149 protein-coding genes, 2 tRNA genes, 1 rRNA gene and 9 pseudogenes (1 of these 161 running past the window's edge) are annotated in these 193,288 nt (G+C 43.9%); 83 read left to right on the top strand and 78 right to left on the bottom strand.

Annotated features, from left to right (window positions below; all coding sequences use genetic code 11):
• The 4 genes from RCO84_RS13845 to RCO84_RS13830 all read right to left on the bottom strand — a co-directional run bounded on the left by RCO84_RS13845 (position 1) and on the right by RCO84_RS13830 (position 4,495).
• Positions 1 to 77 (bottom strand) — tRNA-Ala (locus tag RCO84_RS13845).
• Positions 78 to 96: 19 nt separating this feature from the next.
• A tRNA-Ile gene (locus RCO84_RS13840) sits at positions 97 to 170 on the bottom strand.
• A gap of 133 nt (positions 171 to 303) precedes the next feature.
• A 16S ribosomal RNA gene (locus tag RCO84_RS13835) occupies positions 304 to 1,835 on the bottom strand.
• Between the two features lie 464 nt (positions 1,836 to 2,299).
• Positions 2,300 to 4,495, bottom strand: a complete 2,196-nt coding sequence (locus RCO84_RS13830; protein ID WP_264956859.1) for an alpha-galactosidase — start codon at positions 4,493 to 4,495, stop codon at positions 2,300 to 2,302.
• 327 nt (positions 4,496 to 4,822) lie between these two features.
• Between RCO84_RS13830 and trhA the strand changes: the two genes are divergently transcribed.
• The 8 genes from trhA to RCO84_RS13790 all read left to right on the top strand — a co-directional run bounded on the left by trhA (position 4,823) and on the right by RCO84_RS13790 (position 12,637).
• Positions 4,823 to 5,479 (top strand): PAQR family membrane homeostasis protein TrhA, encoded by a 657-nt coding sequence (gene trhA / locus RCO84_RS13825; RefSeq protein ID WP_118081821.1) that lies wholly within the window; start codon positions 4,823 to 4,825, stop codon positions 5,477 to 5,479.
• A gap of 233 nt (positions 5,480 to 5,712) precedes the next feature.
• On the top strand, positions 5,713 to 6,537 hold the full coding sequence (locus RCO84_RS13820; RefSeq protein ID WP_234564726.1) for an ABC transporter ATP-binding protein: 825 nt from the start codon (positions 5,713 to 5,715) through the stop codon (positions 6,535 to 6,537).
• A gap of 13 nt (positions 6,538 to 6,550) precedes the next feature.
• Complete coding sequence (locus RCO84_RS13815; RefSeq protein WP_144155178.1) at positions 6,551 to 7,393, top strand: hypothetical protein; 843 nt, start codon at positions 6,551 to 6,553, stop codon at positions 7,391 to 7,393.
• Positions 7,394 to 7,412: 19 nt separating this feature from the next.
• Complete coding sequence (locus RCO84_RS13810; protein WP_006848205.1) at positions 7,413 to 7,784, top strand: GntR family transcriptional regulator; 372 nt, start codon at positions 7,413 to 7,415, stop codon at positions 7,782 to 7,784.
• 161 nt (positions 7,785 to 7,945) lie between these two features.
• Positions 7,946 to 8,662 (top strand): ABC transporter ATP-binding protein, encoded by a 717-nt coding sequence (locus RCO84_RS13805; protein WP_144155174.1) that lies wholly within the window; start codon positions 7,946 to 7,948, stop codon positions 8,660 to 8,662.
• A gap of 86 nt (positions 8,663 to 8,748) precedes the next feature.
• Positions 8,749 to 10,038, top strand: coding sequence for an ABC transporter permease (locus RCO84_RS13800; RefSeq protein ID WP_317585412.1), 1,290 nt, complete (start codon positions 8,749 to 8,751; stop codon positions 10,036 to 10,038).
• A 76-nt stretch (positions 10,039 to 10,114) separates the two neighbouring features.
• On the top strand, positions 10,115 to 11,362 hold the full coding sequence (locus RCO84_RS13795; protein ID WP_144155170.1) for an ABC transporter permease: 1,248 nt from the start codon (positions 10,115 to 10,117) through the stop codon (positions 11,360 to 11,362).
• 156 nt (positions 11,363 to 11,518) lie between these two features.
• Positions 11,519 to 12,637, top strand: coding sequence for an efflux RND transporter periplasmic adaptor subunit (locus RCO84_RS13790; RefSeq protein WP_144155168.1), 1,119 nt, complete (start codon positions 11,519 to 11,521; stop codon positions 12,635 to 12,637).
• 146 nt (positions 12,638 to 12,783) lie between these two features.
• Here RCO84_RS13790 and RCO84_RS13785 read toward each other — a convergent pair whose 3' ends face one another.
• The gene (locus RCO84_RS13785; RefSeq protein WP_287870909.1) at positions 12,784 to 13,989 is read right to left on the bottom strand and encodes an IS256 family transposase; all 1,206 of its coding nucleotides are present in this window, start codon (positions 13,987 to 13,989) and stop codon (positions 12,784 to 12,786) included.
• A gap of 121 nt (positions 13,990 to 14,110) precedes the next feature.
• On the opposite strand from RCO84_RS13785, the gene RCO84_RS13780 reads away from it, so the two are divergent.
• Positions 14,111 to 15,028 carry an IS982 family transposase gene (locus tag RCO84_RS13780; protein ID WP_118142112.1) on the top strand — a complete coding sequence of 306 codons (918 nt, stop codon included), beginning with the start codon at positions 14,111 to 14,113 and terminating at the stop codon, positions 15,026 to 15,028.
• Between the two features lie 220 nt (positions 15,029 to 15,248).
• Here RCO84_RS13780 and RCO84_RS13775 read toward each other — a convergent pair whose 3' ends face one another.
• From RCO84_RS13775 to RCO84_RS13755, 5 genes and pseudogenes are all read right to left on the bottom strand, one after another.
• The gene (locus tag RCO84_RS13775) at positions 15,249 to 16,022 is read right to left on the bottom strand and encodes a TlpA family protein disulfide reductase (protein ID WP_317585411.1); all 774 of its coding nucleotides are present in this window, start codon (positions 16,020 to 16,022) and stop codon (positions 15,249 to 15,251) included.
• Positions 16,023 to 16,320: 298 nt separating this feature from the next.
• Positions 16,321 to 16,836, bottom strand: coding sequence for a hypothetical protein (locus tag RCO84_RS13770; RefSeq protein WP_317585410.1), 516 nt, complete (start codon positions 16,834 to 16,836; stop codon positions 16,321 to 16,323).
• A gap of 851 nt (positions 16,837 to 17,687) precedes the next feature.
• Positions 17,688 to 18,073 (bottom strand): annotated as a pseudogene (locus RCO84_RS16965) (transposase).
• Positions 18,074 to 18,608: 535 nt separating this feature from the next.
• Positions 18,609 to 19,514 (bottom strand): hypothetical protein, encoded by a 906-nt coding sequence (locus tag RCO84_RS13760; protein WP_144155364.1) that lies wholly within the window; start codon positions 19,512 to 19,514, stop codon positions 18,609 to 18,611.
• 684 nt (positions 19,515 to 20,198) lie between these two features.
• The gene (locus RCO84_RS13755) at positions 20,199 to 21,953 is read right to left on the bottom strand and encodes a hypothetical protein (RefSeq protein ID WP_317585409.1); all 1,755 of its coding nucleotides are present in this window, start codon (positions 21,951 to 21,953) and stop codon (positions 20,199 to 20,201) included.
• Between the two features lie 262 nt (positions 21,954 to 22,215).
• On the opposite strand from RCO84_RS13755, the gene RCO84_RS13750 reads away from it, so the two are divergent.
• Entirely contained in the window at positions 22,216 to 22,674 is a 459-nt protein-coding gene (locus RCO84_RS13750; protein WP_287875831.1) for an ATP-binding protein, read from the top strand.
• Between the two features lie 48 nt (positions 22,675 to 22,722).
• On the opposite strand, the gene nagB is transcribed toward RCO84_RS13750, so the two are convergent.
• The 4 genes and pseudogenes from nagB to RCO84_RS13730 form a co-directional block, all read right to left on the bottom strand.
• Positions 22,723 to 23,514, bottom strand: a complete 792-nt coding sequence (gene nagB / locus RCO84_RS13745) for a glucosamine-6-phosphate deaminase (RefSeq protein WP_287853816.1) — start codon at positions 23,512 to 23,514, stop codon at positions 22,723 to 22,725.
• A gap of 85 nt (positions 23,515 to 23,599) precedes the next feature.
• A complete protein-coding gene (locus RCO84_RS13740; RefSeq protein WP_006848211.1) occupies positions 23,600 to 24,052 on the bottom strand; it encodes a DUF6078 family protein in 453 nt (150 codons plus the stop codon).
• A 310-nt stretch (positions 24,053 to 24,362) separates the two neighbouring features.
• A complete protein-coding gene (locus tag RCO84_RS13735; protein ID WP_317585408.1) occupies positions 24,363 to 25,628 on the bottom strand; it encodes a VapE domain-containing protein in 1,266 nt (421 codons plus the stop codon).
• Between the two features lie 653 nt (positions 25,629 to 26,281).
• Positions 26,282 to 26,445, bottom strand: a pseudogene (locus RCO84_RS13730) (IS1380 family transposase); the annotation flags it as partial.
• 138 nt (positions 26,446 to 26,583) lie between these two features.
• On the opposite strand from RCO84_RS13730, the gene RCO84_RS13725 reads away from it, so the two are divergent.
• Both RCO84_RS13725 and RCO84_RS13720 read left to right on the top strand, forming a co-directional pair.
• On the top strand, positions 26,584 to 27,432 hold the full coding sequence (locus tag RCO84_RS13725; RefSeq protein WP_317585407.1) for an AraC family transcriptional regulator: 849 nt from the start codon (positions 26,584 to 26,586) through the stop codon (positions 27,430 to 27,432).
• Between the two features lie 95 nt (positions 27,433 to 27,527).
• Positions 27,528 to 28,886, top strand: a complete 1,359-nt coding sequence (locus RCO84_RS13720) for an MATE family efflux transporter (protein ID WP_089543232.1) — start codon at positions 27,528 to 27,530, stop codon at positions 28,884 to 28,886.
• Between the two features lie 185 nt (positions 28,887 to 29,071).
• Here the strand turns inward: RCO84_RS13720 and RCO84_RS13715 are convergent.
• A pseudogene (locus RCO84_RS13715) lies at positions 29,072 to 29,851 on the bottom strand (hypothetical protein).
• A gap of 155 nt (positions 29,852 to 30,006) precedes the next feature.
• Between RCO84_RS13715 and RCO84_RS13710 the strand changes: the two are divergent.
• From RCO84_RS13710 to RCO84_RS13690, 5 genes are all read left to right on the top strand, one after another.
• Positions 30,007 to 31,389 carry a hypothetical protein gene (locus RCO84_RS13710; protein WP_317572973.1) on the top strand — a complete coding sequence of 461 codons (1,383 nt, stop codon included), beginning with the start codon at positions 30,007 to 30,009 and terminating at the stop codon, positions 31,387 to 31,389.
• A 144-nt stretch (positions 31,390 to 31,533) separates the two neighbouring features.
• Positions 31,534 to 32,658 (top strand): AAA family ATPase, encoded by a 1,125-nt coding sequence (locus RCO84_RS13705; RefSeq protein ID WP_317572971.1) that lies wholly within the window; start codon positions 31,534 to 31,536, stop codon positions 32,656 to 32,658.
• A 34-nt stretch (positions 32,659 to 32,692) separates the two neighbouring features.
• Positions 32,693 to 33,262 (top strand): AAA family ATPase, encoded by a 570-nt coding sequence (locus RCO84_RS13700; protein ID WP_287798830.1) that lies wholly within the window; start codon positions 32,693 to 32,695, stop codon positions 33,260 to 33,262.
• 2 nt (positions 33,263 to 33,264) lie between these two features.
• Positions 33,265 to 34,290 carry a sensor histidine kinase gene (locus RCO84_RS13695; RefSeq protein WP_308591860.1) on the top strand — a complete coding sequence of 342 codons (1,026 nt, stop codon included), beginning with the start codon at positions 33,265 to 33,267 and terminating at the stop codon, positions 34,288 to 34,290.
• 7 nt (positions 34,291 to 34,297) lie between these two features.
• Positions 34,298 to 35,053 (top strand): LytR/AlgR family response regulator transcription factor, encoded by a 756-nt coding sequence (locus tag RCO84_RS13690; protein WP_144155150.1) that lies wholly within the window; start codon positions 34,298 to 34,300, stop codon positions 35,051 to 35,053.
• A 54-nt stretch (positions 35,054 to 35,107) separates the two neighbouring features.
• Here RCO84_RS13690 and RCO84_RS13685 read toward each other — a convergent pair whose 3' ends face one another.
• Positions 35,108 to 35,635: a hypothetical protein gene (locus RCO84_RS13685; protein ID WP_317585406.1), complete on the bottom strand. Its 528-nt coding sequence runs from the start codon at positions 35,633 to 35,635 to the stop codon at positions 35,108 to 35,110.
• 192 nt (positions 35,636 to 35,827) lie between these two features.
• Positions 35,828 to 36,721, bottom strand: a complete 894-nt coding sequence (locus RCO84_RS13680) for a hypothetical protein (RefSeq protein WP_317585405.1) — start codon at positions 36,719 to 36,721, stop codon at positions 35,828 to 35,830.
• A 904-nt stretch (positions 36,722 to 37,625) separates the two neighbouring features.
• On the opposite strand from RCO84_RS13680, the gene RCO84_RS13675 reads away from it, so the two are divergent.
• Together RCO84_RS13675 and RCO84_RS13670 are read left to right on the top strand one after the other, a co-directional pair.
• Positions 37,626 to 39,074: an AAA family ATPase gene (locus RCO84_RS13675; protein WP_317585404.1), complete on the top strand. Its 1,449-nt coding sequence runs from the start codon at positions 37,626 to 37,628 to the stop codon at positions 39,072 to 39,074.
• 125 nt (positions 39,075 to 39,199) lie between these two features.
• The gene (locus RCO84_RS13670) at positions 39,200 to 39,694 is read left to right on the top strand and encodes a hypothetical protein (protein WP_317585403.1); all 495 of its coding nucleotides are present in this window, start codon (positions 39,200 to 39,202) and stop codon (positions 39,692 to 39,694) included.
• 39 nt (positions 39,695 to 39,733) lie between these two features.
• On the opposite strand, the pseudogene RCO84_RS16960 reads toward RCO84_RS13670, so the two are convergent.
• The 3 genes and pseudogenes from RCO84_RS16960 to RCO84_RS13660 form a co-directional block, all read right to left on the bottom strand.
• A pseudogene (locus RCO84_RS16960) lies at positions 39,734 to 40,036 on the bottom strand (leucine-rich repeat domain-containing protein); the annotation flags it as partial.
• A 96-nt stretch (positions 40,037 to 40,132) separates the two neighbouring features.
• On the bottom strand, positions 40,133 to 40,927 hold the full coding sequence (locus RCO84_RS13665; RefSeq protein WP_317585402.1) for a class I SAM-dependent methyltransferase: 795 nt from the start codon (positions 40,925 to 40,927) through the stop codon (positions 40,133 to 40,135).
• 75 nt (positions 40,928 to 41,002) lie between these two features.
• Entirely contained in the window at positions 41,003 to 42,694 is a 1,692-nt protein-coding gene (locus RCO84_RS13660) for a sigma-70 family RNA polymerase sigma factor (protein ID WP_317585401.1), read from the bottom strand.
• 438 nt (positions 42,695 to 43,132) lie between these two features.
• Here RCO84_RS13660 and RCO84_RS13655 point away from each other — a divergent pair.
• Together RCO84_RS13655 and RCO84_RS13650 are read left to right on the top strand one after the other, a co-directional pair.
• A pseudogene (locus RCO84_RS13655) lies at positions 43,133 to 43,492 on the top strand (ORF6N domain-containing protein); the annotation flags it as partial.
• Between the two features lie 65 nt (positions 43,493 to 43,557).
• Positions 43,558 to 44,040, top strand: coding sequence for an energy transducer TonB (locus RCO84_RS13650; protein WP_287838571.1), 483 nt, complete (start codon positions 43,558 to 43,560; stop codon positions 44,038 to 44,040).
• Between the two features lie 270 nt (positions 44,041 to 44,310).
• On the opposite strand, the gene RCO84_RS13645 is transcribed toward RCO84_RS13650, so the two are convergent.
• Positions 44,311 to 45,603 (bottom strand): ATP-binding protein, encoded by a 1,293-nt coding sequence (locus RCO84_RS13645; protein ID WP_287820467.1) that lies wholly within the window; start codon positions 45,601 to 45,603, stop codon positions 44,311 to 44,313.
• Between the two features lie 379 nt (positions 45,604 to 45,982).
• Between RCO84_RS13645 and RCO84_RS13640 the strand changes: the two genes are divergently transcribed.
• Together RCO84_RS13640 and RCO84_RS13635 are read left to right on the top strand one after the other, a co-directional pair.
• Complete coding sequence (locus RCO84_RS13640) at positions 45,983 to 47,431, top strand: AAA family ATPase (protein WP_317585399.1); 1,449 nt, start codon at positions 45,983 to 45,985, stop codon at positions 47,429 to 47,431.
• Between the two features lie 125 nt (positions 47,432 to 47,556).
• On the top strand, positions 47,557 to 48,051 hold the full coding sequence (locus tag RCO84_RS13635) for a hypothetical protein (protein ID WP_317585398.1): 495 nt from the start codon (positions 47,557 to 47,559) through the stop codon (positions 48,049 to 48,051).
• Between the two features lie 57 nt (positions 48,052 to 48,108).
• On the opposite strand, the pseudogene RCO84_RS16955 reads toward RCO84_RS13635, so the two are convergent.
• Positions 48,109 to 48,306: pseudogene (locus RCO84_RS16955) on the bottom strand (leucine-rich repeat protein); the annotation flags it as partial.
• Positions 48,307 to 48,470: 164 nt separating this feature from the next.
• Positions 48,471 to 48,761 (bottom strand): putative quinol monooxygenase, encoded by a 291-nt coding sequence (locus RCO84_RS13630; protein WP_144154714.1) that lies wholly within the window; start codon positions 48,759 to 48,761, stop codon positions 48,471 to 48,473.
• 677 nt (positions 48,762 to 49,438) lie between these two features.
• Between RCO84_RS13630 and RCO84_RS13625 the strand changes: the two genes are divergently transcribed.
• The 7 genes from RCO84_RS13625 (at position 49,439) to RCO84_RS13595 (ending at position 60,396) form a co-directional block, all read left to right on the top strand.
• Positions 49,439 to 50,413, top strand: coding sequence for an aldo/keto reductase (locus RCO84_RS13625; RefSeq protein WP_287861487.1), 975 nt, complete (start codon positions 49,439 to 49,441; stop codon positions 50,411 to 50,413).
• A 110-nt stretch (positions 50,414 to 50,523) separates the two neighbouring features.
• Positions 50,524 to 53,382: a leucine--tRNA ligase gene (gene leuS, locus RCO84_RS13620; RefSeq protein WP_317585397.1), complete on the top strand. Its 2,859-nt coding sequence runs from the start codon at positions 50,524 to 50,526 to the stop codon at positions 53,380 to 53,382.
• Between the two features lie 78 nt (positions 53,383 to 53,460).
• Positions 53,461 to 54,417 (top strand): YitT family protein, encoded by a 957-nt coding sequence (locus RCO84_RS13615; RefSeq protein WP_144154707.1) that lies wholly within the window; start codon positions 53,461 to 53,463, stop codon positions 54,415 to 54,417.
• Positions 54,418 to 54,499: 82 nt separating this feature from the next.
• On the top strand, positions 54,500 to 55,114 hold the full coding sequence (locus RCO84_RS13610; protein ID WP_317585396.1) for a non-canonical purine NTP diphosphatase: 615 nt from the start codon (positions 54,500 to 54,502) through the stop codon (positions 55,112 to 55,114).
• Positions 55,115 to 55,169: 55 nt separating this feature from the next.
• Complete coding sequence (locus RCO84_RS13605; protein WP_317585395.1) at positions 55,170 to 56,234, top strand: acyltransferase family protein; 1,065 nt, start codon at positions 55,170 to 55,172, stop codon at positions 56,232 to 56,234.
• A 72-nt stretch (positions 56,235 to 56,306) separates the two neighbouring features.
• Positions 56,307 to 58,376 carry a type IX secretion system anionic LPS delivery protein PorZ gene (gene porZ / locus RCO84_RS13600; RefSeq protein WP_317585394.1) on the top strand — a complete coding sequence of 690 codons (2,070 nt, stop codon included), beginning with the start codon at positions 56,307 to 56,309 and terminating at the stop codon, positions 58,374 to 58,376.
• Between the two features lie 10 nt (positions 58,377 to 58,386).
• The gene (locus RCO84_RS13595) at positions 58,387 to 60,396 is read left to right on the top strand and encodes an acyltransferase family protein (RefSeq protein WP_317585393.1); all 2,010 of its coding nucleotides are present in this window, start codon (positions 58,387 to 58,389) and stop codon (positions 60,394 to 60,396) included.
• On the opposite strand, the gene RCO84_RS13590 is transcribed toward RCO84_RS13595, so the two are convergent.
• A complete protein-coding gene (locus RCO84_RS13590) occupies positions 60,386 to 61,288 on the bottom strand; it encodes a glycosyltransferase family 2 protein (protein ID WP_317585392.1) in 903 nt (300 codons plus the stop codon). The genes RCO84_RS13595 and RCO84_RS13590 overlap by 11 nt on opposite strands.
• A 144-nt stretch (positions 61,289 to 61,432) precedes the next feature.
• On the opposite strand from RCO84_RS13590, the gene RCO84_RS13585 reads away from it, so the two are divergent.
• Both RCO84_RS13585 and RCO84_RS13580 read left to right on the top strand, forming a co-directional pair.
• The gene (locus RCO84_RS13585; protein ID WP_317585391.1) at positions 61,433 to 62,530 is read left to right on the top strand and encodes a glycosyltransferase family 4 protein; all 1,098 of its coding nucleotides are present in this window, start codon (positions 61,433 to 61,435) and stop codon (positions 62,528 to 62,530) included.
• A gap of 46 nt (positions 62,531 to 62,576) precedes the next feature.
• Positions 62,577 to 63,782: an IS256 family transposase gene (locus RCO84_RS13580; protein WP_287854567.1), complete on the top strand. Its 1,206-nt coding sequence runs from the start codon at positions 62,577 to 62,579 to the stop codon at positions 63,780 to 63,782.
• A 122-nt stretch (positions 63,783 to 63,904) separates the two neighbouring features.
• On the opposite strand, the gene RCO84_RS13575 is transcribed toward RCO84_RS13580, so the two are convergent.
• Positions 63,905 to 65,020, bottom strand: coding sequence for a hypothetical protein (locus tag RCO84_RS13575; RefSeq protein WP_317585390.1), 1,116 nt, complete (start codon positions 65,018 to 65,020; stop codon positions 63,905 to 63,907).
• A 45-nt stretch (positions 65,021 to 65,065) separates the two neighbouring features.
• Entirely contained in the window at positions 65,066 to 66,025 is a 960-nt protein-coding gene (locus RCO84_RS13570; RefSeq protein ID WP_317585389.1) for a glycosyltransferase family 8 protein, read from the bottom strand.
• 78 nt (positions 66,026 to 66,103) lie between these two features.
• Here RCO84_RS13570 and RCO84_RS13565 point away from each other — a divergent pair, with 78 nt between their 5' ends.
• A complete protein-coding gene (locus RCO84_RS13565; protein WP_287797987.1) occupies positions 66,104 to 67,075 on the top strand; it encodes a glycosyltransferase family 2 protein in 972 nt (323 codons plus the stop codon).
• Positions 67,076 to 67,457: 382 nt separating this feature from the next.
• Here RCO84_RS13565 and RCO84_RS13560 read toward each other — a convergent pair whose 3' ends face one another.
• From RCO84_RS13560 to RCO84_RS13540, 5 genes are all read right to left on the bottom strand, one after another.
• Positions 67,458 to 68,663, bottom strand: coding sequence for an IS256 family transposase (locus RCO84_RS13560; protein ID WP_317584872.1), 1,206 nt, complete (start codon positions 68,661 to 68,663; stop codon positions 67,458 to 67,460).
• Between the two features lie 108 nt (positions 68,664 to 68,771).
• Positions 68,772 to 69,764: a quinolinate synthase NadA gene (nadA, locus tag RCO84_RS13555; RefSeq protein WP_317585388.1), complete on the bottom strand. Its 993-nt coding sequence runs from the start codon at positions 69,762 to 69,764 to the stop codon at positions 68,772 to 68,774.
• Between the two features lie 609 nt (positions 69,765 to 70,373).
• Positions 70,374 to 71,930, bottom strand: a complete 1,557-nt coding sequence (locus tag RCO84_RS13550; RefSeq protein WP_317584030.1) for an IS1182 family transposase — start codon at positions 71,928 to 71,930, stop codon at positions 70,374 to 70,376.
• Between the two features lie 525 nt (positions 71,931 to 72,455).
• Positions 72,456 to 73,541 (bottom strand): glycosyltransferase family 9 protein, encoded by a 1,086-nt coding sequence (locus RCO84_RS13545; RefSeq protein ID WP_264901944.1) that lies wholly within the window; start codon positions 73,539 to 73,541, stop codon positions 72,456 to 72,458.
• Between the two features lie 91 nt (positions 73,542 to 73,632).
• Entirely contained in the window at positions 73,633 to 74,235 is a 603-nt protein-coding gene (locus RCO84_RS13540) for a DUF4254 domain-containing protein (protein ID WP_144152490.1), read from the bottom strand.
• A gap of 225 nt (positions 74,236 to 74,460) precedes the next feature.
• Between RCO84_RS13540 and RCO84_RS13535 the strand changes: the two genes are divergently transcribed.
• The 6 genes from RCO84_RS13535 to RCO84_RS13510 all read left to right on the top strand — a co-directional run bounded on the left by RCO84_RS13535 (position 74,461) and on the right by RCO84_RS13510 (position 81,622).
• Entirely contained in the window at positions 74,461 to 74,697 is a 237-nt protein-coding gene (locus tag RCO84_RS13535; RefSeq protein ID WP_006848240.1) for an acyl carrier protein, read from the top strand.
• A gap of 22 nt (positions 74,698 to 74,719) precedes the next feature.
• Positions 74,720 to 75,982, top strand: a complete 1,263-nt coding sequence (fabF, locus tag RCO84_RS13530; RefSeq protein WP_118080646.1) for a beta-ketoacyl-ACP synthase II — start codon at positions 74,720 to 74,722, stop codon at positions 75,980 to 75,982.
• On the top strand, positions 75,972 to 77,054 hold the full coding sequence (rnc, locus tag RCO84_RS13525) for a ribonuclease III (protein WP_317585387.1): 1,083 nt from the start codon (positions 75,972 to 75,974) through the stop codon (positions 77,052 to 77,054). The genes fabF and rnc overlap by 11 nt, the downstream gene beginning before the upstream one ends.
• 207 nt (positions 77,055 to 77,261) lie before the next feature.
• Positions 77,262 to 78,770: a GH3 auxin-responsive promoter family protein gene (locus tag RCO84_RS13520; RefSeq protein WP_117695485.1), complete on the top strand. Its 1,509-nt coding sequence runs from the start codon at positions 77,262 to 77,264 to the stop codon at positions 78,768 to 78,770.
• Positions 78,771 to 78,835: 65 nt separating this feature from the next.
• Entirely contained in the window at positions 78,836 to 80,803 is a 1,968-nt protein-coding gene (locus RCO84_RS13515; RefSeq protein ID WP_317585386.1) for an Ig-like domain-containing domain, read from the top strand.
• Positions 80,804 to 80,809: 6 nt separating this feature from the next.
• Positions 80,810 to 81,622, top strand: a complete 813-nt coding sequence (locus RCO84_RS13510) for a DUF3108 domain-containing protein (RefSeq protein ID WP_117728219.1) — start codon at positions 80,810 to 80,812, stop codon at positions 81,620 to 81,622.
• 67 nt (positions 81,623 to 81,689) lie between these two features.
• Here the strand turns inward: RCO84_RS13510 and RCO84_RS13505 are convergent, their stop codons facing one another.
• From RCO84_RS13505 to RCO84_RS13460, 10 genes are all read right to left on the bottom strand, one after another.
• Positions 81,690 to 82,646, bottom strand: a complete 957-nt coding sequence (locus tag RCO84_RS13505; RefSeq protein ID WP_317585385.1) for a sensor histidine kinase — start codon at positions 82,644 to 82,646, stop codon at positions 81,690 to 81,692.
• Between the two features lie 12 nt (positions 82,647 to 82,658).
• Positions 82,659 to 83,471 (bottom strand): hypothetical protein, encoded by an 813-nt coding sequence (locus RCO84_RS13500; RefSeq protein WP_317585384.1) that lies wholly within the window; start codon positions 83,469 to 83,471, stop codon positions 82,659 to 82,661.
• Positions 83,472 to 83,560: 89 nt separating this feature from the next.
• Positions 83,561 to 84,268, bottom strand: a complete 708-nt coding sequence (locus RCO84_RS13495) for a response regulator transcription factor (protein ID WP_022120513.1) — start codon at positions 84,266 to 84,268, stop codon at positions 83,561 to 83,563.
• A gap of 267 nt (positions 84,269 to 84,535) precedes the next feature.
• Positions 84,536 to 86,404 carry a 4-hydroxy-3-methylbut-2-en-1-yl diphosphate synthase gene (locus tag RCO84_RS13490; RefSeq protein WP_317585383.1) on the bottom strand — a complete coding sequence of 623 codons (1,869 nt, stop codon included), beginning with the start codon at positions 86,402 to 86,404 and terminating at the stop codon, positions 84,536 to 84,538.
• 52 nt (positions 86,405 to 86,456) lie between these two features.
• Positions 86,457 to 86,963 (bottom strand): 5-(carboxyamino)imidazole ribonucleotide mutase, encoded by a 507-nt coding sequence (purE, locus tag RCO84_RS13485; protein ID WP_317572945.1) that lies wholly within the window; start codon positions 86,961 to 86,963, stop codon positions 86,457 to 86,459.
• Between the two features lie 25 nt (positions 86,964 to 86,988).
• Positions 86,989 to 87,597, bottom strand: a complete 609-nt coding sequence (locus tag RCO84_RS13480; protein WP_006848251.1) for a phosphatase PAP2 family protein — start codon at positions 87,595 to 87,597, stop codon at positions 86,989 to 86,991.
• 82 nt (positions 87,598 to 87,679) lie between these two features.
• Complete coding sequence (gene rpoN, locus RCO84_RS13475) at positions 87,680 to 89,203, bottom strand: RNA polymerase factor sigma-54 (protein ID WP_144152476.1); 1,524 nt, start codon at positions 89,201 to 89,203, stop codon at positions 87,680 to 87,682.
• Positions 89,204 to 89,205: 2 nt separating this feature from the next.
• Positions 89,206 to 89,850 (bottom strand): hypothetical protein, encoded by a 645-nt coding sequence (locus RCO84_RS13470; RefSeq protein ID WP_144152474.1) that lies wholly within the window; start codon positions 89,848 to 89,850, stop codon positions 89,206 to 89,208.
• A gap of 851 nt (positions 89,851 to 90,701) precedes the next feature.
• Positions 90,702 to 91,850: a C1 family peptidase gene (locus RCO84_RS13465; RefSeq protein WP_317585382.1), complete on the bottom strand. Its 1,149-nt coding sequence runs from the start codon at positions 91,848 to 91,850 to the stop codon at positions 90,702 to 90,704.
• Positions 91,851 to 91,914: 64 nt separating this feature from the next.
• Positions 91,915 to 92,865 carry a FimB/Mfa2 family fimbrial subunit gene (locus RCO84_RS13460; RefSeq protein WP_317585381.1) on the bottom strand — a complete coding sequence of 317 codons (951 nt, stop codon included), beginning with the start codon at positions 92,863 to 92,865 and terminating at the stop codon, positions 91,915 to 91,917.
• Between the two features lie 220 nt (positions 92,866 to 93,085).
• Here RCO84_RS13460 and RCO84_RS13455 point away from each other — a divergent pair, with 220 nt between their 5' ends.
• The 3 genes from RCO84_RS13455 to RCO84_RS13445 are packed head-to-tail and all read left to right on the top strand — an operon-like array spanning position 93,086 to position 95,356.
• Positions 93,086 to 94,351, top strand: coding sequence for a peptidase U32 family protein (locus tag RCO84_RS13455; RefSeq protein ID WP_144152470.1), 1,266 nt, complete (start codon positions 93,086 to 93,088; stop codon positions 94,349 to 94,351).
• On the top strand, positions 94,351 to 94,782 hold the full coding sequence (locus RCO84_RS13450) for a SufE family protein (protein WP_006848257.1): 432 nt from the start codon (positions 94,351 to 94,353) through the stop codon (positions 94,780 to 94,782). Before RCO84_RS13455 ends, RCO84_RS13450 begins: the two co-directional genes overlap by 1 nt.
• A gap of 34 nt (positions 94,783 to 94,816) precedes the next feature.
• The gene (locus tag RCO84_RS13445) at positions 94,817 to 95,356 is read left to right on the top strand and encodes an RNA methyltransferase (protein WP_317585380.1); all 540 of its coding nucleotides are present in this window, start codon (positions 94,817 to 94,819) and stop codon (positions 95,354 to 95,356) included.
• A gap of 325 nt (positions 95,357 to 95,681) precedes the next feature.
• On the opposite strand, the gene RCO84_RS13440 is transcribed toward RCO84_RS13445, so the two are convergent.
• The 4 genes from RCO84_RS13440 to RCO84_RS13425 form a co-directional block, all read right to left on the bottom strand.
• On the bottom strand, positions 95,682 to 95,777 hold the full coding sequence (locus tag RCO84_RS13440; protein ID WP_153083965.1) for a smalltalk protein: 96 nt from the start codon (positions 95,775 to 95,777) through the stop codon (positions 95,682 to 95,684).
• A 98-nt stretch (positions 95,778 to 95,875) separates the two neighbouring features.
• On the bottom strand, positions 95,876 to 96,439 hold the full coding sequence (locus tag RCO84_RS13435) for an HU family DNA-binding protein (RefSeq protein ID WP_317585379.1): 564 nt from the start codon (positions 96,437 to 96,439) through the stop codon (positions 95,876 to 95,878).
• 572 nt (positions 96,440 to 97,011) lie between these two features.
• Positions 97,012 to 97,764 (bottom strand): LytR/AlgR family response regulator transcription factor, encoded by a 753-nt coding sequence (locus tag RCO84_RS13430; protein WP_153084551.1) that lies wholly within the window; start codon positions 97,762 to 97,764, stop codon positions 97,012 to 97,014.
• Positions 97,765 to 97,767: 3 nt separating this feature from the next.
• Positions 97,768 to 98,670 (bottom strand): sensor histidine kinase, encoded by a 903-nt coding sequence (locus RCO84_RS13425; RefSeq protein ID WP_194256587.1) that lies wholly within the window; start codon positions 98,668 to 98,670, stop codon positions 97,768 to 97,770.
• A gap of 345 nt (positions 98,671 to 99,015) precedes the next feature.
• Between RCO84_RS13425 and RCO84_RS13420 the strand changes: the two genes are divergently transcribed.
• Together RCO84_RS13420 and RCO84_RS13415 are read left to right on the top strand one after the other, a co-directional pair.
• Positions 99,016 to 99,663 (top strand): hypothetical protein, encoded by a 648-nt coding sequence (locus RCO84_RS13420; protein WP_153084553.1) that lies wholly within the window; start codon positions 99,016 to 99,018, stop codon positions 99,661 to 99,663.
• Positions 99,664 to 99,839: 176 nt separating this feature from the next.
• Positions 99,840 to 100,442 (top strand): outer membrane beta-barrel protein, encoded by a 603-nt coding sequence (locus RCO84_RS13415; protein ID WP_317585378.1) that lies wholly within the window; start codon positions 99,840 to 99,842, stop codon positions 100,440 to 100,442.
• Here the strand turns inward: RCO84_RS13415 and RCO84_RS13410 are convergent.
• The 4 genes and pseudogenes from RCO84_RS13410 to RCO84_RS13395 all read right to left on the bottom strand — a co-directional run.
• Positions 100,429 to 100,877: pseudogene (locus tag RCO84_RS13410) on the bottom strand (hypothetical protein); the annotation flags it as partial. The gene RCO84_RS13415 and the pseudogene RCO84_RS13410 overlap by 14 nt on opposite strands.
• A gap of 130 nt (positions 100,878 to 101,007) precedes the next feature.
• Positions 101,008 to 101,493: pseudogene (locus tag RCO84_RS13405) on the bottom strand (relaxase/mobilization nuclease domain-containing protein); the annotation flags it as partial.
• Entirely contained in the window at positions 101,490 to 101,903 is a 414-nt protein-coding gene (locus tag RCO84_RS13400) for a plasmid mobilization protein (RefSeq protein ID WP_144151290.1), read from the bottom strand. The pseudogene RCO84_RS13405 and the gene RCO84_RS13400, both read right to left, overlap by 4 nt.
• A gap of 184 nt (positions 101,904 to 102,087) precedes the next feature.
• Positions 102,088 to 102,570, bottom strand: coding sequence for a DUF3408 domain-containing protein (locus RCO84_RS13395; protein ID WP_317585377.1), 483 nt, complete (start codon positions 102,568 to 102,570; stop codon positions 102,088 to 102,090).
• Positions 102,571 to 102,967: 397 nt separating this feature from the next.
• Between RCO84_RS13395 and RCO84_RS13390 the strand changes: the two genes are divergently transcribed.
• Together RCO84_RS13390 and RCO84_RS13385 are read left to right on the top strand one after the other, a co-directional pair.
• Positions 102,968 to 103,279: a helix-turn-helix domain-containing protein gene (locus RCO84_RS13390; RefSeq protein WP_008656559.1), complete on the top strand. Its 312-nt coding sequence runs from the start codon at positions 102,968 to 102,970 to the stop codon at positions 103,277 to 103,279.
• An 82-nt stretch (positions 103,280 to 103,361) separates the two neighbouring features.
• Positions 103,362 to 103,670, top strand: coding sequence for a helix-turn-helix domain-containing protein (locus tag RCO84_RS13385; protein WP_008628594.1), 309 nt, complete (start codon positions 103,362 to 103,364; stop codon positions 103,668 to 103,670).
• 233 nt (positions 103,671 to 103,903) lie between these two features.
• On the opposite strand, the gene RCO84_RS13380 is transcribed toward RCO84_RS13385, so the two are convergent.
• From RCO84_RS13380 to RCO84_RS13370, 3 genes are all read right to left on the bottom strand, one after another.
• Positions 103,904 to 104,266, bottom strand: a complete 363-nt coding sequence (locus tag RCO84_RS13380) for a hypothetical protein (protein WP_005942354.1) — start codon at positions 104,264 to 104,266, stop codon at positions 103,904 to 103,906.
• The gene (locus RCO84_RS13375) at positions 104,263 to 105,474 is read right to left on the bottom strand and encodes a site-specific integrase (protein WP_317585376.1); all 1,212 of its coding nucleotides are present in this window, start codon (positions 105,472 to 105,474) and stop codon (positions 104,263 to 104,265) included. Before RCO84_RS13375 ends, RCO84_RS13380 begins: the two co-directional genes overlap by 4 nt.
• Before the next feature lie 64 nt (positions 105,475 to 105,538).
• Positions 105,539 to 106,771 carry a site-specific integrase gene (locus tag RCO84_RS13370; RefSeq protein WP_317585375.1) on the bottom strand — a complete coding sequence of 411 codons (1,233 nt, stop codon included), beginning with the start codon at positions 106,769 to 106,771 and terminating at the stop codon, positions 105,539 to 105,541.
• Between the two features lie 1,200 nt (positions 106,772 to 107,971).
• Here RCO84_RS13370 and ltrA point away from each other — a divergent pair.
• Entirely contained in the window at positions 107,972 to 109,378 is a 1,407-nt protein-coding gene (gene ltrA, locus RCO84_RS13365) for a group II intron reverse transcriptase/maturase (RefSeq protein WP_317585374.1), read from the top strand.
• A 185-nt stretch (positions 109,379 to 109,563) separates the two neighbouring features.
• Here ltrA and RCO84_RS13360 read toward each other — a convergent pair whose 3' ends face one another.
• The gene (locus tag RCO84_RS13360) at positions 109,564 to 110,760 is read right to left on the bottom strand and encodes an ROK family transcriptional regulator (protein WP_317585373.1); all 1,197 of its coding nucleotides are present in this window, start codon (positions 110,758 to 110,760) and stop codon (positions 109,564 to 109,566) included.
• 359 nt (positions 110,761 to 111,119) lie between these two features.
• Between RCO84_RS13360 and RCO84_RS13355 the strand changes: the two genes are divergently transcribed.
• The 20 genes from RCO84_RS13355 (at position 111,120) to RCO84_RS13260 (ending at position 138,537) form a co-directional block, all read left to right on the top strand.
• The gene (locus RCO84_RS13355) at positions 111,120 to 112,037 is read left to right on the top strand and encodes a dihydrodipicolinate synthase family protein (RefSeq protein WP_234564626.1); all 918 of its coding nucleotides are present in this window, start codon (positions 111,120 to 111,122) and stop codon (positions 112,035 to 112,037) included.
• A 119-nt stretch (positions 112,038 to 112,156) separates the two neighbouring features.
• Positions 112,157 to 113,335, top strand: a complete 1,179-nt coding sequence (locus tag RCO84_RS13350; RefSeq protein WP_317585372.1) for an AGE family epimerase/isomerase — start codon at positions 112,157 to 112,159, stop codon at positions 113,333 to 113,335.
• A 128-nt stretch (positions 113,336 to 113,463) separates the two neighbouring features.
• Positions 113,464 to 114,696 carry an MFS transporter gene (locus RCO84_RS13345; protein WP_317585371.1) on the top strand — a complete coding sequence of 411 codons (1,233 nt, stop codon included), beginning with the start codon at positions 113,464 to 113,466 and terminating at the stop codon, positions 114,694 to 114,696.
• A 90-nt stretch (positions 114,697 to 114,786) separates the two neighbouring features.
• On the top strand, positions 114,787 to 115,233 hold the full coding sequence (locus RCO84_RS13340) for a YhcH/YjgK/YiaL family protein (protein ID WP_317585370.1): 447 nt from the start codon (positions 114,787 to 114,789) through the stop codon (positions 115,231 to 115,233).
• A 35-nt stretch (positions 115,234 to 115,268) separates the two neighbouring features.
• On the top strand, positions 115,269 to 118,313 hold the full coding sequence (locus RCO84_RS13335) for a SusC/RagA family TonB-linked outer membrane protein (RefSeq protein ID WP_317585369.1): 3,045 nt from the start codon (positions 115,269 to 115,271) through the stop codon (positions 118,311 to 118,313).
• A gap of 12 nt (positions 118,314 to 118,325) precedes the next feature.
• Positions 118,326 to 120,074 carry a RagB/SusD family nutrient uptake outer membrane protein gene (locus tag RCO84_RS13330; RefSeq protein ID WP_317585368.1) on the top strand — a complete coding sequence of 583 codons (1,749 nt, stop codon included), beginning with the start codon at positions 118,326 to 118,328 and terminating at the stop codon, positions 120,072 to 120,074.
• A gap of 11 nt (positions 120,075 to 120,085) precedes the next feature.
• Complete coding sequence (locus RCO84_RS13325; RefSeq protein ID WP_317585367.1) at positions 120,086 to 121,759, top strand: hypothetical protein; 1,674 nt, start codon at positions 120,086 to 120,088, stop codon at positions 121,757 to 121,759.
• Between the two features lie 27 nt (positions 121,760 to 121,786).
• Positions 121,787 to 123,544 carry a hypothetical protein gene (locus RCO84_RS13320; RefSeq protein WP_317585366.1) on the top strand — a complete coding sequence of 586 codons (1,758 nt, stop codon included), beginning with the start codon at positions 121,787 to 121,789 and terminating at the stop codon, positions 123,542 to 123,544.
• A gap of 33 nt (positions 123,545 to 123,577) precedes the next feature.
• On the top strand, positions 123,578 to 125,158 hold the full coding sequence (locus tag RCO84_RS13315) for a PKD domain-containing protein (protein ID WP_317585365.1): 1,581 nt from the start codon (positions 123,578 to 123,580) through the stop codon (positions 125,156 to 125,158).
• Between the two features lie 231 nt (positions 125,159 to 125,389).
• Entirely contained in the window at positions 125,390 to 126,919 is a 1,530-nt protein-coding gene (locus RCO84_RS13310) for a hypothetical protein (RefSeq protein ID WP_317585364.1), read from the top strand.
• 625 nt (positions 126,920 to 127,544) lie between these two features.
• Complete coding sequence (locus RCO84_RS13305; RefSeq protein WP_317585363.1) at positions 127,545 to 127,946, top strand: hypothetical protein; 402 nt, start codon at positions 127,545 to 127,547, stop codon at positions 127,944 to 127,946.
• A gap of 217 nt (positions 127,947 to 128,163) precedes the next feature.
• A complete protein-coding gene (locus RCO84_RS13300; protein ID WP_317585362.1) occupies positions 128,164 to 128,667 on the top strand; it encodes a spore coat protein in 504 nt (167 codons plus the stop codon).
• An 18-nt stretch (positions 128,668 to 128,685) separates the two neighbouring features.
• Positions 128,686 to 131,253 (top strand): hypothetical protein, encoded by a 2,568-nt coding sequence (locus tag RCO84_RS13295; protein WP_317585361.1) that lies wholly within the window; start codon positions 128,686 to 128,688, stop codon positions 131,251 to 131,253.
• A 3-nt stretch (positions 131,254 to 131,256) separates the two neighbouring features.
• Positions 131,257 to 131,817, top strand: coding sequence for a DUF5675 family protein (locus tag RCO84_RS13290; protein WP_317585360.1), 561 nt, complete (start codon positions 131,257 to 131,259; stop codon positions 131,815 to 131,817).
• A 75-nt stretch (positions 131,818 to 131,892) separates the two neighbouring features.
• Entirely contained in the window at positions 131,893 to 132,900 is a 1,008-nt protein-coding gene (locus RCO84_RS13285) for a phage antirepressor (protein ID WP_317585359.1), read from the top strand.
• A 174-nt stretch (positions 132,901 to 133,074) separates the two neighbouring features.
• Positions 133,075 to 134,631 (top strand): IS1182 family transposase, encoded by a 1,557-nt coding sequence (locus RCO84_RS13280; protein WP_317583344.1) that lies wholly within the window; start codon positions 133,075 to 133,077, stop codon positions 134,629 to 134,631.
• A 565-nt stretch (positions 134,632 to 135,196) separates the two neighbouring features.
• Complete coding sequence (locus tag RCO84_RS13275) at positions 135,197 to 135,427, top strand: hypothetical protein (protein ID WP_317585358.1); 231 nt, start codon at positions 135,197 to 135,199, stop codon at positions 135,425 to 135,427.
• Complete coding sequence (locus RCO84_RS13270) at positions 135,384 to 136,937, top strand: GLUG motif-containing protein (RefSeq protein ID WP_317585357.1); 1,554 nt, start codon at positions 135,384 to 135,386, stop codon at positions 136,935 to 136,937. The genes RCO84_RS13275 and RCO84_RS13270 overlap by 44 nt, the downstream gene beginning before the upstream one ends.
• 12 nt (positions 136,938 to 136,949) lie before the next feature.
• Positions 136,950 to 137,075, top strand: coding sequence for a hypothetical protein (locus RCO84_RS13265; RefSeq protein ID WP_294823236.1), 126 nt, complete (start codon positions 136,950 to 136,952; stop codon positions 137,073 to 137,075).
• A 256-nt stretch (positions 137,076 to 137,331) separates the two neighbouring features.
• A complete protein-coding gene (locus RCO84_RS13260; protein ID WP_317584872.1) occupies positions 137,332 to 138,537 on the top strand; it encodes an IS256 family transposase in 1,206 nt (401 codons plus the stop codon).
• 90 nt (positions 138,538 to 138,627) lie between these two features.
• Here the strand turns inward: RCO84_RS13260 and RCO84_RS13255 are convergent, their stop codons facing one another.
• Positions 138,628 to 139,812: an ATP-binding protein gene (locus tag RCO84_RS13255; RefSeq protein ID WP_317585356.1), complete on the bottom strand. Its 1,185-nt coding sequence runs from the start codon at positions 139,810 to 139,812 to the stop codon at positions 138,628 to 138,630.
• Between the two features lie 278 nt (positions 139,813 to 140,090).
• Positions 140,091 to 141,557, bottom strand: coding sequence for a Fic family protein (locus RCO84_RS13250; protein WP_317585355.1), 1,467 nt, complete (start codon positions 141,555 to 141,557; stop codon positions 140,091 to 140,093).
• Positions 141,558 to 142,272: 715 nt separating this feature from the next.
• Between RCO84_RS13250 and RCO84_RS13245 the strand changes: the two genes are divergently transcribed.
• The gene (locus tag RCO84_RS13245; RefSeq protein WP_317585354.1) at positions 142,273 to 143,280 is read left to right on the top strand and encodes an IS110 family transposase; all 1,008 of its coding nucleotides are present in this window, start codon (positions 142,273 to 142,275) and stop codon (positions 143,278 to 143,280) included.
• Between the two features lie 230 nt (positions 143,281 to 143,510).
• On the opposite strand, the gene RCO84_RS13240 is transcribed toward RCO84_RS13245, so the two are convergent.
• Positions 143,511 to 145,016, bottom strand: coding sequence for an acetyl-CoA hydrolase/transferase C-terminal domain-containing protein (locus RCO84_RS13240; protein ID WP_317585353.1), 1,506 nt, complete (start codon positions 145,014 to 145,016; stop codon positions 143,511 to 143,513).
• Between the two features lie 196 nt (positions 145,017 to 145,212).
• Positions 145,213 to 146,784: an ATP-binding protein gene (locus tag RCO84_RS13235; RefSeq protein ID WP_287796611.1), complete on the bottom strand. Its 1,572-nt coding sequence runs from the start codon at positions 146,782 to 146,784 to the stop codon at positions 145,213 to 145,215.
• Between the two features lie 147 nt (positions 146,785 to 146,931).
• Here RCO84_RS13235 and cysS point away from each other — a divergent pair, with 147 nt between their 5' ends.
• The gene (gene cysS, locus RCO84_RS13230; protein ID WP_299333948.1) at positions 146,932 to 148,422 is read left to right on the top strand and encodes a cysteine--tRNA ligase; all 1,491 of its coding nucleotides are present in this window, start codon (positions 146,932 to 146,934) and stop codon (positions 148,420 to 148,422) included.
• 47 nt (positions 148,423 to 148,469) lie between these two features.
• Here cysS and RCO84_RS13225 read toward each other — a convergent pair whose 3' ends face one another.
• Entirely contained in the window at positions 148,470 to 150,332 is a 1,863-nt protein-coding gene (locus RCO84_RS13225; protein ID WP_317585352.1) for a calcineurin-like phosphoesterase C-terminal domain-containing protein, read from the bottom strand.
• 125 nt (positions 150,333 to 150,457) lie between these two features.
• Here RCO84_RS13225 and RCO84_RS13220 point away from each other — a divergent pair, with 125 nt between their 5' ends.
• Entirely contained in the window at positions 150,458 to 151,597 is a 1,140-nt protein-coding gene (locus RCO84_RS13220; RefSeq protein ID WP_317585351.1) for an AAA family ATPase, read from the top strand.
• Between the two features lie 44 nt (positions 151,598 to 151,641).
• Positions 151,642 to 154,305, top strand: coding sequence for a DNA mismatch repair protein MutS (mutS, locus tag RCO84_RS13215; protein ID WP_006848893.1), 2,664 nt, complete (start codon positions 151,642 to 151,644; stop codon positions 154,303 to 154,305).
• 80 nt (positions 154,306 to 154,385) lie between these two features.
• On the opposite strand, the gene lgt is transcribed toward mutS, so the two are convergent.
• The 10 genes from lgt to polA all read right to left on the bottom strand — a co-directional run bounded on the left by lgt (position 154,386) and on the right by polA (position 166,525).
• Positions 154,386 to 155,249, bottom strand: coding sequence for a prolipoprotein diacylglyceryl transferase (lgt, locus tag RCO84_RS13210; protein ID WP_287863187.1), 864 nt, complete (start codon positions 155,247 to 155,249; stop codon positions 154,386 to 154,388).
• A gap of 18 nt (positions 155,250 to 155,267) precedes the next feature.
• Positions 155,268 to 156,371, bottom strand: a complete 1,104-nt coding sequence (gene ychF, locus RCO84_RS13205; protein ID WP_022120130.1) for a redox-regulated ATPase YchF — start codon at positions 156,369 to 156,371, stop codon at positions 155,268 to 155,270.
• Between the two features lie 143 nt (positions 156,372 to 156,514).
• A complete protein-coding gene (gene dinD / locus RCO84_RS13200; RefSeq protein WP_144152451.1) occupies positions 156,515 to 157,351 on the bottom strand; it encodes a DNA damage-inducible protein D in 837 nt (278 codons plus the stop codon).
• Between the two features lie 69 nt (positions 157,352 to 157,420).
• Positions 157,421 to 157,924, bottom strand: a complete 504-nt coding sequence (locus RCO84_RS13195; protein ID WP_144152449.1) for a hypothetical protein — start codon at positions 157,922 to 157,924, stop codon at positions 157,421 to 157,423.
• On the bottom strand, positions 157,887 to 158,213 hold the full coding sequence (locus tag RCO84_RS13190; RefSeq protein ID WP_144152447.1) for a hypothetical protein: 327 nt from the start codon (positions 158,211 to 158,213) through the stop codon (positions 157,887 to 157,889). The genes RCO84_RS13195 and RCO84_RS13190 overlap by 38 nt, the downstream gene beginning before the upstream one ends.
• A 163-nt stretch (positions 158,214 to 158,376) precedes the next feature.
• On the bottom strand, positions 158,377 to 160,908 hold the full coding sequence (locus RCO84_RS13185; RefSeq protein ID WP_317585350.1) for a DEAD/DEAH box helicase: 2,532 nt from the start codon (positions 160,906 to 160,908) through the stop codon (positions 158,377 to 158,379).
• A 496-nt stretch (positions 160,909 to 161,404) separates the two neighbouring features.
• Positions 161,405 to 162,610, bottom strand: a complete 1,206-nt coding sequence (locus RCO84_RS13180; RefSeq protein WP_287870909.1) for an IS256 family transposase — start codon at positions 162,608 to 162,610, stop codon at positions 161,405 to 161,407.
• A gap of 143 nt (positions 162,611 to 162,753) precedes the next feature.
• Complete coding sequence (locus RCO84_RS13175) at positions 162,754 to 163,131, bottom strand: desulfoferrodoxin (protein ID WP_264902000.1); 378 nt, start codon at positions 163,129 to 163,131, stop codon at positions 162,754 to 162,756.
• Between the two features lie 106 nt (positions 163,132 to 163,237).
• Entirely contained in the window at positions 163,238 to 163,402 is a 165-nt protein-coding gene (gene rd, locus RCO84_RS13170; protein ID WP_022120120.1) for a rubredoxin, read from the bottom strand.
• A 360-nt stretch (positions 163,403 to 163,762) separates the two neighbouring features.
• Complete coding sequence (gene polA / locus RCO84_RS13165) at positions 163,763 to 166,525, bottom strand: DNA polymerase I (RefSeq protein WP_317585349.1); 2,763 nt, start codon at positions 166,523 to 166,525, stop codon at positions 163,763 to 163,765.
• Positions 166,526 to 166,632: 107 nt separating this feature from the next.
• Between polA and RCO84_RS13160 the strand changes: the two genes are divergently transcribed.
• On the top strand, positions 166,633 to 167,610 hold the full coding sequence (locus RCO84_RS13160; RefSeq protein ID WP_287819453.1) for a polyprenyl synthetase family protein: 978 nt from the start codon (positions 166,633 to 166,635) through the stop codon (positions 167,608 to 167,610).
• Positions 167,611 to 167,709: 99 nt separating this feature from the next.
• On the opposite strand, the gene deoC is transcribed toward RCO84_RS13160, so the two are convergent.
• From deoC to mnmG, 6 genes are all read right to left on the bottom strand, one after another.
• The gene (gene deoC, locus RCO84_RS13155; RefSeq protein ID WP_117729280.1) at positions 167,710 to 168,645 is read right to left on the bottom strand and encodes a deoxyribose-phosphate aldolase; all 936 of its coding nucleotides are present in this window, start codon (positions 168,643 to 168,645) and stop codon (positions 167,710 to 167,712) included.
• 54 nt (positions 168,646 to 168,699) lie between these two features.
• Complete coding sequence (locus RCO84_RS13150; protein ID WP_118152529.1) at positions 168,700 to 169,059, bottom strand: nucleotide pyrophosphohydrolase; 360 nt, start codon at positions 169,057 to 169,059, stop codon at positions 168,700 to 168,702.
• 49 nt (positions 169,060 to 169,108) lie between these two features.
• Positions 169,109 to 169,561 (bottom strand): D-aminoacyl-tRNA deacylase, encoded by a 453-nt coding sequence (gene dtd, locus RCO84_RS13145; protein WP_287586785.1) that lies wholly within the window; start codon positions 169,559 to 169,561, stop codon positions 169,109 to 169,111.
• A gap of 131 nt (positions 169,562 to 169,692) precedes the next feature.
• Positions 169,693 to 171,540, bottom strand: coding sequence for an excinuclease ABC subunit UvrC (gene uvrC / locus RCO84_RS13140; RefSeq protein WP_317585348.1), 1,848 nt, complete (start codon positions 171,538 to 171,540; stop codon positions 169,693 to 169,695).
• Positions 171,541 to 171,662: 122 nt separating this feature from the next.
• On the bottom strand, positions 171,663 to 172,193 hold the full coding sequence (locus RCO84_RS13135; RefSeq protein WP_022120113.1) for an adenine phosphoribosyltransferase: 531 nt from the start codon (positions 172,191 to 172,193) through the stop codon (positions 171,663 to 171,665).
• 250 nt (positions 172,194 to 172,443) lie between these two features.
• Positions 172,444 to 174,315: a tRNA uridine-5-carboxymethylaminomethyl(34) synthesis enzyme MnmG gene (mnmG, locus tag RCO84_RS13130; RefSeq protein WP_317585347.1), complete on the bottom strand. Its 1,872-nt coding sequence runs from the start codon at positions 174,313 to 174,315 to the stop codon at positions 172,444 to 172,446.
• Between the two features lie 231 nt (positions 174,316 to 174,546).
• Here mnmG and RCO84_RS13125 point away from each other — a divergent pair, with 231 nt between their 5' ends.
• The 5 genes from RCO84_RS13125 (at position 174,547) to RCO84_RS13105 (ending at position 180,270) form a co-directional block, all read left to right on the top strand.
• Positions 174,547 to 175,230: a fumarate reductase transmemBrane cytochrome b subunit gene (locus RCO84_RS13125; RefSeq protein ID WP_022120110.1), complete on the top strand. Its 684-nt coding sequence runs from the start codon at positions 174,547 to 174,549 to the stop codon at positions 175,228 to 175,230.
• 32 nt (positions 175,231 to 175,262) lie between these two features.
• Complete coding sequence (locus tag RCO84_RS13120) at positions 175,263 to 177,245, top strand: fumarate reductase/succinate dehydrogenase flavoprotein subunit (RefSeq protein WP_153073137.1); 1,983 nt, start codon at positions 175,263 to 175,265, stop codon at positions 177,243 to 177,245.
• 15 nt (positions 177,246 to 177,260) lie between these two features.
• The gene (locus tag RCO84_RS13115; RefSeq protein WP_022120108.1) at positions 177,261 to 178,019 is read left to right on the top strand and encodes a succinate dehydrogenase/fumarate reductase iron-sulfur subunit; all 759 of its coding nucleotides are present in this window, start codon (positions 177,261 to 177,263) and stop codon (positions 178,017 to 178,019) included.
• A gap of 225 nt (positions 178,020 to 178,244) precedes the next feature.
• A complete protein-coding gene (locus RCO84_RS13110; RefSeq protein WP_317585346.1) occupies positions 178,245 to 178,388 on the top strand; it encodes a hypothetical protein in 144 nt (47 codons plus the stop codon).
• Between the two features lie 343 nt (positions 178,389 to 178,731).
• A complete protein-coding gene (locus tag RCO84_RS13105; RefSeq protein ID WP_317585345.1) occupies positions 178,732 to 180,270 on the top strand; it encodes a class I SAM-dependent methyltransferase in 1,539 nt (512 codons plus the stop codon).
• A gap of 197 nt (positions 180,271 to 180,467) precedes the next feature.
• Here the strand turns inward: RCO84_RS13105 and RCO84_RS13100 are convergent, their stop codons facing one another.
• From RCO84_RS13100 to RCO84_RS13085, 4 genes are all read right to left on the bottom strand, one after another.
• Positions 180,468 to 181,250 (bottom strand): Cof-type HAD-IIB family hydrolase, encoded by a 783-nt coding sequence (locus RCO84_RS13100; protein ID WP_317585344.1) that lies wholly within the window; start codon positions 181,248 to 181,250, stop codon positions 180,468 to 180,470.
• Between the two features lie 77 nt (positions 181,251 to 181,327).
• Positions 181,328 to 182,167: an MBL fold metallo-hydrolase gene (locus RCO84_RS13095; protein WP_317585343.1), complete on the bottom strand. Its 840-nt coding sequence runs from the start codon at positions 182,165 to 182,167 to the stop codon at positions 181,328 to 181,330.
• Between the two features lie 83 nt (positions 182,168 to 182,250).
• Positions 182,251 to 182,931 carry a helix-turn-helix domain-containing protein gene (locus RCO84_RS13090; RefSeq protein WP_317585342.1) on the bottom strand — a complete coding sequence of 227 codons (681 nt, stop codon included), beginning with the start codon at positions 182,929 to 182,931 and terminating at the stop codon, positions 182,251 to 182,253.
• Positions 182,932 to 183,179: 248 nt separating this feature from the next.
• On the bottom strand, positions 183,180 to 184,721 hold the full coding sequence (locus RCO84_RS13085) for a carboxylesterase/lipase family protein (RefSeq protein ID WP_317585341.1): 1,542 nt from the start codon (positions 184,719 to 184,721) through the stop codon (positions 183,180 to 183,182).
• A gap of 363 nt (positions 184,722 to 185,084) precedes the next feature.
• On the opposite strand from RCO84_RS13085, the gene RCO84_RS13080 reads away from it, so the two are divergent.
• From RCO84_RS13080 to RCO84_RS13055, 6 genes and pseudogenes are all read left to right on the top strand, one after another.
• Positions 185,085 to 186,236, top strand: a complete 1,152-nt coding sequence (locus RCO84_RS13080; RefSeq protein WP_317585340.1) for an IS110 family transposase — start codon at positions 185,085 to 185,087, stop codon at positions 186,234 to 186,236.
• A 218-nt stretch (positions 186,237 to 186,454) separates the two neighbouring features.
• Positions 186,455 to 186,646, top strand: a pseudogene (locus tag RCO84_RS13075) (hypothetical protein); the annotation flags it as partial.
• A 291-nt stretch (positions 186,647 to 186,937) separates the two neighbouring features.
• Positions 186,938 to 188,227 (top strand): acetylxylan esterase, encoded by a 1,290-nt coding sequence (locus RCO84_RS13070; protein WP_317585519.1) that lies wholly within the window; start codon positions 186,938 to 186,940, stop codon positions 188,225 to 188,227.
• 166 nt (positions 188,228 to 188,393) lie between these two features.
• Positions 188,394 to 189,545: an N-acetyltransferase gene (locus tag RCO84_RS13065; RefSeq protein WP_317585339.1), complete on the top strand. Its 1,152-nt coding sequence runs from the start codon at positions 188,394 to 188,396 to the stop codon at positions 189,543 to 189,545.
• Between the two features lie 219 nt (positions 189,546 to 189,764).
• Entirely contained in the window at positions 189,765 to 191,654 is a 1,890-nt protein-coding gene (locus RCO84_RS13060; protein WP_228113362.1) for a DNA topoisomerase IV subunit B, read from the top strand.
• A 140-nt stretch (positions 191,655 to 191,794) separates the two neighbouring features.
• A protein-coding gene (locus RCO84_RS13055; protein WP_153085292.1) for a S41 family peptidase crosses the window boundary here: on the top strand, positions 191,795 to 193,288 show its 5' portion. Its footprint extends 90 nt past the window's final position; the window shows 1,494 of its 1,584 coding nt (coding positions 1-1,494); it begins with the start codon at positions 191,795 to 191,797; the stop codon falls past the right edge of the window.

Genomic DNA, 193,288 nt, shown 5'->3' with positions numbered 1-193,288 from the left:
TGGTGGAGAATAACGGATTCGAACCGTTGACCCCCTGCTTGCAAAGCAGGTGCTCTAGCCAACTGAGCTAATCCCCCAAATCGAGAAGTAAAGAAGTAGTCCCAGGCAGATTTGAACTGCCGACCTCCACATTATCAGTGTGGCGCTCTAACCAACTGAGCTATAGGACTGTGTTGGTAAAGAGTAGCATCTCTGCCGAACATTCTCTATCTCTTATTTAATTAAACAGATGGTGCGTACAAGAAGAGAAGCGAACTTTTAAGTCCTGTCCCTAAATCTTCTACAGGAAATTCGTCTCTCCAGAAAGGAGGTGTTCCAGCCGCACCTTCCGGTACGGCTACCTTGTTACGACTTAGCCCCAATTACCAGTTTCGCCCTAGGCCGCTCCTTACGGTCACGGACTTTAGGCGCCCCCGGCTTTCATGGCTTGACGGGCGGTGTGTACAAGGCCCGGGAACGTATTCACCGCGCCATGGCTGATGCGCGATTACTAGCGAATCCAGCTTCGTGGGGTCGGGTTGCAGACCCCAGTCCGAACTGAGACAGGCTTTAAGGATTTGATCCATTTTGCAAGGGACCGTCTCTCTGTACCTGCCATTGTAACACGTGTGTAGCCCCGGACGTAAGGGCCGTGCTGATTTGACGTCATCCCCACCTTCCTCACACCTTACGGTGGCAGTGTCCCCAGAGTGCCCAGCTTCAACTGATGGCAACTAAGGAGAGGGGTTGCGCTCGTTATGGCACTTAAGCCGACACCTCACGGCACGAGCTGACGACAACCATGCAGCACCTTCACAGAGGCCCCGAAGGGCGTCATTGTCTCCAAATCCTTCCTCTGCAATTCAAGCCCGGGTAAGGTTCCTCGCGTATCATCGAATTAAACCACATGTTCCTCCGCTTGTGCGGGCCCCCGTCAATTCCTTTGAGTTTCACCGTTGCCGGCGTACTCCCCAGGTGGGATGCTTAATGCTTTCGCTTGGCCGCTGACCTATTCAGACCAACAGCGGGCATCCATCGTTTACCGTGCGGACTACCAGGGTATCTAATCCTGTTCGATACCCGCACTTTCGAGCTTCAGCGTCAGTTGCGCTCCAGTGAGCTGCCTTCGCAATCGGAGTTCTTCGTGATATCTAAGCATTTCACCGCTACACCACGAATTCCGCCCACTTTGTGCGTACTCAAGGAAACCAGTTCGCGCTGCAGTGCAGACGTTGAGCGTCTACATTTCACAACACGCTTAATCTCCGGCCTACGCTCCCTTTAAACCCAATAAATCCGGATAACGCCCGGACCTTCCGTATTACCGCGGCTGCTGGCACGGAATTAGCCGGTCCTTATTCATAAGGTACATGCAAAAAGAGTCACGACTCTCACTTTATTCCCTTATAAAAGCAGTTTACAACCCATAGGGCCGTCTTCCTGCACGCTACTTGGCTGGTTCAGGCTCTCGCCCATTGACCAATATTCCTCACTGCTGCCTCCCGTAGGAGTTTGGACCGTGTCTCAGTTCCAATGTGGGGGACCTTCCTCTCAGAACCCCTACTGATCGTCGCCTTGGTGGGCCGTTACCCCGCCAACAAGCTAATCAGACGCATCCCCATCCATCACCGATAAATCTTTAATCTCCTTCAGATGTCTTCCAGAGATATCATTGGGTATTAGTCTTACTTTCGCAAGGTTATCCCCAAGTGATGGGCAGGTTGGATACGCGTTACTCACCCGTGCGCCGGTCGACGCCTATCGGAAGCAAGCTTCCAATATCGTTTCCCCTCGACTTGCATGTGTTAAGCCTGTAGCTAGCGTTCATCCTGAGCCAGGATCAAACTCTCCATTGTAAAATATCATTTTTACTTTGCTATACCCGAAAGTCTAGCGAAGTGTTTGTTGTCTGTACTTAGGACGAATATCCTTTTCGTTTATTGAAGCTTAGTAAACCTGACTTGTCAATTGCTTGACGGTTCGTTTCTTTTACCCAGTTCCTTCATACTCCCTATATATAATAAGGTGTAATCCAAAACCGCTTCTTGTACTACTTGTCTGTTTATGTAAAATCTTTCAAAGAACTCTTTCTTTAATCGCTAAGAGAAAGCGTATTTCTCAAAAGCGAGTGCAAAAGTACAAACATTTTCCGAAACCGCCAAACATTTTCCGGAAAAAGTTTTGAAATTAACAGTATTTTAACACTTTCATCTTATTTTGCACTTATTTTGATACCAAACACTTTATTATATACATACACGCGCTCATATCTGCGTGTGGGCACACAAGCATGCGCATATACATAAATGGTACCAGAAAACTATTCTGCCTCCAAATAGAGAACACGAGACGACCAGTCGTTCTTCTTACCCCAGTCTACCTCATGAACATACGGCATTTCCAAGCCATGTTCCATAAGATACTTACCTGAGTAAGATTTTCCCTCACAATCAAGAGGCTTGTTATCAATTACATCAAGTTCTTTTACCTTATACATCTTATTCTCATCCAAACCAGCCATCTTAACTCTTGGCAAATGAACATTATAGAAGTTCGCCAATTTCCACCAATAGAAGACAGCCTTGTTTTTTGCTTCACTAACATACATAATAGAAGATAAGCCCTGATTATCGTACGGAGAAACCAAACGATAAAGGTCGCCAAACTGAACAACAGGACGAATCTCCTTGTATTCAGAGATAGCCTTTCGACAGAGAGCCTTCTCCTCATCCGTCATATTCTTTGGCTGGATTTCCATTCCAAGACGTCCGCTCATAGCTACATCAATACGATACTTCAAAGAAGTAGTGCGGAATACGGTATGATTTGGCACAGCAGAGATATGACTTGCCATGGCGATGGCTGGGAAGAAATAGCTGGTTCCATACTGCATATAAATACGCTGCATGGCATCCGTATTATCACTTACCCAAAACTCATCAAAACCACGGAGCATGCCCCAATTGGCACGACCACCGCCACTTGCGCAACATTGAATCACCACATCCTTATACTTAGCACGAATACGGTCAATAACCTTCGCAAATCCCTGATGATAAGCGATGTAGAGATGGCTCTGATCGGCTGCAGACAAATATTGGCTGCCATGATTCATAATAGGCATATTGGCATCCCACTTGATGTAGGCTATATCTGGATATTTAGTAAGTAAATTGTCTACTACACCGAAAACAAAGTCCTGTACTTTTGGATTTGAGAGATCGAGCACCAGCTGAGTACCGCCACGGCCCAGAACAGCATCTCGCTTAGGAGCCTTGATAACCCAATCAGGATGCTTCTCATAGAGCATACTGGTAGTATTGGTCATTTCCGGTTCGATCCAGATACCAAACTTTACCTGGTTTTTCCTGGCATCGCTCAGCAAGCCTTCAATGCCATTAGGAAGTTTCTTGGTATCAACCACCCAGTCGCCGAGTGCACAGTTATCAGTAACACGAGGATATTTGGTTCCGAACCATCCATCATCCATTACGAAGAGTTCACCACCCATACTATGGATATCAGCCATCATCTGGTCCATTCCCTTTTGGTTGATGTCGAAATAAACACCTTCCCAAGAGTTGAGCAAGATATCACGCTCCTTATCTCCATGTGCCAAGATATATTTGCGTCCCCATTTATGGAAGTTTCTACTTGCACCGCTCAAGCCCTGCGTTGAATAAGTCAAAGCGAGTGCAGGAGTTTTGAAAGTCTCACCTTTTTTAAGATGATATTCAGAATTCTGTTCATTAATACCGGCAAAGAAATAATGATATTCGGTATCATCGGTAACCGTCTTCAGCTTATAGTTTCCGCTATAAACCAAGGCTGCACCAATAACATTACCCGCATTTTCCTGTCCTTTACCATCGAGCGAGAACATGACTTCTGCATGATCGGTATGCGAATTGCGGGTACCATCATTGTTTCGAATTACAAATTCTCCTGGCTGCAGTTTTTCATGACTCAACTGTCCCTCTGCTGCCCAAGTACCGGAAAGATGACTCATCCAGACATCTCCACGACGGATAGGAAGCATAGCCGATGCAAAGGTAGTCAGGGTAACAGTACCCTTTTCACCATTCAGAATCTCGGTCCATGCCTCAATCATATCAACATCATTGTATGCACGATACTTCAAATCTACCTTTATATTATATACAGGATCTTTCAGATGAACGGTCGTAACAGAAGCATTTCCTTCGTTCTTCACATCACAGCCCGTAGCCACGAGTGCAGTTGAAAGATTGCCATCACTATGACGCATGGCAAGCGCCGCTTCAGCTGGAGTATTCAGTCCGTAAGCCGGATAAGCATCCATACGGCCATCAGTAGCGACCTTCAGATTCTGCAAATCGTTAGGATTCAACTTTGTACCGAAATAGAGATACTGGGCAGGTTTTCCATTCTCAACATCGAGAATGAGCGACATACCCTTTGTATTTACAGATACTTTTTCTGCCATCGCCGGAAGTGCGACAGTCATCAATATAAGTGCAATTGATTTTAACTTCATATTACCTTTCCAAATTATTAGTTGCGTTTATAGTTTCTATTTTGTGAGAGATGATTTCTCATTTTCACATCGCAAAATTATAAAAAAATCCAATACATTCCAATACTTTTTTGATTTATTTTTCGAAGAAAGCAGAAAAGGACAAACAATCAGCAAATAAAGCAAAGAAAACACTTTAGAAATCGAAAGAATTCCTAAAAGATAGTCCACTTTAAGAAATTCTTAGTATCTTTGCAATATTATAGCTGATAACGATTTAGGTATAGTGGTTTGAATGCCCTATTTTTCAAAATCAGCAGAATGTGTAACGAAAAGATATATAGAGATATGAAACTAAAGATACATTTCAGTCATAAAGAAGAACTTTGGAACTCATGGTCGCATGCAGGAGGTATCCTGATGGGCTTTGTCGTGGGAGCAATCTTCTTATATTGGTGCTTTACGATGCATAATGGATGGGCTACGGCGGGAGTTATCCTCTATCTGTTCGGTATGTTGATGTCTTACATCGCCTCAACGGTTTACCATGCCGTTTCTGCCTGGAGCAAATGGAAGGAGCGACTGCGCAAATGGGACCATGCCGCCATCTACTGGCATATTGCCGGTTCTTACTCGCCAATCACGCTCATTGCGATGCGAGACCAGGGATATTGGGGATGGAGCCTCTTTATCTTTATCTGGGCTTGCGCCATTGCCGGAACCATCATGAGTTTTGCCAGACTCAAGGATCACAGCAACCTGGAGACCATCTGTTTTGTAGGCATGGGATTGTCGGTACTGGTTGCCTTCAAACCTTTGATAGACTCCGTATCCGCCGCCACAGTCTGGTGGATTATTGCCGAAGGCGTCTGCTACATTACGGGCGCCGTATTCTACAGTATTAACAAGAAGAAATACATGCATTCCGTGTTCCATTTCTTCGTTTTAGCTGGTAGTATCTGCCACATCATTGCAGTTTGGGATATTCTCATGAAATATATCTAAACGACTTAATAAAAGGCATCGGGAAGTTTTCGCTTTCTGATGCCTTTGTTTTTTTATAAAGTTCTATATTATAAGACATTCATCCATATCATACTCTTCTTATAAATAATAAGGTGGAATTGTTAACAATACGTTAAAGTATGAAAATAATTGCCCAAAAGTTTGGAACTTATCGCAGAAAAGCATACCTTTGCAGTGTTCTATTGAAGTAGTACACTAAAACATTAAAGATTATGATACAGATTAAAGACATTGATTTCAGATACCCAGGTAGCAAGCACCTTGTATTTAGAGATTTCTCTTTGGAACTCAAGGAGAACAACATTTATGGCTTGCTTGGTAAGAACGGTACAGGCAAGAGCACCCTGCTCTACCTCATCAGCGGATTGCTCCGCCAGCAACAAGGTACCGTTCTCGTGGATGGCATTTCGGCACAAGATCGCAAAGCCGAGATGCTGAAGGACATCTTCATGGTGCCCGAAGAGTTTGAACTGCCCAACGTTTCCCTCGCCACCTACGTGAAGATGAACCAGGGATTCTATCCAAACTTCTCGCAGGAAGTATTGGACCGTTGCCTCAAGGATTTTGATTTACCACTCTCTCTCAAGTTGAACGAACTCTCGATGGGACAGAAGAAGAAGGTATTCATGAGTTTCGCACTCGCCACGGGTACCCGCTTTCTTCTGATGGACGAGCCAACCAATGGTCTCGATATCCCATCGAAGAGCCAGTTCCGTAAGGTCATCGCCAACAACATGACGGAAGACCGCACCCTCATCATCTCAACTCATCAGGTGCACGATGTAGAGTCGTTGCTCGACCACATCATCATCATGAACCAGAGCCAGCTTCTGCTCGACGCATCTATTTCAAACATCTGCGAGAAATACACCTTCGAATATCGCAACCCACAGGAAATGGACGACACCGTGCTCTACGCCGAGCCAACCCTGCAGGGCAATGCCGCCATCTGCAAGCGTCAGGAGGGAAAACAGGAAACACAGATGAACCTGGAGTTGCTCTTCAATGCAGTAATTAATGGAAAATTAAACGATTAAAAATTAGACGATTATGAAAAAGAATTTCGATTTACATAGATTAAGCATGGTACTTCGTTGGGATATTCTCACCAACTGGCAGCGTCATCTTGGAGCTACAGCAGGTCTCGCCATCGGCATTTCCATCTATTGTGTATTGCGACTTTTTAGCATGAGATATTGGCTTAACTCAACCGATGTAGAGCTGGCTGGTCATCAATACCAGGTAAGTGTTTGCATGTTCTTTTCTGTAATAGCATTCATCGCGTTCTACGTCTTGGCAAGTTGTATATTCAATAACATGAAGACTAAATTGCAAAGAGAGAGTTTCCTGATGCTTCCTGCTTGTAATCTAGAGAAGTTTGTGGCCCGACTACTCATGATGAGTATCGGTGTTTTGGTTCAACTTTTTGCAGCAGTAATCTTGGCCGATGTTATACAGTTCATCTTTAGTTTCATCATCACTCCAGATTTTCATATCAGCATCACCTGGGCTGTGCTCAGCCATATTATTCCCACAATTCACCCTTTCGACAACGACTGGCTGAAATGGATTACCTTCTATTCATTCATACTATTTTCCCATTCTTTCGCAACACTTGGCGGAACATTCTATCGCAAGCTGCCTGTATTGCTAACAGCTTGCACGGGCATTCTTCTTAGTATGATTTTGGGATACATAATCAACAAATTAGGAGAAGCTGGAGTTTTTGATTTCTTCAGTCATATTAACTTCAGCAATGGTTCCACAGCTGACTATTGTATAACAATTACAGCATTCTTTGTTTTCCTGGCTTTGGCTGCCTTCAACTATTGGGCATCCTACAAGCTCTTCACCCGTATGCAGGTTATCTGCAACAAGTGGATCAACATCTAAGAAATTAAAATTGAAGATTATGAATTTCAGTAATGATAAAGCAATATACGTACAGATAGCCGAACGATTGAGCGATGAAATTCTGGCGGGCAAGTACAAGGAGGACGAGCGAATACCGAGCGTCAGGGAATATGCCGTACTGCTGGAGGTAAATGCCAACACAACCGTGAAGGCATACGACCTGCTTGCCACCGATGAGATTATCTACAACAAGCGAGGCCTAGGCTACTTTGTTTCCGCAGGAGCCAAGAAGCAGATTAAGAAGACCCGCAAGAAGGAGTTTATGAAAGAAAGACTCCCGGAACTCGCCCGACAAATGCAGCTTCTCGACATCTCCATCGATGAAGTGAAGGAAGAGTTGGAGAAGAATCTCAAAAAGATAAAGATATGATGACACTATTCATCCTCAAATATATATTTATAGCTTCTGTTTTTGCCTTATATATAATAAGGTGTATGTAATAACGTTTTAAAAAAAGAGTTACGCTTGCAACTTTCTGAAAGTTGCAAGCGTCTAATGGTTTAAATTGATATCCATAAAACGAAAGTAACATGTCATTAATTCATCTAAAAGGCGTCAACAAGACCTACCAGGGTGCTCAGCCACTCCATGTACTGAAGGGCATCGACCTCGACATCGAACGTGGCGAGTTCGTCAGCATCATGGGTGCTTCCGGCTCGGGAAAATCCACCTTATTAAATATACTGGGTATTCTCGACAACTACGATACGGGAGAATACCGACTCAATGATGTGCTCATCAAAGACCTCTCGGAAACCCGTGCTGCCGAATACCGCAACAAGATGATCGGCTTCATCTTCCAGTCGTTCAACCTCATCTCGTTCAAGACGGCGGTGGAAAACGTGGAGCTTCCACTCTTCTACCAGGGCGTGAGCCGCAAGAAGCGCCACGAACTGGCAATGGAATATCTCGACAAACTGGGCTTGAAGCAATGGGCCAACCATTATCCCAACGAGATGTCGGGAGGACAGAAGCAGCGTGTAGCCATCGCCCGTGCCCTCATCACCAAACCCGAAATCATCCTAGCCGATGAGCCTACCGGAGCCCTCGACTCCAAAACGAGCGTGGAAGTGATGGACCTGCTGAAGGAACTGCACCAGAAGGAGGGAATGACTATCGTGGTGGTAACCCACGAAAGTGGTGTTGCCAACGAGACCGATAAGGTTATCCATATCAAGGACGGACTCATCGGAAGCATCGAAGACAACAGAGACCATCATCTCGTATCGAAAGACTACGTAAAGTAAGTGAAGAACGAAGAGTGAAGAGTGAAGAATCCAATTGTCTTTCTCTGACATCTCTTCGGGGTTATTAATTTTTAAAACAATACACAATGCATATGAATTCTTCACTCTTCACTCTACACTCTTCACTCCTCTCAGAGGTTTGGAGCACGTCGAAGCGCAACAAGCTCCGCACTTCGCTCACGGGATTTGCCGTTGCCTGGGGAATCTTCATGCTGATATTCCTGCTGGGCGCCGGCAACGGACTGATTAATGCCCAGTTGCAGCAAAGCACCCGATTCCTAGCCAACTCCATGCGAGTATTCCCGGGCGAAACCTCCAAGGCTTACAAGGGACTGAAAGAAGGAAGAAGCATCACGCTCAACGACAAGGATATCCTCATCAGCAACAAGACCTATGGTCAATACGTAGATGATGTGGGCGGAAGACTGGAACAGTATAACGTGAACATCAACTATGGCGATAATTATGTGGCAAGCCAGTCATTGGTGGGTGTGGCTCCTACACATCCCAAAATCGACAAGACGGAGCTGATTGCCGGACGATTCATCAACGAAATCGATATGAAGGAGCAGCGCAAGAATGTGGTGCTGAGCCGAAGCCAGGCCAAGGAACTCTGCAAAGACTACCATTCGCTGGTGGGCAAGAACGTAAAGATCAGCAACCTCAACTTCCAGGTGGTGGGAATCTACAAGGATGATGAATCGCGCAATAATACCGAAGCCTTCATCGCCTACTCCACCATAAAGACCATCTACGCCAAGGGCGATGATGCGGGAAGTCTGGAGTTCACCATCAAGAACCTGAAGACCAGGGAGGACAATAAGCAGTTTGAAAAGAACTACCGCGCCAGCATCAACAACAACCATCAGGCTGCACCTGATGACGACCGTACCATCTGGCTATGGAACCGATACATGGACAACATCCAAATGAACCAGGGAATCGCCATCATGCAGACGGCACTCTGGATAGTAGGTCTGTTCACCCTGCTGAGCGGAATCGTGGGCGTAAGCAACATCATGCTCATCACCGTGAAGGAGCGAACCCGAGAGTTTGGCGTAAGAAAAGCCATCGGAGCCAAGCCTTGGTCGATACTGAAGCTCATCATTACCGAGAGCATCATCATCACCTCGTTTTTCGGCTACATCGGAATGGTCTGCGGTGTGGCGGCAAACGAAATCATGGATGCAACCATCGGTCACACCACCGTAGATACCGGACTGTTTAAAGCCGCCATGTTTGTGAACCCTACGGTGGGCATCGGCACCTGTATCGGCGCCACCATCACCATCGTCATCGCAGGCACCATCGCCGGACTCATCCCAGCCATCAAGGCTGCAAGAATCCGACCGATAGAAGCGCTGAGAGCGGAGTAATGCAAAATGTTGAATGTTAAGTGTTAAATGTTGAATTCATTCTTGCTTACACCTTATTATATATATAGAATAGGCTATGCGATTAGATTTAGATACATATAAAGAGATTCTCGACACCATCACGAGGAACAAGAGCCGCAGTCTGCTTACGGGCTTCGGCGTGTTCTGGGGCGTGTTTATGCTCATCGCCCTGATGGGTGGCGGACAAGGACTGAAGGAGATGCTGCAAAACAACTTCACAGGCTTTGCCACCAACACCGCTATCATCTGGGCGCAGAACACCACCAAACCCTACAAGGGATTCAACAAGGGGCGCTCCTGGCAGATGGAAGAGAAAGACCTGGACAGATTGCGCCACCAGGTGCCCGAACTCGATGTCATCACCCCGCTGCTCTTCGGCGGCAACAAGTCGGTGGTGTTTGGAGACAAGAAATTCAGCGGCAGCACCCAGGGCGTAAATCCTGACTACGCCAAAGTTTCTGCACCACAGATGTTTTACGGCAGATACATCAACGAGATGGATGTGCGCCAGCAGCGCAAGGTTTGCGTCATCGGCAAACAGATTTACAAGAATCTCTTTCCTGGCGGCGGTGATCCGTGCGGCAAGAGCGTAAGAGTAGACTCTACCTATTATATGGTGATAGGCGTAGATTACCGCTCGGGCAACGGCGTGAACTTCGGCGGTCGTGCCGATGAAACCATCACCTTGCCCCAATCGGTTTTGCGCAGCGCTTATAACCGGGGTAAGGCAGTAGACATCATAGCCACCACCGGCAAACCGGGCGTAGTAATGAGCAGCATTGCCCAGCGGATGAGAGAAACCGTGGCAAGAGCCCACAGCATCGACCCTACGGACGAAAAGGGCATCATGGTGTTCAATACCGAAGTTCTCTTCCAGATGCTCGACAACCTGTTTAAGGGCGTCAACTTCCTCATCTGGCTGGTGGGTATCGGCACCCTTCTCGCCGGCGCCATCGGAGTTTCCAATATCATGATGGTAACGGTAAAGGAGCGAACCACCGAGATAGGCATCCGCCGAGCCATCGGAGCCACGCCTAAGATGATTCTCTCGCAAATCATCTCCGAGAGTATTCTCCTCACCCTGGTAGCCGGCATGAGCGGCATTCTCTTCGGTGTTGCCATCCTGCAAATGCTGGAAGTAGGAAGTTCCACGGATGGCATTCTTACCGCCCACTTCCAGGTAGATTTCTGGACGGCCATCTCTTCTGCCATCCTCATCTGCATTCTCGGCGGCCTAGCCGGACTCGCCCCTGCATGGCGAGCCATGAGCATCAAACCGGTAGATGCGATGAGAGACGAATAGGAGTGAAGAACGAAGAGTGAAGAGTGAAGAATTCACTTGTCCTCTAAATGATAACTCCTGACAAATAATAATATTAACGAAATAAGAATGAAAGACGAAAGTAAAGCAATTGAATTCTTCACTCTTCGTTCTTCACTCTTCACTTAAACTTACGATATGAAAAAGTATTCAAAGTTGATTGTTGCGGCGATTGTCGCCTTGATTTTCATCGGAACCTTCGTGTTCCTTTATGAGAAATCGCAGCCTAAGCCTGTGGAGTATACTGAGTTTACTCCTAAGATGGCTGATGTTTTGAAAACTACCGTCATCACGGGTAAGATTGAGCCTCGCAACGAGGTGAGCGTAAAGCCTCAGATTAGCGGTATCATCACCGAGATTTGCAAAGAAGCTGGTGATTATGTTCAGGCGGGCGAGGTTATCGCCAAGGTAAAGGTGATTCCGGATATGGGACAGCTCAGTTCGGCGCAAGCACGCGTGCGCCTTGCTGAAATCAACCTGAAACAGGCACAGGTGGATTATGGTCGCGAGGAACAGCTCTTCAAGAAACAGCTGGTCAGCGCCGATGAGTTTGATAAGGTAAAACAGTCGTTGCAGCAGGCGAAGGAGGAGAAAGTTGCCGCCCTGGATGCGCTCGAAGTGGTTCGTGATGGTGTTTCCAAGAGCAACGCCAGCGCCTCTTCCACCCTCATCCGTTCTACCATTTCGGGAATTATCCTTGATATTCCTGTCAAGGTGGGTAACTCCGTGATTCTTGCCAACACCTTTAATGACGGAACCACCATCGCCAGCGTGGCAAACATGAACGACCTCATCTTCCGTGGCAACATCGACGAAACCGAGGTGGGCAACCTGGTAGTAGGAATGCCGATGAAGATTACCATCGGAGCGATGCAGGACCTGAAGTTTGATGCCGACCTGGAGTATATTTCTCCAAAGGCTGTAGAGAACAATGGCGCCAACCAGTTTGAGGTAAAGGCAGCCGTCCGCTCAGTAAAGGGCGGCAAGATCCGTTCCGGCTATAGTGCCAACGCCGAGATAGTATTGGCAAAGGCTAACCACGTGATCACCGTTCCGGAGAGTGCCATCGAATTCAGCGGCGACAGCACCTTTGTCTATATCGTAAAGGGCAGCGGCGAGAAGAAGACCTACGAGCGCAAGCAGGTAACCACCGGCTTGAGCGATGGTGTGAACATAGAAATCAAGAAAGGTCTGAGCCTGAAGGACAAGGTAAGAGGTCCGCAGGTTGTGGCAGACAACAAGGATGATGAAGAATAATCTTAGCAGTATAGAATAAGTAGTAAAAGCCAAAGGGGGCATTTTGGGGGGTGTAATTTAAACTGTGTCAAGGCTTGTTCTTAACTTTCATTCCCACTCCCTGCTGGGGGCATGCCCCCAGCAGGGAAGCCTTTTCGGCTGCAAAGTTACATAATTTTAAATCTATCTCCAAATTTTATTGCCAATTGTTGAGAAATTTGTCCCCAATTTGCCAGTGACATAGTCCATTTCTTACGGATGTTGCGGTAAGCTAAGTACACAAGCTTCTCCAAAGAATTATCCGTAGGAAAGACCCCTTTAGTCTTTGTGACCTTTCTTACCTGTCTGTGATACCCCTCAACCGTATTGGTCGTATAAATGAGTTTACGGATGGCTGGAGTATATTGGAAATACTCTGTCAGACGTTCCCAATTGTCACGCCATGACTTGATGACAATTGGGTACATCTCTCCCCACTTAGACTCTAACAGGTCTAAATTAGCAGCAGCGGAGTCTTTGTTTACTGCACCATATACTGTTCTTAAATCCTTGATAAACTCCTTTTGATGCTTACTGCCAACATACTTGATAGAATTGCGTATCTGATGGACAATACAGAGCTGCACAGAACTCTCAGGAAATACGCTTTGGATGGCATCCGGGAAGCCTTTGAGACCATCAATACAACAAATCAAGATGTCTCGAACACCACGGTTCTGAAGATCCGTAAGAACTTCTAGCCAGAAGTTAGCTCCTTCACTCTTAGACACATACATACCTAACAGTTCTTTTTGGCCTTCCTTGTTGATGCCAAGAATGTTGTAAATGGCTCGTGTGACAGCTCTGCCATTCTCATCCTTTACCTTATAATGGATAGCATCAAGCCAGCAAATGGCATATACAGGATCGAGCATGCGAGACTTCCAGGCGGTGATTTCGGGTAATACACGGTCTGTTATAGAGCTGATAGTATCGGCTGATAGAGTTGTGTTGAACTCACGCTCAAAGTAGCTGCTGATGTCACGTGTGCTGGTGCCCATGGCGTACATCTCAATAATCTGGTCTGCCATGCCATTGGCAAGAATAGTCTCACGCTTCTTTACGGTCTCAGGTTGGAAAGTTCCGTCTCGGTCACGAGGAGTCTCTATAGTGACCTCACCATATTTTGTTTGAACCTTCTTACTCATCTTACCATTACGACGATTGCCGGAAGAGCGTTCCTCTTCACTTAAATGAGCGTCCATCTCACCTTCGAGAGCTGAGTTGAGAATACGCTCTAACAATGGAGCTAATGCTCCGTCCTTGCCAAATAAGGCTTCACCACTACGCAACTGCTGAGCTGCTTTCTTGTAATCAATTTCTAAGTTGTCCATAATATAAAAACTACCTCAGTTCGGGATAAGAAATAGTGCCTAAAAAAGTTGGTAATCTCCGATATTTTTTGTATCTTTGTAGTTGAAATCCAATTAGTTACAAACATAAAAAGATATCATTATGGAGATTACCAAGGACAAAGTTACAGAATTATTTTGTATTATTGATGAATTTTACAAAGTTTTTGATGCTGAAAATGCAGGAAAATTGCTTTTGGGTGAAGATGGAGTAAAGCGCAGACGACGTAAAGCCTCTTTATCTGATAGTGAAATCATGACGATTTTGCTGTATTTCCATTTCGGCTCGTTCCGAAACTTCAAGCATTATTACCTATTTTTTATTAGAGGAACTTTGAAGTCATATTTTCCAAATGCGGTGTCTTATAACCGTTTTGTAGAACTTGAAAGTCGCGTATTCTTCCCTCTTATGTTCTTCCTGAATCTCCGTGCTTTTGGCAGATGTACAGGTATAACCTTTGTTGATTCAACCATGATACCAATATGCCACAATCTCAGGCGTTATGCCAACAAAGTGTTCAAAGGCATTGCCACAAACGGAAAGGGAACAATGGGATGGTGTCATGGGTTCAAGCTACATCTGGCTTGTAATGATAGAGGTGAGATAATTGCTTTTGTTCTCACTGGTGCAAACGTTAGCGACAAAGATCCAACGGTATTCGATGTGTTGGCTAAACGTCTGTATGGTAAGCTGTTTGCAGATAAAGGCTATATCTCGCAAAAACTTTTCGATTCGCTTTTTGAGGAAGGCATCCAGTTGGTAACAGGACTGAGAGTGAACATGAAGAACAAACTAATGCCGTTCTATGACAAGATGATGCTACGCAAAAGATACATCATTGAAACGATTAATGACCTGTTGAAAAATACGGCTCAGATAGTACATTCACGTCACAGGTCTGTTGCGAATTTCATCATAAATATTATTTCTGCATTAGGGGCATACTGTTTCTTTGACAACAAGCCCAAGGCACTTACTGGATACGTTATCGAAGATACGAAACAGCTTAGTCTTTTCTAACATTGCATATTTTACATGAGGATTTTGTCTCAGCAACCATCCAAGATATATAGATGGTTGCCAAGCCTCTGTGTCCCTTATATAAAAACATTATAAAGCCTTTAGATAGAGCTCGTTATCCCGAACTGAGGTAAAAACTGTGTTAAACTACTTTTATTGTAGCTTGACACAGTTTAGTTTACACTCTCGCATTTTGTGTTCATGCCCCCTTTGGCTTTTACTACTTATTGATAACGTTCAAAATATCCTGACGTATCTTCTCATTGGTACCATTTACCATATAACGTATCAAGCCATCCTCACCTAGGACGATGAAGAGAGGGAAACCGCCTGAGCCAACAAATTTCACGAAATAATTATCACCATAAAGATGAGTCCAATTGAAGCCACGTGCCTCCGTTATCTTCCTTACCTTATCAGCTTTCTCGAAGTTTACAGAGAGAAATATCACATTAGGATACTTATTCTTCCACTCCGAAAGGATAGGCATTTCTCGCAAACAAGGTCCACAGCCTGAATACCATGCGTTGATAACTACCTTATGTCCCTTGAGCGACTGTTCTGTCCAAAGTTTTCCGTTCAAATCGTGCAAAGTAAAGGAACCAGGCAACGGCTTGCCACACAATGTGTCAGTATTCTCGTTATGCCTCGTCAAAGAAAACATCTGCTGATTGGTCTCTATTTGGTCTTCTATCTCTGATAGAGATTTCACTCTACTGCGAGGTATCTCATATTTTTCCCATTCCTTAGGTATAGTAAAGTTGGGATACATCGTAAAAATCATCAAGTTGCCATTTTCTCCATACTTGATGGCTGACATAGACTTTACCTTCGATACATCCAAAGGCAAATCCTTGACATAGAAATGTCGATTCACCATTATACTAGGAGACAGCAAACTATCTGCTTGTTCCTGTACGACAGGAGTTTCCTGTGCGCTTGCAGCAAAAGGCATCATCGCCAAAAGCAACGCCATCATCATTTGTTTTATCATTTTCTTTTCCATTGTATATCTCTTATATATGTTTCCTACATACTTATTCTTATTAGAAAATACGCAACTCTTACCATTGGGTAAACTAAAGAAACGCACTTTTAACTTTTATTCGTATTGGTAACTTGCGGCCTTTTATTATTTTGCCTTTCTGTAAAATATATAGATAGCATTCCAAATAAATAAAGAAAAAATACATGGAAAGAATATATCACTCCATTTATTTAAAATAACCCTTTCAATTATTTCTATTAAATAGACAACTTGTAAAGCTACTAAAAAAATCAGTATTGTATATTTAGTTATTTTTGTCATAATTACTCCAATATTCAAAACTAGAAACAGCAACACTTAATGCTTGACGAATTAGTATTCTATCCAATTCTGAAAAGCTAGCATCTAAATCTATCTCTTTTAAGTATCTTGAAACTACCATTCCTACATCATTTTCGTCATTTGGATAATTGGTGAATATTTCAAAAAAAAGATTCATTACCTTAGCAGGAATATCGTTACCACTAATTTGCACTATTTTTCCATCTTGTACAGACATTTGAAGTTGATTTACAGTACTGTCCATTTTAATTTCAAATTCATCAGAATTCAAAATGCATAATTCTTCTGATGTCAAATTTTCCTTAACACTTTTCTTTTCAAAGTGATTGGTTTGCAAATTACTTAACAACAAATTATGTTTTGCACCAATATCTTTTATATCTACAGACACATCATTTAAATAAATATTATCTGTACGATTTTTCTCAATTACCTTTTCCTCGCTCAATACTGGAGCATAAGCTGCAGCTATATCCATTGCCTTCAAATTTAAATTGGGAGTACTTACTCCCCTAGTTACATTTGCATCTGACAACAAACGGTGACACATATAAGAAGCATATCCTCCACAACAAACAGCACCTATCGCTGCTCCAATATGAGGTTGTCCTATAAGTGCCCCAACTTTTAACCCAGCCTGCCCACCATTATATGCGCCACCAGCATCAGCACTCGCTACACTTAGGTAATAAAGTAATCTCCTAGTAGATACACGAGTTTTTTTGATGACAACATTAAACTATCATTATAAGAAGTCAAATTCTCTATTACTTTTGGTTCGCTTTCTTGTAATACATTATTACCAACATATTCTGTACAAGAAAGTAATATTGCACATAAAAGTAATACAATATAAGTTTTTATTTTTTTCATACGTAAATTATTATCGTCCTACATTACTGTAGAACATATGTTTTACACTAAATTTATATTTATGTAAGTATTAGACACAAGAAAGAATAGCACTCATAATACCTATAAGTGCGACTGTAAAGTACGGCATTTTTATGTAACAGCTAAGATTTAAAAGTTTCATACACGTGTCCATAAGTCACAGTCTTTGCCGCTTAACTGTTGAGACCAATTTCATAATCGGACTATGGGTGTTCCAGTAAAAATCGGCCTAAGATAGTGTTGTCTCAAGATTTTGTTGCTTCCTTTTTTTCTCAAGACTAACTTTGTACCCAAGTTTCTTCAATTCTGCTGCCAAGTAAAGCTTTCACTTTTTCTCAATTTTGGCTTGCATATATTGAGCACCCAACTCATGGTATCTAGCACCTGTGCTGAGAATCAGATATGCAGCAGTTAATTGAGAGTGTGCAACCGCAATCAAGGCACGCTTTTTCCACGTCTGGCACTGATACGATGGTAACGTTCACTGAAGAATGAATTCTTGGTACGGGTCGCAGCCCACGCTGCCTCTGTCAGGACAGCCTTTACTTGTTTGTTACCGCGAGTAATTCTTCCGTTTTTTTACCAGCACTCTCATTATTGCCAGGGCAGATACCTGCCCAAGATGCCAAATGCTTCTCGGATGGGAAAGCTGACATGTCAAGGCCAATTTCTGAAACGAGGTCCTCGACTACCTTGGTATTGAAACTAGGTATCTCCTTCAGTAATTCTAGCACATTGTCATACTTGATAAGTATTTCCTTGATACGCTTGGACAATTCATCAACGAGTCCTTGCGTTTGAGCAATACTCTTACGAATCATCTGAAGCATATATACATGGTGCTCCTCGACAAAGCCAGTGCAAGCCTCCAACAATTCTTGCGGACTAGCCGACAATTTCTTGTGATAAACACTTTCGATGTCTTCTATTGTCAACTTACGACCTTCGCAAAGCATATCTATCAAAGCTGTTGCTGTAACACCAGAGGTGTTAGCTACAACACTTGAAAGCTTGATGTTGCAGTCTTCCAAGACACGCATTACTGGTTTCCAATAAACACCGGTACTCTCCATTGCTACATGGGTAATACCATTAGCTAACAGCCATTCTTTCATTTCTGTCAAACAACTCGTGAAGGTGTCAAAAGTGCGAGTCTCCTTACGGATGCCCACACCATCAATTGTTGCCACCACCACCTTCAAGTGGACGTCGATACCACAGCCTCGCTGGATCAACTGAGGAAATGTTACGTTAGTCATAATTGCTCAATGTTGATTTAACGCAACAAAGATAGCATTTTATTTCCAATTTACATTCGCTTTGGCAAGATTTTTTTAGCTCATGGATATTTCATAATTATAAATCTATATTTGACCAAAATTCATAACTTGAAGCAATAACACTCAAACTAGAATATACTAGCTTTTTATCTTCATCTGAAAGTTCTGATGTACTATTTACTTCATCAATATATTTATTGATTAAAAACTGAACATCATCTGAGTCTTCAGAATATTTTTGAAATACATCATAAAAAAGATTCATCAATTTTGTTCCTACATCGTTTCCTTTTAAAACAAGAACTCCATCAATAACAGAAATAGATGCCATAATAGAATCGAACGAAGCTTTATATTCCTTTGATTCAATCACCTTAACTTCTTCATCCGAAAGAATGTCTTTATAATCATTTTCTTTGAAATCATCAAGCATTATACTTTTGAGAAGAACATTATGCTTTGCTCCCATTAATGTAATATTATCATCTAAAATAGGATAATCTACATTTATTGTTTTAGGAACATATTCCTCAAAATTTACATTTTCATCATTCAACAAAGAAGCATATGCTGTAGTTGCCTTTTGAGGTGTAAGAGGATGTAAAGGCAATGCACGACTCCAATACAAAGAAGCATAAGCTGTATATGAACCACAAGTACCTCCGATAAGAGCACCAATTGTAGCACCAACAGCTGCACCTCCTGGCGAAAAAAGGCCACCAGCCCAAAAGCCAGCTTTTCCTAATGACCAAGCTCCACCACAATCAGCCGCTATCACTTGTGCACGTTTCCAAGCTCCAGGCTTAACCCAACCTCGCGTCTCCACTCTACTTTGGATTAAACTATCATTAAACGATGACATTTTTGTCAATAATACAGAATTAGAATCTGCTACCACATTATGTGTATCAAAAGCATGTTCACTACATGACACCCAGATTACACATCCAACAAATAAAAACAAAAACTTCTTTCTAATCATAAACTATTATTTTTTAGATTTATAAAATACTGAGCCAACTTTAAAAAGCAAGGCCTGTCTAAAATTTTTACATTTCACGAAAATAATCTCTAATTTATGCTGTTATCTGGAATATTTTTCGTATCTTTTTGACACCTTTATATCCTTTTTTATTCGATATCAATCTTACCATGATACATACTATTTCCATCAGAAATAGTAATCTCATACTCACCACTCAGATTTTCAGAAATTTGAAATGTTGTATCTATTATGTAATAGGTATAGACATCCCCTTCCTCACTTTCAAGTATGAGCGTATTACCAATCACTTGACTCGGCAAGGTCAATGTGTGATCCACCAAATCAACAACCAATGGTCGCTTGGGTGATTTACTCCCAGTGATAGTTCCACGATTAGTACCAACCAAGCTATACGATAAGGTATAAGGTTCGGCTATTGAATGAGTAGGACATAAAAATAATGCCCCCCCCATAAATAATGAGATTCATTAATGTCTGTTTCATATTACAATATTTTTTGATTATAGTTTATTCAAAACTTTGCTGCAAAAGTACAAATTTACAACGAAACACACAAATAAATCATCAATTTAAAATTTACCTATTTTTTACCTTTCACATAAATAATTCAACTTTAAGCATTTACCAAAGTATTTTACCCAAAATTTACTATGCACAAAATTATTGAATTTGTAGAATATACTCATCAAATTCTTTTGGCTTGCCTTCTTTTCTACATATCTTTTTCAACATTGTTTTCCTGCTTTTTGAGATTGCTGCATCTGATAGTCCTAGCAGTCTTGCTACCAAGGATGTAGAGAAACCTAATCTAACCAATAAACAAATTTGGTAGTCTTTATCATTAAGTTTATTTTTCAATACAGGAATGAAGTTAGGAACCACTTCCTCTATTGTATCAGCTAACTCTTTCCAATCTTCCTCACACATTTTCTCCTTAGGATGCACCTCTATAAATTTAATTTTCTTATAAATAGAAGAATCTTTTAATATTAAATCGGCATCTGACACAGAAGATAGCGAGTATCTTTCTTGTATATGAGTTATTTCAGCTTTTAATTTACTGATGGTATTTTCTTTTTCCATGATGACTTGAGCTAATTTATTGTCGTTTTCTGCAACAAGTTTGGCTCTTTCATCTTGTAACCTTTTAAGGTTAAGTAAACTATCTTCATATAATAGTTTTGAGACGGCTATTTTCTTTTTCTTAATAGCAATTTGTTTCCTATAGATATAAGAAAGCAGTAAAAAGAGCATGAGACAAGATAAAACTATCATATAGTTCATCCGAGTACTGCGTTCAGCTTTCTGCTCTGCATTTTTGGCTATTTCTTGGTTTCTGCTATAATCGTACATGGCTTGAACTTGCTGTAACTGAGTCTTCCTGGCTTCTATCAAATCCGAGTCATTATACTCAGAACTTTGCAAGGCATACTTCATAGCCATTGCCGGTTGATTAACCTTTGCATAATATTGAGCTAAGGCTTTGGTCGTAGCAGCTTTAATACTATATGATTTACATATTTTAAAACTTAGGGATAGATTATCATAGGCAGAGTCCTGTTTATTTACAAACAGATAATAAGTTCCCTTTTGGTATAATACATACGCTTTGGCATCTTCATAATTAGAATTGCCTTCATATCCTGTAGAGTTGTAAGCCTCAAAAGCTTTCTTTGCATTAATAGAATCTTTCTTTTCAATATAATATTTGTAATTACATCCAAAAGCAATGGCTGCTGCATAATCGTTGCCATGTTTTTTAAACAACTTCGCTGCCTGTAAATTTATAGCAATAGCCGAATCTTTTTTTCCTAAAAAATCATAGACTTCTCCTTGATTTTGGTAATTTACGATAGCATTGAAGGTGTCCTTTGCCAAATAGGCATACTTCTCCGCCTTATCAAAAGCATTCAACTCTTGATAAGGTAAATATTGCTTACTAAAGAGAAAACCCATCTGGCTGTATACTCTATAAAGCGTGCCATAGTCACAATCTGCGGCAGTGGTATCGGCTTGCTCCGTCGCTTTATTATAATACTCCAATGCCATCGGTGCCTCATGCATGTCTCTATACACGCAGCCCAACACATAGTTGGCTAGCATCCGCTCATTAGCCGAACCATGATGGTCATAATAATCCACGACCTCCTTCATCACGGTATCAGATGTGAACGTGATGCAAGCCTTGTTCATAGCTTTATGATAGAGCAGTTCATAACGCATACGCTGCCCTTTGGTAAAGTCATCCAACTGGGGCTTCACCTTGTCCAATAACTCGATGGCAACTTTCGCCGAGTCATCGTTACTATCCATAATGCTGTCTGCTCGCTGCATCAAATTGTCATATCTCTTATTACCCGTACAAGAAACAATGGCAACCAAAAGCAGAACGAGATATATCCATCTATGTTTCATGCTCTAAATTAGTTTTGTTTATCAAGCGTAATCCCAAACGGAAATGTATACAGGTTGCAAAGATAATAAAAAAATCCCATTAGCAAAAGCCATTTTAAGAAAATGTGATAAAGAGCAACAAACACCTTGGAATTTTGTAATTTTTTCATCAGATTTCCTTGAAATTTTGTAAAAAAGTAGTACCTTTACAACCAAAACGAACTGATTATGAAGTTATTACGTAGATAAATTTCTCAAAAAATGGAGAGAAAATGAGAACAGAATGCCTCTTATCGTCAAGGGAGCACGACAAATAAGAAAGACTGCCTCCATCATGCAATTTGCTAATAGCAACTATAAAAATGTAGTTGCCATCAACTTTGTGCTACAACAAAAATACAAGGCAATCTTCGAAGAAGGATATGATGTAGACTCCATTACAAGAGCATTAACCTTCATCGACCCTTCCATTAAACTAGAACCAGGCAACACGCTCATTTTCTTCGATGAGATGCAAGACTGTCCGGCTTGCGCCACCTCCCTAAAGGCGTTCAAGATTGATGGAAGATATGATGTGATTTGCTCTGGCTCCCTCATGGGCATCAACTATCGGGAGATAGAATCCAACAGCGTGGGATATAAAGAAGACTATACCATGCACTCCATGGACTTCGAGGAGTTTCTATGGGTCAAGGGATATACTTCATATTTTCATGTTAAAAGCGGCATTTCCCTGAGATAGAGAAATGCCGCTATTTTTATTTTCCACGAAATCGTCCCTAGCTATATGCTAGAGATTATCCTTTTCGATATCCTTGAAGTAACGGTAAGTACCCACCTTCAGTTCATCGCAGGCAATCTCATCACAAACGATGATGCCATGCTGGTGCTGCTGCAGAGCGCTGATGGTCCAAGCCTGGGTAACAGGACCTTCGATGGCAGCCTGCAGGGCGCGGGCCTTGTTATGACCGTTGCAGAGAATCATTACCTCTCGGGCAGCCATCACGGTACCCACACCTACGGTCAGAGCCAGACTAGGTACCTTCTCAGGATCATTATCGAAGAAACGGGAGTTGGCAATCTTGGTGTCTGTAGTGAGCGTCTTTACTCGTGTGCGGGAGGTTAGAGAAGAGAATGGCTCGTTGAAAGCGATATGGCCATCAGGACCGATACCACCGATAAAGAGGTCGATGCCACCCGCTTCTTCTATCATCTGCTCATAATGACGGCACTCCTCTTCCAGGTTCTCGGCATTACCGTTCAGGATATGAATATTCTCCTTAGGACAGTCGATATGATTGAAGAGATTGGTAGCCATGAAAGAGTGATAGCTCTCAGGATGAGATTCCGGCAAACCTACATATTCATCCATATTGAAGGTGATGACATGCTTGAACGAAACCTTGCCTTCTTTTACCGCCTTTACCAGATTGGCATACATGCCCTGAGGTGAAGAACCGGTTGGCAAACCCAGAACAAAAGGACGTTCAGCAGTTGGTTGAAATCTGTTAATTGTTTCAACTACATGATCAGCTGCCCACTTTGACAGCTTCTCATAATCTTTTTCGATAATAACACGCATAATCTATTTCTTATTGTTTAGTTGTAAAATTCAGAAAACAAAAATAATAAAAATCTGTTTCATTACCGCTAAAAGATGGCAAAAATTATATTTTTTTACAGTTTGCGGTATCTACTTCTTCATAGCCCTCCTGCTCTACATATTCATCAAAACCGATGCTGATATCGGCGCCATTCTGCTCGAAGAGACGCAGTAATTTCTGCTGCATATCGGGTGCGATGAGGATGGCGCCGCGCTTCGCCTTGCAATAGGTGCTTTCGCTGATATAGGGCGAAAAGTGCCAGAAATGAGGCGTATTGGCAGAAGGTATCGTACCGAACATGCGGCGGAATCCGCGTGCCATGCGTATGATCTTCTTCTGAAGACGATAGGCGCAGCCCTGCTCGCTGCAGGCTATATGGTCCGGGTTCAGAATACTGAATACCTTCTCCGACTTACGCAACTTCTGATAACGCTCAAAACGAGCACAAAGGTGATGTACCGGGCACGCCTCCTTGAGACATACCGTATCAATGGAATGGATTGAAATATTGTTCATGTTCTTTATTTTTTAAGTTGGATAAATAATTTTTTCTTCGAAAGATTGAGAGGCTGTTATCGGCAAACAGCCAACTGGCGAACCACAGACAGCCAACTAGCCGCTATGAGAACAGTGGGCTGTTCTAGTCAGACAGCTATCGGAAAAGCCTGAGAAAGAAATTTAAGAAAGGAACTGCGAAAAACTCTTCACTCTTCACCTAACCCCCGGAAATGCCGATAAACAGAGGGGATTCGAGGGGTGAAGAGTTGTTTCTCACTCTTCACCCACTCTTCACCACTCTTCACCCATCTGCCGCTTAGCTATATTTTCAGATTCTTACAAGCAGATAGGCCTGACCCTTCTTGGTATGCTTCATCTTGCACCCCAGGAGTTTGAGCGACTGGCCTATGCGAATCTTGGTACTCAGATTACTGATCAGCATCGGAAATCTTTCGTGAAGAACCTCGAAAACATCCGAACAGATGAGCCATTCGCCCGTTTCATTCTCCTCAGGAACACGGAAACAGCTCTTCAGCATCGACTCAAAATCATCTACCTTGAAGAAAGGAAGATTGCACTTCTGGATACGGTCCACCTCGGCATTGGTAAACCAGTAAGGCGTCTTCTTATGGCAAAGCTCATACATAACTTGTGCATAGAGCTGGTCATAAATGATGGGGGAACCGTTGTCGATATATTCACCTGCCGGAATGTGCAGACAGACGAATCGGCGGCTACCCGTAGGGTCGCAGAGCGGATGCTCATCATTGGTAGTTGCCAGGAAGGAAGCGTAACGCGGACGGTCATCCTGACACTTGCCGAAGATAGGGCGCCCGTTCACCTTCACCTTCGAAAGCATCTGCTTCAGCTTGCCCTGCTGCGATGGTCCCATATTCGCAAACTCATCTATGTTGACAAAGAGATTATGAGTGAGCGCCATCTCGGAGTCAAACTTATTGGCAAAGTTGATGTGGTCGAGGAAATACTGGCGCAGATGATCCGGCAGCAGGCGATAGGCAAAGGTACTCTTGCCGCAACCCTGCTTGCCGATAAGCACAGGAGTGGTTTCGTTGCCATGAAACATATCCATCTGCAACCAGTGGGCGACAGCTGAACGGAGCCAGGTGGCGCACCATCCCAACTGTTCACTTGTAAGCCCCGGAATCCTGCCAAAGAGTTCAGCCACATGGTTCTTTCCATCCCATTCAGGCAGGTTTTCGAGATATTCCCTGATAGGGTCAAACTCCGGAACCTCTTCAGAACGTACGAACTCCTCAATATCCTGTCGGGGCGACTTCTTGCCTCCCACACCCAACCGCTTGGCATGACGGACGATAGAATTGAAAGCCTCCGGAGTCAGCACCTTCCAGGTTGAGTCAGAAGATTCCTCCTCTTCCCCACCGGTTTCCGGTTCCTCTTCTACGGGCTCCTCTGTTTCGTCCTCATTCTTTGAGAGAGTGAGATACTCGGTTTTACCACTTAGCACATTTCTACGGAAGAGATAATACTCATCGAGAAAACTCTCAACAAGAGAGAGTGCTGAAATTTCGTTTGTCATCTTATCTGATGACGATAAAGCTGTAACTTTGTTCATATATTAATTTTTTTAGTTAATAATAATCATCTTTTAGCCCTTATATATAATAAGGTGAAGAGTGGTGAAGAGTGGGTGAAGAGTTGTCTCTATCTCTTCACCCCTCGAAACCCCTCTGTTTATGGGCATTTCCGGGCTTCAGGTGAAGAGTGAAGAGTTTCAGCTCATTCATGGTTCAGCATTTCGCCGCTCTTTCGTTTTCGATTGCAAAGTTAATACTTCCCTTCGCCGATTCCAAATTTCCCCGCCACCTTCCCGCTACTTTTCTGAAATTAGGGAAGAAACAAGGGGGCTACGGGGAAAAGTATGGGGAAAAAAGAGGAAAAACAAGCGCATATCCTTGCATAATCCGAAAATAAATCTTACCTTTGTGGCAAAACTTATTTTCCCTCAAATCTGCAACCTATAGGGTTTCGTGGGAATTTACCTGTAAAACGACAAAAATTCTTTTATTGTACATATTCCTTGGGCATAACAGAAACGTCGTAAACACAAAATCCCCTTACCCCATAAAGCGACTTGAGGTAATACGCCGGTTTAACCAGAAAAGCATGGCCTTTAACCAAAGTCTGTCTTGAACAGGTTGGCATAAGCATAGTTGTCTGAGTAAATGTTCAATACATGCCTACGTGATGTCTTAATCCATTTCGCAGGATCAGAGAGCGTAGAATCTCGCTATATTGATAACCAAACATAGTGCATCTCAATCCCAAGGAGGAATCTATGGTTTGAGCTAAAAGAGCATCAAATTGCTCCATAATAGAAAAAATCCCCCAAAAGGAGTGAGTTTCTCGGATTTTATTTGTACTTTTGCCATGTCATTCAGAATTTTGTTTGTTTTTATTTTGCAACACTAAGATAAGTGAAATTTCTGACATGGCAAAATCCTGAACAACTTTTTGTTGCTCAGGGGATTATAAAAGTTAAAATTTATAGTGTTGCGGAATTAAGGTATATGTCTCGGTTACCTATCCATAGAAGTTCACAACTCTCAGATTTCGGAGTCTATCTGAAGACCGTCATCTCTCGGACATCGGCATCTTCAGACAGATACGCCTTTTCTCATACCGACGATTATTATTTCTTTGGCTTCATAGAGGGTGGGCAATGCTGTCTGAATATTGATTTCGAGGAATACACTTTCGGGAAAGGAAGTCTGGCTATCATTCTACCCGGGCAGGTGCATCGTATCATCGACGCTTCCAATCTTTCTGCAAAATTTCTGGTTATCGACTCGATATTGGTGGATAAGGAGGAAAAACGAACGCTTGAGAGATACGGTCGCCCTCAAATACAACTATCCGACATACCGGAACAGAAACTATTATTATCACTTCTTGACAGCAAACTGAGTGGCATGGAAAATCCATCTGCCAAAGCAGTCGTTCAGCGACTGACCACCGTCATTGTAGGGTTAGTCGTGGAGAACATTGTAAATGCAACGATAGCTCAATCCAAATTGCAGGGGACAGTGACCAGACACAAGGAAATAGTATGGGAATTTCGGGATTTGTTGGAAAGCAATATCCGAAGCAAACGTTCGCCATCATTCTATGCCGGGCGGCTGAACATTACCGTTGCCTACCTGAATGAAGCTGTAAATTCTGTTCTGGGGACAAGTGTGAGCCACCATATCCAAAACGAGATTATTTTGTTGGCTAAACGTCAATTGGTCTATACTACAGATTCCATCAAAGAGATTGCACATAGTTTAGGCTTTAACGATTACTCCTACTTCACACGGCTGTTTACCAAGGTTGCAGGCGTTTCTCCCACGCTCTTCAGAAGGACTTACCACGAATAGTGCTATCATTACCGTTGTCCGTCTATTGTGAAAGTTTGTATTTCACCGTACCTTTGCAGCGAAATTTATTCACTTAAAAAGAAAGGATTATAAGAATGAACAACGCTGTTAATATTTTGCGAGAAGGAAGTATGATGAAAGCCCTGACAAAGTTGGGGATACCTATTGTCATCGCAATGCTGATTATGGCAATATACAATGTGGTAGATACTTTTTGGGTTGCACGTCTTGGAACTCTTCCTGTCGCCGCTGTATCGGTTGTTTTCCCTATATCGTTGTTATTTCTTGGGATAGGACTGATGTTCGGTGTCGGAGGCGGAGTGTATATATCCCGTCTGTTGGGAGCGAAACAGGTTGTCAAGGCAAGTCAGGTCGCTTCCGTCTCAGTGATAACCTCTGTGATGTTGGCAGCTCTCATTGCCCTTGTGTGCAATGCGTTCCTGCCGGACATCCTACTTTTCATGGGAGCAAACGAGGAGATGATAAGTTTGGCAGAATCCTACGGTAGGCTTTTTATCATCAGTTGTGTCATAGGGACATTGAATGTGTCCATGTCCAATATCATTGTTTCACAAGGTGCGTCGAAGACATCTGCGTCGGCAATGATCATCGGCTCTATCGTTAATGTTGCATTAGACCCCTTGTTTATATACACTTTCAATTGGGGTGTGGAAGGTGCTGCATGGGCAACTATTCTTTCAAGAATCATCACGACAGCTATTTACATCCGTTTCCTTACGAAAGCAGAGGTAAAAGTATCTCTTGCCTTGTTCGCTCCCACGATAAGAATATACGCAGACATCATTAAGATTGGTATCTCTATGCTCTTTTTGCAACTACTCCAGACCCTTTCCATCTGTTTGTTGCAGAAAGCCGCTGTGAAATATGGGGCAGAGGCTGTTGCGGCTGTGGGTATCGTCCTGAAAATCGTCACATTGGGAACAAACGTGGTCTTCGGATTTGTAAAAGGACTCCAACCTATGGCAGGCTATAACTACGGGGCAGGCAATTTTCAAAGATTAAGGGAAGCGGTGTGCTGTTCTCTGATACTCTCAACCTCGTTTTGTGTGCTCTGGAGTATTCTTATAGTCATTTTTACCTCTCCTATCATCAGTTGTTTCGGTAAAGACGAAACAATGCAGGAAATAGCAAGAATTGCGCTTAGAGCCAATACGATTATGTTCTTCACTTTCGGATTCCAATTTGTGTATTCCACACTATATATGGCAATCGGAAGAGCAAGGCAAAGTCTTCTGCTAAACATCGGACGGCAAGGTTTGTTTTTTATCCCTATAATATTGCTGCTTCCATCGTATTGGGAACTAAATGGAGTGCTTTATGCACAGCCTATTGCCGACGTCTTTGCAACTTTAATGACACTGTTCTTTGCTGTCCGAATTCATAAGGAGATAGGTCATAAATCACATCTCACAACAGAGAATCTGCAATGTTGAACCATAAAAGATATGATCCTCAAATCCGCAACCTATAGGGTTTAGTGGGATTTTGCTTGCAAAGCGACAAAATTCATTTTATTGTACATATTTCTTGCACAACAGAAATGTCGCAGACACAAAATCCCCTTACCCCATAAAGCGACTTGAGGTAATACGCCGGTTTAACCAGAAAAGCATGGCCTTTAACCAAAGTCTGTCTTGAACAGGTTGGCATAAGCATAGTTGTCTGAATAAATGTTCAATACGTACCTACGTGACGTCTAAATCCATTTTGCAGGAACAGAGATGAACTTGAACACAAAGGTCTTGATTCTGCTGGTGGAGTGCAATCCAAATTCATGGGTTTTCAATCTCTGCATAATAGCTTTGTAGAAGTTTCTGATGAGAGCAGTCATAAGTAGGAATACTGTATTCTGTGCCATGAACGATTTTGGCAATCTATTCCAGCCTAAGCCATTGTTCATGTCATAGAAAAACTTCTTGTAGGTTGGTTTTGCATCATACTTCTCTGTTTCTATGAACTGATGATCAAAGTCAAAATCATACTCTTGACCGGATTTCAATTGACCAGTAGCAAGCAGGGCTTTGATCAATAAGCAGTTCATCTTGTCTGCTGTATTGAAATCATAGGATTTGCCAGAAGCAGACTTATAGGTGATGTTCTTATAAGTCAGTTCTCCGATAGCACGCAATATGGTGTCTGCGCTGCAAGTACGAAGAGTTGGATGAAGAGACAAATGTTTCATAAGGTGTGTTGAAAAATCCTCAACACATGAGCCACCACAAAGATATACGCACATCAGAGAACGTAGAATCTCACTATATTGATAACCAGACAATGTGCATCTCAATCCCAAGGTGGAATCTATGGTTTGAGCTAAAAGAGCATCAAATTGCTCCATAATAGAAAAAATTCCTCCAAAAGGAGTGAGTTTCTCAGATTTTATTTGTATTTTTGCCATGTCATTCAGAGTTTTATTTGTTTTAAAAAGCAGCACTAAGATAAGTGAAATTTCTGACATGCCAAAATCCTGAGCAACTTATTGTTGCTCAGGTGCTTATAAAAATATTAAATTATAGTGTTGCGGTAATAAGGTTTTCTTAAAACAGACTGACAATGAATGAAGATAAAGATGAAATAGAATTCAGCTACGAAGTCTTCGACCGACAGCTCGACAACTTCTGCCGAATGCTCAGCATTCTGGTAGATGCATGGGAAGATTACAGTCCGCAGGAACTGACCTTCGATATCCGTTCGCTCTGCACCAAAGCCACCCGGCTCTGCTATATGGCAGAGAAAGATATGGTGCTGCAACACAACGACATAGCCAAGCAGCGAAAGGAGCAGAACGAAACCCATGAAGTAAGCATCAGCATCATCGTAATGCAGAAGTTTACCCCCCTGATGGCGCATATCATGGAAGACATGAAAAAGGGAAAACAGATAGAAGGAAAACGGATGAAAGTGGCGCCGCTGGATATGACCCGCATCCTGCCGAAACTCAACGAATTTTTTGAAACCGATGAACTGGGCAAAGGAAGTACTATCGATGTAAACGAAGTAACCAAACTCCAGAAAGAACTGTTACGCCAGGTAAAACCCACTCATATCCCCGGCGTAAAACCCGTAGAGCGCCTCTGGAATCTCTTCCAGCTATACAGCATGGCATGTTATCTGATGCTCCACTTCCGCCAGCTGAGCCATTTCACCAACCTCGCCATGAGCGAAGAGCAAACCACCCGCCTCTTCGAAATGTCGCTACAGGAATATCAGGAAGAACCAAAGGGCATCAGCGACATAGACCGATACTTTACAACCCTGGAATATGATAACAACGGAAAGCAGCTCTCCGTCAGCCAATTGCTGGAAGTAAGAAAAACGCTAAAAGACGAGGTACCGGAAAATCTGCGCCTCGACTTTATGAAATATATAAGAGATACCCAACTGCTGGGCGCCCAGCTTGCCCACGTCAATTTTACAGCACAAGAATATCTCAAGCTGGTATCAGCCACCGTAAAATGGCACATCATCGAGCAGGAAATCTACGATTTGGAACATCCCGAAGGCATTCCGGAAACCCTTCCCAACGAGGTTTTCTACAAAGTAAAAGACGGCAAATACATCGACATGCAGAATCTGAAGACTCAGATAGCCAATATGTTGAAATTTGTTACCCGCAAGAACCACTGGTTCTGCGTATGGTGTGTATTGAATCACAACTGCATGCTTCAGGACAACCAGAATTTCGAAGCCTTTGCCACCCAGATGATGACACCCGAATGGTTTGGCGACATCGACGATTATCTCCATTTCTCGGGCGACAATCTCCGCGACTACCGCCGTTATTTCTCAGAGATAGATTATCCGCAATGGGAGGAAAAGAAGTTTAAGGAAATCAAGGACCTTTACAATATGACGAAATGGTCAGACAAGCTCCTCAGCAAGTTCCAGCATCTCTGCATCACGATGAATGGTGTGTTTGATAAGAAAAGCCTCTGATTACGGCTTATTTTATGCATAAAAAACAGCTTTTAAATACCTGATTTACAAAATAATATTAAAAGTTCACAAGTTTGTGGTCCACAACCTTGTGAACTTTCATTTTTTTGCTTATCTTTGCATCCGTAATCAAGCAAAAAAACAATGGAAAAGGCATTCGTATATGGTATGTCGGTTGCAGGAAACAACTTCACCGACCGAATAGAAGAAACCAAGCGCATCAAGGCAGACTTTGAGCATGGCATCAACGTCATTCTCATCTCTCCCCGACGCATGGGCAAGACTTCGCTCGTCAAAAAGGTTATATCCGAAATTGATAATCCAGAGATAAAAGTGGTGTATATGGACATCTATGACTGCCGAAGCGAATATGATTTCTACAATCGCTTTGTAGAAACCATTATGAAATCTATGAGTAATAAGCTGGAACAAGTAGTAGAAAACATCAAGCAGTTCCTGGTAAGAGTTTCACCAAAAATCTCCTTTAGTCCAGATCCTACATCCGAATATTCATTATCTATGGGAATTACACCAAAGGACTATTCCCCTGAAGAGATTCTGAATCTTCCGGAAAGAATCGCTCAGGAAAAGGGAATCCGCATGGTGGTCTGCATCGACGAATTCCAGCAAATTGGAGAATTCCCTGATACTCTTACGGTTCAGAAAAAACTGCGTGGCGCCTGGCAGCATCATCAGAATGTATCATACTGTTTCTTTGGAAGCAAGAAGCATCTGATGGAAAACATTTTCCAAAACCGACGCATGCCTTTCTATATGTTTGGCGAGATGCTGCACTTGGATTGCATTCCTACTGAATATTGGGTGCCTTTCATCTGTTCCCGATTCGAGAAATACGGAAAGAAAATGTCTGAGGAATATGCTACAAGAATCTGTAAAATCGTAAAGAACTATTCTTCCTACGTGCAGCAACTAGCTTGGAACGTGATGGCAGAAACCGAGAAAGAAGTAAACGAAGAAACCTTACAAAGTGGCATCAGCGCCTTGCTGCAACAATGTCATGGTCTTTTCGTACAGCAAACCGAGGGCTTAACCACCTATCAGCTCAATTTTCTGCGCCTCCTCTGCAGTGGCGTCCACTCAGGTTTCACCGCCCAGGCTGTAGCTGAAACCTATCCGCTGGGCAGCAAATCCAATATCGACCGCATCAAGAAAGCCCTCATCGACAAGGAATTAATCACCCTAAAGAAGGATGGAGTTTTCATCGCCGACTGTGTGTTCGAGCTTTGGTTTAAGAAGGAAATGATGTAAAATATGATACCAATTTCAAAAATAGTACTCTAATATGATATTTGAACGTAAGAAATACTTGGATGAACTTATTGCAGGACGTGGAAATGGTCTTGTGAAGATTATAACTGGTGTCAGACGATGTGGAAAGTCTTTCCTGCTGTTTGATATCTGGCATAACTGGTTGTTGGAACATGGGGTGACTAATAGTCACATCATCGAAATACAACTTGATGATTTCCGAAACAGACGGTTGAGAAAGCCTGATGCCTTGCTCGATTATATAGATTCAAAGGTTGTGGATGATGGCAATCCTTATTATATAGTCTTGGACGAGGTACAGTTGGTAGAAGAATTTGTGGAGGTTATTCTTAGCTTGACACACATGCGGAATGTAGATGTGTATGTGTCAGGCTCAAACTCTCGTTTCCAGTCAAGTGATGTTGTGACTGAGTTCCGAGGCAGAGGTGACGAGATACGCATCTGGCCTCTCACCTTTGACGAATACTTTAGTGGTATTGGTGGAGATATACGCAAAGCTTGGTTGGATTACTATACTTTTGGAGGACTGCCACGGGTAGGATTGGTTGAACTTGGTGGCAAGGATAATCATTTTATTATATAATTATGCATAGATCCAAGAACTCTTTTCTTGAGTGGCTTGTCTACTCGCTTATATTCTTCTTCCTGTACGATATCATCTGGATATTGGTTGACCTGCCCGACTTCCTACAGTCGGTAAGCGGACTGTATCCTGAGTTGCTTGTTGACTTTGCACTCTGCGGTTTGTTCTCGCTTTCGAGTTTGTATCTCAACCGATGGCTGTTCAAACAGCAGCGCTTTTGGCGCGAATGGCAGGGCCACCGTGTGTTTGTGCAGAACGGACTGGTGGTGTTGGGCTTCAACCTGCTTATTGCTGGTGGCTGCGAACTGCTGCTGAGCCTTGTAGCACCTAAGCTTATGATGCAGGATATATGGGGAACGTCTTTCCTATTTGGACTGATAGCGAGTCTTGTAGCGCTCATCCACCTTTCGATGCACTTCTCCGACATGATTGTTCTGAAAGGCAAGGAGAACCTCGCCTTACAGAAGCGATACCTTATGCTGCAGTTGGACCCACATTTCGTGTTCAACAGTTTTAGTTCACTTGCTGGAATGATAGGGGAAAACCCGAAGATGGCTGAGGACTATGTCGTGAAACTCTCACATATCTACCGCTACATACTTCAGCATATCGACAAGGAGTATATAACCCTTGCCGACGGCACCGACTTCATCAAGTCGTACATCGGCCTGCTCAACATGCGCTACGACAACACCATCGTCCTGCACGCCGACAATTTGCACGGCGACCGCAACGAATGCATCCTCTCGCTGAGTCTACAGCTTATCATCGAGAATGCCGTGAAGCACAACTGTCCGCAGAGCGGCACTGAGCTTCATGTGTCTATTGGGCGCCAGGGCGACATGCTCGTCATAAAGAACAACCGCATATATACCAACCAGACCAACGACCAGAGCATAGAGTCGTACGGAATAGGTATCAGCAACCTGAAGCAACGCTACCGACTGGAGGGCGAGGCAGAGCCAGAGTTCGTAGCCAGACAGGATGCCTTTGAGGTGCGACTGCCAATCATAAAACGAAAACAATAGAAGAACGATGCAAAAGGTATTGATTATAGAAGACGACCATTTCAGCGCAAGACGTCTGAAAAGGCTCATTATGGATATTGACGACACGATAGACGTGCATGGACCGCTGAAAAGTGTGGCGGAGGTGACAGAGGAGCTTGCCGCCAACAACGACTATGACCTTATCTTCTCCGACATCCGACTTGCTGACGGCGACGTGTTTGAAGCGTTCCGCAAGGTGATGCCACAGTCGTTCGTGATATTCACCACGGCTTACGATGAATACGCAATGGAGGCGATTAAGAACAACGGACTCGACTATCTGATGAAGCCGATTGACGCAAACGAGCTATGTGCCGCAATCGGCAAGCTGCAGCTTAACCGCAATGCACAACAGTCTGCCGTAGAGAGACCTCTGCACGGCGTGCTTAACGACACACGCCAATACCGTGAGCGCTTCCTAATCACGAAAGGCGACGAGCTTTGCATGCTCTGCGCCGACGACATAAGCTACATCAATATACACGACAACCGAATCACGGCGTTTGCTGTCGACGGCACATCCTATCCGCTGCCCATGAGCATGAACGACCTGGAGCAGGCTTTAGACCCTGCCCGTTTCTTCCGTCTCAATCGACAGTATATCGCCAACATTAATGGCATCAGGAAAATCAGTTTTTACTTCAGTTCCAAACTCATAGTAAGATTGAAAGGATGTGAGGATGAGAATATTGTGATAAGCAAGGAGAAAGCGACATTGTTTAAGAAATGGTTGGAAAAATAATTAAAGCGAGTGCTCCTGAAGCATAAATATGCATCTGGAGCACTCGAAATCTACTTAGAACGACCAACCTAAACCGATATATGGAAAGAAGGCTGCCTTTTTGAGTCCATACTTGTCTCCGAAATTGAAGGACGGCGATACGCCAACACGAAACATGAATCCGTTGGGGCGCTGATAGCGGTAGCCGATGTTGCCGAAGAGAAAATAGCCGAATTGAGTTTTTGATGAAGTATAAAAATCAATTTTAGGAGAAGTTTCGTCTGTATTCTCCCCACCTGGATACCACCCTGTATCTTTGACGTATCCCATTGTTTCCTTTACTTGATATACACCAAGACTCGCACCGAAACCCAGCTCCAATTTGCTATTCTTCTTTCCGAGCAGATAGTTTAGCTCCAACGGAACGCCAACGCCATTGATTTTCTGGTCGAACAAACCAGAATTGTCTCCATAGCCATAGCCAATGCCTATGCGGTAGCCTAACCCGGAGTTTCCATCGAATCTACTGTCGTAGTTGATGCCCACAATATTTTGGGCACCAAGTAATTCTACAGACAGGTTACGTGTCTTCTGTTGTGCCATTACTGCCGAAAAACAGCATAATGCAAATAATGATAATACAATCTTTCTCATTATATATTTTATCATATGTTTATTGTCGGTGGATATTCTATCACCCACGTTCATCGGTCGTGTAGCTTGCAACACTCCCTCTTCAAGGCTCCAAAACGCCTTAAAAATAAAGGCAAATCTTCAGACGATTTCATACTGTCTTTAGTTTGCTTCAACATAATGCCCTAAACGGTCGGGGCTGTTTCCATCGGTAAAGAGGTAGACTATTCCGTCTGGGGTTTCAACAATAGAGACCTCAGTATAGGTGAAATCAGGGTAGTCAGCGTGTAAGGATTCCAATACATTGCTTGGTACCGTTGTGCCTTTCGGCAAGGGGTAACAGGTTTCTTTCCATGTCGTACCCTTGCGGGAAGTTTTGAAGTATACGGACTTCAGCACGCCGTCGTGCATGATGAGATAGTTGTCATCGCCGCTGTCGTTGACAAAACCAAGCACTTCGGAGCCTTTGTAGTGCGCTGTAATCCATTCCATATCGCCAGGAATCGTACCTATATATTCAGCGTCGTTCAGTTTGTATGTGCATGCCTTGACCACCGTTCCTTTGCTGTCGATGACAAGTGTGTGGACGAGATTCTTGAGCTTGGGAGTGTCCTGCAGATAGCAGAGAATATAGTATGTCCCGTTTATGCTGGCCTGTGTCACTTCCTTTATCTCCCAGAATTCATCGTTTCTGGCCTCCTGGTTTATCGTGAGCAGCCGGTATCGCACCGAGCTGGGCAACTGGTCAATGTCAGAGAGCATCCGCACTGTGCGGTTCCACGCATTGTCAACGTATACAACCACGCACTCATTCCCCGCGTTGTCCTCAGAGGTGACATACGTTTCCATTGCTCCACTGTCGAAGTAAGGCACTGGACCTGTGTAAACGCGTTTGATAGTGTAGTCCTCGCAGCGTTCGTGGAAATCTTTGGCAATGGCCTCCGGCAAAGTTTTGTCATTGATCGGTGTCACATTTTCAGAGTCGCATGAAGTCAGCACAAGGGCTACGACAGCAAGCCATCCGTACATCAAATGTCTAAATCCAAACTTTTTCATTTTATGCTTCAATTTATGGGTTCGTTCAAAGGACAAGTTGCCTGAGAACTTATTATTATGCTGCAAAAGTACAATAGTTTGTTTTTATACACAACGTCTCCTTATTCGAAACGGCAAAAAAGTGTTGCGAAGCAGCAATATTTTCTATTGAAGCAATTATAGTCAAAAGTTTTAATTAATATTTTTTAGTTATGGTAATCGTTGCGGTGGCTAATGCTATTCCGTTTTTAGGTAAAAAGTAAAAGGCATGCAACCATTCCTTCAGTTTGTCACATCTATCGGTTACCGCCAAGCGACCTACACAACAACAAACGACAGAACAGGTCACACCTATGCGTGAACCTCCAGTCTGCTTGTCCTTGTTGTCAGAATATTGGCGGTATTCATAGATGATGGGACAAGAGCCTAAAAACATTCCGCCATTTTGCCAAATCGTAGTATTTTAGCATAGATTTGACAGAATTATATCTCAGTCATCCACCATTATCCAAATATTAGCCTTATCCTTGCACCTAAATAATTATAACTGAAGAAGAAGATATGACTATCAATATAATCCATTCATCGTGACGGGAAGCATCCCTGCTGCCAATTTTTCTTACCATGTAGAAGAATCAAAGACGCAGAATCAGGTTTTACCAACTTGGTAAATCGAAGAAATAGTAGCCCCTGTTTATCCCTTCTTGCCGATGATTCTGTATTAAATAAAAAGACCAAAACACACAGATAATCTGCGCTAACGTACTTTTTTCACATCATTAGCGCAGATTATCCACGAATAATTTGCGCTAATGGGTATTTTTTCATATCTTTGCGCAGAAAATAGGCTGCACTCGCAATTTGAAAGCAAGCTTTCATTGCGCTCGCTTGCATTATTCTTTGCAAAAAGAAAATAACGAAAGATATGGAACAGAGACTGATAGGAAGAGAAGCAGAACTCAAACTGCTCAATGAATATATAAACTCCGATAGATCAGAGTTTATCGCCGTCTATGGAAGACGTCGTGTAGGCAAGACTTTTCTCATCAGAAAAGCCGTAGAGGATCATTTTGCCTTCTTCATGACAGGAATGAACGGAGTTGCCAAAGGAGAACAGCTTGTCAACTTCAGCATTGCCCTGCAAAAATATACCCACTCCACCACTCTGCAGACATTCAAGAGCTGGCTGCTGGCATTCTATGCCCTGTCACAATACATAGAAACACTTCCGGAAGGCAAGAAAGTAATATTCATCGATGAATTGCCATGGATGGATACCGCCAAATCGGGATTCATACCTGCACTGGAAAACTTCTGGAACAGCTGGGCTGTACTGCGCAACGACATCAAACTCATCGTTTGCGGATCCGCCACCTCCTGGATGATCAACAACCTGATTCGCAACCGTGGTGGCTTGCACAACCGACTGACCCATCATCTGATTGTAAAACCATTCACCCTGCACGAATGCGAAGAATACTTCAAGGCTTACCACTTCGGCTACAGCCGAAAACAGATAGCAGAATGCTATATGGTCATGGGAGGAATACCTTATTATCTGTCAATGATGGATAAATCGAAAAGTCTGGCACAGAACATCGACCAGCTGTTTTTCGCAGACAATGCAGAACTGAAAGATGAGTTCAACGACTTATACAGAGCTTTGTTTAAGAAATCAGCCGACCATATCGCCGTGGTTACTGCCCTTGCTACCAAAGGAATGGGTATGACCCGACAGGAACTGGTCAAGGCATCGGGAGGAAAAGATAATGGAGCCTTCTCTACTGTACTGGAAGAATTGGAACAATGCGGATTCATCCGTCTGTATAAACCATTCAGTACAGCCAATAAGATGACTTCCGACATTCGCCAAAAGCGAAACACCTTATTCCAGTTAGTAGATTTCTATACACTCTTCTACTTCCGGTTCATCAAGCACAACAAGTATCAGGATTCCAGTTTCTGGTCATCCTCCCAGAACAGTCAGCTATACCATACTTGGGCTGGCTTGTCTTTCGAGATGCTTTGTCTAAACCATATAGACAAAATCAAGCACGCCTTGGGAATTTCGGGAGTACAGACCTTGGTTTGCTCATGGCGAAGCAGCAACACAGAAAAGGGAACTCAAATAGACTTGCTGATAGACCGGAAAGATGAAACCATCAATATCTGTGAGATGAAATTCTACAAGAGCAAATTCGAAATCAGCAAGGAATATGAGGAGAAGTTGCTGGAGAAACTGCGTATCTTCACAGAAGAGACTAAGACTTCCAAATCGCTTCTCCTCACATTGATTACTTCTTTCGGATTGAAGCAGAACAAACATAGCGACATCGTACAGAAACAGATTACGATAGATGAATTGTTTATTTAATGAGACAAAGAACACACTCAGACTCTTAGCCTGTAAATTCTCCTCACATTTAAATACTTGATTTACAAAATAATATTAAAAGTTCACAAGTTTGTGGTCCACAACCTTGTGAACTTTTTTTGCTTATGTTTGGAGAGATGCTTCACCTGGATTGCATCCCTACAGAATATTGGGTGCCTTTCATCTGCTCCCGGTTCGAGAAATATGGTAAGAGTATATCTGAGGAATATGCTACAAGAATCTGTAAAACCGTAAAGAATTATTCTTCCTACGTGCAGCAACTAGCTTGGAACGTGATGGCAGAAACCGAGAAAGAAGTAAACGAAGAAACTTTGCAAAGCGGCATCAGCGCCTTGCTGCAACAATGTCATGGTCTTTTCGTACAGCAAACCGAGGGCTTAACCACCTATCAACTCAATTTTCTGCGCCTCCTCTGCAGTGGCGTCCACTCAGGTTTCACCGTCCAGGCTGTAGCTGAAACCTATCCGCTGGGCAGCAAATCCAATATCGACCGCATCAAGAAAGCCCTCATCGACAAGGAATTGATCACCTTGGAAAAGGATGGAGTTTTCATCGCCGACTGTGTGTTCGAGCTTTGGTTTAAGAAGGAAATGATGTAAAATAGTACAGAATATAATCCCAAATGGCACCCAAAGGGTAGTAGCCTTGAAATTGGTAAACGTATTCTGGTCGATGTTGATAGGGAGAACGGTATAAATATATACGTTGTTCAAATTGTTGCAATTGTTGAAAGCCATGTCACCGATACGCTCCAATGTGCTAGGAACTCTTACTTCCTGTAGTTTACTACAACCATCGAAAGTGCTCTCTGCAATGGTGGTTAAGCCTGGGAGACTGATACTCTCAAGATTTGAGCAAGACTGGAATGCATGATTACCAATTGTTCTCAATGATGGAGGGAACTGAATAGACTTCAGATTAAAGCAAGACTGAAAACAGATTCCAATACTGTTTTTTGGAGTCTGCTTTTCCGAAATGGTTAAGTATATCTTATTTATTGTTTCATAGATTCAATGGTTGCCTAAAGAACGTAAGTTCTATTTATGGCTTATGGTCAATATATACCAGCATGAAGTGGTGAAGAAATTTCTGATATACTTCATCTTCCAGACCCAATGTGGCAAGAGTCGTGGGGTAAGGTGGAACTTCTGCTTGTAATGAGGATTGATAAACCAAAGTTTTTGGTCTGTTATCGAGAAGCCGCATTGGTGTATGAGTCTTTCAAACAACTCTATACTTGTTCGGCATTCTTTTATGCTCATAAGCTCATTCATAGTTCCTTTTTTTTCATTGCATGTTTTTAGCAACAACCGGTATAAAGGGTTTGGCAGCAAGTGAATGAATGGCAGATGTGAGCAAAGTTTGCTTCTGCAAATCTGTTGATGTCCTCCAAAAGGCATTTGCCATGCGGGGAATCCGACAAACAGCACGCCTTTTGTTTTCATAAACTTTCTTAGGTGTGCAAGAAATGGCTCTTTTGTCGGAACGTGTTCTATCACATCATGTAATAGTATTACGTCATATTTATCCTCTTCATTACATGGAACAGGATATTGCATGAAATCACTGCATACAAATGTGACATGATTGCTGATTTCAGAAAAGTATGCTTTGGCTTCTTTAATTCTGCATTCGGCAATATCTATACCTGTCACTTTGCAGCCCAACTGTGCAAAGGGAACTAAGTTTCCTCCTTCACCACAGCCTACCTCCAAGATTCTACTCTTTGATGTCAGTTCCGTAAAATCTGACAAATAGCTGATGTAAAACTCCTTAGATGTTATCTCCAAGTCACGGAAATACATCTTTCTGTCTGTATGTCTTTTTTGCATGTATCTTATTTTTTGACTTTTCTGTATATATAGATACAGATCATTCATAAAGACTGCATGCAAAATGATACTTTCTTACCAAGAGAGCCTAATACCGAAAGGTACAGTCAATGTAAATGGACGTTCTGTCCAAGTATTCTTGACTTCGCTTCCATTCGGAATGTACCAATTCAGCGTTGGCTCAACAAACAATGTCAACTTTGGTGCAAATTGATATTGTATTCCGATGTTAGTGTTTACAGTCCACTGTATAGAAGGTATTGTCTTCCAATCCGTTGTATAGCCAGACTTTCCTCCTACTACATAGTCTGCATATGTCTTTCCTGACAATGGTATCTGAATGCTTGCTCCTGCAGAACCGTAAGCCGACAGTTTCTTGTACGCCATGAATTGGTACGAGAGCTTGACAGGGATACCGATGTAATGCAACTTTTGTTCCTTGTCAACACGATAATTGCCAGTACCCAAAGTAAAATATGACTTCAAGTAAGAGTATTGGAGTCCTGTTTCTAAACTCCAATGCTTTCCTATGCTCTTGTTCACAGCCAATCCTAATATTATAGGTTTGTCATGATGTTCTACCTCTTCAATTTTGCCCTTGTTATTATCGGCAATATCCATCATTGCAACATTTTCCGCCGTTGGGTCAGTTGGTGTTAAGCGATGTAGATATTCAGAATACTCTTCCCATGTAGTAAAAATCTTTTTTGAAGGTTGTTCACTCGTAATATCATCACCGCTACTTGTTAGAATCTTACAAACATTTTGCGCAAGAGTAGTACCCAAAGAACCAGTTGCAAGCAATTGCCATTTACTTTTCTTGTGCGTCTTTGTATCATCCGCAATCCATCTTTCCTCGTTTGGAATAGGTGTATATACAGTATCTTTTGTGATGATACTATCTCTCTTGTTATCAGCCCAAATATGTTGGTTATCCTGCAAAGAATCGGATATTTCGACTATTACATTTTGACTTGCCTTAATCGAATCGCCAACAGTTATTACAGTGTTCTTTCCCTGTTGAACACTTCGATAATTAGAGCACAAAATAGCGTTTTGTATTCTACTAACAGAAACATTAGGCTTCTTTTGTATAGGCGTAATGTCTTCATTAGGCTTTCGAGTTCGAACTATATTCACATCATTTTCTGAAACTATTTTTTTCTTTGCTGTAAAATATCTATATACAGGGATGACTATCAACGCCAATACGATGATAAACATAGCTCTTGGAGACAATATGTTTCGCAACATTGCCTTTGCCCTTGACAATTGTGAGGAAGAACTATGTGGAGCAATATCAAGTAATTCGCTGATTTCTTGATGAGACAAGCCATCCAAAACAGACATGTTGAATATTTTCTTATACCCTTCAGGCAAACTGTCTATTGCTACCATAATTTCCTCATACGGAATTGATTGCTTGGAAGTGTTGCCATCTTCCAATACGGAACTAAATTCATCCTCTATATCAGACAAGGAAATGAAATCGTATCTCTTACCTTTCTCCTGATATTTCAATACAAGGTTAGTAGTGATACTTGTAAGCCATTGACTAAACCTATGAGTATTCTTCAAGTCTTTCAATGAAACAAACGCAAGTATAAAAGCATCTTGGACAAGGTCGTCAACGACAGCCTTGTCCTCTCTAAGAATATTGATGCATATCCCTTTCATCTTAGGATAATACATTTGGTATAATGTGCTGAAAGCGTCAGCGTCACCTTGTTTTGCTTTTTCTACTAATGTTGTTATATTTGAAGCCATGAGCGAATTGTTTCGTACTATCTATTTTGATATAGATACATCAAAGGCTTGATGACTGCACAATGTTTAGTTAAAGAATATAAATGTATATATATGATTATTTTCTACCCTTCACTATCTGCTCAAAATGCAGCTGCCCCCATTCTATGACGTAACTGATTTCTCACAAGAAGTCCTTGGCTATTGGTGTGAAAGAATATTCCACCCTTGGAGGAACTTCTTCAATTTTGTTCTTTAGCGATTACAAAGATACAACTTTTTATCGAGAAACTGTTATTTTTACCCTATTATTTTGGGGTGGGAAACTTTAGTTAATAAAAGTACAATCACAGCAATAAAACTATTAATTTTACGTTTTTTTCAAAAAAAGGGGTTGTGCAATAGTGGCTTAAAGGCTAAAAGCACTACCTTTGAATGCAATAATAAGTAACAACACGTTTGAGGTCACAAATTGTGATCTCAAATGGAAGAGGCGGCAACCGCTATTCAACTTATGCTTTTACAGAGCAAGGCGTGGCAATGCTTAGTAGCGTTCTTCGTTCACAAACAGCTATTGAGGTTAATATTCAGATCATGCGAGCATTTGTTTCCATGCGTCACTTTATGGTAAACAATGCTTCTGTTTTTAGTCGTTTGGAAACGATGGAATATCATCAGTTGGAAATCCTGCAACATCAACAAGATACCGATAAGCACATTGAAGCAACCAATAAGCACATAGACGAGGTATTTCGCAGATTGGACGAGGGCAATGCAAAGCCGAAACAAGGTGTGTTCTACGTTGTCAGAGTTAGTTAACGCCGAGGATTGCATAAAGGCTTTCCAAGGCATATGTGTCATAGATAAAATCATATAGAATAAAGATGAAGGAATTAGTGGGTATTATATTATTGACAGTTTTGGTAGTATTTGATTCATGCAACTCCAATACTAATGTGTCTCTTGTGGGAACGTCTCCGCAACTATTTGATGTATGCCAAGTAAGCACAGGTAATCCTGACTATAGAAATAAAGAGTTGTTTATAAACGAATTGAAAAGAAAATGTAAATATCCTATTGAGTTTCAAAAAAATAATTTGGAGGCATACGTTGCTATTGAGTACAAGACAGACCAACAAGGATATATTGTAAAAAAAAGAGTGGTTATTTGCGACAATAAAAAATTCAAAAAGATAACAATGGAAATATTCAATCAAGTTAAAACTCTCAAAATAGCCACAACAGAGAAAATAGATACAATCTACTTCCAATACAAGATACAAGGTTCACCAACTTTAATCCATTCAAAAGTAGACGTCAAGATTATCGGCTATGGCTACAATAATAAATCAATTTTAATGAAGTAACCTCTTCATAACTATCTGATTATTTGATGTTTCTGAATGCAAAAATACATTTTTTACTTCAAATAGCACTAAAAGTCGTCCTTAAAAGTGTATTTTATATTAGCCATCTAACAAATCAATGGGGCCAAACTGAAGAAACTATAGCCCATGTTTATCCCCCCCTCCGATGATTCTGTATTAAACAAAAAGACCAAAACACGCAGATAATCTGCGCTAATGTGCTTTTTTCATACCATTAGCGCTGATTATCTGCATACTATACCTATATAATTATCCAAATATTGCAGACACGGAATATAATGGATAATTGGCAAGCCAATCCTGCTCTCTATAAGGTGACATGGATAGGCGCATACCTTTCAATCCCTGATTGCGCTCTACAAACACCCTCAAACTCTTAGCCTGCAAATTCTCCTCAGCCTTTACTTCTATCGGAATGATTCTTTCTTCATCCTGCACTAGAAAATCTATTTCACCACGTGAATTTTCTGCCGACCAATAATAGATAGACAAGGAAGATTTCTCCTTAAGCTGCTGCAGGACATACTGCTCTGTCAGTGCCCCCTTAAAATCTGAAAACAGCACATTTCCTTCCAGCAAGCTTTGGGCAGGAATATTGCTCATGGCTCCCATCAGTCCCACATCAGACAGGAATAACTTGAAAGCAGAAAAATCCTCGTATGCAGCCAATGGCAACAGGGCTTTCTTACAACGGTTTACCTTATAGATCAACCCTGCATCTTTCAGCCATTCGATAGCGAGCTCAAAATCCTTTGCTCTAGCTCCTTCCTTGACGGCACCATAGATGAATTTCTTGTTTTCCTTGGCAAGCTGGGATGGGATGGATTTCCATACCATTCGGATACGTGGAACTTCTATGGCCGGAGCATGTTTGGAAAAATCACGCTCATACGCTTCAAGGATTCCTTTTTGAATGCTTCTGACTTCAGACAGATTTCCCTCGCTGGCAAAAGACTGTACTACAGCCGGCATTCCCCCGACCAGATAATACTGTCGCAGACATTCCTCAAATTTATTCCGGAACATGGTTATCATATTCCAATCCTTTGACATCAGCAGTTCAACCATACGGCTTTCACCGATTGCATCTAGAAATTCAAAGAATGTGAGGGGATATAAATGCATGAAATCTACCTTACCTACAGGAAAAGAGTCATTCTGATGCATTGCTATTCCGAGCAATGAACCTGCAGCTACGACATGATATTGAGGTGCTTTTTCCGCAAAATACTTTAATGCTGTGATACCCCTGGGCGCTTCTTGTATCTCATCAAGGATAATAAGCGTATCTTCGTCTATAGTAACGCCTGTACTCCATTGTATGCTATTAATAATGCGGGGGATATCAAAGTCATGAGCAAAAACTTCCCGGAGCATTTCATTGTCTTCAAAGTTTATATACGCACTATGGGTATAGGCCTCTGTGGCAAATTCCTGCATCAGCCAGGTTTTGCCAACTTGGCGGGCTCCAAGCATGATCAACGGCTTTCGGTCGTTGCTTGCTTTCCATTGATATAGGTATTTGATGGCATTTCTCTTCATAACTATCTGATTATTTGATATTTCAGAATGCAAAGATACATTTTTTATTTCAAAGAGCACAAAAAGTCGTCCTTAAAAATGTATAAAACTACAAAAAGTCGTTCTTAAAAGTGTGGAAAATCACAAAAAGTCGTCCTTTAAAGTGTATTTTATAATAGCCATCTAACAAATCAATGGGGCCAAACTGAAGAAACTATAGCCCCTGTTTATCCCTTCTTGCCGATGATTCTGTATTAAATAAAAAGGCCAAAATACGCAGATAATCTGCGCTAATGGGTATTTTTTCATATCTTTGCGCAGAAAATAAGTTGCACTCGCAATTTGAAAGCAAGCTTTCATTGCGCTCGCTTGCATTATTCTTTGCAAAAAGAAAATAACGATGGAACAGAGACTGATAGGAAGAGAAGCAGAACTCAAACTGCTCAATGAATATATAAACTCCGATAGATCAGAGTTTATCGCCGTCTATGGAAGACGACGTGTAGGCAAGACTTTTCTCATCAGAAAAGCCGTAGAGGACCATTTTGCCTTCTTCATGACAGGAATGAACGGAGTTGCCAAAGGCGAACAGCTTGTCAACTTCAGCATTGCCCTGCAAAAATATACCCACTCCACCACTCTGCAGACATTCAAGAGCTGGCTGCTGGCATTCTATGCCCTGTCACAATACATAGAAACACTTCCGGAAGGCAAGAAAGTAATATTCATCGATGAATTGCCATGGATGGATACCGCCAAATCGGGATTCATACCAGCACTGGAAAACTTCTGGAACAGCTGGGCTGTACTGCGCAACGACATCAAACTCATCGTTTGCGGATCCGCCACCTCCTGGATGATCAACAACCTGATTCGCAACCGTGGTGGCTTGCACAACCGACTGACCCATCATATGATTGTAAAACCATTCACCCTGCACGAATGTGAAGAATACTTCAAGGCTTACCACTTCGGCTACAGCCGAAAACAGATAGCAGAATGCTATATGGTTATGGGAGGAATACCTTATTATCTGTCAATGATGGATAAATCGAAAAGTCTGGCACAGAACATCGACCAGCTGTTTTTCGCAGACAATGCAGAACTGAAAGATGAGTTCAACGACTTATACAGAGCTTTGTTTAAGAAATCAGCCGACCATATCGCCGTGGTTACTGCCCTTGCTACCAAAGGAATGGGTATGACCCGACAGGAACTGGTCAAGGCATCGGGAGGAAAAGATAACGGAGCCTTCTCTACAGTACAGGAAGAATTGGAACAATGCGGATTCATCCGTCTGTATGAACCATTCAGTACAGCCAATAAGATGACATCCGACATTCGCCAAAAGCGAAACACCTTATTCCAGTTAGTAGATTTCTATACACTCTTCTACTTCTGTTTCATCAAGCACAACAAGTATCAGGATTCCAGTTTCTGGTCATCCTCCCAGAACAGTCAGCTATACCATACTTGGGCTGGCTTGTCTTTCGAGATGCTTTGTCTAAACCATATAGCCAAAATCAAGCACGCCCTGGGAATTTCGGGAGTACAGACCTTGGTTTGCTCATGGCGAAGCAGCAACACAGAAAAGGGAACTCAAATAGACTTGCTGATAGACCGGAAAGATGAAACCATCAATATCTGTGAGATGAAATTCTACAAGAGCAAATTCGAAATCAGCAAGGAATATGAGGAGAAGTTGCTGGAGAAACTGCGTATCTTCACAGAAGAGACTAAGACTTCCAAATCGCTTCTCCTCACATTGATTACTTCTTTCGGATTGAAGCAGAACAAACATAGCGACATCGTACAGAAACAGATTACGATGGATGAATTGTTTATTTAATGAGACAAAGAACACACTCAGACTCTTAGCCTGTAAATTCTCCTCACATTTAAATGCTTGATTTACAAAATAATATTAAAAGTTCACAAGTTTATGGTCCACAACCTTGTGAACTTTTTTTGCTTATGTTTGGAGAGATGCTTCACCTGGATTGCATCCCTACAGAATATTGGGTGCCTTTCATCTGCTCCCGGTTCGAGAAATATGGTAAGAGTATATCTGAGGAATATGCAACAAGAATCTGTGAAACCATAAAGAACTATTCTTCCTACGTGCAGCAACTAGCTTGGAACGTGATGGCAGAAACCGAGAAAGAAGTAAACGAAGAAACCTTACAAAGTGGCATCAGCGCCTTGCTGCAACAATGTCATGGTCTTTTCATACAGCAAACCGAGGACTTAACCACCTATCAACTCAATTTTCTGCGCCTCCTCTGCAGTGGCGTCCACTCAGGTTTCACCGCCCAGGCTGTAGCTGAAACCTATCCGCTGGGCAGCAAATCCAATATCGACCGCATCAAGAAAGCCCTCATCGACAAGGAATTGATCACCTTGGAAAAGGATGGAGTTTTCATCGCCGACTGTGTGTTCGAGCTTTGGTTTAAGAAGGAAATGATGTAAAATAGTACAGAATATAATCCCAAATGGCACCCAAAGGGTAGTAGCCTTGAAATTGGTAAACGTATTCTGGTCGATGTTGATAGGGAGAACGGTATAAGTATATACGTTGTTCAAATTGTTGCAATTGTTGAAAGCCATGTCACCGATACGCTCCAATGTGCTAGGAACTCTTACTTCCTGTAGTTTACTACAACCATCGAAAGTGCTCTCTGCGATGGTGGTTAAGCCTGGGAGACTGATACTCTCTAGATTTGAGCAAGACTGGAACTACCAATAACTTGTAGGGGAAATTAGGGGACATTCTCCTCTAATTTCCCCTAATTTTTCAATTTAGAGTTTTTTCCAAATAGACACTCATGAAAAAGTTGTGCAAGACTATGTGAAGTTTCATACTACATATCGTCTTTAAGAAAACTTTGTTATTTCTCAAACTGAAATTGTTCCAATTTCAATCCATGTTTGGTCAAAGCCTCTATTTGAGGAACCAATGTGGTAAAGTGAGCAGACTCCATGTGAGTTTTCAGCACCTTAGCATTCTGCCAAGTCTCACATATCATCATCACGCCATCACGAGTACCACTAACGAAATAATCATAGGCAATGTTGCCTTCGTCATCCAATGACTTTTCCACTAACTCCTGACACAGGGCATTAAGTTGCTCCATATCCACTCCTTCTTTCACTTCAAAAAATACATTCAGTCTTATCATGTCTGTAATATTTAAATTTATACTTTCAAATACTGTCGGTGCAAAAGTACTGAATAATACTGAAAGTCATCTATTTTTAAATGATTTTTTAATATCTTTTGCCTCATATAAACAAAAAGCCCAGCGAAAGAGCAACAATATGACAAATTTAGGACCTAAAGCCAAAGAACATTCTCGGTCGCCATTTGTTTCGCATGAGTTGGAGATGTTCTTCATCGTCTGCCACCAAGAAATTATAAACCGCTGTGGCACCAGCAAACTTGTTGCACCACGATTAGATGTCGGCACATCTTCCTATCACACTGCTAACTTTTATTTCTTATAGTACAAAAAGTCTTCCTTAAAAGTGTATTTTGATAAAGCATATCAAACAAACAGAATGTTTTTCCATAACCAATCGACCTTTACTACATCCCCACTTACTCTTCCATATCGAAAAAAATATAATTTTTATTCAATACAACGATTATATTGAATATTTTTATTACCTTTGCGATGTAGAAAAGGAAGAGCCGGCAGGCTCCTAACCACATACCGGTGAAGAGTGGTGAAGAGTGGGTGAAGAGTGAACAAAAACTCTTCACCACGCCAAATGCCTTGTTTATAGGCATTTACAAATGAAAGGTGAAGAGTGAAGAGTTTCTGGCTCTTCGCCGTAATAAAAAATATAAGGAATAATGGACATTAAAGGTATTTATCATGCTGACGCCAATCGCTATAGCGATGCAGAAGCACTCTACAAGAGATGCGGCAAGAGTGGTATCTTGCTGCCTAAAATAAGTTTGGGATTCTGGCACAACTTCGGAGAGGTAGATCCTTACGAAAGAAGTCGTGCCATCACTCACTATGCCTTCGACCATGGTATCACCCACTTCGACCTGGCTAACAACTATGGACCTCCATACGGAAGTGCAGAGGAAACGATGGGCAGACTGATGAAAGATGATTTCAAATCCTATCGCGATGAACTCTTTATCTCAACCAAAGCAGGTTATGATATGTGGGAAGGTCCTTACGGCAACTGGGGTTCCCGTAAGTATCTGATGGCCAGTCTGAATCAGAGTCTCAAGAGAATGAATCTCGAGTATGTTGACCTCTTCTACAGCCACCGCTACGATCCGAACACACCGCTCGAAGAAACCCTTCAAGCCATGGTAGACATCGTGAAGCAAGGCAAGGCTCTTTATCTCGGCATCAGCCGCTGGCCACTGGAAGCCCTGAAGTTTGCTGATCAATATCTGAAGGAGCGCGACTGTCCGCTGCTCATTTTTCAGGACAGACTCAACATGCTCGACCATGCGCCACAAGAGAATGGAACCTTAGATTATTGCGCAGAAAACGGCATCGGTTTCATCTCGTTCTCACCTCTGGCACAGGGACTTCTAACCGACCGATATCTCAACGGAATACCGGCAGACAGCCGTATGGCAAAAGAGCATTTTCTGAAACACTCTGCTCTAACTCCAGAACTGCTGGAACAGCTCAAGAAATGGAACGCAGAAGCAGGAGAAAGAGACGAAACACTCGCCGAAATGGCACTTGCCTGGATATTGCAGCAGAAAGGTGTAACCAGCGTATTGGTAGGAGCCAGCTCTACCGCCCAGCTGGAAAAGAACATGAAGTGTGTGCATGCTAAGACATTAAATTCATAAAAAACTTGCATTTTATTTTGTTATGTGCCAAAATAAATGTAATTTTGCACCTTGAATAGGGTTATACCTTATTATATTTAAGAAAAGAAACATAATTATTAGATAAAACAATGGAATACAACTTCAGAGAAATCGAGAAGAAATGGCACCAGAAATGGGTCGAGAACAAGACCTACAAGGTGACAGAGGATGAAAACAAGAAGAAATTCTATGTGCTCAACATGTTCCCTTATCCATCAGGAGCTGGTTTGCACGTAGGTCACCCACTTGGTTATATCGCTAGCGATATCTATGCACGCTACAAGCGTTTGAACGGATTTAACGTACTGAACCCTATGGGTTACGATGCTTACGGATTGCCTGCTGAGCAGTATGCTATCCAGACAGGTCAGCACCCAGAGGTTACTACCGTAGCTAACATCAACCGTTATCGTGAGCAGCTCGACAAAATCGGCTTCTCTTTCGACTGGGACCGCGAGGTTCGTACTTGCGACCCTAAGTATTACCATTGGACTCAGTGGGCTTTCCAGAAGATGTTCAACTCATTCTTCTGCAACAGCTGCCAGAAGGCTCAGCCTATCGAGAAGCTCATCAAGCGCTTCGAGGAGAAGGGTTCTGCTGACTTGAACGTGGCTCAGAACGAGCAGATTGACTTCACAGCCGAGGAGTGGAACAGCTACGACGACGTGAAGAAGCAGCAGATTCTGATGAACTACCGCATCGCTTACCTCGGTGAAACGATGGTTAACTGGTGCCCAGGCTTGGGTACTGTACTTGCCAACGACGAGGTGGTAAACGGCGTAAGTGAGCGTGGCGGTTATCCTGTCATCCAGAAGAAGATGCAGCAGTGGTGCTTGAGAACATCTGCTTACTCTCAGCGTCTGCTCGACGGTTTGGAGACCATCCAGTGGAGCGATAGTATCAAGGAAACCCAGAAGAACTGGATTGGCCGTTCTGAGGGTACAGAGGTAGTATTCTCTGTAAAGGACAGCGACGTGAAGTTTACCATCTTCACCACCCGTGCCGATACTATGTTTGGTGTAACCTTCATGGTTCTGGCTCCAGAGAGCGAATATGTTCAGCAGGTAACTACTGCCGAGCAGAAGGAAGAAGTAGAGAAATATCTCGACTATGTGAAGAAGCGTACTGAACTTGACCGTATGGCTAACCACAGCGTAACCGGTGTATTCTCAGGAAGTTATGCCATCAACCCATTCACTGGCGAGGCAATCCCAGTATGGATTTCTGAATATGTATTGGCAGGATATGGTACAGGTGCCATCATGGCTGTGCCAGCTCACGATAGCCGTGACTACGCCTTTGCCAAGCACTTCAACCTGCCTATCATTCCTCTTATCGAGGGTGCTGATGTTTCAGAGGAGAGCTTCGACGCCAAGGAAGGTATCGTAACCAACTCACCTGTAGCAGGCAAGAGCAGCATGGATGGCTTCTCTCTGAACGGACTCACCGTGAAGGAGGCTATCGCAGCTACCAAGAAATTTGTTACCGAGAAGGGCATCGGCCGAGTAAAGGTAAACTATCGTCTCCGCGACGCCATCTTTTCCCGTCAGCGCTACTGGGGTGAGCCATTCCCTGTATATTACAAGGATGGAATGCCACAGATGGTTCCAGAGGAGTGCCTGCCACTCGAATTGCCAGAGATTGAGACCTATAAGCCAACAGAGACTGGCGAGCCACCATTGGGCAGAGCCAAGAAGTGGGCTTGGGATGCCGAGAAGAAAGAGGTGGTTGACAAGAGCCTCGTAGATAACAAGACCGTATTCCCACTGGAGCTCAACACCATGCCAGGTTTCGCAGGTTCTTCTGCTTACTATCTGCGCTACATGGATCCTCACAACGATGAGGCACTCGTAGGCAAGAAGGCTGATGAGTACTGGCAGAATGTAGACCTCTACGTAGGCGGTTGCGAGCATGCTACCGGTCACTTGATTTACTCCCGTTTCTGGAACAAGTTCCTGTTCGACCTCGGCGTAAGCTGCAAGGAAGAGCCATTCCAGAAGCTGGTGAACCAGGGTATGATCCAGGGTCGCTCTAACTTCGTTTACCGCATCAACAGCGATGACCACGACAAGGCTCCTGTATTCGTAAGCTTGAATCTGAAGAAGGATTACGACGTAACTCCTATCCATGTAGATGTAAACATCGTAAGCAACGATGTTTTGGATATCGAGGCATTCAAGGCTTGGCGCCCTGAGTATCAGAACGCTGAGTTCATCCTGGAGGATGGTAAGTACATCTGCGGATGGGCTATCGAGAAGATGTCTAAGAGTATGTTCAACGTGGTAAATCCAGATATGATTGTCGAGAAGTATGGTGCTGATACCCTGCGTCTCTACGAAATGTTCCTGGGTCCTGTAGAGGCAAGCAAGCCTTGGGATACCAACGGTATCGACGGTTGCCACCGCTTCCTGAAGAAGTTCTGGGGCTTGTTCTACGAGAACCGTACAGACAACTTCTTGCCATGCGACGAGGCAGCAAAGCCAGAGAGTCTGAAGAGCGTTCACAAACTCATCAAGAAGGTTAGTGAGGATATCGAGAAGTTCTCTTACAACACTTCTATCTCAGCCTTCATGATTGCCGTGAACGAACTCGGTCAGCAGAAGTGCCGCAACGAGGAACTTCTGACAGATCTCGTCATCCTCATCGCGCCATTCGCTCCACACATCGCAGAAGAGTTGTGGGCAGCACTTGGCGAGCAGGGCAGCGTTTGCGATGCTGCATGGCCTAAGTATGATGAGCAGTATCTGAAGGAGAACGATATGCAGCTCACTATTTCCTTCAATGGTAAAGCTCGTTTCCAGATGACTTTCCCTGTGGATACTCCTAACGAGGAAATCCAGAAGCAGGTATTGGAAGACGAGAAGAGCCAGAAGTACTTGGAAGGATTCAACGTGTTGAAGGTGATCATCGTACCAAAGAAGATCGTCAACGTGGTGTTGAAAAAGTAATTTATTGATAATATACAGAAGGTCGTCTCATCTAAAAATGGGCGACCTTCTGTGCTTTAAAAATACGAGGAAAATATTATGCAAATAGCAATCAGTCAAACAATTAAGAATGAGTGCAAGGATTATTTCTACATCACCCTTGGACTCTTGCTTTACACATTTGGATGGACCATTTTTCTGCTTCCATACCAGATAGTAACGGGTGGCGTAACGGGTATCGCAGCCGTGATTTACTACGGCACGGGGATACCTATCTATTTGTCTTATTTTCTCATTAATGCCGCCTTGCTGCTTGCAGCGCTGAAGATTCTGGGATTCAAGTTCATGGTGAAGACCGTCTATGCCATCATCATGCTCTCCGTGTTCCTGGCACTGGCGCAAGACTGGATGATAGGTGAAGATGGCAAGATGGTGCAGATATTGGGAGAGGGACAGGACTTCATGTCGCTCATCATCGGCTGTCTGTTTACGGGTTTATCACTCGCCATCGTCTTTCTGCATAATGGAAGTACAGGTGGAACGGATATCATTGCTGCCATCGTCAACAAATATCACAACATCTCGCTGGGCCGTGTGCTCATCTTCGTGGATCTCCTCATCGTGGGCAGTTCATTCTTTGTCTTCAATGCAAAACCAGAGTTTACCACGATAGATGCCGTTAGAAAGGTAGTATTCGGTCTCTGTACGATGGTGATAGAAAACCTGGTACTCGACTATGTGATGAATGCCAAGCGAGAAAGTGTGCAGTTTATGATATTCAGCAAAAAATATCAGGAGATAGCCAATGCCATCGGTATGCAGATGGATCATGGCGTAACCATTCTCGATGGCCACGGCTGGTACACGGGCAACGAGATGAAGGTGCTCTGTATCCTAGCAAAGAAGAACGAGAGCGTCACCATCTTCCGTATCGTCAAGATCATCGACCCAAATGCCTTTGTAAGTCAGAGTTCCGTAATCGGTGTGTATGGCGAGGGATTTGATGAGATGAAGGTGAAAATCAAAGATAAAGACATTAAAACAATTAAAAGTTAAAAGTTTATAGCGGCTTCGCCGTATAGCAAGAAGCACTATTGCAAGAATGCCCTATAAAATATTAACTATAAATTATAAACTTATGAAAAGGATAGTTTTTGCAACAAATAACCAGCATAAGCTCCAGGAGATTCGCGACATCCTGGGCAGCGACTACGAAGTAGTATCGCTGAAGGAGATAGGATGCGATGTGGATATTCCTGAAACAGGCAACACATTGGAAGAGAATGCCTTGCAGAAGGCGCAGTATGTTTATGACCATTACCACGTAAGTTGCTTTGCCGATGATACCGGTCTGGAGGTAGAGGCACTTGATGGTGCCCCTGGCGTTCACAGTGCCCGCTATGCCGAGGGAACCGACCACGACAGTGAGGCTAACATGGCTAAGCTGTTGAGAGAACTGGACGGCAAGGAAAACCGTCAGGTCCGTTTCCGCACCGTCATCTGCTACATCGAAAAGCAGGATGTATGTCCTTGCGGCTGCACCAGCATCAAGAAAATCCACCAGTTCGAGGGTATCGTAAACGGCCATATCGCCACCGAGAAGCATGGTACCGAAGGCTTCGGCTATGACCCAATCTTCGTTCCGGAAGGCTATGACAAGAGCTTTGCTGAGCTAGGTGAGGAAATCAAGAACGGCATCAGCCACAGAGCAAGAGCCGTGGCTAAATTGGTAGAGTATTTGAAAAAGAAATAAGATTCATTCTTGTTCAATACAGAATAGAATAACATTATAACAAAGAAAAGGCATCATGATCAGGACACTCAATTCCCTGCGATTCATTCTTATCCTAATGATTGTGATTTCGCATTCCACCCTACCCATATCCCAAGATTTAATCAATTACTTGGGCGAGTTTCCTGTTGCCATTTTCTTTGTTATCAGTGGTTTTGTACTCTCTTTAAGCAAAGGAGAAAAACTACAGAAAGAAGAATTGGGAAACTGCCAGTTTTTCCTTTCCCGTATCATCAAACTCTATCCTCTGCATATTCTGATTCTCGCCATTCTCATATTAATGGATTGGCGATTAGGGCGTATATTACCATGGTATCAGATTCTATCCCATTCGCTGTTGATACAAACCTGGTATCCGGCACATGACTTTATGGCTCATCTCAATGCAGCTACATGGTTTATTTCTGATCTTATCTTCTTCTATCTTATATTTAAGTATTTATACGCTTGGATTATGCGACATTCCTGGTTATACTTATTAGTAACAATAAGTATATATATGGCAGTTTATATCAGTATCTCGCTCTGTGCACAAGCAGATTATTCAGCCGGCTACATTTATGCCCACCCATTATTCAGAATGATAGATTTCATGATAGGTATCCTTTTATATAAAGTATGCAGATCAGAAAAAGGTAAAAAAATAGCAGATAAGATAACAAACCCAACTTCTTTCTGGCAAGTAAACCTATCGGATATGGGAGTGGTATTGCTGTTTATCGCAATGTATTTTCTATCAATCCATTGCAATCCGAACATTCGCTGTGCCATTATTTATTGGATACCATCAGCCATAACCGTGTTCTATTTTACAGCAAGAGATCAAGGTAAAGGTTGTTTTATTAGGATATTCCATAATAAACTCTTGCTATGGCTAGGCAGCATCAGTTTTGAAATATTTCTCTGTCATAATCTCTGCTTTCGCATCATACAGAGTATATTTCTTAAACGATATGGAGAAGGAAATCCACATCAAGAATTCCAATTCATCCTATCCCTCGCTTTTATTATCCTCACAGCATGGATAGCAAAGAAAGCCATCGTTTTACCCATCCAGCATCAACTTCAAAAATATCTATAAGTATCTGTTTATAAAAACAATAAATAGTTATATTTGCAGTTAATATAGTATTAGGCTTTAAAATAACAGACAATGAAGACAATAACATTATTAATTACAATACTATTCATGGTACTTCCCTTATCGGCCACAGATAAGGAAAGTTGGGAAATATACACCAGTTATAATGATATAACAGAAATCGAGCCAGCAGGAAACCTAGTGTTTGCCTTAGCGTCTAACGGACTTTTCTCTTATCATATAAAAAATGGTTCAGTTACGACATACGATAAAGCAAACACTCTTTCCGACTTTGATATTAATCATATAGCTTGGAATAAGACTACCAAAAAATTGGTAATTACATATACCAATGGCAATATTGACCTGTTGGATGCCAATGGAAATGTAGTTAATGTGCCTGATTTGTATCTGAAAAGTATGACAGATAATAAACAGATAAACCATATATATATAAGTGGAGCAAATGTTTATTTATCTCTCTCTTTTGGAATTATTAAACTAGATACAAAAGAAGGAAAAATACTCGATGCATACAAGTTGGGCTTTAATGTTAACTATAGTTATATAGAAGACAACTGCCTTTATGCAGCTTCGAAAGAAGCTGGCTTATACAGAGGAGTTTTAAAGAATAACTTGATAGATAAGAATAATTGGGAAAAAGCCGGTAATTTCAAAGAACAAACAATGAATTCTACTAACGTCTATGATACAACTAATAAGTATTGGTGGACGGTAAAAGAAGGTAAATTGACTTACTATACCCTGAATACAGATAAGGAAAAAATATATCAAACAGAAGGTATTATTCCTGATGGGCCTGCATCTAACAAATTCTACCGTTTATATATTAATAAAAATAAATTATATGCAGTAGCAGGTGCTTGGTCACAAGAAAAAGACTGTAATAACATGGGAGAAGTACATGTCTGGAATGGAGAAAAATGGGAAGAATTTGAGCAACCTTCAGATGCTTCATTAGGCCATCTGTACAGAGACCTGCTCTGTCTTGACTTTGACCCATCAAAAGAAGGACATATCATGGTAGGTTCAAAGGCAGGATTATATGAATTTCAAGATGGAAAATTCATAAAGTGTTACAATAAAGACAATACAAGCGTTATTACATCACCTTTGGGTAATAATTATACTATTATTTCATCTGTAAAATATGATGCAAGAGGAAAATTATGGCTTTTAAATAGCTTAGGAGATAATTCTATTCTATCGTTTGACCAAACTACACAAGAATGGAAACACTATCCTCATTCGGAAATAGGTTCTAATGACAGATATAATCTAACAGGATTAATTATCGGCAAGAATAATGGGAATATATGGTTCGCAAACAATTATTATGAAAAGAATAGACTATATAAATATAACTATAATACAGATGAATTAACAATGTATGGACCTACATTTACCAATGAGGATGGAAGAGACATTACTCCAATTTACGTACATTGTTTGGCAGAAGACAGAAATGGTAATATTTGGATAGGAACAACATCTGGTCCTCTTTATCTTTCAATGTCAGACATCCAAAATGGTAACAATATATTTACACAACATAAAGTACCTCGTAATGATAATACTAATTATGCAGACTATCTATTAGATAATAGTAATATACGTTGTATAGCAGTAGACGGAGCAAACCAGAAATGGTTCGGTACCGATAATGGAGTATATTTGGTTAGTGATGATTGCAATACACAAATTTATCATTTTGATACAGATAATTCTCCATTAATATCGAATATAGTATATAGTATTGCTGTCAATAACAATACAGGAAAGGTATATTTTGCTACAGATAAAGGACTGTGCTCTTTCAATAATGGAATTGTCGGTTCTAACTCTGAAATGACCAAAGATAATGTCTATGCATATCCAAACCCGGTGAAACCAGATTATACTGGCAAAATAAACATCGTTGGATTATCTTTCAATGCTAATATTAAAATTGTATCAACAAATGGAACTTTAATAAACGAAGGCAGAAGTGCAGGAGGCAGTTATTCCTGGGATGGTTGTGACCTAAACGGCAAGAAAGTAGCCAGCGGTATCTACATGGTAGAAACTGCGACAGAGAGTTGTAAAAAGGGAATTGTTTGTAAAATAGCTATTATTAGATAAAAGACTATCAATGACAGAAAATAATATATTATCACGTCAAAATACTTTATGGATGCAAGGTGTATCAGCATTATTAATTATGCTGATGCACTTTGTTATGCAGTTAGAGGACTATCCTCGCTTTTTTAATATTTTTGATAGCGTTGCTGTTGCTGTTTTCCTATTTATTTCAGGATTTGGAATTAATGAAAGCCATAAAATAAATGGCATCAATAACTTTTGGAAAAAGAGATTTCTTCGTGTAATCATCCCATGCTGGACTATCTTTTTATTTCAACTACCATTCGTTGAACATTTTAATTCAGTACAACTTCTAAAGAATTTGACTTTTTACGCTTCAGATCTCTGGTTCGTCGATTATATCATACGATGGTATCTTGTATATTGGATAAGCAGAAGATTTTTTACGAAAAATACGAAATACATTCTTTTTGTCTTTGGAATATATAATGTATTCCAGCAACAACTATATAGTGAACAAGCTTTCTCCTTTTTCTGTGGATACCTAGCATCAGAATATGTTGGGAAGCTGAACAAACTAAACAAAAAGCATGTATTGAAGTATACTTTCCTAAGCGTAATATACGGAATTATATTCCTGTTAATCAAAGAAATACCAACTATTCAGCAAATAAAGGGATCGATACTGTTTAATGTTATACTGCTTAACATTAAACTGCCGTTGGCTATGCCTATCATAGCCGCACCTTTCCTTTTTCCACTATTAAAAAAGATTGGTATATTCAATAAATTAGGTAAAATCAGTTACGAATTATATATAGTTCACTACAACTTTATGCCAGCCATCACTGGTATTATATCCATATTCATCTATTCTGCATATTCAATTATCATAAGTGTTATTTTCAGAAGAATCAATCAGTTTCTAAGTAAAAAAAGCTATTTCATTTATAGCTTAACAGGCATTCTCTATATAGGGATATGCTATACGCTCATGTGCAAATATAGTATGAGAGTTACAGAACACTATGGATATATCTGTATTGGATACGCTTTAGTTTTGGCTTTAGGTATACTCTTCTTTGCAACAAAAGAAGAAGAGAAAAAAACAAACAAATATTTACCCTATCTATTTGCTGCAACAACAACTGTTCTTGTAATAGGACTATTGATAGTACAATACCATTTTGACCCTTTGACCAACAAAGTTGATCGATGGTCTGCCTTAGCTTATCCTATCCAAAATCTTTTCAATGGACAATTTCCGTATTCTGCCAAAACACATCTAGGCGGAAATGCATCACCATTTCCTATATGGCTGGTATTCCATATACCATTCTATCTATTACAGAACGTAGGATTATCAGAAATATTCACTTGCATGATATTTATCTACAGTATTAAGTTATTATCAGGTTACAAAGCAGCCATCAAGGCCACACTTTTATTGTTCCTTTCTATTAACCTTTGGTATGAAGTAGCTGTAAGAAGCGATCTCATATCAAACTTCTTTCTGCTAGCAGCTTTTATCAATATACTGCAAGTCTATCAAATTAATTTCAAACAGCACCCATGGATTCTGTCTGTGTGTGTAGGTTTATGGTTATCTACCAGACTGAGCGTAGCATTTCCTCTGTTCATTCTATTTTTTCCATACTATATAAAATTAAAAGTAAAGAAGCAGATTCTTATCCCACTTCTTATTGTGGGAGTATTTGCAATGACATTTCTACCATTAATATTATGGGATGCCAAGGAGTTATTTGGAGCTGAAAATAATCCTTTTTCCTTACAGTTTAGACAAGGTAGCCCTATTGCAACAATATTCCTTGTTACAATAGCTCTTACCATGTCACTAACCTGGAAAGGTAGTTACCAATTTCAGGTTCTATATTCTGTTATAATACTACTGCTCATCCCAATAATCTCCTATGGATATTCTATGTATATTTATGGGAATTGGACAGATATATTTAATTCAAACTACGACATAACCTATATAGATGCAGCCATTCCATTTGCAATAACAATTCTATCTCTTCCTAAACTTAAAGGCTGACGTAATAGCCTAGTTTATAGAGTTTAAATATGAAAAGAGAAGGCATATTGCTACAAAGATTCATAAGCTCCCAACCTTTACAGAGAGCATGAAACTTTCGGAAAGCGCCCAGAAGATGAAACTTTCTCAAGATATTTCTTGCATGCAATAATGGAGAGTAATCATTCAACTCTCCTTCAAATGCATGCAAAGTACGTAATGCTTCTTCTATTTTTCGAAGATAAACCAGATTTTCCTCAAACTCAGTATAGGCAACGGGATTATCAATATGGGTTACTTTTATCTTCTTTTCACTTAATGCCTTTCCCAGCAAAACATCCTCATAACCATACCCCTTAACCTGTTCATTATAAGGAACTTGTTCCAATACAGACTTATGATAAAAGAAATTGGTTGTACGAAAGGATTTATAAGGTTCAGACTTTCTCACTATATATGAATGTTTAGATTCTTCATGCTTTTCGTATCTAAAACGCAAATTCTCACGATATAATTGAACAGTAAGAGAACCACCATCCACACAAACTCCTCCACAGGCAACTTCTCCAACCCGAACATCACAACTAAGATAACGTATCAAAAAATCATTATTCACTAATATCAACCTAGCATCTATCATTAAATGCCACTCATACTTTGCCTGTCTAACTAATGAATTTCGCATCGCAGCACGACAACCATGATGTTCTGAACATATATAACGACAATTTGGCAAAAGAGTCAATGAATAATTATTTTCAATAGTTTTTTTGTTAGTACTACCATCATCAAAAACAATAATTTCATAACACAAACCAGAAACAGCTTGTGCTTGTTTATGAAGAGATTTTACCAGCGAAGTGGCTTCATCATTATAAACAGGAATAAGTATAGACAGCTCTTGTATAATCATACTATTTAAACGAAAATAATCCTGTTTTATTGCTAATAGCAAGGAGTATATGATAAGAATTATTAAATATAACAAGTATTTTTGGTAGATAAATTGAAATATCGTATTTTTGTGAATAAATAAATCTCATTATTATTTTATAAAATGGAAATAGTATATGTTATAGAAGATTTTTCAATAAAAGGTGGAGCAGAACGAATTATTGCTGAAAAGGCTAATTATTTAGCCTCAAGATTTCAGCATCATGTTACTATTGTTTCCATATATCATGATGAGCGTCCTATAAGCTACCATCTAGAAGAAAGCGTGGATTTCATCTCTCTTGAAATTCCGTTCACTCCCAAAAATAGTTCTATTCTATTAAAAACTCTTTTTAGAATAATAACAATAGGAAAAATTATCTTAAAATTTCAAACTATTATCAATCGTATCCAACCTAAACTCATATTCTATACTATGAGTTTGGGAGCTATCTTATTACCCTTAATCAAAACAAAAGCAAAAAAAGTATACGAGTCGCATTCTGCTCGTTCATTTACTCCTTATCATAAATTATTTTTTCTTATGGAAAAAGCGGCCGATCAAGTAGTTTGCTTAACTAAAGGTGACGCTAAAGAATATAAACATACAAAAAAAATAAGTATTATACCCAATTTTATCAACACACCCCATAAACTAGTGGAAAACTATGACACCAAAAGAGTAATAGCTGTTGGTAGACTAGAATATGCTAAAGGATTTGATGTTCTTATAGAATGCTGGAAAAAAGTTGCAAAAAAATATCCAAACTGGCAACTCCATATCTATGGAGAAGGTAGTTGCTATGAACAATTACAACAACAAATCAATTTTCTCAATCTAAAAGAACAAATTATACTTTGTGGCAGAACCGATAATATATGGGATATCTATCCTAATTATAGTATTCAAGTTATACCATCAAGATATGAAGGTCAACCCATAACTCTTATCGAAGGGCAAGCCTGCGGAATACCAACTGTAGCATTTGACTTTAAATATGGTGCAAAAGATATTATAACCAATGGATATAATGGTTTTTTAATACCACAAGGGGATAAAAATAAGTTTTCTGAAGCAATCATACAAATGATAAGTTCAGAAAACCTGAGACAAAAATTTGGAATCCATGCTATAAAAGTAGGAAAACAATACTATCGTGAACAGATATTTCCTAAATGGGTAAAACTTATAGAGAGAACAATTATAGAGAGTGTAAACTAAACTGTGTCAAGCTACAATAAAAGTAGTTTAACACAGTTTTTATATTATGGACAACTTAGAAATTGATTACAAGAAAGCAGCTCAGCAGTTGCGTAGTGGTGAAGCCTTATTTGGCAAGGACGGAGCATTAGCTCCATTGTTAGAGCGTATTCTCAACTCAGCTCTCGAAGGTGAGATGGACGCTCATTTAAGTGACGAGGAACGCTCTTCCGGCAATCGTCGTAATGGTAAGATGAGTAAGAAGGTTCAAACAAAATATGGTGAGGTCACTATAGAGACTCCTCGTGACCGAGACGGAACTTTCCAACCTGAGACCGTAAAGAAGCGTGAGACTATTCTTGCCAATGGCATGGCAGACCAGATTATTGAGATGTACGCCATGGGCACCAGCACACGTGACATCAGCAGCTACTTTGAGCGTGAGTTCAACACAACTCTATCAGCCGATACTATCAGCTCTATAACAGACCGTGTATTACCCGAAATCACCGCCTGGAAGTCTCGCATGCTCGATCCTGTATATGCCATTTGCTGGCTTGATGCTATCCATTATAAGGTAAAGGATGAGAATGGCAGAGCTGTCACACGAGCCATTTACAACATTCTTGGCATCAACAAGGAAGGCCAAAAAGAACTGTTAGGTATGTATGTGTCTAAGAGTGAAGGAGCTAACTTCTGGCTAGAAGTTCTTACGGATCTTCAGAACCGTGGTGTTCGAGACATCTTGATTTGTTGTATTGATGGTCTCAAAGGCTTCCCGGATGCCATCCAAAGCGTATTTCCTGAGAGTTCTGTGCAGCTCTGTATTGTCCATCAGATACGCAATTCTATCAAGTATGTTGGCAGTAAGCATCAAAAGGAGTTTATCAAGGATTTAAGAACAGTATATGGTGCAGTAAACAAAGACTCCGCTGCTGCTAATTTAGACCTGTTAGAGTCTAAGTGGGGAGAGATGTACCCAATTGTCATCAAGTCATGGCGTGACAATTGGGAACGTCTGACAGAATATTTCCAATATACTCCAGCCATCCGTAAACTCATTTATACGACCAATACGGTTGAGGGGTATCACAGACAGGTAAGAAAGGTCACAAAGACTAAAGGGGTCTTTCCTACGGATAATTCTTTGGAGAAGCTTGTGTACTTAGCTTATCGCAACATCCGTAAGAAATGGACTATGTCACTGGCAAATTGGGGACAAATTTCTCAACAATTGGCAATAAAATTTGGAGATAGATTTAAAATTATGTAACTTTGCAGCCGAAAAGGCTTCCCTGCTGGGGGCATGCCCCCAGCAGGGAGTGGGAATGAAAGTTAAGAACAAGCCTTGACACAGTTTAAATTACACCCCCCAATTATATAACACTTATGTTTCTACATGAGTGAAATAAATAATTGTTCATACTCTTTTGCCACCTTCCGATAACCATGGTATTTCATAACGAATACTATGCTTTGACGCGAGAGATATGATAAATGTCCAGAAGTAAAGAAAGCCTGCTCGATGATTGCCACATTCTGAGATTCTGAATACTCAGGACTCACATTGATAATAGGACGTAATTCTGTTTCGCCAATGAACTCATAATATTCTTCCTCTCCTCCACCGATAACCACAGTACCACGTGCCATGGCTGCCAACGAATTCATGGATGAAGTATAACTGTAAAACTGATCTACCAGAACATCTGCATCATCCAGCATCCGGCAATATTCATCATAGTCTACCCCTTCTACATATTTGAGTTCTATCTTACCAGGATTTTTCTTTGCCAGAATTTCCACAAAATGAGCTATCTTTAAAGCACCTTTCAGATACTCGCGCTTAGGTTGTAAACCTACAAGCACTTTGATAACCTCACCATTCCCTTTCTGCCTGTTTTCATCTATAGCAGGAATTATCATCGGGAGAGGAATATAGTAAAGCTTCTTATGGAAATAAGGAACATCGTAGCAGAGATAATATTCATAAAGACAGGCTATCAAAGCATCAGAATGATAAGATACAGTATGCCAGCACTTATCAAACTGAGGCATGAAATGAAAAGCCATACGCTCTTTATTCTCCTCGATATTCTGTAATTTACCATTCCAAAAAGTATCAGAATAAGCTGGAATACCCTTGGCCTGTTGTCTGAACAGATGTGGGTCATCGGCAAAACAGCCTTTAATGATTCGCTTATTGGTAAACTTGAGAAACCAGAATATCAGCATGTTCCACCACCCCATCAAAGGCACAAATTGATAGTTATGCACCTGAACAATATCATTTCCACATATCTTATGAAGATTGCAGACAATTTTCCACAACACCATAAGCCCGCTCCATCTTCCATAACGCTCCATATTACGGCGCAAGTCGATGTCACGAGGAGAGTTGTGCCAATCATTGCCGTCGGACATCAGCGTTACCTGATGTCCAAGTTCTACTAATCCCTTTTTGAGAGTATTATGTAGCAAACTAGACTCACCTACCAACAGAATCTTCATAACTTTATATGATACTTATTTATAATATACTTGAATATCAGAAACTTAAGACAATTCAATATACCTATTTTCTACAATATAATCAGATTTGCGCAGTCCCATGCTTACCACCAGTTTTATGGCCATTTTCTCCAGGCAGAACTTCAATGGCATCCAGCGCTTTTCTTTTTCATCATGCCAAGGACTCATCGCTTTATACTTATCAAATTCTTTTTTCCATGGATGCTGGCAGTTCTTATACCATGGTTTAGGAATACCCGTAAAATGGATGATGGTCGGATGAGCCTGAGCTTCCAATATCTGTTCATCAAATTCCCAGGAGATAAGAGAATAACGCAAATCAAACCAATACTCATTCAGTACATTATATCTGATAGGTAATACCAACTTAGAATTCTTAAACAGATAGTTCAGTACATCCTGATCATGACATTTCAACCTTTCCGCATTAGATTTCACATAATCAAAGAATTTGGAAAGAACCTGCTTTTCACGCCAATATTTCAGATTGACAACTAACATACCTGCATTAAAATATCCCAAAGTTTGGGGATAACGCAAGCGATTATAGTGTTCTATCTTATTATTATAACTATCTGGAACAGCAGCAATTGCATAGTTTTCAACTGAAGTATTCCACAATTCAACAAGTTTATCCACAACCAGAATATCGCCATCCAGATAGATAACCTTATCAATATCAGCAGGCAGAATTTCCGTAAGATACAAACGATAATAAGTAGCAAACGAAGTTCCTACATGATCTACTTGAAAATCCAGACCAATTGGAAAATGTTTGAAGATATCATCATTAATTAGATAGAAATGAATATTTTGCTGATAACGGGCAGCTATGGTTCTGATAGAATCCAATAATACAGCAGAATCCTGATCATGCAAGAGATGTACATTGACAACTTCTCCTCTGTTGCTCTCAAACAAAGAGGTCAACATGATACCGGTCGGCATGATATATTTACTATCAGTAGAACAAACTATTTCCATTTTTATGTTTTTTGTACTACTATTAATACGTAAATTAAATCTTTTTATTATCTTTGCAGTCATAAAAAAGAATAACTTATGCAGAAAGAATTAATATCAGAGATATCTTCACCATTGGTGAGTTTCATCATTACTACAAGCAACCATCAGAAGGAACATCTTGTAGAATGCATCAATAGTATCATTCAGCTTTCGCTCAATGCAAAAGAGAGGGAAATAATTCTCGTTGATGATGGTAGCGATGAACTGGTAGCCAGCCAGATAAAAGATTTGCTGGATAACCTGCTCTATTTAAGATTACCAGGCTTAGGCAGCAGTATGGCACGCAACTATGGCATATACTTAGCCAAAGGAAAATACATCCAGTTTATAGAAGGAGATGATTATCTTCTTCAGCCAACCTATGAACATTGCCTTGACATCGTGAGATTCCATAATCCAGATATCGTTACATTCTGTTTCAGCAAGGATGATACAGGAGAACCGTCTTACGAACTCCCTACCCCAATCAGCGGCACAGAATACCTCAACAACAATACCCTTTTAGGCTCAGCCTGTTCCTATATATTCCGCCGCGCCATTGTGGGTAGCCTGTTATTCTCACCAAACATCAGTTTTGGTGAGGACGAGGAATTTACACCACAACTCTTCTTACGGGCAGAACGAATATTCAAGACTCAGACCTCACCTTATTATAATAGAGTGGATAAATACGCGCCTGGCGAATTAGAAAATAAGGATAAGATAGATATCCACATGGACAATAAACTGGAGGTGATTCTACATCTTCAGAAGTTGCTCGATACGGTTCCTGTAGCAGAGCGCCAAGCACTCAACCGCCGTATAGCCCAGCTCTCGATGGATTATCTGGTTAACAATATCCGTTTGAAGCATTCATTGATATCCTTGAATCATGCCATCAGAGAATTAAGGAAACACGGATTATATCCTCTTCCGAACAAAGAATATACCAAGAAATATATGATGTTCAGAAAGATGATAGGTACATACGTAGGACGAATTGCACTTCTCTTTCTTATCAAGAAATAAATGAATGAAGGCATAAAGATTTCTCCCATCCGGATAAGCATACAGAGGAATAAGAGAAAATCCTATATAAACAAAAATAGAGCATTCAAATCACTTGAACGCTCTATCTTTATAATTAGATTAAATTTTCTAATATTATTTGTATAAGTAAAAGATGATGAAATGACGTTTCACAACGTCCGTTTGTTTTAACTGATGCAAAGATACGACGATTTTTATCTATAAAGTCGTAAATAATACATTTTATGGTAGCGAAATATGATTTTTTCACCCATAAAAAACGGGGGTGTAATTTAAACTGTGTCAAGGCTTGTTCTTAACTTTCATTCCCACTCCCTGCTGGGGGCATGCCCCCAGCAGGGAAGCCTTTTCGGCTGCAAAGTTACATAATTTTAAATCTATCTCCAAATTTTATTGCCATTTGTTGAGAAATTTGTCCCCAATTTGCCAGTGGCATAGTCCATTTCTTACGGATGTTGCGGTAAGCTAAGTACACAAGCTTCTCCAAAGAATTATCCGTAGGAAAGACCCCTTTAGTCTTTGTGACCTTTCTTACCTGTCTGTGATACCCCTCAACCGTATTGGTCGTATAAATGAGTTTACGGATGGCTGGAGTATATTGGAAATACTCTGTCAGACGTTCCCAATTGTCACGCCATGACTTGATGACAATTGGGTACATCTCTCCCCACTTAGACTCTAACAGGTCTAAATTAGCAGCAGCGGAGTCTTTGTTTACTGCACCATATACTGTTCTTAAATCCTTGATAAACTCCTTTTGATGCTTACTGCCAACATACTTGATAGAATTGCGTATCTGATGGACAATACAGAGCTGCACAGAACTCTCAGGAAATACGCTTTGGATGGCATCCGGGAAGCCTTTGAGACCATCAATACAACAAATCAAGATGTCTCGAACACCACGGTTCTGAAGATCCGTAAGAACTTCTAGCCAGAAGTTAGCTCCTTCACTCTTAGACACATACATACCTAACAGTTCTTTTTGGCCTTCCTTGTTGATACCAAGAATGTTGTAAATGGCTCGTGTGACAGCTCTGCCATTCTCATCCTTTACCTTATAATGGATAGCATCAAGCCAGCAAATGGCATATACAGGATCGAGCATGCGAGACTTCCAGGCGGTGATTTCGGGTAATACACGGTCTGTTATAGAGCTGATTGTATCGGCTGATAGAGTTGTGTTGAACTCACGCTCAAAGTAGCTGCTGATGTCACGTGTGCTGGTGCCCATGGCGTACATCTCAATAATCTGGTCTGCCATGCCATTGGCAAGAATAGTCTCACGCTTCTTTACGGTCTCAGGTTGGAAAGTTCCGTCTCGGTCACGAGGAGTCTCTATAGTGACCTCACCATATTTTGTTTGAACCTTCTTACTCATCTTACCATTACGACGGTTGCCGGAAGAGCGTTCCTCTTCACTTAAATGAGCGTCCATCTCACCTTCGAGAGCTGAGTTGAGAATACGCTCTAACAATGGAGCTAATGCTCCGTCCTTGCCAAATAAGGCTTCACCACTACGCAACTGCTGAGCTGCTTTCTTGTAATCAATTTCTAAGTTGTCCATAATATAAAAACTGTGTTAAACTACTTTTATTGTAGCTTGACACAGTTTAGTTTACACTCTCTAAAAAACATATTTCACCACTAATCTAATAATTTTCACCACATTATTCTATGATAGTGACAACATCTTTTCTATTGGTTTGACCGCTTTTTTCGCTATTTCAGGAGCCACTTCAACTGTTGGCCAACCAAATTTCAATGCATTGTATATCTTCTTGAGCGTATTCATCTTCATATACTCACACTCGTTGCAGCTGCAACCTAATCCACCCTCGCTTACCTCTGGAGGTACAGGATAGAAAATTACGTTAGGACAATTATGCTCCAGCTCATGCAGGATACCCGCCTCTGTAGCGATAATATACTCCTTAATTTCAGGATGCTCTTGGGCATAATGCAACATGGTGGCTGTAGAGCCCTTTACATCGGCTACAGTAAGTACTGGTGCCTTACACTCCAGGTGAGCCATCACAACAGCCTCAGGATGCTTCTGCTTCAGTTTAACTATAGCCTCTACAGAGAATTTCTCATGTACATGGCAACCACCGTTCCAAAGCAACATATTGCGGCCTGTAACGCTGTTTATATAGTTACCGAGATTATAGTCTGGACCAAAGATGATTTTTTCGTCCTGTGGGAAACTGTCAATCACTTTCTTAGCATTACCGCTTGTCACTACACAATCAGTCAGCGCCTTCACTGCAGCCGTGGTGTTTACATAACTCACAACCTTATATCCTGGATGCTCTTCCTTGTACTTTTTCAAATCCTCAGCCTTACAGCTGTCAGCAAGCGAGCAACCAGCATTCAAGTCAGGACAGATTACGATTTTGTCAGGACTCAAGAGTTTGCATGTCTCAGCCATGAAGTGCACGCCACACATAACCATTACCTGGGCATCGGTTTCTGCAGCTTTACGAGCCAAAGCCAGAGAGTCACCAACAAAGTCGGCGATGTCCTGAATCTCACCTACCGTATAGTAGTGGGCGAGGATAATAGCATCTTTCTCCTTGCAAAGCTTTCTGATTTCAGCTTTCAAGTCCAAGGCTTCGTCAACGGGTTCGTCAACGTATCCTTTCTCAATCCATTCTTTTTTCACCATAACATTCATATTATATTTCTTATTTTTTATTTTTTATTTTTTTAAAAAAGAATATAGAGATGATGATATGCCGTGGATAAGTGGATAACATTCTGCATAAAAACTTGCGTATTTCGTTATCCAAGTCTTATTTCAGTTTATCCGCAGAGGCCTTTGAAATCTTTTTCTTGTCTCTTAATGCATTAACCGGTTTATCAACATTTCCCCAATTCGGTGCAAAGTTAATAAGTTTATATCTTTTTTCGGTCAAAAACTGCGAAAAAGTTTCTAAAAACTTAATAATATCTATGTGGATATCCTCTTTTCGTTGGTTTGAGATAGGTATGTGTGGATATTTTCAAACTTATTAAAAAGTTATTATTGGGGTTTTCCGTACACTTATCCACGCTTTTGTGGAAAACAAAAAAGAGGGTGTGTCATAAGTCTATGACGCACCCTTTTTTTGTGTGTTTCTATATATTCTAGTTGAATCGTAGTCTTTCTTCACAAAGGGAATCTTATTATATTGTATAGAAACTTTACTTTTCTTGTTTTATCGATAACAAAACAGCCCCAAAGCTCACAAAAGGGCATAGTTATCCCTGACGATAAAAAAAACAAAATTGAGTTTTATCGTTTTATACCCAAATATTTCTTCAAATTGAATCCCATTCCGAACAATCCTAGATCCATGTAAACCTTGTCCATTCCAAAATGCCTGAATCGCTTATAATGCATATCTGCCTTCATCTGCCCAAATACAGCTTCCGGCTCTATCGGTCGCTGGCTTCTGTGTTTCAAGCCCTCTTCAGACGTTAGTAGCAGGAAGGCTTCCTTTTTATATGCATTCAGTTTATGGTTGACATATATGGTTCTGTTGCCTTTGGATTTCTTGCAGAGACTTCCAAGCGGACATCCATCACATCGTTGTGCTCTATATAATGTAATGACAGACACATAGCCGGAGTCACTTTTCGTTTGCCGTTGTCCACAAGGTTCCATGTGTTGTCCCATGGGGCAGACATAATAGTCATCATCCCTGTTGTAGTAGAAGTTCGCTTGGTTGAAGGCATCCTCCTTGAAAGGCTTATGCTGTTCCTTGTGAAACCAGTTGTACTTTACATAACCCACCATTTCTTCCATCTCTAGGTACTCGTAGTTCTCCTCCGAGCCATACCCTGAGTCTGCGGTGACGCTCTTGGATTGCTTTCCATATCTTTTCTTGTACTTATCCAAAAAAGGCTTGAAGGTCAGGGTGTCTGTTGGATTGGGATAAAGGGCGAAATTCGTCCAATATTGATTCTCTGTCGCAATTTGAAGGTTATAGGCAGGCTTTGTCTGCCCATTGTTCATGGCATCTTCCTTGAGGCGCATGAAGGTCGCATCGGGATCGGTCTTGGAGTAACTGTTTCTCTCGCCCAGTATATCCAGTGATTTTTCATACTCGCACAGTTTGTCCGAGGCTTTGAACAAGTGATCTATCTGAGTATTTAGCTTTTGCTTCTCTCTTCCTGTAAGCTTTGCCTTAGGAAGGTTCTTCACTTGCCTCTCACACAAACGTGCACTTCTCTCTACATCCTTGGCGGAAGTGGCTGGCTCGCTGTCTTCTTCCTTAATGTCACTCCCGCCATTCAGGCGAATTTGTTCTTTTATCTGAGCCAATGCAGCAGAGGTCTTTTCCAAGAGCTTAGCCCTGTTCTTTTCCACGGTCTTCTTCCATACAAACGTGTACTTGTTTGCTTTCGACTCTATCTTAGTACCATCAACATATTGTTCCTCCAGACTAATCACGCCCTTTTCAACCAATATGGAGACGACCGCATCAAAATAAAAGTCGATGCATTTAATCATATGATGGGATCTAAAGCGGTTGATTGTTGCGAAAGATAATTGCTTACCTCCACAAATCCACATATAGCGAACATCGTATTTAAGTGCGTCCGCTATGCCACGACAGGAATAAACGCCATTGATATAGGCAAAAACAACTAAACTTAGAAGCATCTTCGGACTGTAAGGAGGAGCACCAATCCCATCATAGGTATCCATGAGAGGGTTGATGTCCATACTGCGAACAATACGATCCACCATACGAACTTTGCTGTCTTTTGGCACATAATCATCGAAAGAGTTAGGAAAAAAGCTCAATTCGTGCCGAGTTTCAGATTTTATTTGTATCTTTGCCATACTTAAAGAAGTTTTCTGCAAAGATACAAATCTTTTGCGGAAAGGCAAAGCCCGAGCTTGTGAAAGTTTGGGCTTTGTTGTAAATAAAAATGTTTTTTAAAGATTTCGTATCTGTGAAAAGGCAAAAAATAAAAAGGGGTGCGTCACAGACTTATGACACACCCTCTCTGGTCTGAGTTATTTATATGGTTGGTAATGAGGGTGTGTCATAAGTCTGGATAATAGTTGGCGCATAACAGTTGACCAACGCATGCACAACGGCTGTTGTGCATGCGCATATCAGCTGTTATGCAAGCGCACAACAGCTGTTGTGCGGCCGAAGATACTGACAATCTCAACAACATATCCTATCTCTTCCAACAACATATCCTATCTCTTCCAACAACATATCCTATCTCTTTCAACAACATATCCTATCTCTTTCAACAACATATCCTATCTCATCCAACAACAAGAAGAGGGTGAATCATAAACTTATGACACACCCTCTTCTGATATATTATTATATATAGAAGTTCTGATTCCCTATCTTTTGTTCAAAACAGAATCAATTTTTTCTGTTACCAGTTCAGGAGAGATATGCTTCATACATGCGAAGTCTCCCCTAGCGCAAGGCTTGTTACCATAGATACTGCAAGGGCGGCAAGGTAAGTCAAGCTGTACGGCATTGGCAGGATCCTGATGCCAGCCCATGAAACCTGCGTATGGATGGGTAGCTCCCCAGATGCTTACTACAGGAGTGTTAACAAGCGATGCCAAGTGCATATTGGCACTATCCATGCTCACCATAACGTGCAGATGACTAATCAGGATGAGTTCCTGTTTCAATCCGTTAAGATGAGAAGAAGCGTTAATGAGCTGTGGATACTTCTCAGCCCAGTCGTTCATCACTGGTGTTTCGTCTTTGCCTCCACCGAAAAGGAAGATATGAGCGTGTGGATGATTGTGGATAAGTCGCTGGATAACTTTTTCCATCAGTTGTATCGGATATATTTTTCCCTCGTGTGCAGCGAAGGGAGCAATACCAATCCACGGCTCTGTTATGTGCTTGTCTTCTTGTGAGATAGCATTCTCTCCTACTCCGAATACCTCCTGTGGTAAGATACTTAAATCTCCTTGTTTTCCATCCCCATAGATAGATGTGAAATCCATGTGGATAGGATATCCAAGTTGTGCAAAAACATCAGCATAGTTTTGGAACGATGTAGGTTGCTGCACAAGTTTTTTACCATTAGAAGCTACCAGCTTGCGTTTTCCCTTGCGATGTTTGTCAATATGTGCAACCTTGAAGTTATCCAGGTTGAAGCGCATACGCAGATAATCGGAACGCAGCACGCTATGTAAATCGGCAATTGCTGTAAACTGTTTGGCTATCAATCGGCGATAGAGTGCGTTGAGTCCTTTCACCCCTTTGTATTCCTCCTTGATATCAGCTTCCATAAATCCAACGTTAGGAGCCAAGTCTTCAAAGAAAGGACGGGCAAAGGGACGACTGAGCACAGTAATTCTTACTTTCGGGTATTGTTTGGCCAAAGATTGAATTACAGGTACAGTCATGGCTACATCGCCCATGGCTGAAAATCTAATTACCAGGATATGCTCAGTTTTCATCGTTTTTTCTTCTATATATAATATAAAGTGAAAAAAGAGAGCCATACCTCTTATTATATAATAAGGTATATGCGCTCTCCTATTCTGTTTTTTATTTCTTGTAGAGTACAGGATTGGTTGAAGGATCGTTGTACATCTTCATCTGTCGGTAAACCTTCATGTATTTGCGTCCAGCCTCGATATCTTCCAAGAGTTGGTCGATAGCTGTAGAAAGGTCTACCTGCTGTTCCAGAAGTACATCCAGTTTGGCTTGGCATTTCGCTTTGTGCTCAGCCGAAGCTTCCGGACGTTCCACCTGCTCCTTCATGTGATAAATCTTGAGGGCAAGAATACTCAAGCGGTCAACAGCCCATGCAGGACTCTCAGTGTTGATGCGTGCATCATCCTGAACCTTCACGTCTTTGTATGTTTCGCGGAAGTAAGTATCGATTTGCTCAACGAGGTCTGTTCTGTCCTGGTTGCTCTTGTCGATTCTGCGCTTCAATACGAGTGCTTCAGCCGGGTCTATCTGAGGATCACGGATAATATCCTCGAAATGCCACTGTACAGTGTCAATCCAACACTTCAGATAAAGGTAGTTCTCGATGCTACCTTCCTGGTATGGATTATTGATTGGTGTATCAATGTTGTCTTTGATATGATAATCGGCTATCGCCTGATTAAATATCTTATTGGCTTTTTCTGTAAATGTCATAATGGATTTAAATGTTTAATTAATACCGTACAAAAGTAACAAAATAATCTGAAACGACCAACAAAAAAGGAAAAAAATGCCAAAAATATGCACAATTAGGGGGTGTTTGTGCACCATAATGCACTTTTTTCGCCAAAATATTTGTTTATCTCAAAAAAAAAGTGTTCCTTTGCACCCAGATTTTTAATTAGAAATTGATTTATAAACATTTTAAAAGTTACAATTATGTCAGAAATTGAAAGCAAAGTAAAGGCAATTATCGTTGATAAACTCGGTGTTGATGAGGCTGAAGTTAAGCCAGAGGCAAGCTTCACAAATGATCTTGGTGCAGATTCTTTGGATACTGTAGAGTTGATCATGGAGTTCGAGAAGGAGTTCTCTATCTCTATCCCAGACGATAAGGCTGAGAAGATTGCTACTGTAGGTGACGCTATCTCTTACATTGAGGAGAACGCTAAGTAATTTAGCAGCTAAATTATACTAAATGGAATTAAAGAGAGTTGTTGTAACAGGTCTCGGTGCTGTGACTCCAGTTGGTAATACTCCTGAGGAAACTTGGGAGAGCCTCCTTGCTGGTAAGAGCGGTGCTGCGCCTATTACTCATTTCGATACAACCCTTTTCAAGACCAAGTTCGCTTGCGAGGTTAAAGGCCTGAACATCAATGATTGGATTGATCGTAAGGAAGCTCGCAAGCTTGACCGTTATACCCAGTTGGCTATGATTGCTGCCATGCAGGGTGTAAAGGATGCTAATATCGATCTTGAGAAGGAAGACTTGAACAACGTTGGCGTTGTATTCGGTGTAGGTATCGGTGGTATCAAGACTTTCGAGGATGAGGTGAAGTACTATGGTACTCACGAGGAGAATGGTCCTAAGTTTAACCCATTCTTCATCCCTAAGATGATTGCAGATATCGCTTCAGGTCAGATTTCCATCCACTTTGGATTCCACGGACCAAACTACACTACTACATCTGCATGTGCTTCTTCAAGCAATGCATTGGCTGATGCCTTCAACCTGATTCGTTTGGGTAAGGCAAACATCATCGTTAGCGGTGGTGCAGAGGCTGCTATCTGCGCTTGTGGCGTAGGTGGTTTTAATGCTATGCATGCATTGTCAACACGTAATGATGACCCAGAGCATGCTTCACGTCCGTTCAGCGCAAGCCGTGATGGATTTATCATGGGCGAGGGTGCAGGTTGCTTGATTCTCGAGGAACTTGAGCACGCTAAGGCTCGTGGTGCGAAGATTTATGCTGAGATGGTAGGTGAGGGCGAGAGTGCCGATGCTTATCACATCACAGCATCTCATCCTGAGGGTCTTGGTGCTAAGCTCGTTATGGAGCGTGCACTTGCTGATGCCAATCTGAAGCCAGAGGACATTGACTATATCAATGTTCACGGTACATCTACCCACGTAGGTGATATCTCTGAGGCTAAGGCTATCAAGGCTGTCTTCGGTGATGCAGCTTACAAGCTCAACATCAGTTCTACCAAGTCAATGACTGGTCACCTCCTTGGTGCTGCTGGTGCAGTAGAGGCTATGGCTTGTGTTCTTAGTGTGAAGAACGATATCGTTCCTCCTACTATCAACCACGAAGAGGGTGATAATGATCCAGAGCTCGATTACAACTTGAACTTTACCTTCAACAAAGCTCAGAAGCGTGAGGTTCGTGCTGCATTGAGTAATACTTTCGGATTCGGCGGTCACAACTGCTGTGTAGTATTCAAGAAGTATGCTGAATAATTTTATAGATAGGATAAAGCTCTCTTTCCGCAAGGATAAAGAGCTTTATTTGTCTTTATATGAAATCCTCGGTTTTTATCCTCACGACATCAGCTACTACAAGATGGCGCTGTTGCACAAGAGCATCATGCACCGCAATTCTAAGGGAAAACCAGTGAACAATGAGCGGTTGGAGTTCTTGGGTGATGCAGTTTTGGATGCTGTAGTAGGAGATATCGTGTACCAGCATTTCCCTGGCAAGCGTGAGGGATTCCTTACCAATACCCGAAGCAAGTTAGTGCAGCGTGATACGCTGAATAAACTGGCACAGGAAATGGGCATCAACCAGCTGATTCTTTCTAATGGCCACAGTTCTTCTCATAACAGTTATATGGGAGGAAATGCGTTCGAAGCTTTGGTAGGTGCCATTTATCTAGACCGTGGTTACGATGCCTGCATGTATTTTATGCAGAAACGTATTCTGGCACAAATGATAAACATCGATAAGGTGGCTTATAAGGAGGTTAACTTCAAGAGCAAACTCATCGAATGGAGCCAGAAAAACCGCGTGAAGCTGGATTTCGTTATGCTAGACCAGCAAAAAGACAAGAATGGTAGCCCGATTTTCACCTATCAGGTTGTACTCGAAGGTGTTGAAGGTGGAGTAGGAAAGGGCTATTCCAAGAAGGAAAGCCAGCAGGTGGCTTCTAAGACTAGCTTGGAAAAACTGCGCAAAGAACCACAGTATATTGATGCTGTGTTCACAGCTAAGGCTAACCGCACCAAGATGGAAGAGGAACCTGTTGAAAACGTGCCTAACACAGAAGTGAAAGACGATTTCATCATCTCGCAGGATGCTGATGCACAAAACGCACCGGTGGAGGAGAAGCACATCAATGTTTTCAAAGAGGAGGTTTTCACAGAGAAATCTGCCGAAACTGCCCAGGAAACTGAAGTGCAGGTCGAGGTGAAGGATGAAAAGAAGGAGAGTGATGAGTTCGATTTGAGCGACATCACGGCTCATCCTAAGGAATTATCAAGAGAAGAGATTATTGCCGCTGCCGAAGCGGCTGCTTTCGGTAACGATGAGTAAACTGTATCTCTTTCCGGATAGGAAATACGATTTAACAGAAGACTCCCATAAGATGGTAAATATCGCCACTTATGGGAGTCTTTTGTGTTGTATATTTCCTTTTTGTATACTTTATCTTACCCTTTTGTATTAAAAAATAGTAAAAACTTTCTCTATATCAAAAGTTTGATTTACTTTTGCATCTACTTAAATGATATATATCTAGATATGAGTTTAACAACGATAGTAAGTAACGTCTTCAAACCTCGGCAGAAGGAGTTGGAGAAGTATGTCTATGATGCAGAACATTTGCAGCATAAAGTGCTTATGCACCTTATAAATAAAGGAAAAAATACTGAATATGGTGTCAAGCATTTATTAAATACCACCAACAGTTATGATAAATTTGCACAGAATATTCCTGTCAATACCTACGAGGAGTTGAAGGGGGATATCGACCGTATGCGTCATGGCGAAAAGGATATTCTATGGCCGGGACTGGTAAAATGGTATGCCAAGTCATCTGGCACCACCAACGATAAGAGTAAGTTTATCCCGGTTTCTCATGATGGCTTGCATGGCATTCATTATGCCGGAGGCTTTGATGCCGTAGCCTATTATCTGCGCAATAATCCGAAGAGCAGACTCTTTGATGGCAAGAGCCTTATCTTAGGTGGAAGCCATTCGCCTAACTATAATGTGTCGGATAGTCTGGTGGGTGACCTGAGCGCTATCCTCATCGAAAATATCAACCCGCTTGCCAATTTGGTGCGTGTTCCTAAGAAGTCAACTGCTCTCCTGAGCGATTTCGAAGTGAAACGCGACCTTATTGCCCGCGAAACGATGAATAAGAACGTAACCAATATCTCGGGTGTTCCTAGCTGGATGCTTAGTGTGCTGGTGCGTGTCATGGAACTTTCCGGCAAGAAGCATCTGGAAGAGGTATGGCCTAATCTGGAGGTATTCTTCCATGGCGGTATTGCCTTTACTCCTTACCGCAAGCAGTATGAACAGCTCATCACTTCGCCGAACATGCATTATATGGAGACTTATAATGCCAGCGAGGGATTCTTCGGACTGCAGGATGATCCGGCAGACCCAGCCATGTCGCTTATGATAGATTATGATGTATTCTACGAGTTTATCCCTATGGACGAATTCGGCAGCGAGAATCCTACCGTTGTGCCTCTCTGGGGTGTTGAGGTAGGCAAGAACTACGCTATGATCATCACCACTTCCTGTGGTTTGTGGCGCTATCTCATCGGCGATACGGTTCAGTTTACCAGCAAGAATCCTTATAAGTTTGTCATTACCGGCCGTACCAAGTACTTTATTAATGCATTTGGCGAGGAACTGATCATGGATAATGCTGAGAAGGGATTGGCTTATGCCTGCGAGAAGACAGGTGCTCAGGTTTCTGATTATACCGCTGCGCCGGTTTATATGGACAGTAATGCTAAGTGCCGTCACCAGTGGCTCATAGAGTTCTCTCAGGAGCCAGCCAGCCTCGATGAATTTGCCAGTCTGTTAGATCAGAAGCTGCAGGAAATCAACAGCGATTACGAGGCCAAGCGCTTTCACGACGTTACCCTCCAGCATCTGGAGATAGTGAAGGCCAAGCCGGGACTCTTCAATGAATGGCTGAAGAGCAAGGGCAAGTTAGGTGGACAGCATAAGATTCCACGCTTGAGCAACAGCCGCAAGAACATTGATGAGATGCTCATGATGAACAAATAAACCAAGCAGCATGCTTCTTCCGCCTGAAGTTGAAGTGATGCTGCAATATTAAGAAGATATAAAGAATGATTCAATTAGACGACATAAAGAGCAAGTTGAAGACAAATTCACTGTTTCTGCCTTTCTACGTCTTAGCTTTCCTCATGTTGGCATCCTGTGCCAAGATGGGACAGCCGGATGGTGGTTGGTTCGACGAAACTCCTCCTAAGGTGATTGGAGCTTCGCCAGCCGATAAGGGCGTAAATGTGAAGCAGAAGAAGGTGAATATCTATTTCGACGAATATATCAAGGTAGATAATCCTACCGAGAAAGTGGTTGTTTCGCCTCCGCAGCTCGAAGTGCCTGAAATCAAGGCTTCGGGCAAGCATATTCAGATTTCTCTGGTAGATTCGCTCAAGCCGAATACTACCTATACCATCGACTTTTCCGATGCCATCAGCGATAATAACGAGGGCAATCCGATGGGAAACTATACCTACAGTTTCTCTACCGGCGAGGTCATCGATACGATGGAGGTGTCAGGATATGTGCTCGAATCGGAGAATCTGGAGCCTATTAAGGGTATTCTGGTAGGTCTTTACGCTGATCATGCCGATTCAGCCTTCAAGACCAAGCCTATGCTGCGTGTAAGCCGTACCGACAGCCGTGGTCGCTTCGTCATAAAAGGTGTGGCTCCGGGCTCTTACCGCATCTATGCCCTGCAGGATATGGATGGCAACTATATGTTCAGCCAGAAAAGCGAAAAACTCGCTTTTTCTCATGATATTATCGTGCCGTCAAGCAAGCCGGATGTACGACAGGATACTACATGGATTGATTCCTTGCATATCAAGTCGATAGATCAGGTTAATTATACTCATTTCCTACCGGATAATGTAGTGCTCCGTGCCTTTACCGAACTGGTTTCCGACCGCTTCTTTCTCAAGGCAGAGCGTCAGAAGGCCAACTGCTTCTCGCTCTATTACAGTTATGGTGATTCTATCCTGCCACAGATCAAGGGCTTGAATTTTAATGAGAAAGATGCTTTTATTCTGGAAAAATCGGAGAAGAACGATACGCTTACCTATTGGCTCAAGGATACGGCGCTGGTCAACCAGGATACGCTGAATATAGAGCTTACTTACCGTATGACAGACAGTACGGGTGTGCTCCGCAACCAGACTGATACGCTCGAAATTCTTTCGAAGGAACCTTACGAAAAGCGTATGAAGGCGCAGGCTAAGGAACTGGAGAAATGGACCAAGAAGCAGGAAAAACTGAAGAAGAAGGGTGAACCTTATGATAGCGTGATGGCTGTAAAACCGCTTGATGTTCAGATGAGTGTCTCTTCTCAGCTCGATCCTGATAAGAATGTTATCTTCACCTTCAATACGCCGCTTGCCAAGGCCGATACGGCAGGCATTCATCTCTATGCCAAGCATGATACGCTATGGTATAGGGCGCCGATGGAGTTTAAGCCGCTGGGCAACCGCAAGTATATTCTGAGAGGCGAGTGGCGTCCGGACATAGAATATAGTCTGGAGGTTGATTCTGCCGCGTTCCAGGACATCTACGGACTTGTATCTAAACCTGTAAAACAAGGTTTCAAGGTCAATTCCCTGGATACTTACGGCACGCTGCTCATTAATGTAACGCACGATTTCGACAATCATCCGCTCCTCGTTCAGCTACTAAATGCGCAGGATCAGGTGGTGAAAGAAGTGAAGGCAGTGAACGGAGTAGCCGAATTCTATTATCTCAAGCCGGAGAAGTATTACATGCGTCTGATAGTAGACCGCAACGGCAACGGCAAGTGGGATACAGGCTGCTATGATAAAGATGAACAGGCAGAAGAGGTGTATTACTATCCAGACGTGATAGAATGCAAGGCTAAATGGGATTTAACCGAGAGTTGGGATCCTACGGCCCGTGAACTTTCCCGTCAGAAGCCTGGTGCCATTACCAAGCAGAAGCCTGATAAAGAAAAGAAAGTTAAGAACCAGAATGCGCAACGTGCCAAGAAACTTGGCATCGAGTACATTCCTAAATTATAAAGAATTATGAAAACGATCAAATCATTCGGGATTGCATTATTGCTACTTCTGGTCAGCACAACAGTGTCTGCCCAGTGTACCTTCCGTAATACAGCCTTCAAGTCGGGTGAGTTCCTTACTTACAATCTGTATTACAATTGGAAGTTTGTTTGGGTAAAAGCTGGTAATGCCAGTATGTCTATCGTCCAAACCACCCGTCATGGTAAGCCTGCTTATCGCGGTTCTCTTGTTACAAGAGGCAATAAGCGTGTAGATGATATCTTTGTGCTTCGCGACACTCTGCTCTGCTACAGCGGCACCGATCTGGCGCCTATGTATTTCCGTAAGGGAGCTCACGAGGGCAAGCGCTATACGGTAGATGAGGTATTCTACAGCTATTCTGGCGGTAGGTGTCATCTCAAACAGCACCGTCAGCAGCATGATGGTAAGCATGTATGGAAGAATGCCACCTACGATGATTGTGTTTTTGACATGATGAACATCTTCCTGCGTGCCCGCAGTTTCGATCCTGCCAACTGGAAGAAGGGTTATACCGTAAAATTCCCTATTGCTGATGGAAAGAACCGCACTCCAGCTCAGATAAAGTTTGATGGTAAGGTTACCATCAAGGCAGATAATGGTGTGAAGTACCGTTGCCTGCGCCTTGCCTATATGGAGTATGAGAATCGCAAGTATAAGAGAATCGTAGATTTCTATGTAACCGATGATGAGAATCATATTCCTATCCGTTTGGATATGTTCCTCAAGTTTGGTGCTGCCAAGGCATTCCTCGTAGGAATGAAGGGTGTGAGAAATCCGGTTTCTTCAATCGTGAAATAAGATAAAACAAAGCTCTCGGTGCATGATGCATCGGGAGCTTTGTTATTAATATGGCTGTGCAAACTGATTATTTCGGCAGCGATATGGTGAACTCCGACCATTTGCCTTTTTCGCTCTTTACGCTTACTTTGCCGCCATGGGCATTGATTACCTGCAGCACGTAGTTCAGGCCGATACCGAAGCCGCCACGGGTCTTCCGGGCGTCTCTTTCGTGCTCAGCAGCACGCTCAAAGCGGTTGAAGATAGTTTTCATCTCACTTTTGGCTATGCCGATACCCTCATCGTATATCTTGATATATACATTTCTGTCATTCTCGGAGGTGGAAATCTGAATGTTGATTTCTTCCTTCGAGTATTTGGTGGCGTTATCTACTATATTACTGATAGCCTCTTTCAGATATTCCTCATCTGCCAGTGCCGAAGTGGCTCCGAATAGGGTGGTGATATGAATCGGTTTCGCCGATTTCGCCTTGTATTTATCCACCACATCCTCTATCATCGCCTCCAGATCTATTTCTGCCTTCTGGATGCTCAGTTTACCATGTTCCAGTTTTGAGATGGTAAGCAGGCGGTTGATGAGAGCAAGCAGATGCTGTGCCTCGTCTTCTACGATACAGAAATATTTCTCCTTTATTTCCGGCTTCTTCTCCAGTACGCCGCTGTGCAGATATTTGGTTCCCATGATGATAGAGGTGAGCGGCGACTTCATGTCGTGAACCATTGCATAGGAGAAATCCTCGCGCAGCAGGCGAACCCTTTCCTGCTCATCGATATAGTTAATCTGGTCGATGAGGCTCAGGATGATGACCACCATGGTAAGGAGAGAAGTGAGCAGGGTGATGCGACTCTGGTAGAGTGCCGAGAAAAAGGCATGTGCCCTCACATCGGCTGCCAGACTCCAGGGATTATCGTAGCCCATCTGGTGAACGCTCATCTGGAATGAGTTGTATATCCAGAAAAGTTGCATGCATAGTACGGCTACCAGTGCCATCGTACCGAGCATTTTGGTTCTGTTTGCCTTCATAATCAGGTGGTTTTAGTATTCTTTTTCTTCCTCATCCTCTTGTATCAGCAATGGTTCTATATTCTTCTTGAGAAGATAGAATCCATAGCCCATCATGCCCAGTCCCAGGATGCATACTAGGATGGTAACCCAGTTGCTGCCCAGGTTGAACGGAACCATATTGGATATGAGATAAACCGCAAATATAACGATGGAACTTCGGGTTTTGCAATAAAGCCAGAAACCGTATAAGGTGCACGGGAGGGCTGCCAGGACGTAAAATATCCAGAGTGCCATTCCCTCGCCCGAACCTGCTGTCAGCGTAGTTGGCATAATCATGAGCAAGTATACAAGCAGAACGATCCATTTCTTCTTTCCGCTTTTCAGAAGTTCTTCCAGAATGGCACCATAGAAAACGTAGGCTGAGATAAATGTGCCTACCAGCATCAGTGGGAGAAACTGGAAAAAGCCGAACTGGCTCATTTCTTTAGGTATAAAATGAATGCCTAAGTAGCTCATCAGGGCATAATAGGCGATGGTAAAACCCAGCATCGGCATAGAGCCGTAGAGCATGAGTTGCCATTTGCTCTCTGGCTTTACCTTGCCAAGCGTAAAACTCGAAAACTTGCCTTTATGAAATGTAAACCAGATGATGAGTGTAGCTATCAGGGTGAAAGCTATGATGAAAGGAAATGCTTCTGTTGTAGTCATATCTCCCTTGCTGTTGCCTGGCATGTAATCACTACCAATATAGGCATAATACAGGCCAAAGCAGAAACCGCTTATCAGGATAGTGATGAAAAATTCAGCTATCAGGAGAAAGAAGTATAGTATCGCTTTTAACATATATGCTTGTCTTTAATAATCTGTTTTCTTTTCTATCATTCCGTATAGAGATGATTCGTTTTACTGATATCCTGAGGCTTGAGATGCGTCTATTCTGCGATGAGTTTGAATCCCACACCTCTGATGGTTTTCAGTTCTACGCCCGGTTCGTCTTCCAGCGCTGTGCGGATTTTCTTGATGAATACATCCAAACTTCTGGAAGCAAAATAGTCTTTGTCTTCCACTCCCCAGAACCGGCTCAATACGGCTTCGCGGCGCACCACCTCGTTTTTGTTTACTGCCAGCAGTTCCAGAATCTTTGCCTCTCGTGCGGTGAGCATTTTCTGTTTACCATCCTGCGTATCTTTCAGAGTAGCATGGTCGGCATCTAGAATGTATTTACCCAGTTTTATCTGGTTGCTGGCGTTTTCGCTGCGGGCTCCAGCTTTCAGTTGGAGCAGGCTATGTATATGAGCATCAAGCTCTTCCGGAATAAACGGCTTCTTCACATAGTTGTTGGCTCCGGCGGCATAACCTGCCTTCAGGTCTTTCGGCGAGGTGAGTCCGGTGGTAAACAGAATTATGGTTTTTCCGTCAACCTCGCGTATTTTCTTCACCATTTCTATTCCGTCCATGATGGGCATGTCGATATCAGATACGATAACATCGGGCTGAAAGTCTTGCCACACCTTCAGTCCTTCCTTGCCGTTTACGGCGGTTTTCACCTCATATCCTCCGATGATATCTTCGAAGCAACTTTTCTCCATATAGGCGAGGTTTTCATCATCCTCTACCAGGAGCAGTTTAGTATTTGCCATAATCTTTTCAGTTTTTGATGATTACAGTTGCAAAGATACATTTTTTTTGTGAAAGAGCCATATAAAGAGGTGGAGATTAACTTAAAGATAACATTCATTCCTGAACTTTTGAAGGCACTATGGATTAGGAACGGGGAGTGATTAGGGGCGGGTATAAATTAGGCACGGATTACGCGGATTACACGGATTTATGGCGCAACTGCTAATAAACCATATCATAATCTCTAATAAAGAGTCGTGTAATCTGTGTAATCTGTGCCTAAATAATTATTGCTTGTCCGAGTCGATGAGGGCGAGTAGATGCTCTACTGCCACCTCCTGCGGAATATTCTTTTCTACGCAAACCTGCTTGCGGTAGAGGCTTACTCGGTTAGGACCGGCACCTACGTAGCCGTAATCGGCATCCGCCATTTCGCCTGGACCATTCACGATACAGCCCATGATACCTATCTTCAGACCCTTGAGATGCTTGGTTGCCTCCTTGATCTTGGCGATGGTTTCACGAAGATCGTAGAGGGTTCTGCCGCATCCCGGACAACTGATATACTCGGTCTTGCTGGTGCGCAGACGGGCTGCCTGAAGTATTCCGAAAGCGGTTTCATCTATTGTCTGGGCAGGGATGTCTCCATTGTTCATCAGCCAGATACCATCGGTCAGACCATCAATCATCAAGGCTCCCATATCAGCAGCAGCCTCCAACTGGAAGTCGCTCTTCTCCTCCTTGCCGTGCTGGTACATCTCGGCGAAAACCACAGGGTTCTTCAAGCCGGCATTCATCATCTCGTGAACCAATGCACGCTGGTCGCCCAGGCGGTTCTGATGATTGCTTACGCAGATAACCACCACCTCTGGATGAGCCTTCAGACAGGCGATGTATTCCTCGGCTGGAGTACCAAACTGCAGGGTGAGGAACTTCACGTCTGCCTTGATGCTGGCGATGAGTGGCATCGCCATGGTAGGGAAGATAGGGTAGAGTTTGGCACCAGTCGTCTCTGGCTTGCTGTTCAGCGTCTCGTAAACGTTGTAATCTACGATGTAGCTCTGACCAGCCACAAACTGCTTAGGCATCTTGCCGCCGATGTAGATATAGTCTGGAGTAGCATCCTTGTTCTCACAAGCGGTGCTCTCGCCGTTGATTCGGTTGCTGATAACTACCGGAACGTTGTTGCCGCCGATATTGCCTACAGCCACGGTTTCACGGCGGTTAGGGCGCAGCCAGTCGAATGAAGGACAAGCTGTGGCAGGAATCATCAGATGCCCCTTCTTCTTGCCGATGTAATCTACCAGATGGCGTGCCACAGGAATCTCTGCAGCCGGTTCCTCGCTCAGGCTTACACGAACGGTATCGCCGATGCCATCAGCCAGGAGGGCACCGATACCTACGGCACTCTTGATTCTGCCATCTTCGCCTTCGCCGGCTTCGGTTACGCCGAGGTGGAGTGGGTAGTTCATGCCTTCCTTCTCCATTTCTTCTACCAGGAGGCGCATGGAGCGAACCATCACAACGGTATTGGATGACTTGATGCTGATAACCACATCGTGGAAATTCTCCTTCTTGCAGATGCGCAGGAACTCGAGACAGCTCTCTACGATGCCCTCTGGCGTATCGCCGTAGCGGTTACGGATGCGGTCGGAGAGTGAACCGTGGTTCACGCCGATGCGGATGGCAGTATGATGCTCCTTGCAGATGTTGAGGAAAGGTACGAAGCGATCCTCAATCTTCTGAAGTTCGTGAGCATACTCCTCGTCGGTATATTCCTGCTTGATGAACTTGCGGGCAGGATCCACGTAGTTGCCAGGATTGACGCGCACTTTCTCACAATAGAGAGCAGCCACGTCGGCAACGTTAGGATTGAAGTGAACATCGGCTACGAGCGGAGTCTGATAGCCGTCGGCACGGATGCCGGCATTGATGTTTTTCATGTTCTCTGCCTCGCGGGAACCCTGAGTGGTGAAGCGCACCAGCTCGCCACCAGCCTTGATAATCTCCTCAGCCTGTCGCACGCAAGCCTCAGTATTATTGGTGTTGGTGGTGGTCATCGACTGGATGCGGATAGGATTATCGCCACCCAGGTCGATGGCCCCGATATGTGCCACAGAAGAGGCACGGCGGGTATAATTGAATAAATCTACCATAATATATAAGATAAGATATGCCCCAAAAGAATGGGGCATATCACATATTAGATTAATTACACTTGAAGTCGTATTTCACCTCAGCCAGGTCCTTGTTGGCCTTCTCGATCTTGGCACCGAGACCCGCCTTCCAAGCCTCTACCTTCTGAGCCACTTCCTCGTCGGAAAGGGCAATCATTTCAGCAGCGAGGATGGCAGCGTTCTGAGCCGCATTCACACCAACAGTAGCTACAGGAATGCCAGGAGGCATCTGGATGATGCTGAGCATGGCATCAAGACCATCGAGCATACCCTTGATAGGCACGCCGATTACTGGCAGAGGAGTAGATGCTGCGATAACACCAGGAAGGGCGGCAGCCATACCGGCAGCGGCGATGATAACCTTCACGCCACGCTCCTTGGCTCCCTTGGCGAATGACTCTACTGCATCTGGAGTGCGGTGAGCAGAGAGGGCATTAGCCTCAAAAGGAATCTGGTTGTCGTTCAACCACTTACATGCTTTTTCCATAACAGGCAGATCGCTTGTACTGCCCATAATAATGCTTACTAATGGTTTCATTTCTTCTTATATTTTATTATAAACTTTATATTACCAATATAGCACAGGCGGTGCCTATCAGAAATCCTGCAACTACCTGTGACAGAGTATGTTGTCGGAGTATCATGCGGGCACTTCCTACTGCGCCTGCCATCATCAGCACAAGGCAGAGCCACCACAGCGGATTGAAATTGAAGGCTACAGAATAAGACACCAGAGCTCCTGCCACACCTCCGATGGCTGCCGTATGGGTGCTGATCTTCCACCATACATTGATGAAGGCGCAAATCATCTGTATCGCCAGCGCTACCACTACGATGATACTGATGACGCGAGGCGTATTGCGGTATTCCATCCAGAAAAAACAGCCGAAGTAACATACGATGGAGAGGATGTAAGGCACAATACGACGCTCCTTCTTGCCCAGTTCACGCGAGGTCCAGCCTTGAACCATGCGGTAGAGGTGGATGAGTAGCGATGGAGCTACGACGGTCAGGAGGTAGACCATGCCCAGCATCACCAGTTTGTATCCTATCGGTAACAGCGACATATAGCTGAAGATGAACAGAGCAATCAGTCCTACCATCGGCAGATAGAAGGGCGTGAAGATCATGCTCATGATGCGTGCTGTCAATATGATATTCTTCTCTTTCATAACACTAATAACGTATATATTCTTTTTATCTCTCAAATATTTTATGGTGGGCCCCGGTTTCTTCCTGACTCATACCACTATCTTATTTTCTGAGTCGTGCCACCGGTATGCCCAGTTGCTCCCTATATTTTGCCACCGTACGTCGTGCGATAGGGAATCCCTTCTCCTTCAGCAGTTTGGCGAGTGCATCATCGCTGATCGGCTTTTTCTTGTCTTCTTTCTCGATGATGTCGTGCAGGGCAATCTTGATTTTGCGGGTAGACATCTCTTCGCCGTCTTCAGTGGTGTAGCTGTCTGTGAAGAAGAACTTCAGCGGGAAGGTGCCCCATTTAGTCTGGGCATACTTCACGTTGCTCACTCTCGAGATGGTACTGATGTCCAGTCCCGTGCGGTCTGCTACATCCTTCAGGATCATCGGTTTCAGGTCAGCCTCGTCTCCATCCAGGAAGAACTGCCGCTGTATGTCGATAATTGCCTTCATGGTGACGATGAGGGTATGTCTTCTCTGCTTGATGGCTTCGATGAATCCCTGTGCCTTGTCCACCTTTTCTTTGGCGTAGAGCAGGGCTTCCTTGTCGCTCCGGCTCATCTTGTCTTTATGCTTTCTGTAGGTGTCAATCATGTCGGTGAATGATGGCGAAACCGTCAGTTGCGGAATGTTGCCACGGTTCAGCGAGAATGTAATCGTTCCGTCGTCATTGGTGTCGATGATGAAGTCGGGGGTAATCTGCTGCATGTTTCTTCCCTCTGTTTCGCCCATCGATGCGCCCGGTTTCGGGTTCAGCTTTCTGATTTCTGCCTGCAGGGTTTCTACCTGTGTATCGTTCAGTTCCAGTCCTGCCTTGATCTTGTCCCAATGTTTCTTGGTAAACTCGTCAAAATAGTCGGTAAACACCTCTTCCATCGTCTTGCGGAGCACACCTCTCGGCAGTCTCTTAACCTGCAGCAGGAGGCATTCCTGCAGACTTCTTCCTCCTACACCGGCTGGGTCGAAGGTCTGTAGAATGTGGAGCACGTGCTCGATGTCTTTTTCCGTAACATCGATGTTGTGATAGATAGCGAGTTCATCGCAGATGCTGTCCAGGTCCTTGCGGAGCAGTCCGTCGTCATCCAGTGAACCTATGAGATATTCCATTACTTCCTTCTCCTTGTCGCTGAGCGGCTGCATGTCCATCTGTTCCTTCAGCTTATCATAGAAAGAGGTGGTGTCGCCGTAAACCATTTCTTCGTAGTCAGCGCTGTCCTGATTGTTGTATCTGTCTGTATTGTAGTCAGGCATCTGGTCGTCTTTTCCGATGCTTTCCAGTGCCTGGTCCAGTTCGTCTTTTCTTTCTTCTTTTTCAGATTCAGCCTCGTAGGCATCCTCATCGTTGCTGTTGTCGTACTCATCATCTGCGGGCAAATCATCATTGGCGACATCCTCGTTGAGCATATCGTCTGGGTTCTCGCTTTCCAGAGCGGGATTATCGTCCAGTTCTGCATTGATACTGTCTTCCAGTTCCGTGAGCGGCATTTCCAACAGTTTCACCTGCAGCATTTGCTGGGCTGAAAGTCTTTGAAGTTGCTGTAACTTCTGTGCCTGTGTCTGTATGAGTTTTTGAGCCATAATTACTTAAAGTATTCTTTTAGTTCGTTGGCAAGCTGGTAAAGCTTGTCTGGATTTCCGTTTCCGTATTGGTGCCAGATGTCGCTGCATGCTTCTAGCAGCGGGTGTATCAGCACATCTTCGCGGTTGAGATAGGGGTCGCAGTACATGAATACGCCCATCGCCTCGGCAATGACCTTCGGCGATGTCCTGATGAGTTTTCCCAGGTCGATGATTTCCGGTGTTTCCGGCACCATGGTGATTGGTGTGAGCTGGAAGTAGAGATTGAGGATGATGATGAGTTTCACGGGGGTGAGCGATGGTTCACTTTCCAGTGGTTCCCAGTTTTTCTCGAATGTTTCCTTCACTTCCACTCCCTCGAAGAACTGTATGGCGTTTCCGCAGCCGTTCATCTGCCTGATGCGCTGTATATCGCGCTTCAGTTTCTGTGGCTTATCGGCATACTTCTCCCATAGTCGCTTGATTCTCGGAGTCACCATTCTGAGTTTGAACATCTGTTCGTGCAGAAACTCAGGTGGAATATGCAGTTCCAGACTCAAGTCGACCATCCCTTTCGAATAGAGAGGTTTCACGCCCATGGGCTTCTTCTGGTACAGCTGCAACAGCAGGAGCCAGTATTCTTCGTTCCAAAGAGGATGTCTTGCCATAATTTCCTATCTTTATATATCTTCTGCAAAATTACGACTTTTCGTTGGTAAAACAAAATAATTTGGCGGTTATTTTTTCTCAAACTGAACTTTCTCCAGTCTAGGAGTAAATGAGTTAAGAACTTTAAGGGTTATGGCTATAGTCTTTGACAAAGTTTTTATGTAGTAATACATATGTCCTAGCTCCTTTACCTAGGGGATAAAATAAAGAGCGCAACTTCGAATGATTTCGAAATTGCGCTCTTCTAATACGATATTCCCAAATTTCTCATAACTCAAGGGCTTTTTGTTACCCTTTCCATTACGGAGCCCGAAGCAGCAATTCTGCTCAGGCGTCATCTTTGGTTATCCCATACATTTGATCTTTTTACCTTCAACTCACCTGTTGAATTATCCTGTTGTCCTTGAATAAACAATCTTTAAATTTACCTTTAAACTAAAACCTAATAAAAAAACAACTAACAATCTTAAACCTAAAAACCTAATAACCTAAACTTTTTGTCGTCCTTGAATAAACAATCTTTTCTTTACCTTAACTAATACCGTTTCTCTGAATAAACAATCTTAAATTTACCTTTAAACTAACTAATAACCTAAAACAACTAACAATCTTAACCTAAAAACCTAATAACCTTTTTGTCTTATTGACGATGCAAAGGTACGACGATTTTCCGAACCCACCAAATGTTTTAAGAGAAAATCACATAAAAAAGCCTCTTTTTTGATATAAATCAACTATGTGTGTGCGCACACACGTGCTATTTAACAGCTATTTGATGTATGTCATCCATTTTAACACATTTCTTATGTCTGAAGCCTGTTTGGGAGCTTATTCCTGATTATAGTTAAGCTTATACCTTATTATATATAGAGAGGAGGTTTATGCTGTCTTTGGGAGATGAGTAAGGTACGACTAATCGCACTGACCGGTCGTACAGATATGCCTCTTCGCTCATGGATACGGCGATGGTCTTGAGGCGCAGATAGTCTTCCGATAGGTAGATGAGTCCCTTGTTGCCCCAGTTCTTGCCCCATGAATTGCGGCAGACGTAGAATCTCTGCTTGTCTTTCATGAAGGTACCTATGATTTCCATCACATGATCATCGGTGGTGCGAAGCTGTTCAAACTCCTTCTGTCGCGATGCCTGGGTCACGGGGCGTTCCATCGGCTGTATGTCTACACAGTTCTTCCTTGGTTCCTTGAAGCCAGGTTCGCTGATGTCACCTTCCCAGCATACCGGGTGTCCTTTTTTTACCGCCTTCCTGATGTGGAGCATCAGCTCGTCGAGTGGAAGGTTCAGATAGGCATCGTGCATCCGGTTATCGGGAATCTCGAGCGCAAAGTATTCTCTGTAAGGATGATGCGAGAAACTGGTGAGCGATACATACTCCTCGGGATAGCATACGCTGTGGGCAAACTCTTGAGGGGTATATTCGGCACCCAGCATGTGTACGGCCTTGGCAGGCATGTAGCCTATTTCTGCGTCAAACAGGTCGTTCAGTTCCTCCTTGAGCTGGCTGATGCCCGCTTTCTGCGAGATGGCGCCATCGCACAGTTTCTGCACCTTGCGGCAGAGCACCTTGTAGTTCACGTGCTTCGGATCTTCATAGCTGTCGTAAGGTTGTGCACCATACTTATCTATATAATGTATCAGCATCGGGGCAGTACCGCGCAGGCTGATGTTCTTCTTTCCCTGTGCAAAGTAATATTCCAGTGCCTGTTCTTCCAGCATCATGCGGGCTATGTAGGCGATGGAGAGATTCACGGAATCCCCCTTCATGATGTGCTCGCTTTCGATGGTGGCAAGCATGCCGTATGCCCAGCAGAGTTCGCTGTTGCCCTGGTCCTTGACGGGCGTAGTACTGATCAGGTGGATATGCTCCGGAAGATAATCCTCGCCTCCACCTGTCTCTGAGATACCGGCTCGCTGCTGTCTGTATCCGCAACCGGCGAATACAAGCAGAGCGAGTCCTATGGTTATAATGTTCTTTCTTTCCATGCCGCAAAAATACAAAAAAGATTTTAATCTGTGGCATTAATCTTTCTTAAAACGCCATGGGTTATTAAAATTTCTTGTCATAGCCTGATGCTGGAATCTCCGGCTGGTTGACTGTGAACGACATATTGTTGGCAGGGTAGGTGTAGAGCGGACCGGTATAGGTAGTCTTCTTTCCGATGACCAGGTGTACGTTGTCAAAGCTGACGGTCTTTACTGCTTTTCCTTCCTTGTCCTTTCCGGCAGTTGTTATATGAATGTCGGTTACATCATTGCCGGTCAGAAGGGTGTAGAGTGTGAAGAAGATGTATGGTTTCTGGTATTTTTTGGGATCGAAAGTCCAACTTCGGGTGATGGTAGCCTTTTCTTTGCAGAATCCGGTAGAAGGATTGAATACCGTACCGCAGCTTCCGCTTATTGTGATATCCTGCGTATTGGTAGTAAGAGGCATCGGGTCGGTAGCTTCCAGTCTGAAACAGCTGACGGCACGTTTCAGCGAAACATTCTGTGTTACGGCTTTGCTGCCCGTTTCCACCTTGATATTCTGCAGGGTATACGCCATATCGCGTACGATATTGTTGGCAAAGGTCATTTCATACCTTGATTTAACTTCGATTCGTTCTTCCTGCTGCAAATCAGTTTTTGCTGCTACGGCAACGAGCGTGTATTCTCCTGCCGGCACCTGCAGGCTGACGTTTCCGAATTTGTCATCCCAGTTTTCCTGTCTTACGGTATAGCCGGCAGTAGTTTCATCTCCTTTCGGAATGAGACATACTTGCAGATCTGTGTAGAGTTTTGCATCCTTGAGCGATTTCTCGCTCCCGTTGGCTCTTGTTCTGGCAAGATTGCTCTCTTCATCCTGACCGATAGGCACAATGGAGCTTTCGAAGAAGCAGAATCTTACTTCTTGGTTCTTGACTTGTGGTGTTGTTTCAAGCATCACGTTTTCTTGTGTGCAACTAACCATTGTGGTCATTGCCAGGAACAGAATCATTCCTGAGGTAAAAACATTCTTCATCTGCTTTCACTTAGATTAATAATACCAGCCGTAAGACTGGATAGGATTCATATAAAAAGAAGTATATCCTAGGGATATATTCTTATTTATAGGCAAATATAGACAAATAATCGTGATTGATTTGTCAATATAATCGAATTTCTGTCATTTTTTCTCCATTTTTCTGTGTTTTGTCTTCATTTTGGTGTAACTTTGTACCCGAAAAAAGATAATTGCATTCATGAATACAAAGATAAACGAATTTGAAGTGATGGCACCAGTGGGCTCACGCGAGTCACTGGCTGCTGCCATACAGGCTGGTGCCGACTCCGTATACTTTGGTATCGGCAAGTTGAACATGCGTTCCCATTCAGCCAACCATTTTACTATCGATGATTTGCGTGAGATAGCTGCTACCTGCAACGAGCATGGCATCAAGACCTATCTCACCGTCAATACTGTCATCTACGACAACGACATCCCAACGATGAAGGAAATCATCGATGCTGCCAAGGAGGCAGGCATCTCTGCTGTCATCGCCAGCGATGTGGCTGTAATGAGCTATTGCAATGAAGTGGGCGAGGAGGTTCACTTATCCACACAGTTAAATATCTCAAACACAGAGGCTTTGAAGTTTTATGCACGCTTTGCTGATGTTTCCGTACTGGCACGTGAATTGAACATGGACCAGGTGAAGCACATCCATGAGCAGATAGAGCAGCAGAACATCTGCGGACCTATGGGCAAGCAGATTCGTATCGAAATGTTCTGTCATGGTGCTCTGTGCATGGCTGTATCGGGCAAGTGCTACATGAGCCTTGCTAATGCCAACCGCTCTGCCAACCGTGGCGAGTGTGTGCAGATCTGCCGCCGCAGCTATACTGTTACAGATAACGAAACTGGCAACCAGCTTGAAATCGATAACAAGTATGTGATGAGTCCGAAGGACCTGAAGACCATCCGCTTCATCGACCGCATGATGGATGCCGGTGTGCGCGTCTTCAAGATTGAAGGCCGTGCCCGTGGTCCTGAATACGTATATACTGTAGTGAAATGTTATAAGGAGGCGATAGCTGCCGTGCTCGACGGAACCTTTACCGAGGAGAAGAAGGATGAGTGGGATGAGAAACTCGCCACCGTCTTCAACCGTGGTTTCTGGGATGGTTATTACCAGGGGCAGACTCTCGGTGAATGGAACAAGCATTACGGTTCCGTAGCTACCGAGAAGAAGGTGCTAGTGGGCAAGGTGATGAAATATTTCTCTAAGTTGGGTGTGGCAGAAGTAGCCGTAGAGGCATCTACCTTCGACAAGGGCGAGAAACTGTTGATTACGGGTAACACCACCGGCGTAATGTATCTCAATGCCGATGAAATCCGCTACGACCTGAAACCGGTAGAAACAGCGCAGCAGGGCTGGAGAGTTTCCATCCCTGTACCAGATAAGGTACGCCCTAACGACAAGCTCTATAAGTTGATAACAGTAAACGAAATTAAAGAAATAAAATAATGGCAACAATTAATGAATTGCAGGATGAAGTAGTAGAGGAGTTCCAGGATTTCACCGACTGGATGGACAAGTATCAGATGCTCATTGACTTGGGCAACGAGTTGGCTCCTCTCGATGAGAAATACAAGAACGAGCAGAACCTTATCGACGGCTGTCAGAGCCGCGTATGGTTGCAATGCGATTATGTAGATGGCAAGCTCGTATTCACTGCCGATAGCGATGCGCTCATCGTAAAGGGTATCATCGCCCTCCTCATCCGTGTGTTGAGCGGTCATACCCCAACCGAGATTATGGATGCCGACCTCTATTTCGTAGAGAAAATTGGTCTGAAAGACCATTTGAGTCCAACCCGCAGCAATGGTCTTCTGGCGATGATCAAGCAGATTCGCATGTATGCCCTTGCCTACAAGACCAAGGAGGCAGAGGCTTAACCGCCTCTGATTATATATAATAAGGTATATTATAATGCGTAAATTAAGAACGATAGAGATGAACCGCCTCACCCTAGAGGAATTCAAGGAAGCCGAGAAGCTGCCCCTGATAGTGGTCCTGGATGATGTGCGTTCATTATATAATGTAGGAAGTGTTTTCCGTTCCTGCGATGCCTTCCGTGTAGAGGCGGTGTATCTCTGCGGAATCACCGCCACCCCTCCCAATGTCGAGATTCATAAGACGGCATTGGGTGGCGAAGACAGCGTGGATTGGGAATACTTCAAGACTACCGAAGAGGCGGTAGAGAAGTTGAAGCAGAAAGGCTACTTTGTATATAGCATCGAGCAGGTAGAAGGCTCCACCAAGCTCCAGAACCTGCCTGAGGCTCACTCCTCCCTCTCCAAAGGCTACGCCGTGATTTTTGGTAACGAGGTGAAGGGAGTCAAGCAGAACATCGTGGATATGAGCAATGGCTGTCTGGAGATTCCTCAGTTCGGTACCAAGCATTCTCTGAATGTCAGCGTAACAGCCGGCATCGTAGTCTGGGAGTTTGCCAAACTCCTGAAACTATAAGTTGAGTTCGTGCCAAACTTGCGTTTTTTGCCAAGTTTGGCACGAACTCATTTGGTAATAACAATGTGCAAAAATCCCTTAATGAGGGATAAAAATGATTAAATTCATCCCTCAATGAGGGAACTTTTCGAAAGAATTCCTCCCTCATTGAGGGATTATTACGCAAAGAATGCTGCAGCAAATGTGATGCCTGGTGGCAAAATAAAAGCCCCCGGTGCACCAGGCACCGGGGGCTTTAATAAGCTATGTCTTTTTACTTTTAAAAAGAGCTGCCTCGCTGGCTTAACATCCCGCTAGGCTTTTTTACCTTTTTACTTTTTTACCTTTAAAGAGTACAGCTGGTAACTCCGAGCGTAGTAGCGATGGCTGTAAGGACGGAGATTGCAATCTGCAAAATCGTTTTCCAAGTATTTGCTTTCATAATGTTTAATGTTTAATGTTGACTTTTTTAATGTTGAATGTTAACTTGGTGGGGGGGATGCGCTGGCTTCCAGTCAGGGCGGCCCTCAGGCGAGGGCTTTATTCAAGCCCATCGCCGCTATCCTGAGAGCCGCCTCCGCCGCCTTCTTGGTTTCCACTACCAGTAGTACCTGAGCCGCCCTGGCTGGTGTCAGAGCCGCCGCCCTGAGTTGTGTCACCGCCGCCTGTGGTGCCCTCCTCGTCGGTGATGATATAGCCGCCGTACTCATGAATCTTGCACTTCTTGCGCAGCTCGGCATTGCTCCAGCTCTTCGTGTTTCTCACAATCAGGTGCACGCCTTCTACGCTGGCAGCCGTCACCTTCTCCTTGGTATCCTCCGCCTTGGAGCTCATACCGATAGAGAACAATCCGAGGTCAGAGAGACGCACGCTCTTGCCGTCGAGAATCAGCTCCTGCAGATGGTCGAGTGCATCCATCAGCACACCGTGGATGGTACCACGAGAGTATGGCGAGCCGTGATCGGAGATATGCGATACGAATCCCTCGAAATCCACTTCGCGGTCGGTTACCGAAGTAGCATACCACTTCTTCTTACCTGCGTTTTCACCAGTCTGAGGTGTGCGCTGTACTTTACGATATTTCAATGTTCCTTTTACTTCCATAATCTTAAATTTTTAAAAGGTTAATAAATTGTTAATTGTCAACTTTGAGGGTTGCGCTTTGTCGAGTGCAGCCTTTCTTCGAACGACAGTGCAAAGATACGCCAATTCCCCGATACCACCAAATTTCAGCGTGTGATAAAGCGCGATTTTCAGCACGCTTTCAATCTGAAACCTGTTAAACAATCTAACTCGCTCTAAATTGGACTTTGATTGAAAATCAAGAAGTTGGTCGTTTGCCTATATTATATAGGTAACAATATGGAAACGAGCGGACTTCTGCTCGTTTCTGTATTTTGCAATATGCAAAGAACGCCTTAATTCGGGGACAAAGATACGATATTTTCCTAAATATCCAATAATTTACAAGAGGAATTTTATGGAAATTAGAACTTTTTATAGTAAAACCTTGCTTCGCAAGTAATTTGAGATAAGAAACATCAGTGAATACAAATTTAATGTATATTGTCTGTTTCCACAATTTTCACCGTGGTACGCCTCCCAACAATATGTACCACAGTGAAACTTCTTTTTTTATATAGTTGTGCGAAAAAACATCAAGTCACTTCTTGTCATCATCTGTCGAGCCAATTCTTCAATTTCATGATTTTGTCTTTGCTGACCACAATTTGCAACTCAGGAAATCCATGAAGGCTAATGGTCATTTGGTATTTGAAGAAATTGGTGAGTTTGTCGATGCTGTCGATATTTACCGTATATTGTCGATTGGCACGGAAGAACAAGTCTGGATTCAGTTGCTGTTCCAAATCATTCAAGGATTGGTTGATGGTTACAGAATTACCATCACTTAGGAATGCCCTAACAACACCATTCTCCGAGAAAAAGTAGCTTACGTCGGCTGTCTTGATAAGTTTGAAGCCATCAAAGATATGCACAAGAAAATGGTCTCTCCATTTTCTGCCTGTTGTCATCCCCATTTTCTCTATGAGAGCAGAATAGTCTATGCGCTCATTGCTCATGGCTTTTGCTTTTGAAAGAGCTTTTTCTAGTTCTTCTGGCAATATCGGTTTTTGAAGATAAGCTATGCCGTTGCTTTTGAAAGCCTCCAAAGCATACTCATTGTAGGCTGTGGTGAATATGACGGGGGCAGTTGGGGCTATTTCCATGAAAGCCTCGAAGACATCGCCATCGCCCAACCTAATGTCGGCAAAAATTACATCCTCATCATGTGGATTATGCAGATAGTCTACAACTGCTTTTACCGTGGTCAGCGGACCTTGCAGCTCCATGGAATTGTCTATGTTTTGCAAGAGGCGTTTCAGTCTTGAAAAGCCACGTTCTTCATCTTCTATGATTATAACTTTCATTGTTTATAAGATTGGAAGTTTTACTACAAAATATTTATCATCGTTGCTGACGATTAGCTCCTTTCCGATTTGTTTATAACGCTGGCGCAAGTTTGCCAATCCCTTTTGGGTTGTAGGTAAAGAACTCTTTATTGGATTCAACACGTTCCTTACTATGACATACTCGTCTTGACGATATATAGAGATAGAAAGTGGTGCTTCCTTGGTATGGCAATTATGCTTAATCGCATTCTCTACCATCATTTGTATGCTCAATGGCAAGGTCTTGTCCTTGCACCTTTCTAATTCTTCGGCGATTTCGATATGCATAGTATGGGGTGAACTTATCTCTTGGAGTTCACAATAGTTCTTCACGAAATGAATCTCTTCATGTATAGGTATTGTGTCATCGTCCAAATGTGTGACTACATATCTATAGATTTCTGAGAATTTCAGTGTAAAACTTTCTGCCTGTACAGGATTTTCCTCTATCAAATCTGCCAGCGTGTTGATGCTGTTGAATATGAAATGTGGATTTGTTTGTTGTCGCAAGAGATTATTGGTGAGTACTACATTTTCCTTCTCTTTCTTGATGAGGATGGAACAATAATATAGGCCGGTATTCACCATCGTCAGCAATGTAGCGATTAGTCCAAAGACATATATCCTGTCCCAATAAACCTCGTTCCCTGCATGCCAAAGACTATCGAATATGTTTTCAAAAGTGACAGCCCAAGCGAAGTTTGCTGTCAGCATGAGAAGTATATGAATGGCAAAGCGAGGATAGCTTATCCTGTCTTTTACAAAGATGTTCCCCAAAATATTTGAAATCAATAAGGAGAACATGGTGTAGACAGAACAATACGCAATGTCAAAGCACAAGTCTTCGATGGTGATACCTGTGTCCACGAACGTGTTAAAATCCATTAATGCCCATAGTAAGTAGGAAAAGATGCACGTGGCGATAGATATGACAGCCCAATTCTTTATAAAGTTATTATATTTGCTCATATTGCTCATTTTTGTGTGCAAATTTAGTGCTTTTTTGCGAGATAGACAACAATGAGAGCCATGAATGACGAAAATTCGCCCATGAATCCGCTTTTTTCGCTTATGAAGCATCCATGTGGTAGCAGGATAAGGTTCATTTGTGATTTATAGGGATTCATACCTCAATTTCTCCGACTCATGACGATTGGGCTTGTGTAAACAAAGAAAACACTATAATTTTGAACTCGAAAAATTTAATGTTTTATTAAAAATTGTATTTAAATGAATTTAATTGTAGTAAAGAAAGCGTTGAAGAGTAAAAACTACAAGATGCTTGTATGGGTATTCTTTATGCTAATAGTATTGGCATCTTGCTCAAAAGACGACGAGCCAGAAGAAGTCATATATCATCAGAGTTATGTTAAGGGTAAGTTGAATGATGCAGAAATATCAATGAATGATGTTAATGCGTTAGTTTCTTCGACCAAATCCGATTATAGCTTTATAGTCAGAGAAAATGAAGAGAAGGTTTCTATGTTTGATTGGAATGTAAAACTTATAGATACATCAGACTCTATTGTTACACTTTTCCTTCATCTTGATAACATTTCAAGGACTAATAGCATGATAGCATCTCCAAACAATGACCCTGCATCAGTTCAGACAAAAGACAAATGCTATATTACTGCAAAGGATATAAGAACTGGGAAATCTACAACTTATACTCCAACTGAGCATTCTCAGATTTCTGCAGAATGGAATTATTTTACGGTTACATCTGACCGTAAAACCGAAAAGCATAATGGTGTGACATGGGATTATTCGGGGACAGTTTGGTCTGGCATTAATGGCAGACTTTATGGTACATTCATTAATAGTTCTGCACCAAACCAGGCCATAAAACTTAACATAAATTTCAAATTATATTAAGTTATCTAAGACAAAGGTGTGTCAAGGATTTCCAAACTTGGCACATCTTTATTTTCATCATTTTTTTAAGTTAAATCAAAAGACAAAGGTAAATGAAAAATGTAACTTTAGCAATGCTTGTTATGGCAAGCATTGCCCCACTTTGCGGTATGGCATAGCAAAAGGTCAAAGTTGATGTGCATACAGGTGCAAATCTGTCAGGATTTGCTGGCGGCAAATCTTATGCAGCGCAAGACCGAAAAATGAAATTGGGTGCAGACATAGGTGTTGGAGTATCCTATGAAACAAGCAAAAAGTTTGTTTACGCTTCAGGAATAGATTTTCTGTTGACTGCTGGTGGTTATGCTGCTATGTCAGACTATCTTTCTAATGGAAATCTAACAACTGCATTCCCATCTGTTAATTCTAGAGAAGTATCTGTACAAATCCCTGTTAAGTTTGGATATGACTTCACTCTGGGTGAGAAGTTGCATTTCATTCCTTCTGTTGGTGCGTATGGAAGATTTTCCATGGTATCTATCAAGGAGAATGTAACCGAGAATACAGATGGAAAGTCTGGTAATAGCTTCAAATGGAACAGCTTCAACAACTATCAACATAATACCAATCGCCTTGATAGTTATAAGCGATGGGATGTTGGAGGCTTAATTGAAGGAAAGTTTGTTTATGCCAATCGTTATGCTGTAACATTAGGCTATTCTCGTGGTTTTCTTGACAAGTCACCTCAGTTTAAATTCAAAAACCACAGCTATCATCTGACATTGGGATATACATTATAGTGGTTAGAGCCAAGCCACCTGTGAAAAGAAGAACATTCTTTGAGGTTGGCTCGAAGCGATGGGTTACAACCTTCTTTTGAGGTGATTTGTTCATTACTTCAAGTTTATCTTGCAATGTCTTTGAGAAAACATCATTCCCTTGTCTCATCTGCTTGACTGCATCAACCAAGAACTTGCTTCGCTGCTCATTTTTGCCAAGTTCAACCTTAATAAGGTCAGCAAAAACAACAATGGCATCTCTTAATTTGGATATTTTACCTCTGACTTCCTCTTCCTTGGTAAACATCGCATTGATTGACTTATCCAACTTGGTTATGTCATTACTTGCAGGAACGGTTTCTGCTCCTGCGTTCTTTGTGGAGGAGAAAGTTCATCGACTTTCTGCTCCAATCTCTCAACTGTGCCGTAGATGGCTTCCAATAGTTCTTCTTTCATGTTCGATTCTATTTTTAAGTTTGTAACTTGCATCAAAGGCTGAAGCCCTTTCTGCGTTTCCTCTTTTTCTTCTTGGCGGATTCATCCTCTGGGAATGGCTCATAAGTTTGGGCATTAGACGGAGCGAACAAGCCGATCGCAATTTGCGAGTGTTAGTCTTGCTCTTGTCAGTTCCATAAGTCAATCCATACCTGGATTTTAGAGCCTTGGTCACCTGCTCATTACGCCTGTAATCATTCCTGTCTGATAAGAGTTTGCTCTCATTGTTGATGCGGTTATACACGATATGACAATGTGGATTGTCCGTGTTGTGATGCCTTACGATGATGAATTGGGTATCGGTGATGCCCATCATCTGCATGTATTCAATGGCTATTTTAGCCATGAACTCATCCGTCAAACGTGGTTTGTCCTCTGGTTTGAAGCTCAATGCAATGTGTCCCACAGGCTTCTTAATCCTTGGATTTAGCTGCCTCTGTAGCTCGAAACTTTGCGTTATCTCGGCATTTGTGCCGAGTAACACACCATCCGAGGCAAGGATTTTCGCCTCGTCCTTGCCTGTAACATAGCGGATGCAACCACCAAATGAGCTGCCCTTCTTTAGCTTGCCTATCATGTGGTATCCTCCTGTCTGCCCATACTGCTTGGCTTCGGTTTATAACTTGCTTGGCGATACTCGCCAAGGATTTCTTTCAATCTTCTCAACAAGTCCACCACATATACATGGGTTTCATGGAAACCTCTCTGATGCGACAGCTTGGTAAGTTGGTTGAGGTTGTTCGCCATGCCGATGAGATTCTTGGCGATGGCTACCGTCTCTGCATTGTGTCCGCTGACCACCTCGCCGTTCAAGGCGGACTCACGGATGTACTCCGCCAACTTGCGGTTGGCTTTTCTCGCCCTCAGTCTCAAAGCCTCGTAGCTTGGCTTCGAGAACTTCACCGTGACAGACTTCGACAGCTTGTGAATCCTGCCTGTGGGCGATCTTCCACCCTTTTTCCTGTTCTGTTTCTGTATGCTTGTCATTCGATATACTGTTTACAGTTGGTACACTCACTTTCTGCGACCGTCGGGAGCAAAATTCCTCCGCCCTCATGGTGGAGCGAGGCGTTTTGGGGTTCCCAAAACATAACCTCGCTCCCTCTCAGAACACGTTAGTTGGAACTACAGCCTTTCAGCTATCCACGTCCAAGGTCGCAGACCTTAATTCTCACAATTTGCGCCAAGCCTCGAAGTCCTCTTCATAAAGGCTTAGGTGGTGGCGCACGATGTTCTCGATGATGCCCGATACGCTCATGCGTCTCCCTCCGAGGATGCGGACGACACGATCAAGACGGTCTCGTACATCGGAATTGACGAAGACTGGCTTGCGGTCGTCAATCCTTGGAACTTGGAGGAAGGTCTGCTGATACTCCTCTAATGTCGCCTTGCGCTGCTTGCCACTGATGCGCTTCTGCGGATTCGGTGGCGATTGAGCCTCGTTCGTTGATGTTTCCTCTCTATAGGGAGTTGTTGCAGCAACTTTCTCTACAATTGCTCTCAACTCTGGGTTCTCTACATCATCATAGAGAGAATTACAACTACTTGGATTGGCTTTGTTGCCATACGTAGATGGTTTAACAAAATCCAAATACTCTTTTTCCACCAGCTCCTTTTGCTCAGGAGTCAAGACTGCATCTTTTGTTCTTGCCATAGCTTATGCTGTTTTATTTGTTAGTATAGTGGTCACGGTTTGCACCATTGACCGATTGTCGGGTGCAAAGTAAGTGTACTGAGTGCAGCCATGCAACTGATTGGGTGTAACGTGGCAATTTAGTTGTGGCTTGCTTATTTGCATACCGAGATAGTTGTGAGAACTTCAACGTATTTCTCAACTCATCATTGTTCATGTATTCGTTGCAGTCGTGCAAGTTTTTCTTGTTGTTTTTGGCGTTGAAGTCGGCAAACCCCGGCAACATACTGCCACAGAAATTGAAAACGCTTGTTTTTAGATTGCCGTGCCTTATCTTTGCACTCACAAACGTGGAGCACAGCATATGCGTGGAGCTTTGCGACATACAACATAGTATTAACTTAGAAAAAAGAAAAGTATGGGATTCATCGTATTCGAGGAAGAGGCATTCAACTATCTTGATGCCCAGTTGGAGAACTTCGTGAAGCGCATGGACAGAATCCGTGAGCGCAGTGAGGACAAGACCATGAACAAGTGGCTCGACACGCAGGACGTGTGTCAGACGCTCAACATCTGCCCACGGACAGTGCAGACGCTTCGGGACAACGGAACTTTGGCTTATACGCAAATCAGCCACAAGACCTACTACAAGCCGGAGGACGTGATGGCTATCGTAGCAGTAGTGGAGGACAAGAAAAAGGACATGCGTTTTCGCAAGCGCACAGGTTAGGCTGTCAATATACAACAGCCACTTTATCCAATGCAGCAAGTAAACCGAGTAACGTAAGTATCAACAATAAAACGAGACAACTATGAGCAATGAAGTAATGACAAGAAACAGCGAGTGGATGAACCACATCGTGAACCACCTCAACCGAATGGTTGACAATTTTGAACGTGCCGTGATGAACTACCGCCCCATGCTTGGCGGTGAGCGCTTCATGACGGACAAGGAGCTTTGTGCCAGGCTGCAACTGAGCCGAAGAACCCTGCAGGACTACCGAAACAACGGTGTCATCCCGTATATCCAGCTTGGCGGAAAGATACTCTACCGCGAGTCCGACATTCAGAAGATTCTGATGGCTAACTATCGTGAAGCGTACAGAATGAAAGGTGTGTAGGAGAATGTCCTTGATGAGTGTGTGAAATGAACAAGGCGACAACGTATAACTTACCGAGTGTGGCTGTTATAGGTTGTCGCCTCGTTTTATTGGCTATACCGAGTTGGTCGTGTTTGCCGGGTGTTCTCCGTATGGTCTGTATAAAATCTAATACCATGCTAAAACACACTGCGGAGGTTCGCCCAAGTGGCTGGAGGCGCAAAGCCTCCAAGGAACGTTGCGTTATGGCAGGTCTATGCCATTGCATTCTCTGTAAAGATACAGACCAGTTTAGTGCGGCTTGTCTGTCTGCCGATGACGGACTGCATGATGAACTCCCGAAAGGCTCGGCTCTCAATGCTGTCAATACGGAAGGCTACCGCAATGACGAGTTCAAGGCTATACACATCATAGCTGATGCGGTCGTTCTTCCTGACATGACGGCGTACACCCTGCTCTTTCAGAATGCCATCCTTGAATATAGCCTTGACAGCCTTGCGCACATAGCAGCCGAATACATTATACATGTCGGCAATCTCCTGCATGGTCATCCATACAGTATCGGTCGGCATGGATACCGTTCCGCTCTCGCTGATTGTTATAACTCCTCTGTTCATTTTCCAATAGTTTTTTCGTTCGATAATCTGTTCCTTTCCCGCTTGGCAATAAGCTTATCCATGTCATTTGAAATCTTCTGCTCCGTCACCTGCGCATAGACCTGTGTGCTTGTAATGTCTGCGTGTCCCATCATCTTGGCTATGCTGCCGATGGGAATGTCCTCGTTGAGCATCAAGACTCCGAATGTATGGCGGCTGGCGTGGAATCCCAACTTATTGCTTATGCCAAGCACCATTCCAAGGGTATGCACATCAAGATAGATGTCTTTCTTCTCACCCAGTGGAAAAACAGGCTTGCTGTCGTCCGTGGTATTGTAGAGCGAAAGAATCTTCTCGGCTATCGGATGGAGTGGCACGAAGAACTCCACGCCTGTCTTCTCTCTTTCCTTGCGGATGAACTTCCTACCCTCGGAGTTCTCACTGATATGGTGAGGGTACAGTTTCTTTACATCTATATAGGATAAGGAGGTGAGCGAGGCAAAAATGAAACATCTGCGTGCAAGCTCCGTTCGCTCGTCAGCCATCGGGGTAGAGAGCATCCTGATGAAGTCTGCCTTGCTGATATGGGTCATCTTCGGGGCTGCCTTCTTCTCATACCCTATCCTGGCTATGGGATTGAAGCGAATAATGCTCCTGTCCACTGCCTTGTACATCAACATGTTCAGCCAGAGAAGGCAATGGTTCACGTAGCTGTCGATACGTCCCTGGTCTCGTTTCAGGAATAGCTTGTATTCCTCCCCGAAATTCTCGTCTATGTCCTCAAAGGCGATGTCGTCCTTATCCAACGAATGGACAAAGGCTCTCAGGTTCTTCTGCCATGTCCGCTTGTGCAGAAAGGTTTGTCTGGCTTTTGAGGTTCGATACCATTCCACGATGGTATCACCAAAGCTCAGCAAGAACCTTCCTGTCGTGTCCGTGTCCTTCAACACAGCCTTCAGCATTTCCACGGTGATGATGCCATTGGTGGTAAGAAGTGAGTTGTATTTATCCTTGACCTCAGCAAGGAAACTTGCCAATCGTCCGTTGTCCCTTGCGTTCCGTACCTCTCCCTTCTTGGCGTTCCACTCCTGTGGGGTACAGGATATGCCTGTGGAAATGGCTGCGCTTTTACCGTCAACGGTGATGCGGCAAAGTATGTTGGCTGTTCCGTCTGCCTTCACCTTCTGTCTGTTGATGTAAGGCAAAATTGAAAATGTACTTCTGCTCATAGTTGTTGTCCTTATAATATAATAATGTAGTTGAAACTGTAAAAAGAAAAGTTGAAAGCCCTGTTCATAATGCGAGAATAAAGTCCTTCTCGGTTGCAGCGATGAACTTGTCCATGTCCTCAAACAGCTTCTTTTGGGTTACTCTCGCATACCGCTGTGTCATCTTCACATCCTTGTGACCGAGCATCTTGCAGATGGTCTCCATCGGCACACCAGCCTCCAGCGTAATGAGGCTGGCGAACGAGTGTCGTCCCGAATGGTAGGAATAGGTCTTGCTCGTTTCCGCCAACTTGCAGATGGTGATGAGATCGATACGAACACGATTCGTGCTCAGCAATGGGAAAAGGGTATCTCTTGCCCCGTCCTCGTATTTCGCCATCAGCTCCAATGCCTCGGGCAGGAGTTTCACCCTGGCAAGTGTTCCGGTCTTCTTGCGGTTATAGATGAGCCATTTGTCGCCATCCTCCAACACCTTGACATTGGCTTTCGTAATGGAAACGGTGTCTATGAAGGCTGTTCCTGCATAGCAGGCGAAAAGAAACAGGTCACGGCTAACGGATAGTCTCGGCTTGTCTTCGGGCAGTTCCACATCACGGATTTTTATGAAATCAGACATGCTGAGAGCCTTGGGTGTCGTAACCTTTGGAGTGCCAACCCGATAATGGGCGAACAGCAGGTTCTTGCACAAGCCTCGCTCAAAGGCGATGCGGCACATCTTCTTGAAGAGCGACACATAAATGGTGATGGTTCCTGATGAAAAGCCTTTCTCGTCAAGCAAGTAATGGTGAAAGTCACTGATGAAAGGCTCGGTCAGCTGTCCGAAAGCCAAATCAGTCAACCTATACTTCTCCCCGATGAACTCAGCGAGATTCTTGCGAATTTTTCTGTAAGTCCAGACACTGCTCTTCGACATATCGATGCCCTCATGGGTGCTGAGTTCACTGATATGCTCGTCCACGAAGGAGAGAAGGGTGGTCTGTGTCTTGACGCTGCCCTGCAAAGCCTCCTTGACATCCTTAGCCTCGAAGTCCGTTCTCTTTTCCACAAGCATATCGAAAGCCTTTTGGATGGAAAGCAACAACTGCTCGATGTCCTTGTTGGTCTCCACGGCTTCCTTGCTCTTGCCTTCCAATCGGCTGGCACGAGGATTCCAAAGCGATGGAGTGCAAGACAACTTGCAGGAGAACTGCGCCATAGTCCTGTTCACCGTGATGCGTCCCATGATGGGAGCTTTTCCATTCTTGTCCATTCCGCTCTTTTTTAGGTAGAGCAACACCTTGAATTTTTCGATTTTCATAACGCTTACATTTTGAGTGTGCAAATATAATCATTTTGTAAGCGTTCCGTGATACGCAAAACATTGAGAATCAGCGCAATAAAATCCGTTGATGCACAAAGTTGCCTTTCCGTATTGTTACCTGCTTTGCATAGGTAACTGTGGCTCACGATTTAGTAACTGAACTACTTCAATATTCCTCACTCGCTTGCTTTATGCCGATTTGGCAACTTTGTGCAAATCTACTCATTCCCAACTGTTTACGTTCCAACCTCTCTTATTCTCCTTTGGCTGCTTTAGAGCTTTATGTTAAACAATCTAACTCGCCGTTTTGCGCCCCGCAACTCATACTTTTTCAGAAGAGAAAACATAGAGTTGAGCACTTAAATACTTTATCCACAACAAATAACAAGAAACAAAAAGCTATAAGAAATCTTCCTCAGTTCCTCAGTTCCTCAGTTTTTCTCTGACCCTTCACTTTTATCTTTATTTAGAAGCTTATTATATATATATATAATAAAATATAATTACTTACAATTTGTAAGTATCAAGTATACCCCCTAGAACAAAACTGAGGAACTGAGGAACTGAGGAAAGAATCACCCAGTTTATGAGCGTATGATGACGCAGCAGGAGAGAGTAGTTGCAGAGATTGTGATGCCCTATTACCTCACTCCTGATTTACTGATAATGATTTTATCATGCTGGTTGTTGGGGGGTAATAGCGACTTGTATCGTTTGAGTCTATGTCGTTAATCCTACCCATGCCCCCTGTTTTAGGGTGCATGGGTAGTTTTTGTATGCTCGGCATGAGCTTATTCTAATGGGTGCAAGTCCCTAACAAGCCCTAATAGCGGGAATTGTATAGCCAATAGCAAGGGTGTCCACTGCAAGGTGGAATCTGAAAGAAGCTGGCGGCAAACATCTGACCTAACGTACAGAAACTTCATATAAGGCATTTGACCATGGATGAGATTGCAGAACAAATCAAAGTCCTATAGCTATTCGGAATGGTTGGTGTAAATGAAGTGGGTATAAGATGGAAAGAATAAGCCCTTATCCGAGGAGGTCTCACGGACATGGCGATTAGTTGCCTTTACGAAAGTCATGGAGTAAAGCTTGCTGTGAGAAGTCAGCAGATGCCATAGTAGTGGAGTTCTCGATAACGCTCCATGAAGGGCAGAACCTATAAATTAAACGATAGTAATTGAAACGTACCTTATGAAGGAAAGAATGCAGAAAACATTGGCAGAAGTCAAGGGCTGCCCACAGAAAGGTAGGACGGAATCCGAAGGATATGTGGGAGTGCAGACCTTTATGTGGATATGTGAAGACAACATCGTGGAAGTACCATTCGACAGGGAACACCTGTTGGAGCACATCATCAGTCCTGATAACCTACTCGAAGCCTACAAGGCAGTGCAGCGTAACAGGGGCTGTAGCGGTATCGACAAGATGTCATGTGAGCAAATGCTCCCTTGGCTCTTGGCTAACAAGGATGCCCTAATCCGTTCCTTGCTTGACGGTTCATACCGTCCGAACCCAGTAAAAAGGGTAGAGATACCCAAAGACAATGGGAAGATGCGCCTGTTGGGCATTCCCACGGTCATAGACCGTCTGGTTCAACAAGCCATCAACCAGACCCTAACTCCCATCTATGAGCGTCAATTCTCTCCAAGAAGCTACGGCTTCCGTCCGAGAAGAGGCTGCCATGATGCCCTAAGAGGTGCTCAGAAAATAATCGATGATGGCTACATTTATGTGGTTGACCTCGACTTGGAGCGTTTCTTCGACATGGTGAGCCACAGTAAACTCATAGAAATCCTCAGCCGCACGATAAAGGACGGTAGGGTGATAAGCCTTATTCACAAATATCTTCGCAGTGGTGTGATGAACAAAGGTATGTTCGAGGCAAGTGAGGAAGGTACTCCCCAAGGAGGACCTCTAAGTCCGCTCTTGAGCAACATCATGCTCAACGAGTTGGACAAGGAACTCACAAGCCGAGGTCTCCCTTTTGTCCGCTATGCCGATGACTCGATGATATTTTGTAAGTCCAAGCGTGCAGCCAAGCGCGTGAAGGAATCTGTAACCCGATTCATCGAAGGAAAACTTCATCTGAAGGTGAACAGGGACAAGACAGTTGTGTCCTATGTGCAAGGTGTGAAATACCTTGGTTACTCCTTTTATGTAATGAAAGGCAAATGCCAACTCACGGTACACCCAAAAGCCAAATCCAAGATGAAAGCCAAACTCAAGGAGTTGACTTCCCGAAGCAATGGTTGGGGATATGCCAAGAGGAAGCAAAAACTTGAAGAGTACATAAGGGGGTGGGTAGGTTTCTATCACCTTGCCAACATGAAACGTTTCCTCATGGAAACTGACGAGTGGCTAAGGCGACGGCTACGTATGTGTATATGGAAGTCGTGGAAGAGGGTGAAAACGAGAATTGCCAACTTGATAAAGTGTGGTATAGATAAATACCAGGCTTACATGTGGGGCAATAGTCGTCTGGGGTATTGGCGCATAGCTGGCAGTTACATACTATGTCGTGCGATAACCAATGAAAGGTTGAGCATGGCAGGCTATGCTACATTGATGGGTTCATACATCGAATGGCACCCAAAATAGGAACCGCCGTATGCGGAACCGCATGTACGGTGGTGTGAGAGGTCGGAAAACGAAAGTAGGAGAAAAACTACTTCGTTTTCCTCCTACTCGATTCTCCGCCAGTGCAAGGAGCATGACAGATAATAAAATCAGCACGCCATTAAATGTAAGATAAGCCTTTTGGGGAAACTGTAACCGCTGTAGCCTTAACCATTCAGAAATCTGTTTCTCGCCATGAGACAGGCGCCTGTTAATCCGGCTTTCTCCCTCAGTGTGGAGAGTACGATGCGCGAATCCTTGTTCACCAGATTCAGCGAATACTTCATGATATCCATGCTGATAGGCTGAATAAGATAGTCGCCCGTTACCGACAGATCGCCGCCGATGACCAGCATCTCCGGATTGAAGGTGTTGATGATGCCAGCCAGGTTGGTGCCCAGCTCCTCAGCCACCTTCTGCAAGATGTCGATACAGAGCACATCTTCTCTGCGGATGGCATCCAGGAAGTCCTGTAGGGTAATCTCCTGATTCTCGTCAGTTATCTTCTTCGAGAGTACTGAAGTGGCACCTTCCTTGAGAGCCTGGCGCAATTTGCGCACGATGGCAGAGCCCGATGTCTCGGTTTCCATGCAGCCCGTTTTACCGCAATGACAGATGATGCCATTGTTATAGATATGCATGTGACCTATTTCGCCAGAGAATCCGGAGCGGCCCAGATAGAGTCTGCCGTCGAAGATGATGCCGATGCCGATGCCCCAGCTCACGTTTACGAAGATGACATCCTTCAGTCCTTTGCATACGCCCTTTAGAAATTCGCCGTAGGTCATGCAGCGCGTATCGTTGTCGATGCAGAACGGGAAGCCCGTTTTTTCGGTCAGTTCTTCCGCCAGCGGCTTGTCCAGAAACGTAAGAAAGCTGAAAGCACTTCCCGTGATAGGATTCACTCGTCCGCCGATACTCATGCATCCCTTTTTGATCATCTTTCTTTCGATGCCCGAGCGGTTGATGTAGTCGTTGGTGAATTCGAGCAGTCGGGCCAGATATTCCGGACTATTCTCATATTCGATGTCCATCCTCTCGGGCTTGGTAACTATGTTTCCGCAGAAGTCGCAGATGCCGAGTGTATAACTCTGTTTTCCGGCATCAATGCCAAGAAAGTAGCCCGAGGTGGAAATCAGACCGTAAATCTTGGGCGCTCTCTTGGCGTAGTTCTCCTTCTTTCCGGTTACGCCCACCAGTTCCTTATCAACCAGTTCTTTGAGAATCTTGGTTGTGTAAGGCACGCTCACCCCCAGATACTCGGAGAGCTCGGAAATCGTCTGTTCTCCGTTCTCGATAAACGAGTTTAAAAGCGCAGCTTTTGAACTCGTAAATTTGACATTATTTATAGAGTCCTGTATCATGTGGCAGATGTATTTATTTAAATTTTCTGCAAAGGTAACAAAATAATTCTAATTATTTATTATTTGCTAGTTAATAAAACAAAATATGAATTTATTTTTTTATATGTAGGTTTAGAATTGTTTTAGTTAGGTAAATTGGTTTTTGAGGATTTGTTTCGCTTTTGACGCATAAAAACTATTTAATATCCTATATATAATAAGGTGTAAGCCTAAAAATGTAAGAAAAAATAAATAAATTAAATTATTTAAAGCGAAAAAATAAAATAGTTGTTTTTTTTTTTGGAAGGTATTGGAAATAATCGTATATTTGCAACCGAAATACAATTAACAATAAACAATAACAAAAAGAAATATTGAATATGGAAAAGATTAAGGGACTTATCGATGCACCGTTTACTCCTTTTTATGAGAATGGTGATGTGAATTTGGAACCAATCGAGGCTTATGCCAAGATGCTTCAGAAGAATGGCTTGAAGGGTGTGTTTATCAATGGTTCATCTGGCGAGGGCTATATGCTTTCAACAGAAGAGAGAATGCAGCTCGCTGAGAGATGGGTTGAGGTAGTGCCTAAGGACTTCAAGGTAATTGTCCATGTAGGTAGCTGCTGCCTCCGCGAAAGCCGCCGTCTGGCTGAGCACGCACAGAAACTGGGCGTTTGGGGTATCGGTTCGATGGCTCCTCCATTCCCAAAGATCGGTAGAATCGAGGAATTGGTAAAATACTGCGAGGAAATTGCTTCTGCAGCTCCTGAACTTCCATTCTACTACTACCACATCCCTGCATTCAATGGTGCTTTCCTGCCAATGCTCGACTTGTTGAAGGCTGTAGATGGCAGAATTCCTAACTTCGCTGGTATCAAGTATACCTTCGAGAGCCTGTATGAGTACAACCAGTGCCGACTCTACAAGGATGGAAAGTTTGATATGCTCCACGGTCAGGACGAAACCATTTTGCCTAGCCTTGCAATGGGTGGCGCACAGGGTGGTATCGGTGGTACAACCAATTATAACGGCCGTTGCCTCACCGGCATTATCGATGCCTGGAAAGCAGGTGATATCGAGAAGGCACGCGAGCTTCAGAACTTTGCACAGGAGGTAATTAACGTAATCTGCCACTATCGCGGCAATATTGTAGGCGGCAAGCGCATCATGAAGCTGATCGGTTTCGATCTCGGAAAGAACCGCACACCGTTTAACAATATGACAGACGAGGAGGAGGCAAACATGAAGAAGGAACTCGAGGCAATCGACTTCTTCAACAAATGTAATCTCTTTTAAGATAAGAATAGATAGTTAGTTAATTGTTAGTTTATTAAGTGGAGGGTGCTAAAAAAATCTGTCGGTTACTGGCATTTTTTTTGACACCCACTCTAAATGGCAAAATCAAGTTATCTACCATGGATATAAAAAAATATTTAGGCTATTGGGCTGAGTGCTACCGTGAAGACCTCGTTCAGAACATCATGCCTTTCTGGATGAAATATGGTCTTGACACCGAGAATGGTGGAGTTTATACCTGCGTTGACCGCAATGGTGAACTGATGGATACCACCAAGTCAGTATGGTTTCAGGGACGTTTTGCATATACCTGCTGTTTCGCATACAATAATATAGAGCGTCGTCAGGAGTGGCTTGATGCAGCTAAGCAGACTATCGATTTCATCGAGGCCCACTGTTTTGATACCGACCGCCACATGTTCTTCGAAGTAACAGCCGATGGCAAGCCTTTGCGTAAGCGCCGCTACGTGTTCAGCGAGAGTTTTGCAGCCATAGCGATGGCAGAATACAGCAAGGCTACCGGCGACCGCACTTATGCTGAAAAGGCAATGCAGATTTTCCGTGAGATGCGTAAGAGACTCACAACTCCGGGACTTCTCGAACCGAAATATCTGCCTACAGTAGAAATGAAGGGACATAGCATTACGATGATTCTCATCAATGTGGCCAACGTTTTGAAGCAGGTTATTGATGATCCAGAACTTGATGAACAGACCGATCAGTCCTTGGAATCACTCATCAACAACTTCGCTCATCCAGAATTCAAGGCACTTCTGGAAACCGTAGGACCAAATGGTGAATTTATCGATTCTATCAACGGACGCCTTATCAATCCAGGCCATTGCATCGAAACATCATGGTTCCTGATGGATGTGGCAGAGCGCAGAGGCGACAAAAAACTGCTGGAGTTTGCTCTTCAGATTCTCGACTGGTCATGGGACTGGGGATGGGATGAAGAATTTGGCGGCATAATCAACTTCCGCGACTGTAAGGGTTATCCGCAGCAGGATTACTCACAGGATATGAAGTTCTGGTGGCCACAGACAGAGACAATCATCGCCAACCTCTATGCATACAAGCTCACAGGTGATGAGAAATATCTTAAGCGTCACCGCCAGATAAGTGAATGGACATACGCCCATTTCCCAGACCATGAATATGGCGAGTGGTATGGCTATCTGCACCGCGACGGTTCTGTTGCTCAGGCAGCCAAGGGTAATATCTTCAAGGGTCCGTTCCATATCCCTCGTATGATGATCCGTTCATTTATGCTCTGCAATGAGATTCTCGCAAAATAATAACGGAATCTCCGGCAGATAAACAAAATGAGAATCCCGCAGAATAATACGGGATTCTCTCTTCCTAAACAATAAGAGAAAAAATATTAATCAACAGAAAATAAAGAACAAATTTTTCTTAACAATTTATGAAAAATTCTAAAATGTATCCTTGGGTGGTGGTAGGCCTTCTTGGAGGCGTAGCCCTGCTCAATTATATGGACCGGCAGATGCTCAGCACCATGAAGGATGCCATGCAGATTGACATTCAGGAACTGCAGTCGGCAACCAACTTCGGTCGTCTGATGGCCGTATTCCTCTGGATTTACGGATTGATGAGCCCTGTATCCGGTATCATCGCTGACCGTCTGAGCCGCAAATGGCTCATTGTTGGCAGTTTGCTGGTCTGGTCATCTGTAACCTATCTCATGGGAATGGCAACCACCTTCGACCAGGTGTTCTGGCTCCGTTCTTTCATGGGTGTGAGTGAGGCGCTCTATCTGCCAGCGGGCTTGGCGCTCATTGCCGATTATCATACCGGTGGTTCACGCTCGCTTGCAGTAGGTATCCACATGACCGGTCTTTACATCGGCCAAGCAGTAGGAGGTTTCGGAGCAACGCTCGCAGCAGCCTACTCATGGCATACCACCTTCCACTGGTTCGGAATGATCGGTATCGTATATGCTTGTATCCTGGCAGCGTTCCTGCGTGATAAGCAGCGCGAGGTGAATCCTTCAGAGGTAAAGGTGGAGAAACCAAAGTCGATGGGCGTTTTCGCCAGCATGAAGTCGCTGCTCAGCAACGTGGCTTTCTGGGTTATCCTGCTCTATTTCGCAGCACCTAGCTTACCGGGATGGGCAACAAAGAACTGGCTGCCAACGCTCTTTGCCGAGAATCTGAATCTCCCGATGTCGCAGGCGGGTCCTATGGCCACCATCACCATTGCCGCTTCTTCGTTTATCGGCGTGCTGCTGGGCGGTACATTGAGCGACCGTTGGGTAAAGCGTAACATCCGCGGCCGTGTCTATACAGGTGCTATCGGTCTGGGACTGACCATTCCTTCGCTCCTGCTTCTGGGCTTCGGTCATAATGTAATAGGTATTATCTGTGCAGGTTTGCTGTTCGGTATCGGCTTCGGTATGTTCGATGCCAACAATATGCCAATCCTCTGCCAGTTTGTTGGAGCCCGCCAGCGTGCTACGGCTTATGGCATCATGAACATGGTAGGTGTGTTTGCCGGTGCAGCCATCACCAATGTGCTGGGCAAATGGAGCGATAACGGCGACCTCGGACTCGGTTTCGCAGTGCTCGCAGCTGTGGTAGCAGTGGCTCTCGCAGTTCAGCTCTTCGCTCTCCGTCCTAAGACGGACAATATGGAATAATCATGGAGTCGGGATCTACTTTCCCGACACCATTTTACAGAAATATCAGTAAATAGTTTGTGTTTTTTATTTATTAAATATAGCTGAATTATGATTATATCAAGTCTCAAGCAAAGTGAGCGAATAGAGTCGCTTCATCCGCTGTTTAAGATGGCATTCGACTATATTAAGTCACATGACCTTCTTCATACGCCATGCGGACGTATCGAACTGCAGGGTGAAGACCTGTTCATCAACAATGTAAATCCCGAGTGTATCGCTGCCGAACAGCAGGTACTCGAAATGCACAAGAAATATATCGACATCCACGTTTTGCTGGAGGGTGAGGAAACGATAGGCTGGAAAGATATCGACGACACCGGAGAACCTTCAAAACCTTATGATGACGAAGCCGACTGTGCACTGTATGCTGAGCCAGCCTCAGTATATGCCAAGCTCCATCCTGGACAGTTCATGATAGTTTGGCCTGAAGATCCCCATGCCCCTGTAATAGGAACCGGCAAGGTAAGAAAACTCATTGTCAAAGTGAAGATTTAAAATTAAACCTGTACTAATAATAATAAGATTAATATATGGCAACTAGCTTCAAATTATTTAGTTTTGCACTATTGGCCATGGGCGGAACAGCAGTTCTGAGCCCTCAGGCAGCAGTAGCAGCAACTAACTCAACCCTATTAGAGCATACACAGCAAGACAACGTATGCAAAGGTATCGTAAAGGAAGCTACTGGTGAACCTCTTATCGGTGCAACAGTAGTAGTAGATGGCACTAAAAACCTTGCCGTAACTGATTTCGACGGAAACTTTACGCTCAGCAATGTGAAAAAAGGTGATGTGCTTATCATCACTTACCTCGGTTTTGAACCATACCAGGTAAAATGGAACGGCCAGCCTCTTGATATCGTTATGAAGGCCGATTCCCACTCTCTCGAAGAACTCGTGGTGGTAGGTTATGGTGTGCAGAAGAAATCAAGTCTTACCGGTTCGGTAGCATCTGTATCCAGCAAGGATATCGTGAAGCAGACTTCATCCAACGTAGCATCAACCCTCCAGGGTCGCACCCCTGGTGTTGAAATCATCCAGCAGGCAGGTGTTGCCGGAGCCGATGTAAATATCGTAATCCGTGGTGCCGCTTCGTTTGGTGCAACAGAACCTCTCTATATCATTGATGGCGCTTTCAGTAACAACGGTCTTACCACCCTCAACCCTAATGATATCGAGTCTATCGAAATTCTGAAGGATGGTGCTGCTGCAGCCATCTACGGTTCCCGTGCAGCCAATGGTGTGGTTATCATCACTACCAAGCGCGGTAAGCAGGGCAAGCCGCTTGTTGAGCTCGACGGTTCGTTTGCTGTACAGACACCAACCAATGTTCCTGACTTCCTCAATGCATCGCAATGGCGCCAGTTTGCCAATACCGTGGCAGACAATTCCGGCCTGGCCCATGCACCAGAGAATGATAATCCAACCAATCCGAATACTGATACCGACTGGGCTGACGAGTGGTTGCAGTTTGCACCAATGTGGAACCTCAACGCCTCAATCTCAGGAGGTGGTGAGAATTCTACCTTCTCAACCAGCGTGGGTTATCTCGACCAGAAGGGTATGACCATCTATTCAGGTTACAAGCGTTACAACTTCCGCGTCAACTCTTCATACAAGAAGGGCATCTTCTCACTCTCAGAGAACCTCTCTATCTCTCATCGTGACAAGACCCCTACAACTCCGTTCAGCATCTCATTGCCAACATTGCCTATCTATGATGAGATGGGACGTCTGGTATCAGGTGGTCCTGACTACTACATCAACCCGGAGGATGGCAAGGCTGTGAACAAGATTGCTCCATTGGCTTATTCCGACCGTTACAACCGTACAACCGACGTGATCGGTGCTATCAATGCACAGCTCGACCTGTGGGACGGTTTGAAATATAAGGCAACCTTCAGTGCCAACTGGAGTAACGCCCACTCTTATACACACAAGCCAACCTATAATACAAAGTGGAATTCAGACGGAACTCCAGATGTTGATTTCGGTAACACCCGCAACAGCATCACTGAGTCACGTGGCGAGACATTCACATACACCATCGATAACCTCCTGACCTACAACAAGACATTTGGCGGTCATAGCATCGATGCTCTTGTAGGTACCAGTTGGATGCGCGAATACTACCGCTCAATGGGTATCAATACCATCAATGATATCGGCGGTACAAGCATCACCGGTTTCCAGAGTGTAGACGGAAAGATTTCTGCAGGTGACGATAATGCTGCCCTGCTGTCATTCTTCGGCCGTATCAATTACGACTACAAGAACCGTTACCTCCTCTCGGCAAGTATCCGTCGCGACGAGTCTTCCAAGTTTGCCAAGGATTGCCGTGTAGGTTACTTCCCGTCAGTATCAGTAGGTTGGAACGTTCAGGAAGAGCCTTGGTTCCCTAAGGAGGCTATCAGCAAGCTGAAGTTGCGTGCCAGCTACGGTGAGCTCGGTTCTAACTTCCTCGATCCATACAGCTTCGATGATATCGCCTACGGTCCAATTCCATTCACACTCAATGGCAAGCGCTATACCAGCGGCCGTGCAGCTTATCTGAAGTCAAAGAATCTGAAGTGGGAGACAGCCAAGACAACCGATATCGGTCTTGAGTTAGGTTTGCTTGACAACTCACTTACTTTCCAGGTAGAGTACTTCTACAAGAAGAACGTAGACCTGTTGGCACAGATTGACCTGAATCTCTCAAGCGGTCAGGTATTCGAGATCAACTCATCTCGTGAGAAGCCATACGTAAATACCGCTTCTGTAGAGAACAAGGGATGGGAGTTTACATTGGGTTACCGCAAGCAGCTCACCCGTGATTTCTCACTCGATGCTTCACTCAACGTATCAACCCTTACCAACAAGGTATTGGCTCTCGGTGACAATGTACAGCCTATCACATCAGGTGCGATGTCAAGCTTCTTTAACGATTCTCCATCCATCACCATGCCAGGCTATGCCATCGGTTCGTTCTACGGCTACAAGATTGAAGGTTTCGATGCCGATGGAAACTTCATTTTCCAGGATACCGACAAGAATGGTACAGTGAATGCAGAGGATAAGGTGATTCTCGGTGATCCAATCCCTGATTTCTCTTATGGTTTGAACATCAATGCATCATATAAGGACTTCGACCTCACATTGTTCTTCCAGGGTGTATATGGTAACGACATCTTCAACCAGATGAAGTATACCTATTACTTCGACTACTCAAACAACTGTGTGACAGACGTACTGAATGCATGGAGCCCTACAAATCATAACACAAACATCCCTGTGATGAAGACACAGAATACAAACGGCGGTAACTCTCTGCCAAGTGACTTCTATATTGAAGATGGTTCTTACTTCCGTTGCAAGAACCTCCAGTTGGGTTACACCTTCCCAAGCAAGCTCGTAGGTAAGCTGGGATTGTCTCGTTTGCGTGTTTATGGTGGTATACAGAACCTGTTCACGATAACCAACTATTCAGGCTATGACCCTGAGGTTAGCTCGAACGCTCTGTTCTCTCGTGGTATTGACAACAAGTCATTCCCTAACGCACGTACCTATACTGTAGGTTTCAATGTCTCATTCTAAAATTTAAACAAAATGAAAATCAAATATAAGATATTAGCATCATTGCTGATTGTTGGCGGATTGTCTCTCCAGAGCTGCGACAGCGTCTTCGATGAATTGTCGGTTAACCCTAACCAGCCAAGTATGAAGACATACTTTACAACACCAGAAGGTGTGAACGATGCCGTAACGACAATGTACGGCTATATCTCAACCCAGCGCTGCCTGGGAGCTTCCGGCTCAAAAACCCAGATTATCCGTGGTGATGAAGCCAACTCCAACTCCGATTACGGAAAGCCAGGTATGTTTGGCGAGGACTTGAACTCAAGTTTCTATACCATCGAGCAGCCTTACACCCTGATGTACACCACAGCCTCTCAGGCATCTTACATCATCGAAGAGGCACCTAAGGTAGACTTCTCCGGTAATGAGAAGTTGCGCAATGCCTACATCGGCGAAGCTCATTTCTGGCGTGCATTTGCTCATTATTATCTGCTTACCAACTTCCGCCAGGTAAGCCCTATCCGTCAGATGCCTAGAGGCGCTGAGGATTATGTGCGCAAACCGGAAAGTCCTGAGGCTGTATGGGATTTCATCAAGGAAGACCTGGAGCGTGCTAAGGAATTACTTCCAGAGAAGGGCTATTGGACAGGCGATAATACCGGTCGTGTTTCAAAGGCTGCCGCTGCTGCGCTGCAGGGCATCTGCTACATGTACCGCACAGGTATCGAGAAGCATTACGGTACCAGCACCCAGACTTATTACGAAGAGGCTGCCAAGGAGTTTGACCAGATTATCAAGGGCGACTTCGGTTCATACGAGTTGGCACCAGACTATTCATGGAACTTCGACGTAGCTCACGAGAACGACGCGAATCCAGAGTCAATCCTCGAAATTCAGTTCCTCGGTGATGTTAACAATACCGGTTTCAACCCTGGTACCGCAACATCAGGTCTTGCATTCGACTCTCGCGGTCTGATGCTCCCAGGTGCAGGTGTAGGTTACGAGGGTGTAGCCAACAACTGGTTGTACAACGAGTTTGTCAATTCTATTGACAAGGACGGCTGCACAGACATCCGTATGTTCTCTACCCTGATGTTCGACGATTTGAAGCCAGAAATCAAGCTTCATTCAGATGCAGAGGGCAACAAGCAGCGCCTCGAAGGTCCTGGTGGTTTGCACTGGGAGCAGCTCTATCCTTCAACAGGTGCAGCAGAGGGCTTCCAGACCGTAGCCAATACCCTGGCACATGCTTTCAAGGCAGGTATCAAGAAGGGTGTTGACTTTACATTGCCAATGCTCATGAATGCTGACGGCACACCTAAGTTGAACGGTGTGGGCGGCGGTACCAAGGAATATATCTACAACCAGCCACGTGCCAATGGCGTAAACTGGCGCTATATCCGTCTGGCAGACGTCTATCTGCTTTATGCAGAGGCTCTTCTCAACGGCGCTACACAGGGCAAACTGACAGCTGCTGAGGCTGTAAACCTGGTACGCAACCGTGCAAATCTTGCTAGCCTGTCACAGGTGACACTCGACGACGTGAAGCACGAGCGCATATTGGAGCTCTCATTAGAAGGTCACAGATTCTACGATCTGTTGCGTTGGGGCGAACTTTCTTCACGCTTCCAGGAACTTTCTCATGATCCTACATTCAAGAAGTTTGTTTCAGCATCAGATTACAAGGGATTCGTTACCGGCAAGCACGAGTGGTTGCCAATTCCTATCAATGAGATGAACTCTAATCCATATATTTCATCAAATAATCCAGGATATTAATTCGGGGAATCATGAAAAAGATATTATCAGCAATCCTGTTCTGTGCTGTTGCCACTGCGGCAACAGCGCAGACATTGAACAACGGCATCACATTGCCTAAGATATGGCCTCCACAGTATGAGGAACCAACAGTACGTCAGGAAATGCCAGTGCCTTATCTCAAGAACAAGCCGGCAGTATTGCCAATCAACAACGGCCGTCAGCTGTTTGTTGACTCGTTCCTGATCAGCAGCACAAACCTGCGCAGCATTTATCACGCTCCAAACTTCTATAAAGGTAATCCAGTATTGGAACCTACCGAAAAATGGGAAAACACAACAGAGGGTGCTCCTTATGCAGCACCATTCAGCGACGGTATCTGGTATGACGAAAAGGAAGGCATCTTCAAGATGTGGTATCTTGCAGGAGCAGGAACCATGCACAAGCAGAGCAACCAGACTTTCTATACCTGCTATGCTGAATCAAAGGATGGCAAGAACTGGAAGAAGGTGAATCTTGACATCGTGCCTGGTACGAACATCGTAGATACATGCGACCGCGATGCTGCTACCATCTGGCTCGACCGCAACGAAAAGGATCCTTCACGCCGATGGAAACTCTTCAATATCGAAAGAAGACCTACCGACAAGCGCTGGCAGATTATCCTGAAATATAGTGCTGACGGACGCAAGTGGAGCAGGGGTGTAGCACAGTCGGGCGACGTATATGACCGCTCAACAGCATTCTATAACCCATTCACTAAGCGCTGGGCTTTGAGTTTGAGATGGTCAACTCCAGTTTCTTCACGTTCAAGAGCTTATGCTGAGAACGAGGATCCTGAGTTGCTCGTAAGTCTTACCCACCGCGTTCGCAAGGATGCAGTAGACCGCAACCTTCATTTCTGGTTTGCTCCAGACGACAAGGAGTTGCGCCATCCTAAGTATCCTGAGGTAGAGCCAGGCATTTACAACTTTGATGCCATTGCTTACGAGAGCATCATGATCGGACAGTATGCCGCTTGGTGTGGACCGGAGAACAACATCTGTAAGCGCGACGGAATCCAGAAGCGCAACGTGATAGAATTGGGTTATAGCCGCGATGGTTTCCACTTCGCCCGCCCATCTCACAAGCCATTCATGGACGTCAACGAGACAGAGGGCGCCTGGAACTGGGGTAACATGCAGTCTATCAATGGTACTCCGCTTATCGTAGGCGACTCACTCTATTTCTACAGCTCAGGCAGACGTCTCAACAAGATTATGTGGGACAGCTACACCTCTACCGGTCTTGCCGTATTGCGCCGTGACGGATTCGTATCCATGCATGCAGACAAGAAGGAAGGTTACCTGACAACCGAGAAACTCTCATTCGACGGAAAATACTTCTTTGTCAATGCCGACGTAAAGGGCAAGGGCGCCCAGCTGAAGGTGGAGTTGCTCGATGAGAACGGCACACCAATCCCTGGTTTCACCAAGCGTGATTGTAGCGTGATGCGTGCCGACAAGACCAAGCACCTGATTACCTGGAAGGGAAAGAAAGACCTCACAGAACTCTCTGGCCGTATCATCCGTGCCAAGTTCTATCTCACACGAGGCGATCTCTATGCTTTCTGGATTTCTCCATGGGAAACAGGCGAGAGCCGCGGCTTTACTGCCGGTGGTGGTCCTGGCCTCAGTGGAACAGGTGTTGACTGTCCACAGAAATAATAAAATCACATTTAAAATATGATGATTATGCGACATAAATTCTTATATTCCATAGCTATCATCACAGCCTGTACATTGACAGGCTGTGGTTCAGACAGCACTTCGGGCGGTGATGAACCGGTAGTTCCGCCAACAGAGAAGCCTAATCCGGGTGAGCCGTCAACTCCTAGCGAGCCATCGGATCCCGATGATTTGAAGGGCACGATATACAATGGTATCAAGCTGCCGGCACAATGGCCGCTTCTGCGCTCAGCATCTTCGGATATACGCAAAGGTATGTCGCCATACTATCTGTCTTCCCGCCCTACAACTGTCAATGTTGCAGTCGGCAGACAGCTTTTTGTTGACAACTTCCTTATTGAGAAAACAACGCTGACCCGCAAATTCCATTATCCTGAGTATTATTCAGGCAATCCTATTCTCTCGCCCGACAAGGACTGGGAGAAGGTAGGAACCAAGGGAGCAGCCTTTGCAGCACCTTTCAGCGATGGTGTATGGTACGATGAGACAGAGCAGAAGTTCAAGATGTGGTATATGGCAGGAGGCGGTAAGTACTCGGTCAATTCCGGAGGCATCACCTGTTATGCAGAGTCGGCCGATGGTATCACATGGACCAAGCCTTCGCTCTCTATAGAGTCGGGAACCAATATCGTTGACAAAGGACTCCAGCGCGATGCATCTACCATCTGGCTTGACAAGCAGGAAACCAGTGCTTCCAAGCGCTATAAGATGTTCCAGGTAGCAGGCGGTCCGGGAAAATGGAAGTATATATACAAGACCTCGGCTAACGGCATACAGTGGCGCGACAACAAAACGCCTTCCCAGGCTGTTACCGACCGTTCTACCGTATACAAGAATCCTTTCCGCAATGTCTGGGCATGGAGCATGCGCCACAATGTGCGCCTCAATGCAAGCGACCCTTACACCGTGCGTGCAAGAGACTACTATGAGAATGCCGATCCAGCCAGCGGCAACCAGAATGCCAAGGCAGAACTGAGCAAATTCTGGTTCGGTCCATGGCCTAACGAGCAGAAGCATCCAAGTTATCATAACAATGATGGAGCTCCTGGTATCTACAATCTCGATGCCATGCCTTACGAGAGCATCATGTTGGGCTTCTTCAGTGTATGGCAGGGACCTGAGAATGATGTCTGCTCTAAGGACAACGTGATCAAGCGCAACCAGATTATGGTAGGTTACAGCCGTGACGGTTACAGCTGGCAGCGTGATGACATGAATCCGTTTATGGCTGTCAGTGACAACCGGGCAGACTGGAACAACGGCAATCTGCAGTCGGTAGTAGGAGCACCGCTTATCGTGGGCGACAAACTCTATTTCTATCTCAGCGGACGCCGTCTGCAGGGAACCAGCGAGATAACATCTACAGGTCTGGCAATCCTACGCCGTGACGGCTTTGCATCCATGTCGGGTACAGGCGAGCTGACTACCGTAGGCATCCGCTTCACCGGAGAACATTTCTTCGTCAATGCTAAGATAAACGGAGAGCTGCGCGTGGAGATTCTCGATGACAAGGGTAATGTTATTCCTGGTCTTTCCAAGAGCGACTGCAAGGTCGTTACAGGCGATAACTGCAAGGCAAAGGTAGAATGGACCAGCGGCAAGACACTGGCATCATTGAAGGGACTGAAGATAAAGGTAAGATTCTATCTTACAGATGGCGACCTCTATGCCTTCTGGATTTCACCAGAGAGTACCGGCGAAAGCCAGGGCTATACAGCTGGTGGCGGACCTAACCTCAATAAGTCGGGTATCGACAAAAAATAGCTTTAAAACAATCAATTTAAATTTAGACAAAACATGAAAAAGATATTATATTTTCTGACCATGGCTCTGGCTTTAATCGTCGTATCATCATGCAGTGAGGACGATGTTGTCTACAACACGGCGCCAAGAGCTGCCTTCACAATGAGTGAGGCTCCTGAGGGCTATGAGATTAATAAGGCCATCACCTTTACAGATGCATCAACACCAGAGGCCAATACCAATATTGTTTCCTGGTTGTGGAGCTTCGGCGATGAGGCTAATACTACATCTACAGAGAAGAGCCCTACATTCACATATACCAAGGAAGGTGTATACAATGTAACGCTCACCGTAACTGATAATCACAATCTGAAGGCTACGCTCACAAAGAGCATCACCGTGCTGGACCCATTGGCTGCCATCTCTGTTCAGTGGGCTGCCAACCTCAGCGGTAGCGTAACGGGCGGTTCTTCTCCTGCAGTATCTGCAGACGGTAAGGCTGTATATATGCTTACCGGCGGAAACGCAGCTGAGCCAGGTCGTCTTACTGCCTTCAATATCGCTTCTGGCGGTACATCATGGGTGCTCGATATCGATGCTGCCATGGTTAGCAACCATCCTACAGGTAGTGCTGCTGCAGGTTGCAAGGATATCTATTCAAGCCCTTCTGTAGGTGCTGACGGCAACGTTTATTTCATTGTCCGCGACCTTAAGGATGCTGGCGCCAACCGCCGCCTCTTCACATTTGCAGCTAAGCCTAATGGTAGTGTAGCTTGGACTTATGCTGGTCCTGACGCTAACCTCTATGCTATCACTCCAGCTGTCGACGCACAGGGCAATGTATATACAGCTCAGCGCAAGGGTAAGATCTGGAAGATTAATAATGGCGAGTGCACTGAATATGCTTCAGGCTTGGGTGATATCACCGGCGGTCTCTCTGTTTCAAAGACCGGTCAGCTCTATGGTGCCGGAAAGGGTAATACCGGTTACTTCGGCTTTGATATTACTGCCGGAACAGGTGCTTGGGTATACAACGCAGAGTTTGGTGCTGCTCCTACTGCTTTCACTGGTGCTTTGCGCAGCAGTACTCCTTCTATCGGTGCCGACGGAACCCTGTATGCTGTTGCAGACAAGGCAACTGGCGGTATGGTAATGGCAATCAATGCTGATGGTTCTTTGAAGTGGAAGTATGATACCAATACATCTATTGCTGATGGTGGTGTTGCTATCGCAGCCGATGGTACTGTTTATGCTAACCTCGGTATCGCTACAGAGGATATCCCTTCTGGTGTCGTAGCACTCAATGCTGACGGTTCTGTGAAGTGGACTTATGCTGTTGAGGCAAGTGTTCAGACCACTCCAATGATTGATAACCGTGGTTACATCCATTTCATCGATGCTCAGGGTACCTATTACATCCTCAAGGCAGATGGTACTCTCTTCTCATCTCTCAGCCTGGGTGAGGCTTGCAAGTCTACACCAGTTATGGATGCAGAGGGTAATACCTTCGTTGTAGTGACTAAGGATGGCGCTCTCCAGATGCTCTGCGTAAGAACACGTGCTGCATCTTATGCTACTGATGCTGTTTGGGCTATGAGAGGTCAGAACCCTCAGCGCACTGGCTTGCAGAAGTAAGTACAGCTTTTTAAGTTAATATATTGAAGTTTAAAAGAATGTATTTCGGTTTAAAGTTTTAAAAGTTTAGGGAGGAAAAGGAGTTAGGACGTATGTGTTTTTTTGACTGAAAACTAAACAAAAAGGCTGTTGTCTTAACTCCTTCACTCCTTTACTCTTAATTCCTTACTTCTTGATTTTAAACTTCTCTATTCCTTAACCTACGAAACTTGAATTAATAAAATTAAGTTCATGAAAAAACTTATTCTTTCAATGATGGCGCTGTGTTCTCTCACAGCTTCTGCCCAGACGGGTCGCCAGATTGCTGCCTATACTCAGTTTGGCGAGTGCAATGGTGTGGAGCACGTATGGCATGCGCCTACTTATTATGACCAAAATCCGATATTGAAGGCCGACCGGAAATGGGAACTCAATGCGCTCGGCGACCCGTATGCTGCGCCGTTCAGCGGTGGCGTATGGTATGACGAGACCGTAAACAAGTTCAAAATGTGGTATTCGGCTGGTGGAGAAAAGAAATATGGACTTGTAACCTGCTATGCTGAGTCTGAAGATGGTAAGAACTGGACGAAGCCTGAGCTTGATGTAGTACCAGGTACCAACATCGTAGATACACTTGAGCACGACTGCGTATCAGTGCTTCTCGACAAATCGGAGAAGGATCCTGCAAAGCGATATAAGATGTTCTCCGTGGTATTCAACGGCAAGGCTACTGTGAGCATGCATTTGCGCTATTCTGCCGATGGTATCCATTGGAGTGCTACGAAAGCGCTTTCAGGTGAACTCTTTGACCGCTGTGCAGCCTACTACGATCCTTTCCGCAAGAAGTATGTATTGTCACTGAAAACCATCAATGGCAAGAAATACCGCCGTTCACGTTCTTATCTTGCAGGCGATGATCCGGAACTTCTGGTGAGCCTCGCTCATAGAGTATATGACAACAAGAGTGATAAGTTCATCAAGTATTGGTTCAATGCAGAGGACGATGATCCTAGAAATCCTCAGTTCCCTGAAATCAGACCACAGATTTACAATCATGAGGCAATGCCTTACGAGGGCAGCATCCTAGGTTATTTCACTGTATGGCAGGGACCAGAAAACAATGCTTGCGACAGCTTAAGTATCCAGAAGCGCAACGAGGTGCTTATAGGTTGGGCTAACGACGGATTCCATTGGGACCGTGAGTTCAAGCGTCCTTTCATGGGGGTAAGCTCAGACTTCAAGGCTTGGAATGCAGGTAATGTCCAGTCGGTGGCAGGTTGCCCTATCATCGTAGGCGACTCTTTGTATTTCTATTGCTCTGGCAGATATAACAGCAAGCCTGTACACGATTCAAACTTTGCTACAGGTCTGGCTATCTTGCGTCGCGATGGTTTCGTTTCTATGCATGCAGGTTCCAAGGAAGGAACTTTTGTTGCTGACAACATCAAGGTAGATGGTAAATATTTCTTTGTCAATGCCGATGTAAAGGGTAAAGGTCAGCTGAAGGTGGAATTGCTTGATGAAAAGGGTAATCCTATTCCTGGCTTTACCAAGCGCGATTGTGCTGTGATGCGTTCTGCAGACAAGACCAAGCAGCAGATTACCTGGAAGGGCAAGAAAGACCTTTCTGAACTCTCTGACCGTACCATTCGTGCCAAGTTCTATCTTGCACGTGGTGATTTCTATGCTTATTGGGTTTCTCCATGGGCATCGGGTGAGAGCCGTGGTTATACAGCCGGTGGTGGTCCTGGTCTTCATGCCAGTGGTATGGACATCAAATAGAATTTCTTCATACATTATGTTAGGTATAATTATCAGGCATTACAGCCTATAGGATTCGTAAGTGTTTTGGGGCATGGAGTTTATCTCCGTGCCCTTTTTGGTTTATTGGCTTTTTAGATTGAATCTGCGTATATCTTAAACTGAAATTATATTTAAACTTGCTTTCTATTACTAATTATGTTAAATTCGTGTTAATATTAAGCTTGGCTTGCGTATGTATTAATATTTTTTATATATTTGCATCTCGAAAAAGGGAGGAGAATAGAATTAACCGGCCTTAGATACTGAAAAACGCATCTTTCGGTCATTTTATTAACTTAAATATTCAACAAAAGGGAAAATGATGTAGAATTGGTCCCACACCTCACGATAAGAGGCGATCACCAGCACTCCAGGCTGCTTACGCCCTCATAAATTGTTAGCGCAAACACTCATACTCTGCTATAATGAGGCAAGAAACTTAAAACAACAACAATAATAATACAATATGAAAAAAAACTTAAGTACGCGAATCAAGCGTAGTCTGTCGAGAATAAAGGCACTATATATTTTTATAACAGATGTCTATTTAAGTCTGGACAGTGAGTTTATTGTTAATTATATGGAATCTAAAAGCATAGTAATCATGAGTGATAATAGAACAATCGAATTGCACGATAATGCAACGTATATTGAAAATTATGGTGATGGACCTAAGAAGAAGGGTGAAAAGGCGAAGGCAGAAGAGAATTTCCGTCCGCTGCCGGAATCTCTTGCTAATCCTCAGGGGTTAATGGTCCTCTCCAGTTTGGCGATACATGGCTTTCTTGATGAGCATTTCCAGCCTAAGGGACTCTCTGTAGCTAAAACTGCAGTTCTTGCGTCCCAGATTTCTACCAAACTCGGCATACAGAATGTATGGGTGGTGTTTGGCACCTTTTGGAATATTGACAAGGAGAATCTTCGCTCTGCCTTTAATAAAGGGATGGACCAGCAACAGATGTCTGGATTTATCGGAGAAACTGCAAAATCGATAAATATCTGTTAGCTAGTCTGTTATATAACGTGAATGACGTTTCATAAATTAATTCGTACCTGGTACGCGTACCAGGTACGTACCAGGTAGGTTTCAGCATCTTGTTGTACCTTTGCCCCCGGAATTCAGAACCGATATGGTCTGAGTTTCGGGGGCTTTTGTGTATAGGCACATCAACCGTTGTGGGAGCGCCCAACTGTTTTAAAAAGGAATTTATAAGATGCAAGCAATGAAACCTTTTTATTTTGCTCATCCGCAGTACGGAAAACTGAGGGTGGTGGTGATTGGAGGCAAAATCTATTACTGTCTGATGGACGTGAAAAACATCTTCAAGAAGTCGGTTCAGAAACTCTATGAGACGATTGCTGACTCGGAGGGGGAACTGAAAAATCTGAACATCGTAATGATGAAGGATATGAAAATCAAGTATAACCTCTTCTTCGAGAACCAGGAAATGGGGAAGGAAGAAGCGGAGGCTGAGAACGTGAATGCGGATATCAACTTCTGCGATGAACAGCTGGTGAAGGACCTGGTAGACAGGTATGTTGCTGCCGAGAAGATTGCGGAAAAATGGGTAATAGGCTTCGTCAAGAGCAGACTGAATGATGCTGAGAATGCTTCACTCTTCGAGGCGAACGGGGTTGACGAGATTTCGGATAACTCGCTGATTCTGCCTATCAATGTAAGTTATAGCTCAGGGTATATCATGATTAACAGCGAAGTGTTCGATTAATAAAAATATGGAGGTAAAATGGAGACAGTACATGTAGTGGCAATCAATCCTTATCGCAAGGGTAATAAGGGGAAAGTTTTTTCTTACAATATCGATACTTATGATAAGGTGATTGAATCGGCTGCCGTTAAAAAGATGATTCAGCAGATTCGGGGTGAATTGCCGATTGACGGAGTGGATTTGAACGATGCGCAGGCGGTGAAGAAGGCGCAGGAGAGGCTGAAGAGCGAGCTGCCTTTCTTCTGTCCGCACTACGGCATGTTCAAGAATAATGTGCGCAGACAGGAGAATGCCTTGCCGGAAAGCTTTCTCTTCCAGACGATTATCGATGTGGATGATAAGGAGTATGTGGAGAAGGCGATTGAGAAGGCGCGCGAGTTGAACTGCTCTTCGGGGATATGGAACGGCTCGTTGCTGCATCTCTGTTATAGCGCTCGCAAAAAGCTGCATATCGGGATTAGAATGCCGGTGGGGATGACCATCGAAGAGACGCAGAAGGCGTATTGTGAGGCGCTCGGTGTGCCTTATGATGAAAGCTGCATCACACCTGAGAGGATGATTTTCCTGACGGATAAGGACTCGGAAATCTACCGGTCTAAAATGTGGTGCGCAGTGCTGCCGGAGAGCGAGATTCAGGCTCGAAGAAAGGCTTTTCTCGACCGTGGGTTGACCGTAGACGGAAGAGGGGATGCAAAAGTTAATAGTTTACAGTTTACAGTTAATAGTAATGACAATGTTCAAAACAATAGACTTTCGGGCAATCGTGGCGATTATGCTGCTCCTGCTGGCACTGCTGTTCAGCCTGCCCAATCTGGTAATAGCAATCATGCTGATGATTCTCATCTCGGGAATCCTGGAGGCAATTATGGCTCTGGTGAACTGGGAGAGGCCAGTGAGAAGAATCTGATAGCCTTTGATCTGTTCGTGCAGTCGGCTGGGCTTGAGGGGATGGCGATTGATACCGTCGGGTCACGGCACTCTTCGCTGCTCGCCATCATGAGCGCAGGCGCTTCGAGGGTGATGAGCGAGGAGGAACTGATGAAGGTTGTGAGGACGAAAATGCCAAGCTACTATCAGGAGGATGACTGCCATCAGCTGATACATGATTTCTATGCGAAATATGCTGACAGCTCGAAGCCGATGTCGAGGGATGTGATAAGGGTGAATGCGCTGGCGGAAAAACAAGCCAGCCAACAAGTTAATAGTTTACAGTTGAAAGTTAATAGGGCAGATGGTAATCATACAGTTCAAAGTTCAATGTTCCAAGGTCAAAGTACCGAGGAGGATTATCCCGAACCGCCAGCGATGCCGGAGAAACTGCCGAAGCTGGTAGAACTGCTGATATCTCGGACACCGGAGATTTATAAGCCGGCTGTGGCGCACGCTATCTTCCCACCGCTCGCTACGCATCTCTGGCAGACGAGCTTCCGGTATATTGACAATGTAGTACATGAGGCTACGCTTTCTACTTGCTTGCTTGCCGGTACGGGCGCAGGTAAATCATCTGTGGATAAGCCGATTAGGTATATCATGGAGGATATAAGAAAGCGGGATGCGGAGAATCTGAAGCGTGAGAAGGAATGGAAGGAGGAGGTGACGCGCAAGGGTGCCAATAAGGATAAGCGCAAGCGACCGGATAATCTTGTTATCCAGGAGATTGATGCTGATATGACCAGTCCGGCATTCGTGATGCGAACCGCAGAGGCGCAGGGGCGTTTCCTTTATACTTCGCTTAATGAGCTGGACCAGTTTGATGCTCTCCGGGGTAGCGGTAACCAGCAGTTCCGCATCATGTGCCTCGCCTTTGACCCCTTTAACCTCTTTGGCCAACAACGCGTGGGCGTTCAAAGTGTGACAGAAAGGGTAACGATCAGGTTCAACTGGAACGCATCTACCACCATCCAGAAGGGGCAGCGCTACTTCTCAAAAGTTTTGACAGACGGTCCGATAAGCCGTATCAATTTCTGTACCATTCCGGAGCGTGAAATCGGTGACGAAATGCCTGTTTACGGCGATTACGATGATGCTTACCGTGAGGCGCTGAAGCCTTATATCGAGAATCTGAACAACGCCAGGGGACTGATTGACTGCCCTGAGGCATTCCAACTTGCCCTCAAACTGAAGGATGAGAATGCGGAATTTTCACGTCTGTCTCAGGACAGGGTTTACGAGAATCTTTCTTTCCGTGCCAACGTCATCGCCTACCTGAAGGCGTGTGTGCTGTATGTGGCGAACGGTTGCAAATGGGAGCCGGAGATTGACGAGTTCATCCGCTGGAGCGAGCGTTACGACCTCTACTGCAAGATGCGATTCTTCGGTGATGCCATCAAGAGGGCGAATGATACTGGCGAGAAGTCGAGCAAGCGAGGACCTTCCAACATGCTGATGCAGTTGCCGGATGAGTTTACTTACCAGCAGGTGATAGACTTGCGTGTAGCAAACGGGATGAGTCAGAAAGGTACTTCCAAGATGTTGGGAAACTGGAAGAATCGCCATTACATCAGGGCTAAGGAGAACGACTCAGTTCCTCAATTCCTCAGTTCCTCAGTTTTTATTAAACTTAAATTCCGAAAGGAGAATTCATAGCGTATGGAAATAGTAGTAAAAAGAATAGCAAAGAAGAAGACTTATACGATAGGTCATCTTTATATCCTGAGCGATAAGGACGTGAAGCGTACCTGGCGTTCGGGGGTAAAAATAGGCGACAAGCGTATCTTTGAGCACAGCTTCGATAAGGCGAAGTTGGACAAGGAGCATTACTTCTGTGATACCCTGGAGCCTACGTGGAGAAACCTCCTGGGTGTCGAACTGAAGCCGGAAGAGGAGGATGGTAGATATAGCAGGGTATCGGGCAAGAAAGCCCGCAAGATACCGGGGCATACGGCGATACCGGAAGGTTCGTATCCTGTTGTTATCTCGAAATCGCCGAGGTTTAAGAAGTGGCTTCCGCTGGTGCAGGGTGTTCCTGATTTTGAGGGCATCCGCATTCATGCCGGTAATTATCCCGATGATACGCAGGGCTGCATTCTGGTAGGTGAAAATAAATTACAAGGTGCCGTCTTTAATTCCCGCATCTGGTTGCATCGGCTTATCAATGCCATTACCGCAGCAAGGGAACGGGAGGAGAGCGTTTGGATTACGATTTTGTAATGTTGAATGTTGAATGTTGAATGTTGATTTTTGAATGTTGAATTTTTAGTGATTAATTTTTAAAAACAAATTATTATGGTAAAGTCAGTTAATACAAATAAAAAAGTAGAAATGGATAAGAAGGCAGCAGCTGCTGTCGTGTTTGAAAATCCTGAATTCGGTAAGATTCGTACCTTGACCGATGAGAACGGAGAACCTTTGTTCTGTGCAAAGGATGTCTGTGATATACTGGGGTACAAAAAATCCTATAACGCAGTGTATCAATTAGTTAACACACATGACACCTTGAAACAAGGGGTCAAACTTTTGGGCCGTCTACGTAAGGATGGAAGCCGAACAATACGAACCCAACAGATGCTCTATGTTAACGAGAGCGGTTTCTATGCTTTGGTTCTCGGCTCTAAGCTTTCTACTGCCGTGAAGTTCAAGAACTGGGTTACGGCTGATGTGCTGCCACAGATTCGCAAGACGGGTGGTTATATTCCGGTTCAGCCGGGCGAAAGCGATGAGGAGACAATCCGTCATGCAGAAGAAATCCTCCGTGCTACGCTCAAGGAGAAGGAGAATCTGCTGAAGAAACAGCGCCTGCAGATTGAACAGCAGAAGAAGCTTATCGGCGAACAGGATACAGAAATCCGCCGCTTGAATGATGTGGTAGACGAACAGGTGGTTCGCATCGCCAAGAATGGTGATAACATCATCCAGTTGGAGAATCAGGTGGGTAATCTTCTGCCTAAGGCGCTCTATAGCGATAACGTGCTCGATTCCGTTTCCTGCTTCACTACTACGCCGATTGCGAAGGAACTCGGTATCACTGCCCAGGAGCTGAACCGCTCGCTCTGCGCTCTGCATATCCAGTATTACCAGAGCGGTCAGTATCTCCTCTATGCCGATTACGCCCACATGGGCTTGGCAAAGAGCCGCACCCGCTACAGCGCCTTCCTTGACCCGAAGAGCGATGGCAGACAGGAGAAGATGGGCAGAGCCTATACCCATACCTATCTCGTATGGACCGAACGAGGGCGAAAGTTCATCCACGACCTTGCTCACAGATACTGGGAACTGTGTGAAGTTTATAGTTAATAGTTTATGAGGGTGTGTCATAAGTCTGTGGCGCACCCCTTTTTATTTTTTGCCTTTTCACAGATACGAAATCTTTAAAAAACATTTTTATTTACAACAAAGCCCAAACTTTCACAAGCTCGGGCTTTGCCTTTCCGCAAAAGATTTGTATCTTTGCAGAAAACTTCTTTAAGTATGGCAAAGATACAAATAAAATCTGAAACTCGGCACGAATTGAGCTTTTTTCCTAACTCTTTCGATGATTATGTGCCAAAAGACAGCAAAGTTCGTATGGTGGATCGTATTGTTCGCAGTATGGACATCAACCCTCTCATGGATACCTATGATGGGATTGGTGCTCCTCCTTACAGTCCGAAGATGCTTCTAAGTTTAGTTGTTTTTGCCTATATCAATGGCGTTTATTCCTGTCGTGGCATAGCGGACGCACTTAAATACGATGTTCGCTATATGTGGATTTGTGGAGGTAAGCAATTATCTTTCGCAACAATCAACCGCTTTAGATCCCATCATATGATTAAATGCATCGACTTTTATTTTGATGCAGTCGTCTCCATATTGGCTGAAAAGGGCGTGATTAGTCTGGAGGAACAATATGTTGATGGCACTAAGATAGAGTCGAAAGCAAACAAGTACACGTTTGTATGGAAGAAGACTGTGGAAAAGAACAGGGCTAAGCTCTTGGAAAAGACCTCTGCTGCATTGGCTCAGATAAAAGAACAAATTCGCCTGAATGGCGGGAGTGACATTAAGGAAGAAGACAGCGAGCCAGCCACTTCCGCCAAGGATGTAGAGAGAAGTGCACGTTTGTGTGAGAGGCAAGCTAAGAACCTTCCTAAGGCAAAGCTTACAGGAAGAGAGAAGCAAAAGCTAAATACTCAGATAGATCACTTGTTCAAAGCCTCGGACAAACTGCGCGAGTATGAAAAATCACTGGATATACTGGGCGAGAGAAACAGTTACTCCAAGACTGATCCCGATGCGACCTTCATGCGCCTCAAGGAAGATGCCATGAACAATGGGCAGACAAAGCCTGCCTATAACCTTCAAATTGCGACAGAGAATCAATATTGGACGAATTTCGCCCTTTATCCCAATCCAACAGACACCCTGACCTTCAAGCCTTTTTTGGATAAGTACAAGAAAAGATATGGAAAGCAATCCAAGAGCGTCACCGCAGACTCAGGGTATGGTTCGGAGGAGAACTACGAGTACCTAGAGATGGAAGAGATGATGGGTTATGTAAAGTACAACTGGTTTCACAAGGAACAGCATAAGCCTTTCAAGGAGGATGCCTTCAACCAAGCGAACTTCTACTACAACAGGGATGATGACTATTATGTCTGCCCCATGGGACAACACATGGAACCTTGTGGACAACGGCAAACGAAAAGTGACTCCGGCTATGTGTCTGTCATTACATTATATAGAGCACAACGATGTGATGGATGTCCGCTTGGAAGTCTCTGCAAGAAATCCAAAGGCAACAGAACCATATATGTCAACCATAAACTGAATGCATATAAAAAGGAAGCCTTCCTGCTACTAACGTCTGAAGAGGGCTTGAAACACAGAAGCCAGCGACCGATAGAGCCGGAAGCTGTATTTGGGCAGATGAAGGCAGATATGCATTATAAGCGATTCAGGCATTTCGGAAAGGACAAAGTTTACATGGACATAGGGTTGTTCGGTATAGGATTCAATTTGAAGAAATATTTGGGGATAAAACGATAAAACTCAATTTGGACAGTTTTACCGTCTGGGACAATTATGCCCTTTTGTGAGCTTTGGGGCTGTTTTGTTATCGATAAAACAAGAAAAGTAAAGTTTCTATACAATATAATAAGATTCCCTTTGTGAAGAAAGACTACGATTCAACTAGAATATACAGAAACACACAAAAAAAAGGGTGCGTCACAGACTTATGACACACCCTCTTTGGGCTTTTCGTCCGTACTTGAACCACTGAAAATGTAGCCCCGGAGGATAAAAAGCAGGATTAACCATTTTTCGATAAATACCAGGAAAACGCATCACTGAAGGGAACAAATCGTTTAAAAGGGGGGCTACTTGCAGGAAGTAAACACCTAAAACATAGAAAGTAGACACTTTTTTATAGGAATGCGACACTTTTTCGAAAAGAAACACTATCTTTGCACCTTGGAAAATATGATAGAGACTTTCATGAAAGAGGAATAGGCTATTTTATAGTGGCATTGTTTCTTCTGCTGTTCGCCATAGTCATGAGCTATGCCATGATTCAAGACTACAGGATATTATTAATTCAAAAACAAAAGATATGAAAAAGAATTTTGTAAAATCGCGATGGTTTTTCACGATGCTCTTGTTCGTGACAACCATGATTATGCCAACCATGATGTTGGCGAAAAGTATTACTCCAACCCCACCGAAAGGTGAAGGCACCGTAGAAAACCCATATCAAATTAGTAATGCTGCCGAACTTTATTGGTTTGCACGTCTGGTGAATGGGGGGGGGAAATGCATCTGCCAATGCAATCCTCACGGATAACATTACCGTGAACACGGGCGTTCTTGACGAAAATAAAAATCTGGCAAGCAAAGGTGACCTTACAGAATGGGAACCTATTGGTACATCTGATGTTCCATATACTGGCACCTTTGATGGCAAGGGATACACCATCAGCGGATTGTATTTCAATAATCCTAGCGAAAGTAATGTTGGCTTGTTTGGCTACATAGAAGCCAACGGCAAGATTTCCAACGTAGGAGTTTTGGATTCATATTTTAAGTTCGATATGCTGGGGGGAGGTGTATGCGGAACGAATAATGGAGGCGAACTCCAAAACTGTTCTAACAGCAGCACTGTAATTGGCAATCGTATAGCAGGCGGCGTGTGCGGCACGACTTACAGCGGCGGCACTATCAAAAATTGCAAAAATACAGGTTATGTCAAAGGAACAAGTGATTTTGCCGGCGGCGTGTGCGGATATAATAGTGGTACAAGTATAATAAATTGCTTTAATGAAGGCACTGTAGAAGTAGAAGGAGAAGGTTGTGTCGGCGGCGTGTGCGGAATTAACCAGGAGGGCACAATCAAAAGCTGCTATAACACAGGTTCTGTTCATGGTCATAGAACAGGTGATTTTGTCGGCGGCGTGTGCGGAATTAACCACAATGTAATAAATTATTGCTATTATCTTAGTGACACAGCCACAGGCGGTATAGGAAATCAGAAGGATGAGAAAGACAAGGCAGAGATAATGTTCAAAAAGCAGTTTGAAAGTGGCGAGGTGGCATGGCTGCTGAATGGCAAAGGCTTAGGCGAGCAGGTATGGGGACAGCATTTAGGCATAGACCCATCTCCCGTTCCCGGCTCTGACTATAAAGTAATCAAGGCAGCACAGGGCGACAACGATACATATTGGGCAACATTCAGCAATCTGACAAACGATGCAAACCTTTCTGTTCCATCAGACAGAAAGCTTTATGTCTACAACGCAACGGTAAGCGGTGGCAAGATGACATTGACACAACGCAGCGACGACCAAGTGGCAAAGGAAGAGGGTGTGCTACTAAAGACTGACGGAGAGTATGTCAATGCAAAGGCAAAGGAGACAAATGGGTTGACAGCAGCTTCCTCTGATGAAAATCACCTTGTGGCTACACCAGCTGAAGCTCAGACTGTAACAGCAACTGGTTATATACTCTATCGTCTCACATATAAAAATGATACAAATAAAGAAGGTCTCGGCTTCTACCTCGGTGTGGACAAAGCTAACAATAGCTACAACGGAACAAGGCTCAAGGCGACTCCAGGAAAGGCTTATCTGAAAGTATCTGAAAATGAAGCAAAAGATCCATCATCGGCAGCACTCACTCGCAGCTTTGTATTCGGTGGCGGCAACGAGACAACAGGCATAGATGGAATCACCATTATGGGTACTGACGTGCAGCGTCATGGCACTATTGAAGGAATCTTCGACCTCCAAGGTAGAAAGATAAGCAATCCGACAAAGGGCATATACATCAAGAACAACAAGAAAGTAATAATCAAATAAAAGTAACACAATATGAAGAAAGAATATATAAAACCAGAAATGCAGATGCATGAGATAAAAGCCCAACAGATGCTGACAGGGTCGCAACCAGAGTTTAATAATGGAATTCCGGATGATAAAAATGAAGAAATGTGGTAAAGTCCTAAGCTGAAGGAATACCAATTCTCTGAAAAATAATTATCAAGCCATACTTTGCGGTTGTTCCAAGGGTCTATATGCCACGAAGAAAAGGAGGCGTATAGACCCTTGATTATATGGAGATATTCATAATCTACCTAGCATCAAACCAAAGTAGTCATTTCCAGAAAATCTCGCAGATGAATGTGCTTAATGGAGAGTGTAAACTAAACTGTGTCAAGCTACAATAAAAGTAGTTTAACACAGTTTTTATATTATGGACAACTTAGAAATTGATTACAAGAAAGCAGCTCAGCAGTTGCGTAGTGGTGAAGCCTTATTTGGCAAGGACGGAGCATTAGCTCCATTGTTAGAGCGTATTCTCAACTCAGCTCTCGAAGGTGAGATGGACGCTCATTTAAGTGAAGAGGAACGCTCTTCCGGCAACCGTCGTAATGGTAAGATGAGTAAGAAGGTTCAAACAAAATATGGTGAGGTCACTATAGAGACTCCTCGTGACCGAGACGGAACTTTCCAACCTGAGACCGTAAAGAAGCGTGAGACTATTCTTGCCAATGGCATGGCAGACCAGATTATTGAGATGTACGCCATGGGCACCAGCACACGTGACATCAGCAGCTACTTTGAGCGTGAGTTCAACACAACTCTATCAGCCGATACAATCAGCTCTATAACAGACCGTGTATTACCCGAAATCACCGCCTGGAAGTCTCGCATGCTCGATCCTGTATATGCCATTTGCTGGCTTGATGCTATCCATTATAAGGTAAAGGATGAGAATGGCAGAGCTGTCACACGAGCCATTTACAACATTCTTGGTATCAACAAGGAAGGCCAAAAAGAACTGTTAGGTATGTATGTGTCTAAGAGTGAAGGAGCTAACTTCTGGCTAGAAGTTCTTACGGATCTTCAGAACCGTGGTGTTCGAGACATCTTGATTTGTTGTATTGATGGTCTCAAAGGCTTCCCGGATGCCATCCAAAGCGTATTTCCTGAGAGTTCTGTGCAGCTCTGTATTGTCCATCAGATACGCAATTCTATCAAGTATGTTGGCAGTAAGCATCAAAAGGAGTTTATCAAGGATTTAAGAACAGTATATGGTGCAGTAAACAAAGACTCCGCTGCTGCTAATTTAGACCTGTTAGAGTCTAAGTGGGGAGAGATGTACCCAATTGTCATCAAGTCATGGCGTGACAATTGGGAACGTCTGACAGAGTATTTCCAATATACTCCAGCCATCCGTAAACTCATTTATACGACCAATACGGTTGAGGGGTATCACAGACAGGTAAGAAAGGTCACAAAGACTAAAGGGGTCTTTCCTACGGATAATTCTTTGGAGAAGCTTGTGTACTTAGCTTACCGCAACATCCGTAAGAAATGGACTATGCCACTGGCAAATTGGGGACAAATTTCTCAACAAATGGCAATAAAATTTGGAGATAGATTTAAAATTATGTAACTTTGCAGCCGAAAAGGCTTCCCTGCTGGGGGCATGCCCCCAGCAGGGAGTGGGAATGAAAGTTAAGAACAAGCCTTGACACAGTTTAAATTACACCCCCTGCTTAATGCCATCAATATTGGTTTGACTGTAAAGCCTATCCATAGAAATCACGTATTTGGGATGACTGTCTTTTATCAATTTCAAATTGCCGAATTCACGCTCTACCGTTTCCTCAGAAGCCAGCAGATAGGTAACTTGCACATACGCCACACTATCCGCTTTCTCGGCAACAAAATCAATCTCAGCCTTATACATCTGACCAACATATACTTTATACCCCATCCTGCACAAATGGATATATACAGCGTTCTCCATCACCTTTTCGATATCAAAACGCCTGTTGCCACCTATAATATGATTCCTGATTCCCAGGTCTTCGAAATAGAACTTGTCGCCTAACTCGAAAAGTCGCTTGCCATGAATGTCGTATCTGTTAACTCGATCGATAATAAAAGCATTGCTTAAATACTCCAAATACGTGAGAATCATCTTGGCAGACGTTTCGGTGTTCTGGCTTTTCAGAAATTTTACAATACTCGTTGCTGAGAATTGTTTACCGATATTATCGCTCACAAACTTCAGCAGCGTTCGCAACAATGGTATGTTTCTGATGTTTTCTCGCTCTATGATATCACGAAGTACTATCGTATTATACACATTATCAAGATAATCTTCTACCAAATCCGTATTTTCCAATCCTAAACTGCGCAACTGAGGGAGCCCGCCATACTGCAGATACAGGTTCAAGGAAGCATCATCATCCTTCAGTTCATGGAACGTCAGGAACTCTTCATAGCAGAGTCCTCTAATGCGATAAGCAATATATCTGCCTCTCAGGCGAGTTGCCAGTTCGCCCGAAAGCATCTTGGCGTTGCTGCCGGTAATCATAATCTGGCAGGTATCATCCGATTGGATACTGAGGAGTGCTTTCTCGAAATCAGAAATCTCCTGCACCTCATCAATAAACAGATAGTTTTCCTTACCCTCAACGATGTTGGCTGCTACATAAGCCTCCAGATCCTGATAGTTGGCTATCATATCAAATGAGGTTTTCTCCTTATCTATATAGATAACGTGATTTTCTTCATTCTCAGCGATGTGATTATAAATTCGCCGCATCACACAACTCTTGCCGACACGCCTCTGGCCCGTCAATGCAATCATCATTCCACGTCCAAACATGCGTTCGATACGATTGGAATACCCTAGTCTTTCTAATATTTTTTGTTTCATACGAGTAAAACTTTTCGCAAAGATACTCTTTTTGTTTCACATAAGTAACAAAAACGATAGATTTTTGTTTTTATTACTTATAATTAACAGGTTTGGTACACATTGCGCCTCACGGGAAGCGACAAGGGTCTATATGCCACGAAGAAAAGGTGGCGTATAGACCCTTGGTTATATGGTAATATTCGTAATCGACATCTCCGCTTTCAGCAGCTTCACCTCCTCTGCCGTCAGCCCCGTCATATCCATGATAGACGCTTCATCCATACCCTTTGTCGTTCCTATTCGCTCAATATGGCTTTACCTTTTGAGGTAAGCAAATATTTCTGTTTTGGATGTTTGGGCTGTTCTGGGAATTTCATAGATACAAGCCCTTCGTCCAATGCAGGAGTAAGATAATTCCTCAAGAAATTTACCCTGTCCTTCAAATTCAAAATGGACATGATTTCCTTTACTGAATATTCATTATCATTCATTATTGAGACAAGTTCATGAACTTGTTGGGTACTTGTTGGGTACTTGTTGGGTACTTGTTGGGTACTTGTTGGGTTGCTGTTGGGTAGCTGTGGGGTAACGACCACACTGCTTCTATTATATTTAAATACGACCCATACAAAGTTACCATCCGTATTAATCTCTGGAGTAGGCAATCTAACTCGCTTACATTCGTCCACCATAGTACTGATGCCACGTCCCCAACTTTCCAAAATTTTACTTTTGTAGAGTACATTGGCAATAATTGGATTCTGCGGTTTGGAATCATGCTCCTCCATCAGACGCTCTATAGGCAAGTCGGCAGGGAAAGTCCCCGTATTTCTAATTTCTACTCGATTATCATAAATAGCAATGCTGACAGAACTGCCAGGGTGATGATAAGACCTATGGCAAAAAGAGTTGATACAGCATTCTCTCAAAGCCTTGTAAGGAATGCTCAGTTCTTCCTCACGATAAAGACCATTTATCTTGCCAGACAATGAGAGGTGCTTGAAGAAGAATGCCATTGCTACATCAAGCAGTTCATATATGTTGCCTTCTGCACGTTGGTTGTCGATAAATTCATCCTTTGTAGTTCCCTTAAAGCGTGCCATACGAAGCAGGCATTGTGGATAATCATACAGTTCTTTCCCAAACAATACGGCAGCGGCATTGTTCAACCTTCCATCATTGAGCAAACGAAATTTCTTCAAGATGACAGGAATATCCTCACGTATTGTCGTTTCAGGGAGTCTTCCGTTTCTTATTCCCTCACGAACAGCACCGAGAATAGCATTCTCGTCTAAATCGGCTATTTTCAAGTCCGGATTAATCATCGCTTCCCAGCCATACTTGCCTCCTCGTTCCATCAGTAAGTGATTGTAACGTTCCTGTGGCATGACGGTAGTGGTGCTTTCTATTCGCAGATAAGCTCTTCCTTTGTATGTGAAAGGGCGCATAAAACATTGCTCCTCAACAAAAATGACTATGACATATTTTTCTGTGTCAGGAATAGTAATATAGGTGATTTCTAAATCCACAAAAGGCTCTATGCGATTGAGTGCTTCTGCAATAGAACGCTTTGTACTGTCAGATACCGTTTGTCCTATAATTCTTCCATCATCCCTTACTCCATAAAGAATTGTGCCACCCTCACCATTGAGAAATGCGCATAGGGTCTCCATCGAACGGTCTAATTGACCTGTCGATTCCTTAAACTCCAAGCTATTCCCCTCTTTCTTGGTTATTAGGGTTTCTATATCTTGATATGTCATATATGCAAATTTTGTTACCATTAGGAATACAAAGATACAGCTAAATTTCCGAAATTGTGTGTTTCTGCAAAAATCTTAATGATTATTAAGCTATCTTCTCCATTGTTGCGCCTTGGGACAGCTACCAAGGCAAGTACGTTGGCAAGAATATCACCGACAATATCTATGATACTATCCACCATACAACCATATCATCCACCCAACGGTGTATTTTTATTCTTATAGCAAAATATAACATTATATTGATTTTATTCGGTGACGGCGAATAGAATTACACTATTTTATTCGCTGGTACCGAATAAAAAACACCATTTTTATTTTGTAATATCCTGAACTTTCGCAAGTAAGCCCCACACGCCCTGAAAGGGTAGAAGCCCCTAGCCCAGGGCGATGCCCTGGGCTAGGGGCTTCTGCCCTTTCTATTATATTTGCACTTGGAAAAATAAAGAGGTGAAAATCTTTATATCTGCAAACTTTTGTTAACTTTGCAGAAAATTAGATAAGTACAATAAAAAAAGAAGAATACTCCATATCCAGCGTTAACCCTGTGCCCCTTCTAGCATAGTAAAGGCTTAGCCCTGTTTGGGGAACTGGATATTTTCTGAGCAGAAGCTTGAGAGTAAATTAGCCTGCTTGTGTAGAACAAGACAGGACTCGTAGTATAGTTGTAGCCGCTCAGAACGGAGCACCCTTCTTATTAAAAACTTCATTCAAAATGCAAATATACGGAATAGATTTGGCAAAAGAGAAATTTGACGTAAGTTTTTTCGACTTGACATCAAAAAAAGTATCAAACCAACCTTCACATAAGGTTGTAAAGAACAATTTTAAGAGTATCGGAAGGTTTTTAGAAACCCTTCCAAGCGATGCTGTATTGGTTGCTGAGCATACCGGAGTTTATGGTGATACTCTCTTGAAGTGCTGCATGGATAGCAATGTGAAGATTGCCTTTGTGGGTGGATATGTCATCCATAGATACAGAGCTACCCCTGACCGTGCCAAGACGGATGTCCTGGATTGTGCACTGCTCAGAGATTTTGGAGAGAGATATCCTGATAAGCTGAAATACAAGACGTTTCCAGAAGAGGCTCTATATGAGCTTCGTCAATTGGCGCGCCACCGAGAAATGCTTGTAGAACAGCGTAAGCAGCTAATAACAGCCGACAAGAGCGAGGATTGTCGTCCTATCAGAAGTCTTGCCGTCAAGCGAAGCATGGACTGTATCAAAGAGATGTTGGACACGGAAATTGCAGAGACGGAAAAAGAAATGTTGAAAGTCATAAATGGACATGAGAGCATTCGCCACAACTATGAGCTTGTTAAAAGTGTCGATGGAGTTGGGCTGATTACCGCAGTAGAACTATTGGTAAAAACAGAGAATTTCACAAAAATAACTACAGCGCGCCAATATGCTGCTTATGCAGGAACTGCGCCATACGAAAAATCATCGGGGAAAATGGACAAGGGAGCACATATATCCAAGATTGGTAATAGACGGTCAAAGACCTTGTTGTACATCTGCGCAGAAAGCGCCAGATTGCACAACAAGGAGATTAAACTGTATTACGAGAGACGTACTTTAATAGATAAAAAGCCGCGTCATTATGTACTAAATGCCATAGCAAACAAGTTGCTAAGGATCATATTCACCCTCGTGGAAAAAGGTGAATACTATGACGCAAACTTCATCAGGCAAGACCCAAGGGTCGTTAAATATAATTAACGTTAAAAAACACGCTCAAAGCTTGCTCAATTAGAGTAAAACAGGGCGCCTTGCTGATTGCTTTTATACCCAGGGCGTTGCCCTGGGCTAGGAGCTTTTGGGCCTTCAGCCCGTCCTCGGCTGCCATTATCTAGACTTATGACACACCCGCTTATCATATAATTCGATATTTTTCTGAGTCATCTATGAAAGATTTGTCTTCTCGGTTTTCACAATCTTTCGGCCTTCTCTTATTTCAGATATTCTCCGAAATCTGTCAATCTCATATCGCCCTTCTTCAGGAAGGTATCGTGCATGGCGAGGGCAGCACGCATGCTCTGTGGCTCGTGGCCCTTCTCGGCAAACTTCAGATACTCACGGAGCATAGGGCGGTAATCCGGATGGGCACAGTTCTCGATAATCTCTTTGGCACGGCGCAATGGGCCTTTGCCACGGAGATCGGCTACTCCCTGTTCGGTAACAATCACATCCACATCGTGCTCGGTGCTATCCACGTGACTGCACATAGGAACAATGGCTGAAATGCAACCGTTCTTGGTGGTACTCTGCGTGGTGAAGATAGAAATGTAACCATTGCGCTCGTAATCGCAGGAACCGCCGATACCATTCATCAGCTTGCTGCCGCAGATATGGCTGGAGTTCTCATTGCCGTAGATATCGCACTCAATGGCGGTGTTCATGGCGATGACACCCAGACGACGGATGACCTCAGGAGAGTTTGAAATCTCACTCTGGCGGATGGTGAGATGCTTCTTGAAGTAATCAATATCATCATACACCTCTTTCAATGTATCGTTTGTTACGGTGAGCGAAGAGCAGGAAGCATCCTTGATTCTTCCCTCGCGCATGTATTTCACTACAGCATCCTGAACCACCTCGGTATAAACGCTGAATACCGGCACGTTAGGGTTCTGTCCTAATGCCTCAAGAACGGCATTGGAAGTTACGCCCACTCCGCTCTGCAAAGGCAGGAACTGAGGAGGAATATGTCCCTTCTTCAAGTCGCTGACCAGGAAATCAGCAACGTTGTGGCCCATCTGTTCCGTCACAGGGTCGAGAGGTTTGAAGGCACGCGCCTCCTCCGGGATGTTGCATTCCACCACACCCACAATCTTATGTGCATCAATCTCCACATACTCTTTACCTATTCTATCGCCCACATTCAAGATTGGGATAGGTGTGCGGAATGGGCATTCTGCTATCTCATATACATCGTGCAGATAGCGGGAGGCAGGACTGTGGAAGGTATTCTTCTCGATGAGCACCTTCTTTGCCAATCTAACGATGGTAGGAACGATGCCACCGGCAGAGGTAAGGAATGCCTTGCAGGTAGTTTCGCCTTCTTCCAAATCAGAAACTTCGATGATGGCAAGGTCTAGTTCGCCATAGAAACCACGGCGCAGGCGCTCAGCCATGTGGCCGAGGTGCATATCCTCATAATCAATCTCGCCCAGGTTGGTATGAGTTCTAAAATCCTTGTTGGTAGAAAATGGCGCACGGAACTTGATGGCATGGGCTGCTGCCATGTCACCTTCGATACTCTGCGAGGTAGAAGCACCCGTGAGGATGCTCACCTGGAAAGGTCTGCCCGCCTCGTGCTCAGCCACGGCTCTCTTGGATAGTTCGCGGAAGGTTGCCTTAGGCACGCCGTTTGGTGTGAAACCACTCAATCCGATTGTATCTTGATCGTTAATCATCGCTGCCGCTTCGGCAGCACTCAATCTTGTATATGCCATTTTCTTCTAACTTAATACTCATTAGCGGAACTTATAGCCGCCTTCTTGATAATTGATAACAGTTTGCGGCTACAAAGTTACACATAATTTTCGATATACGCTAATAATTTGATAATTTTATGCAAATACAAGGCAAAAAGCTTACGAATAGTGAATATATATGCAGAAATCGCTTACTTTATGCAAAAAAGCAGTGTTATGCCAGTGCCTCCACTTTCCAGTCGTCGATGCTTCTTCGGTCTTCCGAGAAGTTGATGCCCACCTTGTATTTCTTTCTGCTGTCATCGGCGAAGGCTGCGAGATAGTCCTTGCTGTCGATTTGCTCTATCGCTGCCTCTGCATCCTTCTTGTATTTCAGTTCCAATACATAGATGCTGCGCTTGGTTTTCAGCACCATGTCGATTCTGCCATCAGATGTAGGCATCTCTGGAGTAACATCGCATCCGAGGATTAATAATATGGTGTAGAGCACGGCTTGGTAATGGCGCTCATTGTTGTTGACCAATGTGTATGGGAACTTCTTGTAGAAAGTCTGGAGATGAGGGAGGAATGCCTCCATATTATCCTCAGCACTCAGGATGAAGTTCTTTGCCCATGCCATGTAGATAGCGTCACGGTCGCCCATGCCGTCTGGGGCATAATAGCGGAAGAGGCTGTTGGAGAAGCCCTTGCGAACCTCTTCGTTAGGGAAGGCAAGCTTGTATAATTTCGCCAAACGATTGTATGACTTGATTGTGAGATAGCCGCTTTGGTATAATACCGGCACAGGGTCAACAATCTTCTCTGTTGGAGTATCGAAGCGGTCGGAGGTTGTCCAAATATCGTCTAGCTGGAGCATATCAATATTTTTCTCTTGTAGCAGTTCTATCAGGAAGGTAGGAGTGCCAGTAGAGAACCAATAGCTATCAAACTCATGAGTCTCTAAGCAATTGAACATGCTGTAAGGATTATACATATCGGCACCTTTCCCACTAAAGTGGTAGCCATCGTAATTATATCTCAGTTCAGCTAAGGCCTCCTCATAGTTCATATCATTGGCTTGCGCCAATTCCTCTATATCATCGTGGAAATTTTCCAAGAGCTCTTCCTTGCTGATGCCACAGATAGAACTGTACTTGTCCCACATGCTGATATTCGTGATATTGTTCAGTTCGCTGAAGATGCTCAGCTGGCTAAACTTGGAGATACCAGTTAAAAAGACAAAATGAAGATTGTCCTCTTCTGCCTTCAGAGGGCTGAAGAAGTTGCGCATGATGTCACGTATCCTGTCCTGCAAATCCTTGTCTTTCATAGAGTCGTGCATCGGCGCATCATATTCATCGATAAGCACAACCACATTCTTGCCAGTCTTTTGCTTGGCGGCATTGATAATGCGAATCAATCGAACATTAAAAGCTTCGGTACTAACAGAAGTTATTTGGTATAAATCCTCGTATGGTTCAAGAATCTTATTCAGAGTTTCTATCAGGCTTTCCATACTATAGTATTTACCCTTGCTAAGATCAAGATGGATTACGGGGTAATTCTCCCAATCTTTTTCCAAGGCTTCCAGCTTCAACCCTTTGAATAGCTCTTTCTTTCCTTCGAAGTAGGCTTGTAGGGTTGTGACAAGGAGTGACTTTCCGAATCGTCGAGGACGACTCAGAAAGCAATATTTCTTCTCATGCACCAACTCATAGATTAAGTCGGTCTTATCTACATATACATAATCTCCCTCTATGATATTCTTGAAAGTCTGTATTCCGAGAGGATATCTTCTACCTTTCATAAGCGATTCCCTTTAATTATGGTGGCAAAGTTAAGGTATTTTTCTTGATTAACCAAACTTTTTGTAGCCTTTTAGCCCGATAACTCGAAAAAAAGCATTAACTTTGCACTCAAAATATAAATAATATAAAAATAAGGTTCATACAAGATGGAACAGAAATTATTGATCTATAACACTCTCACTCGTACGAAAGAGAGATTCACTCCGCTCCACGCTCCTAACGTGGGCATGTATGTTTGTGGCCCTACCGTGTATGGCGATCCGCATCTCGGTCATGCACGACCAGCCATCACATTCGATATACTCTTCCGCTATCTCAAGCACCTGGGCTATAAGGTTCGCTACGTTAGAAACATTACCGACGTGGGCCACCTGGAGCACGATGCAGATGAGGGCGACGACAAGATTGAGAAGAAGGCTCGCCTGGAGCAGTTGGAGCCAATGGAGATTGCGCAGTACTACACCAACCGATACCACGATGCCATGGAGGCGCTGAACGTACTCCCTCCTAGCATTGAGCCTCATGCCACAGGCCATATCATCGAACAAGAGAAACTGGTTCAGGAAATTCTGGACAATGGCTATGCATACGAGAGTAACGGCTCTATCTACTTCGACATCGAGAAGTATAACAAGGATCATAAGTACGGTATCCTCTCCGGACGTAACCTGGAGAACGTTATCAACGAGAGCCGCGAGCTGGCTGGTATCGGCGAGAAGAAGAACCAGGCTGACTTCGCCCTCTGGAAGAAGGCTTCACCTGAGCATATCATGCGCTGGCCTAGTCCTTGGAGTGATGGTTTCCCTGGCTGGCACTGCGAGTGTACTGCGATGGGACGCAAGTACTTGGGCAGCCACTTTGATATTCACGGTGGTGGCATGGATTTGATTTTCCCTCACCATGAGTGCGAGATTGCGCAAGCTGTGGCTTCTCAGGGCGACCAGATGGTTCGTTACTGGATGCACAACAATATGATTACCATCAACGGTCAGAAGATGGGTAAGAGTCTTGGCAACTTCATCACTCTGGAGCAGTTCTTTACTGGCAATCACGACAGTCTGGAACAGGCTTATTCGCCAATGACCATCCGTTTCTTCATCCTCTCTGCCCACTACCGCAGCACCGTAGATTTCTCTAACGATGCATTGAAGGCTAGCCAGAAGGGATTGGAGCGCCTGATGAATGGTTTGAACGACCTGGAGCGTGTGCCTGTGGCTAAGCAGAGCGATGAGCAGGTGAAGAAGTTCGTAAGCGAATTGCGCCAGCGCTGCTACGATGCAATGAATGATGACTTCCAGACTCAGCTTGTCATCAGCTATCTCTTCGAGGCTTGCCACGTAATCAACACAGCCCTCGACCACAAGGCAAACATCTCTGCCGAAGACCTGAAGGAGCTTTCAGACACCATGCATCTCTTCACCTTCGACCTGCTCGGTCTGAAGAGTGAGAAGGGAGCCAACAATGATGCTCGTGAAGAAGCTTATGGCAAGGTAGTGGATATGGTTCTCGACCTGCGTGCCAAGGCAAAGGCGGCCAAGGACTGGGCTACCAGCGACCAGATTCGCGATGCCCTGGCTGAAGCCGGCTTCGAGGTAAAGGACACCAAAGATGGTGTTACCTGGAAACTGAACAAATAATATTTAAAAAGAGGGTGCATCATCAACTTATGACGCACCCTCTCTTTTTATTTTTGTACTGCTGCAGAATCTTTCTTCCTTGCAGCAAGTGAATCTTTCTGTCTGCCAGATATAGAATCCCGCAACATCTTATCTTTCTTACTCTTATATTCCTTATACTCTTTTTCGTAATAATGAGCATAGTTGGCGAAAGGCTCTGTCGTTACCTCATCGCTCGATGCCGTATAGGTATTTCCGTATGGATCGGATGCTTTGATGATGATTCTGGCATTCGGATTCCTAGGAGTATAATAATAAAGGTGGTTCATGATGAGATAACCATTCCCCTTGCTCACGAACCGATAGGATACACTTTTGCTGTACTTATGATGATAGCCGGCTGCAAAGGCATCCTGACCCTTGCTGCTGATGCGGCGCATCAGATATTCCTTGCCATCCTCTACGGCTACCACACGCCAGTGACTGGTAGCATTGAAGACATTGGCTACCAGGATATTTCTGTTGGTTGCCAACTGCCAGTCTTTGGCATATTTCTCACCGTTGAAATCGGTCTGGGCACGGAAGATGGTCATCTGCTTGCTCTTATCCCAGAAGGTTCCCTTGTAATAGCAGTTGCTGATACTGGTACCCACAAAACTATAGACATAATATCCGTTCGGGGTGCCGCAGATGTTGATGTTCGACTGCCAGATATTGCCACAGGCAGCAGCATGACAATGCTCCATCACATCCTCGCCCTGATAATTGATCTCGTGGTTGCAGGCAAAATGAGTATGGCCGCAGAAGAGTTCATATCCTCCCTTGAATGGCTTCAAAAGAGATAACAGCAGCGAGAGACGGGAAGAGGAATAATGCCCCTGCTCATTGGCATTGCTGAGCGGCTTCGCCTTGTTGAAAGGCGCATTGCCGAAGGTAAAAGGAATATGATAACAGAGCACCACCTTCATATCCTTTGGTGTGAGGGCCAAATCCTGCTTCAGCCATTTTACCTGGCGTTCACGCAGTTCGCCCGGCGAATAATAGGCCATTCCGTGATGGAAAAAGCAGTTGTTAATACAGATGTAATGCACATCACCACGATTGAAGGAAAAATCGGTAGGACCGAAATTCTCCTCCCATTTCCTGCGGTAGAGCGCCTTACCATCCTGGTCGTGATTGCCGATGACGGAGAAGAGACGCATCTCTGAAGAGCCCAATGCCTGGCGTATCTGACGCTCCAGTTTGGCGTTGTAGCCGCCATAATACTGCACATCATCGCCCATGCTGAGCCCGTAGACCGATGTTCCGGCAGGCAGCGAACTGATGGTTTGTCTGATATCCGCCATCGTCTGGGTAGTGAATCTTTCTACATCGCTCTTCTTGATGGGATTATCATCCGGAGAAGTATAGTAAGGGCTGTAGGCATTGGTAACCTGCGGATCGCCGATGACTATCATCTTATAGTGAATCTCCTTGCCGCCCGGCAGTCGGGTGAGGGTGAAGTTATAGGTTTTCTTCCCCTTGGATACCTTTTGGTAGAAGAAAGCCGTGCGATCGGTCTTAGAATGGGTAGGGACCTCGCAATCAGCTGGAACAGAATAGTATATGAATTTTGCCAGGCTGTCTCGCTTCATCTTATATCTGCCCTGTGCATCGGTTTTCACACAGTTGAATCCATCGCTCACGATGACGCCTGCCACTCCCTTTCCTTCCTTATCTCTTAAAGTTCCGGAGATATTGAAATCCATCTTCTTCACAGGTTTCTTCTTCAGCGTATCTGCAGGCTGTGGCTTGAGCCGGAGAACCGGTGGGTTTTTCACCAGGTTCTGTATCTGTTTCTTGGGGTAGAGCAGGTGCAAGGTGATGCCTATTGCTACGAGCGCGCAGCAAGCAACCAACAGAACCCCTATGTATAATTGTTTCTTTTTCATGAGTACAAAAGTACGACTTTATTATGGTAATGCAGCATATATTCATTTAAAAAACTCTAAATATTACCTTAGGGTAACTTACCTTAGGGTAATATTTCGTAACTTTGTACCAAATTATAAGGAATATGGCAAAATATCTATCACCATTTCAATTTGGTACATTAGCCACCAATGAGAATTTTATCGACAGACAGGAAGACAGGGCTTTGCTGAAGCAATTACTGTCCTCCCATATCAACGTGATGCTGATTTCACCACGCCGATGGGGTAAATCATCACTAGTGAAAAGGGCGATGAACGAATTGGCTGATGAGGATAATAACGTAAGAATCTGTTATATCGATGCCTTCAGCATCGGCTCTGAATCTGAATTTTATCGCACTTTTGCCAGTCAGGTTATAGCTTGTGCTTCCTCTAAAATGGAACGATGGATAGAGGATGCAAAGAAATTCCTGACAGGTGTGATACCGCAGGTTGTAATCAACGACCAGGTGACCGACTTCATGGCTTTCGACCTGAAGTTTGTGCCACAGGAGCGTGATAAGATGGCGATTCTCCAACTGCCTGAGTTGCTGGCAAAGGAAAAGGGCATCAGGATTATCATCTGCATCGACGAGTTCCAGCAGTTGGCTAATCTTCCTGAGTATAAGGATATGGAGGGAAAGATGCGTTCGGTATGGCAGCAACAGCAGCTTACCTCTTACTGTCTCTACGGCAGCAAGCGAAACATGATGCTCAATATCTTCAACAATTCCAATAGTCCTTTTTATCGCTTTGGACAAGTGATTTTCATGCAGAAGATAGCTAAGGAGCATTGGATTCCATTCATTCTGTCATCTTTCGAGAAGACAGGAAAGTCAATCTCTGCAGAGATGGCCGAGCGGATCTGTTATGCCGTGGCCTGCCATTCCTGGTATCTCCAGCAGTTGTGTTATTTTATCTGGAGTTTCACGGTTTCGGAAGTGACGGAAGATATATATCATCTGGGATTGAAACAGGTACTCAACATCAATACCCCGATGTTTCAGAATGATACGGAGAATCTCAGTTCTACCCAGATAGAGATGCTTAAGGCTATAGCCAATGGTGAACAGCATTTCTCCTCGCAAGCCGTGAAACAAATCTATAATCTTGGTAATCCAAATACGATTGTCAAGAATAGGAAAACTCTCCAGAACAAAGATATTATCGAAAAGCAAAACGATGCTTTTGGCTTTGTTGACCCGATATACCGGCTGTGGTTTAAGGAGGAGTATTGTAGATAGAAACTATGTAAATTAAAAGAAATAATATAAGGAGAAAAAAGATAATGGCAAACGATAATAAAGGTCTTACACCGATGATGAGACAGTTTTTCGAGATGAAATCGAAACATCCCGAAGCGCTGCTGCTCTTCCGTTGCGGTGACTTCTACGAAACTTACTGCGAAGATGCGGTGGAGGCATCCCGTATACTCGGCATTACGCTGACACGACGTAACAATGGCGGTTCTACGGGCACGACCGAGATGGCAGGATTCCCTCATCATGCTCTGGATACCTATCTGCCTAAACTCATCAGGGCGGGTAAGCGCGTAGCGGTATGCGACCAGCTGGAAGACCCGAAGAAGAAACGACTCGAAATAAAAGGTAAGAAGGGACTGAGCCAGATGGACAAGATGGTGAAGCGAGGTATTACCGAACTCGTTACACCGGGTGTGGCGATGGGAGATAACGTCCTGAACTACAAGGAGAACAACTTCCTGGCAGCCGTACACTTCGGCAAGACCGCCTGCGGTGTTAGCTTTCTGGATATCTCGACCGGAGAGTTTCTTACCGGCGAGGGAACCTACGACTATGTAGAAAAACTGATGGGCAACTTCATGCCGAAAGAGGTACTCTACGACCGTGCCCGAAAGAATGACTTCGAGAAATATTTCGGTAGCAAATACTGTACCTTCGAACTGGATGACTGGGTTTTCACCGAACAGACAGCCCTGCAGAAACTCCTGGGACATTTCAAGACAAAATCTCTGAAAGGTTTCGGTGTAGAGCATCTCAAGAACGGCGTGATAGCCAGTGGTGCCATCATGCAGTATCTCGAGATTACCCAGCATACACAGATTAATCATATCACCGCCCTTTCACGTATTGAAGAAGATAAGTTCGTGCGTATGGATAGGTTTACCATCCGCAGTCTGGAGCTGGTTGCCCCTATGCAGGAAGACGGTTCTTCTCTCCTGAATGTCATCGACCGTACGGTAACGGCGATGGGCGGACGTATGCTCAGACGCTGGCTGGTCTTCCCATTGAAAGATGTGAAACCTATCAACGAGCGCCTCGACATCGTAGAATATTTCTTCAAGGAACCGGAATTCCGTCAGCTTCTCGATGACCAGCTGCATCGCATCAGCGACCTGGAGCGTATCATTTCCAAAGTAGCCGTGGGTAGAGTTTCGCCTCGCGAAGTGGTTCAGCTGAAGAATGCACTCGAAGCCATCAAGCCTATCAAGGTGGCATGCCAGCATGCTACGAACGAGGCTCTGAAGCGGGTAGGCGAGCAGCTGAACGTATGCGAGACCCTGAAAGACCGCATCGCCAGGGAAATACAGCCCGATCCGCCACAGCTGGTCAATAAGGGTGACGTGATAGCCGACGGATTCAATGCTGAACTTGACGACCTTCGTGCCATCAGCCGCCACGGCAAGGATTATCTGCTCAAGATACAGGAAAGGGAGATAGAAAAGACAGGAATTTCGAGTCTGAAGGTAGGTTACAATAATGTTTTCGGATACTATCTGGAGGTGAGAAATACCTTTAAGGACAAGGTGCCTGAAGAGTGGATACGCAAGCAGACGCTGGCTCAGGCAGAGCGTTATATCACCCAGGAACTGAAGGAATATGAGGAAAAGATTCTCGGTGCTGATGAGAAGATTCTAGTATTGGAAGCACAGCTCTTCAACGAACTGATAGCTGCCATGCAGGAGTATATTCCGCAGATACAGATCAATGCCAACCTCATCGCCCGTATGGACTGTCTTTTGTCATTTGCAAAGACATCTGACGAGAACCGCTACGTGCGCCCTATCGTCGATGATTCTGAGGTGCTCGACATCAAGCAGGGCAGGCATCCGGTGATTGAAACCCAACTGCCGCTTGGCGAACGCTATGTACCTAACGATGTGCTGCTCGATACCGAGAAACAGCAGATCATGATGATTACCGGTCCTAACATGGCTGGTAAATCGGCTCTGCTACGCCAGACTGCCCTTATCGTGCTGCTGGCACAGGTAGGCTGTTTTGTGCCCGCAGAGAGCGCCCGAGTAGGACTGGTGGATAAAATCTTCACACGTGTAGGTGCAAGCGACAATATATCGCTCGGCGAATCGACCTTCATGGTAGAGATGACCGAGGCAGCAAACATTTTGAACAACGTTTCTCCGCGCTCGCTGGTGCTCTTTGATGAGCTGGGAAGAGGTACTTCTACCTACGATGGTATTTCCATTGCCTGGGCTATCGTGGAATATCTGCACGAACATAAGAAGGCGCAGGCACGTACGCTCTTTGCTACCCACTATCATGAGCTCAACGAGATGGAGAAGAACTTCCCTCGCATCAAGAACTTCAATGTGAGTGTGAGAGAGGTGGACGGAAAGGTAATCTTCCTGCGTAAACTGGAACCGGGAGGCAGTGAGCACTCTTTCGGTATCCATGTGGCAGAGATTGCCGGTATGCCCCGCAGCATTGTGAACCGTGCCAATGTGATTCTCAAACAGTTGGAGGATGACAATGCCGGGGTTGGCGGTGCCGGTAAACCGAACGTACAGCACATCGATGAACCTAAGGATGGTGTGCAGCTCAGTTTCTTCCAGCTCGATGATCCTGTACTGACGCAGATACGTGATGAAATACTCGGGCTGGATGTGAACAATCTCACTCCGGTAGAGGCATTGAACAAGCTCAATGACATCAAGAAGATTCTACTGGGAAGATAAAAATATAAATCCCTCCCCGTGGCAGCAGATGCTGTTGCACGAGGAGGGATTTTTATAATCTGAAAATAAGTCGTCTAATATTATTTTGCCTCTACGTTCTTTTCTTTCGCTCTCTTTGTGCTGGAAGCGATGCTCCATACACCGGCGATGATGAGCGGAATGCTCAATATCTGTCCCATATCCATAGGCAGACCCGCCTCGAATGCTACCTGAATCTCCTTCGTATATTCGATGAAGAAACGGAAGGTGAAGATGAGAGTAAGGCAAAGACCGAAATAGAAACCGGTGCCTACGCTCTTAGGTCCTCTCTTCTTGTAGATGAAGAGGATGAGGAGGAAAAAGCAGAAGTATGCCAAAGCCTCGTAGAGCTGACCCGGATGGCGTGGATACTGGTCTTCGCGAACGAAGATAAATGCCCAAGGCACATCGGTTACCTTGCCGATAATCTCTGAATTCATCAGATTGCCCAAACGGATAAAGGTGGCTGTAATGCCTGAGCAGATACCCATATTATCGAGCACTACCCAGCCGCTCACCTTCATGTTGCGGCAATAGAGCCAGATGCCGACGAACATGCCGAATACGCCTCCGTGGCTCGCCAGTCCCTCATACCCCGTAAACTTCCAGCTGCCGTCAGGCATGTGGTGGATAGGTATCAGCATCTCGATGAAGTGATCCCACTGGGTGAGAAAATATTCCGGCTGATAGAAGATGCAATGTCCCAAACGGCCACCTATCAGTACACCTAAGAAGATGTAGAGAAACAGTGGGGAGAACTTCTCATCTGAGAGCCCCTGCTGCTTGTAAAGCTTGCTCATGAGCAGATAACCCAGCAGCAGACCAATCATCCAGCAGGTGGAGTAGTAGCGGATGGTCATAGGACCCAGATGAGCCAGGATTGGGTCTGGGTCCCATACGATATAGTTAAGCAGATTTGCTATCATAACCGTAGAAGAATAGGATTATACATTGAAGCGGAAGTGCATGATGTCACCATCCTGTACGACGTACTCCTTGCCCTCGATGCCGAGCTTACCAGCCTCGCGTACTGCAGCCTCAGAGCCATACTTGATATAGTCATCATACTTGATAACCTCTGCACGGATGAATCCCTTCTCGAAGTCGGTATGGATGACGCCGGCACACTGAGGAGCCTTCCAGCCCTTGTGATAGGTCCATGCCTTGACCTCCATTTCACCAGCGGTGATGAATGTTTCGAGGTTCAGCAGGGCATATGCCTTCTTGATGAGTCGGTTTACGCCGCTCTCTTCCAGTCCGAGTTCTTCGAGGAACATCAGTTTGTCCTCGTAGGTTTCGAGCGATGCGATGTCTTCCTCTGTCTTTGCAGCGATGACCATGCACTCAGCACCTTCTTCCTTGGCGATTTCCTCTACCTTCTTGCTATACTCGTTGCCGGTCTTGGCAGAAGCCTCGTCAACATTGGCCACGTAGAGCACAGGCTTGGTAGTGAGGAGGAAGAGGTCGTGAGCCACCTTCTGCTCTTCCTTGGTTTCGAAAGTAACGCCACGAGCATTCTTTCCCTGCTCCAGAACAGCCTTGTAAGCCTCCAGAACGGTAACCATCGTCTTAGCATCCTTGTTGCCTGCTGCAGCAGTCTTCTTCTGCTTGGTGAGCTGAGATTCGATAGTTTCCAGGTCCTTGAGCTGCAACTCTGTATCGATGACGCTCTTATCCTCCAAAGGATCAACTTTAGCGCCACCCTCGCGCACGATGTTGTCATCGTCGAAACAGCGGATTACGTGGATGATAGCATCGCACTCACGGATATTTCCCAAGAATTTATTACCAAGACCTTCGCCCTTGCTGGCACCCTTTACGAGACCTGCGATATCCACGATTTCGCAAGTAGCTGGGACGATGCGTCCTGGGTGAACAATCTCTGCCAACTTGTTGAGTCGCTCATCTGGTACGGTGATGACGCCCAAGTTTGGTTCGATAGTACAGAAAGGGAAGTTAGCTGCCTGTGCCTTTGCACTAGACAGACAGTTGAACAGTGTAGACTTACCCACGTTTGGGAGGCCTACAATACCACATTTTAATGCCATTTTATCTTTAAACGTTTAAATTTCCGCTGCAAAGTTACACATTATAAATGAAAGATACGAAGAAATCGTTGAAAATTAACTAAAAATCATAGATGTGTGGTGAAATTCTTACATCTTCTCTAGTTATAGAATTATGATAGATATTATTTCTTTTTGCTATTCTTTTTGGTCAATGTCTTTTCGTCAGATTTTAATCTGCGTTCTACTTTCTTGACGTCTTCATCTGCAGGAAGATTTTCTGGCACAATGCCACGTTGGAGCATCATATTACGAACAGCCTTATTATTATCGACATGCTCTTGACAGATAGATTGCTGACCATGTAAATCCTTTTGCTGAACGTTGACAGAAGTCATTTCTGCAGCAAAATCTTTAGCTTTAATATTTAGTGTTGGAAGGAAATCGGCGAGAGGTCGGCTGTTAGGAGCACCCAATTTACGTTTGAGAAGAGCCGTGTCGAGATTAAACAACGCCTTGTCACCTAGTGAGCGAATGATGGCAAAGCCTTTGCTGTCCACCCCTCTTTCATACAGCACACCAGAGAGACGCTTCTCTGTTTCTGCAAGTTTTGCACGTGCTTGTACACGTTCGTATTCCAGCAAACGCTTTTGCACCAATTCTGCTCGGCGAGTTTGTACGGCAAAGTAGTTTTGGGCAAAAGAGATTTGTGGCTTGCGTGGATCGCCATTTTGGGCAATAAGGTAGCAAGCATAACGAGTCAGCATGTAGTCTTTGACTTCACGCTGAGATCCAGAACCAAGGGTGACCATTTTGCTGACATCAGCAAAATGGTATGATACCTCTTGCCCTGCATTGGTACATGATGCTTTTGCTTTTTCGATAATTCCTTCGAAATTACGCCATTGGCTATAACCCAACACTTGTGCAAGTTCTCTTGCACTCCAACACTCTACGCCTTCGTATTCGTTGGCGATAGCTTCGAATTGCTCGAACAATTCTTTGATTTCTTCTTCCTTCATAATTGCTTATTTTTATGATATTTCGGCAAAGTTACGCTTTTTATTTGGTTGTAGCAAGGAAAAGGTTATTTATTTCCTTCTTTGCTCATCAATAAATACTTGTATCTCTCCTAAATCTCCAATTTCTTTTGGTAGAACAAACATATTGTATGGGTTCGCATATTTACGGAAATGCTCTTCTATAGAATGTATATCTATTTCATTTATGCTTTTTGAACTGTTAAAACCGATAGGTTCAATGTGACATAGCTTCCATCCTTGTAAAGCATCTGTTCCTAAAGGCTTGGAATACTTTGCTTTTTGTTTGCCATCTTTAGTTTGCATAAACAGCATAGGAATCATATTGTTTTGAAGCATTTCTTTAATTTCTTTCAATGTTGGGGTATGTTGTTTCATAACTTGACCATATACCCAGATTGCAAATGTATTGTCAGAAACTATAATTTCTCTTCCTGTAGGATGTATGAAAGATTGACCTCGGAATTTAATGTCTTTTCGAACAATTAATGGCATGTCTTTGGCATCCACCCAGTCATTAATGATTTTGTTCCAATAATCTAATATATAGCTCATCGTCAAACTCTCGGATGTCTTCGTCAGTCAATACTCCGTCATTGTATAGGTAACATACGGTGATGTAATATCTACCTCCTGACATCCCATCGTATCGGCGAGCGATATGCTTGTCGAATTGGTATACCTTGTCATATAGTTTGAGGTATGCATCGTGTGCATCCTCTGCTGATGCGTTCTTGTTCATGAAATCTTTGGTAGATTGCATGAACTTGGCACACTCTCGCTGCAAGCCCAAATTAATGAGCTTGCGAGCTGTTTTCTTCTGAGACTTCGTTAATTCTATCATGTTCTAAACGTTTCTTTTCCTTTTTAGCTTTGTTTCTTTTGGACATACATTCCTTGCAGATGTGCAGTTTGTGTCCTTTACCACTGAACGACTCGTTGGATTTATACTCTCCACACATCTTGCAATAATGTCCTTGATGCTTATGTTTCTTTTTACCCATGACTTATTTTGTAAACAACTTACCGATGAGATTCAGAAGGTTAGAAACAGTCTCTTTGCTCTCCACTGGTATCTTGATGGAGGTTTCGCCTGTCTGCTCGTCTTTCTCAACAATGGAATCAACCAGATGGGCAGTGGCTTCTGGCGACTTTAAGGTTTCGGCTAAGCCTGAGAGGAAAGATATTCCTTGGGCAACCAAATCCTTAGGATGACTTGAGCGATTAGTAACGGATTCTCTGTTCGAAGATGAATTCGTTTGTTGCTGGATGGAAACCTCTTCTTTATTCTCATCAGATTTATGTTCGTCGCAAGCCTTGTCTGTTTCCAAATCCTTAGGATTGATAGTTGCAAAGCTTTCCTCGGCCTTTGGCTTTTCTGTCTGACCTTTGGAATCTTTAACGTTATCAGCATCCTTGACTTTCTTGACCTTCTCTGTTTCTTCGTCCTCTTCCACTATACCGCTCACTGTTTCCATCATCTTGCTGAACTTATCATCTGTGATGAATACAGAATCTTCGCCATCATCAAGGACACCCTCAAACATAGAGGTCTTGAAACGTAATTTACCGAGCATCTCCTCCTCGATGGAATCAGGTGTTACAAGATTGATAACCTGGATGTTGTTCTGCTGCCCAAGGCGATAGATGCGACCAATACGCTGTTCGAGAACGGCAGGATTCCAAGGCAAGTCGATATTGATGATAGTTGCTGCAGATTGCAGGTTCAAGCCTGTGCTTCCGGCGTCTGTTGAGAGGAAAACCCGGCTCGATGGTTCGTTCATGAAATTATCTACTAGGTTCTTGCGCTTTTCAGATGGCACGCCACCATGCAGATATTCAAAGCCAATTTCTTTTTTCTCCAGTTCCTTGGCGATGAGGCGGGTCATGCGTTCCCACTGACTGAATACTACAACTTTTTCACCTTCCTCGCTGATAATGTCGCTGATGATGTTCACACATTCATCCACCTTGGTGTCGTATCTCGTCTTTTGATCGAGGATATAACTGCTGTCACATACCATGCGCATCTGCGAGAGGAAGAGCAGAAGACGCTTGCGGTCTTTATCGGACAGAAAATGCATCTTGCGCCATTTCAGAACCAGGATACGTACTTGGTTCTGCCACTCCTGATGCATCTCCATCTGCTCGTTGGTCATCGGAATGAAAAGGTTCTTGTCAGAACGCTCAGGCATCTGGAGTTTCACATCCTTCTTGCGACGACGGATGAGAATATCGCCCAGTTTCTTGCCTATGTCGTTTAAGTTCTTATAACCTAGTACTTTTCCCGTTTCATCTGTAATGATATGCTTGTCTTTGAAGAGGTAGTAAGGGGCAAGGCGGAAATTATCAACAAACTCCACGATAGAGTAGAGTTCATCGAGCTTGTTCTCCAATGGGGTACCGGATAGAATTACGGAGTAATCTGATTCTATCTTTCTTGCCGCACGGGAAATCTGCGTGTTCCAGTTCTTCAGGCGCTGCACCTCGTCCATGATGAGCATATCGGTTTGCAAACAGCCGAGTATCTTGATGTCATTGGCGGCACTATTATAGGAAATAATCTTGTAAGGTTCCGGGCGGTTGTACGCTTCCTTTCTCTTGAGATGACTTCCCTCTATGACGAAGACTTCGGCATCAGTAAACTTCTTGATTTCACTTCGCCACTGGTATTTGAGCGAGGTAGGGCAGAGGATGAGTACAGAGCCAATAAGACCTTCCTTGCGTAGCAGTTCGGCAGTACCGATAGCTTGGATTGTCTTTCCGAGACCCATCTCGTCGGCAATGATAGCCTTTCCTGAATTTGCAGCAAAGCGGATGCCCTCTTTCTGGTAAGGATAGAGGTTTACTTTCAGAAGATTGTTGAGTTTCTCGTCATCGTATGTTTTCACAATCTTCATTCTTTTCGCTTTTTCGCGAATATCGATGATAAAGTCAATGGCATCTTTATAGCATCTGAATGTATCGCTGATTTGGCGAGCTTGTTTCAAGAAAGAGCCAATGCGGGCATAGGCTGATTTCTTCAAGACATGGTTCTTGTCAAAGTAATCTTTGGCTAACTGTTCGTATGCCTCCTTGTTGTCTGAGCCGATACGAATCTTTACGCATCGCTCATCCCGATAGGAGAGATAGACAGAAGTATAAGGTGGCAATTCCCGATGTACATGTACGCCCCTCTTTCCGCCAAACCATTTCTTGACGGCTTCGATATGTTTGCAAGTGCCGAGTCTCGAAGTCTTGAAATCCATGCAGGAACAATAATTCCATTCGCTGTTGGCTCCACGATACACCACCTTGTACTCGTTGTTCTTTTCAGGGTTGCGAACGATATACTCTCCAGGGCAAAGGGTGTCGTCAACGCAACTGATATCGAAGTGCTCGATATCGGTCACCTGCTTGCGCAGTTTGATTTGCCATTCTTCCAAAGTCATGTTTTCGGGTTTCACGATATGCGAAACCTTGTTTTTCTTCTTTTTCCTGTTGGTCTTCTTGGTGCTGTTGCCGTCTTGACCAGCCACCTGCTTATTGTTCTTTGCCATTGTTGTGTTGCTTTATTTAAAACGTTTAAATATATTTGGGGCAAAGTTACACATTATAAATGAAAGATACAAGGAAATCGTGGAAAATTAACTAAAAATTATAGGTGAGGGAAAATAGATGTTAGAAAAAACAAGTAAAACGCTGAAACGTTGAAACGCTTGCGGATGCAGAAAGATATAGGGGAGAACGTTGAGGTATATACGGAAAGTCATCGAAAGATATAGGGGTAGTACCTGGAAGATATAATAGAAGTCTTTGAGACATATAATGGAAGTTGCTGGAAGATATAGGAGTAATTGCCGGAAGAGTTAATGCCTACGACCGCACAACAGCTGTTGTGCGCTTGCACATCAGGTGATGTGCGCTTGCATAACAGCCGTTGTGCATGTGTTTTTGGGGGTGTAATTTAAACTGTGTCAAGGCTTGTTCTTAACTTTCATTCCCACTCCCTGCTGGGGGCATGCCCCCAGCAGGGAAGCCTTTTCGGCTGCAAAGTTACATAATTTTAAATCTATCTCCAAATTTTATTGCCAATTGTTGAGAAATTTGTCCCCAATTTGCCAGTGACATAGTCCATTTCTTACGGATGTTGCGGTAAGCTAAGTACACAAGCTTCTCCAAAGAATTATCCGTAGGAAAGACCCCTTTAGTCTTTGTGACCTTTCTTACCTGTCTGTGATACCCCTCAACCGTATTGGTCGTATAAATGAGTTTACGGATGGCTGGAGTATATTGGAAATACTCTGTCAGACGTTCCCAATTGTCACGCCATGACTTGATGACAATTGGGTACATCTCTCCCCACTTAGACTCTAACAGGTCTAAATTAGCAGCAGCGGAGTCTTTGTTTACTGCACCATATACTGTTCTTAAATCCTTGATAAACTCCTTTTGATGCTTACTGCCAACATACTTGATAGAATTGCGTATCTGATGGACAATACAGAGCTGCACAGAACTCTCAGGAAATACGCTTTGGATGGCATCCGGGAAGCCTTTGAGACCATCAATACAACAAATCAAGATGTCTCGAACACCACGGTTCTGAAGATCCGTAAGAACTTCTAGCCAGAAGTTAGCTCCTTCACTCTTAGACACATACATACCTAACAGTTCTTTTTGGCCTTCCTTGTTGATGCCAAGAATGTTGTAAATGGCTCGTGTGACAGCTCTGCCATTCTCATCCTTTACCTTATAATGGATAGCATCAAGCCAGCAAATGGCATATACAGGATCGAGCATGCGAGACTTCCAGGCGGTGATTTCGGGTAATACACGGTCTGTTATAGAACTGATAGTATCGGCTGATAGAGTTGTGTTGAACTCACGCTCAAAGTAGCTGCTGATGTCACGTGTGCTGGTGCCCATGGCGTACATCTCAATAATCTGGTCTGCCATGCCATTGGCAAGAATAGTCTCACGCTTCTTTACGGTCTCAGGTTGGAAAGTTCCGTCTCGGTCACGAGGAGTCTCTATAGTGACCTCACCATATTTTGTTTGAACCTTCTTACTCATCTTACCATTACGACGATTGCCGGAAGAGCGTTCCTCTTCACTTAAATGAGCGTCCATCTCACCTTCGAGAGCTGAGTTGAGAATACGCTCTAACAATGGAGCTAATGCTCCGTCCTTGCCAAATAAGGCTTCACCACTACGCAACTGCTGAGCTGCTTTCTTGTAATCAATTTCTAAGTTGTCCATAATATAAAAACTGTGTTAAACTACTTTTATTGTAGCTTGACACAGTTTAGTTTACACTCTCGTGTTTTTCAGCTGTTGTACGATAAAAAGAGATCATCTTCCCAATGTCGGGAAAATGATCTCTTATATCTTTTCTCTGTACTTTATCCTTTCCACAATCCGTGGAGATTGCAGTATTCGCGAGCCGTAACATCCTTGGCTTCAGCATTTGTCATGAAGATGGCCTCTGGCTTTTCGCCTGGCTTCAACTCGTGACGAAGCACATCGGTAGGGGTGAGCAATTCTATCCATTGGATGTAATGCTCTGGAAGCATCGGATGCTCCACACTTCCTACTGTTACGCGATAGCCGCCCTCAATAGGTTCTATCACAGGCACGTGCTTCTCTTTGGCGCCATCACTGGTGTTTTCCTTCATCAGCTTCATCGGCTCGCCACAGCAACTAAGCACGGCTCCTGGGTTTACAACTTCTACTACATTGCCACAAATCTGGCAGCGGTAGATTTCTCTAATCTTTGTCATATTGGTTCCTCCTATTATTTTATGAATGTGTTGCCTGAATATCAGGCAACACATTCAGATGATTCCTTTGTGAGGATTTCCTTCGGGTGATTCCTCCAAAAGAGTCTTATTCCTCTACAGGGCTGAAATCTTCCTTGCCTACTCCGCAAAGAGGGCAAACCCAATCATCTGGGATGTCTTCGAATGCTGTACCTGGAGCGATACCGCCCTCTGGATCACCTACTTCTGGATCATAAATCCAACCACACACGTCGCAAACATATTTCTTCATAATGTTCCTTTCTTTCTTAATTTGATTGATTACTGTTATCTATTCACTTTTAATCAGACTGGTGCGTTTGCATATCTTTCTGATTTCTATGCAAATATACACTTTATTTCTGTAAGAACCAAATAAACATGAAAATATTATAATTTTATTATCCTTTTTAATCTATATAAACAAAGATTTCTAGATGTACTTGTGAATAAAGGAGTTATTTGTCTTTTTAGTAGTGTTTTGATAGAAGGTTTGATTGTTTCATGTGAAACATTTCGAAAAAGAAAAGCTCGCAAGATGAACGTTTGGTATCTTGCGAGTTTCTTTGTATTTAAGTTGCCTTGCGGTTTCTGCGGCTGCCTTTTGGTTTTTCTAATGTGCTTCTAGCCAGTTGTTTCCCCATCCGGCATCAGCGACCAGAGGCACACTGAGCTGGTAGGCGTTCTGCATTTCTTCTACCACAATCTTCTCTACCTTTTCCTTCTCTTCCGGATATACGGAGAAATTGAGTTCGTCATGCACCTGGATAATCATCTTGCTCCTGATGCCTTCTGTTCTGAATCGGTTGAAGATGCGGATCATAGCCACTTTGATGATGTCTGCCTCAGAGCCCTGGATAGGGGCATTGATGGCATTGCGCTCGGCAAATCCTCTTACAGTACCATTCTTGCTGTTGATGTCTGGCAGGTAGCGACGGCGGTGGAAGAGTGTTTCGGCATAGCCTTTCTCTCTTGCCATTTCCTTTGCCTTCTCCATGTAAGCCTGAACACCAGGGAAGGTGCGGAAGTAGTCTTCTATGATCTGCTTTGCCTCTCGGTTTTCGATGTTCATGCGTTGGGCAAGACCGAAGGTCGTGATGCCGTAGATGATGCCGAAGTTGGCAGTTTTTGCCTTCTTGCGCTGTGCATCTGTTACTTCTTTGATGTCTTCGTGCCAAATCTTGGCAGCTGTAGCTGCATGAATATCAGAGCCTTCACGGAATGCTTCTACCATGTTTGGATCCTGGCTCAGGTGTGCCATGATGCGAAGTTCTATCTGTGAATAGTCGGCAGAGAAGAACAGGCAGCCTGGTTCTGGGATGAAGCATCTGCGTATCTCCTTGCCATCGTCATCGCGTACAGGAATATTCTGCAGGTTTGGATCACTTGAAGAAAGACGTCCTGTGGCAGTGATGGCTTGGTTGAAAGAGGCATGAATGTGACCGGTGCGAGAGTTGATAAGCTTTGGAAGGGCATCTATATAGGTTCCCAAAAGTTTCTTTAAACCTCTGTAGTTCAGTATCTCATCGATGATTGGACTCTTGCTGCGCAGCTGCTGAAGAACTTCTTCGCTTGTTACGTACTGGCCCGTCTTCGTCTTCTTAGGCTTCTCCACAATCTTCATCTTTCCGAAGAGTATTTCTCCAACCTGGCGTGGGGAAGCGATATTGAACGATTCGCCTGCCAACTCATAGATATGATGTTCTATCTCATTGAGGCGGTTGGTGAGTTTCTCGGATGTTTCCTTCAGGGTATCGGTGTCGATGCATACTCCCGTCATCTCCATGTGTGCTAAAACAGGTACAAGCGGCATTTCTACATTCCAGAACAGATCTTCACAATCTATTTCTTTGAGTTTTGGTTCGAGCACATTTTTCAATCTCAAGGTGATATCGGCGTCTTCGGCAGCATATTCGTAAATGTCTGATGGGGCGAGATCGCGCATCGACTTCTGGTTCTTTCCCTTCGGACCAATCAGTTCTTCGATGTGGATGGTCTGATAGTTGAGGAATACTTCTGCCAAGTAATCCATGTTGTGGTAAAGTTCTGGCTGGATGAGATAGTGGGCGAGCATCGTATCGAACATCTTGCCCTGAATCTCTATGCCGTAGTTCATCAACACCTCGTAATCGTATTTGATGTTCTGCCCCACTTTCAAGATTTCCGGGTTCTCGTAGAGGGGTTTGAAGATGTTTACGATTTTTAAGGCTTCTTCACGATTTGCCGGAATTGCTACGTAGAAAGCCTCTTTTTCCTTTACGGCAAAGCTCAAACCCACCAATTCTGCATCAATGGCAGCGGTAGATGTGGTCTCTGTGTCTAGACTGAGAATATTGAATGTCAATAAATAGTCATAAAGTTTCCTTGCATCTCCTTCTGTATCAATGAGTTTATATGAATGAGAGGTCGTTTTAATGGTCTCAAAACTCGCGTTTTTTGATTCTTCCTTACCATCGGCAGGCTGTGCGCCAAATAAATCGAGCTCTCCTGTAGGCTTTGTTTGCACCTTTTTAGGTTTGTTAAGAACTCGATTAGCAAACGACTTAAATTCTAACTCGGTGAAGATTTCATCCAGTTTTGTATTGTCTGGCTCTACCCGTTTCAAATCTTCCATCTTGATCTCTACCGGAACATCGGTTCGTATGGTTGCCAGGAACTTTGACATCCTGATATCTTCTACAGCACCCTCCACTTTTTCGCGGAGCTTGCCTTTCACTTGAGAAGAGTTCTCGATAAGACCTTCTACACTACCGAACTCGTTGATAAGTTTGATGGCTGTCTTTTCTCCCACGCCCGGACAGCCTGGGAAGTTATCAGCTGAGTCGCCCATCAGAGCAAGGAGGTCGATAACCTGGAGTGGGGAAGTAATGCTGTATTTCTCTTCAATTTCCTGTACGCCCAACTTTTCGTATCCACCGCCATGACGAGGACGGAACATGAAAACATTGTTGCGAACCAGTTGTGCGTAATCCTTATCGGGTGTGAGCATGTAGGTTTCCATCCCCTTTTCACCTGCCTTCAAGGCAACGGTTCCGATGATATCATCTGCCTCGAAACCATCTACCTGAAGGATAGGGATATGATATGCCTCCAGGATATTTTTGATGATAGGCACAGAGAGTTTGATGTCTTCCGGTGTCTCTTCTCGTTGAGCTTTATATGCAGGGAAAGCCTCATGACGGAAGGTCTTGCCATGGTCGAAAGCCACCGCAATATGGGTAGGTTTCTCCTTGGTAAGTATCTCGTTGAGGGTATTGCAGAACCCCATTACACACGAAGTATTGAGTCCCTTCGAATTGATTCGAGGGGCTTTCATAAAGGCGTAATACGACCTATAAATGAGCGCATACGCGTCTAAAAGGAACAATTTATCCATAATATTCATTTTTGTGGTGTAAAATTACTAAAAAAATGCGATATTTCAAGAAGAATTGATTAATTTTGTAACAAATTTCAGAAATTAAGTAGATTTACTCACATATAATGGACTATTTATCACTTATCAAGCTGCCTATAGAGGCAGAATTAGCAGATTTTATAGATTTGTTCAACAAGTCTCTTATGCATAGCGATGGCCTCCTTTCCCAGGTGCTCGACCATATCCGTCAGCGCGCTGGAAAACGTATGCGCCCTATACTCATCTTGTTGATGGCACGTAATTTTGGAAAGGTTTCCAGTGTTACCCAGCATTCTGCGGTAGGTCTGGAGCTTCTTCATACCGCTTCGCTGGTACATGATGATGTGGTTGATGAGAGTGGGGAGCGCCGCGGACAGGCTAGCGTGAATGCTACTTATAATAATAAGGTGGCTGTGCTTGTGGGCGATTTCATTCTTTCCACCGCCTTGCTTCATGTATCTTATTCGCATTCAGAGGAAATCGTGCGTTATCTTGCTGAGTTGGGACGTATCCTGGCTAATGGTGAGATTCTTCAGCTCAATAGTATCAGTAATGAAGAGATATCGGAAGATATTTATTATCAGGTGATTAAGCAGAAAACGGCTGCTCTCTTTGAGGCTTGCGCCGGTATCGGAGCGATGTCTGCCAATGCTTCAGAACTGCAGATTGAAGAGGCGAAGCGTTTCGGACAGAACTTGGGCATCATCTTCCAGATCCGTGATGATATCTTTGATTATTATGATTCCAAGGAGATAGGTAAACCTACTGGTAATGATATGGTTGAAGGAAAACTGACTTTGCCTGTAATATATGCTTTGAAGTCTACCGGTGATGAGGAGATGATGAAGCTTGCCAGAAAGGTAAAGGCTCATACTGTGACGGCTGATGAAATAGCTCAGTTAGTGGCATTTACAAAAGAAAACGGAGGTATTGAATATGCGGATAAGCGCATGTGGGATTTCCATGCCGAAGCCATGAATTTCCTTGATACTTATGTAGAGGATAAGGATATATACAATGCCTTGAAGGCTTACCTGGATTTTGTGATTGAAAGAAAAGCTTAATATAAGAATTGAAGAAAAACATAATATAAAAAGGGTTGGTTCTCAGAGAGAATCAACCCTTTGCGTTTTTGTATTCTGTTGATAACCAGTTACTTTTCTTTAGAAGTATTTAATCTCCTTGCCAAGTATTTCGCTCAAGAGGAGGTTGGTCAGGCGTGATGTGCCGAGGCGCAACCACTGGTTGGTCAGCCACTTCTCGCCCAAAACTTCCTTCACGATGGTGTAGTAAACTACGGCATCATGAACGGTATTGATACCACCTGCAGGCTTGAAGCCAATCTGGATACCAGTCTTCTCGTAATATGCCTTGATTGCCTGGCACATGACGTATGCTGCTTCTGGGGTAGCAGAAACCTTCTCCTTGCCTGTTGAGGTCTTGATATAGTCTGAACCTGAGTACATCGCGAGGATAGAAGCCTTCATGATGTTGCTGCAATTCTTCAGATCGCCTGTCTCCAGAATGCACTTCATCTTATGCTCTCCGCATGTCTCCTTGAGTTCCTGAATATCATCGCAGAGACCCTCGTAATCTTCGCTGAAGAACTTGCCAACAGGCATTACGATATCCACCTCTGTAGCACCATCCTTGATAGCCATAGCAGTTTCTGCAATCTTAACCTCGATAAAGGTCTGAGATGATGGGAAATTGCCACTTACTACAGCGATTTCTACGCCGTCAACCTCCAGACTCTGGCTGATAAGTCCTGCGAAGTTAGGGTAGGTGCATACGGTTGCTACGTGAGGAAGCTGAGGATAATCCTTGGCAAACTGGTTCACCTTTTCAATCATCTTCAGGATGCTTTCTTCTGTATCTTCTGTATGGAGAGAAGTCAACTCGATGCTACCGAAGAGGAACTTCTTGACCTCCATGGTCTCATTCTCTGCTACCTTTTCATCGAGAATCTTCTTTACTGCAGCAGCTACTTCCTCATCGTTGAGGTTGCAGTTGTACTGCTTCAAAACTGATAAATACTTGTCGTCTGACTCTTTATACTGTCCCTGCTGTGCAAGAACCTGTTCTTTAATACTGCTCATACTTAATGTTATTTATATAATTATTAAAGTTAAGTTTTTATATGAATAGCAATTTTAATTCTTGTTATCTTGTTCTTTATCTTCCTGATGCTCAGATAGTTTTGGATTGTTTTTATGCCTTTCAGAATCCCTTTGGGTCTTCTTGTCAAAACTCTTCTGGAGTTCTTCTGTCAAGTCAATCCCTGTCTGATTTGCCAGGCAGATAAGCACCCAAAGAACATCGGCCATTTCTTCGCCTAAGTTAGGTTTCTCGCCTTTCTTAAAACTCTGGTCGCCGTATGTTCGGGCAATGACGCGTGCCAGTTCGCCCACTTCTTCTGTGAGGCAAGCCATATTGGTAAGTTCGCTGAAATAGCGTACGCCATATTCTTTAATCCACTGATCTACAGCTTCTTGTGCTTCTTTTATTGTCATCTTCCTAATTCTTTTATGGGGAAAGATGCCTTTCTTTCAGGGTAGGGCATTATTCCTTGTTGTGAGTATCCATCATGATGGTTACCGGTCCATCATTCAGCAATTCTACCTTCATATCGGCACCAAATTCGCCTGTTCCTACTGGCTTTCCGAGTGCATCGGATAGCTTTTTGCAGAACTCCTCATAGAGTGGAACGCTGATTTCGTGCTTGGCTGCTCTGAGCCAGCTTGGGCGGTTTCCTTTCTTATAACTGGCGAATAGGGTGAACTGGCTGATGACCAGAATTTCCCCATTTATATCCATGATAGAGCGGTTCATAACATGGTTTTCGTCGTCGAAAACACGGAGTCCTATTACCTTTCTGACCAGCCAGTCTACATCTTCTGAAGTGTCGCTTTCCTCTATTCCCAGAAGGATCAGATAGCCTTGTCTGATGGCAGATTTAACCTCTCCTTCTATGGTAACTGAGGCGTGAGAGACACGCTGTATTACGATTCTCATATTACTACTTTGAACTTTGAATGTTGAACATAGAACTTTATGAATAGCATTTGTGGAATGCTTGCTTCGGTTCGGTTCTTCTTCTTATTATTAATATATATAGTATAGTTTGAACTGCAAATATACAACTTTTATTTCATATTCTCGCCTTTTTCTTCGAAATATTTTGAAAGAATTTCTGCCTTATGAGGGCCTAATACTTCTGAAAGTTGTTCCAAGGATGCTTCTTTCATCTTTTTCACGCTCTTAAACTTGCTCAGAAGGGCTTCTTTAGCCTTCGGACCGATGCCTTTGATATCGTCTAATTCTGAGTGAAGAGCATGTTTGCTGCGCTTGTCGCGATGGAAGGTGATGGCGTATCTGTGCACCTCATCCTGTATCTGCGTCAGAACCTTGAACAGCTCGCTTTCGGGTGGTAGGGCGATGGTTTGAGGAGGGAATCCGAAGAGGAGTTCGTTGGTTCTGTGCCGGTCGTCCTTGGCAAGTCCTGCGATTGGAATATCCAGGTGTAATTCGTTAACAATAACCTCTCTTACTACGTCCATCTGACCCTTTCCGCCATCGGTAATAATGAGGTCTGGAAGTGCAGTTTCTTCCTCTATCATGCGACTGTACCGGCGTCTTACCACCTCTTGCATGGATGCGTAATCGTCAGGTCCTTCCACTGTTTTGATGTTGTATTTCCTATAGTCTTTTCTGGATGGTTTCATACCTTTATATACGATGCAACCTGCCACGGCATCAGTACCGGATATGTTGGAATTATCAAAACATTCTATCTGGTAAGGCATCTTCGGAAGCTTCAGTTTTGCTTGTAATTCCTTCATCAATCGGGTCTGTTTCTGCTCCGGATTGAGCTTTTCTGCCTGCTTCAGACGGTCGAATTTATACTGCTTGCAGTTCATTTCCGACAGCTCTAGAAGGTGCTTTTTGTCTCCTCTCTGGGGTACAAAGAAGGTGGCATCTTTCAGCTTCCATTCCATTTCGAAGGGCACGATTATCTCCTTCGATGTGGAGTGGAAACGCTCTCTGATTTCTGGAATGGCAGTAATCAGAAGCTCCTCGTTGCTCTCCTCCAGCTTGCGCTTATACTCGTAGGTAAAGCTCTGGTTGATGGTGCCGTTTTTTACGTGAATATAGTTGATGAAGGCGTTTTTGTTGGCATCATCATTTACGATGGTGAAGACATCTACGTCTGTAATGGTATGGCTTACTACCTCGCTTTTTGCCTCAAATTCATCCAGTAATTGGTACTTTTTCTTATATTCTTCGGCTATTTCAAAACGTAGAAGTTCTGCATTTTTCATCATCAAATCGTAGAGATATTTGCTTACTTCCCGCGTGTTTCCCTTCAGAATTTCACGTGCCTGGCGCATGTTTTCCTGATATTCCTCATAGCTCTGCTTGTTGATGCAGGGTGCTCCGCAGTTGTGGATATGATACTCCAGACACGGCTTGTATCTGCCTTCTGCAACGCCTTCTCTGGTGATAGGCATTCTGCAGGTGCGGGGCTTATAGAGCTTTTTGATAACCTCTAAAACAGCATACATGCTGCCGATATGTGGGTAAGGACCGAAGAAGGTTCCCACTTTTTTATTGATATGACGAGTCTTGAAAATGCGTGGAAAATACTCGTTTGTTACGCATATAGAGGGGTATGTCTTGCCGTCTTTCAGCAGGACATTGTATCTTGGATTATACTTTTTGATCAGGCTGTTTTCGAGCAAAAGTGCGTCTTCTTCTGTGTTTACGACCGTATAAGATATGTCGTGAATCTTAGAAACAAGCACCTTTGTCTTGTATCTGTCTACCTCTTTATGGAAGTAGGATGATACTCTTCTCTTCAGATTTTTCGCCTTTCCCACATATATAATCGTATGATTTTCGTCGTAATATTGGTAGCTTCCTGGCTTTTCCGGCATACTTAAAACGATGTTTTTAAGCCTTGCCAAGCGCTCCTCATTCTCTTGTTTCGTCATATTTTTACTTGTTTTTAAGGGGAAAACGAGCGTTACTGTTTCACGTGAAACGGCAACGCTCTAGTGTCTTTTACTGCTTCCTTGCTGCATTCTCGCAGTATTTCTTGCAGTATTTTTGCATCTTATAACTGTAATAAAGTAGTTACTTCAACGTCTGGATCAAAGGAGTTTCTGCCTTCGAAATTCTCGTTTACGAGTTCGATGATGAAGTTGGCATATACCTTTTTCGGATGGAATTTCTTTACCAGGTCGCATGCTGCTTTCATGGTTCCACCGGTGGCAAGGAGGTCGTCGTGGAGGAGTACAATGTCGTCCTCATTGATGGCATCTTCGTGGATTTCGATGGTATCGATGCCATATTCCTTAGCATAACTTTCCTGTACGGTTTTGCATGGAAGTTTGCCCGGTTTGCGGCATAAAACTACACCGGCTCCGAGACGTATTGCAAGGGCTGAAGACATTACGAAACCGCGTGATTCGATGCCTACAATCTTGGTGATTCCTTTGTCTTTGTAGAGTTCATACATCTCATCGCTGATCTCTTTTAAAGATGCAGGATTCTTGAAAAGAGTTGATACATCGCGGAAGTTTACACCCTTGATTGGCCAATCTGGAATGCAACGCAGATTGTCTAATAATAGCTGATTGTTCATTACTTTTTATGCTTTAAATTGATACTTATTTTGTTCTTTTTTCTTGTTCCTTTTTATGGGCTTTTTGCCCGTTTGTTTTTTGTGTTTTGCTCGATTTTATCAGCTTTTGTTTCACGAATTGCTGAAGTTTTACTTTAACCGCAAAACACTTGATGCAACCTTTCTTAAGCGGTTGAGCATCAAATGTTTTACTGATAATCTGTTTCACGTGAAACATTGAGAGTTCCCTTGTTTTTCACTGTGAAACGGCTTATCTTCCGAGTAATACGAGCATCACGTTGATATCGCTTGGTGATACGCCCGGAATTCGGCTTGCCTGTGCCAAGGTTTCCGGGTCGATGCGCTCGAGTTTCTGGCGTCCTTCTGTGGAGATTTCGTGGAGCTCGGAATAGTTGAAACGGCCCTTTATCTTGATGTTCTCCAAACGGTGCATCTTGTCGGCAATGAGACGCTCTCGTTCGATGTAACCTTTGTACTTCATTTTGATTTCTGCAGCTTCCGTTATCTCTTCCTTTCGGTTGGCTGGTGTTTCCAGCGCAGCCTTCAGGTCCGGAATAATCTCCGAAAGATTCGTGAGGTTCAGATGCGGACGAGCGATGAGGTCGATGAGCTTGCAGCCGGCGCGAAGTGGAGTAGTGCCGAGCGCCTCCAGTTTTGGATTTATCTCATCCTTCTTGATAGGATAATTGGCGCAAAATTCGATGATTCTTCCGATGGCTTCTTTTTTCTCTATCCACCAGTCGTAACGGTCGCGCTTGGCAATTCCGAGTTCGTATGCTTTTTCGGTGAGTCGGGCATCGGCATCGTCCTGACGGAGCAGAATGCGGTATTCGGCTCTGGAGGTAAACATACGGTATGGTTCGTCCACTCCCTTTGTGGTGAGATCATCGATGAGTACGCCGATATAACTCTCGTCGCGGTTCATCTCAAATGTCTTGTCTCCGACACAATGCAGGGCTGCGTTGATTCCGGCCACGGTTCCCTGTCCTCCTGCTTCCTCATAACCGGTGGTTCCGTTCACCTGTCCGGCAAAGAAGAGACCTTTGATGATTTTCGACTCCAGTGAATGTTTGAGTTGGGTAGGGTCAAAGTAATCGTATTCGATGGCGTATCCCGGCCTGTAAATCTTGGCATCTCTCAAAGCAGGAATCTCATGAAGAGCATTCAGCTGGATATCCATCGGCATGCTCGAAGAAAAACCGTTCAGATACATCTCGTTCGTATCTTCGCCTTCCGGTTCCAGAAAGAGCGGATGCTGATCCTTGTCGGGGAAGGTGACGAGCTTCGTTTCTATACTCGGACAGTAACGTGGACCGGTACTCTGAATCTGACCATTATATAAAGGTGAGTCAGCGAGACCGCTTTTTAAAGTTTCGTGTACCTTCTTGTTGGTGTAGCAAGTCCAGCAAGGCAATTGTTTCAGAACCCGATGTTCTCCCATGTAAGAGAATTGGTGGAAATCGCTGTCGCCCGGCTGCTCTTCCATATCTTCGAAATGAACACTTCGCTTGTCGATTCTGACCGGAGTACCGGTTTTCATTCTGGCTGTAGTGATACCCCATCGGGTGATGCTCTCCGTAAAGTTGTGTACGGCAGGTTCGGCGCATCTTCCGCCTTCTACCATCTTTCTTCCTACATGCATCAGTCCGTTGAGGAATGTTCCAGCGGTGATGATGATGCTCTTGGCATAGAATTCGGCTCCCCAGATGGTTTTTACGCCGATGGCTTCTCCGTTAGCTACGAGCAGTTCGTCAGCCTGGTCTTGCCAGATGTCGAGGTTGTCGGTGTGGTCGAGGATGGTTCTCCATTCCCAGATAAACTTTCCTCTGTCGCATTGGGCACGGGGGCTCCATACGGCAGGACCTTTGCCGATGTTGAGCATTCGGAACTGGATGGCGGTTTTATCCGTTACGATACCCATCTGTCCGCCCAAAGCATCGATTTCGCGCACAATCTGTCCCTTGGCAATACCTCCGATGGCGGGGTTGCAACTCATCTGTCCAATCTTGTTCATATCCATCGTTATCAAACAGGTTTTGGCACCCATGTTTGCAGAGGCTGCAGCAGCCTCGCATCCGGCATGTCCTCCACCGATAACGAGCACGTCATAATTGAATTTCATACTTCGTTTAATCTATATTTTTTCTAATTTTCGGCAAAAGTAAGAAATAAAATCGAAATTTTAGCAAAAATACTTTGATAAATCATTAAAATATAGTAATTTTGCAGCAGACTTGCGAAAATATACCTAGAAATGAGGATTGCAGAATGCCAAAAAATAGGTATTGCAGGGACGAAAAGTGTGGAATATAAATTAGTTTCAAACAGTTAAATAATTAAATTTCAATCATTTATGTGGTTAATCAATTCATCTATTGGTAGAAAGGTAGTGATGTCAGTAACTGGTATCGCTCTTATTCTATTCTTGACATTCCACGGTTGCATGAATGTTGTTGCGCTTTTCTCTGGAGAAGCTTACAACACAATCTGCGAGTTGTTGGGTGCTAACTGGTACGCCGTAGTTGCAACTTTGGGTTTGGCAGCTTTGGCAGTTTGTCACATCGTTTACGCTTTCATCCTGACAGCACAGAACCGTCGTGCTCGCGGTAACCAGCGTTACGAGGTAACAGCAAAGCCAGAGAAAGTAGAGTGGGCTAGCCAGAACATGTTGGTGCTCGGTATCATCATCGTTCTCGGTTTGTTGCTTCACCTCTTTAATTTCTGGTACAACATGATGTTTGCAGAGCTTTTGGGTACAAGCTTCGGTCACAGCCCAGCAGACGGCTTCGCATTCATTCAGGACACCTTCGCTAACCCAGTGTTCGTAGTTCTCTACATCATCTGGTTGGTAGCTCTTTGGTTCCACCTCACTCACGGTTTCTGGAGTGCTATTCAGACTCTCGGTTGGAGCGGTAAGACTTGGTTCTGCCGTTGGAAGATGATCGGTATGATTTACTCTACCATCCTGCTTCTCCTCTTCATCGTAGTTGTATTGGCATTCGCTTTCGGTTGCGCTCCATCTTTGTGCTGCGCATAATTCGTGTAATCATTTAAGTATTAAAAAAGATTATGGCAAAAACATTAAATTCTAGAATACCTGAAGGACCAGTTGCTGAGAAGTGGACCAACTATAAGGCTCATCAGCGTTTGGTTAACCCAAAGAATAAGTTAAAGCTCGACGTTATCGTTGTAGGTACAGGTTTGGCAGGTGCTTCTGCTGCTGCTTCTCTCGGCGAGATGGGCTTCAATATCTTGAACTTCTGCATCCAGGACTCTCCACGTCGTGCTCACTCTATCGCAGCACAGGGTGGTATCAATGCAGCTAAGAATTATCAGAATGATGGTGACTCTGTTTACCGTCTGTTCTACGATACTGTAAAGGGTGGTGACTACCGTGCTCGTGAGGCTAACGTTTACCGTTTGGCTGAGGTGAGCAACGACATCATCGACCAGTGCGTAGCTCAGGGCGTTCCTTTCGCTCGTGAGTACGGTGGTATGCTGGCTAACCGTTCTTTCGGTGGTGCTCAGGTATCTCGTACATTCTATGCTAAGGGTCAGACAGGTCAGCAGCTCCTCCTCGGTGCTTACTCTTCTTTGAGCCGCATGGTTGAGGCAGGTAAGGTTAAGCTCTTCACCCGTTACGAGATGGAGGATATTGTGATCGTTGACGGTCACGCTCGTGGTATCATCGCTAAGAATTTGATTACAGGTAAGTTGGAGCGTTTCTCTGCCAACGCCGTAGTTATCGCTACCGGTGGTTATGGTAACGCTTACTTCCTTTCTACAAACGCTATGGGTTGTAACTGTACAGCAGCTATCCAGTGCTACCGCAAGGGTGCTGACTTCGCTAACCCATCTTATGTCCAGATTCACCCTACATGTATCCCTGTTCACGGTACAAACCAGAGTAAGTTGACTTTGATGTCAGAGTCACTCCGTAACGATGGTCGTATCTGGGTTCCTAAGAAGATTGAGGATGCCAAGGCATTGCAGGCTGGTACAAAGAAGGGTTCTGATATTCCTGAGGAAGACCGCGACTACTACTTGGAGCGCCGTTACCCAGCATTCGGTAACCTGGTTCCTCGTGACGTGGCTTCTCGTGCAGCTAAGGAGCGTTGCGACAAGGGCTTCGGTGTCAACAACACTGGTCTTGCCGTATTCCTCGACTTCTCTGAGTCTATCAACCGTCTCGGTATCGACGTTATCCTGCAGCGTTATGGCAACCTCTTCGATATGTATGAGGAGATTACTGACGTTAACCCAGGTGAGTTGGCTAACGAGATTAACGGCGTGAAGTACTACAACCCAATGATGATCTTCCCTGCTATCCACTATACAATGGGTGGTATCTGGGTTGACTACGAGTTGATGACCACTATCCCTGGTCTCTTCGCTATTGGTGAGTGTAACTTCTCTGACCACGGTGCTAACCGTCTTGGTGCTTCTGCTTTGATGCAGGGTTTGGCTGACGGTTACTTCGTATTGCCATACACTATCCAGAACTACCTGGCTGATCAGGCATTGTGGCCAAAGCTCTCTACCGATCTCCCAGAGTTCGCAGAGGCAGAGGCAGGTGTTCAGAAGGAAATCGACCGCCTGATGGGTATCCAGGGCAAGCGCTCTGTAGATTCTATCCACAAGGAGTTGGGTCACATCCTTTGGGAGCACGTAGGTATGGGTCGTACCAAGGAAGGTCTTGAGGAAGGCTTGAAGAAGATGAAGGCTCTCCGCGAGGAATTCAACAAGAACCTCTTCATCCCTGGCAAGAAGGAAGGCTTGAACGTAGAGTTGGATAAGGCTATCCACTTGCGTGACTTCATCTTGATGGGCGAGTTGATCGCTTACGATGCATTGCACCGCAACGAGAGCTGTGGTGGTCACTTCCGTGAGGAGTACCAGACAGAGGAAGGCGAGGCAAAGCGTGATGACGAGCACTTCTTCTACGTAGGCTGCTGGGAGTATCAGGGCAATGATACAACTGCTCCAGTGCTCAACAAGGAACCTCTCGAGTATGAGGCAATTAAGGTACAGACAAGAAATTACAAGAATTAAAAAGCGAACAAGACAATGGCAAGAAATATAAGTTTCACAGTTAAGTATTGGAAGCAGGACGGTCCTACAGCACAGGGTCACTTCGATACACATGAGATGAAGAACATCCCAGATGATACTTCATTCCTCGAGATGCTCGACATCTTGAACGAGGAGCTCATCGAGTCAGGTCAGGAGCCTTTCGTCTTCGACCACGACTGCCGCGAGGGTATCTGCGGTATGTGCTCTCTCTATATTAATGGTACACCACACGGTAAGACTGAGCGTGGTGCTACAACATGTCAGCTCTACATGCGTCGTTTCAACGATGGCGATGTTATCACCGTTGAGCCTTGGCGTTCTGCTGGTTTCCCTATCATCAAGGACTGTATGGTAGACCGTTCAGCATTCGACAAGATCATCCAGGCAGGTGGTTACACCAGCATTCGTACAGGTCAGGCTCAGGATGCTAACGCTATCCTGATTCCTAAGGAGAATGCAGACGAGGCAATGGATTGCGCTACATGTATCGGTTGCGGTGCTTGTGTTGCTGCATGTAAGAATGGTTCTGCTATGCTCTTCGTCAGCTCAAAGGTTAGCCAGCTGGCACTTCTCCCACAGGGTCGTGTAGAGGCTGCTGCCCGTGCTAAGAAGATGATTGCACGCATGGACGAGCTCGGATTCGGTAACTGTACAAACACTCGTGCTTGCGAGGCTGTTTGTCCTAAGAACGAGTCTATCGCTAACATCGCCCGCTTGAACCGTGAGTTCTTGAAGGCTAAGTTGGCTGACTAATCCATCGTTTCTTTTGAGACACCGGAATTTTCTCTCTGCATCTTTACGGATGCGAGAGAATTTTCCCAACAACTCTTCACTCTTCACCTTTTGTGTGTAAGTAGTTGAAGGATAGATAGTTGGGCGGGTGAAGAGTGGTTTTTTACTCTTCACCCGCCCTTCACCGTTTTAGGCTGTTGACAGCTAAGCGGTTCTGCGTTTATACCTTGCCCAATATCGTAAAGGGTGAAGAGTGGTGAAGAGTGGGTGAAGAGTGCCGAAAATCTCTTCATCTATGTAATATGTTGTGTTTCAGTTCTTTATGCTGAAAAGGTGAAGAGTGAAGAGCTGATTGCGATATTCCTGCCAACCGTGCTTCTCTTGAAATAAGAGAAAGGATGTTTGGCAAACTGTTATACAGGAACAGCCGACTAGCCTCTGTTGCGCTAGTCGGCTGTTTGCCTTTTGCCAGTATGCTGTTTTTCTTCTGCCAGCCTTCTGTTTTTCCTAGTCAGTTGTTCTATCTCCGATAGTTATGTATTTATTTATGCCTGCTGTTAGAATCATATAGCCAGGAAAAAGGGTAGATTATAGCCGAGAGCATCCTGTTTTTGGTGCGTCCCGACATAAATTATCAGATATTCTGAGAAATATTTTGTAATCTCATCAGAATATCGTAAATTTGCGGTTATTAAGAATAAGTAATGTAATGACGAATCACTCAACAGAAATAATGAACCAAGCAACGCTCGATTTTATCCGCCAGCATCAGGACGATGATGTTCGCCAGTTGGCTTTCCTCGGCAGCAAGTATCCCGAGGTAGATATGCCTTTCGCTCTCGACCAGATTCGCGGGCGAAAGATGGCTCGTGTGAAACTGCCCCGTTGGGCAAGCATCGATGGCATTATCTATCCCCCTCATATTTCGATGGAGCAATGTTCGTCAGAGCAAACGGCACTTTATAAGGCTGAACTCGCAGCCCGACTGCTCGGCTTGTCTCCTTCATCATCCGAAAACGGAGAAGAAAAGGAGAAGGAGAGCGAAAACGCCTCAAATCTTCATCTTTCTGAAATTTGCGAATTTGCGGGCAAAGGGGCAGTTGATTCAGAATTCGCCAAAAATGAAGCTACTTGCAAAAAGCAACAGATATTAACAGAATCAGAAGAGAATGTTAATGAAATAAAAGAAGAACCTCATGAAGGAGATTTTTCTGAAGAAACCGGGTTTGTTGACCTGACCGGCGGCTTCGGAGTAGACTTCTCTTACATCGCTTTCCGATTGGGCGTGAAGTCGATGTATGTGGAGCGTCAGGCTCATCTCTGTGAAGCAGCGAAGGAAAACTTCGGGCGATTGGGCTTGAAGAACGCCATCGTGAAGAATGGGGACGGAATAGAGGTGCTGCATTCTTTTGCTTCAAAGAAAGAGGCTGCTGCATCAGATTCTTTAGGCATCATTTATGACCAACCCCTGTCATTACTTAAGACCAAGCTTGGTCTTAAGCTAATCTTCATAGATCCTGCTCGTAGAGACGATGCGGGCAACAAGGTAGTATCCTTGAAAGATTGTACGCCCGATGTAACCCTTTTGCAGGAAGAAATGCTTTCGAAGGCAGATTACGTCATCATCAAACTCTCTCCGATGCTCGACTGGCACCGTACCATAAGCGAATTAAGCCACGTAAGAGAGGTTCATATCATCTCCGTGAATAAGGAGTGCAAGGAGCTCCTTTTAGTGCTCTCAGCGCGAAATATGGGCGGAATGGAGGCTTCTTCGGCAGATGGAGAAGTAAAACATGCCGGGAATCTCCGTATTTATTGTGTCAATGATGCCCAGTCCTTCGTCTGCGAAGAGTCGGATATGGAGGCTTCTTCCGTCAAGATTGCCCCATCCACGCTTGAAGAGATGCAGTATCTTTACGAGCCGAATGCGTCGTTGATGAAAGCCGGCTGTTTCGGTGTTCTTTCCGGGCGCTATGATGCAAGAATGCTTTCCAAGAACAGCCATCTTTTCGTGAGCCGTGAGCCTATCGCCGCCTTCCCAGGCAGGAGTTTCCGCATCATCGCCGTATCCTCCTTTAATAAAAAGGAGTTGAAGCGTCATCTCTCAGGCATCACCAAGGCAAACATCGCCACCCGCAACTTCCCCCTTTCCGTAGCCGAATTGCGCAAGCGTCTGAAGCTGAAAGATGGTGGCGAAACCTATATTTTTGCCACCACACTGAGCGACGAAAGCCATGTTCTGGTGATAACGGAAAAAGCTTGTTTCAATTGACAAGTCATTGACAGCTGTTGAAGCAAAACATCCTTATTGTGGATTTCAGGAAATTAAAGAATAAGAAAATGAGGTTAATTTAGGTGTTGCATTGATACCAATGCAGGAACTGACGTGAAATGTTTGCGAAATATGGGCTACCTGCATAAACACAGGTTTATGCGCAGGTGCCCCCAATCCCTTTCATCATTCTAAGTCTAAATCACTTTTAGATATTTCAATGCTTGATATATTCCGTCATCATCGACAGAATTTGTAACATGGTCTGCCGCATCTTTTACAGTTTGAGATGCGTTCCCCATTACCACGCCGATTCCGGCTTCCCTTATCATAGGAAGATCATTGCCTCCATCTCCGAAAGCAACCGTCTGGGAAAGGGGAAAGCCGTACCATGTAATCATATCTTTCATGCCCTTTGCCTTATCTACTCCTTTTGCTGTAATATCAATAAACTCAGGACACCATCGGCTTGATACTACATTATTTAATAAAGGCAAAATAGCCTGTTCTTCCGTTGGCGTTACCACTGGTGTAAGTTGCAATATGCGTTGTCCGAGAATCGTTTGCTGTGATGTGCTTTCCCTGAGGTTCTGAACATTCAGCATATCCTTGAAGATATGGTCTGCTGCCGGATTGTTGTTGTACATCATAATGTCCTGCTCCCCGACAATCATGCAGGCAAACCCCATCTTGTCCGACAGTTCTATCACAGAGGTAACCTGATTCATCGGAATCGGACAACAGGAAATCTCTTGTTTGCCGGAAAAACAATATGCGCTGTTAGCCGTGATATAGCCATCGACCAAGTGTTTAATTTCTTCAATATTGTTTATAAGCCCGTATGGGCGTCCTGTTGCGATGTATATGCCGGCCCCCTTTTCTTTCGCAAGCGTCAATCCATATATGGCCGACTCTGGTATCTTGTGGCTCTTGAAACTTACGAGCGTACCGTCTATGTCAAAAAATAGAAATCTTTTCATTCTTTATGCCTTTCATTAAATGAAATAAGCGACCATGAGTATCGCACGGTCGCTTATTCCACTATCCAAATCAAATGTTATTTACTCAAGGAAATAATCTCTCCGTCTTCAGGAATGAGCAATTTATCATTTCCTATTTTCATTTTTTTCGCCTCTTTCCGTAAAACAGCTCTGGTGGTAAGGCAATGATCCACTGCATCCATGTGTACGGCAATGATTTTCGCGTTGCCGCTTTCTTGTATCAATGCCATGACCTGTCGTTCGTCCATGATGATAGGCGTTGCGTCGTAACCGCCTGGCATGACGGCTCCGCCGGAATTAACCACGATATAGTCTGGATTATATCTTCCGATATTGTCGGCGATACCTTGTGTCCAAACTCCATCACCTATTATATAAAGGGTAGGATGTCCGGATGCCTTCAGGACAAACCCCGAAGCGTCTCCCATGTTTTTTAACATGCGGCCTGTGCCGTGTTGCGCATCCGTGCGAATGATCGTGATACCGTCATAAACTACACTGTCGGCAATGGCTTCGGCATTCCAAAAGTTGCAGTTAAGAAAGTATTGTTCATCGGCTTGTTGTCCGAACAATTTCAGCGACTTATCCAATACAGCCGCTGCCGTTGGGTCGAAATGGTCAACGTGAGCGTGGGTAACCAACACGAAATCAATCCCCTTGGTAATTTCATCTACTTTCATTGGCAATTCCACCATCGGTGTTTTTACTTTGCCTCTCACGCTTCCTAATGCGCCCTTAGGTGAAAGCATCGGATCGAGCAGAATATGATGCCCGGCATAGTCTATAAGCAGGGTTGCATTTCTAACTAACTGAATTTGTGATTCTGCAGCATTTCCGCGCGCATAGACGCACAGAAACAGACTGATAAACAGGAATGTTGTTACTATTCGTTTCATTGTCTCTAATTATAATTTTAAATTAAACTTTAAATTTCGCTGCAAAATTAATACATTTGAGACAGAAAGGCGCTACCATAGATTTACGGAATACTACCATTTTGATAACCGCTTACGAATTCACATACAGTTTGTCCTGTCTGCGACTTGAAGAAACGCATCATGTGGTTCGGCTCCGAGAAATGAAGCGAGAAAGCCACTTCCTTAACCGACAAACCGGAAAACAACAAACGGCTTTTGATTTCTTCCACCATACGACTCCTGATCATATCCGATACTGTTGTTCCGAATTGTTCCTTGACGTTTTTATTCAGGCAAATCCTGCTCACTCCCGTCATTTCGGCGTAATCGTTAACGGTAAGATTATCGGCAATATGCTTTTCCAGAAGCTGTCTGAACTTATAGGCATAATTGTTTTTCGGGGCACCGAAAGGTAGAGTGTATTCCTTGGCGTATACCCGGTTGAGTTTTATCAGCAGGCTGTACAGGGAGGACAGCAGCATGTGATAGCTGTCTGCCACTGGATGTACCTGTTCATACGTCATTTCTTCAATATAATCAGCGTACCAGCTCATTTCGTCGGCATCTATCTCCAACAACGGCGGACAGATTGTCTGATAACAGTACAACAGGCGGTAAACGAAATATTTGTCGGAAATCAGGTTACTGATAAACTCCTCTTGGAAAATGACGAACTTGAAATCAAGGGCATCTTCATCCACCTCCCATTTTTGCCGCTGAAAAGGAGAGATGAAAAGAATCATATTGTCATGTATAGGTATTGTCCTGTCACCAAGAAGAATCCTCCCGTTACCTTTCAGGAAAAAGAATATCTCAAAAAAGTCGGACTTAAAAGGAGAGAAATCGGAAATGTTGCCTTTCAAATCTTTTTTGGGACCGACTTTCATCAGAAAATCAACGCCGCATTCTGTTTTGCTAAATTCAATCAATTTCATACGAAAACATTTAGTTGTGAAGTGTTGCTATCCAGCACTTCGTGTTAATAACTTTATTATTTTCTTTTTTCCTTGAAGAACTTCTCGAAGAAGTCCATTTGCTTTTGATTTTGAACAGGCCCCAAATGCAGTCCTTCCTTCATAATCATCACCGTTGATTTACCTTCCTGGTAGCTAGTCCAGAAAGGAAGGCTATCCCCATTTGGATTGCCAGTCTTGGTAAAGTTGATCCAGTAGCGTGACATGATTTGTTCCATGTGCTGCTCCGTCTCGGTCATCTTTCCAGAGCCAAACTTATAGCCATAGATGAATGGCATCTCTGCCACATGGCTGGCTCCTCCCTTGCGGCTTTTCACGATGGTGTTCTCTGAGTCTTGGTCAAAGTAATACATATACACCTTGCCCTTGCCGGTCTTGCTCTGCAGGTTAGCCCAGGCATACGTTCCCCATGCAAAGGAGCCATCACGGAAAATGTCGGATTGGGCGAAGTAGGTTTCTTCCTCTGTCTTGGCAGGATAGAGACTGAGAACCTGGTCTGCCCAACTTCCATATATCTCATGTATTCTTTTCTCATAGTCACTTACACTGACAGGGCGGCTAAACATACTTCCTTCATCGCTGTTGGTTCCTATAATGACATTTACATCATTGTAGCTTCCCTTTTCATAGAGCTTATACTGGTCATCGGTGATGGAGTAGCCGTCAACGTTCGGCCAGAAGGACTCAAAGTCGGTATTCTTCACGATGTCCATAGCCGGAACTTTTCTTAGCTGCTTCAAGTTCTTAGCCTTGAGTCTCTTTTGAAGGATAAGTCCACCTGCTTCTGCCGCTTTGGTAGTGAGCATGGCTGTGTTACCATTTCTGTTTTCACCCACAGGCCAGAAGGAGCTACCACTTTCGCTTATGGCTCCTCGGAAGAGTCCCTTGGCAAGGGGAGAGGCGCATAGTATACTTACCGAGATACCACCGGCAGATTCTCCTGCAATGGTAATCTTGTCAGGGTCTCCACCGAAGGCTGCGATATTGTCGTGAATCCATTTTAAGGCCATCACTTGGTCAAGGATGCCATAGTTACCAGATATGTTCTTGCCTGATTCCTTACTCAGCTCTGGATGTGCCATGAATCCCAAGGCTCCCAAGCGGTATTCTATGCTGCAATAGATGATGCCTTCCTTGACAAAGCTTTCCTGAGTTCCACTGTAGGAGCCAGTAAGAAAGGCTCCTCCATGAATCATCACAAATACAGGGAGTTTGTCATTCTTACTCTTGGCTGGCGTTTCCACACTGAGGTATAGGCAGTCCTCGCTCATGCCCAGCTCTCCACCATTTTGGTTAGGGTCGATGGGCTGTGGTGGACGGTCTCCCCATTTATCTGCTTTGAATACTCCCTTCCAAGGCTTTTTGCTCACTGGAGCTTTCCATCTGAGGTTGCCCACTGGTGCTTCAGCGTATGGGATTCCCTTGTATAGGGCGAATCCTTCATGTTCCACACCTTCAATTTCTCCTTGCTCCACCGTTGTTCTTAGCAGTTGGGCGTTAGCTGCCGATAGGCAAAAGAGTGCCAGGGCGGCTGTCAGTAGATGTCTTTTCAATCTCATTTCTAGTTATTCCATTAATTCCGCAACACTATTATCAATTAAACGATTTAAGCACTTGAGCAACAGAAAGTTGCTCAGAATTTTGCTATGTCAGAATTTTCACTTATCTTAGTATTGCGAAGAGAAAACAAGCAAAACTCTGATATGACATGGCAAATTTAGATAAAATTTCTGAATTATAAGCCAGTATAATAAAAAACTTCAATGATTTCCCTCGAATTGTGCGAAATTAGCCTTGTTTTTCGAGAAATCAAGACCACAACTGCAAAAAATCCTACTAACGTGCTCTGAGTCACAAAAATATTTATTATCTTTGAAGCAGTGTTCGTTAACTGATTTTTTAAACTTCAAAAATGTAGGCTTATGAAAGCAGTATGTGGTCTTGACGTGCACAAAGATAGTATTTTTCTTTGTATTTTGCACAGTGATGGTGAATTATTTGAGCAAGTTTTCGGTGTTTTAACATTTCAGCTGGAAGAAATGCGGAAATTGCTCCAAAAGCATCATGTTTTTGAGGTTTGTATGGAGAGTACCAGTATCTATTGGATACCAATATGGCGTGTGCTTTCTCCTCATTTTACTCTGCGTCTGGTAAATCCTTATTTCATCAAGCAACTTCCAGGTCATAAGAGTGATATCAAGGATGCCCAGTGGATAGCAGAATGTACATTGAAGGAATTGGTTAGGGGAAGTTTCGTTCCTCCAGAGATTATTCAACAGCTTCGCCAGTACGATCGCCGAATCTTTGACCTCAATGCTGAGATTGTCCGTAAGGTTTCCAAGGTGGACGGCGTACTCCAACGTTGCAATATCCGCTTGAGCAATTATGTATCCAACATCGAGTGTAAGAGTTACCGCGATGTCGTGCGCAGGCTCTCGGAAGGTGTCACAAATCCAAACGAGCTGATGAAGCTTGTTCATGGTCGCATTGTCAATCGTCATGGTGCGGAGATGATATTAGCCTCATTGACAGGCGTTGTCTCCCAGGCAGAAATAGATGTACTGCGCCAACTCCATGAGGAGATTGGCATCGCCGAGAGCCACAGAAACGAATGTCAGCAGAGAATGTTGGAGATATGCGAGAAGCATTTTCCAGAGGAACTCGAACGCTTGCAGAAAACTCCAGGAATCAAGGAACGTGCCGCAACATCATTGATCGCAGAGATCGGAACGGATATGAGTAAGTTCGAAACGGCAAACCACCTTGCTTCCTGGAGTGGACTGAGACCAAGAAATGACGAGTCCAACAAGAAAATCAAATCTCGTAAAATTACCCATGGCAATGTCTACCTCCGCAACACCATCATTCAATGTGCCTGGGCTGCCAGTCGTCAGAAAGACTGTTTCTTCAGTAGATTCTCGTATCACCAAACAATTGTGAGAAGAAAGAACAAAATGAAGGTGATTGTTGCTGTGGCGAGAAAGTTACTTGTCGCCGTATGGCATGTCTTACATGACAAGACAGACTATGTTGACTTCAAACCAGATCGTGAAGAATCCGCCAACAACGGATGACCATGATATACCTTCCATGATAAAGCTATTATCTTTGTGATGGGTTTAGACCTCGTTTGCAAATTAACTTAATGTCATGGGAGGCTATGGAAGTCAGTATGAGTAAAACTCGAAGAGGAAAGTATACTGATAATCGCATTTGCTATATAAGCAAGTGCAAGGGAGACATGCGCCTTTATTTACGAAGAAAAGGCAAACTCCCTTGTTTTAGTTACCTTGTGCGAGGGAAATCATTTTCGTTTTATAGAGGAAAGATACAAATTAAATCTGAGAAACTCACTCCTTTAGGAGGAATATTTTCGGGTCATGGAGCAATTTGACTCCATATTGTCTTCTGTAATCGACTCCACCCTCAGAATTTCACTACTCATTTGATGAACCATCTCTCGTTTCATCCGACACTTCGCACTTCTCGCCAGTGTTTGAGAGAATAGATGATCGAGCTTTTTCTTATTGTGATTCCTTGGAGAATATTAGTTTTCCGCCAGTGCTTAAAACTATCGGGAAGGATATTTGTTTGTTCAAGATGCCTATTGAGGGTATCTTGAACAAAAATATCCTTGAAATCATTTTGTTATCTCAATGGAATGTTGTACTTTTGCGCTCATATATGATAGTTGAATATTATAATTTAAAAAACAAACTATAAAATTATGAACAGATTAAGGACAATCTATCTATCGCTTCTGTTTATCCTGGCGATGAACATGACGAGTGTGTTTAGTGTGATGGCGGAGAACTATCCCTATCGCAGTGATTATCTTTGGCTTACCGTGCCTGATCATGCCGACTGGCTCTATAAGACGGGCGAACAGGCTAAGGTGGAAGTAAGTTTCTGTAAGTATGGAATTCCCCGTGATGGCGAGGTGAACTATGAAATAGGCGATGACATGCTGAAGGCTGACAAGAAAGGAAGCTTCAAGCTGAAGAATGGACGCGCCATCGTGAACATGGGAACCCGAAAGACACCGGGCTTCCGCGATTTGAGATTATTCTATAAACTCGATGGCAAGACCTATCAGCATCATATCAAAGTAGGATTCTCGGTAGATAAGATTCAGCCTTATACCCAGGAGCCTAAGGATTTTGATGCATTCTGGCAGCAGGCAAAGGACGAACTGAAGAATGTGCCGATGAGCTATACCAAGGAACTCGCCAAGGGATACTGTACCGACAAGATAGACTGTTATCTCGTTAAACTTCAGATAGATAAGAAAGGTCATGCGATGTATGGCTATCTCTTCTATCCAAAGAATGCCAAGCAGGGTAGCCATCCTGTGGTTCTCACACCTCCAGGAGCCGGCATCAAAACCATCAAGGAACCTATGCGCAATAAGTATTATGCCGAGAATGGATTTATCCGCTTCGAGATAGAGATTCATGGTCTCGACCCGCGCATTCCTACCGAAACCTTCAATGAAATAAGCAGGGGATTCAACGATGCAAACGGCGGATATCTGTCTAACGGACTGGACGATAAGAATCGCTACTATATGCGCCATGTTTATCAGGGACTGGTGCGCTGCATCGATTTCCTAACCTCTCTCCCAGAGTGGGACGGAAAGAATGTGGCTGTGCAGGGCGGAAGTCAGGGTGGAGCCTTGGCTATTATTGCAGCCGGTCTTGATAGCAGAGTAACCCAGTGCGTGGCCAATCATCCGGCGCTCAGCGATATGGCTGGTTATGCAGAGAAGGGAAGAACGGGTGGTTATCCTCACTTCAATAAATATCATGAGATATTGAAGAACAAGGATTGTCTCAACACAATGGCTTATTATGATGTGGTGAATTTTGCCCGCAAGGTAAAGGCCCCAACTTATCTTACATGGGGATATAACGATAATACCTGTCCGCCAACTACCAGCTATGCTGTTTGGAATACGTTGAAATGTAAGAAGGAAGCTTTGCTCACTCCAATCAATGAGCATTGGACTACACCCGATACAAATTATCAGCAGATGGTTTGGATAAAAGAGCATCTCGTTAAGTAAAACTGATTCCGTCAAAAAAGCCAGTAAATGGGTGATATAGGCTAGTTTGTGGGGTTGTAATTAAAAATTAACCCCTAAAAAACTGCAAAAAAAGTAGCAATATTTGGTAATTTGCCAAAATATTGCTACTTTTGCATTTATAATATTGCAAACTAGTTTGAAAATCATGTCATTAATAGAAATTAAAAAGGTTGAAACAAAGAAGGACTTGAAGACATTCATCGACTTCCATTACGACCTCTACGAAGGCAACAAATATGATGTGCCTAATCTTTTCAGCGACGACATGAATACTCTGAGCAAGGACAAGAACGCAGCGTTCGAGTTCTGCGAGGCAGAGTATTTTCTTGCCTATAAGGACGGCAAGCTGGCAGGTCGCGTCGCTGCCATTATCAATCATAAGGCAAACAATAAATGGGGCAGGAAGTCGGTCCGTTTCGGCTGGATTGATTTCATTGACGACCGCGAGGTTTCCAAGGCTCTTCTCGATGCTGTAGAGAAATACGGTAAGGAGAAGGGAATGGAAGATATTGTAGGTCCGCTGGGTTTTACCGATATGGATCCAGAAGGCATGCTTACCTGGGGCTTTGACCAGCTAGGCACCATGCCTACCATTTATAATTATTCATATTATCCGGAGCACATTGAGGCTCTGGAGGGTTTTACCGTAGATAATAAGTATGTAGAGTATAAACTGATGGTGCCAGATACCATCCCGGAGAAATATTCCAAGATAGCGGCGATGATAGAGAAAAGATACAATCTCCATGTCCGCAAACTTACCCGTAAGGATATTTATCAGGGCGGATACGGACAGAAGATTTTCGACCTCATCAATGATACATACAAGCATCTCTATGGTTATTCCGAACTTTCACAGAAGCAGATAGACCAGTACATCAAGATGTATCTGTCTTTGCTCGACCTGAACTTTGTAACAGCCATAGAAGACTGGACTACCGAGGATCATAAGATGATAGGTATCGGTATTACGATGCCTTCCCTTTCCAGAGCTCTGCAGAAGTGTCATAGGGGCAGGCTGCTTCCTTTTGGCTGGTGGCATCTGCTGCGCGCCATCAAGTTCCATAAAACCAAGATTGTCGACCTTCTGCTCATCGGTATCCAGCCGGAATACCGTGCTAAGGGTGCCAATGCGCTGCTCTTTGCCGACCTGATTCCTATCTATCAGAAGTATGGAATCGAGTGGGGAGAAACACAGGTGGAAATGGAAGATAATGCTGCCGTGCAGGGACAATGGGGCGTCTTGGATCCAGTCCTTCACAAGCGCCGCAACTGCTATATTAAGAGTATCAGGTAAATAGTAATTGTTGTGTTGGCAATTATCTGATAAACAGAATATTGCAACATCATTTGCTATGTTATAGGAAAATAAATAAGAATAACTAAGGAGGAAATCATGTCTGAAGATAAAAACTTAGGTAACAGCGAATTGAATGCCGCTGATGAGCTTACCAATGCCCCTCAGGAGCAGCAGCCGGTAGAATATACCGATGATAACATCCGCCACTTGAGCGATATGGAGCATGTGCGTACCCGTCCGGGTATGTACATCGGCCGTCTGGGAGATGGAAATCTGCCGGAAGATGGTATTTATGTGCTCTTGAAGGAGGTGGTAGACAACTCTATCGATGAATTCAAGATGGGTGCAGGCGCCCGTCTGGAAATCGATATCGAAGACAATCTGCGTGTCAGCGTGCGCGACTATGGCCGTGGTATTCCTCAGGGCAAGCTCGTTGAGGCTGTAAGTGTGCTGAATACCGGTGGTAAGTACGACAGCAAGGCGTTCAAGAAGAGCGTCGGTCTGAATGGTGTGGGTGTGAAGGCGGTCAATGCCCTCAGTTCCCACTTCGAAGTAAAGTCGTACCGCGACGGAAAGGTGCGCCATCTGAAGTTTGAGAAAGGTATTCTGAAGAGCGACACGATGGAAGATACTGAGGACGAGAACGGTACCTTTATCTTCTTCGAGCCGGATAATACACTCTTCAAGAACTATTCCTTCCACGATGATTTCGTGGAAACGATGCTCCGCAACTATACTTATCTGAACACCGGACTCACCATCATGCACAATGGCCGCCGCATCTTGAGCCGCCATGGTCTGCAGGATTTGCTGAGCGATAATATGACCAACGAAGGGCTCTACGACATCGTCCACATGAAGGGCGAGGACATCGAGATTGCCTTCACCCATACCAACCAGTATGGCGAGGAGTATTATTCCTTCGTCAACGGTCAGCACACCACTCAGGGAGGTACGCATCAGAGTGCCTTCAAGGAGCATATTGCCAAGACTATCAAGGAGTTCTACGGTAAGTATGAGTATGCAGACATCCGAAACGGACTGGTGGCTGCCATTGCCATCAACGTAGAAGAACCGGTCTTCGAGAGTCAGACCAAGATTAAGCTCGGAAGTACTACGATGACGCCGAATGGTGGCGAAACCATCAATAAGTATGTGGGCGATTTCCTGAAGAAGGAAGTAGACAACTATCTCCATATCCACAAGGATGTGGCTGAGATTCTGGAGAACAAGATTAAGGAGAGCGAGCGTGAGCGCAAGGCGATGGCTGGCGTTACCAAACTCGCCCGTGAGCGTGCCAAGAAGGCGAATCTCCACAACCGCAAGCTCCGCGACTGCCGCATTCATTTCAGCGACGCCAAGAACGAGCGCAAGGAGGAGAGTTCCATCTTCATCACCGAGGGCGATTCTGCCAGCGGAAGCATCACCAAGAGCCGCGATGTGAATACCCAGGCGGTGTTCTCTCTGCGTGGTAAACCGCTCAACAGCTTCGGTCTTACCAAGAAGGTGGTTTATGAGAACGAGGAGTTCAATCTGCTTCAGGCGGCTCTCGATATAGAGGACGGCTTGGATTCATTGCGTTACAACAAGGTGATTGTGGCAACCGATGCGGATGTCGACGGAATGCACATCCGCCTGCTCATCATCACCTTCTTCCTTCAGTTCTTCCCAGATCTCATCAAGAAGGGCCATGTCTATGTGCTTCAGACCCCATTGTTCCGAGTGCGCAACAAGCGAACCAAGATCAAGAACAAGCAGGCGGTGGCTGATGCGGATGCGAAACTGGGAAGCAAGGAGAAAAAGAGCGATTTCATCACGCATTACTGTTACAGCGATGAGGAGCGCCAGCAGGCGATTCGCGATTTGGGCCCTGATCCTGAAATCACCCGATTCAAAGGATTGGGAGAGATTTCGCCTGATGAATTCGCCCATTTCATCGGTCCAGACATGCGGTTGGAGCAGGTTACGCTGCATAAAACCGATCAGGTGCAGAAGCTGCTGGAATATTATATGGGTAAGAACACGATGGAGCGCCAGAACTTCATCATCGAAAATCTGGTGATAGAAGAGGATATTCCGGAGGAAGACTCTGAGCCGCTGGATTAAATGAAGTGAAGAGTAAAGAACGAAGAGTGAAGAATTCAAGTGCTTTAGGGGGGGGGAAACCATTGAAAAAAGCGCTGTTAACTGTTAACCTGTTAACTCTTGAAGGATCTCTCTCTTTCATAAACTTTAAGTTTTAAGAAATGAAGAAATATCTATTCATAGCACTGGTAGCATTCCTGGCAGTAACTTCTGCCAGTGCCCAGTTGCGTATCAAGATGGGCAAGAACAGCCCGATAGAGAAATTGGGAAGGGCTGAAATCGCCATTACCAACCTTTATGTGGATAGTGTGGATGAGAATAAGCTCGTAGAGGACGCCATCCGAGGCATGCTCGAAAAGCTCGACCCTCATTCTTCTTACGCTACAGCCAAGGAAACCAAGGCGATGAACGAGCCGCTGAACGGCAGTTTTGATGGCATTGGCGTGCAGTTTAACATGGTAGATGATACGCTGCTCGTTATCCAGCCGGTTACGAACGGACCTTCCGAGAAGGTGGGAATCATTGCCGGCGACCGCATTGTGGCTGTAAACGATACTGCCATTTCGGGCGTCAAGATGAGCAAGGAGGAAATCATGAAGCGCCTTCGTGGTCCTAAGGGAACAACGGTGAATCTTACCATTGTGCGCCGTGGCATCAAGGATAAGCTCATCTTCAAGGTAAAGCGCGATAAAATTCCGGTAACTACGATGGATGCGGCTTATATGATTCGTCCGGGCATCGGATACATCCGATTGGGAAGCTTCGGTCTTACCAGTCATAAAGAGGTAACAATAGCGATGGATTCGCTGAAAAAGAAGGGAATGAAGGATCTTATCTTCGACCTTGAGGATAATGGCGGAGGCTATCTTCAGGCTGCGGCTCAGATTGCCAACGAGTTCCTGCAGAAGGGCGATCTCATCGTTTATACCAGTGGTCGTGCTGCGCCTCGCCAGGAATACAAGGCGCAGGCTAACGGCAGATGGCGCAAGGGCAAGGTGGTGGTGCTCACCAATGAGTTTACTGCTTCTGCCGCCGAGATTGTTTCCGGAGCCATCCAGGATCAGGACCGTGGAGTAGTGGTTGGTCGCAGAACCTTCGGCAAGGGATTGGTGCAGCGTCCGCTGACCTTTGATGATGGCAGCGAGATTCGTCTCACCATCGCCCATTACTATACGCCTAGCGGCAGATGCATCCAGAAGCCATATAAGAAAGGTGACAGATTGGATTATGCGATGGATCTGGACAAGCGTTACAAGCATGGCGAGTTCACCAATCAGGACAGCATCCATCTTTCAGACAGTCTGAAGTATTACACCTTGCGCAAGCATCGTGTAGTTTATGGTGGTGGTGGAATCATGCCAGATTATTTCGTTCCGCTGGATACAACCAAGTACACCAAGATGCACCGTCAGTTGGCAGCCAAGAGTATCGTCATCAACCACAGTCTGAAGTTCATCGATGCGCATCGTAAGGAGCTGAAGAGCCAGTATAAGGATTTCGATAAGTTCCTCGCCACCTACGAGGTTCCTTCTTCGCTGATAGATGGCATTATCGCCGAGGGCAAGAAGGAGAAGATAGAGCCGAAGGATGAGGCTGAATTAACTCAGACTAAGAAATACCTCGCCCTGCAGCTGAAAGCCCTTGTAGCGCGAGAT

Source organism: Segatella copri (genome assembly GCF_949820605.1).
Taxonomy (GTDB): domain Bacteria; phylum Bacteroidota; class Bacteroidia; order Bacteroidales; family Bacteroidaceae; genus Prevotella.
Note: the sequence above shows the minus strand (reverse complement) of the source record. Positions and strands in the feature narration are given on the sequence as shown.

What these genes read in the sequence shown, in the direction of transcription:
- RCO84_RS13460 (WP_317585381.1), bottom strand. Translation starts at nt 92,865, where the DNA reads ATGAAGAATGTTTTTACCTCAGGAATGATTCTGTTCCTGGCAATGACC.
- RCO84_RS13515 (WP_317585386.1), top strand. Translation starts at nt 78,836, where the DNA reads ATGATTCAATTAGACGACATAAAGAGCAAGTTGAAGACAAATTCACTG.
- RCO84_RS13250 (WP_317585355.1), bottom strand. Translation starts at nt 141,557, where the DNA reads ATGACATATCAAGATATAGAAACCCTAATAACCAAGAAAGAGGGGAAT.
- RCO84_RS13375 (WP_317585376.1), bottom strand. Translation starts at nt 105,474, where the DNA reads ATGAGCAGAAGTACATTTTCAATTTTGCCTTACATCAACAGACAGAAG.
- RCO84_RS13235 (WP_287796611.1), bottom strand. Translation starts at nt 146,784, where the DNA reads ATGAAAGGTAGAAGATATCCTCTCGGAATACAGACTTTCAAGAATATC.
- RCO84_RS13240 (WP_317585353.1), bottom strand. Translation starts at nt 145,016, where the DNA reads ATGGCATATACAAGATTGAGTGCTGCCGAAGCGGCAGCGATGATTAAC.
- deoC (WP_117729280.1), bottom strand. Translation starts at nt 168,645, where the DNA reads ATGAGCAGTATTAAAGAACAGGTTCTTGCACAGCAGGGACAGTATAAA.
- RCO84_RS13505 (WP_317585385.1), bottom strand. Translation starts at nt 82,646, where the DNA reads ATGAAGGCAAACAGAACCAAAATGCTCGGTACGATGGCACTGGTAGCC.
- RCO84_RS13800 (WP_317585412.1), top strand. Translation starts at nt 8,749, where the DNA reads ATGCATATGAATTCTTCACTCTTCACTCTACACTCTTCACTCCTCTCA.
- RCO84_RS13595 (WP_317585393.1), top strand. Translation starts at nt 58,387, where the DNA reads ATGACAGAAAATAATATATTATCACGTCAAAATACTTTATGGATGCAA.
- RCO84_RS13550 (WP_317584030.1), bottom strand. Translation starts at nt 71,930, where the DNA reads ATGGCAAAGATACAAATAAAATCTGAAACTCGGCACGAATTGAGCTTT.
- RCO84_RS13265 (WP_294823236.1), top strand. Translation starts at nt 136,950, where the DNA reads ATGAAGAAAGAATATATAAAACCAGAAATGCAGATGCATGAGATAAAA.
- RCO84_RS13480 (WP_006848251.1), bottom strand. Translation starts at nt 87,597, where the DNA reads ATGAAAGAGAAGAATATCATATTGACAGCACGCATCATGAGCATGATC.
- RCO84_RS13350 (WP_317585372.1), top strand. Translation starts at nt 112,157, where the DNA reads ATGGATATAAAAAAATATTTAGGCTATTGGGCTGAGTGCTACCGTGAA.
- RCO84_RS13060 (WP_228113362.1), top strand. Translation starts at nt 189,765, where the DNA reads ATGGAGCATGTGCGTACCCGTCCGGGTATGTACATCGGCCGTCTGGGA.
- RCO84_RS13540 (WP_144152490.1), bottom strand. Translation starts at nt 74,235, where the DNA reads ATGACATTTACAGAAAAAGCCAATAAGATATTTAATCAGGCGATAGCC.
- RCO84_RS13785 (WP_287870909.1), bottom strand. Translation starts at nt 13,989, where the DNA reads ATGGACAACTTAGAAATTGATTACAAGAAAGCAGCTCAGCAGTTGCGT.
- RCO84_RS13780 (WP_118142112.1), top strand. Translation starts at nt 14,111, where the DNA reads ATGGAGATTACCAAGGACAAAGTTACAGAATTATTTTGTATTATTGAT.
- RCO84_RS13820 (WP_234564726.1), top strand. Translation starts at nt 5,713, where the DNA reads ATGATACAGATTAAAGACATTGATTTCAGATACCCAGGTAGCAAGCAC.
- RCO84_RS13775 (WP_317585411.1), bottom strand. Translation starts at nt 16,022, where the DNA reads ATGATAAAACAAATGATGATGGCGTTGCTTTTGGCGATGATGCCTTTT.
- ychF (WP_022120130.1), bottom strand. Translation starts at nt 156,371, where the DNA reads ATGGCATTAAAATGTGGTATTGTAGGCCTCCCAAACGTGGGTAAGTCT.
- RCO84_RS13610 (WP_317585396.1), top strand. Translation starts at nt 54,500, where the DNA reads ATGAAAAGGATAGTTTTTGCAACAAATAACCAGCATAAGCTCCAGGAG.
- RCO84_RS13065 (WP_317585339.1), top strand. Translation starts at nt 188,394, where the DNA reads ATGTCATTAATAGAAATTAAAAAGGTTGAAACAAAGAAGGACTTGAAG.
- RCO84_RS13440 (WP_153083965.1), bottom strand. Translation starts at nt 95,777, where the DNA reads ATGAAAGCAAATACTTGGAAAACGATTTTGCAGATTGCAATCTCCGTC.
- RCO84_RS13115 (WP_022120108.1), top strand. Translation starts at nt 177,261, where the DNA reads ATGGCAAGAAATATAAGTTTCACAGTTAAGTATTGGAAGCAGGACGGT.
- RCO84_RS13470 (WP_144152474.1), bottom strand. Translation starts at nt 89,850, where the DNA reads ATGGCAAGACATCCTCTTTGGAACGAAGAATACTGGCTCCTGCTGTTG.
- RCO84_RS13670 (WP_317585403.1), top strand. Translation starts at nt 39,200, where the DNA reads ATGTTTGGAGAGATGCTTCACCTGGATTGCATCCCTACAGAATATTGG.
- RCO84_RS13680 (WP_317585405.1), bottom strand. Translation starts at nt 36,721, where the DNA reads ATGAAAAAGTTTGGATTTAGACATTTGATGTACGGATGGCTTGCTGTC.
- RCO84_RS13285 (WP_317585359.1), top strand. Translation starts at nt 131,893, where the DNA reads ATGGTAAAGTCAGTTAATACAAATAAAAAAGTAGAAATGGATAAGAAG.
- RCO84_RS13720 (WP_089543232.1), top strand. Translation starts at nt 27,528, where the DNA reads ATGAACAACGCTGTTAATATTTTGCGAGAAGGAAGTATGATGAAAGCC.
- RCO84_RS13390 (WP_008656559.1), top strand. Translation starts at nt 102,968, where the DNA reads ATGGGATTCATCGTATTCGAGGAAGAGGCATTCAACTATCTTGATGCC.
- RCO84_RS13420 (WP_153084553.1), top strand. Translation starts at nt 99,016, where the DNA reads ATGAATTTAATTGTAGTAAAGAAAGCGTTGAAGAGTAAAAACTACAAG.
- RCO84_RS13300 (WP_317585362.1), top strand. Translation starts at nt 128,164, where the DNA reads ATGAAACCTTTTTATTTTGCTCATCCGCAGTACGGAAAACTGAGGGTG.
- RCO84_RS13755 (WP_317585409.1), bottom strand. Translation starts at nt 21,953, where the DNA reads ATGAAACATAGATGGATATATCTCGTTCTGCTTTTGGTTGCCATTGTT.
- RCO84_RS13080 (WP_317585340.1), top strand. Translation starts at nt 185,085, where the DNA reads ATGAAAGCAGTATGTGGTCTTGACGTGCACAAAGATAGTATTTTTCTT.
- RCO84_RS13790 (WP_144155168.1), top strand. Translation starts at nt 11,519, where the DNA reads ATGAAAAAGTATTCAAAGTTGATTGTTGCGGCGATTGTCGCCTTGATT.
- RCO84_RS13180 (WP_287870909.1), bottom strand. Translation starts at nt 162,610, where the DNA reads ATGGACAACTTAGAAATTGATTACAAGAAAGCAGCTCAGCAGTTGCGT.
- RCO84_RS13280 (WP_317583344.1), top strand. Translation starts at nt 133,075, where the DNA reads ATGGCAAAGATACAAATAAAATCTGAAACTCGGCACGAATTGAGCTTT.
- RCO84_RS13725 (WP_317585407.1), top strand. Translation starts at nt 26,584, where the DNA reads ATGTCTCGGTTACCTATCCATAGAAGTTCACAACTCTCAGATTTCGGA.
- cysS (WP_299333948.1), top strand. Translation starts at nt 146,932, where the DNA reads ATGGAACAGAAATTATTGATCTATAACACTCTCACTCGTACGAAAGAG.
- mnmG (WP_317585347.1), bottom strand. Translation starts at nt 174,315, where the DNA reads ATGAAATTCAATTATGACGTGCTCGTTATCGGTGGAGGACATGCCGGA.
- RCO84_RS13355 (WP_234564626.1), top strand. Translation starts at nt 111,120, where the DNA reads ATGGAAAAGATTAAGGGACTTATCGATGCACCGTTTACTCCTTTTTAT.
- RCO84_RS13660 (WP_317585401.1), bottom strand. Translation starts at nt 42,694, where the DNA reads ATGGCTTCAAATATAACAACATTAGTAGAAAAAGCAAAACAAGGTGAC.
- RCO84_RS13185 (WP_317585350.1), bottom strand. Translation starts at nt 160,908, where the DNA reads ATGGCAAAGAACAATAAGCAGGTGGCTGGTCAAGACGGCAACAGCACC.
- RCO84_RS13105 (WP_317585345.1), top strand. Translation starts at nt 178,732, where the DNA reads ATGAACCAAGCAACGCTCGATTTTATCCGCCAGCATCAGGACGATGAT.
- nagB (WP_287853816.1), bottom strand. Translation starts at nt 23,514, where the DNA reads ATGCGTGTTATTATCGAAAAAGATTATGAGAAGCTGTCAAAGTGGGCA.
- polA (WP_317585349.1), bottom strand. Translation starts at nt 166,525, where the DNA reads ATGGATAAATTGTTCCTTTTAGACGCGTATGCGCTCATTTATAGGTCG.
- RCO84_RS13665 (WP_317585402.1), bottom strand. Translation starts at nt 40,927, where the DNA reads ATGCAAAAAAGACATACAGACAGAAAGATGTATTTCCGTGACTTGGAG.
- dtd (WP_287586785.1), bottom strand. Translation starts at nt 169,561, where the DNA reads ATGAGAATCGTAATACAGCGTGTCTCTCACGCCTCAGTTACCATAGAA.
- RCO84_RS13760 (WP_144155364.1), bottom strand. Translation starts at nt 19,514, where the DNA reads ATGATTAGAAAGAAGTTTTTGTTTTTATTTGTTGGATGTGTAATCTGG.
- RCO84_RS13700 (WP_287798830.1), top strand. Translation starts at nt 32,693, where the DNA reads ATGATATTTGAACGTAAGAAATACTTGGATGAACTTATTGCAGGACGT.
- RCO84_RS13520 (WP_117695485.1), top strand. Translation starts at nt 77,262, where the DNA reads ATGAGTTTAACAACGATAGTAAGTAACGTCTTCAAACCTCGGCAGAAG.
- RCO84_RS13190 (WP_144152447.1), bottom strand. Translation starts at nt 158,213, where the DNA reads ATGATAGAATTAACGAAGTCTCAGAAGAAAACAGCTCGCAAGCTCATT.
- RCO84_RS13160 (WP_287819453.1), top strand. Translation starts at nt 166,633, where the DNA reads ATGGACTATTTATCACTTATCAAGCTGCCTATAGAGGCAGAATTAGCA.
- leuS (WP_317585397.1), top strand. Translation starts at nt 50,524, where the DNA reads ATGGAATACAACTTCAGAGAAATCGAGAAGAAATGGCACCAGAAATGG.
- RCO84_RS13095 (WP_317585343.1), bottom strand. Translation starts at nt 182,167, where the DNA reads ATGAAACGAATAGTAACAACATTCCTGTTTATCAGTCTGTTTCTGTGC.
- ltrA (WP_317585374.1), top strand. Translation starts at nt 107,972, where the DNA reads ATGAAGGAAAGAATGCAGAAAACATTGGCAGAAGTCAAGGGCTGCCCA.
- RCO84_RS13305 (WP_317585363.1), top strand. Translation starts at nt 127,545, where the DNA reads ATGAGTGATAATAGAACAATCGAATTGCACGATAATGCAACGTATATT.
- RCO84_RS13510 (WP_117728219.1), top strand. Translation starts at nt 80,810, where the DNA reads ATGAAAACGATCAAATCATTCGGGATTGCATTATTGCTACTTCTGGTC.
- fabF (WP_118080646.1), top strand. Translation starts at nt 74,720, where the DNA reads ATGGAATTAAAGAGAGTTGTTGTAACAGGTCTCGGTGCTGTGACTCCA.
- RCO84_RS13400 (WP_144151290.1), bottom strand. Translation starts at nt 101,903, where the DNA reads ATGACAAGCATACAGAAACAGAACAGGAAAAAGGGTGGAAGATCGCCC.
- RCO84_RS13335 (WP_317585369.1), top strand. Translation starts at nt 115,269, where the DNA reads ATGGCAACTAGCTTCAAATTATTTAGTTTTGCACTATTGGCCATGGGC.
- RCO84_RS13290 (WP_317585360.1), top strand. Translation starts at nt 131,257, where the DNA reads ATGGAAATAGTAGTAAAAAGAATAGCAAAGAAGAAGACTTATACGATA.
- RCO84_RS13120 (WP_153073137.1), top strand. Translation starts at nt 175,263, where the DNA reads ATGGCAAAAACATTAAATTCTAGAATACCTGAAGGACCAGTTGCTGAG.
- porZ (WP_317585394.1), top strand. Translation starts at nt 56,307, where the DNA reads ATGAAGACAATAACATTATTAATTACAATACTATTCATGGTACTTCCC.
- RCO84_RS13135 (WP_022120113.1), bottom strand. Translation starts at nt 172,193, where the DNA reads ATGAACAATCAGCTATTATTAGACAATCTGCGTTGCATTCCAGATTGG.
- RCO84_RS13270 (WP_317585357.1), top strand. Translation starts at nt 135,384, where the DNA reads ATGGGGGGGGGAAATGCATCTGCCAATGCAATCCTCACGGATAACATT.
- RCO84_RS13295 (WP_317585361.1), top strand. Translation starts at nt 128,686, where the DNA reads ATGGAGACAGTACATGTAGTGGCAATCAATCCTTATCGCAAGGGTAAT.
- RCO84_RS13695 (WP_308591860.1), top strand. Translation starts at nt 33,265, where the DNA reads ATGCATAGATCCAAGAACTCTTTTCTTGAGTGGCTTGTCTACTCGCTT.
- RCO84_RS13385 (WP_008628594.1), top strand. Translation starts at nt 103,362, where the DNA reads ATGAGCAATGAAGTAATGACAAGAAACAGCGAGTGGATGAACCACATC.
- RCO84_RS13690 (WP_144155150.1), top strand. Translation starts at nt 34,298, where the DNA reads ATGCAAAAGGTATTGATTATAGAAGACGACCATTTCAGCGCAAGACGT.
- RCO84_RS13815 (WP_144155178.1), top strand. Translation starts at nt 6,551, where the DNA reads ATGAAAAAGAATTTCGATTTACATAGATTAAGCATGGTACTTCGTTGG.
- RCO84_RS13795 (WP_144155170.1), top strand. Translation starts at nt 10,115, where the DNA reads ATGCGATTAGATTTAGATACATATAAAGAGATTCTCGACACCATCACG.
- RCO84_RS13395 (WP_317585377.1), bottom strand. Translation starts at nt 102,570, where the DNA reads ATGGCAAGAACAAAAGATGCAGTCTTGACTCCTGAGCAAAAGGAGCTG.
- RCO84_RS13710 (WP_317572973.1), top strand. Translation starts at nt 30,007, where the DNA reads ATGAATGAAGATAAAGATGAAATAGAATTCAGCTACGAAGTCTTCGAC.
- RCO84_RS13635 (WP_317585398.1), top strand. Translation starts at nt 47,557, where the DNA reads ATGTTTGGAGAGATGCTTCACCTGGATTGCATCCCTACAGAATATTGG.
- RCO84_RS13640 (WP_317585399.1), top strand. Translation starts at nt 45,983, where the DNA reads ATGGAACAGAGACTGATAGGAAGAGAAGCAGAACTCAAACTGCTCAAT.
- RCO84_RS13740 (WP_006848211.1), bottom strand. Translation starts at nt 24,052, where the DNA reads ATGAACAATATTTCAATCCATTCCATTGATACGGTATGTCTCAAGGAG.
- RCO84_RS13565 (WP_287797987.1), top strand. Translation starts at nt 66,104, where the DNA reads ATGCAGAAAGAATTAATATCAGAGATATCTTCACCATTGGTGAGTTTC.
- RCO84_RS13310 (WP_317585364.1), top strand. Translation starts at nt 125,390, where the DNA reads ATGAAAAAACTTATTCTTTCAATGATGGCGCTGTGTTCTCTCACAGCT.
- RCO84_RS13580 (WP_287854567.1), top strand. Translation starts at nt 62,577, where the DNA reads ATGGACAACTTAGAAATTGATTACAAGAAAGCAGCTCAGCAGTTGCGT.
- rnc (WP_317585387.1), top strand. Translation starts at nt 75,972, where the DNA reads ATGCTGAATAATTTTATAGATAGGATAAAGCTCTCTTTCCGCAAGGAT.
- RCO84_RS13380 (WP_005942354.1), bottom strand. Translation starts at nt 104,266, where the DNA reads ATGAACAGAGGAGTTATAACAATCAGCGAGAGCGGAACGGTATCCATG.
- RCO84_RS13430 (WP_153084551.1), bottom strand. Translation starts at nt 97,764, where the DNA reads ATGAAAGTTATAATCATAGAAGATGAAGAACGTGGCTTTTCAAGACTG.
- RCO84_RS13340 (WP_317585370.1), top strand. Translation starts at nt 114,787, where the DNA reads ATGATTATATCAAGTCTCAAGCAAAGTGAGCGAATAGAGTCGCTTCAT.
- RCO84_RS13770 (WP_317585410.1), bottom strand. Translation starts at nt 16,836, where the DNA reads ATGGATATAGCTGCAGCTTATGCTCCAGTATTGAGCGAGGAAAAGGTA.
- RCO84_RS13830 (WP_264956859.1), bottom strand. Translation starts at nt 4,495, where the DNA reads ATGAAGTTAAAATCAATTGCACTTATATTGATGACTGTCGCACTTCCG.
- RCO84_RS13810 (WP_006848205.1), top strand. Translation starts at nt 7,413, where the DNA reads ATGAATTTCAGTAATGATAAAGCAATATACGTACAGATAGCCGAACGA.
- RCO84_RS13490 (WP_317585383.1), bottom strand. Translation starts at nt 86,404, where the DNA reads ATGGTAGATTTATTCAATTATACCCGCCGTGCCTCTTCTGTGGCACAT.
- uvrC (WP_317585348.1), bottom strand. Translation starts at nt 171,540, where the DNA reads ATGACGAAACAAGAGAATGAGGAGCGCTTGGCAAGGCTTAAAAACATC.
- RCO84_RS13805 (WP_144155174.1), top strand. Translation starts at nt 7,946, where the DNA reads ATGTCATTAATTCATCTAAAAGGCGTCAACAAGACCTACCAGGGTGCT.
- dinD (WP_144152451.1), bottom strand. Translation starts at nt 157,351, where the DNA reads ATGAAGGAAGAAGAAATCAAAGAATTGTTCGAGCAATTCGAAGCTATC.
- RCO84_RS13070 (WP_317585519.1), top strand. Translation starts at nt 186,938, where the DNA reads ATGAACATGACGAGTGTGTTTAGTGTGATGGCGGAGAACTATCCCTAT.
- RCO84_RS13545 (WP_264901944.1), bottom strand. Translation starts at nt 73,541, where the DNA reads ATGAAAACTGAGCATATCCTGGTAATTAGATTTTCAGCCATGGGCGAT.
- RCO84_RS13685 (WP_317585406.1), bottom strand. Translation starts at nt 35,635, where the DNA reads ATGGCACAACAGAAGACACGTAACCTGTCTGTAGAATTACTTGGTGCC.
- RCO84_RS13435 (WP_317585379.1), bottom strand. Translation starts at nt 96,439, where the DNA reads ATGGAAGTAAAAGGAACATTGAAATATCGTAAAGTACAGCGCACACCT.
- RCO84_RS13195 (WP_144152449.1), bottom strand. Translation starts at nt 157,924, where the DNA reads ATGAGCTATATATTAGATTATTGGAACAAAATCATTAATGACTGGGTG.
- RCO84_RS13090 (WP_317585342.1), bottom strand. Translation starts at nt 182,931, where the DNA reads ATGATTCTTTTCATCTCTCCTTTTCAGCGGCAAAAATGGGAGGTGGAT.
- RCO84_RS13705 (WP_317572971.1), top strand. Translation starts at nt 31,534, where the DNA reads ATGGAAAAGGCATTCGTATATGGTATGTCGGTTGCAGGAAACAACTTC.
- RCO84_RS13175 (WP_264902000.1), bottom strand. Translation starts at nt 163,131, where the DNA reads ATGACAAAGATTAGAGAAATCTACCGCTGCCAGATTTGTGGCAATGTA.
- purE (WP_317572945.1), bottom strand. Translation starts at nt 86,963, where the DNA reads ATGAAACCATTAGTAAGCATTATTATGGGCAGTACAAGCGATCTGCCT.
- RCO84_RS13575 (WP_317585390.1), bottom strand. Translation starts at nt 65,020, where the DNA reads ATGAAGATTCTGTTGGTAGGTGAGTCTAGTTTGCTACATAATACTCTC.
- RCO84_RS13255 (WP_317585356.1), bottom strand. Translation starts at nt 139,812, where the DNA reads ATGAAACAAAAAATATTAGAAAGACTAGGGTATTCCAATCGTATCGAA.
- RCO84_RS13495 (WP_022120513.1), bottom strand. Translation starts at nt 84,268, where the DNA reads ATGGCAAATACTAAACTGCTCCTGGTAGAGGATGATGAAAACCTCGCC.
- RCO84_RS13450 (WP_006848257.1), top strand. Translation starts at nt 94,351, where the DNA reads ATGGCAACAATTAATGAATTGCAGGATGAAGTAGTAGAGGAGTTCCAG.
- RCO84_RS13585 (WP_317585391.1), top strand. Translation starts at nt 61,433, where the DNA reads ATGGAAATAGTATATGTTATAGAAGATTTTTCAATAAAAGGTGGAGCA.
- RCO84_RS13085 (WP_317585341.1), bottom strand. Translation starts at nt 184,721, where the DNA reads ATGAGATTGAAAAGACATCTACTGACAGCCGCCCTGGCACTCTTTTGC.
- RCO84_RS13445 (WP_317585380.1), top strand. Translation starts at nt 94,817, where the DNA reads ATGCGTAAATTAAGAACGATAGAGATGAACCGCCTCACCCTAGAGGAA.
- RCO84_RS13320 (WP_317585366.1), top strand. Translation starts at nt 121,787, where the DNA reads ATGCGACATAAATTCTTATATTCCATAGCTATCATCACAGCCTGTACA.
- RCO84_RS13590 (WP_317585392.1), bottom strand. Translation starts at nt 61,288, where the DNA reads ATGATTATACAAGAGCTGTCTATACTTATTCCTGTTTATAATGATGAA.
- rpoN (WP_144152476.1), bottom strand. Translation starts at nt 89,203, where the DNA reads ATGGCTCAAAAACTCATACAGACACAGGCACAGAAGTTACAGCAACTT.
- RCO84_RS13275 (WP_317585358.1), top strand. Translation starts at nt 135,197, where the DNA reads ATGAAAAAGAATTTTGTAAAATCGCGATGGTTTTTCACGATGCTCTTG.
- RCO84_RS13425 (WP_194256587.1), bottom strand. Translation starts at nt 98,670, where the DNA reads ATGGATTTTAACACGTTCGTGGACACAGGTATCACCATCGAAGACTTG.
- RCO84_RS13345 (WP_317585371.1), top strand. Translation starts at nt 113,464, where the DNA reads ATGAAAAATTCTAAAATGTATCCTTGGGTGGTGGTAGGCCTTCTTGGA.
- RCO84_RS13500 (WP_317585384.1), bottom strand. Translation starts at nt 83,471, where the DNA reads ATGTTAAAAGCGATACTATACTTCTTTCTCCTGATAGCTGAATTTTTC.
- RCO84_RS13675 (WP_317585404.1), top strand. Translation starts at nt 37,626, where the DNA reads ATGGAACAGAGACTGATAGGAAGAGAAGCAGAACTCAAACTGCTCAAT.
- RCO84_RS13360 (WP_317585373.1), bottom strand. Translation starts at nt 110,760, where the DNA reads ATGATACAGGACTCTATAAATAATGTCAAATTTACGAGTTCAAAAGCT.
- RCO84_RS13260 (WP_317584872.1), top strand. Translation starts at nt 137,332, where the DNA reads ATGGACAACTTAGAAATTGATTACAAGAAAGCAGCTCAGCAGTTGCGT.
- RCO84_RS13370 (WP_317585375.1), bottom strand. Translation starts at nt 106,771, where the DNA reads ATGAAAATCGAAAAATTCAAGGTGTTGCTCTACCTAAAAAAGAGCGGA.
- RCO84_RS13315 (WP_317585365.1), top strand. Translation starts at nt 123,578, where the DNA reads ATGAAAAAGATATTATATTTTCTGACCATGGCTCTGGCTTTAATCGTC.
- RCO84_RS13535 (WP_006848240.1), top strand. Translation starts at nt 74,461, where the DNA reads ATGTCAGAAATTGAAAGCAAAGTAAAGGCAATTATCGTTGATAAACTC.
- RCO84_RS13570 (WP_317585389.1), bottom strand. Translation starts at nt 66,025, where the DNA reads ATGGAAATAGTTTGTTCTACTGATAGTAAATATATCATGCCGACCGGT.
- RCO84_RS13225 (WP_317585352.1), bottom strand. Translation starts at nt 150,332, where the DNA reads ATGAAAAAGAAACAATTATACATAGGGGTTCTGTTGGTTGCTTGCTGC.
- RCO84_RS13465 (WP_317585382.1), bottom strand. Translation starts at nt 91,850, where the DNA reads ATGGAAAGAAAGAACATTATAACCATAGGACTCGCTCTGCTTGTATTC.
- RCO84_RS13630 (WP_144154714.1), bottom strand. Translation starts at nt 48,761, where the DNA reads ATGATAAGACTGAATGTATTTTTTGAAGTGAAAGAAGGAGTGGATATG.
- RCO84_RS13750 (WP_287875831.1), top strand. Translation starts at nt 22,216, where the DNA reads ATGCCTCTTATCGTCAAGGGAGCACGACAAATAAGAAAGACTGCCTCC.
- RCO84_RS13100 (WP_317585344.1), bottom strand. Translation starts at nt 181,250, where the DNA reads ATGAAAAGATTTCTATTTTTTGACATAGACGGTACGCTCGTAAGTTTC.
- RCO84_RS13625 (WP_287861487.1), top strand. Translation starts at nt 49,439, where the DNA reads ATGGACATTAAAGGTATTTATCATGCTGACGCCAATCGCTATAGCGAT.
- RCO84_RS13650 (WP_287838571.1), top strand. Translation starts at nt 43,558, where the DNA reads ATGAAGGAATTAGTGGGTATTATATTATTGACAGTTTTGGTAGTATTT.
- RCO84_RS13150 (WP_118152529.1), bottom strand. Translation starts at nt 169,059, where the DNA reads ATGACAATAAAAGAAGCACAAGAAGCTGTAGATCAGTGGATTAAAGAA.
- RCO84_RS13220 (WP_317585351.1), top strand. Translation starts at nt 150,458, where the DNA reads ATGGCAAAATATCTATCACCATTTCAATTTGGTACATTAGCCACCAAT.
- RCO84_RS13245 (WP_317585354.1), top strand. Translation starts at nt 142,273, where the DNA reads ATGCAAATATACGGAATAGATTTGGCAAAAGAGAAATTTGACGTAAGT.
- RCO84_RS13605 (WP_317585395.1), top strand. Translation starts at nt 55,170, where the DNA reads ATGATCAGGACACTCAATTCCCTGCGATTCATTCTTATCCTAATGATT.
- RCO84_RS13325 (WP_317585367.1), top strand. Translation starts at nt 120,086, where the DNA reads ATGAAAAAGATATTATCAGCAATCCTGTTCTGTGCTGTTGCCACTGCG.
- RCO84_RS13330 (WP_317585368.1), top strand. Translation starts at nt 118,326, where the DNA reads ATGAAAATCAAATATAAGATATTAGCATCATTGCTGATTGTTGGCGGA.
- RCO84_RS13735 (WP_317585408.1), bottom strand. Translation starts at nt 25,628, where the DNA reads ATGAACAAAGTTACAGCTTTATCGTCATCAGATAAGATGACAAACGAA.
- rd (WP_022120120.1), bottom strand. Translation starts at nt 163,402, where the DNA reads ATGAAGAAATATGTTTGCGACGTGTGTGGTTGGATTTATGATCCAGAA.
- lgt (WP_287863187.1), bottom strand. Translation starts at nt 155,249, where the DNA reads ATGATAGCAAATCTGCTTAACTATATCGTATGGGACCCAGACCCAATC.
- RCO84_RS13645 (WP_287820467.1), bottom strand. Translation starts at nt 45,603, where the DNA reads ATGAAGAGAAATGCCATCAAATACCTATATCAATGGAAAGCAAGCAAC.
- RCO84_RS13455 (WP_144152470.1), top strand. Translation starts at nt 93,086, where the DNA reads ATGAATACAAAGATAAACGAATTTGAAGTGATGGCACCAGTGGGCTCA.
- RCO84_RS13615 (WP_144154707.1), top strand. Translation starts at nt 53,461, where the DNA reads ATGCAAATAGCAATCAGTCAAACAATTAAGAATGAGTGCAAGGATTAT.
- RCO84_RS13125 (WP_022120110.1), top strand. Translation starts at nt 174,547, where the DNA reads ATGTGGTTAATCAATTCATCTATTGGTAGAAAGGTAGTGATGTCAGTA.
- nadA (WP_317585388.1), bottom strand. Translation starts at nt 69,764, where the DNA reads ATGGTGAAAAAAGAATGGATTGAGAAAGGATACGTTGACGAACCCGTT.
- RCO84_RS13560 (WP_317584872.1), bottom strand. Translation starts at nt 68,663, where the DNA reads ATGGACAACTTAGAAATTGATTACAAGAAAGCAGCTCAGCAGTTGCGT.
- trhA (WP_118081821.1), top strand. Translation starts at nt 4,823, where the DNA reads ATGAAACTAAAGATACATTTCAGTCATAAAGAAGAACTTTGGAACTCA.
- mutS (WP_006848893.1), top strand. Translation starts at nt 151,642, where the DNA reads ATGGCAAACGATAATAAAGGTCTTACACCGATGATGAGACAGTTTTTC.